This is a genomic window from Pseudomonas sp. EA_105y_Pfl2_R69 (genome assembly GCF_963970915.1).
Taxonomy (GTDB): Bacteria; Pseudomonadota; Gammaproteobacteria; order Pseudomonadales; family Pseudomonadaceae; genus Aquipseudomonas.
The window spans coordinates 113,770-342,708 of the sequence record NZ_CAXAOO010000004.1; the positions used below are offsets into that span (position 1 = coordinate 113,770).

213 protein-coding genes and 3 pseudogenes (2 of these 216 cut by a window edge) are annotated in these 228,939 nt (G+C 61.6%); 72 read left to right on the forward strand and 144 right to left on the reverse strand.

The genetic code is table 11. The features are described from left to right. The 42 genes and pseudogenes from AACY13_RS12630 to mtnA form a co-directional block, all read right to left on the reverse strand. Positions 1-607 carry the 5' portion of an SDR family oxidoreductase gene (locus tag AACY13_RS12630; protein WP_339461935.1) on the reverse strand. 206 nt of this gene lie to the left of the window's left edge, so only the first 607 of its 813 coding nucleotides appear in the window; it begins with the start codon at positions 605-607; its stop codon lies beyond the left edge, outside the window. A 306-nt stretch (positions 608-913) separates the two neighbouring features. Next, entirely contained in the window at positions 914-1,288 is a 375-nt protein-coding gene (locus AACY13_RS12635; RefSeq protein ID WP_339461936.1) for a DUF2784 domain-containing protein, read from the reverse strand. Positions 1,289-1,640: 352 nt separating this feature from the next. Further along, positions 1,641-1,964, reverse strand: a complete 324-nt coding sequence (locus tag AACY13_RS12640; RefSeq protein WP_339461937.1) for a ComEA family DNA-binding protein — start codon at positions 1,962-1,964, stop codon at positions 1,641-1,643. A 146-nt stretch (positions 1,965-2,110) separates the two neighbouring features. Next, positions 2,111-2,992 carry a dTDP-4-dehydrorhamnose reductase gene (gene rfbD, locus AACY13_RS12645; protein ID WP_339461938.1) on the reverse strand — a complete coding sequence of 294 codons (882 nt, stop codon included), beginning with the start codon at positions 2,990-2,992 and terminating at the stop codon, positions 2,111-2,113. Between the two features lie 337 nt (positions 2,993-3,329). Further along, positions 3,330-3,863: a dTDP-4-dehydrorhamnose 3,5-epimerase gene (rfbC, locus tag AACY13_RS12650; RefSeq protein WP_339461939.1), complete on the reverse strand. Its 534-nt coding sequence runs from the start codon at positions 3,861-3,863 to the stop codon at positions 3,330-3,332. Then, a pseudogene (locus AACY13_RS12655) lies at positions 3,860-4,177 on the reverse strand (sugar phosphate nucleotidyltransferase); the annotation flags it as partial. The gene rfbC and the pseudogene AACY13_RS12655, both read right to left, overlap by 4 nt. 106 nt (positions 4,178-4,283) lie before the next feature. Next, positions 4,284-5,606, reverse strand: coding sequence for an O-antigen ligase family protein (locus tag AACY13_RS12660; RefSeq protein ID WP_339461940.1), 1,323 nt, complete (start codon positions 5,604-5,606; stop codon positions 4,284-4,286). A 336-nt stretch (positions 5,607-5,942) separates the two neighbouring features. Continuing rightward, complete coding sequence (locus AACY13_RS12665; protein WP_339462341.1) at positions 5,943-7,883, reverse strand: polysaccharide biosynthesis protein; 1,941 nt, start codon at positions 7,881-7,883, stop codon at positions 5,943-5,945. Between the two features lie 637 nt (positions 7,884-8,520). Further along, complete coding sequence (locus AACY13_RS12670; protein WP_339461941.1) at positions 8,521-9,123, reverse strand: acetyltransferase; 603 nt, start codon at positions 9,121-9,123, stop codon at positions 8,521-8,523. After that, the gene (locus AACY13_RS12675) at positions 9,120-10,154 is read right to left on the reverse strand and encodes an MraY family glycosyltransferase (RefSeq protein ID WP_339461942.1); all 1,035 of its coding nucleotides are present in this window, start codon (positions 10,152-10,154) and stop codon (positions 9,120-9,122) included. Before AACY13_RS12675 ends, AACY13_RS12670 begins: the two co-directional genes overlap by 4 nt. Further along, positions 10,151-11,113, reverse strand: a complete 963-nt coding sequence (locus AACY13_RS12680) for a UDP-glucose 4-epimerase family protein (protein WP_339461943.1) — start codon at positions 11,111-11,113, stop codon at positions 10,151-10,153. Before AACY13_RS12680 ends, AACY13_RS12675 begins: the two co-directional genes overlap by 4 nt. Positions 11,114-11,159: 46 nt before the next feature. Beyond that, positions 11,160-12,101 carry an NAD-dependent epimerase/dehydratase family protein gene (locus tag AACY13_RS12685; protein WP_339461944.1) on the reverse strand — a complete coding sequence of 314 codons (942 nt, stop codon included), beginning with the start codon at positions 12,099-12,101 and terminating at the stop codon, positions 11,160-11,162. Positions 12,102-12,127: 26 nt separating this feature from the next. Continuing rightward, positions 12,128-13,228: a DegT/DnrJ/EryC1/StrS family aminotransferase gene (locus tag AACY13_RS12690; protein WP_339461945.1), complete on the reverse strand. Its 1,101-nt coding sequence runs from the start codon at positions 13,226-13,228 to the stop codon at positions 12,128-12,130. Continuing rightward, positions 13,221-13,688, reverse strand: coding sequence for an acyltransferase (locus AACY13_RS12695; RefSeq protein WP_339461946.1), 468 nt, complete (start codon positions 13,686-13,688; stop codon positions 13,221-13,223). Before AACY13_RS12695 ends, AACY13_RS12690 begins: the two co-directional genes overlap by 8 nt. After that, a complete protein-coding gene (locus tag AACY13_RS12700; RefSeq protein WP_339461947.1) occupies positions 13,681-14,085 on the reverse strand; it encodes a sugar 3,4-ketoisomerase in 405 nt (134 codons plus the stop codon). Before AACY13_RS12700 ends, AACY13_RS12695 begins: the two co-directional genes overlap by 8 nt. 2 nt (positions 14,086-14,087) lie before the next feature. Beyond that, complete coding sequence (gene rfbA, locus AACY13_RS12705) at positions 14,088-14,957, reverse strand: glucose-1-phosphate thymidylyltransferase RfbA (RefSeq protein WP_339461948.1); 870 nt, start codon at positions 14,955-14,957, stop codon at positions 14,088-14,090. Between the two features lie 14 nt (positions 14,958-14,971). Further along, the gene (gene rfbB / locus AACY13_RS12710) at positions 14,972-16,036 is read right to left on the reverse strand and encodes a dTDP-glucose 4,6-dehydratase (protein ID WP_339461949.1); all 1,065 of its coding nucleotides are present in this window, start codon (positions 16,034-16,036) and stop codon (positions 14,972-14,974) included. Between the two features lie 3 nt (positions 16,037-16,039). Next, the gene (locus AACY13_RS12715) at positions 16,040-16,855 is read right to left on the reverse strand and encodes a glycosyltransferase family 2 protein (RefSeq protein ID WP_339461950.1); all 816 of its coding nucleotides are present in this window, start codon (positions 16,853-16,855) and stop codon (positions 16,040-16,042) included. 65 nt (positions 16,856-16,920) lie between these two features. Continuing rightward, positions 16,921-18,033 (reverse strand): glycosyltransferase family 4 protein, encoded by a 1,113-nt coding sequence (locus AACY13_RS12720; RefSeq protein ID WP_339461951.1) that lies wholly within the window; start codon positions 18,031-18,033, stop codon positions 16,921-16,923. Positions 18,034-18,151: 118 nt separating this feature from the next. Next, a complete protein-coding gene (locus AACY13_RS12725; protein ID WP_339461952.1) occupies positions 18,152-19,594 on the reverse strand; it encodes an O-antigen polymerase in 1,443 nt (480 codons plus the stop codon). A 278-nt stretch (positions 19,595-19,872) separates the two neighbouring features. Further along, a complete protein-coding gene (locus AACY13_RS12730; RefSeq protein ID WP_339461953.1) occupies positions 19,873-21,261 on the reverse strand; it encodes a lipopolysaccharide biosynthesis protein in 1,389 nt (462 codons plus the stop codon). Further along, complete coding sequence (locus AACY13_RS12735) at positions 21,258-22,400, reverse strand: TDP-N-acetylfucosamine:lipid II N-acetylfucosaminyltransferase (RefSeq protein WP_339461954.1); 1,143 nt, start codon at positions 22,398-22,400, stop codon at positions 21,258-21,260. The genes AACY13_RS12730 and AACY13_RS12735 overlap by 4 nt, the downstream gene beginning before the upstream one ends. Then, positions 22,397-22,969, reverse strand: coding sequence for an acyltransferase (locus tag AACY13_RS12740; RefSeq protein ID WP_339461955.1), 573 nt, complete (start codon positions 22,967-22,969; stop codon positions 22,397-22,399). The genes AACY13_RS12735 and AACY13_RS12740 overlap by 4 nt, the downstream gene beginning before the upstream one ends. 1 nt (position 22,970) lies before the next feature. Then, entirely contained in the window at positions 22,971-24,080 is a 1,110-nt protein-coding gene (locus AACY13_RS12745) for a DegT/DnrJ/EryC1/StrS family aminotransferase (RefSeq protein ID WP_339461956.1), read from the reverse strand. Next, positions 24,077-24,949, reverse strand: coding sequence for a glucose-1-phosphate thymidylyltransferase RfbA (gene rfbA, locus AACY13_RS12750; RefSeq protein WP_339461957.1), 873 nt, complete (start codon positions 24,947-24,949; stop codon positions 24,077-24,079). Before rfbA (AACY13_RS12750) ends, AACY13_RS12745 begins: the two co-directional genes overlap by 4 nt. A gap of 12 nt (positions 24,950-24,961) precedes the next feature. Further along, complete coding sequence (rfbB, locus tag AACY13_RS12755) at positions 24,962-26,017, reverse strand: dTDP-glucose 4,6-dehydratase (RefSeq protein ID WP_339462342.1); 1,056 nt, start codon at positions 26,015-26,017, stop codon at positions 24,962-24,964. 1 nt (position 26,018) lies between these two features. Further along, positions 26,019-27,134, reverse strand: a complete 1,116-nt coding sequence (locus AACY13_RS12760) for a DegT/DnrJ/EryC1/StrS family aminotransferase (RefSeq protein ID WP_339461958.1) — start codon at positions 27,132-27,134, stop codon at positions 26,019-26,021. Further along, positions 27,135-27,719 (reverse strand): UDP-2-acetamido-3-amino-2,3-dideoxy-D-glucuronate N-acetyltransferase, encoded by a 585-nt coding sequence (wbpD, locus tag AACY13_RS12765; RefSeq protein WP_339461959.1) that lies wholly within the window; start codon positions 27,717-27,719, stop codon positions 27,135-27,137. A 56-nt stretch (positions 27,720-27,775) separates the two neighbouring features. Then, positions 27,776-28,723: a UDP-N-acetyl-2-amino-2-deoxy-D-glucuronate oxidase gene (gene wbpB, locus AACY13_RS12770; RefSeq protein WP_339461960.1), complete on the reverse strand. Its 948-nt coding sequence runs from the start codon at positions 28,721-28,723 to the stop codon at positions 27,776-27,778. Positions 28,724-28,800: 77 nt separating this feature from the next. After that, positions 28,801-30,114 (reverse strand): UDP-N-acetyl-D-glucosamine 6-dehydrogenase, encoded by a 1,314-nt coding sequence (gene wbpA, locus AACY13_RS12775; RefSeq protein ID WP_339461961.1) that lies wholly within the window; start codon positions 30,112-30,114, stop codon positions 28,801-28,803. A gap of 351 nt (positions 30,115-30,465) precedes the next feature. Continuing rightward, entirely contained in the window at positions 30,466-31,524 is a 1,059-nt protein-coding gene (locus tag AACY13_RS12780) for an LPS O-antigen chain length determinant protein WzzB (RefSeq protein ID WP_339461962.1), read from the reverse strand. Positions 31,525-31,996: 472 nt separating this feature from the next. Continuing rightward, entirely contained in the window at positions 31,997-32,515 is a 519-nt protein-coding gene (gene rfaH / locus AACY13_RS12785) for a transcription/translation regulatory transformer protein RfaH (RefSeq protein ID WP_339461963.1), read from the reverse strand. Between the two features lie 146 nt (positions 32,516-32,661). Continuing rightward, positions 32,662-34,164, reverse strand: a complete 1,503-nt coding sequence (locus AACY13_RS12790; protein ID WP_339461964.1) for an MBL fold metallo-hydrolase — start codon at positions 34,162-34,164, stop codon at positions 32,662-32,664. Positions 34,165-34,549: 385 nt separating this feature from the next. Continuing rightward, the gene (gene ihfB, locus AACY13_RS12795; protein WP_090387490.1) at positions 34,550-34,834 is read right to left on the reverse strand and encodes an integration host factor subunit beta; all 285 of its coding nucleotides are present in this window, start codon (positions 34,832-34,834) and stop codon (positions 34,550-34,552) included. A gap of 810 nt (positions 34,835-35,644) precedes the next feature. Next, positions 35,645-37,330: a 30S ribosomal protein S1 gene (rpsA, locus tag AACY13_RS12800; RefSeq protein ID WP_339461965.1), complete on the reverse strand. Its 1,686-nt coding sequence runs from the start codon at positions 37,328-37,330 to the stop codon at positions 35,645-35,647. Positions 37,331-37,481: 151 nt separating this feature from the next. After that, complete coding sequence (cmk, locus tag AACY13_RS12805) at positions 37,482-38,168, reverse strand: (d)CMP kinase (RefSeq protein ID WP_339461966.1); 687 nt, start codon at positions 38,166-38,168, stop codon at positions 37,482-37,484. Next, on the reverse strand, positions 38,165-40,372 hold the full coding sequence (locus AACY13_RS12810) for a bifunctional prephenate dehydrogenase/3-phosphoshikimate 1-carboxyvinyltransferase (protein ID WP_339462343.1): 2,208 nt from the start codon (positions 40,370-40,372) through the stop codon (positions 38,165-38,167). Before AACY13_RS12810 ends, cmk begins: the two co-directional genes overlap by 4 nt. A 32-nt stretch (positions 40,373-40,404) precedes the next feature. After that, complete coding sequence (gene hisC / locus AACY13_RS12815; protein ID WP_339461967.1) at positions 40,405-41,511, reverse strand: histidinol-phosphate transaminase; 1,107 nt, start codon at positions 41,509-41,511, stop codon at positions 40,405-40,407. Positions 41,512-41,598: 87 nt separating this feature from the next. After that, positions 41,599-42,705 (reverse strand): prephenate dehydratase, encoded by a 1,107-nt coding sequence (pheA, locus tag AACY13_RS12820; protein ID WP_339461968.1) that lies wholly within the window; start codon positions 42,703-42,705, stop codon positions 41,599-41,601. Beyond that, positions 42,705-43,790, reverse strand: a complete 1,086-nt coding sequence (serC, locus tag AACY13_RS12825) for a 3-phosphoserine/phosphohydroxythreonine transaminase (RefSeq protein WP_339461969.1) — start codon at positions 43,788-43,790, stop codon at positions 42,705-42,707. Before serC ends, pheA begins: the two co-directional genes overlap by 1 nt. A 263-nt stretch (positions 43,791-44,053) precedes the next feature. Continuing rightward, positions 44,054-46,822 (reverse strand): DNA gyrase subunit A, encoded by a 2,769-nt coding sequence (gyrA, locus tag AACY13_RS12830; protein ID WP_339461970.1) that lies wholly within the window; start codon positions 46,820-46,822, stop codon positions 44,054-44,056. A gap of 244 nt (positions 46,823-47,066) precedes the next feature. Continuing rightward, positions 47,067-48,143, reverse strand: coding sequence for an S-methyl-5-thioribose-1-phosphate isomerase (gene mtnA, locus AACY13_RS12835; RefSeq protein ID WP_339461971.1), 1,077 nt, complete (start codon positions 48,141-48,143; stop codon positions 47,067-47,069). 159 nt (positions 48,144-48,302) lie between these two features. On the opposite strand from mtnA, the gene AACY13_RS12840 reads away from it, so the two are divergent. Together AACY13_RS12840 and ubiG are read left to right on the forward strand one after the other, a co-directional pair. Beyond that, positions 48,303-49,622, forward strand: a complete 1,320-nt coding sequence (locus AACY13_RS12840; protein ID WP_339461972.1) for a TRZ/ATZ family hydrolase — start codon at positions 48,303-48,305, stop codon at positions 49,620-49,622. 138 nt (positions 49,623-49,760) lie between these two features. Further along, entirely contained in the window at positions 49,761-50,459 is a 699-nt protein-coding gene (gene ubiG / locus AACY13_RS12845; protein ID WP_339461973.1) for a bifunctional 2-polyprenyl-6-hydroxyphenol methylase/3-demethylubiquinol 3-O-methyltransferase UbiG, read from the forward strand. A 52-nt stretch (positions 50,460-50,511) separates the two neighbouring features. On the opposite strand, the gene AACY13_RS12850 is transcribed toward ubiG, so the two are convergent. Then, positions 50,512-50,637, reverse strand: coding sequence for a hypothetical protein (locus AACY13_RS12850; RefSeq protein ID WP_339461974.1), 126 nt, complete (start codon positions 50,635-50,637; stop codon positions 50,512-50,514). An 88-nt stretch (positions 50,638-50,725) separates the two neighbouring features. On the opposite strand from AACY13_RS12850, the gene mupP reads away from it, so the two are divergent. From mupP to AACY13_RS12865, 3 genes are all read left to right on the forward strand, one after another. After that, the gene (gene mupP, locus AACY13_RS12855) at positions 50,726-51,397 is read left to right on the forward strand and encodes an N-acetylmuramic acid 6-phosphate phosphatase MupP (protein WP_339462344.1); all 672 of its coding nucleotides are present in this window, start codon (positions 50,726-50,728) and stop codon (positions 51,395-51,397) included. A 102-nt stretch (positions 51,398-51,499) separates the two neighbouring features. Then, positions 51,500-52,240, forward strand: coding sequence for a YciK family oxidoreductase (locus AACY13_RS12860; RefSeq protein ID WP_339461975.1), 741 nt, complete (start codon positions 51,500-51,502; stop codon positions 52,238-52,240). 406 nt (positions 52,241-52,646) lie between these two features. Beyond that, on the forward strand, positions 52,647-53,573 hold the full coding sequence (locus tag AACY13_RS12865) for a GGDEF domain-containing protein (RefSeq protein ID WP_339461976.1): 927 nt from the start codon (positions 52,647-52,649) through the stop codon (positions 53,571-53,573). 60 nt (positions 53,574-53,633) lie between these two features. On the opposite strand, the gene rluB is transcribed toward AACY13_RS12865, so the two are convergent. The 4 genes from rluB to AACY13_RS12885 all read right to left on the reverse strand — a co-directional run bounded on the left by rluB (position 53,634) and on the right by AACY13_RS12885 (position 57,924). After that, complete coding sequence (rluB, locus tag AACY13_RS12870) at positions 53,634-54,860, reverse strand: 23S rRNA pseudouridine(2605) synthase RluB (RefSeq protein ID WP_339461977.1); 1,227 nt, start codon at positions 54,858-54,860, stop codon at positions 53,634-53,636. Between the two features lie 190 nt (positions 54,861-55,050). Next, the gene (gene scpB, locus AACY13_RS12875) at positions 55,051-55,860 is read right to left on the reverse strand and encodes an SMC-Scp complex subunit ScpB (RefSeq protein WP_339461978.1); all 810 of its coding nucleotides are present in this window, start codon (positions 55,858-55,860) and stop codon (positions 55,051-55,053) included. A 2-nt stretch (positions 55,861-55,862) separates the two neighbouring features. Beyond that, complete coding sequence (locus AACY13_RS12880) at positions 55,863-56,561, reverse strand: segregation and condensation protein A (protein WP_339462345.1); 699 nt, start codon at positions 56,559-56,561, stop codon at positions 55,863-55,865. A gap of 148 nt (positions 56,562-56,709) precedes the next feature. Continuing rightward, the gene (locus AACY13_RS12885) at positions 56,710-57,924 is read right to left on the reverse strand and encodes a tryptophan--tRNA ligase (RefSeq protein ID WP_339461979.1); all 1,215 of its coding nucleotides are present in this window, start codon (positions 57,922-57,924) and stop codon (positions 56,710-56,712) included. A gap of 212 nt (positions 57,925-58,136) precedes the next feature. On the opposite strand from AACY13_RS12885, the gene AACY13_RS12890 reads away from it, so the two are divergent. Next, complete coding sequence (locus AACY13_RS12890; protein WP_339461980.1) at positions 58,137-58,493, forward strand: PA2779 family protein; 357 nt, start codon at positions 58,137-58,139, stop codon at positions 58,491-58,493. Between the two features lie 60 nt (positions 58,494-58,553). Here the strand turns inward: AACY13_RS12890 and AACY13_RS12895 are convergent, their stop codons facing one another. Continuing rightward, positions 58,554-59,180, reverse strand: a complete 627-nt coding sequence (locus AACY13_RS12895) for an L-threonylcarbamoyladenylate synthase (protein WP_339461981.1) — start codon at positions 59,178-59,180, stop codon at positions 58,554-58,556. A 13-nt stretch (positions 59,181-59,193) separates the two neighbouring features. Then, positions 59,194-60,057 carry a PHP domain-containing protein gene (locus tag AACY13_RS12900; RefSeq protein ID WP_339461982.1) on the reverse strand — a complete coding sequence of 288 codons (864 nt, stop codon included), beginning with the start codon at positions 60,055-60,057 and terminating at the stop codon, positions 59,194-59,196. A gap of 151 nt (positions 60,058-60,208) precedes the next feature. On the opposite strand from AACY13_RS12900, the gene AACY13_RS12905 reads away from it, so the two are divergent. From AACY13_RS12905 to AACY13_RS12925, 5 genes are all read left to right on the forward strand, one after another. Then, entirely contained in the window at positions 60,209-60,508 is a 300-nt protein-coding gene (locus AACY13_RS12905; protein ID WP_339461983.1) for a YciI family protein, read from the forward strand. A gap of 53 nt (positions 60,509-60,561) precedes the next feature. Then, complete coding sequence (locus AACY13_RS12910) at positions 60,562-60,966, forward strand: translation initiation factor 2 (RefSeq protein ID WP_339461984.1); 405 nt, start codon at positions 60,562-60,564, stop codon at positions 60,964-60,966. 4 nt (positions 60,967-60,970) lie between these two features. Continuing rightward, complete coding sequence (locus AACY13_RS12915; protein ID WP_339461985.1) at positions 60,971-61,648, forward strand: response regulator transcription factor; 678 nt, start codon at positions 60,971-60,973, stop codon at positions 61,646-61,648. 405 nt (positions 61,649-62,053) lie between these two features. Then, complete coding sequence (locus AACY13_RS12920; protein WP_339461986.1) at positions 62,054-62,473, forward strand: LTXXQ domain protein; 420 nt, start codon at positions 62,054-62,056, stop codon at positions 62,471-62,473. Positions 62,474-62,562: 89 nt separating this feature from the next. Continuing rightward, on the forward strand, positions 62,563-63,900 hold the full coding sequence (locus tag AACY13_RS12925) for a sensor histidine kinase (RefSeq protein WP_339461987.1): 1,338 nt from the start codon (positions 62,563-62,565) through the stop codon (positions 63,898-63,900). 77 nt (positions 63,901-63,977) lie between these two features. Here AACY13_RS12925 and AACY13_RS12930 read toward each other — a convergent pair whose 3' ends face one another. After that, complete coding sequence (locus AACY13_RS12930) at positions 63,978-64,529, reverse strand: NAD(P)H nitroreductase (protein WP_339461988.1); 552 nt, start codon at positions 64,527-64,529, stop codon at positions 63,978-63,980. Positions 64,530-64,813: 284 nt separating this feature from the next. Here AACY13_RS12930 and AACY13_RS12935 point away from each other — a divergent pair, with 284 nt between their 5' ends. Further along, the gene (locus tag AACY13_RS12935; RefSeq protein ID WP_339461989.1) at positions 64,814-66,265 is read left to right on the forward strand and encodes a TrkH family potassium uptake protein; all 1,452 of its coding nucleotides are present in this window, start codon (positions 64,814-64,816) and stop codon (positions 66,263-66,265) included. Positions 66,266-66,295: 30 nt separating this feature from the next. On the opposite strand, the gene AACY13_RS12940 is transcribed toward AACY13_RS12935, so the two are convergent. After that, entirely contained in the window at positions 66,296-67,297 is a 1,002-nt protein-coding gene (locus tag AACY13_RS12940) for an AraC family transcriptional regulator (RefSeq protein ID WP_339461990.1), read from the reverse strand. A 188-nt stretch (positions 67,298-67,485) separates the two neighbouring features. Here AACY13_RS12940 and AACY13_RS12945 point away from each other — a divergent pair, with 188 nt between their 5' ends. Both AACY13_RS12945 and AACY13_RS12950 read left to right on the forward strand, forming a co-directional pair. Continuing rightward, entirely contained in the window at positions 67,486-67,803 is a 318-nt protein-coding gene (locus AACY13_RS12945; RefSeq protein WP_339461991.1) for an Mpo1-like protein, read from the forward strand. Positions 67,804-67,981: 178 nt separating this feature from the next. Further along, on the forward strand, positions 67,982-69,370 hold the full coding sequence (locus AACY13_RS12950; protein WP_339461992.1) for an adenylate/guanylate cyclase domain-containing protein: 1,389 nt from the start codon (positions 67,982-67,984) through the stop codon (positions 69,368-69,370). Between the two features lie 112 nt (positions 69,371-69,482). Here AACY13_RS12950 and AACY13_RS12955 read toward each other — a convergent pair whose 3' ends face one another. After that, positions 69,483-70,535 carry a glycosyltransferase family 4 protein gene (locus AACY13_RS12955; protein ID WP_339461993.1) on the reverse strand — a complete coding sequence of 351 codons (1,053 nt, stop codon included), beginning with the start codon at positions 70,533-70,535 and terminating at the stop codon, positions 69,483-69,485. Next, the gene (locus tag AACY13_RS12960) at positions 70,532-71,356 is read right to left on the reverse strand and encodes a UDP-2,3-diacylglucosamine diphosphatase (protein WP_339461994.1); all 825 of its coding nucleotides are present in this window, start codon (positions 71,354-71,356) and stop codon (positions 70,532-70,534) included. The genes AACY13_RS12955 and AACY13_RS12960 overlap by 4 nt, the downstream gene beginning before the upstream one ends. Before the next feature lie 278 nt (positions 71,357-71,634). Here AACY13_RS12960 and AACY13_RS12965 point away from each other — a divergent pair, with 278 nt between their 5' ends. From AACY13_RS12965 to AACY13_RS12975, 3 genes and pseudogenes are all read left to right on the forward strand, one after another. Further along, entirely contained in the window at positions 71,635-72,387 is a 753-nt protein-coding gene (locus AACY13_RS12965; protein WP_339461995.1) for an AraC family transcriptional regulator, read from the forward strand. Between the two features lie 82 nt (positions 72,388-72,469). Further along, positions 72,470-72,787, forward strand: a pseudogene (locus tag AACY13_RS12970) (tRNA-binding protein); the annotation flags it as partial. A gap of 158 nt (positions 72,788-72,945) precedes the next feature. Next, the gene (locus tag AACY13_RS12975) at positions 72,946-73,797 is read left to right on the forward strand and encodes a DMT family transporter (protein WP_339461996.1); all 852 of its coding nucleotides are present in this window, start codon (positions 72,946-72,948) and stop codon (positions 73,795-73,797) included. Between the two features lie 125 nt (positions 73,798-73,922). Here the strand turns inward: AACY13_RS12975 and AACY13_RS12980 are convergent, their stop codons facing one another. From AACY13_RS12980 to recQ, 7 genes are all read right to left on the reverse strand, one after another. Next, complete coding sequence (locus tag AACY13_RS12980) at positions 73,923-74,213, reverse strand: SelT/SelW/SelH family protein (RefSeq protein WP_339461997.1); 291 nt, start codon at positions 74,211-74,213, stop codon at positions 73,923-73,925. 113 nt (positions 74,214-74,326) lie between these two features. Beyond that, positions 74,327-76,444, reverse strand: a complete 2,118-nt coding sequence (locus tag AACY13_RS12985) for a FimV/HubP family polar landmark protein (protein WP_339461998.1) — start codon at positions 76,442-76,444, stop codon at positions 74,327-74,329. A 264-nt stretch (positions 76,445-76,708) separates the two neighbouring features. Then, on the reverse strand, positions 76,709-78,112 hold the full coding sequence (locus AACY13_RS12990) for a DHA2 family efflux MFS transporter permease subunit (RefSeq protein ID WP_339461999.1): 1,404 nt from the start codon (positions 78,110-78,112) through the stop codon (positions 76,709-76,711). Then, entirely contained in the window at positions 78,112-78,546 is a 435-nt protein-coding gene (locus AACY13_RS12995; RefSeq protein WP_339462000.1) for a MarR family transcriptional regulator, read from the reverse strand. The genes AACY13_RS12990 and AACY13_RS12995 overlap by 1 nt, the downstream gene beginning before the upstream one ends. A gap of 95 nt (positions 78,547-78,641) precedes the next feature. After that, positions 78,642-79,658, reverse strand: coding sequence for a DUF2804 domain-containing protein (locus AACY13_RS13000; RefSeq protein ID WP_339462001.1), 1,017 nt, complete (start codon positions 79,656-79,658; stop codon positions 78,642-78,644). A 233-nt stretch (positions 79,659-79,891) separates the two neighbouring features. Further along, positions 79,892-81,055 carry a GGDEF domain-containing protein gene (locus tag AACY13_RS13005; RefSeq protein ID WP_339462002.1) on the reverse strand — a complete coding sequence of 388 codons (1,164 nt, stop codon included), beginning with the start codon at positions 81,053-81,055 and terminating at the stop codon, positions 79,892-79,894. Positions 81,056-81,174: 119 nt separating this feature from the next. Beyond that, positions 81,175-83,301: a DNA helicase RecQ gene (recQ, locus tag AACY13_RS13010; protein ID WP_339462003.1), complete on the reverse strand. Its 2,127-nt coding sequence runs from the start codon at positions 83,299-83,301 to the stop codon at positions 81,175-81,177. Positions 83,302-83,472: 171 nt separating this feature from the next. Here recQ and AACY13_RS13015 point away from each other — a divergent pair, with 171 nt between their 5' ends. The 4 genes from AACY13_RS13015 (at position 83,473) to lapD (ending at position 87,232) form a co-directional block, all read left to right on the forward strand. Then, a complete protein-coding gene (locus tag AACY13_RS13015) occupies positions 83,473-84,060 on the forward strand; it encodes a YecA family protein (RefSeq protein ID WP_339462004.1) in 588 nt (195 codons plus the stop codon). A gap of 15 nt (positions 84,061-84,075) precedes the next feature. Next, on the forward strand, positions 84,076-84,492 hold the full coding sequence (locus tag AACY13_RS13020) for a YbaN family protein (RefSeq protein ID WP_339462005.1): 417 nt from the start codon (positions 84,076-84,078) through the stop codon (positions 84,490-84,492). Positions 84,493-84,583: 91 nt separating this feature from the next. Beyond that, positions 84,584-85,276, forward strand: a complete 693-nt coding sequence (gene lapG / locus AACY13_RS13025) for a cysteine protease LapG (protein WP_339462006.1) — start codon at positions 84,584-84,586, stop codon at positions 85,274-85,276. Positions 85,277-85,285: 9 nt separating this feature from the next. After that, a complete protein-coding gene (lapD, locus tag AACY13_RS13030; RefSeq protein ID WP_339462007.1) occupies positions 85,286-87,232 on the forward strand; it encodes a cyclic di-GMP receptor LapD in 1,947 nt (648 codons plus the stop codon). Between the two features lie 334 nt (positions 87,233-87,566). Here the strand turns inward: lapD and fleR are convergent, their stop codons facing one another. The 21 genes from fleR to AACY13_RS13135 form a co-directional block, all read right to left on the reverse strand. After that, positions 87,567-88,976: a sigma-54-dependent response regulator transcription factor FleR gene (fleR, locus tag AACY13_RS13035; protein WP_339462008.1), complete on the reverse strand. Its 1,410-nt coding sequence runs from the start codon at positions 88,974-88,976 to the stop codon at positions 87,567-87,569. A gap of 6 nt (positions 88,977-88,982) precedes the next feature. Continuing rightward, positions 88,983-90,194: a sensor histidine kinase gene (locus AACY13_RS13040; RefSeq protein ID WP_339462009.1), complete on the reverse strand. Its 1,212-nt coding sequence runs from the start codon at positions 90,192-90,194 to the stop codon at positions 88,983-88,985. A 186-nt stretch (positions 90,195-90,380) separates the two neighbouring features. Next, positions 90,381-91,853 (reverse strand): sigma-54 dependent transcriptional regulator, encoded by a 1,473-nt coding sequence (locus AACY13_RS13045; RefSeq protein WP_339462010.1) that lies wholly within the window; start codon positions 91,851-91,853, stop codon positions 90,381-90,383. A 278-nt stretch (positions 91,854-92,131) separates the two neighbouring features. Beyond that, positions 92,132-92,428 carry a flagellar protein FliT gene (fliT, locus tag AACY13_RS13050; RefSeq protein WP_339462011.1) on the reverse strand — a complete coding sequence of 99 codons (297 nt, stop codon included), beginning with the start codon at positions 92,426-92,428 and terminating at the stop codon, positions 92,132-92,134. 29 nt (positions 92,429-92,457) lie between these two features. Beyond that, positions 92,458-92,838, reverse strand: coding sequence for a flagellar export chaperone FliS (gene fliS / locus AACY13_RS13055; protein ID WP_339462012.1), 381 nt, complete (start codon positions 92,836-92,838; stop codon positions 92,458-92,460). Positions 92,839-92,910: 72 nt separating this feature from the next. Next, positions 92,911-93,303 carry a flagellar export chaperone FliS gene (fliS, locus tag AACY13_RS13060; RefSeq protein ID WP_339462013.1) on the reverse strand — a complete coding sequence of 131 codons (393 nt, stop codon included), beginning with the start codon at positions 93,301-93,303 and terminating at the stop codon, positions 92,911-92,913. Positions 93,304-93,306: 3 nt separating this feature from the next. Further along, positions 93,307-94,722, reverse strand: coding sequence for a flagellar filament capping protein FliD (gene fliD, locus AACY13_RS13065; RefSeq protein WP_339462014.1), 1,416 nt, complete (start codon positions 94,720-94,722; stop codon positions 93,307-93,309). A gap of 67 nt (positions 94,723-94,789) precedes the next feature. Further along, positions 94,790-95,176 carry a flagellar protein FlaG gene (locus AACY13_RS13070; RefSeq protein ID WP_339462015.1) on the reverse strand — a complete coding sequence of 129 codons (387 nt, stop codon included), beginning with the start codon at positions 95,174-95,176 and terminating at the stop codon, positions 94,790-94,792. 81 nt (positions 95,177-95,257) lie between these two features. Further along, positions 95,258-96,433: a flagellin gene (locus AACY13_RS13075; RefSeq protein ID WP_339462016.1), complete on the reverse strand. Its 1,176-nt coding sequence runs from the start codon at positions 96,431-96,433 to the stop codon at positions 95,258-95,260. A gap of 616 nt (positions 96,434-97,049) precedes the next feature. Further along, positions 97,050-98,288 (reverse strand): flagellar hook-associated protein FlgL, encoded by a 1,239-nt coding sequence (gene flgL, locus AACY13_RS13080; protein ID WP_339462017.1) that lies wholly within the window; start codon positions 98,286-98,288, stop codon positions 97,050-97,052. Between the two features lie 112 nt (positions 98,289-98,400). Continuing rightward, on the reverse strand, positions 98,401-100,422 hold the full coding sequence (flgK, locus tag AACY13_RS13085; protein WP_339462018.1) for a flagellar hook-associated protein FlgK: 2,022 nt from the start codon (positions 100,420-100,422) through the stop codon (positions 98,401-98,403). Between the two features lie 6 nt (positions 100,423-100,428). Further along, positions 100,429-101,601: a flagellar assembly peptidoglycan hydrolase FlgJ gene (gene flgJ / locus AACY13_RS13090; RefSeq protein WP_339462019.1), complete on the reverse strand. Its 1,173-nt coding sequence runs from the start codon at positions 101,599-101,601 to the stop codon at positions 100,429-100,431. Between the two features lie 15 nt (positions 101,602-101,616). Further along, a complete protein-coding gene (locus tag AACY13_RS13095; RefSeq protein ID WP_339462020.1) occupies positions 101,617-102,720 on the reverse strand; it encodes a flagellar basal body P-ring protein FlgI in 1,104 nt (367 codons plus the stop codon). Positions 102,721-102,731: 11 nt separating this feature from the next. Then, on the reverse strand, positions 102,732-103,451 hold the full coding sequence (gene flgH / locus AACY13_RS13100; protein ID WP_339462021.1) for a flagellar basal body L-ring protein FlgH: 720 nt from the start codon (positions 103,449-103,451) through the stop codon (positions 102,732-102,734). 83 nt (positions 103,452-103,534) lie between these two features. Then, positions 103,535-104,320 carry a flagellar basal-body rod protein FlgG gene (gene flgG / locus AACY13_RS13105; protein ID WP_325504350.1) on the reverse strand — a complete coding sequence of 262 codons (786 nt, stop codon included), beginning with the start codon at positions 104,318-104,320 and terminating at the stop codon, positions 103,535-103,537. Between the two features lie 46 nt (positions 104,321-104,366). Beyond that, a complete protein-coding gene (gene flgF / locus AACY13_RS13110) occupies positions 104,367-105,107 on the reverse strand; it encodes a flagellar basal-body rod protein FlgF (protein WP_339462022.1) in 741 nt (246 codons plus the stop codon). 208 nt (positions 105,108-105,315) lie between these two features. Then, positions 105,316-106,719: a flagellar hook protein FlgE gene (locus AACY13_RS13115; protein WP_339462023.1), complete on the reverse strand. Its 1,404-nt coding sequence runs from the start codon at positions 106,717-106,719 to the stop codon at positions 105,316-105,318. Positions 106,720-106,762: 43 nt separating this feature from the next. Beyond that, the gene (gene flgD / locus AACY13_RS13120; RefSeq protein ID WP_339462024.1) at positions 106,763-107,431 is read right to left on the reverse strand and encodes a flagellar hook assembly protein FlgD; all 669 of its coding nucleotides are present in this window, start codon (positions 107,429-107,431) and stop codon (positions 106,763-106,765) included. A gap of 26 nt (positions 107,432-107,457) precedes the next feature. Beyond that, positions 107,458-107,901 carry a flagellar basal body rod protein FlgC gene (flgC, locus tag AACY13_RS13125; RefSeq protein WP_339462025.1) on the reverse strand — a complete coding sequence of 148 codons (444 nt, stop codon included), beginning with the start codon at positions 107,899-107,901 and terminating at the stop codon, positions 107,458-107,460. Positions 107,902-107,916: 15 nt separating this feature from the next. After that, complete coding sequence (gene flgB / locus AACY13_RS13130) at positions 107,917-108,324, reverse strand: flagellar basal body rod protein FlgB (RefSeq protein ID WP_339462026.1); 408 nt, start codon at positions 108,322-108,324, stop codon at positions 107,917-107,919. A gap of 351 nt (positions 108,325-108,675) precedes the next feature. After that, positions 108,676-109,278 carry a peroxiredoxin gene (locus AACY13_RS13135; protein ID WP_339462027.1) on the reverse strand — a complete coding sequence of 201 codons (603 nt, stop codon included), beginning with the start codon at positions 109,276-109,278 and terminating at the stop codon, positions 108,676-108,678. A 267-nt stretch (positions 109,279-109,545) separates the two neighbouring features. Between AACY13_RS13135 and AACY13_RS13140 the strand changes: the two genes are divergently transcribed. Both AACY13_RS13140 and bfr read left to right on the forward strand, forming a co-directional pair. Further along, a complete protein-coding gene (locus tag AACY13_RS13140; RefSeq protein WP_339462028.1) occupies positions 109,546-109,764 on the forward strand; it encodes a bacterioferritin-associated ferredoxin in 219 nt (72 codons plus the stop codon). Positions 109,765-110,334: 570 nt separating this feature from the next. Further along, the gene (gene bfr / locus AACY13_RS13145; protein WP_339462029.1) at positions 110,335-110,805 is read left to right on the forward strand and encodes a bacterioferritin; all 471 of its coding nucleotides are present in this window, start codon (positions 110,335-110,337) and stop codon (positions 110,803-110,805) included. A 69-nt stretch (positions 110,806-110,874) separates the two neighbouring features. Here the strand turns inward: bfr and grxD are convergent, their stop codons facing one another. The 3 genes from grxD to AACY13_RS13160 form a co-directional block, all read right to left on the reverse strand. Then, positions 110,875-111,201 (reverse strand): Grx4 family monothiol glutaredoxin, encoded by a 327-nt coding sequence (grxD, locus tag AACY13_RS13150; RefSeq protein ID WP_325504369.1) that lies wholly within the window; start codon positions 111,199-111,201, stop codon positions 110,875-110,877. Between the two features lie 418 nt (positions 111,202-111,619). Beyond that, positions 111,620-113,728 carry a molybdopterin oxidoreductase family protein gene (locus AACY13_RS13155; RefSeq protein WP_339462030.1) on the reverse strand — a complete coding sequence of 703 codons (2,109 nt, stop codon included), beginning with the start codon at positions 113,726-113,728 and terminating at the stop codon, positions 111,620-111,622. Positions 113,729-113,915: 187 nt separating this feature from the next. Continuing rightward, positions 113,916-114,347 carry a hypothetical protein gene (locus tag AACY13_RS13160; RefSeq protein ID WP_339462031.1) on the reverse strand — a complete coding sequence of 144 codons (432 nt, stop codon included), beginning with the start codon at positions 114,345-114,347 and terminating at the stop codon, positions 113,916-113,918. A gap of 332 nt (positions 114,348-114,679) precedes the next feature. Between AACY13_RS13160 and argF the strand changes: the two genes are divergently transcribed. Together argF and AACY13_RS13170 are read left to right on the forward strand one after the other, a co-directional pair. Further along, positions 114,680-115,600, forward strand: coding sequence for an ornithine carbamoyltransferase (argF, locus tag AACY13_RS13165; protein ID WP_339462032.1), 921 nt, complete (start codon positions 114,680-114,682; stop codon positions 115,598-115,600). Further along, positions 115,597-116,706 (forward strand): ABC transporter ATP-binding protein, encoded by a 1,110-nt coding sequence (locus tag AACY13_RS13170; protein WP_339462033.1) that lies wholly within the window; start codon positions 115,597-115,599, stop codon positions 116,704-116,706. Before argF ends, AACY13_RS13170 begins: the two co-directional genes overlap by 4 nt. A gap of 137 nt (positions 116,707-116,843) precedes the next feature. Here the strand turns inward: AACY13_RS13170 and AACY13_RS13175 are convergent, their stop codons facing one another. Beyond that, a complete protein-coding gene (locus AACY13_RS13175) occupies positions 116,844-117,653 on the reverse strand; it encodes a PhzF family phenazine biosynthesis protein (RefSeq protein ID WP_339462034.1) in 810 nt (269 codons plus the stop codon). Between the two features lie 343 nt (positions 117,654-117,996). Between AACY13_RS13175 and AACY13_RS13180 the strand changes: the two genes are divergently transcribed. Together AACY13_RS13180 and AACY13_RS13185 are read left to right on the forward strand one after the other, a co-directional pair. Next, entirely contained in the window at positions 117,997-119,226 is a 1,230-nt protein-coding gene (locus tag AACY13_RS13180; protein WP_445262576.1) for an alginate export family protein, read from the forward strand. Positions 119,227-119,392: 166 nt separating this feature from the next. After that, positions 119,393-120,172, forward strand: a complete 780-nt coding sequence (locus AACY13_RS13185; protein ID WP_339462035.1) for a type IV pili methyl-accepting chemotaxis transducer N-terminal domain-containing protein — start codon at positions 119,393-119,395, stop codon at positions 120,170-120,172. Positions 120,173-120,443: 271 nt separating this feature from the next. Here the strand turns inward: AACY13_RS13185 and glpK are convergent, their stop codons facing one another. Continuing rightward, positions 120,444-121,931, reverse strand: coding sequence for a glycerol kinase GlpK (gene glpK, locus AACY13_RS13190; RefSeq protein WP_339462036.1), 1,488 nt, complete (start codon positions 121,929-121,931; stop codon positions 120,444-120,446). A 38-nt stretch (positions 121,932-121,969) separates the two neighbouring features. Beyond that, positions 121,970-122,440 carry a Cys-tRNA(Pro) deacylase gene (gene ybaK, locus AACY13_RS13195; RefSeq protein WP_339462037.1) on the reverse strand — a complete coding sequence of 157 codons (471 nt, stop codon included), beginning with the start codon at positions 122,438-122,440 and terminating at the stop codon, positions 121,970-121,972. A 97-nt stretch (positions 122,441-122,537) separates the two neighbouring features. Here ybaK and AACY13_RS13200 point away from each other — a divergent pair, with 97 nt between their 5' ends. Together AACY13_RS13200 and glpD are read left to right on the forward strand one after the other, a co-directional pair. Next, on the forward strand, positions 122,538-123,296 hold the full coding sequence (locus tag AACY13_RS13200; RefSeq protein WP_339462038.1) for a DeoR/GlpR family DNA-binding transcription regulator: 759 nt from the start codon (positions 122,538-122,540) through the stop codon (positions 123,294-123,296). Positions 123,297-123,434: 138 nt separating this feature from the next. Beyond that, positions 123,435-124,976: a glycerol-3-phosphate dehydrogenase gene (gene glpD, locus AACY13_RS13205; protein WP_339462039.1), complete on the forward strand. Its 1,542-nt coding sequence runs from the start codon at positions 123,435-123,437 to the stop codon at positions 124,974-124,976. Positions 124,977-125,392: 416 nt separating this feature from the next. Here the strand turns inward: glpD and ccoM are convergent, their stop codons facing one another. The 4 genes from ccoM to AACY13_RS13225 all read right to left on the reverse strand — a co-directional run bounded on the left by ccoM (position 125,393) and on the right by AACY13_RS13225 (position 126,825). Further along, the gene (gene ccoM, locus AACY13_RS13210; RefSeq protein WP_298140885.1) at positions 125,393-125,509 is read right to left on the reverse strand and encodes a cytochrome c oxidase subunit CcoM; all 117 of its coding nucleotides are present in this window, start codon (positions 125,507-125,509) and stop codon (positions 125,393-125,395) included. Between the two features lie 156 nt (positions 125,510-125,665). After that, on the reverse strand, positions 125,666-125,824 hold the full coding sequence (locus AACY13_RS13215; RefSeq protein ID WP_339462040.1) for a hypothetical protein: 159 nt from the start codon (positions 125,822-125,824) through the stop codon (positions 125,666-125,668). Then, positions 125,821-126,417 carry an alpha-ketoglutarate-dependent dioxygenase AlkB family protein gene (locus AACY13_RS13220; protein ID WP_339462041.1) on the reverse strand — a complete coding sequence of 199 codons (597 nt, stop codon included), beginning with the start codon at positions 126,415-126,417 and terminating at the stop codon, positions 125,821-125,823. Before AACY13_RS13220 ends, AACY13_RS13215 begins: the two co-directional genes overlap by 4 nt. 111 nt (positions 126,418-126,528) lie before the next feature. Then, positions 126,529-126,825, reverse strand: a complete 297-nt coding sequence (locus tag AACY13_RS13225) for an aspartate-semialdehyde dehydrogenase (protein ID WP_339462042.1) — start codon at positions 126,823-126,825, stop codon at positions 126,529-126,531. 168 nt (positions 126,826-126,993) lie between these two features. On the opposite strand from AACY13_RS13225, the gene rapA reads away from it, so the two are divergent. Then, complete coding sequence (gene rapA / locus AACY13_RS13230) at positions 126,994-129,843, forward strand: RNA polymerase-associated protein RapA (RefSeq protein WP_339462043.1); 2,850 nt, start codon at positions 126,994-126,996, stop codon at positions 129,841-129,843. Positions 129,844-129,953: 110 nt separating this feature from the next. Here the strand turns inward: rapA and AACY13_RS13235 are convergent, their stop codons facing one another. Continuing rightward, on the reverse strand, positions 129,954-131,282 hold the full coding sequence (locus AACY13_RS13235) for a spinster family MFS transporter (protein ID WP_339462044.1): 1,329 nt from the start codon (positions 131,280-131,282) through the stop codon (positions 129,954-129,956). A 420-nt stretch (positions 131,283-131,702) separates the two neighbouring features. Between AACY13_RS13235 and AACY13_RS13240 the strand changes: the two genes are divergently transcribed. Further along, a complete protein-coding gene (locus AACY13_RS13240) occupies positions 131,703-133,373 on the forward strand; it encodes an ABC transporter substrate-binding protein (protein WP_339462045.1) in 1,671 nt (556 codons plus the stop codon). 50 nt (positions 133,374-133,423) lie between these two features. Here AACY13_RS13240 and AACY13_RS13245 read toward each other — a convergent pair whose 3' ends face one another. Together AACY13_RS13245 and AACY13_RS13250 are read right to left on the reverse strand one after the other, a co-directional pair. Next, positions 133,424-134,224, reverse strand: coding sequence for a hydroxypyruvate isomerase family protein (locus AACY13_RS13245; RefSeq protein WP_339462046.1), 801 nt, complete (start codon positions 134,222-134,224; stop codon positions 133,424-133,426). Between the two features lie 136 nt (positions 134,225-134,360). Next, complete coding sequence (locus tag AACY13_RS13250; protein WP_339462047.1) at positions 134,361-135,251, reverse strand: NAD(P)-dependent oxidoreductase; 891 nt, start codon at positions 135,249-135,251, stop codon at positions 134,361-134,363. Between the two features lie 153 nt (positions 135,252-135,404). On the opposite strand from AACY13_RS13250, the gene AACY13_RS13255 reads away from it, so the two are divergent. Genes AACY13_RS13255 through phnE form a run of 4 tightly spaced genes read left to right on the forward strand, consistent with a single transcriptional unit; the run spans position 135,405 to position 138,677 of the window. Then, a complete protein-coding gene (locus tag AACY13_RS13255; protein ID WP_339462048.1) occupies positions 135,405-136,268 on the forward strand; it encodes a putative selenate ABC transporter substrate-binding protein in 864 nt (287 codons plus the stop codon). Further along, positions 136,265-137,068, forward strand: coding sequence for a phosphonate ABC transporter ATP-binding protein (locus AACY13_RS13260; protein WP_339462049.1), 804 nt, complete (start codon positions 136,265-136,267; stop codon positions 137,066-137,068). Before AACY13_RS13255 ends, AACY13_RS13260 begins: the two co-directional genes overlap by 4 nt. Further along, positions 137,062-137,889 carry a PhnE/PtxC family ABC transporter permease gene (locus AACY13_RS13265; protein ID WP_339462050.1) on the forward strand — a complete coding sequence of 276 codons (828 nt, stop codon included), beginning with the start codon at positions 137,062-137,064 and terminating at the stop codon, positions 137,887-137,889. The genes AACY13_RS13260 and AACY13_RS13265 overlap by 7 nt, the downstream gene beginning before the upstream one ends. Positions 137,890-137,918: 29 nt before the next feature. Then, the gene (gene phnE / locus AACY13_RS13270; RefSeq protein ID WP_445262579.1) at positions 137,919-138,677 is read left to right on the forward strand and encodes a phosphonate ABC transporter, permease protein PhnE; all 759 of its coding nucleotides are present in this window, start codon (positions 137,919-137,921) and stop codon (positions 138,675-138,677) included. Positions 138,678-138,707: 30 nt separating this feature from the next. Here the strand turns inward: phnE and AACY13_RS13275 are convergent, their stop codons facing one another. Together AACY13_RS13275 and AACY13_RS13280 are read right to left on the reverse strand one after the other, a co-directional pair. Continuing rightward, positions 138,708-139,076 carry a DUF5064 family protein gene (locus AACY13_RS13275; RefSeq protein ID WP_339462052.1) on the reverse strand — a complete coding sequence of 123 codons (369 nt, stop codon included), beginning with the start codon at positions 139,074-139,076 and terminating at the stop codon, positions 138,708-138,710. A 147-nt stretch (positions 139,077-139,223) separates the two neighbouring features. Next, on the reverse strand, positions 139,224-139,538 hold the full coding sequence (locus tag AACY13_RS13280; protein ID WP_339462053.1) for a DUF2288 domain-containing protein: 315 nt from the start codon (positions 139,536-139,538) through the stop codon (positions 139,224-139,226). A 310-nt stretch (positions 139,539-139,848) separates the two neighbouring features. Here AACY13_RS13280 and AACY13_RS13285 point away from each other — a divergent pair, with 310 nt between their 5' ends. The 13 genes from AACY13_RS13285 (at position 139,849) to AACY13_RS13345 (ending at position 151,857) form a co-directional block, all read left to right on the forward strand. Continuing rightward, entirely contained in the window at positions 139,849-140,976 is a 1,128-nt protein-coding gene (locus tag AACY13_RS13285; RefSeq protein WP_339462054.1) for a branched-chain amino acid ABC transporter substrate-binding protein, read from the forward strand. Positions 140,977-141,099: 123 nt separating this feature from the next. Next, entirely contained in the window at positions 141,100-142,023 is a 924-nt protein-coding gene (livH, locus tag AACY13_RS13290) for a high-affinity branched-chain amino acid ABC transporter permease LivH (protein WP_339462055.1), read from the forward strand. An 8-nt stretch (positions 142,024-142,031) separates the two neighbouring features. Next, positions 142,032-143,288 (forward strand): high-affinity branched-chain amino acid ABC transporter permease LivM, encoded by a 1,257-nt coding sequence (locus tag AACY13_RS13295; protein ID WP_339462347.1) that lies wholly within the window; start codon positions 142,032-142,034, stop codon positions 143,286-143,288. After that, complete coding sequence (gene livG / locus AACY13_RS13300; RefSeq protein WP_339462056.1) at positions 143,285-144,052, forward strand: high-affinity branched-chain amino acid ABC transporter ATP-binding protein LivG; 768 nt, start codon at positions 143,285-143,287, stop codon at positions 144,050-144,052. Before AACY13_RS13295 ends, livG begins: the two co-directional genes overlap by 4 nt. Beyond that, on the forward strand, positions 144,052-144,753 hold the full coding sequence (locus AACY13_RS13305) for an ABC transporter ATP-binding protein (RefSeq protein ID WP_339462057.1): 702 nt from the start codon (positions 144,052-144,054) through the stop codon (positions 144,751-144,753). The genes livG and AACY13_RS13305 overlap by 1 nt, the downstream gene beginning before the upstream one ends. Positions 144,754-145,111: 358 nt before the next feature. Then, on the forward strand, positions 145,112-145,822 hold the full coding sequence (locus tag AACY13_RS13310) for an rRNA pseudouridine synthase (RefSeq protein ID WP_339462058.1): 711 nt from the start codon (positions 145,112-145,114) through the stop codon (positions 145,820-145,822). Positions 145,823-145,873: 51 nt separating this feature from the next. Beyond that, positions 145,874-146,335 carry a YehS family protein gene (locus AACY13_RS13315; protein WP_339462059.1) on the forward strand — a complete coding sequence of 154 codons (462 nt, stop codon included), beginning with the start codon at positions 145,874-145,876 and terminating at the stop codon, positions 146,333-146,335. Between the two features lie 118 nt (positions 146,336-146,453). After that, positions 146,454-147,224, forward strand: coding sequence for an SDR family oxidoreductase (locus AACY13_RS13320; protein WP_339462060.1), 771 nt, complete (start codon positions 146,454-146,456; stop codon positions 147,222-147,224). A gap of 288 nt (positions 147,225-147,512) precedes the next feature. Further along, positions 147,513-148,148 carry a DUF1326 domain-containing protein gene (locus AACY13_RS13325; RefSeq protein WP_339462061.1) on the forward strand — a complete coding sequence of 212 codons (636 nt, stop codon included), beginning with the start codon at positions 147,513-147,515 and terminating at the stop codon, positions 148,146-148,148. 2 nt (positions 148,149-148,150) lie between these two features. Next, positions 148,151-148,948 (forward strand): DUF2182 domain-containing protein, encoded by a 798-nt coding sequence (locus AACY13_RS13330; RefSeq protein ID WP_339462062.1) that lies wholly within the window; start codon positions 148,151-148,153, stop codon positions 148,946-148,948. Positions 148,949-149,030: 82 nt separating this feature from the next. Continuing rightward, positions 149,031-149,726, forward strand: a complete 696-nt coding sequence (gene tsaA, locus AACY13_RS13335; protein WP_339462063.1) for a tRNA (N6-threonylcarbamoyladenosine(37)-N6)-methyltransferase TrmO — start codon at positions 149,031-149,033, stop codon at positions 149,724-149,726. A 141-nt stretch (positions 149,727-149,867) separates the two neighbouring features. Beyond that, positions 149,868-150,287, forward strand: coding sequence for a VOC family protein (locus AACY13_RS13340; protein ID WP_339462064.1), 420 nt, complete (start codon positions 149,868-149,870; stop codon positions 150,285-150,287). Between the two features lie 190 nt (positions 150,288-150,477). Next, entirely contained in the window at positions 150,478-151,857 is a 1,380-nt protein-coding gene (locus AACY13_RS13345) for a diguanylate cyclase domain-containing protein (RefSeq protein WP_339462065.1), read from the forward strand. A 99-nt stretch (positions 151,858-151,956) separates the two neighbouring features. On the opposite strand, the gene fpr is transcribed toward AACY13_RS13345, so the two are convergent. Next, positions 151,957-152,736 (reverse strand): ferredoxin-NADP reductase, encoded by a 780-nt coding sequence (gene fpr, locus AACY13_RS13350; protein ID WP_339462066.1) that lies wholly within the window; start codon positions 152,734-152,736, stop codon positions 151,957-151,959. Positions 152,737-152,845: 109 nt separating this feature from the next. On the opposite strand from fpr, the gene AACY13_RS13355 reads away from it, so the two are divergent. Next, positions 152,846-153,772, forward strand: coding sequence for a LysR family transcriptional regulator (locus AACY13_RS13355; RefSeq protein ID WP_339462067.1), 927 nt, complete (start codon positions 152,846-152,848; stop codon positions 153,770-153,772). A 54-nt stretch (positions 153,773-153,826) separates the two neighbouring features. Here the strand turns inward: AACY13_RS13355 and AACY13_RS13360 are convergent. Both AACY13_RS13360 and erdR read right to left on the reverse strand, forming a co-directional pair. After that, positions 153,827-154,190 (reverse strand): annotated as a pseudogene (locus AACY13_RS13360) (diacylglycerol kinase). 59 nt (positions 154,191-154,249) lie between these two features. Then, a complete protein-coding gene (gene erdR / locus AACY13_RS13365; RefSeq protein WP_339462068.1) occupies positions 154,250-154,900 on the reverse strand; it encodes a response regulator transcription factor ErdR in 651 nt (216 codons plus the stop codon). A gap of 362 nt (positions 154,901-155,262) precedes the next feature. Here erdR and AACY13_RS13370 point away from each other — a divergent pair, with 362 nt between their 5' ends. Beyond that, on the forward strand, positions 155,263-156,228 hold the full coding sequence (locus AACY13_RS13370; protein WP_339462069.1) for a DMT family transporter: 966 nt from the start codon (positions 155,263-155,265) through the stop codon (positions 156,226-156,228). Here the strand turns inward: AACY13_RS13370 and AACY13_RS13375 are convergent. Continuing rightward, positions 156,164-156,874 carry a tRNA-uridine aminocarboxypropyltransferase gene (locus AACY13_RS13375; RefSeq protein WP_339462070.1) on the reverse strand — a complete coding sequence of 237 codons (711 nt, stop codon included), beginning with the start codon at positions 156,872-156,874 and terminating at the stop codon, positions 156,164-156,166. The genes AACY13_RS13370 and AACY13_RS13375 overlap by 65 nt on opposite strands. Positions 156,875-157,056: 182 nt before the next feature. Here AACY13_RS13375 and AACY13_RS13380 point away from each other — a divergent pair, with 182 nt between their 5' ends. Further along, complete coding sequence (locus tag AACY13_RS13380) at positions 157,057-157,458, forward strand: quorum-sensing-regulated virulence factor family protein (protein ID WP_339462071.1); 402 nt, start codon at positions 157,057-157,059, stop codon at positions 157,456-157,458. A 240-nt stretch (positions 157,459-157,698) separates the two neighbouring features. Here AACY13_RS13380 and AACY13_RS13385 read toward each other — a convergent pair whose 3' ends face one another. Beyond that, the gene (locus AACY13_RS13385; RefSeq protein WP_339462072.1) at positions 157,699-160,101 is read right to left on the reverse strand and encodes a xylulose 5-phosphate 3-epimerase; all 2,403 of its coding nucleotides are present in this window, start codon (positions 160,099-160,101) and stop codon (positions 157,699-157,701) included. A gap of 134 nt (positions 160,102-160,235) precedes the next feature. Between AACY13_RS13385 and AACY13_RS13390 the strand changes: the two genes are divergently transcribed. After that, a complete protein-coding gene (locus AACY13_RS13390; protein WP_339462073.1) occupies positions 160,236-161,639 on the forward strand; it encodes an MBL fold metallo-hydrolase in 1,404 nt (467 codons plus the stop codon). Positions 161,640-161,804: 165 nt separating this feature from the next. Beyond that, positions 161,805-162,884: an LOG family protein gene (locus tag AACY13_RS13395; protein ID WP_339462074.1), complete on the forward strand. Its 1,080-nt coding sequence runs from the start codon at positions 161,805-161,807 to the stop codon at positions 162,882-162,884. A gap of 164 nt (positions 162,885-163,048) precedes the next feature. On the opposite strand, the gene recX is transcribed toward AACY13_RS13395, so the two are convergent. From recX to AACY13_RS13410, 3 genes are all read right to left on the reverse strand, one after another. Further along, positions 163,049-163,513, reverse strand: a complete 465-nt coding sequence (gene recX, locus AACY13_RS13400; RefSeq protein WP_339462075.1) for a recombination regulator RecX — start codon at positions 163,511-163,513, stop codon at positions 163,049-163,051. An 11-nt stretch (positions 163,514-163,524) separates the two neighbouring features. After that, entirely contained in the window at positions 163,525-164,562 is a 1,038-nt protein-coding gene (gene recA / locus AACY13_RS13405) for a recombinase RecA (RefSeq protein ID WP_339462076.1), read from the reverse strand. Positions 164,563-164,652: 90 nt separating this feature from the next. Then, positions 164,653-165,165 carry a CinA family protein gene (locus AACY13_RS13410; RefSeq protein WP_339462077.1) on the reverse strand — a complete coding sequence of 171 codons (513 nt, stop codon included), beginning with the start codon at positions 165,163-165,165 and terminating at the stop codon, positions 164,653-164,655. Between the two features lie 78 nt (positions 165,166-165,243). Here AACY13_RS13410 and mutS point away from each other — a divergent pair, with 78 nt between their 5' ends. Further along, entirely contained in the window at positions 165,244-167,817 is a 2,574-nt protein-coding gene (mutS, locus tag AACY13_RS13415) for a DNA mismatch repair protein MutS (protein WP_339462078.1), read from the forward strand. Between the two features lie 138 nt (positions 167,818-167,955). After that, positions 167,956-168,279: a ferredoxin FdxA gene (gene fdxA / locus AACY13_RS13420; protein WP_274086771.1), complete on the forward strand. Its 324-nt coding sequence runs from the start codon at positions 167,956-167,958 to the stop codon at positions 168,277-168,279. 440 nt (positions 168,280-168,719) lie between these two features. Here the strand turns inward: fdxA and rpoS are convergent, their stop codons facing one another. From rpoS to AACY13_RS13465, 9 genes are all read right to left on the reverse strand, one after another. Further along, positions 168,720-169,730 carry an RNA polymerase sigma factor RpoS gene (gene rpoS, locus AACY13_RS13425; protein ID WP_339462079.1) on the reverse strand — a complete coding sequence of 337 codons (1,011 nt, stop codon included), beginning with the start codon at positions 169,728-169,730 and terminating at the stop codon, positions 168,720-168,722. A 101-nt stretch (positions 169,731-169,831) separates the two neighbouring features. Further along, positions 169,832-170,686, reverse strand: a complete 855-nt coding sequence (locus AACY13_RS13430; RefSeq protein WP_445262577.1) for a peptidoglycan DD-metalloendopeptidase family protein — start codon at positions 170,684-170,686, stop codon at positions 169,832-169,834. Positions 170,687-170,742: 56 nt separating this feature from the next. After that, the gene (locus AACY13_RS13435; protein WP_339462080.1) at positions 170,743-171,681 is read right to left on the reverse strand and encodes a DUF368 domain-containing protein; all 939 of its coding nucleotides are present in this window, start codon (positions 171,679-171,681) and stop codon (positions 170,743-170,745) included. Positions 171,682-171,704: 23 nt separating this feature from the next. Next, on the reverse strand, positions 171,705-172,340 hold the full coding sequence (locus AACY13_RS13440; RefSeq protein ID WP_339462349.1) for a protein-L-isoaspartate(D-aspartate) O-methyltransferase: 636 nt from the start codon (positions 172,338-172,340) through the stop codon (positions 171,705-171,707). A gap of 38 nt (positions 172,341-172,378) precedes the next feature. Continuing rightward, on the reverse strand, positions 172,379-173,128 hold the full coding sequence (gene surE / locus AACY13_RS13445) for a 5'/3'-nucleotidase SurE (RefSeq protein ID WP_339462081.1): 750 nt from the start codon (positions 173,126-173,128) through the stop codon (positions 172,379-172,381). Next, complete coding sequence (truD, locus tag AACY13_RS13450) at positions 173,116-174,174, reverse strand: tRNA pseudouridine(13) synthase TruD (RefSeq protein WP_339462082.1); 1,059 nt, start codon at positions 174,172-174,174, stop codon at positions 173,116-173,118. The genes surE and truD overlap by 13 nt, the downstream gene beginning before the upstream one ends. Next, positions 174,171-174,644, reverse strand: coding sequence for a 2-C-methyl-D-erythritol 2,4-cyclodiphosphate synthase (gene ispF / locus AACY13_RS13455; protein WP_339462083.1), 474 nt, complete (start codon positions 174,642-174,644; stop codon positions 174,171-174,173). The genes truD and ispF overlap by 4 nt, the downstream gene beginning before the upstream one ends. A gap of 99 nt (positions 174,645-174,743) precedes the next feature. Then, positions 174,744-175,592 (reverse strand): S-formylglutathione hydrolase, encoded by an 849-nt coding sequence (gene fghA / locus AACY13_RS13460; RefSeq protein WP_339462084.1) that lies wholly within the window; start codon positions 175,590-175,592, stop codon positions 174,744-174,746. 39 nt (positions 175,593-175,631) lie between these two features. After that, entirely contained in the window at positions 175,632-176,744 is a 1,113-nt protein-coding gene (locus AACY13_RS13465; RefSeq protein WP_339462085.1) for an S-(hydroxymethyl)glutathione dehydrogenase/class III alcohol dehydrogenase, read from the reverse strand. A gap of 219 nt (positions 176,745-176,963) precedes the next feature. Here AACY13_RS13465 and AACY13_RS13470 point away from each other — a divergent pair, with 219 nt between their 5' ends. Together AACY13_RS13470 and AACY13_RS13475 are read left to right on the forward strand one after the other, a co-directional pair. Next, a complete protein-coding gene (locus tag AACY13_RS13470) occupies positions 176,964-177,893 on the forward strand; it encodes a LysR substrate-binding domain-containing protein (RefSeq protein WP_339462086.1) in 930 nt (309 codons plus the stop codon). Positions 177,894-177,953: 60 nt separating this feature from the next. Continuing rightward, a complete protein-coding gene (locus AACY13_RS13475; RefSeq protein WP_339462087.1) occupies positions 177,954-178,268 on the forward strand; it encodes an HPF/RaiA family ribosome-associated protein in 315 nt (104 codons plus the stop codon). Between the two features lie 175 nt (positions 178,269-178,443). Here the strand turns inward: AACY13_RS13475 and ispD are convergent, their stop codons facing one another. The 23 genes from ispD to rpsB form a co-directional block, all read right to left on the reverse strand. Next, the gene (gene ispD / locus AACY13_RS13480) at positions 178,444-179,148 is read right to left on the reverse strand and encodes a 2-C-methyl-D-erythritol 4-phosphate cytidylyltransferase (protein ID WP_339462088.1); all 705 of its coding nucleotides are present in this window, start codon (positions 179,146-179,148) and stop codon (positions 178,444-178,446) included. Next, on the reverse strand, positions 179,145-179,423 hold the full coding sequence (ftsB, locus tag AACY13_RS13485) for a cell division protein FtsB (protein WP_339462089.1): 279 nt from the start codon (positions 179,421-179,423) through the stop codon (positions 179,145-179,147). The genes ispD and ftsB overlap by 4 nt, the downstream gene beginning before the upstream one ends. A gap of 65 nt (positions 179,424-179,488) precedes the next feature. Continuing rightward, entirely contained in the window at positions 179,489-180,778 is a 1,290-nt protein-coding gene (eno, locus tag AACY13_RS13490) for a phosphopyruvate hydratase (protein WP_339462090.1), read from the reverse strand. A gap of 145 nt (positions 180,779-180,923) precedes the next feature. Next, positions 180,924-181,769: a 3-deoxy-8-phosphooctulonate synthase gene (gene kdsA, locus AACY13_RS13495; protein WP_339462091.1), complete on the reverse strand. Its 846-nt coding sequence runs from the start codon at positions 181,767-181,769 to the stop codon at positions 180,924-180,926. A 4-nt stretch (positions 181,770-181,773) separates the two neighbouring features. Then, positions 181,774-183,405, reverse strand: a complete 1,632-nt coding sequence (locus tag AACY13_RS13500; RefSeq protein ID WP_339462092.1) for a CTP synthase — start codon at positions 183,403-183,405, stop codon at positions 181,774-181,776. Between the two features lie 164 nt (positions 183,406-183,569). Further along, positions 183,570-184,889 (reverse strand): tRNA lysidine(34) synthetase TilS, encoded by a 1,320-nt coding sequence (tilS, locus tag AACY13_RS13505; protein ID WP_339462093.1) that lies wholly within the window; start codon positions 184,887-184,889, stop codon positions 183,570-183,572. 60 nt (positions 184,890-184,949) lie between these two features. Next, positions 184,950-185,900 (reverse strand): acetyl-CoA carboxylase carboxyl transferase subunit alpha, encoded by a 951-nt coding sequence (accA, locus tag AACY13_RS13510; RefSeq protein WP_339462094.1) that lies wholly within the window; start codon positions 185,898-185,900, stop codon positions 184,950-184,952. A gap of 161 nt (positions 185,901-186,061) precedes the next feature. Next, the gene (dnaE, locus tag AACY13_RS13515) at positions 186,062-189,580 is read right to left on the reverse strand and encodes a DNA polymerase III subunit alpha (protein ID WP_339462095.1); all 3,519 of its coding nucleotides are present in this window, start codon (positions 189,578-189,580) and stop codon (positions 186,062-186,064) included. Between the two features lie 98 nt (positions 189,581-189,678). Then, positions 189,679-190,275: a ribonuclease HII gene (gene rnhB, locus AACY13_RS13520; protein WP_339462096.1), complete on the reverse strand. Its 597-nt coding sequence runs from the start codon at positions 190,273-190,275 to the stop codon at positions 189,679-189,681. Further along, a complete protein-coding gene (gene lpxB / locus AACY13_RS13525) occupies positions 190,275-191,408 on the reverse strand; it encodes a lipid-A-disaccharide synthase (protein WP_339462097.1) in 1,134 nt (377 codons plus the stop codon). Before lpxB ends, rnhB begins: the two co-directional genes overlap by 1 nt. 3 nt (positions 191,409-191,411) lie before the next feature. After that, the gene (lpxA, locus tag AACY13_RS13530) at positions 191,412-192,188 is read right to left on the reverse strand and encodes an acyl-ACP--UDP-N-acetylglucosamine O-acyltransferase (RefSeq protein ID WP_339462098.1); all 777 of its coding nucleotides are present in this window, start codon (positions 192,186-192,188) and stop codon (positions 191,412-191,414) included. Beyond that, a complete protein-coding gene (fabZ, locus tag AACY13_RS13535; protein WP_339462099.1) occupies positions 192,185-192,625 on the reverse strand; it encodes a 3-hydroxyacyl-ACP dehydratase FabZ in 441 nt (146 codons plus the stop codon). Before fabZ ends, lpxA begins: the two co-directional genes overlap by 4 nt. A 48-nt stretch (positions 192,626-192,673) precedes the next feature. Beyond that, positions 192,674-193,735, reverse strand: coding sequence for a UDP-3-O-(3-hydroxymyristoyl)glucosamine N-acyltransferase (gene lpxD / locus AACY13_RS13540; protein WP_339462350.1), 1,062 nt, complete (start codon positions 193,733-193,735; stop codon positions 192,674-192,676). Beyond that, positions 193,735-194,238, reverse strand: a complete 504-nt coding sequence (locus AACY13_RS13545) for an OmpH family outer membrane protein (protein ID WP_339462100.1) — start codon at positions 194,236-194,238, stop codon at positions 193,735-193,737. The genes lpxD and AACY13_RS13545 overlap by 1 nt, the downstream gene beginning before the upstream one ends. 42 nt (positions 194,239-194,280) lie before the next feature. Continuing rightward, the gene (bamA, locus tag AACY13_RS13550) at positions 194,281-196,641 is read right to left on the reverse strand and encodes an outer membrane protein assembly factor BamA (protein WP_339462101.1); all 2,361 of its coding nucleotides are present in this window, start codon (positions 196,639-196,641) and stop codon (positions 194,281-194,283) included. A 73-nt stretch (positions 196,642-196,714) separates the two neighbouring features. After that, on the reverse strand, positions 196,715-198,067 hold the full coding sequence (gene rseP, locus AACY13_RS13555) for a sigma E protease regulator RseP (RefSeq protein WP_339462102.1): 1,353 nt from the start codon (positions 198,065-198,067) through the stop codon (positions 196,715-196,717). After that, on the reverse strand, positions 198,067-199,266 hold the full coding sequence (gene ispC, locus AACY13_RS13560) for a 1-deoxy-D-xylulose-5-phosphate reductoisomerase (RefSeq protein ID WP_339462103.1): 1,200 nt from the start codon (positions 199,264-199,266) through the stop codon (positions 198,067-198,069). Before ispC ends, rseP begins: the two co-directional genes overlap by 1 nt. Continuing rightward, complete coding sequence (locus tag AACY13_RS13565; protein ID WP_339462104.1) at positions 199,263-200,078, reverse strand: phosphatidate cytidylyltransferase; 816 nt, start codon at positions 200,076-200,078, stop codon at positions 199,263-199,265. The genes ispC and AACY13_RS13565 overlap by 4 nt, the downstream gene beginning before the upstream one ends. After that, complete coding sequence (uppS, locus tag AACY13_RS13570; RefSeq protein WP_339462105.1) at positions 200,078-200,833, reverse strand: polyprenyl diphosphate synthase; 756 nt, start codon at positions 200,831-200,833, stop codon at positions 200,078-200,080. Before uppS ends, AACY13_RS13565 begins: the two co-directional genes overlap by 1 nt. Before the next feature lie 16 nt (positions 200,834-200,849). Then, positions 200,850-201,407: a ribosome recycling factor gene (gene frr, locus AACY13_RS13575; protein ID WP_339462106.1), complete on the reverse strand. Its 558-nt coding sequence runs from the start codon at positions 201,405-201,407 to the stop codon at positions 200,850-200,852. After that, the gene (pyrH, locus tag AACY13_RS13580) at positions 201,404-202,147 is read right to left on the reverse strand and encodes a UMP kinase (protein ID WP_339462107.1); all 744 of its coding nucleotides are present in this window, start codon (positions 202,145-202,147) and stop codon (positions 201,404-201,406) included. Before pyrH ends, frr begins: the two co-directional genes overlap by 4 nt. Before the next feature lie 185 nt (positions 202,148-202,332). After that, positions 202,333-203,202, reverse strand: coding sequence for a translation elongation factor Ts (gene tsf, locus AACY13_RS13585; RefSeq protein WP_339462108.1), 870 nt, complete (start codon positions 203,200-203,202; stop codon positions 202,333-202,335). Between the two features lie 183 nt (positions 203,203-203,385). Continuing rightward, complete coding sequence (rpsB, locus tag AACY13_RS13590) at positions 203,386-204,129, reverse strand: 30S ribosomal protein S2 (RefSeq protein WP_339462109.1); 744 nt, start codon at positions 204,127-204,129, stop codon at positions 203,386-203,388. Positions 204,130-204,403: 274 nt separating this feature from the next. Here rpsB and map point away from each other — a divergent pair, with 274 nt between their 5' ends. The 7 genes from map to AACY13_RS13625 all read left to right on the forward strand — a co-directional run bounded on the left by map (position 204,404) and on the right by AACY13_RS13625 (position 212,568). Continuing rightward, positions 204,404-205,186 carry a type I methionyl aminopeptidase gene (gene map / locus AACY13_RS13595; RefSeq protein WP_339462110.1) on the forward strand — a complete coding sequence of 261 codons (783 nt, stop codon included), beginning with the start codon at positions 204,404-204,406 and terminating at the stop codon, positions 205,184-205,186. A gap of 182 nt (positions 205,187-205,368) precedes the next feature. Beyond that, positions 205,369-208,071, forward strand: coding sequence for a [protein-PII] uridylyltransferase (locus AACY13_RS13600; protein ID WP_339462111.1), 2,703 nt, complete (start codon positions 205,369-205,371; stop codon positions 208,069-208,071). Between the two features lie 71 nt (positions 208,072-208,142). Continuing rightward, a complete protein-coding gene (gene dapC, locus AACY13_RS13605) occupies positions 208,143-209,336 on the forward strand; it encodes a succinyldiaminopimelate transaminase (RefSeq protein WP_339462112.1) in 1,194 nt (397 codons plus the stop codon). 2 nt (positions 209,337-209,338) lie between these two features. Next, the gene (locus AACY13_RS13610) at positions 209,339-209,686 is read left to right on the forward strand and encodes an ArsC family reductase (RefSeq protein WP_339462113.1); all 348 of its coding nucleotides are present in this window, start codon (positions 209,339-209,341) and stop codon (positions 209,684-209,686) included. A 39-nt stretch (positions 209,687-209,725) separates the two neighbouring features. Next, a complete protein-coding gene (gene dapD, locus AACY13_RS13615) occupies positions 209,726-210,760 on the forward strand; it encodes a 2,3,4,5-tetrahydropyridine-2,6-dicarboxylate N-succinyltransferase (RefSeq protein ID WP_339462114.1) in 1,035 nt (344 codons plus the stop codon). A 174-nt stretch (positions 210,761-210,934) separates the two neighbouring features. Further along, positions 210,935-212,140, forward strand: a complete 1,206-nt coding sequence (locus tag AACY13_RS13620; protein WP_339462115.1) for an aminotransferase class V-fold PLP-dependent enzyme — start codon at positions 210,935-210,937, stop codon at positions 212,138-212,140. After that, positions 212,137-212,568 (forward strand): SufE family protein, encoded by a 432-nt coding sequence (locus tag AACY13_RS13625; protein WP_339462116.1) that lies wholly within the window; start codon positions 212,137-212,139, stop codon positions 212,566-212,568. Before AACY13_RS13620 ends, AACY13_RS13625 begins: the two co-directional genes overlap by 4 nt. Here AACY13_RS13625 and AACY13_RS13630 read toward each other — a convergent pair. Together AACY13_RS13630 and tcdA are read right to left on the reverse strand one after the other, a co-directional pair. Then, a complete protein-coding gene (locus tag AACY13_RS13630) occupies positions 212,547-213,353 on the reverse strand; it encodes a substrate-binding periplasmic protein (protein ID WP_339462117.1) in 807 nt (268 codons plus the stop codon). The two genes, AACY13_RS13625 and AACY13_RS13630, sit on opposite strands and share 22 nt — an antisense overlap. Positions 213,354-213,448: 95 nt before the next feature. Continuing rightward, positions 213,449-214,258 carry a tRNA cyclic N6-threonylcarbamoyladenosine(37) synthase TcdA gene (gene tcdA, locus AACY13_RS13635; RefSeq protein WP_339462118.1) on the reverse strand — a complete coding sequence of 270 codons (810 nt, stop codon included), beginning with the start codon at positions 214,256-214,258 and terminating at the stop codon, positions 213,449-213,451. Between the two features lie 200 nt (positions 214,259-214,458). On the opposite strand from tcdA, the gene dapE reads away from it, so the two are divergent. Genes dapE through AACY13_RS13650 form a run of 3 tightly spaced genes read left to right on the forward strand, consistent with a single transcriptional unit; the run spans position 214,459 to position 216,790 of the window. After that, entirely contained in the window at positions 214,459-215,613 is a 1,155-nt protein-coding gene (gene dapE, locus AACY13_RS13640; RefSeq protein WP_339462119.1) for a succinyl-diaminopimelate desuccinylase, read from the forward strand. Continuing rightward, complete coding sequence (locus AACY13_RS13645) at positions 215,610-216,416, forward strand: putative RNA methyltransferase (RefSeq protein WP_339462120.1); 807 nt, start codon at positions 215,610-215,612, stop codon at positions 216,414-216,416. The genes dapE and AACY13_RS13645 overlap by 4 nt, the downstream gene beginning before the upstream one ends. 2 nt (positions 216,417-216,418) lie before the next feature. Then, positions 216,419-216,790 (forward strand): hypothetical protein, encoded by a 372-nt coding sequence (locus AACY13_RS13650; RefSeq protein ID WP_339462351.1) that lies wholly within the window; start codon positions 216,419-216,421, stop codon positions 216,788-216,790. A gap of 732 nt (positions 216,791-217,522) precedes the next feature. On the opposite strand, the gene fadD1 is transcribed toward AACY13_RS13650, so the two are convergent. Both fadD1 and fadD2 read right to left on the reverse strand, forming a co-directional pair. Then, on the reverse strand, positions 217,523-219,211 hold the full coding sequence (gene fadD1, locus AACY13_RS13655; RefSeq protein ID WP_339462121.1) for a long-chain-fatty-acid--CoA ligase FadD1: 1,689 nt from the start codon (positions 219,209-219,211) through the stop codon (positions 217,523-217,525). Between the two features lie 210 nt (positions 219,212-219,421). Continuing rightward, a complete protein-coding gene (fadD2, locus tag AACY13_RS13660; RefSeq protein ID WP_339462122.1) occupies positions 219,422-221,110 on the reverse strand; it encodes a long-chain-fatty-acid--CoA ligase FadD2 in 1,689 nt (562 codons plus the stop codon). A 188-nt stretch (positions 221,111-221,298) separates the two neighbouring features. Here fadD2 and AACY13_RS13665 point away from each other — a divergent pair, with 188 nt between their 5' ends. The 4 genes from AACY13_RS13665 (at position 221,299) to AACY13_RS13680 (ending at position 224,512) form a co-directional block, all read left to right on the forward strand. Then, on the forward strand, positions 221,299-222,024 hold the full coding sequence (locus AACY13_RS13665; RefSeq protein WP_339462123.1) for a substrate-binding periplasmic protein: 726 nt from the start codon (positions 221,299-221,301) through the stop codon (positions 222,022-222,024). A gap of 212 nt (positions 222,025-222,236) precedes the next feature. Next, a complete protein-coding gene (locus tag AACY13_RS13670; protein WP_339462124.1) occupies positions 222,237-223,199 on the forward strand; it encodes an alpha/beta hydrolase in 963 nt (320 codons plus the stop codon). Next, entirely contained in the window at positions 223,196-223,666 is a 471-nt protein-coding gene (locus tag AACY13_RS13675; RefSeq protein WP_339462125.1) for a MaoC family dehydratase, read from the forward strand. The genes AACY13_RS13670 and AACY13_RS13675 overlap by 4 nt, the downstream gene beginning before the upstream one ends. Before the next feature lie 339 nt (positions 223,667-224,005). Next, on the forward strand, positions 224,006-224,512 hold the full coding sequence (locus tag AACY13_RS13680) for a DUF1993 domain-containing protein (RefSeq protein ID WP_339462126.1): 507 nt from the start codon (positions 224,006-224,008) through the stop codon (positions 224,510-224,512). 98 nt (positions 224,513-224,610) lie between these two features. On the opposite strand, the gene AACY13_RS13685 is transcribed toward AACY13_RS13680, so the two are convergent. Further along, entirely contained in the window at positions 224,611-225,405 is a 795-nt protein-coding gene (locus tag AACY13_RS13685) for an acyl-CoA thioesterase (RefSeq protein ID WP_339462127.1), read from the reverse strand. Between the two features lie 39 nt (positions 225,406-225,444). Then, on the reverse strand, positions 225,445-226,275 hold the full coding sequence (locus AACY13_RS13690; RefSeq protein ID WP_339462128.1) for an alpha/beta hydrolase family protein: 831 nt from the start codon (positions 226,273-226,275) through the stop codon (positions 225,445-225,447). A gap of 137 nt (positions 226,276-226,412) precedes the next feature. On the opposite strand from AACY13_RS13690, the gene AACY13_RS13695 reads away from it, so the two are divergent. Then, positions 226,413-227,411, forward strand: coding sequence for a GlxA family transcriptional regulator (locus AACY13_RS13695; RefSeq protein ID WP_339462129.1), 999 nt, complete (start codon positions 226,413-226,415; stop codon positions 227,409-227,411). A 13-nt stretch (positions 227,412-227,424) separates the two neighbouring features. Here the strand turns inward: AACY13_RS13695 and AACY13_RS13700 are convergent, their stop codons facing one another. Together AACY13_RS13700 and metE are read right to left on the reverse strand one after the other, a co-directional pair. Next, positions 227,425-228,414, reverse strand: a complete 990-nt coding sequence (locus AACY13_RS13700; RefSeq protein ID WP_339462130.1) for an alpha/beta fold hydrolase — start codon at positions 228,412-228,414, stop codon at positions 227,425-227,427. Between the two features lie 208 nt (positions 228,415-228,622). Then, a protein-coding gene (gene metE / locus AACY13_RS13705; RefSeq protein WP_339462131.1) for a 5-methyltetrahydropteroyltriglutamate--homocysteine S-methyltransferase crosses the window boundary here: on the reverse strand, positions 228,623-228,939 show its 3' portion. The gene runs 1,975 nt beyond the window's last position; the window shows 317 of its 2,292 coding nt (coding positions 1,976-2,292); its start codon lies beyond the right edge, outside the window; its stop codon occupies positions 228,623-228,625.

Below are 228,939 nucleotides of genomic sequence, written 5' to 3' on the forward strand. Positions count from 1 at the left end.
CCACCTGCGCCTTCATCGCCGGAGTCGGGCCGCGGAAGGAGTCGAGCAGATTGGTCTGGAAGAACGACGGGCACACCACATGCACGCCCACCTCCAGCAGCTTCAGCTCAATCAGCAGGCTTTCCGACAACGCCACCACGCCGGCCTTGGCCACGTTGTAGTTGCTCATGGCCGGGCCCTGCATCAGCGCCGCCATGGAGGCGACGTTGACGATCTTGCCCTTGCTCTTCTCCAGCAACGGCAGAAAGGCCTTGCAGCCCTTGACCACGCCCATCAGGTTGATCGCGATCTGCCAATCCCAGTCTTCCAGCGACAGCTCGCTGAAGAAGCCGCCCGACGCCACGCCGGCATTGTTGACGATCACATCGATACCGCCGAAGCGCTCTTCGCAGGCCTGGGCCAGCGCCGTCAGCTGACTGTAATCGCGTACATCGCAACGCTGGGTAAAGCCATCGCCGCCAGCGGCACGGACCAACTGCAGGGTCTCGACCAGGCCCGACTCATTGACATCGGAAAGCGCCAGCTGCCAGCCCTCACGCGCCCACCGCAGAGCGATTTCGCGACCCAAACCCGAACCCGCGCCGGTAATCATCATGCGATTTTGCATATAAAGGCTGCCTTGTTGTGCTGTGGTAGATGGGCCCAGTGTAGCGAAGGAATTATCCCGCCCCATGCTCCATCAACTTTATGAATGACGGCATAGCACCAGCCGCGGAGCGGCAAGCCATACCACGCGCCCGCCCCCAGGAGGCGGGTAAAACTGAAGGCCAGGTGCAAATGTCGCAAAGAGGTAGGAGCACGCCATGGGGGCGAATCGCCGGCATGGCGGAGTGCCGCCCAGCGGAGTGCCGCCCAGCCGCTCCTACAACCCGATGGCTAACGGCACATGGGACTCATGCTCTGTGACACGACACTAGTCGCGCCGCCTGCTTTTGCGTCGCAGCAACAGCCGGGCATAAATCAGCACATTGAACAGCAGCACCAAAGCCCCCAGCCACAGTTGCACCTGCGGCGTAAGCCCCGCCGGGTAGATGATCGGCATCAGGTAATGCTCGACGAAACCGCCGGCATAGCCCGCCTGCCCGGCCGCCTGGCGCAGACTGTTCTCCAGGGGCGTCAGCGGGCACTGCAGGTGCAACACCTCCACCGTCACGCCCCACAGCGCCGCCGGCACATGCAGCCAGACCAGGCGATACCAGCGCCACACCAGCAGACCGCCGAACAGCACAAAGACAATAAACAGCAGATGAACTAGCAGCACGGCATCCGCAGCCAGCAACACAAGCATCGCAACGCCCTTCCCGATTCGACCAACCGCCCACAGGGTACCGCCACCACCGCGCAATCACAGCACCCGCGACTTGCGCATAAAGGGGGCCAGGTGTGAGCCGTAGTCCGAACAAGCGCAGCGCAGGCCGGGAACGGGATGTGAGCAGAGGCAGGTAGTGTTCCCCGAGTTGTGCCAGGGCACCGAGAACGGCGTAGGGTGGATGACGCCTTTCTCATCCACCATGGCGCTTTGGCGGATAAATAAAGTGCCATTGGACTCATAAGTGCAGCCCACAAAAAATGCCGTTCACTTGGCTTAAGTGAACGGCATTAGGGGAAGTAACCGGTCTTTCGATAAACGCTCAGCAGCGTCAGTTAATACTCAGCTTGTCGCGATTCTTTTCCAGAATCGCAGCCCCGATGCCTTTGACTTCAAGCAACTCGTCCACCGAGGCAAAGTTACCGTGCGCCTCGCGGTAAGCCACGATGGCCTCCGCCTTGACCTGGCCAATGCCCAGCAACTCGCGTTGCAGGGTGGCGGCGTCAGCGGTATTGAGGTTGACCATGGCAGCAGTGGCGACCTGAACGGCTTCGCCCGGGCTGGCTGGTTTCGAGGACACCTCGGCCGCCGAAACCACCAGCGACATCGAGGCAAGCAGGGCAAACAGCAGGGAAGAGAGTTTCAGTTTCAACATGGCTAGAGTCCTTTCGTGCGTTGGTATTTCGAGACGCGGGGCTCCTGCTCCGCGTTTTCTCAAAACTAGCCGCTGTTGGAAAACTGTCAAATAACCACTGCAAAAAAATTGATTCAGCCTCTATAAATAACGAACGGCTGCAGCAACTACTGCCCCGCCAGCTCCAGCAAAACCGCACGCAGTTCCGTGCGCCAATCGGCAGGCGTTATCTGCTGGGCCTGCTGCAGGCGACTGCAGTCCATCACCGACCATGCCGGGCGCTTCGCCGGCGTGGGGTATTGCGCCGTGCTGATGCCATGCACCACAGGCACCCGCGGCAGCATGCCCAGCTCGTGCGCCTGGGCAAAGATCTCTTGCGCGAACGCCTGCCAACTGCAAGCCGGCAGGCCGCTGTAGTGATAGAGCCCCCACTGCAAGGTACCCCTATCGCGGTACTGCTGGGACAGGGCCCAGAGGGCGCAGGCGATACTCGCCGCCGAGGTCGGACAGCCCTGCTGATCGGCCACCACAGACAGCTCATCACGCTCACGCCCCAGGCGAAGCATGGTCTTGACGAAGTTGTTGCCATGCGCACCGAACACCCAGCTGGTGCGCAGGATCATATAGCGACTGCAGCCCTCCATCAGCGCCAACTCACCGGCCAGCTTGCTCGCGCCGTACACTCCGGTGGGGGCGGTTGCATCCTGTTCGCCATAGGGGGCGGTGGCATCCCCGGAAAAAACATAATCGGTAGATATATGCAACAACGGAATTTCTGACCGTTGCGCCGCTTGCGCCAGATTGGCAACCCCGTCGCGGTTCACTGCGTAGGCCCGTTGCAGCTCGCTCTCGGCAGTGTCCACAGCGGTGTAGGCCGCAGCATTGATGATCAGCTGCGGCTGCACCCGGTCGACCACCGCCGCTACTTGCGCCGCATCGGCAATATCCAGCTCTGCCGAGTCCAGACCTATCGCCTCGAACCCAGCAGGCACCAGACGCATCAGCTCATGACCGACCTGGCCATAAGCGCCGGTAATCAATACGCGCATACAAAGGTCTCAATACTGTGAAAATATCGAGCGCAATACCGCAGCCAAGGTTTGGCAACCCGTAGGGTGTCACTCGCCGCAGGCAGTGCACCATGATTTATCGTCGCGGCATAAGCAGGCGGCTTGTCGCTACGCTCCTGAATGGTCGCCGTCCCGAGCCGCCCTAGATCCTGTCACCGCCATCTACCGACGTGCACATTCAACCCCCTCGCCCCTTGGGGAGAGGGCTGGGGTGAGGGGGAAGATGCCAGGTTCGACAGCATATTCCCACCAACAGCAAACATCCCCTCAGGGTTCTAGCTGCTTAGCCTGTCGCACTTGCCCTTCAGCGCCTTTACTAACGAATCAGATCACGCAACCCAGAGTGGCGCATGTCCTTGGCGGACAACTGCGGCTCGCTGATTGGCCAGGGGATATTCACATCCGGGTCATTCCAGATCAGCCCGCCCTCATCTTCCGGGAAGTACAGCTCGGAGCATTTGTAGTGGTAGTCCGCCACCTCGCTCAGCACACAGAAGCCATGGGCATAGCCAGGCGGCACCCAGAGTTGACGGTGGTTCTCGTCGTTCAGCTCCACCCCCACGAACTGACCGCAGCTCGGCGATTTCGGGTCGATATCCACGGCCACGTCATACACGGCACCGCGGCTAACGCTGACCAGCTTGCCCTGGGGGCGACTGCGCTGGAAATGCAAACCACGCAAGACTCCGCGCTGCGAGCGCGAATGGTTGTCCTGGACAAAAGGCAAATCGATTCCCGCCTGACGATAGCGCTCGACCTGAAAAGACTCGAGGAAAAAACCGCGATGATCGCCGAACACCTCAGGCTCGATAATCAACACACCGGGCAACCGAGTCTCGATAACTTTCATTGTGTCACCTTCTGCGCCAATAAGGAGAGCAGATACTGCCCATAACCGTTCTTGCCCAGGGCGCTGGCCTGCCGCTGCAACTGCTCGGCCGAAAGCCAGCCCTGCTGATAGGCGATTTCTTCCAGACAAGCCACCTTCAGGCCCTGACGCGCTTCGATGGTGTGGACAAAGTAGCCGGCATCCATCAGCGAGTCATGGGTGCCGGTATCCAGCCAGGCGAAACCACGGCCAAGCAAGCTGACATGCAAATCGCCGCGCTGCAGGTAGGCGTTGTTCACATCGGTGATTTCCAGCTCGCCGCGATGGGACGGTTTTTTTACTTACGCTGATTGGCGTACTCGGCGTCGACAACGCTCATCTGCTTCAGCGAACAACTCAGCGAGTAAAATCTAGGTGTTTTGCCAAAATCAGGAAGCGGTTTCAAACAACCGACGCTGCACTATCCAACCTACGGTGATGTCCCACACCCAGTAAGATACCCACAGGGAACCAGAACAGCACCCAGTATGGGCTTGGACGATGGAAGATCGCATAGACATCCGAAACCATGGCCACCATCGCCAACACTAACAACGCCAAGCCGAGGCGCGCCAAAGGCTCAGCCCTACACTGCCAGCCCTTCCATAACAGGCTTAGTAACAGCAAGATAAAAAGACCAAAACCAGCGATGCCGTACTCGTACCAAAGTTGCAAATAGAGGCTGTGGGCATGCAGAAAACCATGACTGGAATTTGGGAAATTAAATATTAAATCCGCCCCTGCCCCTGTACCCATTAACCAAAACTCTGGAAGGCGCTCAACCCAGTTACCCCAGATAAGATCACGGCCGCTTACACCGATCTTTCGCTCATGCTGAATTTCAGGCCAGAACAAACCGACAGCGGCAATCACCACTAAGCAACTCAGCCCTATCAAGGCTCGTGACTTGATATTTGGGAACAGCAGCAACGCGACTAAACACCCCGCAGCAGTAGCAAACCAGGCACCACGGGAAGCCGTGAACAACACATAGGTCAGCAGCCCCGACATACCCATGACCAATAACGCAGCCTGCCAAGCGCGCACCTTTAATCCGACCAAGAGATAAGTCAGAAGAACCGCGAACACACCATAATAGAGGCCGGCGATAATAGGGTTTTTCAGATCTGCCATCCCCCGCCACCCCAACTCATGTAGCCGAGCATGGCGTAGCGCCTTATATCCCACCGGCTTATCCAAAACACCGAATTGGTAATAGAGCGTCAGCCAGGCAAATACAACGGCTACAGCCACCACAACCACCAGCAACCAAGTAAAGGCTCTTTCATGCCTGACCAGACTGACCACAGCGAAGACGTAGAGCAGAATCAGCAGTACTATCTTCAGCCAGTAAACAGCCCCACTATTGGAGCCGGGGTTAAATAAACCACTCAATAGCACCCAAGCCAGCAGGCACAAAAAGAACACGCCTGGAGCCTGACGCCAGGTATGCCAAGAAAAGCGCTGCCAGAGCAGCAGAACCAATGCAGGGACGAATAGCAACAAATAGGTCTGCGTTGCATAGCGACTGCCATCGCTGTTGAACAGCAATCCTGTCAACTGCACAAACAACCCCAACGCTAAAACCACCAGCCAAGCCTTGGGTAACGCCGCATCAGGGGCCATCAATCGCTGAGTAAAACGCACAAATATTCCTTCTAATTCCCTGACACCAAACAATCCGGCATACACGCTGTATACGCTCATGCCGGTGGCCTGACTCATGATAATTTTTCTCGGCCAAGCCGCTGTTCACCGGGGGCCACCAAGTTTATAGATCCGCCAACGAACACCGAAGATCGCAGGCAAGCCGGCCCTCATCAAACAAGAAATAACTCGTTGCTTTATATAGAAATTAAATCTGCACAAAGACCTGTAGGAGCGGGCCATGCCCGCGAAACGCATCGCGCCCATGGGACTGGGCGTCGCCGCACAGGTACCCACAACCCCAGTTTGCTGCGCGCCAGAGCGACGTCTGGACGGAGGGGGATCTCCTACAGAATGCTATCGGAACTATTTCGTCGGCATCGGTGATTCTAAGGCCCGCGGTGCAACCGCGACCTACGGTTCAATCCGTCGCTGCTGATGGATCCAATCGACGATCTCCCCCTCCGGTGCGTAGCCGCTCACCGATTCGCGCAGCAGTTGACGCACACGATCGTAGTCATCTTGTTCCACCGCGCTGAGCAAATCGGCCAAAACCTTCTTGAAAGCCTCCCAAGACAAACACTCTTCATTAGCCCGCATAATCATCGGGTGATCGGTCGGGCTGACGTTATCGCCGATCAGCAGCTCCTCATACAATTTCTCACCGGGACGCAAGCCACTGAACTCAACCGCGATATCGCCATGTGGGTTCTTGCTCGATCGCACACTAAGACCACTGAGGTGGATCATCTTCTCCGCCAACTCGACAATCTTTACCGGCTGGCCCATATCCAGCACGAACACATCACCGCCCTGCCCCATAGCCCCCGCCTGAATCACCAACTGCGCGGCTTCGGGGATGGTCATAAAATAACGAGTGATATTCGGATGAGTAACGGTGACCGGCCCGCCCTTGCGGATCTGCTCATGGAAAAGCGGAATAACCGAGCCAGACGACCCCAGCACATTGCCGAAACGCACCATAGTGAAACGGGTTTTGTTGACCCGATGCACGGACTCGCCATCACGGAACAACACAGGTGCCGACTCACGGCTCAATGCCTGCAGAACCATTTCAGCCAGGCGCTTGGTACTGCCCATCACATTGGTCGGACGCACAGCCTTGTCAGTGGAAATCAGCACAAAATGTTCAACTCCAGCCTTTACTGCCGCCTGGGCAGTAAAGGTTGAGCCCAACAGATTATTCAGAACCCCCTCGGCAATATTGTGTTCAACCATCGGCACATGCTTGTAAGCCGCTGCGTGATAAACCGTGTTTACCTTCCAGGTCCGCATAACATCGAACAGGCGACCGGCGTTGCGAATCGACCCCAAGATCGGCACTAGCCGCACAGGCAGTGACTCACGCCGAATGCACCGCTCAAGTTCGCTATGAATACTGTAAAGATTGAATTCGCTGTGCTCGAACAACAACAAGGTGGTCGGTCCACTCGCGAATATCTGCCGACACAACTCCGAACCTATGGAGCCACCGGCTCCCGTCACCATCACCACCTGACCGCGGATACAGCGCTCAAACAGGGCCTGTTGCGGCGGCACCGCATCGCGACCGAGCAGGTCGGCAATATCCACTTCCTGTACATCGTCGACCTTGACCCGACCACTGGCCAAGTCCATAAAACCCGGCACGCTACGCACGTGCAAGGGGTACTGTTCAAGGTTCTCCAGCACCTCTCGCCGCCTTGAACGCGAGGCTGACGGAATGGCCAGCAGTATCTCCTCGGCCCCCGTCTCATTGATCATTTGCTGAATATGCTTGGGGGTATAAACCCGTAGCCCGGCGATCACTCGATTGGCAATACCAGAGTCATCGTCGATAAAGGCAACAGGTCGCATCCCCCGACCAAGCCGTAGAGCTGCGGCCAACTGGTTACCGGCCGCGCCAGCGCCGTATATCGCAACTTTCGGCAACCCCTCATCACGCCCCTGAAGACGATAGGGTTTATCCGACGAATACCAATCACCCATAAAATACTGGCGCATCATCAGGCGTAAGCCGCCGATCATTACCAGGCTTAGCCACCAGTAGTTAAACACCATAGAGCGAGGAATCAGTTTGGGCGCACCCTGATGCCAGTAAACCGCCAAAGCTAAAATCAAGGCCGATAGCGAAACGGCCTTGACAATCGCGATCAAGGCATCATTGCCAAAGTAACGCATCACCGCGCGATACATACCAAAACGGACAAATAAAGGAATCGCGATCAGCGGGGCAGTAACAAACAACCAGGCATGCCCAGCAAAGGGCTCGATGCTTCGTGCATCCCCCAGGCGTACGACAAATGCCAGCCACAGCGCCGCCCAAACCAGTACCACATCCATTGCAACCTGCATCAATCGCTTGTGGCGGCGAGGCAACTTGACCAGACGGCTACGCAAATTTTCAGCAAGTCTTAACACAACAACACCTCAATCCTTGGAGCATAAAAAACGGCGAGGCAGCGCGCGCCCGCAAGGTAAACAAAAGACAGGCCTACACCAGTAACGCACCCGTGCAAGGGCAGTGAGTCAGACGCAGTGTACGTGTTGTATATGGGCCTGACGCGCATCGCTTGCCCTTCGGGCCGCACTAAAACGCGTCAGCCACGCGTAGGGTGCGCCATGCGCACCATGCCCCATGGCCCATGGCCCATGGCCCAGGCAATTGCGCACGACGCACACTAACCATTGCTACGCCTGTAGACAGACCGTTAAGCAAGACGCCTTATGCAACACCTAACGCTGTGCAGAGCCATTTTTAATGGCCATGTCCCAATAGCCCGTTGCGTTCTGCCATCACCGCTGAGTATTGAGATAGCCAGGACCCGTAGGGTGCGCCGTGCGCACCAGTGATTCGCTGCCCGAGTTGGTGCGCATGGCGCACCCTACCCATTGGCGCGTCTGCTAGAAGGGCTCAGGCCTGAACTTCCCATGCAACACATAATTGGGACAAAGCCATTTTTAACGCCGTATCGACAAAACGGGCAGCTTATCACCCGGCAGCTAAACCCTGCGCATCAGTCTGCAATATCGTTCCCGGCGCACATACCACTCCGTCGCCGACTACAACCTGATACCCCGCGCTACAGCCTGCCTGTAGCCAGGCCCGAGAACCAATTTTCACCCCACCGGCCAACTGAACACCAACCCCGAGATGGGCAAAGTCACCAAGGCTGGCATCGTGATCGACGGTCGCATGAGCATTAACGATAGCGCCCTCGCCAATCGTCGCGTCGACACCCACCATCGCCAGCGCCATAACCGCCGTACCCGCGCCTATAACAGCGGCAGCACTCACGCAGGCGCAGGGATGCACCACCGTTACCAGAGGCAGCCCAGCTGCATGAACGGCCTTGACCCACTGTTCGCGCACGGCATTATTGCCAACCGCAGCAATCGCACCCGCCACCTGGACCTCCAGCGCCGCCAACTCTGCGACATCGGACACAACCGGCCAGCCAAAGGTTTCGCGCAACACCGGCCAACGGTCATCGGCAAAAGCGATCCGCTGCCATTCGCCACTCAGCAACGCCGCTTCTGCAACCGCCTTGCCGTGCCCGCCCGCGCCGATGATCAGTAATGTCTTCTCGCTCACGCCCGCGCCTCCAGCTCGCCGGCATTGTATTTCACAGCCAGCCCCAGCAACGGCACATAAGCGATCAGCAACCCCAACAAACCGTCTACCCCGCCCAGCCCTACCCAAAGCGCAATAGGCAACAACCACAGAATATTGATACCGCCTACCACCAGCGTCACCGGCAAATGCCGACCAAACCGGCGCGAAGCGTACTGGTAGGCATGGCTGCGATGAGCCTCATACACCTTGTCGCCCCGCAACAAGCGGCGCAGCAAGGTAAAGGTGGCATCGACGATAAACACCCCAAGCAGAATCAACCAACTCCACAGCAACTGCGGCGCTACCCAGGCCGCTTGCAGAGACAGCACGCCTAGAGTGATGCCGAGAAAACCACTGCCGGCATCACCCATAAAGATTCGGGCCGGAGGGAAGTTCCAGAACAGAAACCCCGCAACGGCCGCCGCCAATAGCAAAGGCGCAACGATTTCCGTAGGTTGGGTTGAGCCTGCGATACCCAACAAGCTGTACAACAAGGCACCACCCAAACACACACAAATAGCCTCGACACTGGCAATGCCATCGATGCCATCCATGAAGTTATACAAATTCAGCAGCCATACCAAATACACAGCCGCCAGCCCATGACCAATCCAACCCAGCTCCAAAACAAAACCGAATACCTCAACTGGCGGCAAACCACCTAGCCAGAACAATGCCCAGATAGCGGCGGCAAAGTGACCTAACAAGCGCCAGCGTGCCGCGATATGACCGTGATCATCGAGAAACCCCAATACGGCGATCCCCGCACCAGCCCCCAACAACGCCCAGGCCAAAGGCCAGGCGACCAGGCCCAGACCTGCCATCGCCGGCAGAGCCAGCAAAAAGCTCACGACAATCGCCACCCCACCACCACGCGGCGTCGGCACCGAGTGCGAACTACGCGCATTAGGGATATCCATCAGGCTGCGGGCCAGGGCGTAACGGCGCAACGCACCAGTCAAAAAAAGCGAAACACCGGCCACTACCGGCAATAACCACCAGATACTCATTTGCTTTGCTGTTCCAGAAAATGCTTGGCCGTCTTGCGCAGCGCTTCGTCGACGCTGACCGGCGGTGTCCAGTTGAGTAGTTCACGTGTCTTGCTGATATCGACCTGCAGCGAGCCACACAGGCGTTGTGAGAGTGCTTGTTTGCCGAGCACCGCTGCACCCGCTTCGAGCATCCAGCTAGGTACCGGCAACAAGCGCGCGGGCCTGCCTAAGGCAACGCCCATTCTGCGTAACAACTCAGTGGTAGAAAGATCTTCGCCATCGCTGACCAAAAAGGTCTGATTGGCGGCGGCGGGATGATCGATACAGGTCACAATCAAATCAATCAGGTTATCCAGGGCAACCAGGCTGCGCCGGTTATGGATAGCCCCAAACGGCAAAGGCACGCCCTTGTAAAGCCAGCGCATCATGCTTAGAAAATTAGCCTTGACACCCACTCCATAGATAAGCACAGAACGGATAATAACGACTTCAAGCCCTGTTTCGCGACTTATCTCAAGTAATCCTTGTTCTGCTTTCCATTTTGAAATCGCATAGGGATCCGTGGGCACGGGCTCAATGTCGGCGATAAACGACTGATTAAGAAGCGTCTGCTCCCCATGTACCTTGATGGTACTCAAAAAGACAAACCGCTTTACTCCAGCCTCCGCGGCCTGCTTAGCCAAGGCCAACGTTGCGGCTGCATTTACCCTGTCCAAGCATGGCAGTACTTCCTGGAAACGACGGCCTTGCGCATGAGCAATAGCGGCGGTATGCACCACCACCTCAACACCAGCCAATAGACTGCTCCAATCCGTCGACTCTGTGATGCTTCCCACCGCTACATCTTGCGATGTGGGAACTGCATCCGCAGGAAAGCGCCGATATGCACAACAAAGCGTGTAATCCGCATTGGAAAGCAGTGACTGACGCAAGGCCTGCCCAACAAATCCGCCAGCTCCGGTTAATAGTAGTCGCACTTTTTATTCTCAGAGTGGGCGCAAACATGGCTTTTCATACCAAGTATCAACGCTGGGAAATATATAACCGGCCTACTTTCTCCAACGCCTCTAGCGTGTTTTCCTCAGGCTGCCAACCAAGGAGTCTTCGCGCTTTCGATGACTCAACCTGCAAGGAACGATAAAGTTGCGTATAAATGGACTCTTTCCCAAGCAACCTCGCACCCAGTTTTAGCAGTGCATCGGGCGCAGGCAGCATCAACGGTCTTTTGTCCATTCCCAAAGCAAGAGCTCGCACCATTTCTGCAGTGGAGATATCCTTACCATCGGACACGAGAAAAAGTTGCTCTGCTGCAGCTGGGTGCTCGATACAGAGGGAGATGAAACCCACCAAGTTCTCAAGCGATATAATACTGCGGCGATTATCTACACCGCGCAGAGGCAAAGGTAACCCCGTAGCAACAAGTTTAAGTAAGCGAGCGAAATTTCCAGGCGCATCAATCCCGTAGACGAGTGGTGGTCGAATAATCACCAACTCTGTCCCAGAACCTGCTAAGAGACTCTTCAGTCCCTGCTCTGCTTCTAGTTTTGAAAGTGCATAATCGGCATGCGGCTCGGGCTCGGAGTACTCATCAAACGGTTTAGCAAAGGTCTCCGCACCGTTCACACCGATAGAGCTAACAAAAACGAAGCGCTTGACCCCAGCTTCCTGTGCAATACGCGCCAAGCTAAGAGTTGCATCGCGATTGACCGCACGGAAAGCCGTCAACGACTCCCCACCCTCCCGCATAACATGTGCTCGCCCAGCCAAGTGAACCAAACAATCCACACCGACTAGGCAACTGAGCAGAAGTGCCCGATCCTCCAGTGCCCCCGAATGATAGACAACCCCCACTTCATCAGGGAGATCCGCACGAACCAAGCCATGGACGCAGGCCCCCCTATTTGCCAAGTGCTGACACAGCGCGGTGCCGATGAAGCCATTGGCTCCAGTTACGAAAACCCTCATCACATCTCAAATCCAGTCTGAAAAGTCTATTTGAACGAATTGAGGGCCTTAACTACCACTCGCACTTCATCCAGCGTCAGCGATGGCCCCATAGGTAAGCTCAGAACCTCCTCATGAATTGCCTCTGTAAGCGGAAGACTCAGTTCAGAATAATCGCGATAAGACTCCTGCTTATGCGGGGGAATCGGATAATGAACCAAGGTCTGCACCCCCGCTTTCTGCAAGTACTCCTGCAGTGCTTGACGTCGCTGACTGCGTACTACGAAAAGATGCCAGACGTGCTGCTCCTCATTCTCCCAGGCAGGAAGCTGAATCAATGGATTGTCCACTTCTGTCAGATAGGTCTGGGCAATCTGGCGACGATGGGCCGTCTGCCGATCCAAATAGCGGAGCTTGACACTTAGCATGGCCGCCTGAATCTCATCCAGGCGGCTGTTCACTCCTTTATAGAGGTTCTTGTACTTCTCATGAGACCCGTAGTTACGCAGTGCACGCAGGGTTTCCGCCAGCTTGTCATCATTGGTCGTAATGGCACCAGCATCCCCTAGAGCACCCAGATTCTTACCAGGATAGAAACTGAAGCCCGAGGCATGTCCCCAACTGCCCGCTCGGCGTCCATCGAGACTTGCACCATGAGCCTGGGCGGAATCTTCCAAAACAAGCAAATGGTGCCGTTCGGCGATAGCCATCAACTCGGGCATATCTGCCAGGCGGCCATAGAGATGAACAGGTAGAAGTGCGCGCGTGCGGCTAGTAATGGCCGCTTCGACATTGGCTGGGCTGAGGTTGAGGCTGTGCGCGTCTGGCTCGACGAATACCGGAACCAGGCGGTTCTCAGTAATGGCCAGAACACTGGCTATGTAGGTATTGGCAGGGACTATCACCTCGTCCCCTTCGCTCAACAGACCGAGTTCTTTCCAGGCGCGCAAGGTGAGAATCAAGGCATCCAAGCCATTGGCCACGCCAATGCAGTGCCTGACCCCACAGTACTCAGCAAACTCCTCCTCAAAACGGCTCAAGGCGTTGCCGGTGATATACCAACCTGAGTCGATAACGCTTGCACAGGCAGCGAGCAATTCATGGCGATATTGGTGGTTGATAGCCTGCAAATCTAAAAACTTAATCATGCTTCAACTTCCTGATGACCCGCGCGGGGTTACCAACGACAACGGAATGAGCGTCTACATCCCTAGTGACTACAGCTCCAGCGCCAACCATTGCAAACTCACCGATTGTGATGCCCGGCAATAAAGTTGCGTTGGCACCGATACTCGCACCGCGCCTGACAGTAATCCCCGAAAAAGCCTCGAGATAAACTTTCGATCTAGGCATGGGATCATTGGTGAACGTAGCGTTAGGGCCGATGAACACATCATCCTCAATGCGTGTGCCGTCCCACAAGAACACCCCTGACTTGACCGTCACCCTATCGCCAATGATCACATCGCCCTCGATCAAGGCATGCGCACAGATATTGCAATTAGAACCTATCTGCGCACCGCGCAGGATCACGACAAATTGCCAGACCCGCGTTCCGCTACCGATGTTAGCCTCTGCCACATCAGCTAGAGGATGAACACTAGCCATGCTTCGCGACCTCCAGAAACTGTTCGTAATCTCGTATATAGTCAGCTTCGTCGTAGTACTCACTGGCCAGTACCATCAGTACGCAGTCTTGGCTGAAGTCATGCATTTCCCGCCAGACCATGTTACCGATAAGCAGTCCCTTGGCAGGCGAGTCGAGCCAGGCGTCTTCACGGCCAAAGCCATCATCGAGAATGAAGCGGCAGCGGCCAGCGACACAGACCGCGACTTGCTGCAACCGGCGATGGGCATGGAAACCACGAGGGGCTCCCGGTTTCATACCTGTCATGTAATAGACGCGCTTGATATCGAAGGGAATGTTCTTATTGCCCTCAAGGGCAACCAGTTGCCCGCGTCCATCACCGATGGCATCAAATGATGCCCATTTGATCAGCGCCATGGTCAATGCTCCGTAACGAGGGAAAGCAAGTATTGACCATAGCCATTCTTGCTCAGGCTCTGCCCTGCTTGCAGTAGATCATCCGCACTGATCCAACCATTGTTGAGGGCGATTTCCTCCAGGCAGGCGACTTTTAGCCCCTGCCTGTGCTCGATGGTCTGCACAAACATGCTGGCCTCCAGCAAGCTTTCGTGTGTACCTGTATCCAGCCAAGCGAAACCGCGCCCAAGCACTTCAACATGCAGGGTGCCACGCTCAAGGTAAGCCTGATTGATACTGGTGATTTCCAGTTCACCGCGCTCCGAAGGTTTCACCTGCTTGGCAATTTCCACCACATCGTTGTCGTAGAAATACAGTCCCGTGACCGCGTAGTTGGATTTCGGCTGCTTTGGTTTTTCCTCGATGGATACTGCTCGCATCTGCTCGTCGAAAGCGACCACACCAAACCGCTCGGGGTCTTTGACCTGATAACCGAAAACCGTTGCGCCCTGGCTGCGGCCCGCCGCTTCGCGCAGCTTAGGGGTAAAGCCCTGCCCATAAAAAATATTATCCCCGAGGACCAGGCAGACGGAATCAGAGCCAATAAATGACTCACCAATAATGAACGCCTGAGCAAGACCATCCGGACTCGGCTGTACCGCATAACTCAGCGAGATGCCAAATCTGCTGCCGTCTCCCAGCATACGCCCAAAACTGGCCAGATCTTCGGCGGTGGTGATGATCAAGACCTCACGAATCCCTGCCAGCATCAGGGCCGACAGTGGGTAATAAATCATCGGCTTGTCATACACGGGCAGCAGTTGCTTGGATACACCCATGGTGATTGGGTAAAGCCGAGTACCGGAGCCCCCGGCAAGAATGATGCCTTTCATATAAATTCTCTCGATTAACCAGTGACGCCGAGGCGTTCACGCTGATAGGAACCATCTTGGACACGCTGCCACCAGTCGCGGTTGCTTAGGAACCACTGGACAGTCTTGCGAATACCACTCTCGAAACTTTCCTGTGGAGCCCAGCCCAGTTCACGCTGAACCTTGCCCGCATCAATGGCATAGCGCCTGTCGTGGCCAGGCCGATCCTGAACATAGGTGATCAGGTCCTCATAACGTACAACGCCCATGGGCTTTATCGGTGCCAGCTCCTCCAGCAAAGCGCAGAGCGTACGCACCACTTCCAGATTCCGCTTCTCATTGTGCCCGCCGATGTTATAGGTCTCGCCCACTACGCCTCGGGTCACAACTTCGTACAGAGCTCGAGCGTGATCCTCCACATACAACCAGTCACGCACCTGATCGCCCTTGCCATACACAGGCAAAGGCTTCCCCTCCAACGCATTGAGTATCATCAGCGGGATGAGTTTTTCCGGAAAATGATAGGGACCGTAATTATTCGAGCAATTGCTGATCAGTGTCGGCAGGCCATAAGTACGCTGCCAGGCACGCACCAGGTGGTCGGAACTGGCCTTGCTTGCGGAATAAGGCGAACTGGGCGCATAAGACGTCGACTCGGTGAAAAGGTCCGCAGGGGACTCCAGGTCCCCATACACTTCGTCGGTGGAGATGTGATGGAAACGGAATGCCGCCTGCTTCTCTTCCGTCAGCGTCCGCCAATACTCCCGAGAAGCCTCCAGCAAGGTATAGGTGCCAACGATATTAGTCTCGATGAAGGCGGCTGGACCATCGATAGAGCGGTCGACATGCGACTCGGCAGCCAAGTGCATAACTGCGTCGGGCCGATAGGTCTTGAAGATCCGGTCAAGCTGGGCTCGATCACAAATATCGACCGGTTCAAAACTATACCGGTCGCTTGCTGAAACCTGCGTAAGCGATTCTAGGTTACCGGCATAGGTGAGCTTGTCCAGATTGACCACACGATGCTGAGTCGTACGGATGATATGCCGAATTACTGCGGAACCAATGAAACCAGCACCGCCGGTAACAAGAATGATCATGACTTATTTCGCTTTGAGTCGGGAGATAAATGGGCGCAACACCACGTCGAGGGCAAAATGCAGGCAGATCGAGCAATACCTCAGGGAGGGATTGAGAATGCTCTTATTCTTACGCAGGACCTTCATTTTCTCCGCGAAGAGGATACCCCGCTCACGCATCTTGGCGATGGAGCTTTCATCGTGCAGGCGATAGAGAAGCAACTCTTTATTCAGATAACAGAACGACGTGACGGCCGAAGCCCTCAGCAGAAAGTCCCAATCCTCCAGGCGCAAGCCAGTTTCGTCGAAACCGCCAATCGAATCATAGAGTTTGCGTGTAAAGAAAATCGTACCCGCCGGGATAAAATTATACAGCGTGAGCAAGTTCCTTATATTTCCTGAAAACAGGAACCGTGACGCTCTGCCGCCATTAGAATGTTCCCCAAAGGTCTGCGCACCACTATAACAAAGGGAACAACGCGGACTACCCCGCAACAGCTTTAACTGCTTACTCAATTTTTCCGGGTGCCACATATCATCCGAGGCAATGATGGCAATATAATCTCCTGTAGCAAACTCCCCAATAGCCCGATTCAGCGTTCTGCAAAGGCCTTCATTGTTTTTAAAAACCAACTTGAACTTATAATCATGGGCCCGATGAAGCTCTTTCAGGAGCGCCACACTACCATCAGTCGATCCATCGTCTACAACAATCAACTCAAGCACATAACCGTCTTGAATCTGCCCCAGAACACTACTAATTGCATCACCCACATAATCAATGTGATTGTAACTAGGGATAATCACGCTGATAACATTACCTTGCACTTCAATAGTCATAACCTTAAACCTAATCAGCAAGAACGAGGCTGACCAAGACCCCGAGAGAAATATGCAAGCGAGAGCTAACCTAGAAGATGCTGCCTGTAAAAGGCCAGCAACTTCTCACCCTCCACAGCCCAGTTGATTCTTTCTTCGATTGCCCGTTTCCCAGCCTGCCCCATTGCCTCAGCCTCACTCGGATTATCCAACAGCCACTTCATTGCCTTGGCAATTTCACCTGGATTGGCCGGGTCAACAAAAACAGCGCATTCAACCCCTTCAAGAATATCCCGCCACAGAGGAAAATCCGAAGCAACGACAGGCAAGCCAGCAGCCATATACTCAAATAATTTTATCGGATAAGAGTCCAAGTGAGTCTGTGTCGGTAACAAAGTTACCATTCCAGCCCTAGAGGCACCCAGTACTTGAGATACATCTTTACGCGACACCCACCCAAGAAAATATACGCGCGCCCACCCTTTCAACGACCTTGCTTTACACTCAAGTTCTTGCGTATTGAAAGACCCAGCAAGGGTCAACCTGCAATCTGACGGCATAATCGCCATTGCGTTGACAAGTTCAAGCGGGCCACGGGCCTCTGAGATAGTTCCGACATAGCAGAAGCTTTTCGGTCGCGCAGGGTAAGCGAGCTCACAATTTAACGCAAACTCTTCTTGAATGGGAAAGTTGCAAACCACCAACGTCTTCTTGCTTGGAAACCTACTTGCAATAACAGGAGTAGCGGTTACTATGCCAGAAAAAAACTGCCCACCCACCCACTCAACAAACTCAGCAGCAGAAGAAATTAACCTCCGCAGAAAATAAGGTATGTATTCCTTAATCAAAATATCTCGAGGCAAGTCTTCATGCACATCATAAACAACTTTTACCCCAAACGCCCTCAGCGTCAAGCCCAACGGGATAAGCTCAGAGTCATGGAAATGCACAACATCTGCCTTATAGCCTCGCAAAGCTTTAAACATCTTATAGCTTCCAGAAAGAAAGCGCCTTAATCGCCCCTCACTCCTACCTATGTCGAATATCTTGACACCCTGACTTTCTGAGTCCCCTTGGCCGTCAGCTACAAACAAAGCAACAGTGCCAAAGTTAGCAGCAGCAAGCGTCGCACACTGCTTGGAGAAAATCCGACTATCACTTCGTGAATGGACGGTAGTGATATGAGCAATTTTATTCATTATATACTTACCTTAAAATCAGCAAACTCCAGCGTTTCGATAGATTATTAAGCCTCATTAAAATGGCCACATACACTGCCGCCAACTAATAGGCTCATAATCACTCTCTCACAAATACTCACTGAATGGCATTCGCACGAATAACTGATCGCCCACCCAGCCAGGCCTGCAGACGATCAAGAAACTTTATAAGCAAAAAAATTAAGAACGGGTGTATCGCCATCCACAACAGCCCGAAATTATTAAACTCACCTTTTGGGTATAGCATAAAAAAACCAACTGCAAATTTCGCATAAAATATAAGAAATATATTCCCCCCCCTCCTCACCGCCAAATTATAAATACAAGCACCCAAGCAACCAAACAAGAACATTCCAACCACTGGACCCAAAAAACCAAAATTCAAGTACATCTCACCGACCCCGGTAACAGGTAGGTTACCGCCAGCAATATGCTCATACCATTGGTTCTTTGCAAGTACCGCGGGCATTCCAACAGCACTATCAAAGGCAGACGGCATAAAATCAACAAGTGGATACAGCAATGTAAGGCCCCACATATACCCAATATCACGAGACCATGAATCAACCACTTTCATGAGTACGGCAAAATTTGGAAAATTTCCCATACCAACCGATAATTCAAGAAATTTATCAACAGTAAATGATTCCAGCAAAAATGAAATCAAACCACCAGAGCCTGCCAAACCCTGATTATAACTCAAACTACTAGCGAATCTTAAAAGATAAAAAATCACCCCTAGCAAAATAACACCACAACCAAAAAACAGGATTTTTCTATTAAGCCTCACCCCCCCCATATTGTAATAATACAAAACAACAAAAGACATAATAAAAGTTAGTGTCTGAAATATTCTCCCCTGCGACGCGAACACGGCCACCGCAGCAAACACCAAGACATATGTTATCAACGAAACTTTTTTTCTATCAAGATCAATAAGAAACAAAATATAAACCGCAATATAAATCAAGTGGTAACCTAGCGTAGTACCTCCATCTTTAAAGTCATAAAACCGCATGGAAATATTCTTATAATAGTCAATTAGACTGCCTGAGTATAAAGTGACCACGTTATAAACAAAATTAGCCATCCCCGCAAAGAACAGCACATACGCAACACACTTTAAAAGTCGTCGATACTTACTCGCCGTAACCCAGCCGATGGCAACTATCCTATTAGTCGCAAACAACCTATATCCGATTAACGCAAAAAGGTACCCGACCGAAACGTAAACCACACACCAAAAAAATACATCCTCTATATCATTATAAAAAACAGCACCCGATATAAACATATTATTTTCAAAGCCACTAAAGCGCAGAGTCATGGCAGAAACTATAAATGTAAGGTAGTACACGGAAAACAAATAAAACGGCTCAAAAAAGTTAATTCTTTTTTGCAAAAGCAAATAACCAGAAACCAAAAGGAAAACACCCCACAAGAGCACAAACTCCCCAAAACTCCCAGGGTAAAAAATACAAATACTGGAAAACAACAACCCAACACACAAAAATAATATAAACCTTAACCTGTACTGCATATATAATTCCGTCGTTAACGTAACCCTTGAGTCCGCTTGGCAGTCTGACAAGCACTAAACAGAAGCCTTTTTTTTACTAAACAATGCAATTATGCGCTCATCACATCTTTACGCCTCATCGTAACTTAACTGCATTTTCCAATATAACGCAGTTATGAGACTACATACTTGACGCAAGATAACCAGATAGCCAAGTGCCACTCTGCCACTCTGCCACTCTGCCACTCTGCCACTACCAGTCGAACCGATTGCTTGAAATACCGCACACTGGTTACTAGTTATAATATTCTTGCAAAATTTATTTTATAATTAGTAACGATAATTACAACCAGAAAGACAAACCAAGCACAAGCAAATTCAAAATAGCGATCAACGCCCTTCAGTGTAAAGAGTACTGAAAGAATCAAGCAAGCCAGTGTCATTGAGTAGAGCTTCAAGCGAGGTATTGGTCGCCATACACGACATGAAAACTCCGTGCGACAGATAAAAAATACCCAAAAAGCGATGGCTGTCGATACCGCCGCACCAGCAGCCCCATAGAGCGGTACGAGCAGGTAGTTACCGACTAAATTCACCAGAACTGCAATTATCGAGGCAGCCATCGCATAGCTGCTCTTCCGGGTAATGCCGAGACCCACTACCGTTGTTTCCGAAAGGGTATAGAACAAGGGGTAAGCCATACAGGTCACTAGAATATATTGTACTTTTGCGTACGAGGCAGGCAATAAATAGGTGACGGCCCAAGAGAAGAGTCCAGCCAACGAGAACAGAATGACGACTGCAACCAGGACATACTCCGTAACTTGGTCGATCTTTTCCGTATTGATACCTTCTGCTGCCCATTTATAGACAGTCGGTGCCCAGATGATTGAGAAGATGCTCTGGAAAACGATAGCTGCCGCTGCGAAGCTGGATGCCACTGAATAAACACCCAACTCTTCGAAGCTAGAGAAGGTGCGCAAAAATATCTTATCCATTGCCGTCAGTCCCCAGAAAGCGATGCCGCCCATGATCAGTGGGGCTCCAAAACGCAGCATGGCTTTAAGCTTTTCTGTATCGACTCTTTGTTTTAATGCTACCAACCATTCCTGACGGGTATTCCAGACATATATCAGAGTAACCGCCGTGATTGACAACGCATGGGCGATTACCAAGTGAAAAAGATCAAAGCCGAACGAGAAAAGAACATAAACGCCGATGACGGAGAGAAACAGAACCTTTGGTAAGACTTGGCTCATGGAAAAAGCCAATCCCCTTTCCTGCATACGTAGAATCAGGGACAAGAAACGCGAAACGAATGCAGCCAGAAAGCACAATGCAACCAAAATGCTGATCAGCACGCTATCCACGGAAAATAGCGCTTGGGAAATAAAACCAGGCACCACGAAGCAAAGTGCCAACCCCACCACAAGCGATAATAGCCCCGGCAACAGGGCGGTCTTAAGTAGTGCTGGCTTATGCTCTGATTCGTGATACTCACGAACATAGACCTGATCCAACCCCAGACTAAACAGCAGGATGCAGAAACTCGAAACAACCTGAAACATGGCTATTCGACCGATATCCTCAGCCGAATAGAACCAAGTGATGATCGGTAATGTGATAAAGCCTAACGCTGCTCCCCCGACGGGGCCAATAGCGAAGGCAACGAGCTTCCTTGCATTCATTTATTAGCCTGACGTTGCTGTTTTACTTGTATATTCTCAATCAATTTCTTTGTATTGTTGTTTACTTTTTCCGCCCCCCAAAACTCTTGTATCACCTTCCGATTTTGAGAGATTTCACTCTCACTTAAAGGCGTTAGCATTAGCGAATTACTTATATCATTTAAAGAATTTACAATGGCACCCCGCTCAATAAAAAACTGATAGGCTGGGTTTTCTTCGTCGAGTATTATTCTAGCCCCGCTGTACATTACCGCACATATATTACCAAGAGCCTGCTGCCGCTTATGCGCCATCACTATCAAGCTGCAGGAATTTACTATCTTACTGTATTCGTCCAACGACATAAAATCTATTAAAGGGCAAAACAACTCATCAAGACAGTTTTTTCCTTTAGCGATTATAGTATCTCTATATTTTTCATCCCCATAACTCAGGGGGACAATTATTTTTTGTTCTTCGCTAGCTAATTTCTTTATTTTTTCAAATGCTTCAATATGATTATTCGTAATTGATGCAGAATTTCCCAACAGGATATTTTCACCCGTAACGGAGCATCCACCAAGACTGAAGGTCTCCTCAACACTCCCATAATTAAGCTGAATATACTCCCCACAAAACTGCGGATAATTCTCCTTAAGTATTAAAAAATCGTTTGGAATGGGTGCTGAAAAATAATCAATTTTACGGACAGAAATCGATTTCAGCTTTGAGAAAACTTTCTTTAGCGCTTTTTTCAGTACTGACTCTTCTTTTTTGTAGCCTTCGCTTAGCTCTTTGTAGAGTTTTTTGCTCTCTTCTCCAAGCAGCGCACAAACATCATCCGTGTAATAATCGAACCCCCAACCACTCCACACCGTCAATGCTTTTCCAGGTGCTAAAAGAAGCGCAAATACAGCTTGATTAGTTAAACTGTGAGCAATTATTACGTCATATCTTCTTGCAAGGAGTGCAATTTTAAATAAGCCCACTACGCTGGACTCGATTACCTTGACTTGACCATTAGGTATTTCGTAGCCAAGCGATTTATTTGTTCTTTTTGAGACAACGGCGTAATCATTACAACCGGGGGCCGCCAGCTCAAATGTTTTAGAAATAAACTGTATAAATTGAGAATCCGGGCCAATATGCAAGATTTTCAATTGCTAAGCCCCTGGCTTATGAACTTTTGTTCGAGTGCAAGTAAATCCCTTTTCCTTTCTTTGATTTTCCGGGCCGGTGTACCCGAATAAACTCCGAAAGCTTGGCAGCTCTTGCTAACCAAGCTTAACGCCCCCACGGCCACACCCTCCTCGAGAGTTACTCCTGGAAGCACAACACTTCCCGCCCCAATGATGACATGGCGACCAATATTCACATTGGCATGAGCCACATTTGTGAATTCTTCCGGTACAGTAGGATTGGTCAGTGCAGAGCCACTGTAATCATCGCTGCTACTGTATATTGAAACCCTTGATGAAACCCCACTAAAATCATGCAAGGTAATTTTTCCACGCCCGATCAGCAGGCTGCTAACTGCTATATGGACATAATTCCCGACCTCTATCCCTCCGCTGCCTGCAGATAGAACACAAAAATCATCAATCCTTACATTGTCGCCAATGACTATATTCTGGCAGTTGTAGAAGGAGGCTTTTTCGGAGAGTTTTGAATTCTTTCCAACGTGTGCAAAACCCATCTGATTGATCTGCTCAATACTCAGGAAACCCATTTCAGACCTCTTTCAGAATGGAGGTGATGCGGTGCAGACTTTCATCGCTAAGATCCGGATAAATAGGCAGGCAAATGATTTTTTCGGCGGCAGAGTGGGAAACGGGTAAGTTGCTGCGCTGTGCCGACACCATTCCTCGATACATCGGAAACTCACTGATCAGCGGATAAAAGTAACGGCGGGCAAAGACATCCTTGTCCTTTAACCTCTGATACAACTCATCGCGACTTAGTGGATAATCTGCTTCAACCAGAACCGGGAAGTAGGAGTAGTTTGCTTTTAACTGCCCGGCTTCCTCGATTAGACGAATGCCTTTTATCCCCCTAAGTTCCTCACGATAGATACTATCGATCTCACGGCGACGGGCTAAGGCCCGGTCGATATGCTTGAGTTGCAACAGCCCGAAAGCGGCGTTCACTTCACTCATCTTGCCATTAATACCAGGGGCAACAACGGTGACTTCATCGACAAAACCGAAATTTTTCAAGTGGTCGATGCGCTGCTTGGTCTTGGCATCCGGGCAAATGATTGCACCACCTTCGAAGGTATTAAACACCTTAGTGGCATGGAAACTCAGCACACTAAGGTCGCCGTAACGCAGGATGCTGCCGCCAGAATCTTTCACACCAAAGGCATGAGCAGCGTCGTAGATAATCCGAAGGTTGTAGTTGTCAGCAATTTTCTGAATGGCTTCGACAGCACAGGGATTACCATAGCAGTGGACTGGCATAATCGCGGTAGTCTGCGGGGTTATGGCTGCCTCAATTTTGGCGGGGTCCAGGTTCAAGGTGTGCGAATCTATATCGACGAATACCGGTTTGATCCCGTTCCACAACAACGAATGGGACGTAGCGACAAAAGAGTAGGGAGTGGTGATAACTTCTCCTGTCACACGTAGTGCTTGAAGCGCCGTGAGCAACGCTATAGTGCCGTTGTTGAACAAGGCAATATGCTCTACGCCGAGGTATGCGCACAGCTCCTTCTCCAACTGCTGATGCATCGGCCCACCATTGGTCAGAATTTTATTGGCCCAAATCTGCTCTAAATAAGGGACGAACTCTTCCAGTGGAGGCAGGTAGGGTTGGGTAACAAAAACTGGCTTGTCGCTCATACGGACTCCTTGATTAAGGACAGCAGATACTGGCCGTAACTGTTCTTACTTAAGGCTTTTCCGATTCGTTGCAGATCGTCGGCACTTAGCCAATTGTTGTAAAAAGCGATCTCTTCCAAACAAGCTACTTTATAGCCCTGCCGTTTCTCGATCGTTTCAACGAAGTGAGCGGCCTCCAGCAGACTTTCATGGGTGCCGGTATCGAGCCAGGCAAAACCACGCCCGAGGAGTTGAACGTTAAGGTCACCGCGCTCCAAGTAGGCTTGATTGATGCTGGTAATTTCCAACTCGCCGCGATCAGAGGGTTTTACCTGCTTGGCGATCTCAACTACGTCGTTGTCATAGAAATACAGGCCAGTCACTGCATAGTTGGACTTGGGTTTAAGCGGTTTTTCCTCGATGGAAATGGCACACTTATTGGCATCGAACTCAACCACCCCAAAACGTTCCGGATCCTTGACGTGGTAACCGAACACGGTGGCACCTTTGTCACGACTGGCTGCATCCCGCAGTAAAGGACCAAAGCCCTGGCCATAGAAGATATTGTCGCCCAGCACCAGGCAAACCGAATCACTACCAATGAACTCTTCACCAATAATAAAGGCTTGGGCCAGGCCGTCCGGGCTGGGTTGTTCGGCATAACTCAGTCTGATGCCAAACTCACTGCCATCGCCCAGCAGCCGCTGATAACCGCCGATATCTTCCGGAGTACTGATCAGCAGAATGTCGCGGATGCCGGCCAACATTAATACAGACAAGGGATAGTAGATCATTGGCTTGTCGTAAATGGGCAGCAACTGCTTGGATACACCTTTGGTGATCGGATATAGCCGAGTGCCGGAACCGCCAGCGAGGATAATGCCTTTCATATGCTGCAGTCCTTATACCGAGGTGCCTAGGCGTTCACGTTGGTAACTGCCATCTTGCACACGGCGACACCATTCAAGGTTAGTCAAATACCATTCGACAGTTTTACGCAGGCCGGACTCAAAGGTTTCTGCTGGTGCCCAACCCAGTTTCTTTTGAATTTTGCTGGCGTCGATGGCGTAGCGCAGGTCGTGTCCGGGGCGGTCCTGGACGTGGGTGATAAGGTCGTTATAGGAGCGCCCTTGCCATGGACGGAGTTCATCGAGCAGCTCGCAAAGGGCGTGGACTACTTCGATATTCTGCTTCTCGTTGTGACCGCCGATATTGTAGGTCTCCCCGACTTGACCTTCCCTTACCACCTTGTACAGGGCACGGGCATGGTCCTCGACATAGAGCCAATCGCGTACCTGATCGCCCTTGCCGTAGATTGGCAAGGATTTGCCTTCTAGCGCATTAAGGATGATCAGCGGAATGAGTTTTTCCGGAAAATGATACGGCCCGTAGTTGTTCGAGCAGTTGGTGACCAGTGTTGGCAATCCGTAAGTACGGCTCCAGGCGCGCACCAAGTGGTCCGAGCTGGCCTTACTCGCCGAGTAGGGTGAGCTGGGAGCATAGGGGGTGGTTTCGGTGAACAGTTCTTCGGGGTCTTCCAGATCGCCATACACCTCGTCGGTGGAGATGTGGTGAAAACGGAAGGCAGCCTTGCGCGTTTCATCGAGGCCTTGCCAGTACTGGCGGGCAACCTCCAACAGGGTATAGGTGCCGACTATATTGGTTTCGATAAAGTCGGCAGGGCCATCGATGGAGCGGTCCACATGAGATTCTGCAGCCAGGTGCATCAGGGCGTCCGGCTGATGTTCGCGGAAGACTCGTTCGACTTCGGCACGGTCGCAGATATCGACCTGTTCGAAGGCATAACGCCCACTGTCGCTGACTTCGGCCAGGGATTCGAGGTTGCCAGCGTAGGTCAGCTTGTCGAGGTTGACCACTGCGTCGTGAGTATTGCGAATGATGTGGCGGATGACCGCCGACCCGATGAAGCCGGCACCGCCGGTAACGATTATTTTCATTTTATTCAACCAAGCTCCGCACGATTTTCTGGGTCACTTCAGCACTCATATACGGATGCATTGGCAGACTCACAACCTGCTCCGCGACTTCATCACCCATAGGCAAGTTGGCCGAGCTATCAGCAACAGCTGGCTGTTTGTTTAACGGGATAGGGTAATGCACTGCAGTGGGGATGCCTGCTTTCTCCAGTTTGCCCTGAACCGTCTCTCGATCTTCGACACGAACGGTGTACTGCGCATAAACGCTGGTGTTATGGGGTTCAATATGGGGGATGGCAATGATGCCCCCTCCCCCATCCGCGGCGAAGATGCCGCTGTCATTGCTCAGTAGTAGCTCGTTGTAGCGGGCCGCGACCTGCTCGCGCAAAGTGATTTCGTCTTCGAAGATATCTAGTTTGGGTAACAAAATGGCAGCCTGTAGGGTATCCAGACGACTATTTACGCCAACCCGAATATGATGATAGCGGCGATCTTGGCCATGCCTGGCTATCTGACGTAGCACTTTCGCCAGTTCGTCGTCATTAGTGAAGATTGCACCGCCGTCGCCATAGCAACCCAAAGGTTTGCTAGGGAAGAAGCTAGTGCAGGCAATAGTGGTCAGGTTACAAGAACGCTTGCCCTTGTAAGTTGCACCAAAGCTCTGAGCGGCATCCTCGATTACCGGGATATCGTATTTGGTGGCAATAGCGTTGATAGCATCGAAGTCGGCGCACTGACCATACAGCGACACGGGGATTATCGCCTTGGTGCGTGGGGTAATGGCCGCTTCCAGCAATTGCGGGTCGAGGTTGTAGGTACGCGGATCAATATCCACATACACCGGCTTGGCACCGAGCAGGGCCACGGTTTCAGCGGTGGCGATGTAGGTGAATCCAGGCGTGATGACTTCATCACCAGGACCAATCCCTAGAGCCATTTGCGCAATTTGCAACGCATCGGTGCCGTTGGCGCAGGTGATGCAGTACTTGGCACCGACGAAGGCAGCAAGCTTTTCTTCCAGCTCGGCCACTTCCGGGCCGAGGATGTACTGGCCATGGGCGAGGACACGCTGGATACCAGCGTCGATTTTGTCCTTGATACGGACTTGCTGGGTTTTCAGGTCGATGAACTCGATCATTTATTGCGCATCCACTTTGCTCAGAGTTGTGCCATTCAATACATAGCGGGCACCGGTGTACTCACAGGCAAGTTCGCCCTCGCCGGCCACTGGCAAGGCCAGTTGCTCGCCGAACTCGCTCATCCAACCAATCTGGTGTGCAGGTACACCCACCATCAAGGCATAGGCTGGTACGTCCTTATTGACTACCGCACCAGCCCCGACGAAAGCGTATCGACCAATAGTCACGCCGCAGACGATGGTGCAGTTGGCACCGAGGGTGGCACCTTTCTTTACCAGGGTGTCGCGGTACTGATCCTTCCGCTCGACCAGTGAGCGCGGGTTGTAGACGTTGGTGAAAACCATGCTCGGGCCGCAGAACACGCCCTCTTCAAGAGTCACGTTGTCGTAGACGGAGACGTTGTTCTGCACTTTGCAGTTGTCACCGATCACGACCTTGTTACCGACGAAGACATTTTGACCGAGAGATACGCCCTTGCCGATGCGCGCGCCGCCACATACGTGGACAAAGTGCCAAACGCGCGAGCCTTCGCCAATTTGTGCGCCATCATCGACGATGGCGCTGGGGTGCTGGTAGTGAGTCATTATGGAGTCCTGTTGCTCAATAGCTCTGATCGCCAGCAAGCTGGCTCCTACAGTCGTCAGAAGAGCTGTTTTGCAAAGGGGTGACCCTCATCGTTCTGTGCACTGACGATGGCAGCGGAACGAATAGTATTCACCGTTTCCACGCAGTGACGGGCATCTTCGATGCCATAACCACGACCCGCGAGAATTTCCTGGTAACTGGTGGTATGCAGATCGGTGAAGCCTTCGGAGAACTCCATTTCCTCACCGTTGACGGTGATGGAACGATAGGTCGGCTTCTTGCCCTTGATGGACTCTGGCAGGTCGTTGGCATCGATGGAAAGGAACCAGCGCACGCGAGCCTTCTCGTATTCCAGGTAGCCAGCGGCTTTATAGTCTGAAACGAAGTGCACGACGTTGCGCTGCAGTTTGCCGAAGATGAAGTGCAGCATGTCGTAGAAGTGCACACCGATGTTGGTGGCCACGCCGAAGGATTTGCGCGGGTCGCCTTTCCAGCTCTCTATATACCACTTGCCACGCGAGGTGATGTAGGTCAGTTCGACATCGTATTTGTGTTCGCTGTTTTCGCGGGCGACCTTGTCCTTTAGCTCAAGGATGGCCTGGTGATGGCGCAGTTGCAGGATGTTGTAGAGGCGCTTGCCGGTTTCCCGCTCGACCAAGGCCAGCTCATCGAGATTTTCCGGGGTGGGTACCAGCGGTTTTTCGCAGATAACGTCGCAACCCAGGCGCAGACCTGCGACGATATGCGCATGGTGCAGGTAGTTGGGCGAGCAAACGGCGACATAGTCGAGCGCGCTGGCCGGGTCGCGCTTCAGGCGATAAGCGTGTTCCTGGAAGCGTTCGAACTCGGTGAAGAACTCGCTTTGCGGCGAGATGCTGTCGATGATGCCGACCGAGTCGTTGATGTCGTAGGCGGAGACCAGCACGTTGCCGGTGTCCTTGATGGCGCGCATATGACGGGGAGCAATATAACCGGCAGCGCCAATCAGGGCGAAGTTTTTCATGGATGTTCCTTGTATTGCATCAGTACCCAACAAATTACTAATCGAACCTGCCGGGTAATGTTATTGGGGGCCCGTGATCAGGCTTTGATGATGTGCGGAGCCGGAGCGCGGTATTTGCCACGGCTATCAACGATCAATTTGGCATGTTGCTTGATAAGTTCGTAATCGAACTTATCGTGATCGGTGGCCAAGACCACTGCATCAAAGCTGGCAAGATTATCGGCAGTCAGGGCCTCGCTGCTCAGCTCGAAGTGGTGCTCGCGCATCTTAGGGAAGACCAGAACGTGGGGATCGCTGTAGGCAACGATGCCGCCCTTGGCCTCGATCAGCTCCATGATTTCCACGGAGGGCGATTCGCGCATGTCATCAACGTTCTTCTTATAGGCGATGCCAAGAACAAGCACTTTGCTGCCCTTCACGGCCTTGCCGCTATCATTGAGGCCATCCATTAGCTTGCTCAGAACGTATTCGGGCATGGCTTGGTTGACTTCACCGGATAGCTCGATGAAACGGGTGTGCAGGCCATATTCACGGGCTTTCCACGTCAGATAGAAAGGGTCGATGGGAATACAGTGGCCACCCAGGCCAGGCCCAGGGTAGTAGGCAGTAAAGCCAAATGGCTTGGTCGCGGCGGCGTCGACCACTTCAAAAATATCGATGCCCATACGGTCAGCAACGATCTTCATCTCGTTGACCAGACCGATGTTGACGGCACGGTGGATGTTTTCCAGCAGCTTGGTCATTTCCGCAGCTTTGGTTGAGCTGACCGAGACAACCTGGTCGATTGCCTGCTCGTACAGAGCAATACCGACCTCCAGACAAGCTGGGGTGTGACCGCCGATGACTTTCGGGATGGTACGGGTTTCGAAGTCCGGGTTGCCCGGATCTTCACGCTCGGGCGAATAAACCAGGAAGATAGACTCTCCGACCACCAGCCCCCCTTCCTGCACACGCGGCAGCAACTCTTCTTCGGTGGTGCCCGGGTAGGTAGTGCTTTCCAGCGAAACGACCTGACCGGCACGCAGGTACGGCTTGAGTGCGTCGGTGGTGTCGATCACGAAGCTCATGTCCGGCTCGCGGTATTTATTCAGCGGCGTCGGTACGCAGAGAATCAGTGCATCGCACTCGCTGACACGGCGGAAATCGGTAGTGGCCTCGAAGCCGCTCTGGCGGGCAGCCACGATTTTGTCACCGGGGATATGCTCGATATAACTCTGACCGGCGTTGAGCTTAGTCACTTTGCTTTCATCAATGTCTATACCCAGCACACGAAAGCCAATGGCGTTGTAGCGCAACATCAAGGGCAAGCCGACATAGCCGAGCCCTACGATACCAATGATGGATTCTTTGGTTTTGAACTTGTTAACGCTAGCGAGTTTCTGCTGAGGCATCAAAGGACTCCGGTGTATCGAACTTGGATAGAAAGGTTATTCTGTTTCTTGAATTTGGGTACGTCTTTGACATTTTCCAGGTACAGCAATGGATCAAACACATTACTGCCCTAAGATTTATCGTTAGCGCCATGAGAACGATAAATCATGAAACTCTACTGGCGCTGCCGGGGTGTCACCTTGATCTCGATCCGCGCCCAGGTATATTTCCCACTGTCTTAAACGGAGCACCACGCCGACACTCGCAAGGACTCACGCCCGGAGGTTCGGCACTCCGCCATGCTTTGCCAACAAGGGCTAGTATTCTTCTTAGTTCTACAAGAACTCAGCGCAGTATGGATTCAATTTATTTCAACCAATTTGAACATTGCGCTTTCTCAACATACCACGAACCAACGCCACAAACACACCCAGCATGCCACCCAGAATAATACCGAGTACCAGAATAATTGCCTTCTTAGGCTTAACCGGGGTTTCCGGAACTTCGGCTGCACTGTCCAATGTAAACACCGAAACATTATCCGGGTTTACATCGATTTTCTTGAGAAAGTCGAGTTGATTCTCGATGCCTCGCAACTCGGCAATAAAGGGATCGTCATTTTCCCTTTTTTCCAGCACTGCCAGCTCCGCGCGCATGGCTTTGGCACCGCGCATATACATCAGGTTGCCGTCGATGAACTGGGCCAGATCGCCATCCGAGGATGTTTTGCCTGCCACCACCTGCGGCGCATCGAAGCCTACGGCCTCGGCCACCACCAGAGCCTCGCGTAGACGGGCGATGCGGTCCTCGCGACGTTTCTGCGCAGTGATCCGCGCGGCATCGATGTGCCTTTCAAGCACCTGCGCCTTGGCCGCAATTTCGGTGAGCACGTTATCCTGCATATCCTCTTCGGTTTTTTTCGCGGCCATGGCTACATAAGTATTAACCCATTCGGCAGCTTGCTCCGGCGACTCATGCGTAACCATAACCTCATAGAAGTCTGGATTATTTTTTATATCAGGTGCCTTGACTGTCAGCGTCTTATTGAATTCTTTCCACAGTTTATCCTGTGCTCTATCGGCCTTATCGGCAGGTAAAGCCGGCAGATAGGTCTCGCGGAAAAAAGAACGCTTCAATGAATCCGATAGCAGGTTGGTCTTGAATACCCCATACACGTCTGCAACCTTGAACTCTTCAAGCTTTGCCTCGCGACGCCCTAGGTTATAGCTGGCGATATCACTCAAACGCGGCGGCAGGACGCCGGCTTTGGTTTCATACACAGGCGTGCTGAGAAAGGCAAAAGCTGCGGCCGCCAGTGTTGCCGCCACAGTAAAGGCAATAATCAGCAGCTTTTGCTGCCAAAGGCTCTGGAATAACTCAACCAAGTCGATTTCATCGGCGGCTGCGGGCATAGGGGTATTCGAGTTCACTGCAACTCCATTTCTAATTCAAGTTTCAAGCTATTGAGTAAAGCCAAGCTAGTTGGGTTTCTGCCGCTAATGACCGGCCGAGGTTTTCGTGTGCTGGGTACCTTGGCTTGACACCCCGCGCGCCGCAATTCGCCACGAGGACACGTCGCCTGCCTTTGGCTAGACCACGGATTTGTTTAGTCGCGTACAGGACAGCGGTCGACGGCTAGCAGGTGGTTGAAAAACTACCTGCGTTGCCATCGCGGCGTTAAAAACAGGCTCAAAATGCTTATTTACAGCCAGTAAACTCCGCTTTTTCGCCTGTTTTTCCCTTGCGCTGGCTGCCTCGCCAACGTTTTTCAACGGCCTGCTAGAGGCTTCACTTTATTCAGACACGCTACCGCCCCAGGATTTACCGTCGGTTTCCTGAGAACGCTTACCACTTTCATTGTTCCGGCTTGCCGGATATTCTTGCCCGGGCTAACGCCGAGGACTATCGAGCTTTTGCAACACTGGCCAGCGGCACGCTCACGCGCTGCTGGCGGCTAAGAATATTCAGGAGCAAGATTGCTCGCTCATCGCCATCCATGGCCATAAAGATGGCATCCAGTTCGGCAAAATCGCCGGCAGTGATCCGCACGCTATCACCCAGCTGCAGGGCAGGTTGGACCGTATTTTCGCAGCGGCGTTGCAATTGTTCGATAAACCGCTCATCCACCTTCAGCGGCATACCGCCAAAACCAACCACGCGATTGACCCCGCGGGTCGAACGCAAAGGTGCCCAGTTGGCATCTTCGGCCAGGGCAATAAACAGGTAACCCGGAAACAGCGACTCGACGATGGTCTGCCGGCTGCCGCGCACAATGCGCTCGCAGCTGTGCTGCGGGCGATAACAGCGGTAGCCCTGACGCGCCAGATTATCTTCTGCGCGCTCATCCTGACGAGGCTTGCACTGCACCAAATACCAGGCGGCTGCCTGATCTGGCTGGCGGGGGGATAGATCGGTTTCCATAGGCTGGTTTATCGATATACGCAGCACGGTATCCACCGCCGCGTTGTCATTCTCCTGCAGACAACCGACCCTATGCCGGTTGCGTTAATTGATATACGAGCAAGGCTGCCTCGCGCCGCACGCTGTAGTGACTAGTAGCAGGCGGGCTATTGCGCTTCGGCTGTGTTGCTCCCAGTGGGGATACTCACCCGCACTTCACGTCCCGCCTGCTCATAATACGCCTTGAAGCGCTCGGCGAGCGCGACCTTGGCGGCGGCATCGCCATGCACGATACGAATATCGGACGGCCAGTGACGCATGCGCGTAACAAACCCGAGCAATCCCTTTTGATCCGCATGGGCGGAATAGCCGCCTATGGTAGTGATTTTGGCGTCAACCGTGTAGCGCTCCCCGTCTAACTCTACATAGCCGCCACTGGGACCATGGACCTGGATGGCACGCCCGGGCGTGCCCCGCGCCTGGTAGCCGACAAACAGCACATCGTGTCGTGGGTCGTGCAGCATGGCTTTTAGATAGTTGACGATGCGCCCACTCGAGCACATGCCGTTGCCGGCGATCACGATGGCCGGCTGAGCGGTTTGTGCCAGGCGGTTGACCATCGCCAGGTGAGCCCCGTGACTGTCGACAGTCAGTAGATTGCCGAAACCCAGTGGGTTGCGCCCTTGTTTGACGCGCTGCAATGCTTCGCTATCCCAGAAGGGTTCCAACTCGCGATAGACCTGGGTGAAACGGCTGGCCAGGGGCGAGTCGAGGATGATCGGGAGGCTGGACCAGTCGAGTTGAAGCCGTGTGTGCGCCTCCCACCTCACCCCAGCCCTCTCCCCTAAGGGGCGAGGGGGCTGATTCGCGGTGTTTTTCCGATGGATGATATCTTCCAGCTCGTAGAGCAGTTCCTGGGTGCGGCCGATGCTGAAGGCGGGGATCAATACCGTGCCATTGTTGGCCAGGGCTTGCTCGATGACCTTTTCCAGGCGCTGGCGACGCGTACGGCGGGCTTCATGCTGGCGATCACCATAGGTGCTCTCGATCACCAGAGTATCGGCGCGATGCGGTGCCTTGGGTGCCGGTAGCAATGGTGCATGGGGTGCCCCCAGATCGCCGGAGAAGACGATGCGCTTTTGTTCGCCCGTTTCGGGATAGTGCAGGTCGATTTCCACATAGGCCGAGCCGAGGATATGGCCCGCACGCTGCAGACGGATCTTGGCCTTGAGTTGCGCGGTATCGACCAGGCTGAACCAGGTTTTGTAGGGCAAGGCGATGATGCGCTGCTTGATCAGCTTGAGATAGCGCTCGACCTGTTTTTGATCGCGGCTAAAACCAAGCTTGAAGGCATCCTCAAGAACGATGGGAAGCAGCTTGGCGCTGGGCTCACTGCAGAGGATCGGCCCCTTGAAACCCGCCGCCAGCAGATAGGGAATACGCCCGACGTGGTCGATATGCACATGCGTTGCAATCAGGGCCTTGATGCCGGCAAGTGAGAACTCGATAGCCAGGCTATTTGCGCCTGCCTTGCCCTCGGCAGAGGTCTCCACCCCCTGAAACAGCCCACAATCCACCAGCAGCGCGTGCTCGGCGTCCATCTGCAGCTGGTGGCAAGACCCCGTTACGCCAGCGACCGCACCATGATGCAATATCTGAGGAAAGCTCATCAGTTAGTCCTTTAACTTCGGCACGGGGAGGCTCATCAACCTGTCGAGGCGGGCTAGCCCTAGGACAATTTCCAGATATTGGTCGCTGGATTTTTAAGGGCGGCATTGTGCCATGACACAAGCCTGATCGCCATCCTCGTAACCTGATGTGTCGGCCACGGATTAGCGCAAAGCGACGTCCTGCCCCCTAACAACAGGACGCTTTTCGTTATAGGCTGAAATGTTATCGAGAATGGTCATATGTGAGGAAAGACCGCGCCTGCCACGAGACCTTATGAACGAAGGGCGAGCAAGCCTGCTGACAAGAAGGGGAAGGTAAACCGAACTCGGCCAGGCACGCGACCTGCAAACAGTCTAGCCCGCAGAAAGCGCTACACAGGCGGGACTACTCGTCCTCATTCACCCGGTCACGCAGCTCTTTGCCCGGCTTGAAATGCGGCACGAATTTGCCATCAAGGCGAACCGAATCACCCGTTTTCGGGTTACGCCCCACACGCGGCGCACGGTAGTGCAGCGAGAAGCTGCCGAAGCCACGGATTTCGATGCGATCACCGGTCGACAATGCCTGGGACATCTGTTCCAGCATGGTCTTGATGGCCAGCTCGACATCCTTGGATGAAAGCTGACCCTGGTGGGTAACGATGCGCTCGATCAACTCCGACTTGGTCATGGTTTTCCCTTCTTTTTCAAGCGGCTAGATCACTAGATAGAACGGTTTTAGCATGCTGAGTCAGTTTTGAACAGCCTGAAAATTCGTAGGCAACCTGGGTGCCGGCCGAGTTCTCGAAGGAATGCATTGGCCTCGGGATTGCTTCGCCGCTAAAGCGCCTCTCACAGCCTGCATGCGCAGCAATCCGTACTGACCGCCACGGATCGTGGGAGGGGCTTTAGCCGCGACGCTCCGCCCCTTTCGGCCCCATGCGATCCTGGTGCGCACGGCGCACCCTACGGGGCTAGAGCCGCTCTGGAAAGCGCCTCCCACAGTCTGTAGGCGCAGCAATCCGTACTGACCGCCACGGATCGCGGGAGGGGCTTTAGCCGCGACGCTCCGCCCCATGCGGTCCCTATGCGACCCTGGTGCGCACGGCGCACCCTACGGGGCTAACGCCGCCTGGAAAGCGCCTCCCACGCCTGCATGCGCAGCAATCCGTACTGCCCGCCACGGATCGTGGGATGGGCTTTAGCCACGGCGCTCCACACCAAGGCGGCCCAGTGCAATCCTGGTGCGCACGGCGCACCCTACAGGGCTAGCGCCGCTCTGGAACGCGCCTTCCACAGGCTGTATGCCCAGCGCTCGGCCGCGCGACGCGGGAGGGGGCTTTAGCCGCGACAGGCTGTCAGCCGTACCGCTTCATCGCCGCTAAAGCGCCTCCTACCGGATTGCGCATAAGCCTCCTGCACCACTGCCTGGAAAGGCCTCACTTTTCTGCAGGCACAAAAAAGGGCGACCGAAGTCGCCCTTTTTCTGGATTACCTGAACTTAGTTCTGGTTTTCCATTTGCGCACGGATCAGATCACCGATGGTGGTCGGACCTGCAGTTTCAACTTCCTGCTTGCGCATTTCTTTGATGGCTTCTTTTTCGTCTTCAACGTCTTTCGACTTGACCGACAAGCTGATTACGCGGCTCTTACGGTCAACGCTGATGATCTTGGCTTCGACTTCTTCGCCCTCTTTCAGTACGTTGCGCGCGTCTTCAACACGGTCACGGCTGATTTCGGAGGCTTTCAGAGTGGCTTCGATGCCGTCGGCCAGGGTGATGATTGCGCCCTTGGCGTCAACTTCTTTAACGATGCCGCGCACGATGGTGCCTTTATCGTTAACAGCAACGTAGTCGGAGAACGGATCTTCTTCCAGCTGCTTGATGCCGAGGGAAATGCGCTCACGCTCCGGATCAACGGAGAGAATAACGGTTTCCAGCTCGTCGCCCTTCTTGAAGCGGCGTACAGCTTCTTCGCCTACTTCGTTCCAGGAGATGTCGGACAGGTGAACGAGGCCGTCGATGCCGCCATCCAGACCAATGAAGATACCGAAATCGGTGATCGACTTGATGGTGCCGGAGATCTTGTCGCCCTTGTTGAACTGACCGGAGAAGTCTTCCCACGGGTTAGTTTTGCACTGCTTGATACCCAGGGAGATACGACGACGCTCTTCGTCGATATCCAGAACCATAACTTCCACTTCGTCGCCGACGTTAACGACTTTCGAAGGATGGATGTTCTTGTTGGTCCAATCCATTTCGGATACGTGCACCAGGCCTTCCACGCCTTCTTCCAGCTCTGCGAAGCAGCCGTAGTCGGTCAGGTTGGTTACGCGCGCAGTAACACGGGTGTCCTGCGGGTAACGCGCCTTGATGGCAACCCATGGATCTTCGCCCAGCTGCTTGAGGCCGAGGGAAACACGGTTGCGCTCGCGATCGTACTTGAGGATCTTGACGTCGATCTCATCGCCAACGTTGACGATTTCCGACGGATGCTTGATACGCTTCCAAGCCATGTCGGTGATGTGCAGCAGGCCGTCGACGCCACCCAGATCCACGAACGCGCCGTAGTCGGTGAGGTTCTTGACGATACCTTTGACTTGCTGACCTTCCTGCAGGGATTCCAGCAGAGCTTCGCGCTCGGCGCTGTTCTCGGCTTCCAGCACGCTGCGGCGGGAAACGACAACGTTGTTGCGCTTCTGGTCCAGCTTGATGACTTTGAATTCGAGCTCTTTGCCTTCCAGGTGAGTGGTATCACGCACCGGACGGACATCGACCAAGGAACCTGGGAGGAACGCACGGATGCCGTTAACGTCGACAGTGAAGCCGCCCTTAACCTTACCGTTGATAACGCCCGTAACCACTTCCTCAGCGGCGAAAGCTGCTTCCAGAACGATCCAGCACTCGGCACGTTTGGCTTTTTCGCGGGACAGCTTGGTTTCACCAAAGCCATCTTCAACCGCGTCCAGGGCAACGTGAACTTCGTCACCGACCTTGATGGTCAGCTCGCCAGCGTCGTTGTGGAACTGTTCCAGCGGGATGAGGCCTTCGGACTTCAAACCAGCGTGAACGGTTACCCAACCAGCTTGGTAATCGATGTCGACGATGATAGCGGTGATGATCGAGCCAGCCTGAAGGTTCAGGGTTTTTAGGCTTTCTTCAAACAGTTCAGCAAAGCTTTCGCTCATTTTAATTCCTGTTGATTCAGGGCGGGGAATCCGCCCAAACCACATTCCAGACAATGTGGGTACGTTTATATAAAAAGAGGCCTACGGGTCTAGGACTGGGTTCCCGTATGCCTCCTTGCGAGCTGGCCGACTTAAGCAGCCGGGGCTCTTGTTATCCGGCGAGGTCGCGATTGGCGACTTCACTCAGAATACGTTCCATGACCTGCTCGATGGAAAGCTCGGTGGAATCCAGCTGGATCGCATCGGCTGCCGGTATAAGCGGAGCCACTGCGCGCTGGGTATCGCGCTCATCGCGCGCCCGAATCTCATCAAGAAGACTCGCGAGATTAACATCATCGCCCTTGTTCTTCAACTGCAAGTAACGGCGGCGCGCACGCTCCTCGGCACTGGCGGTGAGAAATACCTTGAGCGGCGCGTCGGGAAACACCACGGTACCCATGTCGCGACCATCGGCGACCAGGCCGGGCATCTCCTGAAACGCCTGCTGACGCATCAGCAGCGCCTCGCGCACCGCCGGCAGGGAGGCCACCAGGGAAGCCCCGGCACCGATCTGCTCGTTGCGAATGGCGTCCGTGACTTCCTCGCCCTCGAGAATGATGCGCTGGCCATGACCCGCGCCACCGGCAACGAACTGCACGTCCAGATGGGCGGCGAGTAGCTTCATCGCCTCTTCATTGGTCAGGTCGACTCCATGGTTGCGCGCGGCAAAGGCTAGCAGGCGGTAGAGCGCACCGGAATCCAGCAGGTTCCAGCCCAATTGCTTGGCCAGCAGGCCGGCGATGGTGCCCTTGCCCGAACCACTGGGGCCGTCGATGGTGATAACCGGAGCGACGATCATGCCTTACCCTCCTCCGCAACCCGCAGACCGACCTGGGCCGACAGCGCCAGGAAGTTGGGGAAGGATGTGGCGACGTTGGCGCAGTCATGGATGCGGATCGGCGCGCTGGCGCGCAGCGAGGCGACGCTGAAGGCCATGGCGATACGGTGATCGCCGTGGGCCCAGACTTCGCCGCCGCCGATGCTGCCACCCTCAATGATAATGCCATCCGGGGTCGGCTCGGCCTTGACGCCCAAAGCGATCAGACCATCGGCCATGACCTGGATACGATCGGACTCCTTGACCCGCAGCTCTTCGGCACCGCGCAGCACGGTGCGGCCGGAGGCGCAGGAGGCGGCGACGAACAGCACCGGGAACTCGTCGATGGCCAGCGGCACCAGATCTTCGGGGATGTCGATGCCTTTCAGCTTGGCGCTGCGCACGCGAATATCCGCCACCGGTTCGCCACCCACGACGCGCTGGTTCTCCAGGGTGATATCGCCACCCATCAGCTTGAGAATACTGATCACACCGGTGCGGGTCGGGTTGATGCCGACATGCTCCAGCAGCAGCTCGGAATCCTCGGCAATGCTGCCGGCGACCAGGAAGAAGGCCGCCGAGGAAATATCCGCCGGCACTTCGATATGGGTCGCGCTCAGCTTGTGGCCCGACTCGACGCTGGCGGTGCTGCCCTCGACCGTTACCGGGTAGCCGAAGCCGCGCAGCATGCGCTCGGTATGGTCGCGGGTCGGTGCCGGCTCGGTGACCGAGGTGGTCCCGGCGGCATACAGACCTGCCAGCAACAGACAGGATTTGACCTGGGCACTGGCCATGGGCATTTCGTAATCCATACCGGTCAGGCGCTGGCCACCGCGAATGGTCAGCGGCGGCCGGCCTTCGGGGCCGGTCTCGATCACCGCGCCCATCGCCCGCAGCGGCTTGGCCACGCGATTCATCGGACGCTTGGACAGCGACGCATCGCCGGTCAGAGTGGTGTCGAAGGGTTGCGCGGCCAGCAGACCGGAGAGCAGACGCATCGAGGTGCCGGAGTTCCCCATATACAGCGGGCCGACCGGTGCCTTGAGGCCATGCAGACCAACGCCATGCACGGTCACGCGGCCGTGATGCGGGCCTTCGATGACCACGCCCATATCGCGAAACGCCTGAATGGTCGCCAGCGCATCCTCACCCTCGAGGAAGCCCTCGACCTGGGTGGTACCCTCGGCCAGGGAGCCGAGCATGATCGATCGATGGGACATGGATTTGTCACCCGGTACGCGAATACGCCCGGAGAGTTTGCCGCCAGGGTTGGCCAGGAAAATCAGATCATTCGAGTGCATAGCGTCCACATAAGCCCTGCGGGCCAGAATTTTGCCGAAATGCTCACGGGCAACCCGGGCGCGGGTAAACACGCCCAGCAGTTGATGCCCGTCCCCTGCGTCGACCGCATCACGCAAGGCGTCGAGGTCGTCGCGAAATACATCCAGAGTACGCAGCACGGCCTCGCGGTTAGCGAGGAAGATGTCGTGCCACATCACCGGGTCGCTGCCGGCGATCCGCGTAAAGTCGCGGAAACCGCCGGCGGCGTAACGAAAAATCTCCAGGTTCTCACTGCGTTTGGCCAGCGAGTCGACCAGGGTAAAGGCCAGCAAGTGCGGCAGATGACTGGTGGCCGCCAGCACCTGATCGTGGTGCTCGACCTGCATATGCTCGACATCCGCACCCAGCTCGCGCCACAGGCTGTCGACCAGGGCCAGGGCCGCCTCGTCGCTCTGCTCGCACGGCGTGAGAATCACCTTGTGGCGGCGGAACAGCTGCCCATTGGCCGCCTCGACGCCACTCTGCTCGGAGCCGGCAATCGGGTGCCCGGGCACGAAACGCACCGCCTTGTCGGCAAAGGCCAGGCCTGCGGCGCGCACCACATTACCCTTGGCACTGCCGACATCGGTGAGCACCGCCTGGCCCAGGTCGAGCCCGGCCAACTCGCCCAGCAACTTCTCCATGGCCAGAATAGGCACCGCCAGCTGGATCACATCGGCACCCTGGCAGGCGCTGGCCAGATCAGTTTCGCAGCGATCAACCACTCCCAACTCCACCGCCAGGCGGCACGACTCGGGATCCAGATCCATGCCCACCACCTCACGGCACAGACCGCGCTCGCGCAGCCCCTTGGCGAAGGAGCCACCGATCAGCCCCAGCCCGATCACCAGCAGACGGCCGATCATGGGCACGGCCGCGACAGACAACTTCGCTCCACTCACGCGCCCAGCACCTTGGCCAAGGCCTCGAGAAAGCGTGCGTTCTCGGCCGGCAGACCGATGGAAACACGGAGGAAATTCGGCATGCCGTAACCGGCTACCGGCCGCACGATAACGCCTTCGCGCAGCAGCGCCTGGTTGATCGCCGCAGTATCTCGGGCAAAGTCCACGGCGATAAAGTTGCCTTTCGACGGTATCCAGCTCAGGCCCAGCTCGCACAAGCCGGCTTCGAGCTGCGCCATGCCCGCATCGTTGAGCTGACGGCTTTTAGCCAGGTAGCCGGCATCATCCAGGGCCGCGCAGGCGGCGGCCAGGGCCAGGCTGTTGACGTTGAACGGCTGGCGCACGCGGTTCAGCACATCGGCGATCTGTGCCGAGCTGAGCGCATAGCCTACCCGCAGCGACGCCAGGCCATAGGCCTTGGAGAAGGTGCGTGAGACCAGCAGATTCTCATAGCGGGCCAGGTACTGGAGGCCGTCCGGCAACTCATCACCTTCGGCGTACTCGATATAGGCCTCATCCAGCACCACCAGCACGTTCTGCGGCACGCGAGCAAGAAAGCGCTCCAGCGCGTCGGGGCCAAACCAGGTACCGGTGGGGTTGTTCGGGTTGGCGATAAACACCACGCGGGTATTGGCGTCGATGGCCGCCAGCATGGATTCCAGGTCGTGGCCGTAGTCCTTGGCCGGCACCACCTTGCCCTGGGCACCTACGGCCTGGGTCGAGATGGGGTAAACGGCAAAGGCGTACTGACTGAATACCGCGTTCAGGCCGGGGGCCAGGTAGGCACGGGCGACCAGATCGAGAATGTCGTTGGAACCATTGCCCAGGGTGACCTGGCTGATCTGCACGCCACAGCGCGCGGCCAGGCGGCTTTTCAGCTCGAAGCCATTGCCATCGGGGTAACGGGTCAGCTCGGCAAGCTCGCCGCGAATCGCCTCCAGCGCCTTGGCGCTGGGACCCAGCGGGTTTTCGTTACTGGCCAGTTTGACGATGCTCGCCGGGTCCAGATCCAGCTCGCGGGCCAGCTCATCCACCGGTTTGCCCGGCACATAGGGCGACAGCTTTTGTACGCCTGGCTGGGCCAGGGCGAGGAAATCGGTCATACAACGCCTCAAGCTTCAAGCGGCAAGCTGCAAGAAAAAGCCGGGCGAGTCCGCTTGAGGCTTGAGGCTTGGAGCTTGCGGCTGGTTTTAAAGTACCGCTTTCGGATAGGAGCCCAGCACCTTGAGCGCCACGGCTTCCTGATTGATCTTTTCCAGCACGTCCTTGATCAGCGGATCACGGTGGTGGCCGACGAAGTCGATAAAGAACACGTAGGTCCACTTGCCGCTGCGCGAGGGGCGGGTTTCGATGCGGGTCAGGTCGATGCCATTGTTATGGAACGGCACCAGCAGCTCATGCAGCGCGCCCGGCTTGTTGCGCATGGAGACGATAACCGAGGTCTTGTCGTCGCCAGTCGGCGGCACTTCCTGGCTGCCGATAATCAAGAAGCGCGTGGAGTTGTCCGGACGGTCTTCGATCTTCTCCGCCAGCTTGGTCAGGCCATACAGGCTGGCCGCCATATCGCCGGCAATCGCCGCCGAATTCCACTCGCCCTTCACCCGCTTGGCCGCATCGGCGTTGCTCGACACTGCCACGCGCTCGACGTTGGGGTAATGCGCGTCCAGCCACTTGCGGCACTGGGCCAGGGACTGGGCATGGGAGTAGATGCGGGTGATCTTGTCGGTCTTGGTGGTTTCACCGACCAGCAGGTGGTGGTGGATGCGCAGCTCGACTTCACCACAGATGACCATGTCGTGCTCGAGGAAGCTGTCGAGGGTGTGATTGATCGCACCCTCGGTGGAGTTCTCCACCGGCACCACGCCGAAGTTCACCGCGCCGGCGGCCACTTCGCGGAATACCTCGTCGATCGCCGCCATCGGCACACTGATCACCGCGTGACCAAAGTGCTTCATCGCCGCCGCCTGGCTGAAGGTGCCCTCGGGGCCCAGGTAGGCGACCTTGAGCGGGTTTTCCAGGGCCAGGCAGGAGGACATGATTTCGCGGAACAACCGGGCCATTTCCTCGTTGCCCAGCGGCCCCTGATTACGCTCCATGATGCGCTTGAGCACCTGGGCTTCGCGCTCGGGGCGGTAGAACACCGGTTTCTCCCCGATCGGCAGGGCCTTCATCTTGACCCGCGCGACTTCTTCGGCGCAGCTGGCACGGTCGCTGATCAGCTCGAGAATTTTTTCATCGAGGCAGTCGATACGTAGGCGCAGGGCCTGCAGTTCCTGTTCGGAGAGTTGATCGGTCATCAACCGTGCTCCTTTTCGAATTCCGCCATATAGGCCACCAGCGCCTCGACGGCATCCAGACCCACGGCGTTATAGATGGAAGCACGCATGCCGCCCACCGAGCGATGGCCCTTGAGGTTGAGCAGACCGCGAGCGTCGGCACCGGCGAGGAAGGCCTTGTCCAGCTTCTCGTCGGCCAGGCGGAACGGCACGTTCATCCAGGAACGGGCGTTGAGCGCAATCGGGTTGCTGTAGAAGTCGCTGGTATCGATGGCCTTGTACAGCAGGTCCTTCTTGGCGCGGTTGATACGCTCCATGGCCTCGACGCCGCCCTGCTCTTTCAGCCACTCGAACACCAGGCCGGACAGGTACCAGGAGAAGGTCGCCGGAGTGTTGTACATCGAGCCGTTATCGGCCGCGACTTTGTAGTTGAGCATGGTCGGGCAGACACTGCGGGCACGGCCCAGCAGGTCTTCGCGGACGATGGTCACCACCAGGCCGCTGGGGCCGATATTCTTCTGCGCACCGGCGTAGATCAGGCCGAACTTCGACACGTCGAGCGGGCGCGAGAGGATGTCGGAAGACATGTCCGCCACCAGCGGCACGTCGCCGACCTCGGGAATCCAGTCGAACTGCAGGCCACCGATGGTTTCGTTGCTGGCGTAGTGCAGGTAGGCGGCGTCTTTCGACAGCTGCCACTCGTTCTGCCCGGGAATCGCGAAGTAGTCATAGGCCTTGGCGCTGGCGGCAACATTGATGTTGCCGTAACGGCTGGCTTCTTCGATGCTCTTCTTCGACCAGATACCGGTGTCGATATAGTCGGCGACGCCGTCTTCGGGCAACAGGTTGAGCGCAATCTCGGCGAACTGCTGGCTGGCACCGCCCTGCAGGAACAACACCTTGTAGTCATTGGGGATGACCAGCAGATCGCGCAGATCCTGCTCGGCCTTCTCGGCAATGGCGGTGTACTCGTCGCTGCGATGGCTCATTTCCATCACCGACAGGCCCTTGCCGTGCCAGTCGAGGAGCTCCGCCTGGGCGCGCCGCAGAACAGCTTCAGGAAGCGCGGCCGGGCCGGCGCAGAAGTTATAGGCTCGCTTGCTCACATCCACTCTCGCTCAAAATAGTGGGCGGGCTGGTGCGTGCCAGCAGCCGCCGAATCCTACCAGGCTGTTGAAAAACTACCTGCGTTGGCATTACTGCGTTAAAAACAGGCTCGGAATGCTCATTTACAGCAGTAAACTCCGCTTCCTCGCCGTTTTGACCAGCCAGAGGCTGTTACTAACGTAGCGCCTTGTCCTGCCTGCCTCGCCTACATTTTTCAACGGCCTGCTACGCTGTCAGGGGCGAGCGCACCCGCCCCGACAGATCACTCCTCGCCGACCGGGCTTTCGTCGGCAACGCCATCGGAGGCCTCGAGGCTTTCGCTGACAACCACCTCGACGCCCTCTTCGCCTTCCAGCAGCTCCTCGTCGTCCTCGACGGAAGGCTCCTGTACCCGCTCGAGACCGACCAGGGATTCGTCCTTGGCCAGCTTGATCAGGGTCACGCCCTGGGTGTTACGCCCCAGGCTGGACACTTCACTGACGCGAGTGCGCACCAGAGTGCCCTGGTCGGAAATCAGCATGATCTCCTCACCGTCGAGCACCTGCACGGCACCCACCAGCTTGCCGTTACGCTCGTTGCTGACCATGGCGATCACGCCCTGGCCGCCACGACCGCGACGCGGGAACTCGGCCATCGCGGTGCGCTTGCCGTAGCCGCGCTCGGAGGCGGTGAGAATCTGCGCGTCGACCTCCGGGATCAGCATGGAGATGATCTCCTGCCCTTCCGGCAGGCGCATGCCACGTACACCGCGAGCCGTACGGCCCATGGTGCGCACCTTGCTTTCCTTGAAGCGAATCACCTTGCCGCCATCGGAGAACATCATCACTTCGCGAGCACCGTCAGTCACGGCAGCGGAGATCAGGGTGTCGTCTTCGTCCAGCCTGAGGGCAATCAGGCCCGAGCTGCGCGGACGACTGAACTGCACCAAGGGAGTCTTCTTCACGGTGCCCTTGGCCGTGGCCATAAAGATGTAGGCACCGGTCGGCTCGTCCGGAGTTTCGTCGTCGGCGTCATCGCCTTCGGCCAGATCCTCGATTTCTTCGGCCTCGATCACCACGCCTTCGATATCGTCCTGCTCGTCACCTTCCGGAGCCTGCTGACGCAGCGCCTCGAGATCGATCTGGAGCATGGCGGTGATGCGCTCGCCTTCGCCCAGCGGCAACAGGTTGACCAGCGGACGACCGCGAGCGGCGCGCGAGGCTTCCGGAATCTCGTAGGTCTTCAGCCAGTACACCTTGCCCTTGCTGGAGAACAGCAACAGCGTGGAGTGGCTGTTGGCGACCAGCAGGTGAGCGATGTAATCCTCGTCCTTGATGCCGGTGGCCGACTTGCCCTTACCGCCGCGACGCTGCGCCTGGTAGGAATGCAGCGGCTGGCTCTTGGCATAACCGCCGTGGGAGATGGTAACCACCCGCTCCTCTTCGGTGATCAGATCGGCCAGGGTCAGATCCAGACGGTTGTCGAGAATCTCGGTGCGGCGCTTGTCGCCAAACTCGGCCTTGACCGCTTCCAGCTCCTCGCGAATCACTTCCATCAGGCGCGTGGCGCTGGTGAGGATGCGGATCAGCTCGCCGATCTGGGTGAGGATTTCCTGGTATTCGGCCAGCAGTTTTTCATGCTCAAGACCGGTCAGACGGTGCAGGCGCAGCTCGAGGATGGCCTGAGCCTGTTCCGGCGAGAGGAAGTACTTGCCGTCGCGTAGACCGTACTGCGGATCGAGGTCGTCCGGGCGGCAGGCGTCGGCACCGGCGCGCTCGACCATGGTTTCCACCGCACTGGATTCCCAGGGCGTGGCAATCAGCGCCAGCTTGGCCTCGGCCGGGGTCGGCGAAGCCTTGATCAGAGCGATTACCGGGTCGATGTTGGACAGGGCAACCGCCTGGCCTTCGAGGATATGCCCACGCTCACGGGCCTTGCGCAGCTCGAACACGGTGCGCCGGGTGACCACTTCACGGCGGTGCAGAATAAAGGCTTCGAGCATGTCCTTGAGGTTAAGGACCTTCGGCTGACCATCGATCAGCGCCACCACGTTGATGCCGAACACGCTCTGCATCTGGGTCTGGGCGTAGAGGTTGTTGAGCACCACTTCCGGCACTTCGCCGCGGCGCAGCTCGATCACGATGCGCATGCCATCCTTGTCGGACTCATCGCGCAGCTCGGTGATGCCTTCGAGCTTCTTCTCCTTGACCAGCTCGGCGATCTTCTCGATCAGACGCGCCTTGTTCAGCTGATACGGCAGCTCGCTGACGATGATCTGCTGACGGCCACCGACCTTGTCGATGTCTTCGATAATTGCCCGGGCACGCATATAGATGCGCCCACGGCCGGTGCGGTAGGCCTCGATGATGCCGGCGCGACCGTTGATGATCGCCGCGGTCGGGAAGTCCGGACCGGGGATGTACTGCATCAGCTCATCGACGGTCAGCTCGCCGTTGTCGATCAGCGCCAGACAACCATTGATCACTTCCGTGAGGTTGTGCGGCGGAATATTGGTGGCCATGCCCACGGCGATACCGCTGGAGCCGTTGACCAGCAGGTTGGGGATCTTGGTCGGCATGACCGCCGGGATCATCTCGGTGCCGTCGTAGTTCGGCACCCAGTCGACGGTTTCTTTATGCAGGTCAGCCAGCAGCTCATGGGCCAGCTTGGTCATGCGCACTTCGGTGTAACGCATGGCCGCAGCGTTGTCGCCGTCCACCGAACCGAAGTTGCCCTGACCATCGACCAGCAGGTAACGCAGGGAGAATGGCTGCGCCATACGCACGATGGTGTCGTAGACCGCGGTATCACCGTGGGGGTGATATTTACCGATGACGTCACCGACCACACGGGCGGACTTCTTATATGCCTTGTTCCAGTCGTTGCCCAACTCGCTCATGGCAAACAGCACCCGACGGTGCACGGGCTTCAAGCCATCGCGTGCATCCGGCAGCGCTCGCCCGACGATCACGCTCATCGCGTAATCGAGGTAGGACTGCTTGAGTTCGTCTTCAATATTGACCGGGAGGATTTCTTTGGCCAGTTCGCCCATGAGTAGCCTTGTTCCTTTTTCTGGTGAAACTCCGCGCCATTCGTCCTGAATGGAACAGAGCCTGTCGCTGCGCCTTCAGGCCTCCAGCGACTCACGACAAATCAATGAGTTATGCCATGTAGCTGCGCAGTTGAGATGCCCGCAATGGCCACCCCTGAAAACCGCCGGAGCTTACCACAATCGCCGCGGCGCACCTATCCCCAGCGGCAGCCGGGCGACTAGTTGCACAAGGCTACAAAAAAGCTCAATGCAAACGCTTGCGGCACATCAGCTGCGCCATTTTCGCCGCATCCGGACGATCGATTACACCCTTCTCGGTCACCAGGAAGTCGATCAGATCCGCCGGGGTCACGTCGAACACCGGATTCAGTGCAGCAATCTCGCCGGCCACCCGCTTGCCCCCCAGCTCCAGCAGTTCGCTGCCGGCCCGCTCCTCGATGGGAATGTCGTCGCCATGCTCCATGCTCATATCGATGGTCGAACTGGGAGCCACCACCATAAAGCGCACGCCGTGGTGCATGGCATTGACCGCCAGCTGGTAGGTGCCGATCTTGTTGGCCACATCGCCATTGGCGGCGATACGGTCGGCCCCGACTATGACCCAGGTGATGCCGCGGGTTTTCATCAGGTGCGCAGCGGCCGAGTCGGCGTTCACCGTGACCGGAATACCGTCGGCGGCCAGTTCCCAGGCAGTCAAACGCGAACCCTGCAGCCAGGGCCGGGTCTCGTCGGCGTAGACGCGCTCAACCAGACCGTCCAGATAGGCTGCGCGGATCACCCCCAGGGCGGTGCCGAAGCCGCCGGTAGCCAGGGCTCCGGCGTTGCAGTGGGTGAGCAGGTTCTGCAGATTACCCTGATGCTTGCGGATCAGCTCGACGCCGAGCTGAGCCATGGTCAGGTTGGCGTCGCGATCACTCTGATGAATGCCCACCGCCTCGGCTTCCAGCACCGCCAAGACAACATCATCCTCTTTCACCCGCTCCAGACGCTCGCGCATACGGTTGAGCGCCCAGACCAGGTTGACCGCGGTCGGCCGCGCGGCGGCCAGCAGGGCAAAGTCCTCCTCCAGCGCCGCGCGCCAGTCGCCACCAGCAGCCAGCCGCGCACGCACGGCCAGCACCAACGCATAGGCCGCACTGATGCCGATGGCCGGTGCCCCGCGCACCACCATGTCGCGGATGGCCTCGGCCACAGCGGCTGCAGTGCTGTAACTGAGCCAGGTTTCCTCGAAAGGCAAGGCGCGCTGGTCGAGCAGATGCAGCGCACCAGCGCGCCACTCGATAGCCCTGACCTGCTCTGCCGCTAGCAATTGCTCGCGCATGACGCACCCCTCCCGGAAAAAGCCGAGCATTATACGCACAAGGCCCGCCAAACAGCGCCAGCCCGCTCGGGCAATCGGGCCAGCCAGGCGCTTTCAGCTTCAAGCCTAGGGCGTTCCTCTATAAACTCGCCATTTCACTGACCGCCGGAAGCGCTCCTTATGCCCCACGCCCCCCTCGACCTGCTGCTGCTCCCCACCTGGCTGGTGCCGGTAGAACCCGCAGGCGTGGTCTTGCATGAGCACGGCCTGGGCATCCGTGACGGCCGCATCGCGCTGATCGCACCGCGCGCCGAAGCGCTCCAGCACAGCGCCCTGCAGGTTCTCGAACTGCCGGGCCGGCTGCTGACCCCGGGCCTGATCAATGCCCACGGGCATGCCGCCATGACCCTGTTTCGCGGCCTGGCCGACGACCTGCCCCTGAACACCTGGCTGGAGCAGCATATCTGGCCGGCCGAGGCCAAGTGGGTCAACGAGCAGTTCGTCCAGGACGGCACCGAACTGGCCATCGCCGAGCAGCTCAAGGGCGGCATCAGCTGCTTTTCGGACATGTACTTCTTTCCAGAAACGGCCTGCGAACTGGTGCACAAGAGCGGTATCCGCGCGCAGATCAGCATCCCCGTGCTGGACTTCCCCATCCCCGGCGCGCGCGACGCCAGCGAAGCACTGCGCAAGGGTCTGGGCCTGTTCGACGACCTCAAGCACCACCCGCGCCTGAGCGTGGCCTTCGGCCCCCATGCGCCCTATACGGTCAGCGACGACAAACTGGAAAATATCCGCATGCTCGCCGAGGAGCTGGACGCCGGCATCCATATGCATGTGCACGAGACCGCCTTCGAAGTGCAGCAGAGCCTTAGTCAGCACGGCGAACGCCCCCTGGCCCGCCTGCAGCGCCTGGGCCTGCTCGGCCCGCGCTTCCAGGCCGTGCACATGACCCAGATCGACGACGACGACCTGGCGCTGCTGGTGGCCAGCAACAGCAGCGTGATCCACTGCCCGGAGTCCAACCTCAAGCTGGCCAGCGGCTTCTGTCCGGTGGAACGGCTCTGGCAGGCCGGGGTCAATGTGGCCATCGGCACCGACGGCGCGGCGAGCAACAACGATCTCGACCTGCTCGGCGAAACCCGTACCGCCGCCCTCCTGGCCAAGGCCGTGGCCGGCTCGGCCAGCGCCCTCAACGCCCACAGCGCGCTGCGCATGGCCACCCTCAACGGGGCCCGCGCCCTCGGCCTGGACCAGCAGATCGGCTCGCTGGAGCTGGGCAAGGCCGCCGACCTCACGGTGTTCGACCTCAACGGCCTAGCCCAGCAACCGGTCTACGACCCGGTATCGCAACTGCTCTACGCTGGCGGCCGGGCCTGCACCGAGCATGTCTGGGTGGGCGGCAAGCAGCTACTCGACGGCGGTCAACTGACCCGCCTGGACGAACAGCGAATCATCGCCAACGCCCGCGCCTGGGGGGCAAAAATCGCGGGGAAATAGCTGCAGGCCAAAGAATACGGGCACTGCGACAAACTGACATACATTGGGCGCACAACAGGTGTCCAATCCACCCGGCGAAACTGGCAACATGAGCACCTTGCGCTCCCACTCTCGCCGCAGCCTGATTCAGGGATTTATATGAGCAACGTCGATCACGCCGAAATCGCCAAATTCGAAGCCCTCGCCCATCGCTGGTGGGACCGCGAAAGCGAATTCAAGCCACTGCACGATATCAACCCGCTGCGGGTCAACTGGATCGACGAACGCGTCGGCCTGGCCGGCAAGAAGGTGTTGGACGTTGGCTGCGGCGGCGGCATTCTCAGCGAATCCATGGCCCAGCGCGGTGCCACAGTAACCGGCATCGACATGGGCGAAGCGCCGCTGGCCGTGGCCCAGTTGCATCAGCTGGAATCCGGCGTGAGTGTCGAATACCGGCAGATCACCGCCGAGGCCCTGGCCGAGGAGATGCCCGGCCAGTTCGATGTGGTCACCTGCCTGGAGATGCTCGAACACGTACCCGACCCGGCGTCGGTCATCCGCGCCTGCTACACCATGGTCAAACCCGGCGGCCAGGTGTTCTTCTCCACCATCAACCGCAACCCCAAGGCCTATATGTTTGCCGTGATCGGGGCCGAATACCTGCTGCGCCTGCTGCCTCGCGGCACCCACGATTTCAAGAAATTTATCCGCCCCTCGGAACTGGGAGCCTGGAGCCGCGTAGCCGGCCTCGAGGTCAAGGACATTATCGGCCTGACCTACAACCCTCTGAGCAAGCGCTACAAGCTGGAAGCGGACGTCGACGTCAACTATATGATCCAGACTCTCAAGGAGGCGTAGGGCGTGCCATCCGTTATTTCCCTGCAGCGTTGCTGCCAGAAAACCGGCCAGGCTAGGCGCTGGCCGCAGGCAATGGTTGTTCCATTGCCAAGGACAGCAACAACGCATGGCCGATCTTCTGACGCAACCCGTAGGGCCGGGTCTGTTTTGGCGCGATGCTGCGTTTCTCGCCGCTCATTTGGAATAACCAAACTTCACGGCTCGTGCCTGGCCTCGCGCCAAAACAGACTCCGGCGCTGCAAGGGAAATAACCAATGACACGCCCAATGCGCTTGCGCGCGGTTCTATTCGATATGGACGGCACCCTGCTCGACAGCGCGCCGGACTTTATCGCCATCTGCCAGGCCATGCGCGCCGATCGTGGGCTGCCCGCGATCGCCGACAAGTTGATCCGTGACCAGGTTTCCGGTGGTGCCCGCGCCATGGTGGCCGCCAACTTCGCCATGGACCCCGACGCCGAGTCCTTCGAAGCCCTGCGCCTGGAGTTTCTCGAACGCTATCAGGCGCACTGTGCGGTACTGACCCGTCCGTTCGACGGCATGAGTGAGCTGCTCGACGAGATCGAGCAGGCCAAACTGATCTGGGGCGTGGCGACCAACAAGCCGCTGCGTTACGCCGAGCCGATCATGCAGCAGCTCGGTCTGGCGCAACGCTCGGCGGTGCTGGTCTGCCCGGACCACGTCAGCCGCAGCAAGCCCGATCCGGAGATGCTCCTGCTGGCCTGTGCCCAGATCGGCATACAGCCGGGCGAGGCCCTGTTTGTCGGCGACGACGAGCGTGATATCGAGGCAGGCCGCGCCGCTGGCTGCAAGACCGCCGCGGTAACCTACGGCTATATCCACCCACAAGACAACCCACGCAACTGGGGTGCCGACGTGGTGGTGGATCACCCACTGGAACTGCGCGCCGTACTCGAGCGGGCACTGTGCGGCTGCTGACACCGCAGCCGCACGCCAGTATCCAGCCAGTTGCCGTCCGACGCTTTGGCTTTTAACTTGATGCTTGCCGCTTGAGGCTTGCCGCCCTCCGAAGGAGTTCCCATGTTCGACTATTCCGTTCGCCCCGACCTGCTCAAGGACCGCGTGATTCTGGTCACCGGTGCCGGCCGCGGGATCGGTGCGGCCGCCGCCAAGACCTTTGCCGCCTTTGGTGCCACGGTGCTGCTGCTGGGCAAGACCGAAGAAAACCTCGGCCGGGTTTACGACGCCATCGAAGCGGCCGGCCACCCGCAGCCGGTGGTGATCCCGTTCAATCTGGAAACCGCCCTGCCGCACCAATACGATGAACTGGCGGCCACGATAGAGAACGAGTTCGGCAAGCTCGACGGCCTGCTGCACAACGCCTCGATCATCGGCCCGCGCACGCCACTGGAGCAGCTTTCCGGCGACAACTTCATGCGCGTCATGCAGGTCAACGTCAACGCCATGTTTATGCTCACCAGCACCCTGTTGCCGCTGCTGAAACTCTCCAGCGACGCCTCGGTGGTATTTACCTCCAGCAGCGTCGGCCGCAAGGGCCGCGCTTACTGGGGTGCCTACGCGGTATCGAAATTCGCCACCGAGGGCCTGATGCAGGTACTCGCCGACGAAGTCGACGGCATTGCCAATGTGCGCGCCAACAGCGTCAACCCGGGTGCCACCCGCACCGACATGCGCGCCCAGGCCTACCCGGGCGAAAACCCGACCAACAACCCGCTGCCGGAAGCCATCATGCCGATCTACCTGTACCTGATGGGCCCGGACAGCACCGGGGTCAATGGCCAGGCGTTCGACGCCCAGTAGCTCGCGGCCTGCTGCGCATCGATCGGCACGCGCGCGTAGGTTGGCGTTGAGCGCAGCGAAGCCCGACAGCGGCAGATCTCGTTAGGCTTCGTCGCGCTGCTCCTCAGCGGAACGCCGCCCAACCCAGCCTACAACCGACGGGCCCGGACAGCACGAGGGGTCAATGGCCTGACGCTCGACAACTTGCAACCCCTCGCTCCTACCGCCGGTTTTCCGGCGGCCGCCATAACGGTAGCGGCAAATAGCCATTACCAGCGGCAAGCAACCGGCAGTTTCTTGCCGCGCCAATTCAGCCACACAGAACTAAATGCATGAAATAAAAGCATTTTTTCTATAACAGTGCGCTTGGCATGAAATTCGCTCTACCTCTTCCAGTCGTCGCGAATCGCGCAAGAGGTAAGGCTTAATGGCCCCGCACAACCAATCCAACACCATAGACTTCGATGCCGCCAAGTTGCAGCGTCTGGGCTATGCCAGCAGGGCGCAAAAGACTCTCAAACCGGTCAGCCTGGCGCAACTGCGCCAACAGCTAAGCCTGCAACTGCAGACCTCCCTGGAAACCGAGCGCATTCTCGAACTGTTCTTCGACGCCGTGCAGCGCCTGGTACCGCTCAGCGCCCTGAGCTACCAGCTGGCCTCCTGCGACCTGCGCCTGGATCTGGGCGAGCGCGCCAACCACTCGGCCGGCTACCGCCTCAACCACGACGGCGAATACCTCGGCGAGCTGACCTTCCGCCGCAACCAGCGCTTCAGCGAAGACGAACTGGGCCAACTCGAATCCCTGCTGGCCAGCCTGTTGTTCCCACTGCGCAACGCCCTGCTCTACCGCGCCGCCCTGCAGACCGCACTGCGCGACCCGCTGACCGAAACCGGCAACCGCGTGGCCATGACCCAGACCCTGCAGCGTGAGGTCGACATGGCCCGGCGCAACCTGCAGCCACTGTCGGTGCTGATGGTCGATATCGACCACTTCAAGCAGATCAACGACCAGCACGGTCACAGCATTGGCGATGAGGCACTCAAGGCCGTGGCCAACGCCCTGAAAGACAGCCTGCGCAATGTCGACATGGTGTTCCGCTATGGCGGCGAGGAATTTCTGGTGCTGCTTTCCAATACCAGCCGCGAAGCCGCCTCCATGGTCGGCGAGCGCCTGCGCATGGCGGTCATGGGCATCCAGTACCTGGTGGAGCATCGCGCCATCGCCCTGTCCGTCAGCCTCGGCTGCGCCTGCCTGCTGCCGGGCGAATCCATGGAAAGCCTGCTGCGCCGGGCCGACAGCGCCCTTTACGTGTCCAAACGCGAAGGCCGTAACCGCCTGTCCATGGCTGGCTGACTATCACGGATATGCAAAAGGCGACCCGAGGGTCGCCTTTTGTTTTACAGCACCCGGGCGTTACTCGGGCTTGCGGCTACCACGACCAAAGCCAGGGCGCTGACCCTCGCTGGTCGGCTGGCTGCGACGCTTGACCGGTGCACCGGCCGGCTTGCGCGACGGACGCTCGGTCAGGGCCACGGCGGGACGCGGCTGCGCGCCGGGCTTGGCCGGACGCTTCTTGTTGACGTCACGCGGTCGCTCGGCCACCGGCGTGCCCTTGCCCGCCTGACCACGGCCTTGCGGCTCACGCCCCGACTCGGGACGTGGCGCGCGTGGCGTACGCTGCGGGTGCTCGCCCCGCTCCGCGCCTTCGCCACGGGGTGCCCGTGCGCGCCCCTGGTCGCCCTCGCTCGCGCCACCATGGGCCGGACGCAGGGTCCGCTCCGGACGCGCGGCGCGGCCCACCGGCTTGGCCGATTTGCGCTGCAGGCGATCGAGCTTGTCGCGGGTCTTTTCCTTCATATCCGGCAGGGCCACCGGCTTGAGGCCGACTTCCTCGCTGAGAATATCCACTTCGCGCTGGCTCATTTCGCGCCAGCGGCCCATGGTCAGGTCCGAGGTGATAAATACCGGGCCGAAGCGCACGCGCTTCAGACGGCTGACCACCAGGCCCTGGGATTCCCATAGACGACGCACTTCACGGTTGCGGCCTTCCATCACCACGCAGTGGTACCAGTGGTTGAAGCCTTCGCCGCCGGGGGCTTCCTTGATGTCGGTGAACTTGGCCGGGCCGTCTTCGAGCATCACCCCGGCCTTCAGGCGTTCGATCATCTCCTCGTCGACTTCGCCGCGCACGCGCACGGCGTACTCGCGGTCCATCTGATAGGAAGGGTGCATCAGGCGGTTGGCCAGTTCACCGTCGGTGGTGAACATCAGCAGACCGGTGGTATTGATGTCGAGGCGGCCGATATTGATCCAGCGACCTTCTTTCGGCCGCGGCAGACGGTCGAACACGGTCGGACGGCCTTCCGGGTCGTCACGGGTGCAGATCTCGCCTTCGGGCTTGTTATAGATGATCACGCGGCGCACGCTCTCGGCGGCTTCTTCGCGGCGAATCACCTTGCCATCGACGGCAATCGCGTCGTGCAGGTCGACCCGCATGCCGAGGCTGGCGATTGCGCCATTGACCTTGACCCTGCCGGCGCTGATCCAGGCTTCGATTTCACGGCGTGAAGCCAGGCCCATGCGCGCCATGACTTTCTGCAGTTTCTCGCCTGCTGGGCTGTATTCTTCGGATTCACTCATCTGGGCACCTCCCGGTGTTTTCTCTGGTGATGGACGACAGCAAGTCGTCGAAGGGGCGCGGAGCATACGCGAAACGCGGCACTTGCGCACTGACTCAGCGTAGCAGCCGCCAGCCGAGTCGATAGCCGGCAATACGGCGAAGCCTCCGAAAGCGCGCTGCCCGGATGCAATCCGGGTCGCTACCGCCCCTTCACTCAGGCAGCTGCTCTTTATCCAGGGCCGAATGAGGCTCCCCTGCATCGGCAAGCTCATCGTCCTGCTCGGGCAGATCGTCGAAGTCGGTCTTCAGCCCCTGCTCCATCGAGTCCAGCTCGGCCAGCAGGCTGCTGAAACTGGTTTCCTCGCTCGCCTCCAGCGCCTCCAGCGCCTCCAGCGCCGGCTCGTCGGCCAGGGCCAGATCGGCGCGGGCCTGCAGGCTTTGCGGGGCTTCCTGCTCGTCGTCGAAGGCCAGCAGCGGCTCCGGCTCCAGCTCGCGCAGGGCGGCCAGGGGCGGGAGCTCGTCGAGGCTTTTCAGGTTGAAGTGATCGAGAAACAGCCGGGTGGTGGCGAACATCGCCGGCTTGCCCGGCACATCGCGGTAGCCGACCACACGAATCCATTCGCGCTCCAGCAGGGTCTTGACGATATGGCTGTTGACCGCCACACCGCGCACATCCTCGATCTCGCCGCGGGTGATGGGCTGACGGTAGGCGATCAGCGCCAGGGTCTCGAGCATGGCCCGCGAGTAGCGCTGCGGACGTTCTTCCCACAACCGCCCGACCCAGGGCGCGAAACGCTCACGCACTTGCAGACGGTAACCGGACGCCACTTCGATAAGCTCGAAGGCGCGCCCTTCGCAGGACTTGCCCAGGTGCGTCAGCGCCTTCTTGAAGACCGCCGGTTCCGGACGTTCGCCCTCTTCGAACAACTCGTACAGGCGCTCCAGCGACTGCGGTTTGCCGGAGGCCAGCAGGAAGGCTTCCAGCAGGCTGGCCAGTTCACGGGGTTCGTTGAGATTCATGCTTATTCAGCCCGCGCACGCACATGGATTGGCCCATAGGCCTCGTTTTGTACCAGCTCGACCAGGGATTCCTTGATCAGCTCGAGTACCGCCATAAAGGTTACCACCACCCCGAGCTTGCCTTCCTCTGCACTGAACAGCGCGACAAAGGGCACAAAACCGCCGCCCTTGAGGCGCTCCAGCACCTCGCTCATACGTTCGCGGGTCGACAGCGCCTCGCGGGTCACCTGGTGGCTTTCGAACATGTCGGCGCGGCGCAGCACCTCGGCCATGGACAGCAGCAGCTCTTCCAGGCTGACATCCGGCAGCAGTTTGCGCGCCCGCGCTTCGGGGGCCTCCAGTCGCGGCACGGTGAGGTCGCGGCCAACCCGGGTGAGGCCATCGATGCCTTCGGCGGCGGCCTTGTAGCGCTCGTACTCCTGCAGACGGCGGATCAGCTCGGCACGCGGATCGTCTTCTTCGACCTCGGCCTCGCTGGAGCGCGGCAGCAGCATGCGCGACTTGATCTCGGCGAGCATGGCCGCCATCACCAGGTACTCGGCGGCCAGTTCCAGGCGCACCGACTGCATCAGCTCGACATAACCCATGTACTGGCGGGTGATTTCCGCCACCGGGATATCCAGCACGTCGATGTTCTGTTTGCGAATCAGGTAGAGCAACAGATCCAGCGGCCCCTCGAAGGCTTCCAGGAAGACTTCCAGGGCATCCGGCGGGATATACAGGTCCAGCGGCATCTCGGTCACCGCCTGGCCATAGACCAGGGCGAACGGCAGTTCCTGCTGAGCACCGGCCTGGGTATCGACGGTTTCCTGCGACGGCGGATTGGACATGGGGCTCTCGTTGGCGGACTTAGCGGTAATTCAAACCCAGGGCCATGCGCACTTCGCCCAGGGTTTCGCGGGCCTCGGAACGTGCCCGGTCGGCCCCTTCGGCGAGAATCTGGCGCACCAGGTCGGGGTTGTCCTGATAATCCAGCGCCCGCGCCTGCAAGGGTTTCAACTCGTTCTGCACGGCCTCGATCAGCGGGGCCTTGCACTCCAGGCAGCCGATGCCCGCGCTTTTGCAACCCTGCTGGACCCAGGTGCAGGTTGCCTCACTGGAATACAGCTGGTGCATCGGCCACACCGGGCAGAGCGCCGGATCGCCAGGGTCGCCGCGGTGCACCCGCGCGGGGTCCGTGGGCATACGGCGGATCTTGTCCTCGACCTCGCCTGCACTATCGCGCAGGAAAATCGCATTGTTGTTGGACTTGGACATCTTGCTGCCATCCAGGCCCAGCAGCTTCGGCGATTCGCTCAGCAATGGCTGGGGCTCGGGCAGGATCACCTTGCCGCCGCCCTCCAGGTAGCCGAACAGCCGCTCCTTGTCGCCCAGGGTCATGCTTTGCTGATCCTTGAGCAGGGCGCGGGCGATCTCCAGGGAGTCGACATCGCCCTGTTCCTGATAAGCCTTGCGCAGGTTGTTGTAGAGCGTGGCGGTTTTCTTTCCCAGCTTGACGATGGCCGCCTCGGCCTTGTCTTCGAAACCCGGCTCGCGCCCGTAGAGGTGATTGAAGCGGCGCGCCACATCGCGGGCGAACTCGATATGCGCCAGCTGATCGCTGCCCACCGGCACCACGCCGGCGCGATAGAGCAGGATGTCAGCGGCCTGCAGCAGGGGATAACCGAGAAAACCGAAGGTGCTCAGGTCCTTGCCGTGCAACTGTTCCTGCTGCTCCTTGTAGGACGGCACCCGCTCCAGCCAGCTGAGCGGGCAGATCATCGACAGCAGCAGGTGCAGTTCGGCGTGCTCGGGTACCTGGGACTGGATAAACAGGGTCGCCGAACTGGGGCTGATACCGGCCGCCAGCCAATCCACCGCCATGTCCATCACCCGCTGGGAAAGCGAGCCAACCTCATCGTAGTCGGTGGTCAGGGCATGCAGGTCGACGATGCAGAAGAAGCACTCGTAGCTGTGCTGCATCTTGACCCAGTTTTTCAGCACGCCGTGGTAGTGGCCAAGGTGCAGGCGGCCACTGGGGCGCATGCCGGACAGCACGCGGCGCTCGGAATCGACAAGACTCAAACCAGGTTACCTAAACGAATCGACAGGGGACAAAGTATAGCGAGGCTCGCCGCCGCTGCGGGAAAAACGACGAGGGAACCGCCCAGGGGGCATCGGGTCTTATTTTATGATGCCACGGGCATAGTCCTCTGCAGTCATGGCCAACGGCAGAGTCGCGCGCAGGCCGCCACTGGCTGAGCGCGTATCCCGCCCCCACTTCGGGAGAGCGCAGCATGAAAACGTCCCTTCTCAGCGTCGCCATCGCCGTACTGGCCGCCTGTGTGCTGGCCCTGTCGTCGCCAGCCGTGCAGGCCGGCATGATCGCAACTCAGGAAGTCATCGCCGAACAGGCCACCCAGGCCGACCGCGACAAAGTCAGCGAATTCCTCGCCCGCGCCAGCGTGCAGGAGCATTTGCAGCAAATGGATGTATCGCCAGCCCTGGCCCGTAACCGGGTCGATGCGCTGACACCGACGGAAGTCGCCACCCTCGCCCAGCGTATCGACAGCCTGCCGGCTGCCGGAGCATTGAGCGGCAATGATGTGATCATCATCCTGCTGGTGGCCGTTCTGGTGGTGCTGGTGCTATAGCCTCGAGCGCTGCAACGGCAGCCGAGACGGATAGAGGAGCAACGCCTTTCGGCGAGACACTCAGGCCTCGACGAAGGGCGTCGGGTCGCCGCAGCCGACGCGGACGATTTCCGGCTCATCGTCGAGCAGGCTGACCACGGTGGAAGCCGCCAGCCCGCCGAAACCGCCATCGATGATCAGGTCGACCTGATGCTCGAGAATCTGACGCATCTCGTAGGGGTCGCTCATCGGCAGGTCTTCGCCCGGCAGGATCAGGCTGACGCTCATCAGCGGCTCGCCAAACTCCTCCAGCAAGGCCATGGCGATCGGATGGCTGGGCACGCGCAGCCCTATGGTGCGGCGCTTGGCGTGCAACAGCATGCGCGGCACTTCGCGGGTGGCGCTGAGGATAAAGGTATAGGGCCCGGGCGTATGGGTCTTGAGCAGACGGAAGGCCGCCGTATCGACCTTGGCAAAGCTGCTGAGCTGCGACAGGTCGCGGCACACCAGGGTGAAGTTGTGCTTGTCGTCCAGTTGGCGCAGGCGGCGAATGCGCTCTACCGCGTTCTTGTCGCCGATATGGCAGCCGACCGCATAGGATGAATCGGTCGGATAGATCACCACACCGCCGGCCCTGATGATCGCCACCGCCTGTTTTATCAGGCGCGACTGAGGATTTTCCGGATGGATCTGGAAGAACTGACTCACGCTAAAACCCTGTTCAGATTGCAGTAGGCTGCTGGACATGCTGAAACCGTGCCCAAAGGGGCGGTAGATCCTCGGGAACCGGGCGATATACGCCCAACTCTGACCACTGACCCGGTGCGTGAAAATCACTGCCCGCGGTGACGAACATGCCGAATTCGCGCGACAGAATCGCCAGGCTGCCGACCTGCTCGGCCGGCTGCATACCGTTGACCACTTCCAGCGAGTGCCCACCGGCACCGACGAATTCGGCGATCAACTTGCGCCTTTTACTCCGAGTAAAGTCGTACTGCCAGGGATGCGCCAGGCTGACCCAGGCACCGGCACGGCGCAGGGTATCCACGGCCTGCGCCAATTCGGGCCAGTGCTGTTTGACATCGCCCAGCTTGCCCGAGCCCAGCCATTTGCGAAACGCTTCGGCGCGGTCCTTGACATAACCGCTGCGCACCAGAAAATCGGCGAAATGCGGCCGCGCCGGAGCATTGCCGCTGTCGCCAAGCTCCTGCTGCATGGCCCGCGCGCCATCCAACGCCCCCGGCATGCCCTTGGCTTCCAGGCGCTTGCCGATCTCCGCGGCGCGCAACCAGCGGCCCTCGTGCAATTCGGCAATCGCCTGCTGCAGCGCCGGCGCATCACGATTGAAGGCATAGCCCAGCACATGAATGGTCGCCCCGCCCCAGGTGCAGGACAGCTCGATGCCATTGACCAGCTGCATACCCAAGGCCTGCGCGGCCGCGTGCGCCTCATCCAGCCCATCCAGGGTGTCGTGATCGGTCAGAGCCAGCAAACGCACACCGCGCTCGAACGCCCGCGCCACCACCAAAGCCGGCGCAAGTGCGCCATCCGAAGCGGTGCTGTGGCAATGCAGATCGACATCCATAGAGGCGCTTTCCCGGTAATTTATGTTTGTTATTATGCCGGCAGATATGGATTCTTGCTGGCCTGCGCCAATATTTCCTCGACTTTGCCTGGCCGGGCTGCTTTTCTCCCCGCACACCAGCCCAGCGCCACGCCCCTAATTAAGGACCGAGATGCTCTACGCCATCATTGCCACCGATGTGGAAAACTCCCTGGAAAACCGCCTCAGCGCCCGCCCCGCCCATCTGGCCCGGCTGGAGCAGCTGAAAAGCGAAGGCCGCCTGGTGCTGGCCGGCCCGCACCCGGCCGTGGACAGCAGCGACCCGGGCTCGGCCGGCTTTACCGGCAGCCTGATCGTGGCCGAATTCGATTCCCTGAGCGCCGCACAGAGCTGGGCCGACGCCGACCCCTATCGCGCGGCCGGAGTCTATGCCGCGGTCCAGGTCAAGCCGTTCAAGCTGGTCCTGCCCTGACGCCGGCCGCCGTGCCGAATGCCCGATAACAATAAGTACAAACAGGAGTTCCGATGCGTCCAGACCCGCTGATTCTGCTACTGACCCTGTCGCTGAGCGCCGCCGCGCAGGCCGAGCAAAGCCCGCCGCAGCCACCGGCGGCGCAAGTGTCCGCGGCCCAGGCGCAGATCGACAGCCTGGAACAGCGTCTGGCCATCAGCGAGGAACAACGCGAAGCCATAGCAGCCGAGCTGCAGGCCAACGACGGCGAACGCGAGAGCGTGCAGTTGCAACGCCTGCGCCAGGAGAACCAGCGCCTCAAGCTGCAGCTCAAGAAGGTTCAGGCCCAGGCCCCGCAGCAGTTGGTCAGCGAGCAGCAGATATGGTTTGCCATCGGTGCCGGGGCCGGCCTGCTCGGGGTTATCATCGGAGCATTGCTGCGCGGCAAGCGACGTTCGCGCCGAGAGTGGTTGAACTGAGCCTATGAGTGCCTTGCTGTTAATCGACGACGACATCGAACTGTGCGAGCTGCTGGCCAGCTGGCTGACCCAGGAAGGCTTCCAGGTCAGCGCCTGCCACGACGGCAGCAGTGCGCGCCTGGCCCTGGCCACTCAGGCTCCGGATGCGGTGGTGCTGGATGTCATGCTGCCCGACGGCAGCGGCCTGGAGCTGCTCAAGCAGTTGCGCAGCGACCATCCCGAACTGCCGGTACTGATGCTCTCCGCCCGCGGCGAACCGCTTGACCGTATTCTCGGCCTGGAGTTGGGTGCCGATGACTACCTGGCCAAACCCTGCGACCCTCGCGAGCTGACCGCGCGCCTGCGTGCCGTGCTGCGCCGCGCGCTGCCTCCCGCCGCCTCCAGCCAGCTGGAGCTGGGCGACCTGCATTACAGCCAGGCCCGCGGCATCGTCGCCCTGGGCGAGCAGGAAGTGCTCCTGACCCTCTCGGAGAGCCGTATCCTCGAAGCTCTGCTGCGCCAACCAGGGGAGCCGGTGGACAAACAGGAGCTGGCGCAACTGGCCCTGGGCCGCAAGCTGACCCTGTATGACCGCAGCCTGGACATGCACGTCAGCAACCTGCGCAAGAAACTCGGCCCCCATGCCGATGGTCGCCCGCGCATCCTCGCCTTGCGCAGCCGCGGCTATTACTACAGCGTTTAAAACCTGCTGCGCGTCGGCCCTGCTGCGTTAAAAACAGGCTCGGAATGCCGCTTGCGGCTAACGCGCTTTAGCGCGACCCGGAGGGCGAGTGAAACGAGTAATGCTCATGTGCAGCAGTAAACTCGCGTGCGAGCCCAGTCCGCTTGATTCGCTGCACTCACCCTATGGGCCAGCCGATGGCTGTTACTCCGCTGCGCTGCGTATCTCGCCTGTTTTGACCAGCCGGAGGCTGTTACTAACGCAGCGCCTTGCATGACTCTAGCTCGCGAGGTTTTACAGAGATTATGTAAATCAGTTCCGCCGCGCTCTTTACCCAAGCTTTACCTTGCCCTGACCGCCCCTGACCTTGACCGCCCTAGACTGGGCTCATCCGGTATCAACCGGTTTCAGACAAGGAGATCCATCATGCGCAAGACCCTTACCGCTGTATTGCTCGCCCTGACCCTGCCGACCCTGGCCATGGCCATGCCCGAAGGCGGCCCGTATCACGGCGGCGGCCATCATGGCGAACACGGCTCGCGGATGTTCAAAGAGCTCGATCTGAGCAGGGAGCAATCCCGCGAAATCCGCAAACTGATGGGCGAGCAGATGAAGAATCGCCATGCCATCACCCAGCGCTACCTGGACAAACTCCCGGCCGCCGAACGGCAAGCCATGCAGGATGAGCTCAAGGCCGCCAAGGACAAGCAGCACAGCGCCATCCGCGACCTGCTCAAGCCCGAGCAACAGAAAGCCTTCGATGAGCACCAGAAGAAGATGGAAGAGCGCCGCGCCGAGCGTCAGGCATTCAAAGCCTGGCAGGCCGAGCAGGCGAAGAAGAACTAACCCGGCCTAGCGGTCATACGTCCATCACGCCGTAAGGTCTGATGGGCGTAACCGTTTCCACCACAGCCATTAACTACTAAGGAGCTACCGTGCGGTCACTGTTCTGGCGCATCTTTGCCAGCTTCTGGCTGGCTATTGCCCTGGTTGCCGGGCTGTCCATGCTGCTTGGGCGCATGCTCAACCAGGACGCCTGGCTGCTCAGCCAGCACCCCGCCGTGGCGGGGCTGGCCGAAGGCTGGACGCAGCGCTATGAACAACAGGGCCCTCAGGCCGCCCAGGCGTATCTGGAGCAGCGCAAAGAAAGGTTTCGCATCAATGTGCAGGTGCTCGGCGAGAACGGTCAGCCCCTGGTGCGCGGCACCTTTCCGCCCCGCGCGGCGGCCTTCGAAGCCCGCGCACAAAACCCCAAGCGCCTGCCCTGGCGGCGTCTGAATGACGATTACAACAGCCCGCTGAGCGGTGCAACCTACCTGTTTATCTACCGCATCCCCAATCCAGAAGTGGCCGCCTGGCAGCGCGAAAGCCTGCTGATGCCGCTGAGCGCGCTGGGCATCGCCCTAGTGGTGCTGACCCTGTTCAGCCTCTGGCTGACCCTGTCCATCACCCGCCCCCTCGACCGCCTGCGCGGCGCGGTGCACGACCTCGGCCAGACCGCCTACCAGCAGAACAGCCTGGCGCACCTGGCCCAGCGCCGCGATGAGCTGGGCGTGCTGGCCAGCGACTTCAACCGCATGGGCGCGCGCCTGCAGGGCTTGATCGGCAGCCAGCGCCAGTTGCTGCGCGACGTCTCCCACGAGCTACGCTCGCCCCTGGCGCGCCTACGCATCGCCCTGGCCCTGGCCGAGCGCGCCGACGCGGCAGAGCGGGAAACCTTCTGGCCGCGCCTGACCCGCGAATGCGATCGCCTGGAGGCGCTGATCGGCGAAATCCTCGCCCTCGCGCGCCTCGATGCCGACCCGGGCGCGGCGCAGCCCATCGAGCTCGACGGCTTGCTGCACAAACTGCAGGAAGATGCCCTGCTGGACGCCCCCGAACAGCGGATTGCCCTGCAGTTGACCCCGGGCCTCAGCCTCAACGGCTGGCCCGATATGCTCGAACGTGCCCTGGAAAACCTGCTGCGCAATGCCCTGCGCTTCAATCCGGCGGGGCAACCGATTGAACTGAGTGCAAGCCAGCACGGCGGGCACTTGCGGATCAGCGTGCGCGACCACGGCCCCGGCGTTCCCCAGGAGCACCTGGCCCGCCTGGGCGAACCGTTTTTCCGCGCCCCCGGACAAACCAGCCCCGGCCACGGCCTGGGCCTGGCGATTGCCCGCCGCGCCGCCGAGCGCCACGGCGGTCGCCTGGAACTGAGCAATCTGGCCCAGGGCGGTTTCTGCGCCAGCCTGCTGCTGCCGCTCGGGCAGGCGCGCCAGGCGGTGAACTGACCCCCTCATCCGGCGCTACGCGCCACCTTCTCCCGGTGGGAGAAGGGCATCAGAAGTCGCCGCTACGCGACTCCGTATTAATGGGGCCAGGCGGCGACGAAGTCGGCCAGCTGCAGCGGCTGCGGCGTGCGCAACTCGCGCTCCGGCGTGCCCAGGTAAAGAAAGGCGACAATCTGCTCGCCCGCGACCAGCCCAAGGCCAGCCGCCACCTGGGCGTTATAGGCCAGTTCACCGGTGCGCCAGACCGCACCGATACCCTGGGCATGGGCGGCCAGCAGAATGCCGTGGGCGGCACAGCCGGCGGCTATCACCTGCTCCTGTGCCGGCACCTTGGGATGCTCCTGCACCCGCGCGATCACCACCACCAGCAGCGGCGCCCGCAACGGCATGGCCCGGGCCTTGTTCAGGGCTTCGGGGCTGGCATCGGCAGGCAGCGCCTGGGCCAACAGTTCGCCCAGTTGCTCCCGCGCCGCGCCCTCGATGGTGAGAAAGCGCCAGGGACGTAACTGGCCATGATCCGGTGCCCGCAGCGCAGCACGAAAAAGCAGCTCACGTTGGCCCGCATCCGGTGCCGGCTCACACAAACGCGGCGCGGAAACACGGTTTAGCAACGCATCAAGGGCATCCATCGGCCACCTCGCTAGATTGAATAAGGGCGAATTCTAGAGCCTGCTAACGCAGGGGTGGGAAAAATATGCGCCCCACCAGCCCGGCCACCTGCAGATAGGCAAGCGCCTGGGCAAGCCAGGTCGAGGCCCACCCCACAAGGGTTTTGCCCTTGCAGCGGCCCCAATCTTTTCATCTAGTCTGAGGATGTCGACGACCGTTCAGGTGCCGCGCGTGCGCCGGTTTACAGCGCCGGCGACGCGAGTAGAATGGCGCCCTTTGCCGCCCTCAACCCGAGTTCCCTTACATGGCTTGGCCGACTGTAAGAATCATCGCTTTTATCAACGGTATTTTTCTGATCACCCTGGCCATTGGCATGATTGTGCCGATGCTGACCCTGCTGGTTTTCGATAGAGCCCATGAGCTCAATGCCTTTCTCTGGTCCAGCCTGATCACCTTTGTCGCCGGCCTGGTCATGGTGTCCCAGGGCCGCCCGCAGAATACCCAGCTGCGGCCACGGGACATGTACATGCTGACCACCGCCAGCTGGCTGATCGTGTGCATCTTCGCCGCCCTGCCGATGGCGCTGATTCACCATATCAGCTACACCGATGCCTTCTTCGAAACCATGTCCGGGGTCACCACCACCGGTTCCACGGTGATCACGGGCCTGGACACGGCCTCGCCGGGCCTGCTGATCTGGCGCTCGATGCTGCAGTGGCTGGGCGGTATCGGCTTTATCGCCATGGCCGTGGCGGTACTGCCCCTGCTGCGCGTCGGGGGCATGCGCCTGTTCCAGACCGAGTCCTCGGACTGGGGCGAGAAGGTCATGCCGCGCTCGCATATGGCGGCCAAGTACATCGTCTCCATCTACCTGGTGTTCACCCTGATCGGCGTCATCGCCTACTGGTTCTCCGGCATGGGCTGGTTCGATGCGATCAACCATTCGATGACCTCGGTTTCCACCGCGGGCTACTCCACCTCCGACAACTCCATGGGTAACTTCGGCCCGGCCAGCCATTGGGTCGCCATCCCCCTGATGCTGCTCGGCAGCCTGCCCTTTACCTTGTATGTGGCCAGCCTGCGGGGCAATCGCAAGGCCTTGCTCAAGGACGAACAGGTCCGCGGCTTTGTCTCGATGCTGGTGATCGTGTGCCTGGTGTTCAGCGTCTGGCTCTGGCTCAACTCCGAACATGCCTTTATCGATGCCCTGCGCCTGGCCAGCTTCAACGTGGTGTCGATTGCCACCACCACCGGCTATGCCCTGGGCGACTACAGCACCTGGGGCGGTTTCGCCTTTATGACCTTCTTCTACCTGACCTTCGTCGGCGGCTGCTCCGGCTCCACCACCGGCGGCCTGAAGATGTTCCGCTTCCAGGTCGCGCTGTCCCTGCTGCGCGCCAACCTCAAGCAGATGGTGCACCCGCGCGCGGTGATCAAACAGCAGTACAACGGCCACAACCTCGACGAAGAAATCGTTCGCTCGATCCTGACCTTCTCCTTCTTTATCACCATGACCATCGCCGCCATCGCCCTGTTTCTGGCGATGCTCGGGCTGGACCCGATTACCGCCCTCACCGGTGCCGCCACCGCGGTGTGCAACGTCGGCCCGGGCCTCGGCCCGATCATCGGCCCGGCCGGCAACTTCGCCAGCTTGCCGGATGCCGCCAAGTGGGTACTGGCCGCCGGCATGCTGCTCGGCCGCCTGGAAATCATTACCGTACTGGTGCTGCTAACCGCCAACTTCTGGCGTCATTAAGCCGCCCGGCTTGCAATTGCAGCGCCCTGCTTACAAGCCCGCGCGGTACTCGCCGGGCGTCAGCCCGAACCAGCGGCGGAAGGCCCGGAAGAAATTGCTCGGGTCGGCGAACCCCAGCAGGTAGGCCACCTCCAGCAGGCTCAGGGCGGGCTGGGCCAGGTACTGCTGGGCCAGTTCGCGGCGGGTGTCGTCGAGCAGCTGCTGAAAACTGCTGCCCTCCTCCTGCAAGCGCCGCTGCAGGGTGCGCTGCGACAGATGCAGGGCCTGCGCCACCACCTCACGCCGGGGCTCGCCCTGGGGCAGCAGACGGCACAGCACCTGGCGGGTCAGGTGAGTGACACGGCTTTCCGAGAAGCGCGCCAGGTAATCGCCGGCAAACCTGTCGTGCAACTGGGCCAGGGATTCGTTGGCCGTGGGCAGCGGCATGTCCATGTCGGCGCGCTCGAACAGCAAGCCGTAATGGTCGGCATTGAACTGCAACGGCCCCTGGAAAACCTGCTCGAAGGGTTGCAGATCCGCCGGCGGGTCGCCCTGGAACAACACCCGTTGCGGACGAATCGGTTTGCCGGTCATCCACCGACAGAATGCCAGGGCGTAGGCCAGCGACGCCTCGCAGCTCTGCCGCGCAGCGGGCAGGCGGTCACCATGGATCGCCAAGGTCAACTCATAACCGTTGCGCTGCGGCCGAAAGCTCAGGTCCGCTCCCTCGCCGATAATCCGCTGATAACGCACCAGGCGGGCAAAGCCCTCCTTCAGGGTGCGGCTGGACATCAGCGCATAGCCGACCACATGAAACGACGCCGGGCGCACCACCTTGGCCATGTTCAGGCCGATTGCCGGGTCCCCCGACAGCTCCACCGCACGCTGCCACAGGCGAGTCATGCCGTCCTGGGGGAAACGCGCATCGGGGTCTTCCAGCGCGGCGTAATCGAGCCCCAGCTCGGGGAAGATCGCACGGCAGTCGACGCCGCCCATTTCCAGCGCCTGGACAATGCCCAAGGCCCAATTCGAAGAGGTGGTACGTTCACGCATGGGGTTTTCTTATTGTCGTGTCCATTAGGGTCTGTGGCGCTGACCTGCCCAAAGACCTCGGATGCCGCCCAAGGATACTAAACTGGCACTTAATGTCAGTGGCCCGGCGAGTCAGTCGTCCTAGACTGCAAGTAACCGGCGCAGGCTGCAACAGCCCCTACGTACAGCGCCATAACAGGAGGCATGCCATGACCACTGAAAGCCCGCCACGCTACACCAGCTTCGCCGAGTTCTACCCCTATTACCTGCAGGAACACAGCAATGCCACCTGCCGCCGCCTGCACTACGTCGGCAGCCTGCTGGTGCTGTGCATCCTCGCCTACACCCTGCTCAGCCAGCAGTGGCTCTGGTTGCTGGCCGTTCCCCTGGTCGGCTACGGCTTCGCCTGGGTCGGCCACTTCGGCTTCGAGAAGAACCGCCCGGCGACCTTCCAATACCCGCTGTACAGCCTGATGGGCGACTGGGTGATGCTCAAGGACGCCTTTACCGGGCGGATCAAATTCTAGGAACCCGGAGCCCCCCACTACCGATTGCGGCCAATACTGCACCATTCGGCCGCCATGCTTGGCTCATGCCTGCCCGCTTGGTTATGATCCCGACCTTTGTCGCTTACCCAACGAAGGTTTGCCGACCAGTAGACGTCCAGTAGAGACGCCGCATCTCAGCAGGGATCCCCGCCATAGCATGAATGCCCAGACCCCGACCCGGCTTCCCGCCTTACCGGCACCGCCGCTGCGCGAATATTACGCACGCGTGCTGGCCTATATCGCCATTGCCGCCAGCATTGCCGCTGGTACCTATGTCCGGCATTTCGGCTATGACATCCTCTGGATGGTGCCCTACGCCCTGCTCTACCCCCATCTGGCCCACCAGTTGAGCCAGCGTCTCAAACGCGACCACCCGCAGAGAACCACCCTCGGCCTGCTGTTTATCGATGCCCTGCACGCGGGGGCCGCCATGGTCCTGCTCGGTTTCTCCGTGGTGCCAAGCCTGATGGCCCTGCTGATTCTGAGTTTCAGCTCCCTGGTGATCGGCGGCCTGCGTTATATGGCGCTGGCGATCCTTATCGCCCTGAGCAGCAGCGTGCTCAACGCCGTGCTGATTCGCCCCCAGGTCGAGGTCGACACCCCGGCCATGGTGGCCCTGGTCAGCATCCTGTTCACCATTCTGTATATCTGCATCACCGCCTACTTCGTGCACCAGCAGGGCTTGCGCCTGGCCCAGGTGCGTAGCGACATCAAGCGCGAACAGGAAAAGGCCGCACGCCTGGCGCGCAACCTGGCCAAGTACCTGTCGCCGCAGGTGTGGGAATCGATCTTCACCGGCAAGAAGAGCGTGCGCCTGGAGACCCAGCGCAAGAAACTCACGGTGTTCTTCTCCGATATCAAGGGCTTTACCGAGCTGTCCGAAGAACTGGAAGCCGAGGCCCTGACCGACCTGCTCAACACCTACCTCAACGAGATGTCGAAGATCTGCCTGAAATACGGCGGCACCATCGACAAGTTCGTCGGCGACTGCGTCATGGTGTTCTTCGGCGACCCGGCCAGCAAAGGGGCCAAGAAGGATGCGGTGGCGGCGGTGTCCATGGCCATCGCCATGCGCAAGCACATGAAGGTGCTGCGCCAGCAGTGGCGCGCCCAGGGCATCACCAAACCCCTGGAAATCCGCATGGGCCTGAATACCGGCTACTGCACCGTGGGCAATTTCGGGGCCGACACGCGCATGGACTACACCATCATCGGCCGCGACGTGAACCTCGCCAGCCGCCTGGAAAGCGCCGCCGAGTCCGGCGAGATCCTGATCTCCCATGAGACCTATTCGCTGATCAAGGACGTGATCATGTGCCGCGACAAGGGCCAGATCAGCGTCAAGGGCTTTACCCGCCCGGTGCAGATCTACCAGGTGGTGGACTTCCGCCGCGACCTGGGGGCCACCTCCAGCTATGTCGAGCACGAACTGCCGGGCTTCTCCATGTACCTGGACACCAATGGAATCCAGAACTTCGACAAGCAGAAGGTCATCCAGGCCCTCAGTCAGGCGGCCGATAAGCTGCGTGACAAGGTGATCATGTAAGAACCTGCTCACGATCTGCTGCGCGTCGGCCCTGCTGCGTTAGAAACCGACTCGGATGCTCATGTACAACTCGTACACTCCGCGTCCTCGCCGGTTTCTGCCTTGCCGGACTCTAGCTCGCGAGATCGTGAACAGGCTCTAAGCCCACCTGGGCCGGCATACACAGCTCACCATCGAGCAACCGCTGCTGCGCCAGAAACTCCAGCGCCGAGGCCCGCCAGGATTGCCGCGCCGCCAGCTCGGCGCAGCGCCCGCGATCCAGGGCCAGGGCCGCCAGGCAGGCCGCGCCCAAGTCCTCGCCCAGCACCCCGCTGACGCCAGCCTGCAGCACATCCAGCGGCCCCGCCACCGGAAACGCCGCCACCGGCGTGCCGCAGGCCAGGGCTTCGAGCATGACCAGACCGTAGGTATCGGTGCGCGAGGGAAACACCAGTACGCTGGCCTGCTGGAACGCCTGCGCCAGTGCCGCGCCATGTCGGTAGCCGAGAAACTTCACCTGCGGGTAGGCCGCTTGCAGGGCGGTCCGCTGCGGTCCATCGCCCACCACCTGTTTTTCCCCTGGCAGATCCAGACGCAGAAAGGCCTCGACGTTCTTTTCCGCGGCAATCCGCCCGACATACAGGAACACCAGGCTGGACACCGCCGGCGGTTGTGCTGGCGGGCGAAACAGCTGGGTATCCACGCCCTTGCGCCACAGCGCCAGACGCTTGAAACCCCAACCGGCGAACGCTTCCTGCATGCGCTCGGTGGTCACCAGCACCGCCTGGCTGGGGCGATGGAAGGCGCGCAGAAAGGCATAGCCCCAGCGCAGCGGCACCCAGGGCCAGCGGCTGTTGACGTACTCGGGAAAGCGCGTATGGATGGCGCTGGAAAAAGCCAGGCCACGCTTGACCAGCCAGCGCCGGGCGGCCCAGCCCAGGGGCCCCTCGGTGGCCAGGTGCACGCAGTCGGGACGGAACTCGCGAATCGCCGCGCCCACCCGCCAGAGGTCCCACGCCAGGGGGATTTCCGGGTAACTCGGGCACGGCAGGGTGCGAAAGTCCGCGGGCGACAGCAGCTTGACCTGGTGGCCCAGGCCGCGCAGTTCGCCGACCAGCGCCTGCAGGCTGGTGACCACGCCGTTGACCTGGGGTGACCAGGCATCCGAGACGATCAGCAGCCTCATAGCGCCGGCTCGCCGGCAGCCACCGGCGCATCCTGCTGCCCGGCCTGACGCGCCTGGTCGTCGGCCAGGCGGTAGAGTTCGATGCCGCCGTCCAGATGCTCGATCAGCGCCGTGCAGGACTCCACCCAGTCACCGCAGTTCATATACTCGACCGCGCCCATCGGGCGAATCTCGGCATGGTGGATATGCCCGCAGACCACGCCATTGAAACCGCGCTTGAGGCACTCGTGGGCGATGGCCTCCTCGAAGTCGCTGATAAAGTTCACCGCGCTCTTGACCTTGTGCTTGAGGTACGCCGACAGCGACCAGTAGCCGTAGCCATAGCGGCTGCGCCAGTGGTTGAGCCAGCGATTGAGGGTCAGGGTCAGTTCATAGGCCGAGTCGCCGAGAAAGGCCAGCCAGCGGTGATAACGGGTGATCACATCGAACTGGTCGCCATGGATCACCAGCAGGCGGCGGCCGTCTGCGGTGACATGCTCGGCTTCGTCGACCAGCTGGATATTGCCCAGCACCAGGCTGGAATAGCGGCGCAGGAACTCGTCGTGATTGCCGGTGACGTAGATCACCTCGGTGCCGCGCTTGCTCATGGTCAGCAGGCGGCGGATCACGTTGCTGTGCGCCTGGGGCCAGTAGAAACCGCTGCGTAGCCGCCAGCCGTCGATGATGTCGCCGACCAGATAGAGCTTGTCGCAGTGGTAGCGCTTGAGAAAGGCCGCCAGGTGTTCGGCCTGGCAATCGCGGGTGCCAAGGTGCACATCGGAAATCCACAGGGTGCGGACACGTTGCTTGCGGCTGGGTTTGGCGAGCTGAGCGCTGCTCATGGACGGCCTCCGGCAGGGTTTGCTTGAGCTTGCGCGGCATGGGTGAAGCGCCCATGACGGGGCCGTGGCAGTTCGATGACAGCCCACATCGCTGATCTGCGGTTATCAGGCCGTTGAAAAACGTAGGCGAGGCAGACGAGACAAGGCAAAAAAAGGCGAAAAAGCGGAGTGTACGAGTTGTACATGAGCATTTTGAACCTGTTTTTAACGCCGTATCGGCAACGCAGGTAGTGTTTCAACGGCCTGTTAGACTTGCCGGCATACACAAGGAGCCCACCATGCCCTCGCCGCTGTCGCTGCGTCACTACAGCCACGAACTGCTCAGCCATAGCCACGCCCATGCCCAGCTGGTGTTCGGCCTGAGCGGACGGCTGGATTTCGAGATTGCCGGCTGCGCCAGTCAGGTAACCCGGCAGACCCTGGCCGTGATCCCCAGCGACGCCCAGCATGCCTGCGGCAGCAGACATGGCAGCCAGTGCCTGGTGCTCGATGTGCCCTCCGAGCACTGGCTGCAACAGCAACTGGGCAGCCACCTCGACGCCGCTCGCCGCTTGCTGGAAAAACCCGTGGCCGTCGACCTCAATCCCGCCCAGGGGCAACTGGTCAGCTGGCTGGCGGCCAGCCCGATCGATGACCCGGTGATCGCCCGGCAGGGTGCCGCCCTGCTGCTGGCCAGCCTGGCCAATAACCACGGCACCACCCATATGGCCCAGCGCCTGCCGCTGGCGGCGCTCGATGCGCATATCGACCGACATGCGGCGCACCCTCTGCAGGTCAGCGACCTGGCGCGCCTGGCCGGGCTATCGACGGCACGCTTTCATGTGCGCTTTCTCGCGGAAACCGGGCAAACGCCCATGGACTATGTGCGCAGCCGCCGCCTGCACCTGGGCCGTCGGTTGCTACAGAGCAGCGCACTGCCGATTGGCGAAATCGCCACGCGGGTGGGTTATAGCTCGCAGAGCGCCTTTACCGCGGCCCTGTCGCGGCAGTTCGGCTGCACCGCCCGGGCTCTGCGCCAGCGGCGCGAGTAATGCGACAAAAGCCGCAAGCCCTGCGACAGACACGCGCCCCGCGCCGCCCTAGACTGCAACCAGCAATCGGCGGAGACGTAGGATGCAACAGATCGGATGGGACGATTTTCAACGGGTGGAACTGCGCGTCGGCACCGTGTTGTCCGCCGTGGTCAGCGAGAAAGCCCTGAAACCGGCCTATGTGCTGCAGGTCGATCTCGGTGAACTGGGCGTCAGGCAATCCAGCGCGCAACTCACCGCCCACTACAGCTGCGACGAACTACTCGGCCGCCAGGTGCTCTGCGTGTGCAACTTCGCCGCCAAACGCATCGCCGGGGTCCGCTCCGAGGTGCTGGTGACCGGCGTGTACGACGCCGACAACAAGGTGGTGCTGGCCGGCTTCGACAAGCCGCTGCCCGACAGGCTGCTGAAAAGCGTAGGCGAGGCAGTCGAGACAAGGAAAAAACAGGCGAGGAAGCGGAGTTTACGAGCTGTAAATGAGCATTCCGAGCCTGTTTTTAACGCAGGATCGGCAACGCAGGTAGCTTTTCAGCAACCTGTCAAAGGCGCACGCCTGGCATGAACCAGCGCACTGCCCTCTGGGCGATCCACCTGGGTGCCCTGCTGTTCGGCCTGTCCGGGATCTTCGGCAAGCTGGCCAACACCACCCCGCAGATGATCTCCGCCGGACGGGCCATCTTCGCCGTCGCCGCCCTGCTGCTGTTCGCCCGCCTGTTCGGCCAGGCCAGGTTGGTACGTCTGAGCCTGCGCCAGTTGAACCAGCTGGCCCTCGGCGGGCTGCTGCTGGGCGGTCACTGGTGGAGCTTTTTCGAGTCCGTGCATATCTCTGGCGTGGCCATTGCCACCCTCGGCTTTGCCAGCTTCCCGGCCTTTACCGTGCTGCTCGAGGGTTTGCTGTTCCGCGAACGCACCCGGCCCGCCGAATACGCCATGGTACTGCTGGTGTGCCTGGGCCTGGTGCTGGTGACCCCGGACTTCAACCTGGCCAGCCAGGCCACCGGCGGCCTGCTCTGGGCGGTATTCTCGGGCCTGCTATTCGCCCTGCTCTCGCTGCTCAACCGCGCCAGCACCCGTGGCATCGACCCGGTGCAGGCGGCGCTATACCAGAACCTGACGGTGCTGCTGATGTTCCTGCCACTGGCCTGGCCAACCCTGCCCAGCGTGCAGGCACAGGACTGGATATGGATGGCGCTGCTCGGGATCTTCTGCACCGGCCTGGCCCACAGCCTGTTCGTGGCCAGCCTGCGGGTACTCAAGGCGCGCACCACGGCGGTGATTTTCGCCCTGGAGCCGATCTACGGGATTACCTTTGCCTGGCTGCTGTTCAGCGAAGTGCCGACCCTGCGCATGCTCGCCGGGGGCCTGCTGATCATCAGTGCGATCTTTCTCTCGGCGCGCATGGCCAGGTAAAAAATTGCCTGTTGCATGCAATGGGTAGGGGTGCCGAGCGCACCGGTCTAGGCAGAGTAGGCGCTTGGTGCGCACGGCGCACCCTACAACGGCAGATCGTCGCGCGGCAGACCATGTGCAGGTTCTCAGCCGGCGGGCCGGTCGCTATGGCCCAGGTCCCGGGCCGGATCTATCCGATCACGCAGCCGTTGCTTGAGCACCTTGGCTTCGGGGAAACCACCATCGGCCTTGCGCTCCCAGATCTGCACGCCATCGCAGGTGATGCGGAATGCCCCGCCGGTGGCAGGCTCCAGGCTGACCCGGGCGAGGTCATCGGCAAAGGTCGAGAGCAGTTCCTGAGCCAGCCAGGCGGCGCGCAACAACCACTGGCACTGGGTGCAATAGGTGATCACGACTTCGGCTTTGTGGCTGGACATACGCTGACTCCGGCAATGACGAAGCACGCATGATAGCGCCTGCGACGCCCAACCCAGCAAGCAAAACGCCCGTTTGCCTGGGGCAAGCGGGCGCTCTGTAGAGCCAGAACAGACTAGGCGATCTTGGCCAGCAGCTGGCGAGCCCTCTGCTTCTGCTTTTCGTCACCGCTGTTGATCACTTCATTGAGGATGCTGCAGGCACTGTCCAGGCTGCCCTGCTCGATATAAGCCAGCGCCATGTTCAGTTTGGCCAGGTTGTCGCGGTTGGTTGCCAGATGGTCGAGATCACCCACCACCGCGCTGCTGGTCACCTTGGGCTGTTCGACAAAGGCCTCGTCCAGTTCGTCCTCGAGCCAGCTGTCATGGGGTGTTTCTTCCACCAGCATGGACTCGGCAAAAGGACTGCGCGCATCGCGGCTGCCGGACAGCTCGAAGATATCCGAGGTATTCGGCTTGCCCGCGGCGGACTTGCTGGCCGCTGCGTCGGTAACCGTGGACTGTGCGGTCGGCGAGAACGGGCTGACCAGATCCCAGTCGGCATCCAGCGACAGGTCGTCCAGATTGAGCTTGCCGTCGTCGAGCCCCTCATTCAGCGTGGGCTCCTGGGTCTCGTCCAGCTGCAACACCACATCGTCGAGCAAATCGACCGGGGCCACCTTGAGCAGATCGGGATGACGCGCCTTGAGCTCATCGATACGTACCGGCGAAAAACCGACCGCGCGCAAACTGGCCTCCTGCAGGGCAAAGGCCTCGGCATCGCCGAGCTGGGCAAGCACCTCGAGCAGACGAAAAGCGATATCGCTGCGCTGCGGCTGCGCCTGAACCGCCTTGCGCAAGGTAGCCGCGGCTTCCGTGAAACGACCATAGGCGATATACACATTGGCACTCTGCAGGGCGTCGTTGCCCGCCGCCGGCCAGACCGGGCCGGCATTGGGTATATCACGCGCACTGAGCGCCACCGCCGGCTTGGCCTGGGCCGGCGCAACCGTTGCCGCTGCCGCCACGGCGGGCTTGGCCACTGCCGGTACGCGGGCCTGCGGCGCGGGCGCATGGGGCTGTTGCGGGCGCGTTCGGCTGCGCCAGAACAACCCGGCCACGGCGGCCAGCAACAGCGCCAGCAGCGCCACGCCGGCAGCCAGCCAGTTGCGGGAACCGTCGACGCCGGCTGGCTGCGCCGCCACAGCTGGAACGGCGACAGCCGCATCAGCCGCCTGCCGCGCGGCCAGTTCGGCCTGCAACCCGGCGATCTGCTGATCCCGGGCACTCATCTGCTCCTGCAGTTGCTGCACCTGCAGGCTCAGTTGCGCCAGGCTCTGCTGTAACTGCGAAGTTTCCGCCACCTGACTGGCCAACTCCTGCTCGACCCGGCTCTGCTCCAGCTCGAGCAACGGGGCAGCCGCCTCGGCCGGCACGTCACTCGACTCGCTGGCCAGGGCGGCAGTGGCGGCGGCAGGTGCAGCGGACTCCGCCGCTTCGACCGGCGCAGCGACAGAAGCGGCAGGCGTGACTGCCGCATCCGGTAGCAACAGCTCGACCCCCGCCAGCAGGCGGTTGCTGTCGCCATTGCTGAAGGCGCTGGGGTTAAGCGCCAGGATATCGTCCATCAAGGCCTGCTGACCCAGCGTACTACCCGCCGCGCGCAGGCGGGCGGCGATCTTCCACAGGCTGTCGCCGCTGACCACGGCATAACGCTGCCCCTGCTCGGCGCGCGGCAGTACGCGCGGCGCTCTGACCGGCGCGGGGCTGACCTGACTCGATGCTGGCGAAGCCAGCCGGGAGGACGGGGTAACGGCCGGCAACGTCGCTGACGCCGCCAGGGTGCGGTAGGAAGACGAACCCGGCGGGTCGAGGAGAATGGTGTACTCGCGGTACAACTGGCCACTTGGCCGCGCCACTTCGACGATAAAGTTCAGATAGGGCTCGCGTACCGGCTGCGCCGACACCACCCGAATCACACTACGACCACCGCGCAAGAGCGGAGTAAAACGCAGGTCGTTGAGAAAATACAGGCGGTCGACGCCCGAGCGACTGAACACTTCGGCCGGGGCCAGACGCACCTTCAGCTCGCTGTCGGTCAGATCGCCGATATTGAGCAATTCGATTTCGGCATCCAGCGGCTGACTCAGGGCCGAATGCAGGGTGATTTCGCCCAGCCCCAGCGCCGGGGCCATGCCTGAATAGAGGACCGAACCAGATGCCAGACCGATCAGTAGCTGACGAACCCTTGCCATAAGAAAATCTCCCGCTGAATCTGCCCGATCAGTCTCTCCCCCCATACACCTGAGCGTACCCAGCCCGCACAGAAGAGAACCTAAGGAACAGCATAGTCGTGCATCGGGAAAATACGCTCCATGTCGAACCCGACTGACACATGGCTTTAATTAGACCCGGTGCTCGGCAATCGCACCCAGGCCGCTTGGCACATAGCCATTACAGGCTGCAGCATAGGCCAGCAGTCAATAAACCGACAAGGACATTATATTGACGAGATTACGTCATTTTTTTGTCGAGACCACGCCACGAGCAGCCAGCACCGTCAGCAGGAATACCCCGGCCACCAGCCAGAAACTTTGCTTGAAGGCCAGCGCTTCGGCCAGGGGGTGGCCACCTTCGGCGCTGTGCCGCCACTCGAGGAAGAAGGTCAGCAGGTTGACCCCGAAAGCCCCGCCCAGTTGCCGTACGAAGGTAATGGCCCCCGCCCCCTGGGCCAGCTCCTCGGGGCTGAGGATATCCAGCGAGCCGGTGCTCAGGGCCGGCAGCAGCAGGCCCAGGCCGACCCGTCCCAGGCAGGTCCAGAAGCACAGGATGAGAAAGGCCGCGCCCTCCCCGACCCAGGCCAGACCTGCGGCGGACAAGGCAAAGATCAGCAGCCCGCTGATCAGCAACAGAGCGGTCGAGAGCCGATCGCTCAGCCAGCCGCCGGCAAAGGAAGCCAGCCCCATAAAGGCTCCGGCCGGCAACAGCAGCAGGCCGGCGCGACCGGCGCTGTAACCCTCGACGGTTTGCAGGTACAGCGGTATCAGATAGGTGGAGCCATACAGGCCTAGGCCCAGGGTCAAGGCCACCCAGCTGGCATTGCGAAACCCCGGATGCCGCCACAGGCTCAGGGGCAGCAAGGGTTTGGCGCTGCTGCGGCTGCGCAACACAAACAGTGCGAGCGCCAGCAGCGTCAGGCCGAACGGCCCCCAGACCCGCGGCTGCGACCAGGCAAACCGCTGCGCCTCGGCCAGGGTGCCGAGGGCGGCGAAGATCGCCACGGCGAGCCAGGCAAAGGCCAGCATATCCAGGGCCGGGGTACTGCGCTCGCGCTGGTTGGGCAGCAGCCACTGACCGGCGCACAAGGCCAGCACACACATCGGCAGCGGCATCCAGAACACCGCGCTCCAGCCGAAGTGGTCGACCAGATAGCCGCCGATACCCGGCCCCAGGGTGGGGGCCAGCATCACCCCCAGGCCGTACAGGCCCAGCGCCGTACCGCGGCCACCGTCGGCGAACACGCGAAAGATCAGCACCATCGCCAGGGGTTGCACGACACCGGCGCAGAGCCCCTGAACGATGCGCAAGGCGATCAACTGCCAGGCGGCCTGCGCCACCAGGGCCAGCAGGGAAGCGAAGATAAACAGCAGCAAACCTGACTGCGCCGTACGCCGCGCGCCGAAACGCGCCTGGGCCCAGGCCGCCAGCAGCAGGCCGACGGTCATGGCCGCGAGAAAACCGGTGGAAAGCCACTGCGCCAGCGGTCGACCAATGGCGAAATCCGCCATGATCGCCGGCAACGCCACATTGATGCTGGTGGAGGCCAGCACCATGGCCATGCTGCCAATCATCAACAGGGCCAGCAGCCACTGCGGGTAATGCCTGCCGAAACGCTGCTGCAGCGCCTGCAAGTCGTCCTGCATCAGCGCCGTTCCAGGTTACTCAACACCTGGGCGTGGACCTGCTGGCAACGGCGCAGGTCGTCTTCATCGATCCCGGCGAAGACTTCCTTGCGCAACTGGGCGGAGATCGCTTCGATCTTTTCTATCAGCGGCAGGGCCTGCGGACTCAGGGCGATCTTCTTCGCCCGACGGTCCTCCGGCACCGCCTGGCGGCTGACCAGACCCTGGGCCTCCAGGCTGTCGAGCAGACGCGCCAGGGTCGGCCCCTCGACGCCAACGCTTTGCGCCAGTTCGCGCTGAGTGGGCAACTCGGCAAAACGCCCCAGGTGCAGCAGTACCAGCCAGCGCGCCTGGGACAGGCCCAGACCGACCAGGCGACGGTCCAGTTCGGCGCGCCAGGCGCGGGACAGTTGAGCGACTTGCATGGCAAAACGGTGTTGATCGGTGTGCGACATGGATAACGGCTCTAATATCTATCAAAAAACTAATTATTAGCCAGCTAACCATAACCGCCATACGGAGGCAAGCCCCACACTGCCGCCCGTCTGTTTCACCATTTCACATACTGGTCTTCGACAAAGCCCCAGAGGTTGTCGATGCGCACCGCGGGCCGGCCAGTCGGACGCAGCACGCCCGTGAACTGACCGAATATCTGCTTGAAGTTACTGGCCAGCACGCCGAGATTGGTCTGCTCCCGATGCAGGCCGCGGCCCTCGAAACGCAGCTCCACCTGACCGTCATACGAGTTGATCAGCCAGGGCTGCAACGGCTGGTCGCGGTCGAAGGCGAAGTGCACGCCGTCGACCTTGATCAGCTCGCCATCGAGCCAGTAGCAGTTCTCGCTAAAGCTGGTTTCATTGACCCCGCAGGACAGGTTCAGCCCAACCCGCTGCTCACCCGCCTGACCGGACAGGCAGGCCCAGTTCCAGTGGGTTTCCGGGCGCATATAGCCGGCCGACCAGTCGTGGTGGGCAAAGGCACCGATCTGCGCCAGGTCGAAATCCCCCAGGGCGCTGCGCACCTGTCCCGTACAGCGCACCCCCGCCACTTTCTGCGCATAGACCCAGCCATTGACACCCGTCTGGGTATTGATGCACATGGGCTGGAACGCCGGGTGCGTTTCGGAAAAACAGGCGTCGATGCGCGTGCCATCGTCCAGCTCCACCCACAAGCGCTTTTGCCGGCCGGCAGCCTGGTTCTCCAGGCGCAGCAGGTTGCGGCCACTGCGCAACTGGCACACGCCTTCGTTCGGAGTCTGGGAAAAACTGCTGCCAAAGCCCAGCGGCAACTTGAAGCGCCGCTCGATCATGCGCCCACTGGCGGGGTGAAACAGGTAGACGAAGCCGATCCCGGCCAGGCTCAGATTGGCCAGGGCGCAGCCGCCGATCAACTCGTCGCTGATCAAGCCGAAATACTGGAATTGGTGGAAGCGCCGCCACTTCGCCAACACACCCAGGCGTCTGCCCATGGGCGAACGGAAGTCGAAATCGCGGTAATTAACCAGCCCCGGGGCGGCGGCAAAGATGCCGTAATGAGGCTGACCATTGGCCTGAATCAGTCGGTCCATGGAGGGACATTCACTCTAGGGAAACCCTGCGCATGCTAGCACCGGCCCTGGCGCTCGGGCATTCACCCGGCGCGCCAAGCACAGCGGCAAAATCGGCCACTTGCCCCTCAGAACCTGTTTGGGATCTCGCCAGCTAGAGCCCAGAGTCCTGCAAGGCGCTACGCAGTAACAGCCGCTGGCTGGTCAAAACAGGCGAGAAACAGACCGACGCGCAGCAGATCGTAAACAGGTTCTCAGGCCACCACCTGATTGCGGCCAAAAGCCTTGGCCTCATACAGGGCACGGTCGGCATGCTCGTAGAGTTGCGCCAGCGCGCCACTTTCCTCGGGGCGGATACAGGCCACGCCGATCGACATGGTCAGCATCGCAGCGGTGTCCGAGCCGGCATGCTCGATGGCCTGGGTTTGCAGGGTCTGGCGCAGGGCTTCGGCATGCTGCCGCGCCTGAGCCACATCGATGTCGTAAAGCAGCACGGCAAACTCTTCGCCGCCCAGGCGCACCGCCATGTCCAGAGGCCGGCGCGCCGCATCCAGGAGCAGGCTGCCGACCCGCTGCAAGACGCTGTCGCCGGCCTGATGACCATAGCGATCGTTGTAGGCCTTGAAGTGATCGATATCGCACAGCAGCAGTGCCAGGCTGCGCCGCTCGCGCTGAGCCTGACGCCACAGGCGCTCGAACTGCCGGTTGAAACTGCGCCGATTGTGCAGCCCGGTAAGGCTGTCCTGATCGGCCAGCACCCGCATCAGGCGACTGATCAGAAAATGCTCGCGCGACTTGAACTCCAGCAGATAACAGCCGACCGCCCCCATCAGGTTGCCGAACAGCAGGAACAGGCTGTTATTGATCAGGCGGGGCACGGGCATATCCGCCATCAGCAGTTCGGCGGCGATATAGGTCAGCAGGATCAGCAGGGAGCAGACCAGGGCTTCGCTCAGGCGCAGGCCGACCAGAAAGTAGGAGGCCATGCACACCAGCAGCAGGCCTTCGTAGGGGTAGCCCGGGTCGACCCGATGCGCCAGGCCGACCACCAGCGAGGCCCCCACACCCAGGGCCAGAATGGCCACCAGGCTCAGGGGCTGCAGCAGGTGGATATGCCGGCGCTGGAGCAACAGCCCGGACAGGATGATCAGGAGCAGCAGTACGACCAGGCGGATGCCCAACATCCACCAGACCTCGGGGGCCTGGATCAGGACAAAGTCGAAGGCGGCGAAGGCCAGCCAGATCAGCATGCCCACTGACAGCGCAATGCGCTTGAGGTCGTAGGTATCGTCACGCAGGGCTTCGCGGTACTCGTTCTCGAGCGGCCGGGAGAAACGCAGCCAGCGAAAACCCAAGGCCAGCTGATCGGCATAGGAGCTGGGACGGACATCGTCCAACCAGGCATGTGAGAGCGACAACCTAGACCTCTACTGGCGAAGGACTGAAATCACCTTAGCTGCTCGCCACCCCAGCCACAAGCGGCTCCCCCCGCGGGACCGCGCAGCGGGCGCGGCTCGCGGGGGCCAGGGCGCAGCCCTCAAGCCTCGAACTCGGCCTGCAGGGCGGCGCGCACGCAGTGCAGCACGCCCAGCTCGACGCGCCCGACAAACCGCTCGCTGACCACTGTGACCGCAGGCAGCTCGCCCTCGCCATCGAGAAAGGCATCCTGAATCTCGCCCAGCAACTCGCCGGGCAGATCCAGGGCCTGCTCCAGAGACAGTTGCTGACGGCCGATCGCCTCCGCCAGCAGGCCATAGACATTCTTCTCGCTGCAGCCGAGTTGAGCGGCGATCTGCACCGGAGTCATCCCGGCGCGAGCCAGGCTAACCAGCTCATGACGCAAGTCGACCACCGCCCGTGGCGCTTCGGCCTCGCCACCGAGCACCGCTAGGAAGGCCTCGCCATAGCGCTCCAACTTGCGCGCGCCAACGCCGCTGACCCGCGCCATCTCGGCCAGGGTGCCGGGCTTGCTGCGCAGCATCTCCAACAGGGTGGCGTCGGGGAAGATCACATAGGGCGGTACCCCGTGCTCCTCAGCCAGCTTGCGCCGCAGGGTGCGCAGGGCTTCCCACTGTTCACGCTCCTCACCGCGCACCAGCTGGCTGGCCGCGCTGCTGGAAGCCTTGGCGCTCTGCTGTGGCTTGAGGTCGCGGCGCAGCTGCAGGCTCACCTCGCCCTTGAGCAAGGGCCGGCAACTGTCGGCAAGGCGCAGACCGCCAAAGCCTTCGAGGTCGACATCGGCCAGGCCGCGTGCCACCAACTGGCGGAACAACGAGCGCCACTCACCTTCGGCCAGGGCCTTGCCAATGCCGAACACCGCCAGATGCTGATGACCAGAGGCGCGGATCTTCTCGTTGTCGCGGCCCAACAGGATGTCCACCAGATGACCGACACCGTAACGCTGGCCGCTGCGGTAGATCGCCGACAGGGCCTGGCGCGCCGGCTCGGTAGCGTCCCAGGTCTGCACCCCGTCGCTGCAATTGTCGCAATGGCCGCAGGGTTGCGGCATCTCTTCATCGAAATAGGCCAGCAGGGACTGGCGACGGCAGCGGGTTTCCTCGCAGAGGGCGAGCATGGCATCGAGCTTGTGCTGCTCAACCCGCTTATGCCGCTCATCGCCCTCGGAGTTATTGAGCATCTGCTTGAGGAAGATCACATCCTGCAGGCCGTAGGCCATCCAGGCGTCCGCCGGCAGGCCGTCACGGCCGGCGCGACCGGTTTCCTGGTAATAGGCCTCCAGGGATTTGGGCAGGTCGAGGTGGGCGACGAAGCGCACGTTGGGTTTGTCGATGCCCATGCCGAAGGCGATGGTGGCCACCATGATCAGGCCTTCCTCGTTGAGAAAGCGCTTCTGGTGGTAGGCGCGCAGCTCGTTGGCCAAGCCGGCGTGGTACGGCAACGCGGGAAAGCCCTGCTCGGAAAGGAAGCTCGCCACCTCCTCGACCTTCTTGCGCGACAGGCAATAAACAATGCCGGCATCGCCCTTGCGCGCAGCGAGGAAACCCAGCAACTGCTTGCGCGGCTGCTCCTTGGGCACGATGCGGTAGAAGATATTCGGTCGGTCGAAACTCGAGAGAAAGCGCTCGGCATCCTGCAGATGCAGGCGCTGGACGATCTCCTCACGGGTGCGCATGTCCGCGGTGGCGGTCAGGGCAATGCGAGGTACATTGGGGAACAGCTCGGCGAGCTGACCCAGCTGCAGGTATTCCGGGCGGAAATCATGGCCCCACTGCGACACGCAGTGGGCTTCGTCGATGGCGAACAGGGCGATCTGCAGATTCTGCAGAAAATTCAGCATGCGCGGCTGCACCAGGCGCTCGGGGGCCAGGTAGAGCATCTTGATCTCGCCGCGCTGGATCCGCTCGGCAATCAGCCGCTGCTCGTCCGCACCCAGGGTGGAGTTCAGCGCCACCGCCGCCACACCCAGCTCATCCAGGGTCGCGACCTGATCGTCCATCAGCGCGATCAGCGGCGAGACCACCACCGCCAGGCCTTCGCGCAGCAGGGCCGGAACCTGGAAACACAGGGACTTGCCGCCCCCGGTCGGCATCAGCACCAAGGCATCGCCACCGCCGGCCACGCGCTCGATAATCGCCCCCTGACGGCCACGGAAGCTGTCGTAGCCGAAAACGTCTTTAAGGATGCGTTGTGCGTGATCGAGCATGGTGGGTCTCCAAAGCGAGCGACGCATTATACGCAAGTGCTCGCCCGGCAGGATTTGCATCTGTAACAGCGTCAAGCCAGGCCGCCTCCCTGGTTTTAGCGCGAGCTCTGGCTGCTCAAATCGCGCTAGACTAGAATTCATCCTCGTAAACTCCTTCAAGGTAGCCCCCCGATGTCCTTCGCCGAGCAACTCTCCCGCCTGCAAGCCTTCCTCGATGCCGATGAGCTGCATGATGAGGCACTGGATTACATCGCCGCCCACGGCTACCTGACCGCGCTGTCGATCTGCCCGGACCCGGTACCGGAGCGCGAATGGATCGACGCGCTGTTCTCCGAGCCACCGCATTACCGCAGCGACGCCGAGCGCGAAGAAGTCGAAGCGACGCTGCTCCAACTGCAGAGCCATATCGCCCGCCAACTGGCCAGCGATGACGACCCGGAGGTGCCCTGCGAACTCGACCTGGGTATCGAGCCGGACGATTCCGACCTGCGCGGCTGGTGCATCGGCTTTATGGAAGGGGTGTTCCTGCGCGAAGCCGCCTGGTTCGACGACGCCGAAGACGAAGTCAGCGAGCTGCTGCTGCCGATCATGGTCGCCTCCGGCCTGTTCGACGAGCAGCCGGAGTTCGCCGAAATCGCCCGCGATCGCGACCTGGTCGACAGCATGGTCGAGCAAATCCCGGAGCTGCTGACCGCCCTGTTTCTGCTGTGCCACGCCCCGGAAGAGAAGCCGGCACTGCTCAAGCCGCGCCATCATTAAGATCGCGCCATAAGCATGGCGCGGGATACCCGGATACTGCGCAACCCCGCTGCACGCTACGCCCTGCAGGCCATTGGCTGGCTCAGCGTAGCGCTCGGGGTTATCGGCATTTTCCTCCCGGTACTGCCGACCACGCCCTTCCTGCTGCTGGCCGCCGCCTGCTTTATGCGCAGCTCGCGGCGTTTCTACCTGTGGCTGGTCAACCACCGCCAGCTCGGCCCCTGGATAGTCGATTACCTCGAAGGCCAGGGCATCCCGCTCAAAGGCAAGGTCTACGCTATCGGCCTGATGTGGCTGAGCATCGGCATCTCCAGCTACCTGGTGCCGCTGTTCTGGGCACGCCTGTTTATGCTGACCAGCGCCGTACTGGTGAGCATCTATATCCTCAAGCAGAAGACCCTGAGCAGGCCAGCCCCCTCAGCCAGACGCTAACCCCCTCTCCCGGACACCCGCGCTGGCAGCCGTCCGGCAGAATCTACAACTAACGCCTAGACTTCCCCCATCTTTGACCGAGGCGCGGTACATGCAGCCACGTCAGCCCACCCATGGATGGCAGAAACACCTGCACCGGACGCTGCTGCTCGGGCTGGCGCTGCTTATCGGGCTGAGCAGTGCCCTGGCCAACTGGGATTTCGGCCTGATTCTGGGCAATGCCGAAAGCCGCTACGGCAACCTGGGCGCAGCCAGGCAGCGAATCCAGGCCTGGGAGGCGCTGATCAAGAGCGGCACCGAGCTGGCCGAGCAGGACAAGCTCAGCGAGGTCAATCGCTTCTTCAATCGACAGATTCGCTTTGTCGACGATAGCCGTCTGTGGAAGGTCAACGACTACTGGGCAACCCCCATCGAGATGCTGGTCAAGGGCGCGGGCGACTGCGAGGACTACTCCATCGCCAAGTACTTCACCCTGCGCCGCCTCGGCATCCCCAGCGACAAGCTGCGCATCACCTACGTCAAGGCGCTCAACTACAACCAGGCGCACATGGTGCTGACCTACTACGCCAGCCCCAGCGCCGAACCCCTGGTGCTCGACAACCTGATCAACCAGATCAAACCGGCCTCGCAGCGCAAAGACCTGCTGCCGGTCTATGCCTTCAATGCCGAGGGGCTGTATTTGCCTGGTTCCAGCAGCAGAAAGAGCGACACCAAGAAGCTCTCGCGCTGGCAGGACATCCTGAAAAAAATGCGCACGGAGGGCTTCGCCATAGGCGAAGGCTAGGAGGAACACATGTCTCTACTCAAGCAGCTATTTCTCGCCATCTGCCTGTTTCTGGTGGTGGCCTTTACCGGCAGCTTTATCGCCGGAGTGGAGAGCTCTCGGGAACAGCTGATCAGCCAACTGCGCTCCCATGCCCAGGACGCCGCCACCGCCCTGGGCCTGTCGATGACGCCCCATGTCGACGACCCGGCGATGATCGAGCTGATGGTCAGTTCGATCTTCGACAGCGGCTACTTCGCCAGCATCCGCGTGGTACGCATTCCCGATGAGCAGGTGGTGGTCGAGCGCAGCAGCGATAACACCGTGGACACCGTACCCGCCTGGTTCAGCGCGCTGGTCAACCTGCAGCCCCAGGGCGGCGACGCCCTGATCATGCGCGGCTGGGAGCAGGCCGCCCGGGTCGAAGTCCTGAGTCATCCGCAATTCGCCCTGGCCAAACTCTGGGACAGTGCCATCGGCAGCCTGCTCTGGCTGCTGCTGTGCGGCCTGGTCAGCGCCATTCTCGGTGGCTGGCTGCTGCGCACCCAATTGCGCCCGCTGGACAACATGGTGCAACAGGCCCAGGCGATTACCCGCCGCGAATTTATGACCCTGCCCAAGGTGCCGCGCACCCCGGAGCTCAAACGGGTGGTCACCGCCATGAACCAGATGGTGGAAAAGCTCAAGACCCTGTTCGCCGAGGAAGCCGCGCGCAGCGAAAAACTGCGTGAGGAAGCCTACCAGGACAGCATCACCGGCCTGGCCAACCGCCGCCTGTTCGACATCCGCCTGGCCAACCAGCTGGTGGTTTCCGAACAGCACGCCGAAGGCTATCTGCTGCTGCTGCGGGTCAACGACCTGGGCGGCCTCAACCAGCGCCTGGGCGGCCAGCATACCGATGCTCTGATCGCAGCCATCGGCGAACTGCTCAAACGCCTGTTGGGCCAGGCCGCCCGCGCCGACTGGCTAGCCTCGCGCAGCCGCGGCGGTGAATTCAGCCTGCTCGCCCCCGGCATTGGCAGCGAGGAGGCCGACCTGCTCGCCGACGAACTGTACAGCGGCCTGGAAAGCCTGCGCCAGACTGGCGCAAGCGACTGTACCCCGGTGGCCCATATGGGTATCGCCGCCTTTCGCCCTGGCGAGCAGGCCAGCCAGGTGATAGGCCGTGCCGACCAAGCCCTGGCCCAGGCGCAGAACGACCCGAGTCGCAACTGGATACGCCTGGACGACTACAACGCCCAGCCCAACCAGGGCCTGCATGAATGGCGTACCTGGATCGACGAGGCCCTGCGCCAGGGCAAGCTGCAACTGTATTTCCAGGCGGTAACCCGGTGCGCCGACCGCAGCCAGGTGCTGCACCACAAGGTCCTCGCCCGCCTGCTCGACCCACAGGGCGAGGCCATCGCTGCCGGGCGCTTCCTGCCCTGGATCGAACGCCTGGGCTGGACCGCACGTTTCGACCTGGCCATGCTCGAACACAGCCTGACGCACCTGGCCCAGCACCCGCAGCCACTGGCGCTGAGCCTGTCGGCGGCGACGCTGCGCGAACCGAACAGCCTCAAGCGTCTGCTGGAAATACTCAGACAACACCCGCAGCAGGCCCCCCTGCTAACCCTGGAAGTGGACGAGCGCCACCTGCCGCCGGCGACCGAGCTGGAAAGCCTCAGCCAGGCCATTCGCGAGGCCGGCTTCAGCCTGGGCCTGCAGCACTTCGGCGGGCGCTTCAGCCTGATCGGCAACCTGACCCACCTGGGCCTGGCGTACCTGAAGATCGATGGCACCTATATCCGCGCCATCGATCAGGAAAGCGACAAGCGCATGTTTATCGAGGCGGTATTCCGCGCCACCAATAGCATCGATCTGCCCTTGATCGCCGAGATGGTGGAAACCGAGGGCGAGCTGGCGGTGCTCAAGGAGCTGGGCTTGTACGGAGCCATGGGTCGCCTGCTGGGCGCACCGATGCCGTGGAAAGACTAAACGTAGGAGCAGCCCATGGCCGCAATCAAGCGCGCCTCGTAACCCGGATAAAATCCGAAGAAATCTATGGCGATGGACCAATTGCGTGTTGGACGGGGTGCCTGGAGGAGAACGGGACTGCTTGCAGAGACAGCAAGAGGTAGGGTGCGCCGTGCGCACCAAGGCCGGCTGCGGATTCTTGGTGCGCACGGCCTAGGCGGCCCCGCCCCTACAAAACCAGGTCCCTTCACACTTATGCGCCGTGCGCCTGAACGCAACACAGTGCTGGCCCATAGCCAAATCTATCGCCTGCCAATCGACTCCCGAATTGCATCCGGGCTAGGTGCTGGGCAGCTCAACTGGCAAACAGATAACCTTCCACATCCATGCCCGCATCACGCATCTGCGCCAGCTTATACCTCAGGGTGCGCGGGCTGATACCCAGGCGCTCGGCGGCTTCCTTGCGCCGGCCACGCTCGGCCCGCAGAGTGTCGATAATCATCTGGAACTCATGCCGACGCAGGTCGTCGCCCAGGGCACCGGCTTCGGCAGACGGCATCTCCACAGCGGCGGTGGCCGCGCTGGGCACCACCGCCAGCATCGGCTGCGGCGGCACCGACGACAGTGCCGCGCCGATGGGTGCCAGCAGGCACAGGTCCTGGGGCTGGATCAAACCGCCCTGCTGCAGGATCAGCGCGCGCTGAATGGCATTGTCCAGCTCGCGCACGTTGCCCGGCCAGGCATGGCTGACCAGGCTCTGCTGCGCCTGGGCCGACAGACGGATGGGCGGGTGATTCATCTTCTTCACGTACTTGGCCAGCAGCCGTTCGGCCAGCGGCACGATGTCCGCCGGACGTTCGCGCAGAGGCCGCCAGGCCAGGGGGAATACCGACAGGCGATAGTAGAGGTCCTCACGGAAGCGCCCCGCCGCCACCTCGCCGGCCAGGTCGCGGTTGCTGGTGGCCAGCACGCGAATATCCAGGGTGATCGGCTTGCGCGCGCCGACCCGCTCCACCTCGCGCTCCTGTAGCACCCGCAGCAGTTTGGCCTGCAAGCCCAGGGGCATTTCGGAAATCTCATCGAGCAGGATGGTGCCGCCCTCGGCCATTTCGAACTTGCCCGGCGCACTGGCGATGGCACCGGTAAAGGCACCCTTCTCATGACCGAAAAGCGTGGCCTCGAGCATATTGTCCGGGATGGCCGCACAGTTGATCGCGATAAAGGCTTTGCCGGCCCGCGGCGACTGCTGGTGCAGGTAGCGCGCCAGCACTTCCTTGCCGGTACCGGACTCGCCGCTGATCAATACCGTGGAGTCGCTCTGCGCCACCCGCTTGGCCAGCTCGAGCAATTGCACGCTGGCCGGCTCAACTGCCACCGGGCCATCCTGCTCCGCCGCGCTCAGGCGACCCAGCGCATGCCGATCAACCAGCGTCAGCAGGGCTTTGGGCTCGAACGGCTTGACCAGATAATCCGCCGCGCCCTGGCGCATCGCATCCACCGCCCGCTCTACCGCGCCATAGGCGGTCATCAGCAGCACCGGTAATTGCGGTTGGCGCTGGCGGATCTGCGCCAGTAGCTGATGGCCATCCATGCCCGGCATATTCACGTCGCTGACCACCAGGCCGAAGGGCTCTTCGGCAATCGCCAGCAGGGCCGCTTCGGCACAATCCACCGCGCGGAAGGCATGCCCGCCCAGCGACAGGGTATCGGCCAGTGCCTCGCGCAAGGCGCGATCATCTTCGACCAGCAGAACTTTGGCAGCCATGGCTGTTTACTCCTGAATCAAGGGGTGCGTCGCGCCAAGCAGCGGCAACGTCAGAATGGCGCAGGTTCCGCGTCCCGGACGCGAGCGCAGCTGCACATCGCCCTGGTGCGCGCGCGCCACGGCCTTGACCACCGCCAGGCCGAGCCCGGTCCCCGTGGTCTTGGTGGTAAAGAAGGGTTCGCCGAGGCGCGCCAGGGTCTCGCGGTCGATACCCGGCCCATCGTCGCTGATGCACAGGCGCAGGGCCTGCCCACGGCTGTACAGGTGCACCTTGAGCCGCGCCTCGCGCCCGGCGGCCTGGATGGCATTTTCAATCAGGTTGAGCAGGCTGCCGACCAGGGTGTCGCGGTTGCACAGCAGCTCGCCTTCACGGCTATCGCACTGCCAGCGCACCTGCATGCCCTGCACATGGGGGTCGGCGGCGGCGCGCAGCGCCTCGAACAACGCCCCGGGGGCAATGCGATCCGGCAGGGGCAACTCGCCCCGGGCGAAGATCAGCATGTCGCGCACCTGATGTTCGAGCTCGTGCAGACGCTCCTTCAAGCGCCCGGCAAAACGCTGCTGCTGTTCGACCGGCAACACCTGCTCGGTCAAATGGCTGGCATAGAGCAGGGCTGCCGACAGCGGGGTACGGATCTGGTGAGCCAGGGAGGCAACCATGCGCCCCAGGGCGGACAGGCGCTCATGGCGGGATAACTGGTCCTGCAGGCGGCGGGTTTCCGTCAGGTCGGTAAGCAGCACCAGCTGCCCGGGCTCGACGCGCAACGAGCGGGTGGCAATGGACAAGCGCCGCCCGTCCTTGAGGGAGATTTCATGGCCGTCGTCTTCGCGCGGGGCAAAGTTGCGCGCGATCACCTGACGCCAGAGCATGCCCACCAGGGGTTGCCCGAGCAGGTTGCGCGCCACCGGATTGGCTTCGCGCACCACCCCTTGGTCATCGATGACGATAACCCCGCCCGGCAGCAGGTCCAGCAGGCTCTGCAAACGGTTAGCCAGGCGCTCCTTCTCGGCCAGTTCCTGCATACGCTGGGCGCTGACCAAGGCCAACTGCCCCTTCAGCTCGGTCACCCGGGCCTCGAGCATGCTGTAGGAAGAACTGAGCTGGGTCGACATCTGGTTGAACAGGGCGAAAGCCTGTTCAAGCCCCGCACGGCTGGCCTGCTCGACGGGTGCGGGAGCCGCTTCGGGGAGTTCGGAGGTTTTAGGGTGGGAGCTCATCATTCTCTCTCGCGCAGCGAGCCGTCATCAGACAGTCAGTTGCAAGAGAGTTAGCAATACCCGTGCCTAAAAAATAATCCTTATATTTCAACAGGTTGAAAAACAAAGCCGAAGGTGGCGTCAAACCTTCGGCTTTATTGGGGGAGCGCGCGCCAAGTCACTGACTATTTCGCCGGCATGCCGGCCTCAATCGTCCTGGCCATCCTCGTCGCGGCGGCTCATGCCGTACTTGCGCATTTTTTCCACCAGGGTCGTGCGGCGGATGCGCAGGCGCTCGGCGGCACGCGCCACCACACCACTGGCATCGTCCAGCGCCTGCTGGATCAGCCCCTGCTCCAGGGTGCCCAGGTAGTCCTTCAGGTCCAGCCCTTCGGGCGGCAGCATGGCCGTCGAGTCGACACCCGGTAAGCCGGCCATCAGGGTGGCGCGCTCGTCCAGCTCGTCGCGCAGGCTGGCCACCATGCCCTCGTCCTCGTCATCGACATGACGGAACTTCTTCGGCAACTCGCCCACCCCGATCACGCCATAGGGATGCATGATCGCCATGCGCTCGACCAGGTTCGCCAGCTCGCGCACGTTACCCGCCCAATCATGCTGACACAGCGACATGATGGCGGCGGAGTTGAAACGGATCGAACCGCGCTTCTCGAACTCCATCCGCGAGATCAGCTCGTTCATCAGCAGCGGGATATCCTCGATGCGCTCGCGCAGCGGAGCCATCTCGATCGGGAAGACATTCAGGCGGTAGTACAGGTCTTCGCGGAAAGTGCCGTCCTCGATCATCTTCTCGAGATTCTTGTGGGTGGCGGCAATGATGCGCACGTCGGCGCTCTGGGTCTTGTTGCTGCCCACCCGCTCAAAAGTGCGCTCCTGCAGCACACGCAACAGCTTGACCTGCATGGGCAGCGGCATGTCGCCAATTTCGTCGAGGAACAGGGTGCCGCCATTGGCCAGCTCGAAACGCCCGGCGCGGCTGGTGATGGCCCCGGTAAAAGCGCCCTTCTCATGGCCGAACAGCTCGCTCTCCAGCAACTCGGCCGGAATCGCGCCACAGTTGACCGGCACAAAGGGCGCTTCGCGACGCTTGGAGTGATAGTGCAGGTTACGCGCGACCACCTCCTTGCCGGTACCAGACTCCCCAAGAATCAGCACGCTGGCCTCGGTATCGGCGACCTGCTGCATCATCTGCCGCACCTGCTGGATGGCCCGACTGGTACCGACCAGACTGCGGAACAGGTTGGTCTCGCGCTGGCGACCGCGCTCACGGGCCTGGTCATACATTTCCCGGTAGACCTGGGCGCGGTGCAGGGAGTCGAGCAGCTTGTTATAGCTCAGGGGCATGTCCAGGGTCGCTAGCACACAGCGACGCTGCTCCTCCGGCCATTCGGCTGCCACCTGCTCATTGAGCAACAGGGTCGGCAGAAATTCATCCCAGGCCGCCACCTGCTTGAGCATCTCCAGCACGCCGCCCTTAGCCTGCACCTCACCTAATAGCACGCTCAAGACGCTGCGGTTGGACTCAAGCCCGGCCACCGTTTCACGCCAGCTAGCGCTGTCACAGGCCAGGTAGTCTTCACCGAGAAAGCTCAGGATCACCGTCAGGTCCCGACGGCGCTCGCTGTTATCGTCAATCAGGAGAATCTTGGTTTCACGCCACATAATATTTATCAGATCCTGGAGTGAAAAAATGCGCCTGCTACGCTCAAGCCACCCAACCAAGCGCCAGTAATTGGCCACTAGTTAAGTCAATTTTCCGTTATCAGTCAATTTAATGGCGTGATTATTTTGCTCGACCTGGAGAATAACCAAGCTGCGGCTCGAACGAAGAAAGGATTTTAATCGATGCAGGCGGCCAGAACTGACCACCTCTACTGAGAGCAGGCATCAAAGGTGCCAGGTAAAACGAATGTCTGGCTGACGAAAAACCAGCGCAATGCTTAGCCGAACAGCTGGTAGACCTTGGACCCCTGGTGGGACTGGTTCAATTGCACCAGCTCACGGGCCAGCCGCTGCTGCTCGGCCTGACACACGCTGACCAGCTCACGATAAAGATCCAGCAGCTCCTGCATGCGCGCACGCAACGCCCCTTCATCGTTTAACGCCTCGACCATGGCCTCATCCACGGCCTGCCGGCACTGCAGATCCAACTCGCCGATGGCGGCCCAGTCCTGTGTAGCCAGTGCAGTGCGCAAGGCGCTGCCGGTTTCTTCTAGACGCTGCACGGATGAACTCATGAAACTCCCCTCGCGGCTTGCGGCACGCATCAGTGGCTGATGGCATCCCAGCCGGATTTCACAATACGCAGCAGATCGGCCACTTCATCGATCAGCGCTACATCATTGGTCCGATTGGCCTTAACCAGACAAGACACCATGTATTCATAGAGCCGATCCAGATTGAGCGCAATTTCGCCACCCTGATCAAAATTCAGACCGTCACGCAGGCCGCCGATGATACCGATGGCCTTGCCAATCAGCTCACCTTTGACAGCCACTTGACCGTACTGAATTGCACCCTTGGCCTGAGCCAGGCGGGACAAGCCGCCTTCCATCAACATCTGAATCAGACGATGAGGATCTGCATCAGTCAATTGAGTCTGAGTGTTAACAGTTTGATACTGCCGGAGGGCTACCATTGCATTCATTGTCGCTCTCGCTATTCTGCTTTTTCGATATTCAATATATCGGCACCGCAGGGCAAAGCTTTAGCAATGAAATCAGCCGACCGGAGGCGTTTCGACTTCGGGGCCGATGGCATCCCAGGCTGTTTTGATCTGCCCCAGCAGCGCCTGAACTTCGTCCAGGGAACGCGGCGTATCATCCAGGGCGACGCCAGCCAGGCGGCGAGTCATGTAGTCGTACAGCGCATCCAGATTCTCGGCAATTTCACCTCCGAGCTCTTTGTCCAAGCTCGCCTGTAGCACACCAATGATACTTAGCGTCGAGCCAACCGCTTCACCACGCAAGCCTGGCTTGCCGTCCGCCTGCGCCTGCTTCGCTAACAACAGGCGCTCAATAGCGCCATCAAGCAGCATCTGCACCGCCCGATAGCTGCTGACTTCCTGACTGATACGGACCTGCTTGTAGGTGTCGATGGATTTCTGACTCATCGATTATTTATCCTTTTTCACAAAGCCCGGCAGGTTGGCAAGCGACTGAGTCAACCGATCACCGGTCTGGTTCAACTGCGCAACCAACGCATCCATGGCATTGAATTGGGCAAACAAGCGCGCCTGTACTTTCTCAATGCGCAAGGCGAGGTTTTCTTTCTGCTTGTCGATGTCACTGATAGTCGACTGCAAGCCGCTCATGCGCTGTTCGAGCACGCCACCGGCCTTGATAAAGCCATCGATGCGCTTGTCGACTCGACTCATCAGGCCAGCTTCGCCAGTGAAGAAGCTGCTGACTGCATCGAAATTGTCTTCGAGCGCACCCTTAAGCTTGTCATCGTCGACCTTCAGGGTGCCGTCTTTTTGAGTAGTAATACCCAGATCAGCCAACACCCGAAGTCCGCCCTGGCTCGCAGGGTTAACTAACTCGTTGCGTACGGCGCTCAGCAGGTTGCGCACAGTGGTATCGCCAACCAGACCGCCAACCACCGGCTTCTTGCCATCGCCCACCGGCACCACACTGGTCAACTCGTTGCTGGTCTTGATCAGCTTGTTATAGGCGTCGACAAATTTCTTGATGCCGTCGGTAACGCCGCCAGTATCCTGACCCACCGTTACCGTCAGTGGCGCGCCTACTGCCGTTTTGGCAATCAGTTCAAGGGTCACCTCAGGGATAGCACCCGTCACGCTATTGGTCGGGCTAGTCAGCGTCAGCCCGTCAATGCTGAACTCCGCATCGGCCGCCTGGGTGATGTAACCCGCACTGGCGGTATCTGCAGCATTCAAGGCAGCCGTACCGTCGGCCGCCAGCGCAGCCAGATTACCAGTGCCCGTCACGATTACGTCGTTTCCCGCACCGGTCGTACTGGAGCTGAATACCAGGCGCGACTCTCCGGTTGTCGAACCCGGGTTGCTCACGATGTTGACGCTGATGCCCTTGTCTTTGAGCGCCGCATTGAGCTGGTCGCGGGTACTCGACAGATCGGAGCCGGCGACGATCTTGACCTCGGTGCCGGCATCGCCAGCACCGATTTTGACGGTAAAGGTTTCCTCGCCCGCGCCACTGCCGAAGGTATTGTCCACCGCAGCGGACGCCACCTTGCTCGAGGCGGCCAGGCGATTCACCGCCACCTCATAGACACCCGCCAAAGCACTCTTGCTGGCAGAAGCAGTGACCGAGGCAGTATTGGATGAGCTGGCCGTACGTTTTTCAAACAGCGTCGGATCGTTCAACTCTTTTAGCGCTGTCTGGAAGGCGCTAAGCGCACTCTTGAGCTGGCCCAAGGCGGAGAATTTGGTCGTCGTGGCCTTTTCAAGGCGCGCAAGCTGCGCCTCCTTCGGTGCCTTTTCTGCATTGACCAACGCACCGACGATACTGTCGATATTGACGCCAGAACCAATACCCGTTAACCCAGCCATGCTAACCACCTCGTCATTGGAATGACGCTTAACACTAGAAATTAAAAACACTCAAAATTCATGCCACTCAGGCTTCAGCCTTGAACAGCAAACTACGGATTTCTTCCAGGTTCTCGGCCAAACGCAACGCATCTTCAGTAGGGATCTGACGAACGACATCGCCCGATACTGAATCCGTGACTTTAACCACCACGCGCCCGGTGGAGTCATCGAGCGCGAAGTTCAGATCGCGCCGGATCGATTGAACGAAGCCCTGAATCGAGGACACGGCCTTTTCCACCGAGTCCCTGGCCGACGCCTCGGGCCCTTCGGATTGCTCGGCTGCCGCTGCGCGAGCCGATGACTCAGGCGCAGGCACCGACTCGGGCCGCGCAGCAGAACCGCTAACCGCGCCGGTTGGCGACCGCGCCCCCGCCGTTACCAACGACAACGGATTGCTGATACCTATGTCCATCGTCACACCCTCTCAATGGCAAGACGGGGGGAAGCGCTAAGCACTTCCCCCCGTAGTCTAACGCTGACTGACTGTTTCAGCTTACTGCAGGAGGCTAAGCACCGCCTGCGGCAACTGGTTGGCCTGAGCCAGGATCGCGGTACCAGCCTGTTGCAGAACCTGATTCTTGCTCAGATTCGCGGTTTCGGCGGCGAAGTCGGTGTCCTGGATACGACCACGGGCGGCCGAGACGTTTTCACCGATGTTTTGCAAGTTGCTAATCGTGTTCTCAAAGCGATTCTGCACCGCACCCAGGTCGGCACGCTGGTTATCGATCTGCTTGAGGGCATCATCGATGACCAGAACGGCTGCCTGCGCACCTGCCGCGCTGGTGATGTCGATGTCTTTAACGGAGTTGGTAGCAACAGGTACTAATGGAGTCGGAGTGACTACGCCAAATGTCGCACCAGTAGTGTCAGTGTCGGCTAAGGTGATAGTAACAAGGTCACTGGTGGGGACCGCAAGGTTGGGATTTGCCTTGTTAATCACCTGATACACGCCGGCGGCATCCTTATGCACACCCACTTCCACGTTGGCGTCGTTGATAGCCGCGGCCAGTTTGTCGGTGACCTGTGCAGCCGTATCGGTGGTAAGCAGTTCGGCCGTCACAACCACGTCAGCCTTGCTTCCGAAATCAAGCGTCAAGCTCACTGTGCCGTCTGCTGTCGGAGCAGTAGCAGAACCGAAGGCGGTTTGAAAGAAGGTGCCTTCAAGCGAATCGGCACTCATTTCAGCGATGTTGACGCTGATGCTTTCGTTCGCAGCCGAACCCACCTGAAAGTTCTTGGTGCCGAAATTACCATCGAGCAATTTCTGACCACCGAAGGTGGTGGTGTTGCTGATACGGTCCAGTTCTTTTTTCAACTGGCTGACTTCAGAGTTCAAGGCCGTACGCTCGGAGATGCTATTTGAGCCGTTGGACGACTGCAGGGACAGGTCACGCATACGCTGCAGGATATTGGTGGACTGCTGCAGGGCACCTTCAGCGGTCTGCGCCAAGGAGATACCGTCGTTGGCGTTACGCACAGCTACACCCAGACCATTAATCTGGCTGGTCAGACGGTTGGCAATCTGCAGGCCGGCAGCATCGTCCTTGGCGCTGTTGATGCGCGAGCCAGTGGACAGACGCTGCAGCGAGGTTTGCAGCGCATTGGAGGAAGCGTTCAGGTTGCGCTGGGTGTTCAGGGACGGAATGTTGGTATTGACAGTAAGGGCCATGATGTTTGCCTCCAAAGGGCTGGTACTTAAAGGTAGCTGGGTGGTGCGAGCTGTAGGGCGGTTGCCTAGCTCAGGCACCCCAGTTACTTCGCATTCGTAATCTTTATCGGCGCTTACCCGAGATGCTTTAGGGGCTTTTTGCCTTATTTGGCGAAAGTTTTTTCTTGATAAGCAACAAAGAGTTAGCTCGGAAAGGGGATGTCGCTGGGCATTCTGCCGGGTTTTCGACGGACTTTTGGGTGGATTAGCCGCGCGCTGACCACCCTCCCTCTCGTTTCGCTCGGCGCGTTTGAGTGAAGCAACAACCCGCAACCCGCCGCCTTTTTGCATCCTCCTGCCAACCATCGGTGCACTGCCTGCGGCGAGTGACACCCTACGGCTTGCGGCGGCTCCAGCAGCACAGCCGAAAGGCCATGCCCCATTAGCTGTTACCTGAGAGACCTGGCTGTTGTGGGAGAGGGCTTATTCGCGAAAACCTTAGAACGCGGAGCATCTTTCGCGGCTAAAGCCTCTCCCGCGCTGCGCAGGGTTGCATCGACAGGTAACGGGTACAGAACCCACCATCAAAGCTGCGCGCTGGTTGGCCCTTCTAGATAAGAGCACGAACGCCAAATCATCAGCGCAACTGATTAAACAGACTGAGGCTGGCGATTTTTACGTAGCTCTGCTGCGAGGCTTCCAGAACGATGGACTGGAACGACAGGCGCGACAACGCTTCGGCGTAGTCCAGCTCGCGCAATTCAGCCTGCACGGATTTGTTGACCAGGGTGACGTCTTCGTTGTCGGTCTGGGTCGAGTCGATAATATTCAGGCGTGCACCGATTTCGCCGCGCACGCCGTCGACGGTGGTCATGCCATGGTCGAGGTTGGTCAGGGCCACCGCCACCGCATCGCGCACCTGCAAGCCAGTTGCTGGGCCTTCCAGGCTAGCGCGCAGCTGAGCGATGGTTTCGAGGATGCCCTGCTTCTGCCGAGTCGGATCGGAGGTGACCTGGATGCTTTCGCCGCCTACCGGCACGCCGTCGAACTGCACGCTCACGCCGCGAAACACCAACTGATCGCTTTGGGCATCGTCTTCATCCATCCGCCCACTGGCGAGCACGGCGGCGGCAGGAATGCCGTAGACGTCGTAGCGCTTCGGATCGAGCGGGTCGAAGCGAATTTCGATACCCGTGTCGGGGAACGCCGGATTACCGGAGAAGGCCACCTCGTCCTGCACCAGCGGTGCGGATACGGAGAGGGTGGAGCCCGGCGTCAGCAAGGGATCGAACGCGGCGTCGAGTCGGCCGGCATTGGTGATGTTCTGGAAGATTTTCTTGCCGCTGTCGCTAATGGCCAGGTCCAGCGAACTGGCCACCTGCAGCTTGCGCTGGCCCTCGTCGCCCTGATAGCTGTAGCTACCATCGCCGTCACGGACAAAGGGCTGGGTCTTGCCCTGAAAACCGGCGAACAGGTATTCGCCGCGGGCGTTGCGAGTATTCATCAGGCCGAACAGCTCGTTTTCACGCTCGCCCAACTCGGCGGCGATAGACTTGCGATCATCGGCACTCAGGCCTCCGTTGCCAGCCTGCACAGTCAGTTCACGCACGCGCTGAAGAACGGTGTTGACCGAATTGAGGGTGACCTCTTCCTGGGTCAGGCTGTTATTGGCGGCCGTCAGGTTGTCCTTGTATTGGGTCAGCACATTCTGCTGCTGCTCCAGCTGCAACAGGCGCACGGCGGCGACCGGATCGTCGGCCGGGGTGAGCATACGATTGCCAGTGCTGATCTGTTCCTGGGTACGGGTGACATTGGCGTAGTTGCGCTGAATGCCCGTAACACCGTTGTTGAACGCCTGGATGGTGGAGATGCGCATGCTTGAGCCTCTTGTTGCAATCCGAGGTCTGGCCGCCGCGAGCAGCCCTCACCCTAACCCTCTCCCGGAGGGAGAGGGGATTGTTCTGCGCGCGCCGGCGAGCGGCGCGGTTTTATCTGAATGTATTGATCAGGGTATCGAACAAAGAGCGCGCAACTTGAATGACCTGCGCCGAAGCATTGTAGTACTGCTCGAATTTGATCAGGTTGGCCGCCTCTTCGTCGAGGTTGACCGCCGACAGTGAATCGCGATTGTCGGTCGCCTGCTTGAGAATCGCCCCGGTCGCCTCGCTGTCCTGCCGGGCCTGCGCCGTCAGGGTGCCGACCCGCTCGACCAGATCGCCATAGCCATCGGTAAAGCTGACGCCCGTTGCGATACTGCTCACGCTGAGATCCACACCGACGGTCTGCTTGCTTTGCAGGTCGACCAGCTTCAGGGCGTTACGGTTGTCCGATACGCCGTTCTGGTTGAAGCCCACGCTGAAGCTGTCGCCACTTTCCGGCCGGCCGCTGATGCTGAAACTGACCACATTGCCGCCGCCCAAATCAAGCTCGTAGTTATTCGTCTGACCGGGCTGGAAGGCACCGGCGGGTACCCGGGTCAGACCGGTAACCGGCGTACCCGGAGGGTTCTCGAAGGCCCCGGCACCGTTATAGATCAGCCCCACGGGTAGCGCGGCGGCAATCGCGGCCGCGTCGATGGGATTACTCCCGGCCGCGATCAGGTCGGGCTGGGAGATGCTGCCGTTACCACTATTTTGCAGGCCCGCCTCGGCCCGCACGGGGGCGGCGAACGCCAGTTGGTCGGGCTGGTCCAGCACGGTCGAAATGCTCGTGGCACCGCGCCGGGTGGGCTGCAGAAGAAACTTGTCGGCCGCGGCCGGCGCGGCATCGAGGGCCAGCGCAAAGCCCTGGTCGCGACCCGCGGCATCGGTGAAGGTCAGGCTGGCGGGATAGCTGCCAGGCGGGTTCGGGCTCACCGTCAGGGTCGCGCCGTCACTCAGGCGGCGGGCCTGGTACTGGGTGCCATCGTATTCCAGGCGGTAGTCGCTGGTGGTCAGCACGCTGGTATCGGTGATGTTCAGGGCCGGCTGAACGCTGCCGGTATTGGTCGAAAAGGCCCGTACCCGCAGCGTGGCGAGGGCGGCGTCGTTGAAATCACCGAACAATGCCGAACCGACCTGGCCCTTCAGATCCAGGCCCTGACCGAGCTGGGTATTGACCTGGTCGCTGACCGCCAGTGCCAGCCGCCCCAGGGAGTTGAGGGTCGGGTCCAGGGTCTCGCTGCGGTAGCGGATCAAGCCACCCAGCTCGCCGCCGGTAAGCAGGGAGGTAATGCCCTGACGCGAACCGCCGCTGACGAAGTTCACCTCGAAACGGGTCGGATCGCCCTGCCCCGGCACCACTTCCAAGCGGCTGGCGCTGCTGCCCACCACCAGCGGCTGGCCGGAACCGACAAACAGGTTCAGCGAGTTGTCGTCCTGCGCCACCACGGTGACGCCGACATAGGTGGACAGCTGCCTAACCGCCTCTTCGCGCGCATCGAGCAGATCGTTGGGTTGCTGGCCATTGGCTGCGGCCTTGGCGATGGCATCGTTGTAGCTGGCAATCGAGGTCGCCAGGCGGTTGATCTGATCGGTGACCGCCGACATCTGCTTGTTGATAAATTCGTTCTGTTCGCTGATGCGGTCGTACACCGTATTGAAACGCTTGGCCAGACCCTCGGCCTCCGACAGCACCAGCTGCCGCGCGGGAATATTGGCGGGGTCTTCGGCAGCGGTTTGCAGGGCCGAGAAGAATTTCTGCAGCGAAGGCGTGATGCCCGTGGTCGAGCCGGCCAATAGCGAATCCAGCTGCTCGATCTGGCTCTTGTAGGCCTCGACATCGGAGCTGAGCGCCGTACTGCTGCGCACCTGGGTACTGAGAAACTCGCTGTAGGTTCGGCGGATATCCACCAGGGTGGTGCCCGAGCCGATAAAACCGGCCCCGCTGAACTGCGGCGTGCGCGTGGCCTGCACGGTGTCCTGGCGCGAGAACCCCGGGGTGTTGACGTTGGTTATGTTGTGGCCGGTTACCGCCAGCGAGGTCTTGTTCGCCGATAGCCCGGACAGGCCAATACTGAGTAGGTCAGCCATGGTTCATCATCCGTTGGTGGACGGCGTACTGACGGCCGCAACTGTTTGATAGGTCTGCATCTGCCGGGCGATCTGGGCGATCTTGCGCGCGTATTGCGGGTCGGTGGCGTAACCGGCCTTCTGCAGTTCGCGGGCGAACTGTTCGGGCTTGTCGGTGCTGGCCAGGGCCTTCTCGTAACGGCCATTGCCCTGGAGGAAGCTCACGTAGTCTTCGAAACTGTGGGCGTAGGAGTCATAGGCGCGGAAGGATGCCGCTTCCTTGACCGCCTTGCCGCCACGGTATTCGGTGGTCAGCACCCGGGCCGAGTCGCCCTCCCAGCTGTTGTGGCTCTTGATACCGAACAGGTTATGACTGCTCTCGCCGTCGCGGGTGCGAATGATCGACTTGCCCCAGCCGGTTTCCAGCGCGGCCTGGGCCACCAGGTAGCGGGGGTCGACGCCAATCTTCTGCGCCGCCTGCTCGGCCATCGGCAGCATGGCGGTAATAAATTCGTCCTTGGAAGTAAACGCCGCCTTGCCGGGAGCCAGGGGCGGCTGGGCCAGACGACGGCCGGTAATGGCGTCGCTGCCGTTCAGGCTCAGGGCGCTGCCAGCGGGGGCGGCGAAGGCCTTGGCGGGGATCCAGTCGTTCTGCGCCAGGGCCTGGCCCTCCGGCGCGCCGGCGGCCGGGACGATACCGGCCAGCAGGCGGTCGGTCAGCTTGCCCGGCAAGGCCAGGCGACGCTGGTTGATCAGCGGCGCATCGTCACGGCCGCTGTCCACCCTGGCCAGGGGTTTGCTCGGCGCGCTGGGCACCGGCTCGTCGACCTGGGCGAAGGGATTGGGCCGGCTGCCAGCAGCCTTGATCTGCGACATTTGCCGCACCAGCACGTCGGCCAGACCGATACCGTTCTGATGATTGGACATGGTCACCGACAACTGCTGGTCGTGCATGTCCTGGTAGGTTTTGCTCTCGTTGCTGTTCATGAAGTTGCCTTCACCGAACGCTTCGTTGGCCGAGCGCATGGCCTTGAGCATCTCGTTGAGAAACAGCGACTCGAACTCCTGAGCCACCTTCTTGATGTTCTTTTCGCTGTCGCCACCGACCTTGAACTGGTTGAGGCGATTGAGATCGTTATAGGCACCACTGTCGAGGGTGGTGGTGCCGCCGAGCAAACCGGCTGAAAGACGAGAGTCCATCGCGTGTCCCCCTCCTTAAATGACGATCAGGTCGGCCTGCAGAGCGCCGGCTTGCTTCAGCGCCTCCAGGATGGCCATAAGATCGGAGGGGGAAGCCCCCACCTGATTCACCGCGCGGACGATTTCATCCAGCGTGGTGCCGGGACCGAATTTGAACATCGGTTTGGCTTCTTCGTCGACATTCACCCGCGAGCGTGGCACTACCGCGGTCACCCCATCGGAGAAGGGTTCGGGCTGGCTGACGATCGGGTCTTCGGTAATGGTTACGGTCAGGCTGCCGTGGGTCACCGCCGCCGGCTGCACGCGCACGTTCTGGCCGATGACGATGGTGCCGGTACGCGAATTGATGATGACCCTGGCCACGGCCTGGCCCACCTGCACGTCGAGGTTTTCCAGGATCGACAGGTAGTCGACGCGCTGGTTGGGATCGAGTGGCGCGCTGACGCGCACCGAGCCGCCATCCAGGGCCTGGGCCACGCCGGGGCCGAGCAGTTCATTGATATGGTCGACGATGTTTTTCGCCGTGGTGAAATCCGGACGGTTGAGGTTGAGGGTCAGGGTGTTGCCCTGGTCGAAACCGCTCGGTACCGGCCGCTCGACCGTGGCACCGCCAGGAATACGCCCGGCCGACGGCACGTTTACGGTAATCCGCGAGCCGTCGCCGCCTTCGGCGTCGAAACCGCCCACCACCAGGTTGCCCTGGGCGATGGCGTAGACGTTGCCGTCGATCCCCTTCAGCGGCGTCATCAGCAGGCTGCCACCGCGCAGGCTCTTGGCGTTGCCGATGGAGGACACGGTGATATCGATGGTCTGCCCCGGCCGGGCGAACGCTGGCAGGTCGGCATGGATGGACACCGCGGCGACGTTCTTCAGCTGCACGTTGCCGCCCTGGGGCACCTTGATACCGAACTGCGCCATCATGTTGTTGAAGGTCTGCACGGTAAACGGCGTCTGGGTGGTCTGGTCGCCGCTGCCGTTGAGGCCGACCACCAGGCCGTAGCCGATCAACTGGTTGGTGCGCACGCCCTGGATGCTGGCCAGGTCCTTGAGGCGTTCGGCCTGGGCCAGGGAAGCCAGCAACAGGGCGGCAGCGGCAAGCAGGTATTTGCTAAGCGTCATGGTGGCCATCCTCAGAACGGCCACATTGGGCTAAGAAAGAAACGGCTCATCCAGCCCGGCTGGGACGCGTCGGCAAAGGCCCCGGTGCCCGAGTAGGTGATGCGCGCATCGGCGATGCGGGTCGATGACACGGTATTGTCGGTGGCGATATCGTCGGCCCGCACCAGGCCGGCAATACGCACCAGCTCATCGCCGGTGTTGAGGGTCATCCACTTCTCGCCGCGCACCAGCAGGATACCGTTGGGCATCACTTCGGCCACCGATACGGTGATCGAGCCGGTCAGGCTGTTGCTCTGCCCGGCCTGCCCGGAACCGTCGGCGGAACGGGTGGCATCGAAGCTCGCATCCAGGCCCAGGGTGTCATTGGTCATGCCCAGCGCGCTAAGGCCGGCCAGGGGATTCTTCGGGGACACGGCCATGCCGAACAGGTTGGGCACACCGAGGTCGGCCGAACTGTCTTTGCTGATCTGGCTGTTGCTGTTCTTGCTGGCCTGGGTCCGCTCATTCAGGGTGATGGTGATGATGTCGCCCACCCGGTAAGCCTTGCGATCGCCAAACAGGTTGTTCTCGAAACCGGCCTGATAGATCGAGCCATTGTTCTGCGAGGCGGGCAGCGGCGTGCGCGGCAACACGGGAGCGTAATAGGGGTCGTTCGGCTTGGGCGCGGGGGCCATGCAGCCGCTCAGGGCCAGGGGGCCAAGCAGTGCGAGAAGGATCATCAGCCGGTTCATATCTACTACCTCAGGTGTCGCACGTTGCAGGGTGGGGGCCATGCCTACTGGGCCTGGCGGGTTAAGCCGCTACGCCCGGAGCCTTAAAGATTCTGCGAAATAAAGCCGAGCATCTGATCGGCGGTGGAAATCACCTTGGAGTTCATCTCGTAGGCGCGCTGGGTGGTGATCATATTGACCAGTTCCTCGACCACGCTGACGTTGGAGTTTTCCAGGGTGTTCTGCAGGGTGGTGCCCAGGCCGTTCAGGCCTGGCGTACCGACCTGGGGCGCGCCGCTGGAGGCGGTTTCCAGGAACAGGTTGTTGCCGATGGCCTCCAGGCCCGCCGGGTTGATGAAGTCGGCGGTCTGCAGGTTGCCGACGATCTGCGGCTGTGGGTTGCCGGAGGTGGTCACCGAGACGGTGCCGTCTTCGCCCACGGTAAAGGTGCGCACTTCGTTGGGCAGGACGATCGCCGGCTCCAGGGCATAGCCATTGGAGGTGACCACCTGACCGTCGGAATTGAGATGGAAGCTGCCGTCACGGGTATAGGACACGGTGCCGTCGGGCATCAATACCTGGAAGAAGCCACGACCGTTGATCGCCATATCCAGCGGCTGCTCGGTGGTCTGCAGGCTGCCGGCGGTGAAGATCTTCTGCGTACCCACCACCCGCACACCAGTACCCAGTTGCAGGCCGGAGGGCAATTGACTGTCCTGGCTGGACTGGCCGCCGGGCTGACGGCGGATCTGGTACAGCAGGTCCTCGAACTCGGCGCGATCGCGCTTGAAGCCGGTGGTCGAGACGTTGGCCAGGTTGTTGGAAATGGTGGTCAGGTTCATGTCCTGGGCGGACAGACCCGTCTTGCTGACCCACAGTGCCGGAAGCATAGCGATTCTCCTCGGGCGTCGTTTTACCGACGCCGCGTGCTGATAATTAGGTCATCTGCAAGACGCGCGCCATGGCTGTCGAATTATCTTCGGCAGTGCGCATCATCTTTACTTGCAGTTCGAATTGGCGCGACAGGGAGAGCATCGCGGTCATCTCTTCCACGGCGTTGACGTTGCTGGATTCGAGAAAGCCCGAGGTCACCTGAACGGTCGCATCGGCTTGCACCTGGCCCTGGCCCTTGAAACGGATCAGGCCGTCAGCGCCCTTCTCCATCTGCTTGAGATCCGGATTGACCAGCTTCAGGCGGTCGACCTCGGCCAGCACGTTGGGGGCCTCGCCGAGGGCGCGAATGCTGATGGTGCCGTCCTGACCGATCTCGATCTTTTGCTCGGGCGGCACGGCGACAGGCCCGGCATTGCCCATCACCGGCAAGCCGTTGCCGGTGCGCAGCACGCCCAGGGCATCGATATTCAGGCTAGCGGTACGCACATAGGCTTCGCTGCCGTCGGCCGCCTGCACGGCCAGCCAACCCTGACCGCCAATCGCCACGTCGAGGTCGCGGCCGGTCTCCTGCAGCGAACCCGGAGTGAAATCGGTGCCTGGGCGCTCGCTCATGGCGTAGACCCGCGACGGATAACTGTCACCAAAAATCGGCATGGCCCGCGCCTGCTCGAAATCGCGGCGAAAGCCGGTGGTCGAGATATTCGCCAGGTTGTTGGCGTGGGCACGCTGGGCCAGGCTGTTCTGGTGGGCCCCAGTCATGGAAACGTACAGCATCTTGTCCATGGTCATTCTCCGAGTTGGGCTTGCCGCCCGCTGCTCTGTACAAGCTATAAAGCAATAGCTATGCCAGCCCCGAATAACAACTATAAGACCATGAAAAATATGGATTTTTAAAAATAAAAGGGCCCCGAATGGAGCCCTTCCGACAATCGCCCGGCGATTCCTTGCCGCCCGCGGCAGGCTCATTGCCTGACGCGGGCAAACCCTGTCATCAACGCAGGTTGATGATGGTCTGGGTGATGGCACTCTCGGTTTCAATGGTCTTGGCGTTGGCCTGGTAGTTGCGTTGCGCCACGATCAGGTTGACCAGCTGATCGGACAGCTCGACGTTGGAGTCCTCCAGCGCGCCGGACTGCAATGCACCCAGCGTACCGCTGCGCGGCGTGCCGACCACAGGCTCACCGGACTGGAACGACTGCACCCAAGCGGTCTTACCCACAGGCGTCAGCCCCTGCACATTGGCGAAACTGGCCAGAATCACCTGGCCCTGCACCTTGGACTGGCCGTTGGTGTAGCGGGCGAAAATCACCCCGGTATCGTCAATCTCCAGGCCGGCCAACTGGCCGGTGGTGTAACCATCCTGGCTGACGCTGTTGACCGCGAACGAACTGGAGAACTGGGTCGAACTGCGCAGATCGACCAGTATGCCGGTGGCATTGGCGTCGGCCCCATTGCCCGACCACACCGGCGGCGTACCACCGTCGGAGGCCGCCGGCACCCAGTCATTCAGGGTGAAACGCCCATTGGCATCGACGGTGAAACTCGGGCTCGATACCAGACTGCCGGTGTCCAGCTGGCCGCTGGGGGTAAAGCCGACCTCCATCGCATACGGCGCGGTCGAGGTCGGATCGGCCGGGTTGCGCCCGTCAATCAGCACATTCATCTGCCACTGGTTAGCCCCGGTCTTGACGAAGTACTGGGTCAGCACATGAGCATTGCCCTGGCTGTCGTAGACATTGGTGGAGGTGGACGAGTTGTAGGTGGTCGGGTCGCCCGGATCGAAGGCGGCATTGGCCGCTGCCTCGGCCGCGGCGATTTCCGCGACAGTCGGGTTCAGGGGATCCGCGGCACCGGCAATCGAGGTGTCATAAGCCCCCTGCCAGGTTGCCGGCACGGTATTGGTCGAGTTCAGATTGAAGGTCTGGTTGAGCGTGGTGGTCGCACGCGGGGCCTGGCTCGCGGTTTCGATGCGCAGGTCGCTGATCACGCCATTCTGCAGGTTGCCGTTGCCGTCGACCGGGTAGCCCTGCAGCTTGTAACCGAAGTTGTTCACCATAAAGCCATCACGGTCGGTACCGAAGTAACCGGCACGGGTATAGCTGACCTCGCCGTTATTGCTGGTCTGGAAGAAGCCGTTGCCGTTGATCGCCAGGTCCAGGGCATTCTGCGTGTAGTTGATATTGCCCTGATTGAACAGCTGCGACACGTTGCTCAGCAGCACCCCGCTACCCTGGGCGTTCTTGCCGGAGCCGAGCACCGAAGCCGCATAGACATCGGCGAACTCCGCCCGGGACTGCTTGAAGCCGGCCGTGCCGGCGTTGGCGATATTGTTGCCGGTGACGTTGAGATCACTGCTCGCAGCGCGCAGGCCACTCAAACCGATATTGAACGACATGGAAGTCTCCTTTGCCGGAACAGCCGGCACTCAAAGCTGTTGGTTACTGACCGATGACCTGCACCTGGGACAGCGGCACACTGCCCAGCCCCGCCAGGTTGAGCATCAACTCGCTGCCGCCCAGGACCACACTGTCGACGTTGGCCGGGAGCATGGTGTACAGCCCCTTGGTCTCGCCCTCGTAAGTCGCCTGCGCTTCAAATTTGTAGGTACCCGGCGGCAACAGATTGCCGCTGGCATCCTTGCCGTCCCAGATAAAGCTGACGTTGCCGGCGGCCTGCTCGCCCATATTGATGCGGCTCACCGCCGCCCCAGTCTTGTCGTAGACGTTGACGTAGACGTTGCTGCTGCTGGTTGGCAGCACCAGGCTGGCCTTGAAGCTCTCGCTGGTGTCGACCAGCGCCGTCTCCGTCGGCACTATCACCTTGCGCCCGACCAGCGAAGAGGCCTGCAGGGCCTGGGAAGACTGGTAGCCGCTGAGCAGAGAGCCCATGCTGGTGTTCAGCTTCTCGATCCCCTCGACCTGACTGAACTGCGCCAGCTGGGCAATAAATTCGCCGTTGCCTTGCGGCTCCAGCGGATTCTGGTTGTTCAACTGCGCCACCAGCAGGTTGAGGAACTCATTCTTGCCCAGCTCCTTGTTGGCCGTGCCCTGATTCTTGATCTGGTACTGATCCAGTGCCGTACCACTGACATCGCCTACAGTGCTCATACTCATGGCTCCTTGTGCCCGACGGCTTACTGACCCAGGGTCAATACGCGCTGCATCATCTGCTTGGCGGTATTCATCATTTCAACGTTGGTCTGGAAGGCCCGGCTGGCGGAAATCATGTCCGCCATCTCTTCCACCACATTGACGTTGGGGTAATAGACATAGCCGCCGGCATCGGCAGCCGGATGATTGGGCTCGTAGCGCGGCACCAGGCTGCTCTGATCCTCGACGATGCCCAGCACCTGGACGCCGCGACCGGCCTGGTCCTGCTCGGCGAACAGCGAGCCGCGATCACCGTCCTGCGCCTGCTGGAACACGGTGGCGAACACCGGATGACGGGCGCGATAGGTCTGATCGATGCTCGACGACACCGACTCGGCATTGGCGATGTTGCTGGAAATGGTATTCAGCCGAGTGCTCTGGGCACTCATGCCGGTTCCGGCGATATTGAACACACTGGCTAGGGACATGGCATCGGACTCCTGTTAGTCGCCGCGCAGGGCGGTGACCAGCCCTTTGAATTTGCTGTTGAGCAAGGTGAAACTGGCCTGGAACTGCACCGAGTTTTCCGCATAGCTGGATTGCTCGACCTGCAGGTCGACGGTGTTCTGGTCGATCGACGGATGGAACGGCGTGCGGTAGGCCAGATCGGCTTCCCCCACCTGGATGCCATCGGCAGCGATATGCCGGCTATCGGTACGATTCAGATTGACCGGGCCACGCTGGGTCTTGGCGCTCTGCTCGGCCAACACCGTGGCGAACTCCAGGTCGCGCGCTTTATAGTGCGGCGTGTCGGCGTTGGCGATGTTGTTAGCCAGCACCTCCGCACGCTGAGCGCGAAAGCCGAGTGCCTGCTGATGGATACCGAGTGCCCGATCGAAACTGATGCTCATGGTCAGAAACCTTTGCCGGTTGCCGTTGCTGTTTTCCGTAGCAGACCATAAGCAATCGCTGTGCCATTTTATTTTTTACATATATTTCAATGAGTTATGTAATTTATAAGCGAATTGAAAGGCAAAAGCGGCAAGCGTTTTCCGCCTCCAGGCGGCAATGCGGCAATGCGGCAAACAGCCTGTCTGTTGCCAGGGCACGGCAAGATTGCCCGGGCACACCTACTCGATGGAAGCTTCCCGGCTATCTATCTCGACTATCTATATAGATGCGCAAGCGCTTGGCAGCGCCCACGCAGAAACCAGGCATAAAAAAACCGGCACACGGCCGGTTTTCTATGCAGCGCTGCGACCTTACAGACCGGCAGCATTCTCCGACAGGTACTGCGCAACGCCTTCTGGCGAAGCGGTCATGCCCTTGTCGCCCTTCTTCCAGTTGGCCGGGCAGACTTCGCCATGCTCTTCGGTGAACTGCAGGGCATCGACCAGACGCAGCAACTCATCCATATTGCGACCCAGCGGCAGGTCGTTGACGATTTGCGAACGCACAACGCCTTTGGTGTCGATCAGGAAGGCACCGCGGAAGGCCACACCGTCGGCGGTCTCGACGTCATAGGCCTTGCAGATGGCATGGTTGATATCGGCAGCCAGGGTGTACTTGACCGGACCGATGCCGCCCTTGTCCACCGGGGTATTACGCCAGGCATTGTGGGTGAAATGCGAGTCGATGGAGACGCCGATCACCTCGACATTACGCGCCTGGAACTCGGGAATACGGTTATCCAGCGCAATCAGTTCGGACGGGCAAACAAAGGTGAAGTCCAGCGGGTAGAAAAACACCAGACCGTATTTGCCCTTGATCGCCGCGGACAGGCTGAAGCTGTCGACGATTTCGCCATTGCCCAACACCGCTGCGACGTCAAAATCCGGGGCTTGCTTACCTACGAGTACGCTCATTCGAAATCTCCTTGATTGATCAGTCCAGAGCAAGCTCGCAGCGCGCACATACCTTATGCAGCGCCTGGGCTTGCACCAAAAGGGCCGACCATCATACACCGCACATTTGCCCATCGCCCATCGCCCTGCCCCTCACCGAGGGCTCAGCACGGCAGCCCGACCAGGCCGGACAACGTGCGAACGGGGCTGCCAAATAGTTCTTTGACAAGCATTCTCATTAGCATTAGTATCCTTCCCAACTCCACAGCCCTGCGGCGAGCCTAAATCATGTACGTCTGTCTCTGCGAAGGTGTTACTGACGGTCAAATTCGCGACGCCATCTACGATGGCTGCTGCAGCTATCGCGATGTCCGCGCCAGCCTCGGCGTTGCCAGCCAATGCGGCAAGTGCGCCTGCCTGGCCAAACAAGTGGTACGCGACACCCTCAGTGAAGTGCAGAGCAGCCAGGCCGCCCTCGCCTACCCCGCCAGTTTTGTAGCCGCCTGATTTTCGCCGCGGTCGAGAACCGGACCTTGTGTCCGGTTTTTTATGGCCTGCCATCCATGGCGGCCACCCTTCGGGCCGTCGCTGCGCGACGTTAAAAATGGCTCCCGGCCATTTTTTATGGCCTGCCATCTATCGCGGCCACCCTTCGGGCCGTCGCTGCGCGACGTTAAAAATGTCTCCCGACCATTTTTTATGGCCTGCCATCCATGGCGGCCACCCTTCGGGCCGTCGCTGTATGGCGTTAAAAATGGCTCCCGACCATTTTTTATGACCTGTCATCTATCACGGCCATCCTTCGGGGGCGCTGTTGCGCGACGTTAAAAATGGCTCCCGGCCATTTTTTATGGCCTGCCATCTATCGCGGCCACCCTTCGGGCCGTCGCTGCATGGCGTTAAAAACGTCTTCCAGACATTTTTATGCCTGAAATTCAAGATGTTAGCGGCAAGACGCAGAACTTAAGTATTCGCACTTACATTAAATTTAACTTTAATTTCAAATACTTAGGTTTGACAGCCGAAAACCATCGGCCCAGAATTTGGTGCTAACTCCCCTGCAAGGCAGACGCAGATATGAAAGGCGACAAGAAAGTCATCCAGCATCTGAACAAGATCCTCGGTAACGAGCTGGTCGCGATCAATCAGTACTTCCTGCATGCGCGCATGTACGAGGACTGGGGCCTGAAAAAGCTCGGCGAGCATGAGTATCACGAGTCCATCGACGAGATGAAGCATGCGGACAAGCTGATCAAGCGCATCCTCTTCCTCGAAGGTCTACCGAACGTGCAAGACCTTGGCAAGCTGCTGATCGGTGAAAGCACCCAGGAAATGCTCGAGTGCGACCTGAAGATCGAACACAAGGCGCATATCGACCTGAAGGCGGCGATTGCCTACTGCGAGAGCATCGGTGACTACGCCAGCCGCGAACTGCTCGAAGAGATCCTCTGCTCGGAAGAAGACCACATCGACTGGCTGGAGACCCAACTGAGCCTGATCGAGAAAGTCGGCCTGCAGAATTACCTGCAGTCGCAGATGGACGAATAAGCGCAAAACATCGCGCCATAAACAACAAACCCCGCACTTGGCGGGGTTTGTTGTTTATGCACCGCCTGTTTAGGCGTCAGCTTTCTGCACAGCGTCCTTGATCAGGGTCTGCAGCTCACCCTTGTCGAACATCTCCGCAAGAATGTCGCTGCCGCCGACCAGCTCGCCACCGACCCACAGCTGCGGGAAGGTTGGCCAGTTGGCGTACTTGGGCAGATTGGCGCGGATTTCCGGGTTCTGCAGGATGTCGACATAGGCGAATTTTTCGCCGCAGGCCATGACGACCTGGGCCGCCTTGGAGGAAAAGCCGCACTGCGGAGCGTTCGGCGAGCCTTTCATGTACAGCAGAACGGTGTTGTTGGCGATCTGCTCTTTGATGGTTTCGATGATATCCATTGGGCACCTCAGGACTTAACTTCCCGACTCACGGGTCGGCACTGTGGCGGCATTGTAACCAAAAGCCGAGCGCAATGCTCGGCCTTACCTGTCCCTTTCCACGGATTAGGAATTGTCCTTTAGGACCCGTTTACGAGCTCGCGAGCTAGAGCCATGCAAGGCGCTACGTAGTAACAGCCTCCGGCTGATCAAAACGGCGAGAAACGTAGCGTAGCGCAGTAACAGCCGTAGGCTGGCCCGCAGGGTGAGCGCAGCGAATCAAGCGGACTGGGCTCGCACGCGAATCTACGTGTTGTAAATGAGCATGACTCGTTTCACTCGCCCTTCGGGTCGCGCTGAAGCGCGTTAGCCACAAGTGGCTTGCCGAGCCTGTTTTAAACGCAGCAGGGCCGACGCGCAGCAGCTCATAAACAGGTCCTCAGGCCGCCGCCACCTGCACCGGCACCCCATTAAGCGCCGCATTACCGGACAGCGCATCGAGCTGCCGCTCGTCGGTCAGGTCATTGGCGCTGGCTCCCGGTTGAGCGCTGGCAATGGCCATCTGCACCCCCGGACGGGCATGGCCCCAGCCGTGAGGCAGGCTGACCACGCCGGCCATCATGTCGTCGCTGGCCGCCACTTCCACCTCGATTGCACCGACCCGCGAACGCACCCGCACCAACTGGCCATCTACCAGACCGCGCTGCTCCAGGTCCCGCGGATTCATCAACAGCTGATGGCGCGGCTTGCCCTTCACCAGGCGGTGGTAGTTGTGCATCCAGGAGTTATTGCTGCGCACATGGCGACGGCCGATCAGCAGCAATTCGTCGGCCCCGGGCTGCGGCTGTTCGGCAAAGCGCGACAGGTCGCTCAGGAGCAAAGCGGGAGCGGCCTGAACCTGCTGATCCGGGGTGCGCAAACGCCCAGCCAGATTGGGCTTGAGCGCGCCCAAGTCGATGCCGTGGGGGTGCTCCAGCAAGGTAGCAAGGGACAGTTTGTGCTCGGACTTGTCGCCATAGCGGCCCATGCGCAGACCCAGATCGACCATCTGCGCCGGTTCCATGGTCGGCTTCAGCTCCACGCCGAGCTTGCCGGCGAAGGCCTTGGCCAGGCCGACGAAGATCTCCCAGTCGTGCAGCGCACCGGCCGGCTTTTCCAGCACCGGCAGGTTGAAGCGGGCGACATTGCGCACGGCGAAACTATTGAACGTCATGTCGTAGTGGTCGTGCTCCAGCGGCCCCGTGGGCGGCAGGATCAGGTCGGCATAACGGGTAGTTTCGTTGATATAGGGGTCGATGCTGAGCATAAACTCCAGGCCGTCCAGGGCCTGCTCCAGCTGACGGCCATTGGGGGTCGACAACACCGGATTACCGGCCACCGTGACCAGGGCGCGGATCTGCCCCTCGCCCTCGGTGAGCATTTCTTCGGCCAGAGCCGCCACCGGCAGTTCGCCGCCGTATTCCGGCAGGTCGGAGACGCGGCTGCGCCAGCGGTCGAAGTGGGTGCCGGAACTGCCGGTGGTCAGATCGATTGCCGCCTCGGTGCACAGCGCCCCGCCCTCACGGTCGAGGTTGCCGGTGACCAGGTTGATCAGCTGGATCAGCCAATGGCAGAGGGTGCCGAAGGCCTGGGTCGACACCCCCATGCGGCCATAGCACACCGCCTTGTCGGCGGCGGCGAAGTCGCGGGCCAGTTGGCGGATCTGCTCGGCCGGCACGCCGCAACGGCCGCTCATGGCCTCGGCAGTAAAGCCGGCGATGGCTTGGCGCGCCTGATCCAGGCCGGCAACCGGCAGGTGGCTGACGCGCCCCAGGTTTTCCTCGAGCAGGGTATTGAGCAAGCCGAACAGCAGCGCGGCATCCTGACCCGGACGGACGAACACATGCTGATCGGCAATGGCCGCGGTTTCACTGCGGCGCGGATCGACCACCACCACCTTGCCGCCACGGGCCTTGATCGCCTTCAGGCGCTTCTCCACGTCCGGCACGGTCATGATGCTGCCGTTGGAGGCCAGCGGGTTGCCGCCGAGAATCAGCATGAAGTCGGTGTGGTCGATATCGCAGATCGGTAGCAGCATGCCGTGGCCGTACATCTGCAGGCTGACCAGGTGATGGGGCAGTTGGTCCACCGAGGTGGCGGAAAAGCGGCTGCGGGTCTTCAGCAGACCGAGAAAATAATTGCTATGGGTCAGCAGACCGTAGTTATGCACGCTGGGGTTGCCGTGATAGGTGGCTACGGCATTGGCCCCGTGGCGGGTCTGGATATCGGCGAGTCGCTCGGCGACCAGTTCGAAGGCCTCCTGCCAGTCGATAGCCTGCCACTCGTTACCGACGCGGCGCATGGGCTGACGCAAACGGTCGGGGTCGTTCTGGATATCCTGCAGGGCCACAGCTTTGGGGCAGATATGGCCGCGACTGAAGCTGTCCTGGGCATCGCCCTTGATCGAACGGATCTGGGTCGAGCCATCATCTTGCTGTTCGGTTTCGATGGTCAGGCCACAGATGGCCTCGCACAGGTGGCACGCACGGTGGTGGAGGGTCTTGCTCATGGCCTAGCCTCATCTTCTTGTTGTGACAGGAGCGACGGCTCGTCGTATCAAGACTATGGCGGCTGGAGGGAAAGTCGACTAGTAGGGTTCGCCTTATGAATCGACAGGCATCATGCCTGCCGATTCAACGCAGCGCGCAATCCGCAACACCGAGGCGATCTGCATATCACAGCTCGCCTGCAGCGACTTAGCGAATAGCGGTGACAGTGCCTTTGTTACCGGTCACTTTTACGCTCACGGTTTTGTATACGAAGTAGTCCTGCACATTCACTTCGTAACGCGGGGCGACAATCACGTCGGCACCCGAGGCCTTGACTGCTTTGTAAGCAGCTGCGGATTTGGCGGAAGCCACTGGGTCAATACCCAGAGCAAAACCACCCTCGCCACCACCATAGGTCACGCCATCGGCGAACTGGGTATCACCGCCCAGCTTGAACACATTGAACAGAATGTTCACCGACGACTCACCGGAGATGGTTTCGCCCACTTTCACGTCGGCCTTCAGATTAGTGCCCACGGTACCGTTGAGCGGTACAGCAGGTTGACTGATGTTCTGGCTGGCACAGCCAGTCAGCAGAGCGAAGGCAGAAATAGCGGCGATAGATGCAAGATGTTTCATTTGAAACTCCGTTTCACAACATTCCATGGATACCCCGTTGCGGGGCAATGCATTGCCTCGAAAAGGCGCGGGCATCCTAAGTGCCAGCCCTGATGGGTTCAACAACAGATGTCATTTTTATGACATCTCTCACAAAGAAATAGGAAAAGGCTTACAGCGCGCCCGGCTCCCGTGAACGCGCGGGCAGTTTGCGCCTGCTCGTCATTTCCTTATAAGATCGCGCCTTCCCCGTTTCGTCGCATGGTGCGGCCTCCAAGCCGCAGGTTCTGCCGTTTTTCTTAATTCACCCTGGCCCTTGAACCTGCGCCCCTGCTGTCAAAAGGTAGTTAACGATGAGCGCAAGACACTTTCTCTCGCTGATGGATTGCACACCGGATGAACTGGTGAGCCTGATCCGCCGCGGCATGGAGCTCAAGGACTTGCGCAATCGCGGCGTGCTGTTCGAACCGCTGAAGAACCGCGTACTGGGGATGATCTTCGAAAAAGCCTCGACCCGTACCCGCCTGTCGTTCGAAGCCGGGATGATCCAGCTCGGCGGTCAGGCCATTTTCCTTTCGCCGCGCGACACCCAGCTGGGCCGTGGCGAACCGATCGGCGATGCGGCCATCGTCATGTCGCGCATGCTCGACGCGGTGATGATCCGCACCTTCGCCCACAGCAACCTGACTGAATTTGCCGCCCACTCGCGGGTGCCGGTGATCAACGGCCTGTCCGACGACCTGCACCCCTGCCAGTTGCTGGCCGACATGCAGACCTACCTGGAACTGCGCGGCAGCATCAAGGGCAAGACCGTGGTCTGGATCGGCGACGGTAACAACATGTGCAACTCCTATATAGAAGCGGCCATGCAGTTCGACTTCCAGCTGCGCGTGGCCTGCCCCGAAGGCTACGAGCCCAACGCCGCCCTGTTGGCCCAGGCGGGCGAGCGCGTACAGATTCTGCGCGACCCGCGCGCCGCGGTGGCCGGTGCCCACCTGGTAAGCACCGATGTATGGGCCTCCATGGGCCAGGAAGACGAAGCCGCCGAGCGCCTCAAGCTGTTCCAGCCCTACCAGGTCAACCGTGCCCTGCTCGATACCGCCGCAGAAGACGTACTGTTCCTGCACTGCCTGCCGGCCCATCGCGGCGAAGAAATCAGCGAGGACCTGCTCGACGATCCGCGCTCGGCGGCCTGGGACCAGGCGGAAAACCGTCTGCATGCGCAGAAGGCCCTGCTCGAATTCCTCGTCGAACCGGCGTACCACCACGCATGAGCCAGCCCTTGCTGCTGAACCTGCGCGACCTGAGCTGCGGCTTTCACGAACACAAGGTGGTGCACGACCTCAATCTGCACCTCAATGCCGGCGATATCGGCTGCCTGCTCGGCCCTTCCGGCTGCGGCAAGACCACTACCCTGCGCGCCATCGCAGGCTTCGAGCCGGTGCTGGAAGGCGAGATCCAGTTGGCCGACCGGGTCATTTCCAGAACCGGTTTCACCCTGGCCCCGGAAAAGCGCCGGATCGGCATGGTATTCCAGGACTACGCCCTGTTCCCGCACCTGAGCGTGGCGGAAAACGTCGCCTTCGGCATCCGCAAACAGCCCGACTGCGAGCGCGTCACCGCCGAGCTGCTGGAACTGGTCAAGCTCGGCCATCTGGGCAAACGCTACCCCCATGAGCTGTCCGGCGGCCAGCAGCAGCGTGTGGCCCTGGCCCGCGCCCTGGCCCCGGAACCGCAATTGCTGCTGCTCGACGAACCCTTCTCCAACCTCGACGGCGAACTGCGCCGCCGCCTGAGCCATGAGGTCCGCGATATTCTCAAGGCCCGCGGCACCAGCGCCATCCTAGTCACCCATGACCAGGAAGAAGCCTTTGCCGTGAGCGACCATGTCGGGGTCTTTCATGAGGGCAAACTGCAGCAGTGGGACACGCCCTATAACCTCTACCACGAGCCGCTGACGCCCTTTGTCGCCAGCTTTATCGGCCAGGGCTACTTTATCCGTGGCCAGCTGCTCAGCCCGGATGCGGTGCAGACCGAACTGGGCCTGATCCGCGGCAACCGCGCCTATACCTGGCCCAGCGGCAGCGCCGTGGATGTGCTGCTGCGCCCGGACGATATCGTCTACGACCCGGACAGCACGCAGAAAGCCCTGATCGTCGGCAAGACCTTTCTCGGCGCGGCGACCCTGTACCGCCTGCAGCTGTCCACTGGAAGCCAGCTGGAGTCGATCTTCCCCAGCCACGCCGACCACATGCCCGGCGAGGAAGTCGGCATCCGCGTGGCCGCCGACCATCTGGTGGTGTTCCCCGCCCCGGGCAGCATCGCCGCCCAGGTCACTCTGGGCGACTCAGGCGTGCGCCGCTATAGCAGCGATAGCTGAGTCCGAGCGCAGAATAAGTGTCGCGGCCCAAGGACGCACCGCCTGCAGGTAGGACGGCTTCGGCGCGCAGCAACAACCCGTCAACTTGTGTGCCGCGCCGCAGAACCAATGGTGCACTGCCTGCGGCGAGTGACGCCCTACGAAGCCTCGCTCAAGCACAACCGGCCGCTGGCCACCAATACCGCCTGGCCGGCGATCTTGACCCGCTCCCCCTCCAGCCGGCAGTGCAGCTCGCCGCCCCGGGCCGAACACTGGTAAGCGCTGAGCGCGTTCTTGCCCAGACGTTCGGCCCAATAGGGGGTAAGGATGCAATGGGTCGAACCGGTGACCGGGTCTTCATCGATGCCTATGCCGGGGGCGAAGTAGCGCGAGACAAAATCGTGGCGCTCGCCCGCCGCGCTGATCAGCAGCCCCAGCCCGGGCAGCCTGGCCACGGCGGCAAGATCCGGCTGACAGGCCCGCACCGCCGCCTCTGTAGGCAGAATCGCCATTAACTCCTGTACCCCCTGGCTACCGGGCAGGGCCAGCAGCGCAAGCACCGGTGTACCCAGAGCCTGCTCGACCTGCTCGCACCCCTCCCAGGACACGGCCTTGCGCACGGGGAAATCCAGCACCAGCCGATCGCCCTCGCGACTGACCCGCAGCGCGCCGGACAAACAGCTGAACTCGATGCACGCACCCGGCTCGCCGTAGAGCTCGAACAGCACATAAGCGCAGGCCAGGGTCGCATGCCCGCATAGCGGCACCTCGGCGGTCGGGGTAAACCAGCGGATATGCCAGGCCGCTCCTTCCTTCACCGCGAAGGCGGTCTCCGCCAGATTGTGCTCGGCAGCAATCTGCTGCATCAACGCCTCGTCAAGCCAGCTGTCCAGGCGATAGACCATTGCCGGGTTACCGGCGAAGGGGCGGCTGGCAAAGGCGTCGACCTGATGGAACTCAAGCTGCATGGGTGAAACTCCCTATTCGTTGTCGTCACGAGCATGCCGCAGGCATACACCGCTCGTCCCTTACAGGCAGGCACAATTACGCCGGTACAGCTGCACCGTCTCAATGCGCAGCGCGCATGACGGGTGCACGAACTCATCGCAGAAGGCCCTTTCTAACTAGCTAATTCTAATTAAATCAGTCACTTGTAAATTATGGCACGCCACCTGCTAAGACCATCCCCGGTCAGCACAACGGCGTGTCTGCCACACATCCGACAACGACGTCATAGCCCCCCTCCCTGATGGAGACGTGGGTGCTGTGGCGTTTTTTTTGCGTTTTTTAGCTCACTTTAGGAAGACCGCTATGCGCATGATGAAACTGACCCTGCTGTCCCTGGCCGTTGCCAGCAGCACCCTCAGCCACGCCGCCCTCGCCGATGAGGCATTCAGCAACCTGTTCACCCAGGGCAAACCGATCCTCGATGCCCGCTACCGCTATGAGCACGTCGACCAGGACAACGCCCTTAAGCACGCCAACGCCCAGACCCTGCGCACCCGCGTCGGCTTCCAGAGCGGCAAGTGGTACGGCCTCTCGGCGCTGATCGAGGCGGACAATGTCAGCCGCATCGGCGACGCCAGTTACAACAGCACCCGTAACGGCCAGGGCGACTACTCGGTAGTTGCCGACCCGGACGGCAGCGAGGTCAACCAGGCCCTGCTGCGCTATGAGCACCAGTACGGCAGCGCGGTGCTCGGTCGCCAGCGCATCAACCTGGACAATCAGCGCTTCGTCGGCGGCGTGGCCTGGCGGCAGAACGAGCAGACCTACGACGGCGTGCTCGGCCAGCTCAAGCCCCTGGACGGGCTGACCCTGAGCTACGCCTATATCGACAACATCAACAGCATCTTCGGCCCCGGCGACAATCGCTTCGATACCGCCGCCAACCCAGCCAATATCGAAGGCCATAGCCATCTGCTCAATATGCAATATGTGTTGATGCCGGAGCTGACCGCCACCGCCTACCAGTACCGCCTCGGCCTGGACAACCTGGCCGCCGGCAATCAGTCGAGCAAGACCACCGGCCTGCGCCTCAATGGTGCCGTCGCCGGCGTCAGCTACGCCCTGGAATATGCCCAGCAGAGCGAATACGCCGACAACTCGCTGGATCTGGACAGCGACTATTACCTGGCCGAACTGGGTTACAACTTCAAGGGCGTGACGTTCAAGGGCGGCTACGAGGTGCTGGGCGGCGACGAAGGCCCGGGCAATCGGGCCTTCCAGACCCCGCTGGCGACCAAGCACGCCTTCCAGGGCTGGGCCGATATCTTCCTGCTGACACCCGCCGCCGGGGTCAAGGATGCCTATGTCGGCCTGACCGCCCCGCTGCTGGGCGGCAACCTGCAGGCCTGGTACCACGACTTCCGCGCCGAGCGCGGCAGCAGCCAGTACGGCGAAGAAATCGATGTCGCCTACGCCCACCCGATCCCGGGCGTGAAGGGCCTGGTCGGCCTGGTCAAGTACGCCAGCTACGATGCCGACGACTTCTCCGTCGACACCGACAAGCTCTGGGTACAGCTGCAATACAGCTACTGATAGCCCCCGGCCCCGCAACGGGGCCATCTATTGATGAACGTGCGGCGCTTAGAAGCTGCTTACGAGCTTGCGAGCTAGAGCCAGACGAGGCAGCTTTTAACGCCGGGTGGCCGATGCGCAGCAGATCCTAAACAGGTTCTCACACCGCACGTCTGTGGAGAGTTTTATGCGCCGCCTTATCGCCCCCCTGATCCTGCTCTGCAGCCTGCTCAGCCCAACGGCCTGGGCCACTATCAACGCGGCCGAGGCGATGAACCTGTCGGGCATGCAGCGCATGCTCAGCCAGCGCATCGCCAAGAGCTACCTGATGCTGGGTGCCGAGATCCGCCCCGACCTGGCCGAGCAGCAGCTCGACCAGAGCATCGCCAAATTCGAGAGCAACTACCTGGCCCTGAGCGAATACGCCCCCACCACGGAAATCCGCAAGGCCCTGCAAGTGGCCGGCACGACCTGGCAGCGCTACCGCGAACTGGCGCTGTCGCGCCCCGATAAACAGCAGGCGCTGCTGGTCCTGGAGCTCAGCGATCAGTTGCTGGCGCAGAGCGAGCAGGTGGTGCAACTGCTCGAACGCCACAGCGGCGGCCGCAGCGCGGTGCTGGTCAACCGCAGCGGCCGCCAGCGCATGCTCAGCCAGCGTATCGCCAAGCTGTATCTGGCCATAAGCTGGCGCTTGCCGGTCGAGGGCCTGCAGCAGAGCTTCGAGCAGACCGTGGGTGAGTTCGAAGTGGCGCTGCAGGAGCTGCAGCAGGCCAGCCAGAACACCGCGCAGATCAGCAAGGGCCTGAGCCAGGCCGAGGCGCAATGGCGTTTTACCCGCGCCGGCTTCAACCTGGCCAGCGATTCGCGCTACGTGCCGACGGTGATTACCACCACCACCGAAACCCTGCTGTGGCAGATGAACGAGCTGACCAATCAGTATGAAGGGGTGATGCTGGCAGGCTCTTGAGAACCTATTTAGGATCTGCTGCGCGTCGGCGATACTGCGTTAAAAACAGCCTCGGCAAGCCACTTGTGGCTAACGCGCTTCAGCGCGACCCGAAGGGCGAGTGAAACGAGTAATGCTCATTTACAACCCGTAAACTCCGCTTCCTCGGCTGTTTTTGCCTTGTCTCGCTCTAGCTCGCGAGCCCCGAAAAAGGTTCTGCGCCCCCTTTCTCTGACTGGCTTTCGAGTAGAAAAGTCGCCAGCAAGCTGGCTCCTATAACAGCGCGTTTGCCTCAACCTTCGCTGCGCACCCGTTTGACCGCATCCAGCCAGCCGTCATACAGCTTGCTGCGATGGCTGGCGCTCATGCGCGGATCGAAGCGTTGCTGGCGATGCCAATGGCTGGCGATGCTCTCCAGGTCCTGATACAGACCGGCTTGCAGGCCAGCCAGATAGGCCACGCCGAGGGCGGTGGTTTCGGTGACCTCGGGGCGCTCGACCGGTACACCGAGGATATCGGCGAGAAACTGCATCACCCAGTTGTTCTCCACCATGCCGCCATCCACCCGCAACGCGCTGGGCTCGGCCGCGCCGTCCTGGCGCATGGCCTCGAGCAGGTCGCGGGTCTGGTAGCACACCGACTGCAGGCCGGCGGTGACGATCTCCTTGATCCCGGTGTCGCGGGTCAGGCCGAAGATCGCGCCGCGCGCCTTGGGATCCCAGTAAGGCGCGCCCAGGCCGGTAAAGGCCGGCACCAGGTACACCCCGCAGGCATCGCCGGTCGCCTCGGCCAGGGCCTCGCTGTCGCGGGCATGGCTGATCAGCTTGATGCCGTCGCGCAGCCACTGCACCGCCGCGCCGGCGACGAAGATGCTGCCCTCCACCGCATAAGTGACCTGGCCATTCAGGCGATAACCCACCGTGGTCAGCAAACGATTTTTCGAAGCCACCGGGGTGGAGCCGGTGTTCTGGATCATAAAACAGCCAGTACCGTAGGTGCTCTTGACCATGCCGGCCTCGAAACAGGCCTGACCGATCAGCGCCGCCTGCTGGTCGCCGGCCATGCCCAGCACCGGAATGGCCGCACCGAGCAGCTCGGCCTCGGTGGTGCCGAACTCGGCGGCGCAGTCGAGCACCTCGGGCAGCAGGCTGGCGGGAATCTCGAACAGCTCGAGCAGCTCGGCATCCCATTGCTGGGTGTGGATATTGAACAGCGAGGTGCGCGAGGCATTGGTCGCATCGGTCTTGTGCGACTTGCCACCAGTTAGCCGCCACAGCAGAAAGCTGTCCACGGTGCCGAAGCGCAACTCGCCGCGCTCGGCGCGCTCACGGGCACCCGGCACCGCGTCGAGAATCCAGCGCAGCTTGGTCGCAGAAAAGTAGGGATCGATCAGCAGGCCGGTCTTGCTCGCCACCATCGGCTCATGGCCGGCGGCCTTTAGCCCGCTGCAGTAATCGGCGGTGCGCCGGTCCTGCCAGACGATGGCCGGGTGGATCGGCGCACCGCTCACGGCGTCCCACACCAGGGTGGTTTCGCGCTGGTTGGTAATGCCGATGGCGGTAATATCCGCTGCCTGCAGGCCGCCCTGCTCGAGGGCCTCGCGACAGACCTGCAGGGTGCTCTGCCAGAGCTCCTCGCCATCGTGTTCGACCCAGCCATCCTGGGGAAAGAACTGCCTGAACTCCTGCTGCGCACTGGCAACCCGCTTGCCGGCGCTGCTGAAAACGATGGCACGGCTGCTGGTGGTGCCCTGGTCGATGGCAAGCAGGTAGTGGGACATGCTGAGTTCCTTGTTGTTATAGGTTTAAAACTTGGGGATTAAACGCGGCCAATCGGCGCAAACAACGCCTGGGTCAACTGCGCCAGTACCTCCGCCGCCAACTCGACCTCCAGCCCGCGCCGCCCAGCGCTGACGTAGATGCCGGGAAACTGCTGCGCCGACTCATCGATAAAGGTGCGCAGGCGCTTCTTCTGCCCCAGCGGGCTGATACCGCCGAGCAGATAACCGGTGGCGCGCTGCGCCGCAGCCGGATCGGCCATATCGGCCTTTTTCACGCCGGCCACCTGGGCCAGGGCTTTCAGGTCGAGGGTGCCGGCCACCGGCACCACCGCCACCAGCAGCTCGCCCTTTTCGCTGGCCGCCAGCAGCGTCTTGAACACCTGCGCGGGCTCAAGTTTGAGCTTTTCCGCCGCTTCCAGGCCATAGGAGGCCGCCTTGGGATCGTGCGGATAACTGTGCACCCGATGCACAGCCTTGGCTTTTTTCAGCAGGTCGATGGCAGGAGTCATGTTCGAATGTGAAAATAATCTAACAAAGTTCGCGTACCTTAGCCGAAAACGGACGCGACGACAGCCTATAATGTTGGCCACTCTCAAGGACCCTCCCATGACGCTGCCACCCCGCCAACAGGACATTCTCGAACTCGCCCGCGAACGCGGCTATGTCAGCATCGACGAACTGGCCCAGGCATTCGGCGTCACCCCGCAGACCATCAGACGCGATATCAATCAGCTGGCCGAGCTGAGCCTGTTGCGCCGTACCCACGGTGGCGCGGCGAGCGAGGCGTCGAGCACCCAGAACACCGCATACAGCATGCGCGCCGGGCAGATGCGCGAAGAGAAACAGCGCATCGCCGCCGCCATCGCCGCGCATATCCCCGACCACGCCTCGCTGTTTATCGCCATCGGCACCACCACCGAGGCCATCGCCCGCGAACTACTCGGGCACAAGGGCCTGAAGATCATCACCAACAACCTGCATGTGGCCGCCCAGCTCAGCGCCAAGGCCGACTTCGAAGTACTGGTGGCCGGCGGCACGGTGCGCAGCGATGGCGGCGTAGTGGGTCAGGCGGCGGTGGATTTCATCCGCCAGTTCAAGGTCGACTTCGCCCTGGTCGGCATCAGCGGCATCGACGAAGACGGCAGCCTGCTCGACTTCGACTACCAGGAAGTTCGGGTCTCCCAGGCCATTATCGATAACGCGCGCCAGGTGTTCCTGGCCGCCGACTCCAGCAAATTTGGCCGCAATGCGGTGGTCCGCCTGGGCTCCATCACCCTGGTCGACCGCGTATTCACCGATGCCGCCCCCTCCAGCACCATCGGCCGCCTACTCAGCGAGCACAAGGTGCAACTCGACCTAGTCTGAGCCGGCCCCTCGTTTACAAAAAAATCGACCACTGAGCGCGAAAGCGCAGGATCGGGGTGGCGAAGTCGCGTCTATTCGACTAGCATATTTTCGAAAGTGAACATAAAAACGTTCAATTCCGACCTTTGCGGTGCTGCCATGACTACTCGCCACGCCCCCACCAACCCGCTCGCGGAAATCTATGACCTCGCCGTGATCGGCGGCGGCATCAACGGCGTGGGGATAGCCGCCGATGCGGCCGGGCGCGGCCTGTCGGTGTTCCTTTGCGAAAAGGATGACCTGGCCCAGCACACCTCCTCAGCCAGCAGCAAACTGATCCATGGCGGCCTTCGCTACCTGGAACACTATGAGTTCCGCCTGGTGCGCGAAGCCCTGGCCGAGCGTGAAGTGCTGCTGGCCAAGGCCCCGCACATCGTCAAGCCGATGCGCTTTATCCTGCCGCACCGCCCGCACCTGCGCCCGGCCTGGATGATTCGCGCCGGCCTGTTTCTCTACGACCACCTCGGCAAACGCGAGAAGCTGGCCGGCTCGCGCGGACTGCGCTTCGGTGCCGGCAGCCCACTCAAGGCGGAAATCAGCCGCGGCTTCGAATACTCCGACTGCTGGGTCGACGACGCGCGCCTGGTGGTGCTTAACGCCATGGCCGCCCGCGAACAGGGTGCCCATGTGCACAGCCGCACCCGCTGCGTCAGCGCCCGGCGCAGCAAAGGCCTGTGGCATATCCACCTGGAGCGCGCCGACGGCAGCCTGTTCTCGATACGCGCCCGGGCCCTGGTCAACGCCGCCGGCCCCTGGGTGGCGCGCTTTATACGTGACGACCTGAAGCAGGACTCGCCCTATGGCATCCGCCTGATCCAGGGCAGCCATATCGTCGTACCTCGCCTGTTCGATGGCGAGCAGGCCTATATCCTGCAGAACGAAGACCGTCGCATCGTCTTCGCCATCCCCTATCAGGAGCGCTTTACCCTGATCGGCACCACCGACCGCGAATACCAGGGCGACCCGGCCAGGGTGGCGATTACCGACCCCGAGATCGATTACCTGCTGCAGGTAGTCAATGCCCACTTCAAGAAGCCGCTGAGCCGCAGCGATATCGTCCACACCTATGCCGGCGTACGCCCGCTGTGCGACGACGAGTCGGACGACCCCTCGGCGGTGACCCGCGACTACACCCTGGCACTGTCCGGCCACCCCGGCGAGGCACCGCTGCTGTCGGTGTTCGGCGGCAAGCTGACCACCTACCGCAAACTGGCCGAATCCGCGCTGGCGCAACTGGCCGCGTACTTCCCGAAAATGGGCCCGAACTGGACTGCCAGCAGCCCGCTGCCCGGCGCGGAACAACTGGAAAGCCAGAGTGCCCTGGTCGAAGCCCTATGTGCGCGCTTCGGCTGGCTACCCACTGCGCTGGCCCGCCGCTGGGCCGGCAGCTATGGCAGCCGCAGCTGGATCATGCTCAAGGGGGTTGTCAATCTGGAGGACCTGGGCGAGCACCTGGGCAGCGGCCTCTATGCCCGCGAAGTGGATTACCTGTGCCAGCAGGAGTGGGCCATGCAGGCCGAAGACATTCTCTGGCGGCGCAGCAAGCTCGGCCTGTTTATGACCCCGGCGCAGCAGACCCGGCTCGCGCACTATCTGGCCATCCACTCGCCACGCAGCCCGGAAGACGCCCACGCGGCCTAAGGCCCAAGACCGCCAGCAGCCAAACCACGGCGCTGCGTGGCGCGATAAAAACGCAAGAATAAAAAACGATCGGGAATCATTTTTAACGTCGCGCAGCGACGGTCCGCAGGGTGGCCCCCATGACAGGCAGGCCATAAAAAATTGTCTGGAGCAATTTTTAACGTCGCGCAGCGACGCGCCCGCAGGGTGGCCCCTATGACAGGCAGGCCATAAAAAATTGTCTGGAACAATTTTTAACGTCGCATAGCGACGGCCCGCAGGGTGGCCCCTATGACAGGCAGGCCATAAAAAATTGTCTGGAACAATTTTTAACGTCGCGCAGCGACGGCCCGCAGGGTGGCCGCCATGGATGGCGGCCATAAAAAAAGGGCGACCTAGGTCGCCCAAATTGCCTTGCGTGCTCTGATTCCGGGGATTCAGCCCTGCTTGCGCTTGTGCGAATCCTTCCAGATGAAATAGCCGACACCGGCGAAGAAGGCGACCATCAAACCGACCGTGCCGATTCCAGCCAGAACTACGACATCGATAAACATGGGGTGCCTCCTGCGTGAAGCCTGTGTGGGAATGGCTTCAAGTTAACAGGCGGTGGCAGACGGCTATTGATCCAGATCAAGACGGCACAGGGGGCGGACGGAGAGACGCGGGTTAACTGATCCAGATCAATGGATCAGCCCCCGATTCAGCGGCAATCAGGGCTTTTTCGGTTTGCCCTTGGGCTTTTTCTTGCCTTTGGGCAATGGCAGGGCCTGCTCGAAGGCCTCGCGCATCTCGTCGAGTTTCTTGTCGTGCAGGTCATGGATGCGCTTGCCGCGCTCGGCGGTGAAATCAATCAGCTTGTCGTTGCTCATGGCGTTAGGATCATGCGAAAGGTCAGATTCAGGCGTGGCGTACAGGGACTGCGCGTTTTCGCCACTTGGTGTTGCCAATAATGCTGGGTCGGCCCGCGCATGACCAGCAGGGAACCATGATTGAGCAGCAGCGAGTGTTCGATACGGCTCTGTCCCTTGCGCCTGAAATCGAAACGCCGACTGCCGCCCAGGTTGAGCGAGGCGATCAGCGGATTGCGCCCCAGCTCGGCTTCATCATCGCTGTGCCAGCCCATGGAGTCCTGGCCGTCGCGGTAATAATTGAGTAATACGCCATTGAGCGGCTGTCCCAGCGCAGCCACCAGCCGTGCGCGAATCTGCGCCAACAAGGGCGTCCAGGCCAGGGGTGAATGGCTCAGGCCGGAATAACCGTAGCGGGCCTCGGCATCCCCATACCAGACGACCAGGCGCGGCACCGCATGCTCGCGCCCATACAGCCGCACCCGGGGCTGTTGCCAGGGGGTTTCGGCGACGAGTTGCGTCAGCCAGCGATCGGCCGTATCCAGCTCCAGCCAGTCGGCCTGGAAATCCAGTTCGGCGTCGGGCAGTTGCAAGGGGGCGTCGTCAAATAGCATCACGGAGCACATTAACCAAGGGCGCAGGCCGGCAGTGTGTACCAGCCGAAAGCTGTTTTCGACCTGCTGCGCCAATGTTTATCCCCGGCTCGCGAGAGCGCCAGCCGGTCCTCAGACTTCCACATCTACCCATAGGCCCTGGCGCGGCAAATCGTCGATCACCGCCTCGTCGGCCGCGTCGACTTCGCCTTCGGCCAGCTCCGCTGGGCTGTAGCCACGGCGCTGACGGCGACGTTGCTCTTCGCGTAACAGAACCTCCGCTTCCTGCGGATGGCGTTTATCCAGGCTCACACCGCTCTCCTTAGCGCTTTCGGCCGCAGGCGTAACCGGCGGAATTTCCGGCCTGGGCTTGATCACATCCTGCTGGACCGTGACCGGGGCCATGCTATGGGGGATAGGCGGTAGCACTTTATCTGTCCTCCTTTGGTCAGGCTGTCGGCCACACAGACGCCGACTTGAGAGCAGCCTCGCTACACTTTTGACAGAACCAATCACACAAAGTGCCGACTGCACGCTAATGCGCCTTGGGCCAGGAGCCGGCGCTGCGTTAACATAGTCGGCTTTTTCACACGGGAGATGGGCATGGCGCAGTATGAACCGGGGCAACGCTGGATCAGTGACAGCGAAGCTGAGCTGGGGTTGGGAACCGTTCTGATGCAGGACGGCCGCATGCTTACCGTGCTCTACCCGGCCACCGGCGAAACGCGCCAGTACGCCACCCGCAATGCGCCACTGACCCGCGTGCGCTTCTCCCCGGGCGACGAGATCACCCATTTCGAAGGCTGGAAGCTGACCGTTCAGGAGGTCGACGATGTCGACGGCCTGCTGGTCTATCACGGTCTCAACGCCCAGCACCAGAACGTCACCCTGCCGGAAACCCAGCTGTCCAACTTTATCCAGTTCCGCCTGGCCAGCGACCGTCTGTTCGCCGGGCAGATCGACCCACTGCCCTGGTTCGCCCTGCGCTACCGCACCCTGGAGTTCACCAGCAAGCAGTTGCAGTCCTCGCTGTGGGGCTTGGGCGGCGTGCGCGCCCAGCCGATCGCGCACCAGCTGCACATTGCCCGCGAAGTCGCCGACCGTATCGCTCCGCGGGTATTGCTGGCCGACGAAGTGGGCCTGGGCAAGACCATCGAGGCCGGCCTGGTGATCCACCGCCAGCTGCTGTCCGGGCGCGCCAACCGGGTACTGATCCTGGTACCGGAAAACCTCCAGCACCAGTGGCTGGTGGAAATGCGCCGGCGCTTCAACCTGGATGTGGCACTGTTCGACGCCGAGCGCTTTATCGAAAGCGATGCCGGCAATCCCTTCGAAGACTGCCAGCTGGCGCTGGTCGCCCTGGAATGGCTGTGCGAAGACGAAAAGGCCCAGGACGCGCTGTTTGCCGCAGGCTGGGACCTGCTGGTGGTCGACGAGGCCCATCACCTGGTCTGGCACCCGGAGCACGCCAGCGAGGAATATCGCCTGGTCGAACAGCTGGCCGAAGTAATTCCAGGCGTGCTGCTGCTAACCGCCACCCCGGAACAACTAGGCCAGGACAGCCACTTCGCGCGCCTGCGCCTGCTCGACCCCAACCGCTTCCACGACCTCGAAGCCTTCCGCGCCGAGAGCACCCACTACCAGCCGGTCGCCGAAGCGGTGCAGGAACTGCTCGACCAGGGTCGCCTGTCGCCCGCCGCGCACCAGACCATCCACGATTTCCTCGGCGACGAGGGCGAAACCCTGCTGAGCGCAGTCAATGCTGGCGACAGCGAGGCCTCGGCGCGCCTGGTGCGCGAACTGCTCGACCGCCACGGCACCGGCCGCCTGCTGTTTCGCAACACCCGCGCCGCGGTGCAGGGCTTCCCGGATCGCGAGCTGCACCCCTACCCCCTGGCCAGCCCCGATGAATACCTGGAGCTGCCGCTGGGCGAGCATGCCGACCTCTACCCGGAAGTCAGCTACCAGGCCCAGGCCGAGTTCGGCGACGAACAGCGCTGGTGGCAGTTCGACCCCCGGGTCGAGTGGCTGATCGACACCCTGAAGATGCTCAGAAAGTTCAAGGTGCTGGTGATCTGCGCCCACGCCGAAACCGCCATGGACCTGGAACACGCCCTGCGCATGCGCAAGGGTATTCCGGCCACGGTATTCCACGAAGGCATGAGTATTCTGGAGCGTGACCGCGCCGCCGCCTATTTCGCCGACGAAGAATTCGGCGCGCAGGTGCTGATCTGTTCGGAAATCGGCTCCGAAGGCCGCAACTTCCAGTTCTCCCATCACCTGGTGCTGTTCGACCTGCCGGCCCACCCGGACCTGCTCGAACAGCGCATCGGCCGCCTCGACCGGATCGGCCAGAAGCACCGCATCCAGCTACACGTGCCCTACCTGGAGAACAGCCCGCAGGAGCGCCTGTTCCAGTGGTACAACCAGGCGCTGAACGCCTTCCTCGCCACCTGCCCAACCGGTAATGCCCTGCAGCACCAGTTCGGTAGCCGCCTGCTGCCCATGCTGGAAAGCGGCGACGATGGCGAATGGCAAGCACTGGTTGATGAAGCCACAGCCGAGCGCCTGCGCCTGGAAGGCGAACTGCATGCCGGCCGTGACCGCCTGCTGGAGCTCAATTCCGGCGGTGCCGGTGAGGGCGAGGCACTGGTCGAAGCGATTCTCGAACAGGACGACCAATTTGCCCTGCCGATCTATATGGAGCAGTTGTTCGACGCCTTCGGCATCGACAGCGAAGACCACTCCGACAACGCCCTGATCCTGCGCCCCAGCGAGAAGATGCTGGATGCCAGTTTCCCGCTTGGCGACGACGAAGGCGTGACCGTCACCTACGACCGCGATATGGCCCTGGCCCGCGAGGACATGCAGTTCCTCACCTGGGAACACCCCATGGTGCAGGGCGGCATGGACCTGGTGCGTTCGGGCTCGATGGGTAACACCGGCGTCGCGCTGATCAAAAACAAGGCGCTGAAACCCGGCACCGTGCTGCTGGAAATGCTCTACGTCAGTGAGGTGGTGGCACCGCGCGCCCTGCAACTGGGCCGCTACCTGCCGCCTATCGCGCTGCGCTGTCTGCTCGATGCCAACGGCAACGACCTGGCGCACAAGGTGGCCTTCGAAACCCTCAACGACCAGTTGGAAAGCGTGCCGCGAGCCAGCGCCAACAAGTTCGTCCAGGCCCAGCGCGACAGCCTCAACCCGCTGATCAACGCGGGCGAAGACAAGGTCGCGGCGCGCCATCTGGAGCGGGTAGCCGAGGCCAAGCGCCGCCTGGCCGCCGAGACCGACGAAGAGCTGGCACGCCTGGTTGCCCTGCAAGCGGTCAACCCCAGCGTACGCGACAGCGAACTCAGCGCCCTGCGCCAGCAGCGCGAGCAGGGCCTGGCCATGCTCGACAAGGCCGCCTTGCGCCTGGAAGCCATCCGCGTACTGGTCGCCGGCTAAGCCGGCAAGGCCCTGCGCACTGAGCGCAAGGTCAGCAACAACAATGCCGCTCACTGGTTTCAGTGAGCGGCATTTTTTTCGCCCGCGTATTGCCCCGCGCGGCACCCCGCCTAGGCTGGCACGGCGTCGACCATACCTTGCTGCATCCTGGCGGCATCGCGCACGAAGCAACGCGAAGCCTGCAGCAGCGCCAGCATGGTCAGCAAAAGCGCCACGGGTATCAGGTACATGGCCCCATGCAGGCCCACCGCCTTGAAGCTTTCGTTCATTTCCGTGGCCCCGGCCGCCAGCATCGCCGCCTGGGCATAGTGGTCCGACAGCAGGCCGACCGCCACCGGCCCCAGGCCGCCGCCGAGCAGGTACAGACCGGCGAAGAACAGGGCCATGGCGGTGGCGCGCAGACGCGGCTCGATCACATCCTGAATGGCCGTGTAGACGCAGGTGTAGAAGTTGTAGGCAAACAACCAGCCGATACTGAACAGGGCGACGAACAGGGCGACTTCAATGCGCCCGGCGTGCAAAGCATAGCCGGTGGCCAGCGCCGCGATCAGCATGCTCAGGGCGGCAAACAGTAGACGCCCGGCCTGCCAGCGCTGATGGATCTTGTCCGCCAGCCAGCCACCCAGGGTCAGCCCCAGCAACCCGGTCAGGCCGACGATGACACCAGTGGCCATCGCCGCCTGCTCCAGCGGCAACAGGAAGTAGCGCTGCAGCATCGGCACCATAAACGAGTTGCAGGCGTAGGTGGCGAAGTTGAACGCCAACCCGGCCAGCACCAGCCACCAGAAGGTGCGGATCGCCAGGACCTTGCGCAGCGGCTTTGCCACTGGCGTCGCCAGCGACTGCACCTGCTCCGCCGCACCGCGCCTGGGCTCTTTGATAAAGAACATGAACAGCGCCAGGATCACCCCCGGCACGGCGGCGATAAAGAACGGCGCGCGCCAGCTGTCGAAGGCCGTGACCATGGCACCGATGGTGAAGAAGGCCAGCAGCAGCCCCAGCGGCAGCCCGAGCATAAAGATGCCCATGGCCCGTGCCCGCTTGTGGGCGGGGAACAGGTCGCCGATCAGCGAGTTGGCCGCCGGCGCATAACTGGCCTCGCCAATGCCGACCCCCATGCGAATCAGCAGAAAACTCCAGAAATTCCAGGCCAGGCCATTTACCGCCGTCAGCCCGCTCCATACCGCCAGGCCCCAGCCCATGATCTTGCGCCGCGCGCCGGTGTCGGCCATGCGTCCCAGCGGCACGCCGGCGATGGCATAAACGATGGTGAAGGCGGTGCCGATCAGGCCCAACTGAAAGTCGCTGAGCCCCCACTCCATGCGGATCGGCTCGATGATGATGGCCGGAATGGTGCGATCGAAGAAGTTGAACAGGTTGGCGAGAAATAGCAGAAACAAAATACGCCAGGCATTCGCCGCTTGCTGGGACTGCTGCATGGGTCACTCTCTATTGTTGTTATTGGAGCCAGACCCCGGCAGCCGCCTGCCGGGATGTGCAGCGTGCAATCTAGGACCTGGGGCCTAGGCTGTCTGTGACTATTTGTTGTGTTTATGTCAGCCAATGGTAGAAGCCGCGGACCGGCCGCCGGAAAACTGCCGCCGAGCAGAGGGGCGAGCGGGATGCGGGAAGCCCCCGCCCTAACCGCGTGGCGGCGTATTTTTCCTGTTACGCACTCATCCACTGGGCAAAGCATGGCCAATAGCCTTTACTGCTTCTATTAGCAATCTGCCGGCATCCGGCTGACGGCCGCTCAATGGCCGCCACGGCCTTGAGCAAGTGCAGGGCGGCCCGCGCACCGGGCGACGGCCCGGAGCACTTGCCTAGGGTTTTTGCAGGCGCTCACCCAGCAGGTGTACATGCAAGCAACCCCTCGCCATGCAGGATGCAGCCGCGGCCAGCGTTCGCTTTGCCTGTTCGTCGGCCTGTTGCTCGCCCAGTGGCTGTGCCTGCTCCCGGCCGTGGCGCAAGAGACCCTGCGCCTGCAGTTGCGCTGGCTGCATCAGTTCCAGTTCGCCGGCTACTACATGGCTCTGGAGAAAGGTTTTTACCAACAGGCCGGACTGACGGTGGAAATACGCCAGGGCGGTCCGGACAGCCCGCAGGGCCTGGACAGCCTGCTCGCGGGCGACGTCGACTTCGCCATCAGCAATAGCGGCCTGATCATTGCGCATATGGCCGACCAACCCGTGGTGGCGCTGGCCGCCATCATGCAAAGCTCGCCCAGCGTCTGGATAGTGCGGGCCGACTCGGGCATCTATACCCCTCAGGACCTGGCCGGCAAACGGGTGATGGTGATGCCGCTGCCGGAAAGCGCCGAACTGCGCATCATGCTGATACGCGAAGGCATCGGCCTCGATCAGATCCAGGAGCAGCCCACCAGCTTCAACCCGCAAGACTTGGTCGACGGCAAGACCGACGCCTATAACGGCTATGTCTCCAATGAACCCTTCTGGCTCAGGCAGCAGCAGGTGGCCTATCGCCTGATCAAACCGCGCGAATACGGGGTCAACTTCTACAACGACGTGCTCAGCACCCGCCGCGAGCTGCTGCAACAGCGTCCGGAGCAGGTGGAGGCCTTTCTCCAGGCCAGCCTGCGCGGCTGGCAATACGCCATGGACCATATCGAAGAGAGCGTGCAGTTGATCCATCGGCGCTACACCCCCGACAAGAGCCTGGAGCACCTGCGCTTCGAGGCCGAGGAACTGAAGAAACTGGTGATGCCCGAGCTGGTGCAGCTGGGCCATATGAACCCGGGGCGCTGGCAGGCCATCGCCGAGCACTATGTGGCCCTGGGCATGGCCCATGGCCCCATCGATCTGAACGGTTTTATCTACAACCGCAAGGTCGAAACCGATCACCGCCTGCTCTATCAGGTGCTGGCGGCGGCCGTGCTGATCGTCCTGGTGGTGGCCGCCATCGCCCTGCGCTTTGCCCATCTGAGCAATCGCCTGCGCCTGGAAGTCGGCCGTCGCCGCCAGGCCGAGGAAAAGCTGCTGTGCAGCAACCAGCAGCTCGAGACCCTGGCCAATACCGACCGCCTGACCGGGCAATGGACCCGGCGCAAGTTCGAAGAGGTGGCCCTGCAGGAAATCGCCCGCGCCGAACGTTACGCCCTGGACCTCAGCCTGATCTTTTTCGATATCGACCATTTCAAACTGATCAACGATCAGCACGGTCACGAGGTGGGCGACCTGGTACTCAGCGGCGTGGCGCACAGGATCAAGGCCCATCTGCGCCAGTCCGACTGCCTGTGCCGCTGGGGTGGCGAGGAGTTCATCATCTTTATGCCGCACACCGACCTTGCCCACGCCCGCGCGATAGCGGAGAAGCTGCGCCTGTTGCTGACGGCCGAACCGCTCCTGGAACAGATCAGCGTCAGCGCCAGCTTCGGGGTGGCGCAATGGCATCGGGGCCAGCCCCTGAGCGGGCTGGTGGGCTGTGCGGACCAGATGCTCTACCGCGCCAAACAGCTGGGTCGCAACCGGGTCGAGTGCCTGGAAAGCGTCGACGTCAGCCCCTCGCCATAACCCGCCACCGCCCCTGCAAAGGCGGCACGACCGGTGAAGGAACCTAGCCCCTACTCCGCCGTCGACACAGCCTGGCTACGCCACTCGGCCAACCAGCCCAGACTGGCCGAACCTGCGCCCTCGCCCGGCCGGTATTCGGCACCCAGCCAGCCGCGATAACCCACCTGACGCAAGGCCGCCAGCGCCGCGGCAAAGTCCAGCGCACCGCTGCCCGGCGCGCCCCGCCCGGGGCAGTCGGCAAATTGCACATGACCGATCCGCCCGGCCAGCAGTTCGATACCCACCCGCAGGTCCAGGCCCTGGCGCGCCATATGGTAGAGGTCGTACTGCGCCGCCAGGTTGGGGTGGTCCACCGCCTTGAGCAGCGCGTCCAGCTGCTCGGGGGTATTGATCAGGAACCCCGGCATATCCAGCGGGTTGATCGCCTCGACCAGCACGCCGATGCCCAATAACTCAAAGGCCTCGGCCGCCTGACGCAGATTGGCCTGCAGGCAGGCCAGAGCCTGTTCCCGTTCGACGCCAGCGGCCAGACGCCCCGGCAGCACATTGACCCAGGCCGGGCGCACCATGGCCGCATAGCTCAGGGCCTCCCGCAGCGCCGCAGCGAACTCGACCTGGCGCGCCGGCACTGCGGCTAGCCCGGCACCGCCGCTCATCAGGTCGCCGGCCGGCAGATTGATCAGCACCAGCGGCATGCCGGCCGCATCCAGGGCCTCTTTCAGGGCAATCGCCGGCAGTTCGTAGGGAAACTGGATTTCCACCCCGTCGAAACCGGCGGCAGCGGCCGCCACCACGCGCTTACGCAAGGGCCGTTCGGTAAACAGCATGGACAGGTTGGCAGCGATCTTCATAACGACCTTCCAATCAGGAGCAACACCCTTTTGCGTGGGTTAGCGGCGCAGAGCAGATTTTCAATCGGACGCGGAATTTGCGCGCCACGTAACCCGCCAGGCGATTTTCGGTTTATCCACCGGGTCATCCCCATCGTCACACCCCAGGCTGCCGATACAGCTGCACCAGGGTCGCCGGGTCATGTTCGAGATGGCCCTGACTGCCGTGCAGGCGCATCAGTTGCGCGGCCAGGCCGCTGAGCGGGGTGGCCGCGCCAACCTGGCGGGACAGTTTGACCGCGGTGTCCAGGTCCTTGAGCAGGGTGCGCACGTGCCACTTGACCGGCTCGAACTGGCTGGCGGCCATTTGCGGGGCGAGAATCTGCAGCGGCTTGGAGTCGGCAAAGCCACCGGCCAGGGCATCGGCGAGCAGGCTGGCATCGACCCCGGACTGCTCCGCCAGGGCCACCACCTCGGCGAGCACCAGGGCATTGCAGGCGACGATCATCTGGTTGCACACCTTGGTCACCTGCCCGGCCCCGACATCACCCATGCGCGTCAGGCGCTGGCCCAGATGCGCCAGGATCGGCCGCGCCCGCTCGATATCCTCTTCGCGTCCGCCGGCCATGATCGCCAGGCTGCCGCTGGCCGCTCCCGGCGTGCCGCCGGATACCGGCGCATCCATCCAGTGCATGCCGGTACGCGCCAGCAGTTCGGCGGCCATGTCCCGGGTGGCGGCCGGTTCCAGGCTGGAAAAGTCCACCAGCAACTGCCCGGGCCGCGCGCCCTCGACTATGCCGCCGGGGCCGAACACCACCTCGCGCACCACCTCGGTATTGGCCAGGCAGAGCATGACGATACTGGCATCGCTGCACAGCTCGGCGGGGCTCGCCACGCAAACGGCACCCTGGGCCGTCAGCACGGCGCATTTGTCCGGCGAGCGATTCCACAGGCTCAGGGGATAACCGGCGGCCAGCAGGCGGCGGCTCATGGGCAGGCCCATCAGGCCAATACCGGCGAATCCCAGGGCGGGGAGCGAAATGGACATGGGCGGACTCCAGCACAAAGAGGGTGGCTATTTTAACCCGCTGCGGGGCGACTGCGGCTGCCAGACCTCACAGGCCAGCGCGCCAATCCACACAAGCGGCACAATCCCTTTATACTCCGCCGGCTTTCCCCGCTATTGAACCGGAGAACCCCCATGTTGAAACGTACCCTGGCCGTCGCCGCTGGCGTTGCCCTGAGCCTTACCGCCACCCTCTCGCAAGCCGCCGACACCCTGCGCGTCTCGGCCATTCCCGATGAAGCCCCCACCGAACTGCTGCGCAAATTCAAGCCCCTGGGGGCCTATCTGGAACAGCAGCTGGAGATGAAGGTCGAGTTCGTCCCGGTGTCCGACTACGCCGCCGTGGTCGAAGCGATCGCCGCCGACCGTATCGACCTGGCCTGGCTGGGCGGTTTCACCTTCGTCCAGGCCCGCCTGAAAACCGCCGGCACCGCGCACCCTGCGATCCCCCTGGTGCAACGCGCCGAAGACGAGAAATTCACCAGCAAGATCATCAGCGCCGACCCGGCGGTGAACTCGCTGCAGGACCTCAAGGGCAAGACCTTCGCCTTCGGTTCGGTGTCCTCCACCTCGGGCAGCCTGATGCCGCGCTTCTTTATGCTGCAGGACGGCATCAACCCGGAAACCTTCTTCAGCCGCATCGCCTACTCCGGAGCCCATGACGCCACCGCTGCCTGGGTCCAGGCCGGCAAGGCGGACGGCGGCGTACTCAACGCCAGCGTGTGGGACAAGTTGGTCGCCGCCGGCAAGGTCGATACCGACAAGGTCAAGGTCATCGCCACCACCCCCCCCTACTTCGACTACAACTGGACCGTGCGCGGCACCCTCGACCCGGTCGTACGCGACAAGATCCAGGCCGCCTTCCTCGCCCTCGACCCGGCCAACCCGGAACACAAGGCGATCCTCGACCTGCAGGCTGCCAGTCGCTTTATCCCGACCAAGGCCGAGAACTACCAGGGTATCGAGCAAGCAGCTGAAGCGGCCGGCCTGTTGAAGTGAGTGTCAGCCTCAGCGGCGTGGGTCTGACCCACGCCAACGGCCAGGTTGCGCTCAGCGGTATCGATCTACAGGTGGGCAGCGGCGAACGGGTGGCCATTATCGGCCCCTCGGGCGCGGGCAAGACCAGCCTGCTGCGCCTGCTGGCCAGCAACCTGCAACCCAACAGCGGCCAGCTCAGCCTGCTCGACCAGGATCCCTGGCAGCTCCGCGCGCGCCAGCGGCAGAAGCTGCGTGCGCGCATCGGCCTGATCCACCAGGCACCGCCCCTGCCGCCCCGCCAGCGGGTGGTCACCGCGGTGCTGGCCGGCAAGCTCGGCCAATGGTCCCTGGGCAAGAGCCTGCTCAGCCTGCTGCACCCGGCGGATATACCCGGTGCCCAGGCCACGCTGGCGCGCCTGGACCTGGCGGACAAACTCTTCGAGCGCTGCGATCAGCTGTCCGGCGGCCAACTGCAGCGGGTCGGCATTGCCCGGGTGCTCTATCAGGCCCCGGAGCTGATTCTCGCCGACGAACCGGTGTCGGCCATGGACCCGATACTGGCCGGGCATACCCTGAGCGTACTCAATGAGGAAGCCAGCCGGCGCGGCATGACCCTGCTGGCCAGCCTGCACGCTGTGGAGCTGGCCCTGGCGCATTTCCCGCGGATTATCGGCGTACGCGCAGGCCGCATCGTCTTCGATCTGCCGCCGGCCAGCATCAGCGCGGCCCAGCTCGAGGCCCTCTACGCCAACGAACAGCTGCAGCCGCTGCCCGCCTCGCCCGCCCCGGTACAGACCAGCCTGCAGATCCCGCGATGCTGAAACCCGCACTGCATGATCCGGCCGCCCTGCCGCGCCTGGCCCTGACCCTGCTGGCGCTGTTGCTGCTGTGGCCGGGCCTGACGCTTAGCGAGCTGAACCTGGCGGTGCTGTTCGATGAACGGAACGCGGCCAATATGGGGCGTTTTCTCGCCGATTTCTGGCCGCTGGCGCATGATCGCGAGTTCCTCCAGCTGCTCGGTCAAGCCACCCTGGAAACCCTGGCCATCGCCACCGCCGGCATGGCCTTGGCGCTGTTGATCGCGATTCCCGGCGCGCTGCTGGCCAGCCGCGCGCTGTCGCTGTCCGCACTGCACCGTGGCGGTCGCCCGGCCTGGTGGGCACAGGCCTTGCGCTGGCCGGTGCGCGGCCTGCTGATCGTCCTGCGCAGCGTGCCGGAGATCGTCTGGGCGCTGCTGTTCGTACGCGCCGTGGGCCTGGGCCCGACCGCCGGGGTGCTGGCCATCGCCATCACCTACAGCGGCATGCTCGGCAAGGTCTATGCGGAAATTTTCGAGTCGGTCGATCCGCGCCCCAGTCGCGCCCTGCTGGTCGCCGGCAGCCCGCGCCTGGCGGCCTTCGCCTATGGCGTACTGCCGGGGGCCGCCGCCGAGATGCTCTCCTACACGGTGTACCGCTGGGAATGCGCGATCCGCGCCTCGGTGGTGATGGGCTTTGTCGGGGCCGGCGGCCTGGGCCAACAGATCGACCTGTCGATGCGCATGTTCGCCGGCGGCGAAGTGGCCAGCATGCTGCTGACCTTCCTCGCCCTGGTACTGCTGGCCGACCAGATCAGCCGCCTGCTGCGCACCCGCCTGCTATGAAAACGAGCCCGCCCTTGCGCACCTCGACCCTGCTCAACTACGGCCTGCTGCTGGTGCTGCTGGCGGCGGTAGTCGCCTCCTTCCGCTACCTGGGCATCGACCTCGGCGCGCTGCTTCAGGGCGACAGTCTGAGCCAGATGGGCCGCTACGCCGGCAGTTTTCTCAGCCCGGACTTCTCGCCCGCCCACGTGCGGAACATCGGCCATGGCGCGCTGGAAACCCTGGCCATGTCGGCACTCGGCACCCTGCTGGCGGCCCTGCTCGGCCTGTTGCTGGCCCTGCCGGCGGCCGGCCGTTGCGGCTGGCTGGCCCTGAGCCTGGCGCGCTTCGTGCTGAACGCCCTACGGGCGATTCCCGAGCTGGTATGGGCGGCCCTGGTGGTCCTGGCCGCAGGCCTGGGGCCGAATGCCGGCACCCTGGCCCTGGCCCTGCACACCACCGGAGTGCTCGGCCGGCTGTTCGCCGAGGCCCTGGAGAACAGCCCGAGCGAACCGGCCGAGGCGATCCGCCTGGGCGGTGGCGGCCCTATCGCGGCCTTCTGCTACGGCACCCTGCCGTGCATCTGGCCGCAGCTGATCGCCTACTCGCTGTACCGCTGGGAAAACAATATCCGCATGGCCAGCGTGCTCGGCTTCGTCGGTGCCGGCGGCCTGGGGCAGATGCTCTACGTCAGCCTCAGCCTGTTCCAGCAAGCCCAGGCGGCCACGGTGATCCTGGCCATGCTGCTGCTGGTGCTGGCGGTCGATGCCTTCAGCGGCTGGGTGCGCCAGCGCTGGGTCAGCGCGTAGGCTGGATTCGAGCCCCGCAGGTCATCCCTCCTACAGCCGGTCCTTTTCCACATGATCGAGATCGACCGGGTCACCGCTGTGGGTCCCCAGAAGGCTGCGGATATGCTCGAACATCTGGTCGTACTCCTCATGGCCCCGCACGACCATGCTGTGGCTGGCGGGCAACCCATGCTTCTGCGCCAGGCGGGTGACCACGCTGGCGAAGTTGAAGGCGGTATCGCGGTGCAGCTCGAACTCCTCCTCGAAGGCCTTGCCCGCCACTTCACCGACCATGCGCATATGCAACATCGCCCCCTCCACCGGGTCCTGGCGCACCTCGTAGTAGAGGTCGATGCTGAATATGGGCTGCTCGGCACTGGCAAAGCGGTTGCCGCGGTGCAGGTGTCCTGGTTCGAACATAGTCGTTCTCCCTCTTGGTTGCCGGGGCCTGTTGCCGCTTTATGATGCAACGGCAACAGCCTCAGGAGCCTCAGCATAACCGCTCTGTCGGCATCTGCATGCCCGACTGCTGGCCGCTGCCGCGGCGGCACTGGGGCGCGCGCCAGATCAGTGCAGCGCCGGGGTCGCCGCGCGCTCCTGGGCCAGCACCCAAGGGGCCACCACCACGGCCCAGAGTTGCGGGTCGCGCTGCAACAGGTCGGCGGCGCAGTCGTCGTCGACACGGCGCAACTGCCCCGCCTCCAGCCAGGCCGCGACCCGGCCTTGGTCGTTCTGCGCCACGGCTTCGGCCACCGCGATCAGATCCTGGCCGCCCTCGACCAGCAGCAGGGCACCGCGGGCAAAGAATGGTTGCAGTTCCTGCCAGCCAATAGGTGCAGTTTCTCCAAGCAACTTGGCATATAGGGTGCTAGGTTCAGTCATGGATAACTCAGACATGGATTGTCCTGTGTGGATGGCCGGTTGCAGATCGGTTGCCATGATAGCGTCAGTCGCTCGGCAGGCAAGTTGGCGACGCCGGCAACGGCGAGCAGGACACGCCGTTTTTCTATACGTTTATTGCAATAACGCGACACCCTCGGGTTTTGCCCCCAGCAAGCGGCTTTTCAAGGCGCAAAGCTGCGCTCTACACTGCAGCGGTACAGTTGCCGGGGGTATGACCGGGGAAAAATCCCGGTTCTGCAGCTTTGGCCGCCAGAACTACAACAACGAAAATCAATAAGAGTGGAGCACTATGAACAAGGCTACTAAGCAGATTTCCAAACTGTTTGCCGCCATGGCCATGGCCGGCGTTGCCAGCTACTCGGTAGCGGCAGACACCATCAAGATCGGCCTGGCGGGTCCGGTTACCGGTGCAGTCGCGCAATACGGCGAAATGCAGTTCATCGGTGCCAAGATGGCCATCGAGCAGATCAACAAGGCCGGCGGGGTGAACGGCGCGATGCTCGAAGGCGTGGTCTACGACGATGCTTGCGATCCCAAGCAAGCCGTGGCCGTGGCCAACAAGATCGTCAACGACGACATCAAGTTCGTGGTTGGCCACCTCTGCTCCAGCTCCACTCAGCCGGCGTCCGACATCTACGAAGACGAAGGCATTCTGATGATCACCGCGGCGTCCACCAGCCCGGACATCACCGCCCGTGGCTATGAGCTGCTGTTCCGCACCATCGGTCTGGACAGCCTGCAGGGCCCGACCGCCGGCAACTACATCGCCGACCACGTCAAGCCCAAGGCCGTTGCGGTCATCCACGACAAGCAGCAGTACGGCGAAGGCATCGCCACCGCGGTCAAGCAGACCCTGGAAGGCAAAGGCGTCAAAGTCGCCCTATTCGAAGGCATCAACGCCGGCGACAAGGACTTCTCGGCGATGATCGCCAAGCTCAAGCAGGCCGGTGTGGACTTCGTCTACTACGGCGGCTACCACCCGGAACTGGGCCTGCTGCTGCGTCAGTCGGCGGAAAAAGGCCTGAGCGCCAAGTTCATGGGTCCGGAAGGCGTGGGCAACAAGGAAATCTCGGCCATCGCCGGCCCGGCTTCCGAAGGTATGCTGGTGACCCTGCCGAAATCCTTCGACCAGGATCCGCGCAACCAGGCCCTGGTTGAGGCATTCAAAGCCAAGAACGAAGACTCCAGCGGTCCGTTCGTGTTCCCGGCCTACGCCGCCGTGCAAGTGATTGCCGAAGGCATCGAAAAAGCCGGCGACACCGATACCGCCAAGGTAGCCGCAGCCCTGCGCGCCAACAGCTTCGACACCCCGACCGGAGTGCTCAGCTTCGACGAGAAGGGTGACCTGAAAGACTTCAGCTTCGTGGTCTACGAATGGCACCAGGACGGCAGCAAGACCGAAGCACCGCTGAACTGATAACGCGGCTTCCCGCCTGAACCCAAAGCCCACTGCACCGCAGTGGGTTTTGTTTATTAGAAGAATTCCGGTCTCACCCTGCGCCACAAGCGCTGACGTGCGTGACGACCCAGGAGTTAGGCAATGCCTGATCTGTATCACTACCTGCAACAGCTGATCAACGGTCTGACCGTTGGCAGCACCTATGCCCTGATCGCCATCGGCTACACCATGGTCTACGGCATCATCGGCATGATCAACTTCGCCCATGGCGAGGTTTACATGATTGGCTCCTATGTAGTTTTCATCGTCATCGCCGGCCTGGCCATGTTCGGCCTGGACAGCTTGCCGCTGATGATGATCGCCGGCTTCGCCGCCAGCATCATCGTCTGCGCGGCCTACGGTTACAGCATCGAACGGGTCGCCTACCGCCCCCTGCGCGGCGGCAACCGGTTGATCCCACTGATCTCGGCGATCGGCATGTCGATCTTCCTGCAGAATCTGGTACTGCTGTCCCAGGACTCCAAGGACAAGGCCATCCCCAATCCCCTGCCGGGCAACTTCGTGTTCGGTGAAAGCGCCATGAACGGCGTGGTCATTTCCTATATGCAGGTGCTGATCTTCGTCGTCACCTTCCTGGCCATGGTCGGCCTGACCCTGTTTATCTCCCGCTCGCGCCTGGGCCGCGCCTGCCGGGCCAGCGCCGAAGACCTGAAGATGGCCAACCTGCTGGGCATCAACACCAACAACATCATCAGCCTGACCTTCGTCATCGGTGCCGCCCTGGCGGCGGTGGCCGCGGTGCTGCTGGGCATGCAGTACGGCGTGATCAACCCGCACCTGGGCTTCCTCGCCGGGATCAAGGCCTTCACCGCGGCGGTGCTCGGCGGTATCGGCAGCATCCCCGGTGCCGTGCTCGGCGGCCTGGTGCTCGGCGTGGCCGAAGCCTTCGGTGCCGATATCTTCGGCGACCAGTACAAGGACGTGGTGGCCTTCAGCCTGCTGGTGCTGGTGCTGCTGTTCCGCCCGACCGGCATCCTCGGTCGCCCGGAGGTTGAAAAGGTATGAGTTCGTCAATGATGAAAAACCTCAAAACCGCGTTCTTCAGCGCCCTGCTGGTGCTAGCCGTGGCCTACCCGGTAATGGGCCTGAAGCTCTCCACCATCGGCATCAAGCTGCAGGTCGAGGGTGCCAGCCCGGCCGTGCTCTGGACCATCGGCGGTTGCGCCATCGCCATGTTCTTCTGGCAATTGTTCCGTGACCAGGTGCGCGCCGTCTGGCGCCATGCACCCAAGCTGCCGAGCGTACCGAGCCAGGCCAGCGATTTCCTCACCCAGCCCTCGACCCAGCGCTGGGTAATCCTCGGCCTGGTCATCGTCGCCCTGGCCTGGCCGTTCTTCGGCAGCCGCGGGGCGGTGGATATCGCCACCCTGATCCTGATCTACGTGATGCTCGGCCTCGGCCTGAACATCGTGGTCGGTCTGGCCGGCTTGCTCGACCTCGGCTATGTGGCCTTCTACGCCGTCGGTGCCTACAGCTACGCGCTACTGTCGTTCTACTTCGGCCTGAGCTTCTGGATCTGCCTACCGATCGCCGGCCTGATGGCGGCGTTCTTCGGCTTTATCCTGGGCTTCCCGGTGCTGCGCCTGCGCGGCGACTACCTGGCCATCGTCACCCTGGGTTTCGGCGAGATCATCCGCATCCTGCTGAACAACATGACCTGGCTGACCGGCGGCCCCAACGGCATCGGTTCGATCCCCAAGCCGACCCTGTTCGGCCTGTCGTTCGACCGCAAGGCCGCCGAGGGCATGCAGACCTTCCACGAGTATTTCGGCGTGGCCTACGCCTCGATCAACAAGGTGATCTTCCTCTACCTGATCGCCCTGGTGCTGGTGCTGCTGACCCTGTTCGTGATCAACCGCCTGCTGCGCATGCCGATCGGCCGCGCCTGGGAAGCCCTGCGCGAGGATGAAATCGTCTGCCGCGCGCTGGGCATGAACCCCACCGTGATCAAGCTCTCGGCCTTCACCCTAGGGGCCACCTTCGCCGGTTTCGCCGGCAGCTTCTTCGCCGCGCGCCAGGGCCTGGTCAGCCCGCAGTCGTTCACCTTTATCGAGTCGGCGATCATCCTCGCCATCGTCGTGCTGGGCGGCATGGGTTCGCAGCTGGGGATCATCCTGGCGGCCATCGTGATGATCCTGCTGCCGGAGCTGGCGCGGGAATTCAACGAGTACCGCATGCTGATGTTCGGTGCCCTGATGGTACTGATGATGATCTGGCGTCCGCAGGGCCTGCTGCCCATGCAACGCCCGCACCTGGAGCTGAAACAATGAGCCGCCCGATTCTAGAAGTAAGCGGCCTGTCCATGCGCTTCGGCGGCTTGCTGGCCGTCAACGGGGTAAGCCTGCAGGTCAACGAGCGGCAGGTGGTGTCGATGATCGGCCCCAACGGTGCCGGCAAGACCACGGTGTTCAACTGCTTGACCGGTTTCTACCAACCCACCAGCGGCAATATTCGCCTCAACGGCGAGCAGATCGAGGGCCTGCCGGGCCACAAGATCGCCCGCAAGGGCGTGGTGCGGACCTTCCAGAACGTGCGTCTGTTCAAGGAAATGACCGTGGTGGAAAACCTGCTGGTGGCCCAGCACCGCCACCTCAACACCAATTTCCTCGCCGGCCTGTTGAAGACTCCGGCGTTTCGCAGGAGCGAACGCGAGGCCATGGACTTTGCCGCGCACTGGCTGGAGCAGGTCAACCTGACCGACTTCGCCAACCGCACGGCCGGCACCCTGGCCTACGGCCAGCAGCGCCGCCTGGAAATCGCCCGCTGCATGATGACCCGGCCGAGCATCCTGATGCTCGACGAGCCGGCCGCCGGTCTCAACCCGCGGGAAACCGATGACCTCAAGGCCCTTATTCGTGTACTGCGCGACCAACATGGCGTCACCGTCTTGTTGATCGAACACGACATGAAACTGGTCATGAGCATTTCCGACCATATTTACGTGATCAACCAGGGCACCCCCCTGGCCGACGGAACGCCGGAGCAGATCCGCGCCAATCCGGACGTGATCAAAGCCTATCTGGGGGAAGCTTGATGCTGTACTTCGACAAGGTTTCCACCTTCTACGGCAAGATCCAGGCGCTGCATGACGTCAGCGTCGAGGTGCGTCAGGGTGAGATCGTCACCCTGATCGGGGCCAACGGTGCCGGCAAGTCGACCCTGCTGATGACCCTGTGCGGCAACCCGCACGCGGCCAGCGGCAGCATCCGTTACCAGGGCGAGGAACTGGTCGGCCAGGACACCCCGGACATCATGCGCAAGAGCATCGCCGTGGTCCCGGAAGGCCGCCGGGTGTTCTCGCGCCTGACCGTCGAGGAGAACCTGGTGATGGGCGGATTCTTCACCGCCAAGGCCGAGTTCCAGGAACAGCTGGACAAGGTCCTGCAGCTGTTCCCGCGCCTGCAGGAGCGCCTGAGCCAGCGTGCCGGCACCATGTCCGGCGGCGAACAGCAGATGCTCGCCATCGGCCGTGCGCTGATGAGCAAGCCCAAGCTGCTGCTGCTCGACGAACCCTCCCTGGGCCTGGCCCCGATCATCATCCAGCAGATCTTCGACATCATCGAACAGCTGCGCAAGGACGGCGTGACCATCTTCCTGGTCGAACAGAACGCCAACCAGGCGCTCAAGCTGGCCGACCGCGGCTATGTGCTGGAGAACGGCCGGATCGTTATGCAGGGCAGCGGCCATGACCTGCTGAACGACCCAAAGGTGCGCGACGCCTACCTCGGCGGCTGATCACACCCTTGGTCTTGGAAACCGCTCTTCGGAGCGGTTTTTTATGGCCTGCCATCCCTGGCGGCCACCCTGCGGGCCGTCGCTGCGCGACGTTAAAAATGATTCCTGATCATTTTTTATGGCCTGCCATCCCTGGCGGCCACCCTCGGGGCCGTCGCTGCGCGACGTTAAAAATGATTCCTGATCATTTTTTATGGCCTGCCATCCATGGTGGCCCCCTTTGGGCCGTCGTTGCGCGACGTTAAAGATGGCTCACGGCCATTTATTTATCTTCGCCGCCCGCCGTTCGCCCATTGCTGCGTGCATCGCGCCCCCGGCCAGTTACAATGGTCGCCCTTTTTTGCCGATGCGTGCTTCCATGACCGAGCCGATACGCCTGTCCAAACGCCTGATCGAAGAGATCGGCTGCTCGCGCCGCGAGGCCGAACTCTATATCGAGGGCGGCTGGGTGCTGGTCGACGGCGTGGTGGTCGAAGAGCCGCAGTTCAAGGTCGGCGCGCAGCGCGTCGAACTGCTGCCCAATGCCATGCTGGCCCCGGTCGAGCCGGTGACCCTGCTGCTCAATGTACCCAACGGTCACTCGCCCGATCGCGCCGTAGAAAGCATCAGCCCGGCCAGCCACTGGCCCGACGACGGCTCTGGCATCCGCCCGCTGAAAAGCCATTTCTCCCGCCTCACCTCCTGTATCCCCTTGCAGGCCGGGGCCGATGGCCTGCATGTACTGACCCAGGACTGGCGCATCGAGCGCAAGCTCAAGGAAGACCTGAGCAAGCTGGAGCAGGAGTATGTGGTCGAGGTCGTTGGCACCTTGAGCGCCAGCCAGCTCAAGCGTCTGGCTCACGGCCTGACCTTCAACGGCGTAGCATTGCCACCTTGCAAGGTCAGCTGGCAGAACGAAACCCGCCTGCGCTTCGCCCTGAAGAACCCGCTGCCCGGACAGATCGTCTTTATGTGCAACAGCGTCGATCTCAAGGTGCTGGGCATGAAACGCATCCGCATCGGCGGCGTGCCCATGGCCAAGGTCCAGCCGGGCCAATGGCGCTACCTGGCCGCGAAAGAACGCTTCTAACTATTTTTCAGCTGCCGCCGCCTGTGCAGCAGCCCTCTTCAGGACACCCCCATGCTTAATAACGATGTACTGCGCAGCCTGCGCTATATGCTCGACGTCAGCGATGCGCAGCTGAGCGAAATCATCCAGCTCAGCGGCAAGCAGGTCGCCCTCGACGAGCTCGCGGCCATACTCAAGAAAGAAGACGAAGACGGCTTTGTCGCCTGCGATGACGAGCTGATGGCCCACGCCCTGGACGGCCTGGTGTATTTCAAGCGCGGCAAGGACGACAGCCGTCCGCCCCAGCCGTTCGAGCTGCCGGTGACCAACAATATGGTGCTGAAGAAACTGCGCGTGGCCTTCGAACTGAAGGAAGACGACATGCACGCGATCATGCACAGCGTCGACTGTCCGGTGTCGAAACCGGAGATGAGCGCGCTGTTTCGCAAGTTCGGCCACAGCAACTACCGCACCTGTGGCGACCAGTTTCTGCGCAATTTCCTCAAGGGTCTGACCCTGCGCGTACGCGGTTGAGTCAGCGGCAAGCTGCCATGCCTGACCGCATGGCCTTGTATTTCCGGGGGCAATGATGACTGCCATGGTGCAGTCAGACGATTAGGGTAGTGGCACTCATCCGTTAAAAGGATTCGCCATGCACCCTTATTTCTCCCTGCAGGGCCGCACCGCCCTGGTCACCGGCGGCACCCGCGGTATCGGCAAGATGATCGCCAAAGCCTTTGTCGAAGCCGGCGCAACGGTCTACGTCTGCGCCCGTGATGGCGAAGCCTGCGCCCAGACCGCCGCCGAACTCTCGGCCTTCGGCACCTGCCACGGCATGGCCGCCAACCTGGCCAGCGAGGAAGGCGTGCAGGCCCTGGCCGCGCAATTGAGCGGCACACTCGACAAGCTGGATATCCTGGTCAATAACGCCGGCACCACCTGGGGCGCGCCCCTGGAAAGCTATCCGGCCAAGGGCTGGGAGAAGGTCATGCAGCTCAACGTGACCTCGGTGTTCAGCTGCATCCAGCAGTTGCTGCCGTTGCTGCGCAAGGCCGGTTCGGCGAGCAATCCGGCGCGGGTGATCAATATCGGCTCGGTGGCCGGCATCACCTCCCACGGTGAAGACGCCTACGCCTATGGCCCGAGCAAGGCGGCGCTGCACCAGCTGTCGCGCATGCTCGCCCGCGAACTGGTCGGCCAGCACATCAACGTCAACGTCATCGCCCCGGGGCGCTTCCCGAGCAAGATGACCCAGTTCATCGCCCAGGACGATGCGGCCATGGCCGAAGACTGCGCGCTGATCCCGATGCAGCGCTGGGGCCGCGAAGAGGAAATGGCCGCTCTGGCGATCAGCCTGGCCAGCACCGCCGGTGCCTATATGACCGGCACCATCATCCCCATCGACGGCGGCTTCCACCTCTAGTGGCCTGTACGGCGAGTTGGTTAACTCAAGTTCGGATGACTGAGGTTCTGAGGCAAGGCGCTGCGACGAGTCATAGCTGGCTATGGCGAGGAGCAGCAACGCAGTATCAGGGCCTCAGGAGCCGAAATTGACTAATTGAACTCGCCACACAGGCCACTAACCCCCCCCACGGGCGAGCCAGACCTTTGGTCAGCCGCCCGCGTCCAGCCAGCGGGCTCTGCTAGCGTTAACTTATCGAGGGGAGAGGCAACAACTTTAATTTCGCTACCCGGGGGCAGGAGATTGGTCATGGCTATCGCCGACTGGCGCTTGCAGGGCGTCGAATTCATTACCTGCAACTGCGACTGGGGTTGCCCCTGTCAATTCAGCGCACCGCCGACCCACGGCGACTGCCACGCGGTGGCATCGATGCGCATCGAGCGCGGGCATTTCGAGAAGGTCGTGCTCGATGGCCTGTGCTGGGCCGCCACCTTTTCCTGGCCAGAGGCCATTCACAAAGGCAATGGCAGCTGCCAGGTGTTTATCGATGAGCGTGCCGACGAGGCGCAGCGCCAGGCCCTGTTGACCATCCTCTCCGGCCAGGAGAGCGAGCCCGGGGTCAACGTGTTCCAGGTATTCAGCACCACCATGAGCGAGATGTTCGAGCCACTGTTCGTGCCCATCACGCTCTCGCTCGACGTCGATCAGCGCCTCGCCCACCTGGATATTCCAGGCGTACTGCAGGCCAGCGGCGAACCGATCCGCAGCCCCATCGACGGTACTCCCCAGCGCGCCCGCATCGCCCTGCCCAATGGCTTCGAGTTCCTCGAGGCGGAAGTGGCCAGCGGCAGTTTCCAGACCCAGGCCGCCCTCAAGATGCAGTCCAAGGATAGCCACAGCCACCTGGCCCATGTGCACTTCACCGGCCATGGCATAGAGCCCTGACGGTGAGTGATTTGCAGGCCGCGACGGCGAGCAGACGACCGAGTGGCGAGCAGCTGCTGTTCCTCCTCTGCCTGTGCGCACTGATCGGCCTGGCCTGGCTGGCGCTGCTACGCATGGCCAGCGGCATGAGTGCACCTGGGGGCATGGCCGATGCGGCGATGGCCGGCATGCCCATGCCCTGGAGCCTGGGCGATGCCCTGCTGATGTTCGCCATGTGGGCGGTGATGATGATCGGCATGATGCTGCCCAGCGCCTTGCCCATGCTGCTGCTCTATCAGCAAATTCTGCGCAAGCGCATGCCGACTACCCGCCGCCACCTGGCCCTGCTGCTATTCTGCGCTGCCTATGTCCTGGTGTGGACCGGCTTCTCCCTGGCCGCCACGGCTCTGCAATGGGCCCTGGAACAACTCGCCCTGCTCAGCCCTGAGATGCGCAGCAGCAGTAACCTGCTGGCGGCCGGGCTGCTGCTGGCGGCGGGTATCTACCAGTGGCTGCCGCACAAGGCGGTCTGCCTTGAACATTGTCGCGGGCCGCTGCACTTTCTCCTCGGCTACTGGCAACCCGGCCCACTCGGCGGCTGGCGCATGGGCCTGGCCCATGGTGCGTACTGCCTGGGCTGCTGCTGGGCGCTGATGGGTCTGCTGTTCGTGGTCGGGGTGATGAACCTGCTGTGGGTGGCCCTGCTCGCCGCCTATGTACTGCTGGAGAAGATCCTGCCCCTTGGCACCTGGATCGCTCGCCTGGGCGGATTGTTACTGATCGTCTGGAGCCTATTGCTGCTGTTGGGCCCGCTGCCCTGATTCTCCTGATTTGCGCCGTGAGCCTTAAGGCCGACAGGCATTGCAGGTAAGATGGCCCCCCGCTTCCGCCGGCCGCGCCGCCATGCCCTACTCCGTTTCGCCCATCGGCTTCGTCCGCTCCTGCTTCAAGGAGAAGTTCGCCATTCCCCGTCAGCCGCAGCTCGCCCCGGCCGCCCGGGGCATACTGGAGCTGGTTGCCCCCTTCGATAGCGGCGATGCCGTGCAAGGCCTGGAGCAGGTCAGCCATATCTGGCTGCTGTTTCTGTTTCACCAGGCCCTGGAAGACAAACCGCGCTTGAAGGTGCGCCCGCCACGCCTGGGTGGCAACCAGTCGGTCGGGGTGTTCAGCACCCGCGCCACCCACCGACCCAACGGCATCGGCCAGTCGGTGGTCAAGCTGGACAGGGTCGAACCCGGCAAGCTGTGGCTATCCGGCATCGACCTGCTCGATGGTACCCCGGTGCTGGATATCAAACCCTATGTGCCCTATGCCGACAGCGTGGCCGGGGCCTACAACCGTATCGCCGACAGTGCACCTAAGCTGATCGACGTGACCTGGCAGGCCAGCGCGCTGACCCAGGCGCAAAGCCATGGCCAGCGTCTGGGCGAGCCTCTGGTCGAGCTGATCGAACAGTGCCTGGCCCAGGACCCGCGCCCGGCCTACCAGCAACCCGACCCGGAGCGCCGCTATGGCGCGCGCCTGTGGGATGTGGATGTGCACTGGCACTACCCGCAACCCGGCACTATCTGCGTGCTGGACCTGGTCGCGGCCGACTAGCAGTCTGGATCGCGGCCAGGGCCACGCCTAGGGGGGCGGCCGCCGGCGATTGAAGTTGGCGTTTGCGCAACAAGCAGTACACACAAGGCTATTTTTGTCTTACATTCGACGTGAATTGTATACAAAAAAAGAGAGATTTTTATGCTCAAACGCCCCCCTCGCCTTAACGGCTTACGCCATCTGGCCCTGCTGGTCCCCAATCTGGAAGCCTGCGAGCGTTTCTATGTGGATATCCTCGGCATGCAGGTGCTGCACCGCGCCAACCCAGATCTGGTCTACCTGACCTGCGGCAACGACAACCTCTCCCTGGGCCGCGCCTACGCCGCCAGCAGCGGCGAGCAGGCCGTGGACCACTATGGCTTTATCGTCGACAGCATCGAGCAGTTGCACGCCTGGCATGCCTACCTCAAGGAACAGGGCGTGACCCTGCTCGACCACCCCTTCGCCCATGGCGACGGCGCGCACAGCTTTCACCTGCTCGACCCGGCCGGCAACAAGGTGCAGCCGATCTACCACCCGGCTATCTCCGGGCAACGCTTCAGTTCGCCCACCCCGGACTGAGCCGCCCCCGGCCAATCGAGGGCGCGGCCGCGCCGCGCCCTCCAATCACAGCGCCAACCGCCTGCCCGCGCAAAAGATTACAAGCGATAACAGCCGGTCGACACATGTCCTATGGTTAACTAGGCCACAGCAGGATCTACCGCTTACCCCAAGGTCCATTCATACAGTCTCAGTGAAGTATGCGCAGACGATGAAACGCACGCCTTATGTGCCCTCTGGCAACCTTGTCGACCTCCTCCTCGACGCCATCTGCGTGGTCGACAAGAGCGGCCACTTCGTATTTGTCAGCGCCGCCTGCGAGCGCATCTTCGGCTACAGCGCCGCAGAGATGATCGGCATGCCGATGATCGACATGGTTCACCCGGCGGATCGCGAAAGCACCCTGCAGGCCGCCGGCGAGATCATGGCGGGCGACAGCAAGCCGCGCTTCGAGAACCGCTATATGCGCAAGGACGGCCAGGTCGTGCACATCCTCTGGTCGGCGCGCTGGTCGGAGGACGATCAGCTGCGCATAGCCGTCGCCCACGACATCAGCGAGCGCAAGCGCGGCGAATCCCTGCAGGCGGCGTTGTATGCGATCTCCGAGGCAGCGCATGCCAGCCGGGATCTGCCCGGGCTGTTCCAGCAGGTACACCGGATCATTGGCCAATTGCTCCCAGCCAGCAATTTCTCGGTGGCGCTCTACGATGCGCAGCATGACCAACTGAGCTTCCCCTACCACGTCGACGAGCAACAGCCGGCACCGCCAGCGCAGCGACTCGACGCCCGTACCCTGAGTGCCGAGGTGGTACGCAGCGGCCAGACGCTGCTGCGTAATCTGGAGAACCTCGACCAGCTGCCCGCCCATATCCGCGCCCTCGACTGCGACGCGCTGGACTGGCTCGGCGTGCCGCTCAACTCGCAGAAGGGGGGCATGGGTGCGCTTATCCTGCAAAGCTACTCCCACGCCGCGCGCTACAGCGAAAGCGACACGGAACTGCTGCAATTCGTCTCGACCCAGGTGGCATCGGCCATCGAGCGCCTGCAGATGCTCGACCGCCTGCAATTTATGGCGCAATACGACCAGCTGACCCGCCTGCCCAACCGCGAACTGCTGCGCGACCGCCTGCAGATTGCCATGGCCAGGGCGCGGCGCGAGCGGCGGCAGCTGGCCCTGCTGTTTCTCGACCTGGACAAGTTCAAGCTGATCAACGACACCCTCGGCCACACCATGGGCGACCAGCTGCTGCAACAGGTCGCCCGGCGCATCCAGCAGTGCATACGCGAAGTGGATACCGTCGCCCGCTTTGCCGGGGATGAATTCGTGGTGTTGCTGGAGGATTTCCATGCCGCCGACCACGCCATCCAGGTTGCCGAGAAGATCCGCCTGGCACTCAATCTGCCCTACGACCTGGAGGGTCAGCCGCGGCGCGTACTGCCGAGCATCGGCATTGCCCTCTATCCGCGACATGCCGACGATCCCCAGCAACTGCTGATCCAGGCCGACAATGCCATGTATCTGGCGAAGAACAACGGCGGCAATCGTTATCAGCTAGGGCTGGAAAAGCACCTGCGCGGCGATACGCCGTAGCCCGCGGGGCTGGCCCTGAGGGTCCTAGAAAAAATGCCGCTCACCCTTTCGAGTGAGCGGCATTCGGTTGTGCCCGAGCCCTGCCTGGCAGGCTAAATCCTACTTCTCGACGAAGGCGCGCTCGATCAGGTAGTCGCCGGGTTCGCCCATGCGCGGCGAGATCTTCAGGCCGAAGCTGTCGAGCACCGCGGCGGTTTCGTCGAGCATGCTCGGGCTGCCGCAGATCATCGCGCGGTCGTCCTGGGGGTTGATCGGTGGCAGGCCGATATCACGGAACAGCTTGCCGCTGCGCATCAGGTCGGTCAGCCGGCCCTGGTTCTCGAACTCTTCGCGGGTCACCGTGGGGTAATAGATCAGCTTGTCCCTCAAGGCGTCGCCGAAGTATTCGTTCTGCGGCAGGTGCTCGGTGATGAACTCGCGGTAGGCCACTTCGTTGACGTAACGCACGCCGTGCACCAGCACCACCTTCTCGTAGCGCTCGTAGGTTTCCGGGTCCTGGATCACGCTCATAAAGGGGGCCAGGCCGGTGCCGGTGCTGAGCAGATAAAGGTGCTTGCCCGGCAGCAGGTCGTCGAGCACCAGGGTGCCGGTGGGCTTGCGGCTGACCATCAGTTCGTCGCCCGGCTTGAGGTGCTGCAACTGCGAGGTCAGCGGGCCATCGGCCACCTTGATGCTGAAGAACTCCAGGTGCTCCTCGTAGTTTGGGCTGGCAATCGAATAGGCGCGCATCAGCGGACGGCCATTGTCCTGCTGCAGGCCGATCATCACGAACTGACCGTTCTCGAAACGCAACCCGGTATTACGGGTGGTCTTGAAGCTGAACAGGGTGTCGTTCCAGTGATGGACGCTGAGTACACGCTCGACGTTCAGGTTGCTCATGCAGACTCCTCAGGAAACGCTGGACTAGGCTCGGTTGCAGCGGATTCTAGGCGGGCGCACAATATCTGTTAAGTTGATTATCAAGATATAGGTTATCGGTTATATAGATATGCGATTTACCCTCAGACAACTTCAGGTCTTCGTCACCGTGGCCCAGCAGGAAAGCGTGTCCCGCGCGGCCGACACCCTGGCGCTATCGCAGTCGGCCACCAGCACCTCGCTCAGCGAACTGGAGCGCCAGTCCGACTGCCAATTGTTCGACCGCGCCGGCAAGCGCCTGAGCCTCAACGCCCTGGGCTTGCAGCTGCTGCCCCAGGCGGTGGCCCTGCTCGACCAGGCCAAGGAAATCGAACGACTGCTGGGCGGCAAGAGCGGCTTCGGCTCGCTCAACGTGGGGGCCACCCTGACCGTGGGCAACTACCTGGCCACCCTGCTGATCGGCAGCTTTATGCAGCGCCACCCCGAGTGCCGGGTCAAGCTGCAGGTGCATAACACCGCCCATGTGGTGCAGCAGATCGCCCATTACCAGCTGGATATGGGCCTGATCGAAGGCGACTGCCAGCACCCGGATATCGAGGTGCAACCCTGGGTCGAGGACGAGCTGGTGGTGTTTTGCGCCCCCCAGCATTCCCTGGCCCAGCGGGGGCAAGCCAGCCTGGATGAGCTGTGCCGCGAGGCCTGGATTCTCCGCGAGCAGGGTTCGGGCACCCGCCTGACCTTCGACCAGGCCATGCGCCATCACCCCGGCAGTCTGAATATACGTCTGGAGCTGGAACACACCGAGGCGATCAAGCGGGCGGTGGAATCGGGCCTGGGCATCGGCTGCATTTCGCGCCTGGCCCTGCGCGACGCCTTCCGCCGCGGCAGCCTGGTGGCGCTGGAAACCCCGCAGCTGGACCTGCGCCGGCAGTTCTGGTTTATCTGGCACAAACAGAAGTACCAGACCGCCGCCATGCGCGAATTTATCGAACTGTGCCGGGCCCTGACCGCCGGCGTCGAACGCAGCGATCAGATCGTCTTGCCGACCATCGCCTGAGCACCTGCCTCGGCCCCGCTGCGCGTCGGCCAAACGGCGTTGAAAACGGCGGGTTCAGCCCAGCAGGATGATGGCCCACACCGCGGCGATCAGACCGAGGGCGGTGAACTGGGCGGCGCTGCCCATATCCTTGGCGTTTTTCGACAGCGGGTGCAGTTCCAGGGAAATGCGGTCGATGGCCGCCTCCACCGCCGAGTTGAGCAGCTCGACGATCAGGGCCAGCAGGCAGACCGCCACCAGCAAGGCGCGCTCCACCCGGCTGACCTGCAGGTAGAAGGCCAGGGGAATCAGCAGCAGATTGATCAGCAGCAGCTGGCGGAAGGCCGCCTCGCCGCTAAACGCGGCGCGCAAGCCGGTCAGTGAATAACCGCAGGCGTAAAGATACGTTTAAGGCCGTCTGGCCCTTGAATGGCGACATCAGACTTTATCCCCAACCGATAAGGCCGGCAGGCTACGCCAGGCACGACACAACAGACCCTAGCCGGCCGGAATCGACTCCAGTTGCTGCAAGAGCAGCGCCGCCTGAGTGCGGGTGCGCACCCCCAGCTTGCGGAAAATCGCCGTGACATGGGCCTTGACCGTGGCCTCGGAGACACTCAGTTCGTAGGCGATCTGCTTGTTCAGCAAACCGTCGCAGACCATGGTCAACACCCGGAACTGCTGCGGCGTGAGGCTGGCCAGGCCGGCGCTAGCGGCCTTGGCCTCGGCCGACAGGGCGATGGCTTCCTGGCTTTGCTGGGGCCACCAGACCTCGCCATCGAGAACCAGACGCACCGCTTGCTGAATGGTTTCCAGGGCACTGGATTTGGGGATAAAGCCACTGGCCCCGAACTCCCGGGAACGCGCCACTATGGTCTGATCTTCCTGAGCCGAAACCATCACCACGGGGATATGCGGGTACTGCCCGCGCAACAGCACCAGGCCGGAAAAGCCATAGGCCCCGGGCATGTTGAGGTCGAGCAGGACCAGATCCCAATCGGTCTTCTGTTCCAGACAGGCTTCCAGTTCGGCGATGCTGGCGGCTTCCACCAGCCGCACGTCGGGCCCCAGCCCCAGGGTCAAGGCCTGCTGCAGGGCACTGCGAAACAGCGGGTGATCATCGGCAATCAGGATTTCAAAAGCGGCCATGGCAGATCCTGTTCTTGTTATGTGAATACCCGTCGCGGGTACTGCTCAATGCACTCTAGGAGCCTGTCGGACTTAACACTGTTCTACTGCGGAAAAGCCGGAGTCGGCCATTTTTTCTGCTCTTTCTCGTTAAATAGCTCGCTATTCGCCTCGAAAGACCAACAAAACTGACGCGATCCGGACTTTCCCTCGCTACGAACGGTCAAGCCCGACAGGCTCCTAGACAATGCATCTTGGCATGCGGCGCGGCAGGCAAGCTGACCCGGCCGGCATAAAAACGACCCAGCATGCCGAGCCATGACGGGGTGGTCAAGCTCGGCGCTTTGCGGCACAGTCGACAACTTTGCCGAAGAGCCCTTGAGATGCCAAGCCACAGCCTGCGTGCCGACCTTCTGATGTTACTTACCGCCATGATCTGGGGCTCGGTGTTTGTCGCACAGCGCCTGGGCATGGACTCCATCGGCCCTTTCCTCTATAGCGGCCTGCGATTTGGCCTCGCCGCCCTGATTTTGCTGCCGGTTCTGCATCTGCTGCAAGGCCGGGCGCAGAGTGCGCCCCTGCCCGCGGTCAATCCCCAGATGCTGCGGGGCGGCATCCTCATGGGCCTGGCCCTGGCGCTGGGGATCAATCTGCAGCAGGTCGGCCTGCTGTTCACCAGCGTGACCAACTCCGGCTTTATCACCGGTCTTTACGTGATCATCGTGCCGCTGCTGGGCCTGTTTATCGGCCATAAAACCGGTCTGGGCATCTGGCTCGGGGCCTGCCTGGCGGTGGTCGGCATGTTCCTGCTCAGCGTCGGCGAAGGATTCCAGGTGGCCTCCGGCGACTGGCTGCAACTGGCCGGGGCCTTTGTCTGGGCCGTGCATGTACTGCTGGTGGGTTTCTTCGCCAGCCGCCACGACCCGCTGCGCCTGGCCGTGATCCAGTTCGTCACCTGCGCGCTGATCAGCCTGGCCCTGGCGCTGCTGTTCGAAGAGATTCAACTGCAGGCCATCATCGCCGCCGGCCCGGCGATTCTCTATGGCGGCATTCTCGGGGTGGCCATCGGCTTTACCCTGCAGGTGGTGGCGCAGAAGGACGCGATCGCCTCCCACGCCGCCATCATCCTCTCCCTGGAGGCGGTATTTGCCGCCATGGCCGGAGCCTGGTTCCTCGGCGAAGCCCTGGAGCTACGCGGCTATCTGGGGTGCGCACTGATGCTCGTCGGCATGCTGCTGGCCCAGCTCTGGCCGAAAAAGCCTGCCGAGCTAGCCAGTCAACTGCCTACAGAAACAGCCGCAAGTGCTGATGCAGGGCGTCGCTCAGGTCAACCGCGCGTGGAGCTTTAGCCGCCAGGTAATGCTGACTGAACACATCCAGGTAGGCGTTCAGCCCATCCGCGGCGCGCTGGTCGCCGGCCAGCTCCAGGCACAACGCGGCCACTTCGGCGGTGCACAGGTGATCGCCGCGGGTCGAGCGGCGCAGGCGATAGCGCGACAGCTGCTCGGGTTGCAGGCTGAGCACCGGCAGGCTGTCGAGGTAGGGGCTCTTGCGGAACATCTTGCGCGCCTCGGTCCAGGTGGCGTCGAGCAGCACGAACAACGGCCGTTTGCCTGGGGTGGGCCGCACCTCGCTGACCACCCGCTCGGGGGCGACATACTCGCCCGGAAACACCAGATAAGGCTGCCATTGCGGATCGTTCAGCAGCGCCGGCAACGCCGCATCGACGGCGACCCGCGACCAACCGAAGGCGCTGGTGTCCGCCACCACATCGGCGATCAGCCAGCCGGTATTGCTCGGTTTAAGCGCCTCGACATCGTGCATCAGCAGACACATGGCCGATTGCGCGGCGACCCGCGGCTTCCAGGCGCACAGACAATGGCTCTCGACCAGCCGGCAGGCCGGACAACGCAGTGAGCGGCTGCCGCGGGCGAGGAAGGGTTTCACGCTGCGGGCAATACGCGCGTCACGCAAACGGGCGACGGCATGGCTCATTGGCCAGCCACCGCACTGTACGGGGAAAGGGACATGTTCAATCCTGAGTCGGCAAGTGCGCAGTCTAACAAGGCCGCGGCCAACAGCGTACGCCCGAGAGCAGCGCAAGGAGTAAGATAGTCCGCACTGAACCTTGGCAGGCACCGACCTGTCGAAGGAGCGAATCGACTTAGGAGTACCCCATGCTGCGTTTGACCGGTCTGACCCTGGCCCTGAGCCTACCCCTTTTCGCCCAAGCCGCCTCGCTGAAGGATTTCGAACTGAGCCAGATGCTCGAAAAAGTGGCGCGCGAGAGCAGCGTGGGCACCCCACGGGCGATCAACGAGGACATTCTCGACCAGGGCTATAGCGTCGACGGCAATGAGCTGATCAACCACCTCAGCGTACGCGCCGAGCATGCCGGGCAGATGCGCGGCAACCCGGACGCCGTACGCGCGCAACTGGCCAACAGCGTCTGCCGCAACCAGGGTTATCGACAGCTGCTGGCACGCGGTGCGGCCCTGCGTTACGAGTTCAGCGAATACAAAAGCAACCGGCCGGTCACGGTCGAGCGCTTTACCAAGACCGACTGCGGCCTGCAGTAGGTTTCAGGCGCGCCGCTTGCGGCTGATCATCGTCGCGCAAATCCGCCAGCAGCGCCGCCATCTAACGTGAACGGCGCGCCCCACCGGCCAGACGCCGCAATCACTCCCCTTCCAGACTCAGCCGATTACCCTGCCCCCCTGCTGCTGCAGGGGGTACAGCTTCGGCTCGGCACCAGGGTCAACTTGACCAGGCCCGCCCTCCCTTTCCAGGCTGCACAGCGGTTGCGCACAGCCGAAGCGCTAGCGCAGGCAGCGTGGGTCGCCCTTGCCCTGCACCGCAGCCGCCTCATCGGCATCGAGAAAATCGCCTAGGGGCCTGCGCAGCAACCCGGCAACCGCTTGCAGCACATGGGCCCAGGTGGCGCTATTGGCGAACAGCATGCCGGCCTCATCCAGGGTGCCGCCACGATTACGGTAGCCAAGCACCGCATTACGCGGCCCGTCGCCGAGAATCGGCCACAAATGCCCGCGTGCCACCTCTGGGCGCATATGGGTCAGCAGTACCCGGTATGGGCAACTGGCCGGGAACAGGCGCTCGCTCAACTCACTAGGAGCGAGTGCGGTGTGCTCCCAGCGGTCACGCGGGGCACGGAAGCGCCCCGGTTCCTGCAGGTAAATCAGACGCCAGGCACAGCCCGCGGCGCTCAGACGAACGGCGGCACGCTGCATCTCGGCCAACTGGTAACTGCCGGTGGCGATCAGCAGCAAGGGCTGCTCGCCCTGCTGTTCGGCCAGCACAATGGCCCCGTCCTGCGCCAGCTGCTCGGCCTGTTCGCGGCTGAACACGGCCGGCCGTTCGCGCTTGGCGATCACCATGCAGGTCAGCTGGCCGCGGGCCTGGTAGATGCCCGGCAGCAACGCCAGTACCGTGTTGTGATCGGCAGGAAACACCACCCGAACCATATCGCTCATCTCACCGAGCAAGGCCTCGCAGAAGGTGGTGTCCTGATGCGATTGCTGATTCTTGCCGTTCTCCCAGGTGTGCGAAGTGGCCACCAGCGGCCAGCCCAGCCAGCCGGCAGGTCGCCCGGCCTCTTTCTGCTGCCGGGCGAAAATGATCCGCTGACGCATCGCGCCGAGCATCTTCACGCAGAAGGCCTCGTAGCTGGCCACCAGGTTCAAACCGCCCTGGTTGGCCAAACACGCGGAAACCACAGCCTCCTCGTTCAAGGCGGTAATGATTGCGCCATCCAGCGCCTCCAGCTCGCTCTCCGGCGTAGTAACCCGGTGTTTGAGCGCCTTGAGCACGCCGCCTAGGCGATTGCTGCCCAGCTCGTCGGGGTTGCCGACCCGGGGCCGCAACTGCGGATTGGCCTGCACCAGATCCACAAAAAAGCGATCCAGGGCCGACATCGGCGAACAGGCCGTATCGCGATACTGCAAGGCGGGCAGTTGCGCCTGCGACGGCTGACGCTGTGCCAGCGGATTATCCCGCTCCAGCGGGCGGGAACCTCTAGCCGCGAATAACGCACAGGCGTCAGCCAGTTCATCGGCGGCCACCCAGAGCTGCGCCGCATGCTGATTGAACAACTCGCGGGCAGCGCCATCGGTATGCGGGTTGGCCGGTAATGGCAGGTTATGCGCGGCATTGCTGCCCGCGCCGTAGAAACCGAAGCCCTTGAGCGTTTCGGCGATGCCGTAGGGCATCGGCAGGGGGTAGTGCAGCACGCCAGCGCGCAACTCCTGCACCCGATGACTCAGGCGCTGCTCCATCTCCCACAGCGCGCAGACAAAGGCAGCCGGGTCGCGGCCATCGAAACTCAGCGGATCGAAGCCGCAATGGCGCAGGTGCTCGCGGAAGTTATCCAATCCGGCGGGGGTGGCCAGCTCGGTGCGCTGCTCGATACGCCGACCATTGGCGATCATCAGCGGCATGGCCACGCCGCAGTCTTCGGCACGCCACCAGCGCGGCATCCAGTCACTGCCGCGCTGCTCCTCGGCCGCGCCATCGGACAGAAAGGCCACCAGCTTCTCGCCCGGCAGCGGCAGATGGGCGTACTGCAATTCGGCAAAGCCCAGGTAACCGCCCTCGGCGATACCGCCGGCGGTGTGCGGGTTGACGTGGCTACCCAGCGGTACGTCGACCTGACCTTCGGCGTTTTGCCCATAGCTGTAGAAATCCGCCACCAGCTGACTCATGCCGGCTTCGCTGCAGGGGTAGCGCTCGGCCTGCTCCGGGTGCTGATTGGCAACCAGCAGGTTGAGCGCCTCAATGGCCGCCACGCAGTGGCCCTGGCCCATCAGCCAGCCACGGGTCTCGCCCGTCAGGCTGTTCAGCGCCAGGTAGCCGGCATAGGCCGGGACCATATTCAGCGCACCGCCGGTGTGGCCCTCAGGTACCGCCTTGAAGTCCGCTGCCGCCAGGGCCGTGCCATCGAGGCGCACGCGCTGGGCGTAGGTCATATGCACCACCAGCCACAGCCCCGCCGCCGTCAGCCGATCAAGCGCGCGCAAGTGCCGGTAGACACTGGCCAGATCAGGTTGCACGCCGGCCTGCACCAATTGCTGGGCCAATCGATAGACCGCGGCGCAAGTCTGCGGACTATGCTGCAAGGGACCATAGCCGCGCTGCCAATCCGCGTAGGCGGGCTCGCTGCGCGCATGCTCGGCAAGCTCGTTGGCACTCGGAAATAGCTGGGTCATATCTGTGCTCCGATGATTTGCTACAAGTCTAGAGCGCGGGATCGGGACGGACGCTGACCTGTATCAAAACACCCACCCAGCTCATACGACAGCCTTGACGTCGAATAACTCAACTCCAGAAAAGGATTGATCTTATGGCCCTGCTCAACTTCCTCGGTGCCATTCAGCAGGTGACCGGTTCTTCTTATCTGATCGAAAGCCGCGACGGGGCCAGGGTGCTGCTGGACTGCGGCATGCGCCAAGGCCGCCGCGAAGAGGAAGAAGGCAATCGCGCCGCCTTTGCCTTCGACCCCCTCAGCCTGGACGCCGTGGTGATTTCCCACGCCCATATCGACCACACGGGGCTGCTGCCAAAACTGGTGGCCGCCGGCTACCGCGGGCCGATCTTCGCCACCGACGCCAGTTGTGAGCTGATGGAGCTGATGCTGCTGGATGCCGCGTTTATCCAGGAAAAGGACGCCGAGTGGGAGAACAAATGGCGGGCACGCATGGGCAAACCGCCGATCAGCCCGCTCTACACCACCGCCGATGCCGAGCAGACCCTGCGCCAGCGCCAGGCAGTGGCCTATGGCGCAACGCGGGAGGTGGCCAAGGGCGTGCAGGTGACCTTCCACGATGCCGGGCATATCCTCGGCTCGGCGATTGTCGAACTCGAGGTGCAGGACCACCACCTGACCCGCCGCCTGGTGTTCTCCGGCGACCTGGGCAATACCTGCTCGCCGCTGATGCATGACCCGGCCATCCTCGAGCGGGCCGACGTGGTGCTGCTCGAGTCCACCTATGGTGACCGCGATCACCGCTGCAGCAGCGACACCCTCGATGAGCTGGCGGAGATTCTGCAACAGGCCCATCGCGATGGCGGCAACGTCCTGATTCCCTCGTTTGCCGTGGGCCGCACCCAGGACCTGATCTACTACCTGGGGCGCTTCTATCAGGAAGGCCGCCTACCGCAACAGGCGGTCTTTCTCGACAGCCCCATGGCCATCAGGGCCAATGCCATCTACTCGCGCTTCCAGGACCAGTTCGCCCCCGAGGATCGCGCGGTGCTGGCGGCCAAAGGGGTCAAGCGCATCGAAGACTGGCTGCCCATACTGCGCTGCACGCCGACCCCGGAAGAGTCGATGGCGATCAACCGGATCAAGAGCGGCGCGATCATCATTGCCGGCAGCGGCATGTGCACCGGTGGGCGCATCGTCCATCACTTCAAACACAACCTCTGGCGCGACGATTGCCACCTGATCTTTCCCGGTTTCCAGGCCAAAGGCACCCTGGGACGCAACATCGTCGACGGTGCCGAGAACGTCAAAGTGCTGCACCAGCGCATTGCGGTAAAAGCCAAGATCCATACCCTCGGCGGCTTCTCTGCCCATGCCGGGCAGTCGCAGCTGATCGACTGGGTCAGCCACTTCGAACACCACCCGGAGCTGTATCTGGTGCATGGCGAACTGGAAAAAATGCAGGCCTTGCAACAGGCCCTGCGTGAACGCCTGAACTGGGTCGCCAATATTCCAGAGCCGGGCGAGCAGATTGCCTTGTGACAGCTGACTGAGCGGCGAGTCGGTCGTGGCCACAGGCTGGCGGGCAATATGCAAGCGCAGGTTACGATTGCCGCTCAAAGCAGCCGCAGCGAGCCATACTTGCAGGCAAGGCCGGGTCATGCAGGGAGTGCCGCGCCCGGCCTGTAACGACAAAGGAGACGTTGTATGCCTTATGAATCGGAAGACTACCTGTCCCGGCATTTTCAAATAAGCGGCATCGACCTGAACAGTAAAGTGGCAGAGCTGGCCCTGCTCGCGACACCACCCGACAGCCCCAACCTGACCCTGTATCAGGAAATGATCACCACCATAATCCGCATGGCCCAGGCCGACCGCAACCGCTGGGACGCCAAGATCATGCTGCAGACCCTGCGCGAGCTGGAACATGCCTTCAGCTCGCTGGAGCAGTTCAAACGCCGGCGCAAGGTCACGGTCTTCGGCTCGGCGCGCACCCCTCACGAGCATCCGCTCTACGCCCTCGCGCGGGAGCTGGGAGCAACCCTGGCCAAGCATGATCTGATGGTGGTTACCGGTGCCGGTGGCGGCATCATGGCCGCGGCCCATGAAGGTGCGGGCCTGGAAAACAGCCTGGGATTCAATATCACCCTGCCCTTCGAACAGGGTGCCAACGCCACCGTAGAAGGCACCGGCAACCTGCTGTCGTTCCACTTCTTCTTCTTGCGCAAGCTGTTCTTCGTCAAGGAAGCCGATGGCCTGGTGCTCTGCCCCGGCGGCTTCGGCACCCTGGATGAGGCACTGGAAGTGCTGACCCTGATCCAGACCGGCAAGAGCCCCCTGGTCCCCGTCGTGCTGCTCGATCAGCCGGGCGGCACCTTCTGGAAGAGCGCCCTGGAATTTATCGTCGAGCAACTGCAGGGCAACGGCTATATCCTGGCCAGCGACATGCGCCTGGTGCGCCTGGCCCACAGCGCCGAAGAGGCCGCAGAAGAAATCGCCCAGTTCTACAGCAATTACCATTCCAGCCGCTGGCTCAAGGAACGCTTCGTTATCCGCCTCAACCATGCCCTGAGCGAAGCGACCATGCTGCAGCTGAACAGCGAGTTCCGCGACCTGTGCAAAAATGGCGACTTCCAGCAACAGGCCTACTGCGACTCGGAGCGCGACGAACCCGAGCTCTGCCATCTGACGCGCCTGGCATTCGACTTCAATGGTCGCGACCATGGCCGCTTGCGTGAGCTGCTCGACCTGATCAATCAGCCGCAGCACTGGCTAGCAGAGCCCTGAAAAGGTGCCATACCCGCGGAGGTTTGTATGGGTGTGTTGCCGAGCGACTCTGCCCAAGCCCAGCATGGCGCTGCAATCAGCTTGTAGGGTGCGCCGTGCGCACCAGGAGCCCAGAGCCTAGGAGGGTTGTGCGCAGCCACGCACTTAAGCCGGAACCGTCGAAACTAGTCGTCCAGCGCCCCGCGCAGCAAGCGCCCGATCAAATCCAGCGGATAACCGCGGTAGCTGAGAAAGCGTCCCTGACGGGCCCGCTCACGGGCATCGGCGGGCAACTCACCGGCGAACTTGCGACGCCAGGTGTCTTCCAGTTGCTCACGCCAGTCAATACCGCTATCGCGCAGGGCCTGCTCGATATCGCTGCGCGCCAGGCCGCGCTGAGTCAGCTCTTCACGGATACGCAACGGCCCGTAACCGGCGCGCGCACGGTAACCGACAAAGGCTTCCAGATAGCGCGCCTCAGACAGCAGGCCTTCTTCAGCCAGACGGTCGAGGGCGGCTTCGATCAGCTCATCTGCCGCCCCACGGCTGCGCAACTTGCGGGTCAACTCGACCCGGCCGTGCTCGCGCCGCGCCAACAGATCCATGGCCGCCCGCCGCACCGCGACGGGGTTATCCAGAACGCTGGACATGGGACCGTGGATCAGGCGTCGGCCAGGTCATCGGCCGTGGAGTTGGCCTTGACCGTCGGGCTGACCACCAGCAGTTTCTCGCGAATCAGGCCTTCGACGGTGCGTGCCACTTCCGGGTTGTCTTCCAGGTACTTGGCCGAATTGGCCTTGCCCTGACCGATCTTGTTGCCCTGGTAGCTGTACCAGGCACCGGATTTCTCCAGCAGACCGAGCTGTACGCCGAGGTCGATGATCTCGCCGTTGCGGTAGATGCCCTTGCCGTAAAGAATCTGGAACTCGGCCTGGCGGAATGGCGGTGCCACCTTGTTCTTCACCACTTTGACCCGGGTTTCGCTGCCCACCACTTCGTCGCCTTCCTTCACCGCGCCGGTACGGCGGATGTCCAGGCGGACCGAGGCGTAGAACTTCAGCGCGTTACCACCGGTAGTGGTTTCCGGGCTGCCGAACATCACACCGATCTTCATGCGGATCTGGTTGATAAAGATCACCAGGCAGTTGGCGTTCTTGATGTTGCCGGTGATCTTGCGCAGCGCCTGGCTCATCAGGCGGGCCTGCAGGCCGACGTGCATATCGCCCATCTCGCCTTCGATCTCCGCCTTCGGCACCAGGGCCGCCACGGAGTCGATCACGATCACGTCGATGGCGTTGGAGCGCACCAGCATGTCGGTGATCTCCAGGGCCTGCTCGCCGGTATCCGGCTGCGACACCAGCAGGTCGTCGACGTTGACGCCGAGCTTGCCGGCGTATTCGGGATCGAGCGCATGCTCGGCATCGACGAAGGCGCAGGTGGCACCGAGCTTCTGTGCTTCGGCGATCACCGACAGGGTCAGGGTGGTTTTACCGGAAGACTCGGGGCCGTAGATCTCGACGATACGGCCTTTCGGCAGACCGCCAATGCCCAGGGCGATGTCCAGGCCGAGAGAGCCGGTGGAGATGGCCGGAATCGCCTGGCGATCGTGATCGCCCATGCGCATGACCGCACCTTTGCCGAATTGCTTTTCAATCTGGCCCAGGGCTGCCGCCAAGGCGCGCTTCTTATTCTCGTCCATTTAAGTCCTCACGTAATCAAGAAGGGCCAGCTAGCGGCCACCAACAACTGTATAAGTAGACAGTATTATTCCACAGGGCAAGTCGCCCGCCTACCCCGCGTTTGGATTTTCTTGCGCAAGCAGGCGCAACAGCCCAGCCAGTGCGGCCTCGACCGCTTGTCGGCGAACCTCGCTGCGATCCCCGGCGAACTGGCGGCGCACACTGAGCAGACGCTCGCCGTCGCCCCAGGCCAGCCATACGGTGCCCACCGGCTTGTCGGGCGAGCCGCCATCCGGCCCGGCCACACCGCTGACCGCCACCGCATAACGCGCCCCGCTATGAGCCTGGGCTCCACGCACCATGGCCTCGACCACCTCCTGACTCACCGCCCCGACCGTGGCGAACAGCGACTCGGGCACATTCAGCTGTTTGCTCTTCTGCGTATTGGAGTAAGTGACGTAACCGGCCTCGAACCACGCCGAGCTACCGGGAATCCGGGTAATCGCCTCGGCAATGCCGCCACCGGTGCAGGACTCGGCGGTCGTCACCTGAGCCTTGGCGGCAATCAGTTGCGCGCCCAGGTCGGCCGCCAGTTGGGTCAGGGCATATTCATTGGCAGTCATCTGCACTCCGGGGTTAAAGCCAGCCAGGCCGATACCGTACACTAGGCGCTTTTGCGATTCAGCCGGACAGTTAAAACGATGAGCCAAAGCGACCTCAGTTCTCACACGCCCATGATGCAGCAATATTGGAGGCTGAAGAATCAGCACCCGGATCAGCTGATGTTCTACCGCATGGGCGACTTCTACGAGATCTTCTACGAGGACGCGAAAAAGGCCGCCAAGCTGCTGGATATCACCCTGACGGCCCGCGGCCAGTCGGCCGGCCAGGCGATTCCCATGTGCGGGATTCCCTACCACTCGCTGGAGGGCTACCTGGCCAAACTGGTCAAGCTCGGCGAGTCGGTGGTGATCTGCGAGCAGATCGGCGATCCGGCCACCAGCAAAGGCCCGGTAGAACGCCAGGTGGTGCGCATCATCACCCCCGGCACCGTCAGCGACGAAGCCCTGCTCGACGAACGCCGCGACAACCTGCTGGCGGCGGTACTCGGCGACGAACGTTTGTTCGGCCTGGCCGTGCTGGATATCACCAGCGGCCGCTTCAGCGTGCTGGAAATCAACGGCTGGGAGAATCTGCTGGCCGAGCTGGAACGCCTCAATCCGGTTGAACTGCTGATTCCCGATGACTGGCCGCAGGACCTGCCCGCCGAGAAGCGCCGCGGTGCACGCCGTCGTGCGCCCTGGGACTTCGAACGCGATACGGCGCACAAGAGCCTGTGCCAGCAATTCGGCACTCAGGATCTCAAGGGCTTCGGCTGCGAGAACCTGAGCCTGGCCATCGGCGCGGCCGGCTGCCTGCTGGCTTATGCCAAGGAAACCCAGCGCACCGCCCTGCCGCATCTGCGCAGCCTGCGCCACGAGCGCCTGGACGATACGGTGATCCTCGACGGGGCCAGCCGACGCAATCTGGAGCTGGATATCAACCTGGCCGGCGGTCGCGACAACACCCTGCAATCGGTGGTCGACCGTTGCCAGACCGCGATGGGCAGCCGTCTGCTCAGCCGCTGGCTGAATCGGCCGCTGCGTGACCGGACCATTCTGGAAGCACGCCAGGAGTCGATTGCCTGCCTGCTGGAGCGCTACCGCTTCGAAACCCTGCAGCCGCAGCTCAAGGAAATCGGCGACCTGGAGCGTATCCTCGCGCGGATCGGTCTGCGCAATGCACGGCCGCGGGATCTGGCACGCCTGCGCGACGCCCTGGCCGCCTTGCCCACGCTGCAGATGGCCATGGCCAATCTGGAAGCGCCGCACCTGGCCGACCTGGCGGGCATCGTCAGTACTTACCCGGAACTGGCCGACCTGCTGGCCCGCGCCATTATCGATAACCCGCCGGCGGTGATCCGCGATGGCGGCGTGCTCAAGACCGGCTACGACGCCGAGCTGGATGAGCTGCAATCGCTCAGCGAGAACGCCGGCCAGTACCTGATGGACCTGGAAACCCGCGAGAAGGCCCGTACCGGCCTGGCCAACCTCAAGGTCGGCTACAACCGTGTGCACGGCTACTTTATCGAGCTGCCGAGCAAGCAGGCCGAGTCGGCTCCGGCCGACTATATCCGCCGACAGACCCTGAAAGGCGCGGAACGCTTTATCACGCCAGAGCTCAAGGAATTCGAAGACAAGGCGCTGTCGGCCAAGAGCCGCGCCCTGGCCCGGGAGAAGATGCTCTATGACGAGCTGCTGGAGCGTCTGATCAGTCATCTGGGGCCATTGCAGGACAGCGCCTCGGCCCTGGCCGAACTGGACGTGCTGAGCAACCTGGCTGAGCGTGCGCTGAATCTGGACCTCAATCGCCCGTGCTTTGTCGACGAGCCCTGCATGCGCATCGACCAGGGCCGTCACCCGGTGGTCGAGCAGGTGCTGACCACGCCGTTTGTGGCCAATGACCTGAGCCTGGACGATGACACCCGCATGCTGATCATCACCGGGCCGAACATGGGCGGTAAATCCACCTATATGCGCCAGACCGCCTTGATCGTGCTGCTGGCCCATATCGGCAGTTTCGTACCGGCGAAAAGCTGCGAGCTGTCCCTGGTCGACCGCATCTTTACCCGTATCGGCTCGAGCGACGACCTGGCCGGTGGCCGCTCGACCTTTATGGTGGAAATGAGCGAAACCGCCAATATCCTGCACAACGCCACAGAACGCAGCCTGGTGCTGATGGACGAAGTCGGCCGCGGCACCAGCACCTTCGACGGCCTGTCGCTGGCCTGGGCCGCCGCCGAACAGCTAGCCAAGCTGCGCGCCTACAGCCTGTTCGCCACTCACTACTTTGAATTGACCGTGCTGCCGGAAAGCCAGCCGCTGGTGGCCAACGTGCACCTCAACGCCACCGAGCACAATGAACGCATCGTGTTCCTCCACCACGTGCTGCCTGGCCCCGCCAGCCAGAGCTATGGCCTGGCCGTGGCACAACTGGCGGGCGTGCCGAATGAGGTGATTCTGCGTGCCCGTGAGCACCTGGCGCGCCTGGAAACCACCAGCCTGCCCCACGAACTACCGCCGACGCAGCCCGGCCAGACGGCCGCACCGATGCAAAGCGATATGTTCGCCAGCCTGCCACACCCCCTGCAGGAGGAATTACGCAAGATCAACCCGGATGATCTGACTCCGCGCAAAGCGCTGGAACTGTTATATACATGGAAGACACGCTTCTAACGCTTACCCGCGCGAACTGTTAGAATCGCGCGCATTTTTACCATTGCCCGACTTAAAGCCTGAGCCGTGGCCACTAACCCCAGCCTGCTAAAGCCCGCATAGAACGGTGCAGGCTGGCGCCCGAGGAGAGAATCAGAAATGACCTTCGTTGTTACCGACAACTGCGTGAAATGCAAATACACCGACTGCGTGGAAGTCTGCCCGGTGGACTGCTTCTACGAAGGCCCGAACTTCCTGGTGATCCACCCGGACGAGTGCATCGACTGCGCACTCTGCGAGCCCGAGTGCCCGGCACAGGCCATCTTCTCCGAAGACGAAGTGCCGGAAGATCAACAGGAATATATCGAGCTCAATGCCGACCTGGCGGAAATCTGGCCGAATATCACCGAGAAGAAAGAGTCCCTGCCCGACGCCGAAGAGTGGGATGGCGTGAAGGACAAGCTGCAATATCTGGAGCGCTAGTACTCGTCTGCCTGACACAGACTAAAAAACCCGCCTTGTGCGGGTTTTTACTTTTCTGCAGACAAAAAAAGGGGCGGCTCGCGCCGCCCACTCTTTTGTCCCTATTCCATCTATTTCCCAACTCATCATCCTGATGAATCGCATCTTGCGAGGTTCCTGACCATCGTCCTGACAGCCTGTGCTTGTCCCTAAGCACAGTTGCAATACTAGCCGCTTCCGCCGTCATCACAAGCCAGGGGAAACGTCAGACGGACACAGCAGACCAGGTAGACGTTAAAATTAAATACATATAAATCAATATCTTACATATAGATAACAGCACAGAAAGCCTTTATCTGGCCCATCCTTCCACCAATGGCTTACACCCCGTGTAAGCAATGACTTACATAAGCGCGCATAAAAAACCCGGCCTAGGCCGGGTTCGGTGTTGGGTCCAACCTTTACTGGAACAGCGAGTCACTCGACAAGCCATTCTTTTCCAGAATTTCGCGCAGACGCTTGAGCGCTTCGACCTGGATCTGCCGCACCCGCTCGCGGGTCAGGCCAATTTCCTGGCCGACCTCTTCCAGGGTGCAACTTTCGTGACCGCGCAGACCAAAGCGACGGATCACCACTTCCCGCTGCTTGTCGGTCAGTTCGGACAGCCACTGGTCGATGCTTTGCGACAGGTCATCATCCTGCAGCAACTCGCAGGGATCGGTCGGACGGTCATCGGTCAGGGTATCGAGCAGGGTCTTGTCCGAGTCCTGGCCCAGGGACACATCCACCGAAGACACCCGCTCATTCAGGCCGAGCATGCGCTTGACCTCACCCACGGGTTTTTCCAGCAGGTTGGCGATTTCTTCTGCCGACGGCTCATGGTCGAGCTTCTGGGTCAGCTCGCGCGCGGCACGCAGGTAGACGTTAAGTTCCTTGACCACATGAATGGGCAAACGGATGGTGCGGGTCTGATTCATGATCGCCCGCTCAATGGTCTGACGGATCCACCAGGTGGCATAGGTGGAGAAACGGAAACCGCGCTCGGGATCAAACTTTTCCACCGCCCGAATCAGCCCGAGGTTGCCCTCTTCGATCAGGTCCAGCAGGGACAGGCCGCGATTGACATAGCGCCGGGCAATTTTAACCACCAGACGCAGGTTGCTTTCGATCATGCGTTTGCGCCCAGCCGGGTCGCCCTTCTGCGCCAGGCGCGCGAAGAACACTTCCTCTTCAGGAGTCAGCAGGGGGGAAAAACCGATTTCGTTGAGGTACAGCTGAGTGGCGTCTAGCGCCCGGGTGTAATCGATGTACTTATGTTGCTTGCTGCTGGCCGTGGATGCTTTCGCTTTGCCGCGAGCAAGTGGCGCTTGCGCCTCATCATTAGAATCATCGTCAAGGACAATAGCAGGCTCCATCAGGAGCACTTCATCATCGACGTCAAACTCCGGCGCTTCTTTTTTAGTGAGAGCCATTTTTGTTATCCCTTGCTGAGTTCGACAGCAAGCTCGACGCTACCGGATCCCTGGCCGCACCCGAGCCTGTCCCTCCCACGCGATGGACAGGCTGGCGAAGATCAACGACGTGGCAGGTATTGCAATGGATCTACAGGCTTACCCTGACGGCGAATCTCGAAATGAAGCTTCACCCGGTCGGTTCCTGTGGAACCCATCTCGGCAATTGTCTGCCCGGCCTTGACCTTTTGCCCCTCCTGCACCAACAGCCTGCGGTTGTGTCCGTAGGCGCTCACGTAGGTATCGCTATGCTTGATGATCACTAACTCGCCGTAGCCCCGTAAACCACTCCCGGCGTAGACCACTGAACCATCAGACGCAGCAAAAACAGGCTGGCCCAATTCTCCGGCGATATCAATTCCTTTATTCAAACTACCGTTTGAGGAAAAACGCCCGATAACCGCACCGCTCGTCGGCCAGGCCCAGCCGCCTGCGGAGCGCTGTACCGGCTGTATCGGCGTGGTCGCCTGCACGACCTTGGCCGGCTTCTGGACCGTGGCCGGCGCACGCGCTGGCGCGGTCTGGGTAGAGATAATTGGCGGGCGCACCGGCACCGGAGTCGCAACCGGTGCGGCGGCAACCACCGGCGCACGGCGGGCCGGTTGACCATCGAAACGAATCACTTGCCCGACCCGAATCAGGTAAGGCGCGACAATACCATTGCGGGCGGCCAGGGCTTTCCAGTCCCAACCGAAACGAAAGGCGATGGAGTACAGGGTATCGCCGCGCTGCACCCGATACTGCCCCTGGGTCACGGGCTGGCGCTGTGCGACGGCGCGGTTGTTCCGATCGACCACCTGCACCCCACCCGGGGGCGGGCTGGCGCAGGCGCTGAGCAACGCGCCAAATACCAGACCAGCCAGCAGGTACCGGGTGCTGCTGTAGCTAATCCGCAACTGAATGGCTGTGAAACTCACCCGCTTCTCCCTTATCGGCTACTGGCGTCTTGTGACTGGCGCGTATTGTGCCGCAATTATTTGCCGCAACCACTGCTTTGCTGATCACGTCCAGCCACCCATTCCAGACCCAGTACCAAGAATACGCCGCCAACGGCCAGCAGAATGGCCAGCAGCAGCTGCGGGTCCTGGCCGCTGATCTCGGCAAAGCGCTCCGGCAACAGATTGCTCTGCAGCAACGGCAGCTGCTCGCCATGCCGGTCGGTACGCCAGGTCAGGGTTTCCTTCCAGGGCCAGATCTTGTTCAACGAGCCGAGCATCAGGCCGGTGAGAAAGGCTAGACTCAGGTCGCGCCAGCGCACCAGCAACCAGCGCAGCAGGTTGGCGAAGCTGACCAGGCCGACCAGGCAACCAGCGGCGAACACCGCCAGCAGGGTCAGATCTAAGCCCTTCACCGCCCCCAGCACCACCGAGTAGAGGCCCAGCAGCACCAGAATAAAGCTACCGGATATCCCCGGCAGGATCATCGCGCAGATGGCGATGGCCCCGGCGATAAACAGGCTGAACGGATCGCTGCCCAGCTGTACCGGCGAGGCCACGGTAATCCAGTAGGCAAAGCCACCACCGAGGGCGAAGCTCAGTGCCCGGCTCCAGTTCCAGCGCTGGATCTCCCGCGCCACCAGGTGCGCAGACACCAGAATCAGACCGAAGAAGAACGACCACACCGGTATGGGATGTTCGGCCAGCAAGTAGGTGATCAGCCGCGCCAGGCTCAGCACGCTGGTCATGATGCCCAGCAGTAATACCAGCAAAAAGGTGGCATTGGCCGCCCGCCAGGCGTCGGCAATACGCCCACGCAGCAGCAGCATGGCGGCGACCGGGATGCTGGCGATGGAACGCAGCAGTTCATCATAGATACCGGTAATAAAGGCGACGGTGCCGCCGGATACGCCGGGCACCACATCGGCCGCGCCCATGGCGATGCCTTTGGCGTAGAGCAGGAAATACTTCTTCATGGGTTCATCCGTAAACAATCGAATCAGGCCAGGGGCCCGTTGAGCAAGGGCACAAAACGCACCGCATCCAGTACATGACGCGAGAAGCCCTGCTCTTCACGCACGATCAGCAACAGCTCCTGCACATCGCCCGCCCCCACCGGAATCACCAGACGTCCGCCCGGAGCCAGCTGATCCAGCAGGGCCTGGGGCACATTGGCCGCCGCCGCCGTGACGATAATCCCGTTGTACGGGCCCAGGGCATTCCAACCCTCCCAGCCATCGCCCCAGCGAAACACCACATTGCGCAAGTTCAACTGCGCCAGTCGTTCCTTGGCTTTGTCCTGCAGGCCCTGAATACGCTCGACACTGAATACCCGCTCGACCAACTGGGCCAGAATCGCGGTCTGGTAACCCGAGCCGGTGCCAATCTCCAGCACCTTGTCCAGTGGCCCTGCCGCCAGCAGCAACTCGCTCATGCGCGCAACGATATAAGGCTGCGAGATGGTCTGGTTGTTGCCAATCGGCAGCGCGGTGTCTTCATAGGCGCGATGGGCCAGGGCCTCATCGACAAACAAGTGGCGCGGCGTGCGGCGAATGGCTTCCAGCACATGGGCGTTGGACAGGCCCTCTTCGTACAGGCGCTGGATCAAACGCTCGCGGGTGCGCTGCGAAGTCATGCCGATACCACGGTGCAAATCGTCCTGCTCACGTCTGATCACAGTAGACCCTCCAGCCAAGGTTGCAGGCTGTTGAGGCCATCCTGAAAAGTGCGATCGAGCTGCAGGGGCGTGACCGACACATAGCCCTGCATCACCGCATGGAAGTCCGTGCCCGGGCCGCCGTCTTCGGCATCCCCGGCCACCGAGATCCAGTAACCTTCCTTGCCCCGTGGGTTGACCACCTTGACCGGCGCGGCCGCGCGGGCGCGATGGCCCAGGCGGGTCAGCTGGATACCACGGATATGCTCCAGCGGCAGGTTGGGGATATTGACGTTGAGCACGGTGCGCGGCGGCAGGTCGAGCTGCTCGTGGGCCTCGACCAGCTTGCGGGCGAAATAGGCGGCAGTGGGCAAGTTGTCCGGCTGGCGCGACAACAGCGAGAAGGCAAAGGCCGGACGCGTCAGGAAACGTCCCTCCAGGGCCGCGGCCACGGTGCCGGAATAGAGCACGTCATCGCCCAGATTGGCCCCCAGATTGATACCCGCCACCACCAGATCGGCCACCTCGGGCAGCAATCCGTTCAGGCCCAGGTGCACGCAATCGGTGGGCGTGCCGTTGAGGCTGATAAAACCATTGGGCAAGGTGCAGGGGTGCAGCGGACGATCGAGAGTCAGCGAACTGCTGGCACCGCTCTTGTCCTGGTCCGGGGCAATCACCGCACACTCGGCATAGTCGGCGAGCGCAGCATAGAGTGCAGCAAGGCCGGGGGCGGCCACGCCGTCATCATTAGAAATCAGAATACGCATGGGTTGTCCGTCTGCCCTGCCGGCAACAGATCGACGAGCTCACGCACCAATACGGTGGCGAAGCATCCAGCCGGCAGGACGAATTCCAGTTGCAGAATGTCAGGCTCGGGATAATGCCACGACAGGCCGCCAATGGGGAGGCGCAGGATGCGCCGTTCGTGCGTCATGCCCGCATCTGCCAACCAGTCGACCAAGGCATGCTCAGCCTCGGTGACCTGTTGCTCAAGACCTTGGGCCACCCCGGCGGCCGTGGACACCCCCGCCCCCCACAGCGGTCCGGTGGGATGCAGGTCGAGAATCGCCAGGCGCGGATCGCTGCATTCGGCCTCGCCGGCGGGGAAAAAGCTGCGGCTGTCGGTAAAGGCCAGCAGGTCGCCCGGCAGCGCCTGATTCCAGTTGCCAGCTGCTACCCGCGCGGCCAGCACCTGGTTGAACAGGTAACTGCGCGCTGCCGAAAGCACCCGCGAACGCACATTGCGCTTGTCCGGCAGGCTCTTGTTCGCGGCGAAATGCCGGGCATGGGCAACATTGCCGCCCTCATGACCGAAGCGCTGCAAGCCGTAATAGTTGGGGATGCCCTGGGCGGCGATCTGCGTCAGGCGCTGATCCAGCGCCTCGCGATCCGCCATCAGCTGAGTCAGGCGCAGGGTAAAACCGTTGGCCGCATGGGCACCGCGCTGCAACTTACGGCTATGGCGCAGCTGCTTGAGGATACGCAGGCTGGCATCTTCCGCGGCGCTCAGGTCGGGATCGGCCTTGCCCGGCAGGTGCAGGCTGAACCACTGCCGGGTCAGCGCCTGGCGATCCTTGAGCCCGGCATAGCTGATCATCCGCAGCGGCACGCCGGCGGCGCGGGCGATGCGCTTGGCGGCCTCTTCGGTGTTCAGCTCGCGCTTTTCCACCCATAACCAGAGGTGCTCGCCCTCACCAGCAAGGGGAATATCCAGCACTTCGTCGACCTGGAAATCTTCCGCCACGGCCTTGAGCAGCGCAGTGCCACAGGGCGTGCCATGGGCACGCGGGCCTAACAGCTCAAGCTCGTTCATTGCGCCACCAGCAGTGCCACGGCATGCACCGCGATGCCTTCTTCGCGGCCGGTAAAGCCGAGTTTCTCGGTGGTGGTGGCCTTGACGTTGACCTGATCCAGGCTCACCTGCAGGTCTTCGGCAATCAGCGCGCGCATGCTGTCGATATGCGCGGCCATCTTCGGGGCCTGGGCGACTATGCTGGCGTCGACATTACCCACCCGCCAGCCCTTGGCCTGCAGCAACCCCAGCACATGGCGCAGCAGCACGCGGCTGTCCGCGCCCTTGAAGGTCGGGTCGGTATCGGGGAAATGTTTGCCGATATCGCCCAGGGCCGCCGCGCCGAGCAAGGCGTCGGCGAGTGCGTGCAGCAGCACGTCGCCGTCGGAATGGGCGATCAAGCCGAAGCGATGGGGAATCCGCACGCCGCCGAGGGTGATGAACTCGCCCTCGCCGAAACGGTGCACGTCGTAGCCGTGGCCAATACGCATAAAGAACAACGCCCTGAAAAAGTCAGGGCGTGATTCTAACCGTTTTGGCCGGCTGCCCGGATGAAATCCGGGAGACGAATTTCCCGGATTTCATCCGGGCTACGCCTGGTGCAATGCCGCCGCATGATGACGCAGGTGGTCATCGATAAAGCTGGCGATAAAGTAGTAGCTATGATCGTAGCCCGGCTGCAGGCGCAGGGTCAGCGGATGCCCCGCCGCCTGGGCGGCGCTCTTCAGCGCCTCGGGTTTGAGCTGAGTCTCGAGAAAGTCGTCGCGATCGCCCTGGTCGACCAGGATCGGCAACTTCTCCGTCGCCTCCGCCAGCAAGGCGCAGGCATCCCACTCGCGCCAGCGCGAACGCTCCTCGCCCAGGTAGCGGGAAAAGGCCTTCTCGCCCCAGGGGCAATTCATCGGGTTGCCGATCGGCGCGAAGGCCGACAGCGACTGATAGCGCCCCGGGTTGCGCAGGGCGCAGACCAGCGCACCATGGCCGCCCATGGAGTGACCGCTGATGCCGCGCTTGGCGGAGACCGGGAAATTCGCCTCGATCAGCGCCGGCAGCTCCTCAACCACATAGTCGTACATGCGGTAGTTGCGCGCCCAGGGCTGCTGGGTGGCATTGAGGTAAAAGCCGGCCCCCAGCCCGAAATCCCAGGCCTGCTCCGGGTCATCCGGCACATCCGCGCCGCGCGGGCTGGTGTCCGGCGCGACGATGATCAGCCCCAGCTCGGCGGCCAGCTTGTGCGCGCCGGCCTTCTGCATAAAGTTCTCGTCGGTGCAGGTCAGGCCGCTCAGCCAGTACAGCACTGGCAGTTTCGCACCCTGCTCAGCCTGCGGCGGCAGGTACACGGCAAACACCATATCGCAGCCCAGCACCGCCGAACGATGACGGTAGCGTTTGTGCCATCCGCCGGCACTCTTCTGGCAGGAAATATTTTCCAAGGTCATGAGGCCTCCATTGGGCGGCCATGCAGCCGCCCAGCGTAATCAGAAGTGGATGACGGTACGGATGCTCTTGCCTTCATGCATCAGCTCGAACGCCTGGTTGATGTCGTCCAGTGGCATGTTGTGGGTGATAAAGGTGTCCAAGGGGATTTCGCCCGTCTGCGCCTTCGCCACATAGCTTGGCAGCTCGGTGCGGCCCTTGACGCCGCCGAAGGCGCTGCCGCGCCAGACCCGCCCGGTGACCAGCTGGAACGGCCGGGTGCTGATTTCCTGGCCGGCACCGGCCACGCCGATGATGGTCGACTCGCCCCAACCCTTGTGGCAGCACTCCAGCGCCGCGCGCATCAGCTGCACATTGCCGACGCACTCGAAGCTGTAATCCACGCCGCCATCGGTCATCTCGACTATGACCTCCTGGATCGGCTTGGCGAACTCCTTGGGATTGATAAAGTCGGTGGCCCCCAGCTCGCGGGCGATATCGAACTTGGACGGGTTGATATCGACTGCGATGATGCGCCCGGCCTTGGCCATCTTCGCGCCGATGATCGCCGCCAGCCCGATGCCGCCCAGACCGAAGATGGCCACGCTGGCACCCTCTTCCACCTTGGCGGTGTTGAGTACGGCACCGATACCGGTGGTCACGCCGCAGCCGAGCAGGCAGACCTTTTCCAGCGGCGCTTCCTTAGGGATCTTGGCCAGGGAGACTTCCGGCAGCACGGTGTATTCGGAGAAGGTCGAGCAGCCCATATAGTGGTAGATCGGCTCACCTTGGTAGCTGAAGCGCGTGGTGCCGTCCGGCATCAGGCCCTTGCCCTGGGTGGCGCGCACCGAGCTGCACAGATTGGTCTTGTTGGATTTGCAGAATTTGCACTCGCCGCATTCGGCGGTATACAGCGGGATCACATGGTCGCCGACAGCCAGGGAGGTCACGCCCTCGCCGATGGCTTCGACTATGCCGCCGCCTTCGTGGCCGAGAATGCAGGGGAACACGCCTTCGCTGTCCTCGCCGGAGAGGGTGTAGGCATCCGTGTGGCACACGCCGGTGGCGACTATGCGCACCAGCACTTCGCCGGCCTTGGGCGGCGCGACATCCACCTCGACGATCTGCAGCGGTTGATTGGGTGCAAAGGCTACGGCAGCACGGGACTTGATCATGATCGCTCTCCAGCGGATTCAACGGTGGCGCAGAGTGTAGATCAGTGCCTAGCGATAGATAATCAAGCAAAAGGCAAAACATTATTGCTACACAGGGATAATCAATCGCCGACTGATTTAGAATCCCTCGATCGCCAGGCAGCAGCCATTCCCTATGGCTTGCTGCACTTCCCACATCCATGTGGGTCGCAAACTGGCCCCTGACTAAGGAACAGAACGATGAATCGCTGGGAAGGCCTGGATGAATTCGTTGCCGTGGCCGAGTGCGGCCAGTTCAGCGCCGCGGCCGAGCGCCTGGGTCTGTCGTCCTCCCACGTCAGCCGGCAGATCGCCCGCCTGGAGGAACGCCTGCAGACCCGCCTGTTCTACCGCAGCACCCGGCGGGTGGTGCTGACCGAGGCAGGGCAGACCTTTCTGCAACATTGCCAGCGCCTGCAGGATGCCCGCGAGGAAGCGCTGCGTGCGGTCGGCGACCTGAGCAGCGAGCCCAAGGGCTTGCTGCGCATGACCTGCGCCGTGGCCTATGGCGAACGCTTTATCGTGCCCCTGGTGACCGAATTCATGACCCGGCACCCGCAGTTGCGGGTGGATATCGAGTTGAGCAACCGCACCCTCGATATGCTGCACGAAGGGCTCGACCTGGCCATTCGCCTGGGCCGCCTGCAGGACTCGCGCCTGGTGGCCACCCGTCTGGCACCGCGACAGATGTACCTGTGCGCGGCCCCCGCCTACCTGCAGCGCTACGGCCGCCCGCATTCGCTGTCGGAACTGGGCCGGCACAACTGCCTGGTCGGCAGCACGGAGGTCTGGAGCTTTCAGATCAACGGCCAGGAGTCGAGCCAGCGGGTACAGGGCAACTGGCGCTGCAACAGTGGCCAGGCGGTGCTGGACGCCGCCCTGCGCGGCCTTGGGTTGTGTCAGTTACCGGACTACTATGTGCTGGAGCACTTGCGCAGCGGTGCCCTGGTGTCCCTGCTGGACAATCAGCAACCACCCGATACCGCGGTGTGGGCGCTGTACCCGCAACAACGCCACCTGTCGCCCAAGGTGCGGCAACTGGTCGATTACCTCAAACAGGGCCTGGCGCAACGCAACGAGTACTGCCAGCAACAGAATGTCACAGCCACGCGAGGAACATCGTCAGCCTGAACACGTCCCAGGACTGGGAGCTCACCCTTCTCATTCGCCGTCCGCACAAGGGGAAACGTCATGCAAGTACTGGTCAACAGCGACAACCATATCGAAGCCTCACTCGACTTTATGACCACCATCGGCAAGCGCGTGGAGGACAGGATCAAGCGCTTCGAGGAACACCTGACCCGCGTGGAGGTTCACCTGAGCGATGAGAACGCCCACAAGGGCGGCACACTGGACAAACGCTGCCTGATCGAAGCCCGGCAGAAAGGCCGCGATCCGATTTCGGTTTCGCACAACGCCGACCACCTGGAGAAGGCCATCGAGGGTGCCATCCACAAACTCAGCACGGTACTGGAACGCGACATCAGCAAGACCAGAACCCACTGACAATTAGAGGTTTAGCCGCTCGCCGTGGGCGGCTTGCAGGCCGTTGAAAATGTAGGCGAGGCAGGCAAGACAAGGCAAAAACGGCCGAGGAAGCGGAGTTTACTGGTTGTAAATGAGCATTCCGAGGCCGTTTTTAACGCAGTATTGCCAACGTAGGTAGTGTTTCAACGGCCTGCTAGACGCGCCACAAGCGACGCAAGCCTAGCAGGTCTTCGGGGCGCGTCACCTTGAGGTTGTCCCCCCGCCCCTCGATCAGGCGCGGCGCATGCCCCGCCCACTCCATGGCCGAGGCCTCATCGGTAATCGCCACGCCCGCCAGCAAGGCATCCGCCAGGGCCCGCTGCAATTCGCCCAGGCGAAACATCTGCGGCGTATAAGCCTGCCAGATCGTCACCCGGTCGACGGTTTCCCGCACCCGTCCATCCGGCCCCGCACGCTTGAGGGTGTCGCGCGCCGGCACCGCGAGCAGACCGCCCACCGCATCACCGGCCAGCTCCGCGAGCAGCAGGTCCAGGTCCGAACGAGCCAGATTGGGCCGCGCGGCATCGTGCACCAGTACCCAGTCGTCGTCCCGCGCGCCCAGCTCGCTCAGCCGCAGCAGGCCGTTAAGCACCGAGTCGGCGCGCTCACGGCCACCTTCGGCGCGTTGCAGGCGTGGTTCAGCGGCGCAGGCCAGATGCGGCCAGTAGGGATCGTCGAGCGCCAGGCTGACCACCACCCCGAGCAACTGCGGATGGTCGAGAAAGCACGCCAGGCTGTGTTCAATAATGGTCTTGCCGGCCACTTCCAGGTATTGCTTGGGCCGGTCGGCCGCCATCCGACTGCCGACGCCGGCTGCCGGGATAAGGGCCCAGAAAGGAGGTAATTCGGCGGTATTCATTCGGCCAGCTGATAGAGGGTTTCGCCCTCTTTGAGCATCCCCAGCTCATGGCGGGCGCGCTCCTCGACGGTTTCCATGCCGCTTTTCAGCTCCAGCACTTCCGCTTCGAGAATACGATTGCGCTCCTGCAGCTGCTCGTTTTCGCCCCGCTGCTCGGCAATCTGCTGCTTCAACTGGGTAGCCTGGGCCAGGCTGCCATCGCCCACCCACAGACGGTACTGCAGGCCAGCCAGCAGCAGAATCAGAACAAGCAACAACCAATAGGGACTACGCATGACAGGAAAAGCATCCGGACGAAAAAGGGGCGACTCGCGCCGCCCCTCTTTTACCACGACTGAGCTCAACCACGGAACTCGGCGCGGCCACGATAAGCCGCCTTGCCGGCCAGCTGCTCTTCGATGCGCAGCAGCTGGTTGTACTTCGACACGCGGTCGGAACGGCACAGCGAACCGGTCTTGATCTGGCCGGCGGCAGTACCTACGGCCAGATCGGCGATGGTGCTGTCTTCGGTTTCGCCGCTGCGGTGCGAGATTACGGCGGTGTAACCGGCGGCCTTGGCCATCTGGATGGCTTCCAGGGTCTCGGTCAAAGTGCCGATCTGATTGAACTTGATCAGGATCGAGTTGCCGATCGACTCGTCGATGCCGCGCTTGAGGATTTTGGTATTGGTTACAAACAGGTCGTCGCCAACCAGCTGCACCTTGTTGCCGATCTTGTCGGTCAGAATCTTCCAGCCCGCCCAATCGGACTCGTCCAGGCCGTCTTCGATGGAGATGATCGGGAAACGCTCAGTCAGGCCCTTGAGGTACTCGGCAAAACCTTCAGCGTCGAATACTTTGCCTTCGCCAGCCAGATCGTACTTACCGTCTTCGTAGAACTCACTGGCGGCGCAATCCAGGGCCAGGGTGACGTCCTCGCCCAGCTTGTAGCCGGCGTTGGCCACAGCTTCAGCGATAGCCGCCAGAGCGTCTTCGTTGGAAGCCAGGTTTGGTGCAAAACCACCTTCATCACCGACCGAGGTGCTCAGACCACGGGCTTTCAGCACGGCTTTGAGGTGATGGAAAATCTCGGTACCCATGCGCAGTGCGTCGGCGAAAGTCTTCGCGCCCACCGGCTGGACCATGAATTCCTGGATATCGACGTTGTTATCGGCGTGCTCGCCGCCGTTGATGATGTTCATCATCGGCACCGGCATCGAGTAAACGCCCGGAGTGCCGTTCAGATCGGCGATATGCGCATACAGCGGCACGCCCTTGGCCTGAGCGGCAGCCTTGGCCGCGGCCAGGGATACGGCAAGGATGGCGTTGGCACCCAGGGTGGCTTTGTTTTCGGTACCGTCGAGGGCGATCATCGCCAGGTCGAGGGCTTTCTGGTCGGTGGCATCCTTACCCAGCAGCAGGTCGCGGATCGGACCATTGATATTGGCCACGGCCTTGAGCACGCCCTTGCCCATGTAACGGCTCTTGTCGCCATCACGCAATTCCAGCGCTTCACGCGAACCGGTGGAGGCACCCGACGGCGCGCAGGCGCTGCCAATGATGCCGCTGTCGAGAATTACATCGGCTTCCACGGTCGGGTTACCACGGGAATCGAGAACCTCACGGCCTTTGATGTCAACGATCTTTGCCATTGCGTGTAGCACTCCAAAAAATTGACGAAAAGGGTAGTACCGAGCTGCACACTCATTGCGCGCCGGAGGAGACTCCGGCGCGCAACATGTACCGACTATTTAGTCAGATTGTATACAAAAGGCACTTTACCGCAGAATTGCCGTTTCAGGCAGTCTCAATCGGCGCAAAACTCTTGATCAGGTCATCCAGCTGCTTGAGCTGAGTGAGGAACGGCTCCAGCTTGTCCAGACGCAGGGCACAAGGGCCATCGCACTTGGCGTTGTCCGGGTCCGGGTGGGCTTCGAGGAACAAGCCGGCCAGGCCCTGGCTCATGCCCGCCTTGGCCAGATCGGTAACCTGGGCGCGACGACCACCGGCCGAATCGGCGCGACCGCCCGGCATCTGCAGGGCGTGAGTCACGTCGAAGAACACCGGGTAGTGGGTCTGCTTCATGATGCCGAAGCCGAGCATGTCCACCACCAGGTTGTTGTAGCCAAAGGAGCTGCCACGCTCGCAGAGGATCAGCTGATCGTTGCCGGCTTCGACACACTTGGCCAGGATATGTTTCATCTCCTGGGGTGCGAGAAACTGGGCCTTCTTGATATTGATCACCGCGCCGGTCTTGGCCATGGCCACCACCAGGTCGGTCTGCCGCGAGAGGAAGGCCGGCAACTGGATGATGTCGCAGACATCGGCCACCGGCTGCGCCTGATGCGGCTCATGCACGTCGGTGATCACCGGCACGCCGAAAGTCTTCTTGATCTCTTCGAAGACCTTCATGCCCTCTTCCAGACCCGGGCCGCGGAAGGAGGTCACCGAGGAACGGTTGGCCTTGTCGAAGCTGGCCTTGAACACATAGGGAATGCCGAGCTTGTCGGTGACCCGCACGTATTCTTCACAGGCACGCATGGCCAGGTCGCGGGACTCGATTACATTGATCCCACCGAACAGCACGAAGGGCTTGTCGTTGGCGATCTCGATATTGCCGACCTTGATGATCTTCTGGGTCATGTCCTTATGCCTTCTTCGCGTGCTGCGCCAGGGCGGCGCTGACGAAACCGCTGAACAACGGGTGACCGTCGCGCGGTGTCGAGGTGAACTCGGGGTGGAACTGGCAGGCCACGAACCACGGATGATCCGGTGCTTCCACCACTTCGACCAGCGCGCCGTCGCCGGAGCGGCCGGTGACCTTGAGGCCTGCCTCGAGCAGCTGCGGCAACAGGTTGTTGTTCACTTCGTAACGATGACGATGACGCTCGACAATCACATCCTTGCCGTAGCACTGATGCACCTGCGAACCGCTCTGCAGCTGGCAGTCCTGGGCCCCCAGGCGCATGGTGCCGCCCAGATCGGAGGCGTCGGTACGCTGCTCAGTCACGCCGGTAGCGTCCTGCCATTCGGTGATCAGACCGACCACAGGATGCTGGCTGCTGGTATCGAACTCGGTGGAGTTGGCGTCGCTCCAGCCCAGCACGTTGCGGGCAAACTCGATAACTGCCACCTGCATGCCGAGGCAGATACCCAGGTAGGGAATCTTGTTCTCACGGGCGTACTGCACGGTCTTGATCTTGCCTTCCACGCCACGCAGACCGAAGCCGCCCGGCACCAGAATGGCGTCAACGCCTTCAAGCAACGCGGTGCCTTTGTTTTCGATGTCTTCGGAGTCGATATAACGCAGATTGACCTTGGTGCGGTTCTGGATGCCGGCGTGGCTCATCGCTTCGATCAGCGACTTGTAGGCATCCAGCAGCTCCATGTACTTGCCGACCATGGCGATGGTGACTTCATGCTCCGGATTCAGCTTGGCGTCGACCACCCGCTCCCACTCGGACAGATCGGCACCGCCGCACTCCAGGCCGAAACGCTCGACGACGAAATCATCCAGCCCCTGGGCATGCAGCACACCCGGGATCTTGTAGATGGTGTCGACGTCTTCCAGGGAAATCACCGCACGCTCCTCGACGTTGGTGAACAGCGCGATCTTGCGCCGCGACGACACATCGATCGGGTGGTCGGAACGGCAGATCAGCACGTCCGGCTGCAGACCGATGGAACGCAGCTCCTTCACCGAATGCTGGGTCGGCTTGGTCTTGGTTTCGCCGGCGGTGGCGATATAGGGCACCAGGGTCAGGTGCATCAGCATGGCGCGCTTGGCACCCACTTCCACCCGCAGCTGGCGGATGGCTTCGAGGAACGGCTGCGACTCGATATCGCCCACCGTACCGCCGATCTCGACCATGGCCACGTCGGCGTCGCCGGCACCCTTGATGATGCGGCGCTTGATCTCGTCGGTGATGTGCGGAATGACCTGAATGGTCGCGCCCAGATAATCACCACGGCGCTCGCGGCGCAGCACGTCTTCGTAGACGCGGCCGGTGGTGAAGTTGTTGTTCTGGGTCATGGTGGTGCGGATAAACCGCTCGTAGTGGCCCAGGTCGAGGTCAGTCTCGGCACCGTCGTGAGTGACGAACACCTCACCGTGCTGGAACGGGCTCATGGTGCCCGGATCGACGTTGATATAGGGATCCAGCTTGAGCATGGTGACCTTCAGGCCCCGCGCCTCCAGGATAGCCGCCAATGAAGCCGAGGCGATGCCTTTCCCCAATGAAGAAACAACACCACCCGTGACGAATATGTAGCGCGTCATGAAAAACCCTAGAAGTCTGCGTTTAAGCGGTCAGTGCCGCCGGGGAAAGCGAAGGAATACCGAAGCGACCAATTGCAATACAGCGCAATCAGCTAGCCCTGCCGATTCCCAGGGGAGTCGACAAAAGCGCTAGTAAGACGGGAGCGTAGTCTACCGGAAAGGCCTTAGCAGCTCAAACCTTGATCACTCGTCGGCGGCTGCCAATGCAATTGCCAGCTACCGTCGACTGAGCCCTGGACACCCGACAGGTTGGCGACCGCCACCACCTGGTTATCCAAACGCAGCAGTGGCAGGCGATCACGGACAAAAGCTGGTACGCGCAGCTCATTGAACAGACGCTTGAGATCGCGATGTCCGCGCCCCGGCAAGAAAACCCGCTCGCCGCCCTGGCGATACCCCAGCTGCCAGCTGCCCGTCGGCAGCATGCCGTCAATGCGCACCTGCCCATTCCCTGGCAAGACCACCTGCTGATTACCTTGCACCACCGCATTCACCGGCACCGGCGAGCGCAGCCAGTCACCGGCCAACCACCACAGCCGCTCATCACTGCGGCGCAGCTCCCCCGCCGCCAGCCGCCAGACCGGCGCAGCATCCACGGCCGCATCGCGCAACGCCCGCCAACCGGCCCAATGCTCGCTATCGGGCATCGCCGTCAACGGCCGCAGCCAGTAACGCAGGGCATTGCGCTGGCGCGGCTCACTCAACCCGCGCAACGCAGGCAGCGCCAGGCTCGGCAAACCCAGCCAGGCAAACTCGCCCGGCACCTCGGCGGCCGCCACGTCCTGCTGCGCCAGCTCATCGAGCAATTGCCCCGCCTCGCTCAGGTGCGCGGCGCTACGGGCCATATTCGCCGAGGCCTGCGGCCAGCGACTGAGCAGTGCAGGCAGCACCTGACGGCGCAGGTAATTGCGCGAGAAGCGCTCATCGGTATTTGACGGGTCATCCACCCAGGCCAACCCATGCTCGCCGGCATAGGCCAACAGCTCAGCGCGCGAGCAGTCCAACAGCGGCCGAACCAGCTGCCCCGCACCCAGCGCACGACTCGCCGGCATGGCCGCCAAACCCTGCACTCCGGCACCGCGCAGCAGACGGAATAACAGGGTTTCCGCCTGATCGTCGCGATGCTGCGCGGCCAGCAGCACCTCATCGCGGCCCAGACGCGCAGCAAAAGCCGCATAGCGGGCAGCGCGCGCCGCACACTCAAGACTGGCCCCTAGGACCACCTGAACATGCTCAACCTGCAGTGGTACGGACAAAGCCGAGCACAGCTCACGGCAATGCGCCGGCCAGGCATCGGCCGCAGCCTGTAGGCCGTGATGGATATGAATAGCGGTAAGTGGCGGCAACGCCTCGCGCTGCGCAAGGCTGGCCAGCAGATGCAGCAGCACCGTGGAATCCAGCCCGCCGGACAGGGCAACACACCAGCCCGGGGCACCGAGCCAGGGCTGCAGGGCATCACGCAGACGAATATGCAAAGGAGTCATCGGCCAAGCTTAAAACAACAACGGGCCCGAAGGCCCGTTGTATGCGCAGCTGCCCGGCAATCAGGCAATCCCGTAGCTCATCAGGCGCTCGTAACGACGCGCCAGCAACTCGGTAGAGTCGAAGGTCTTCAGGGTATCCAGCTGAGCCCGCAGCGCCTGGCGCACCGATTCCGCGGCAGCGGCCGGGTCATTGTGGGCACCACCGAGCGGCTCGTCGATCACCTGATCGACAATGCCCAAGCCCTTCAGGCGCTCGGCGGTAATGCCCATGGCCTCGGCCGCATCGGGTGCCTTGTCTGCGGTCTTCCACAGGATCGAGGCACAGCCTTCCGGCGAGATCACCGAATAAGTGGAGTACTGCAGCATGTTCAGCTGATCGCAGACGCCGATGGCCAGCGCACCGCCGGAACCGCCTTCGCCGATCACGGTGGCGATGATCGGGGTTTTCAGCCGCGCCATCACCCGCAGGTTCCAGGCAATCGCCTCGCTCTGCCCACGCTCTTCGGCGTCGATACCCGGATAGGCACCGGGGGTGTCGATAAAGGTCAGGATCGGCATCTGGAAGCGTTCGGCCATTTCCATCAGGCGGCAGGCCTTGCGATAGCCCTCGGGGCGTGGCATGCCGAAGTTGCGGCGCACCTTCTCGCGCACCTCGCGGCCCTTCTGATGGCCGATCACCATCACCGGCTCGCCATCCAGACGTGCCACACCGCCGACAATCGCCGCATCATCGGAGAAATGCCGATCGCCGTGCAGTTCGTCGAACTCGGTGAAGATGTGCTGCAGGTAATCCAGGGTATAGGGACGGCGCGGATGACGCGCCAGCTTGGCGATCTGCCAGCTGGTCAGATTGCCGAAAATGCTTTCGGTCAGGGAGTTGCTCTTGTCCTGCAGACGCGCAATCTCGTCGCTGATATTGATCGAGTTGTCGCTACCGACCAGGCGAAGCTCTTCGATCTTGGCTTGCAGGTCGGCGATCGGCTGTTCGAAATCGAGAAAATTCGGGTTCATAGTCATCCGTCTTGCGTCGACGGCCAAGTGGCCGGGGAGCTGTATCCGTTTCGCGCCCTACCTTATAGCAGCAGGCGCATTCAGGTCGACACCAGGCTGCACATAAATCGGCAGCACCTCAGCGGTATCGTCACTGACAAGCGGGGCCGGGGCCCCGCAAATCAGCGGTAGTGCAGAAAGACGTTGTCGCGGCCGAACTGGTCACGCAATGTCTGAATCAGGCTGTCCGCCGGCTCGATCCGCCAGCTCTCGCCAAACTGCAGCTGGGCCTTGGCATCCGCACCACTGTAGTCGACGGTGATCGGACAGGCGCCGCGATGACGCCCGCAGAGCTCGGCCAGCCAGCGCAGTCGGTCGCCCTTCAGCGCGTCGCTGGCGACCCGCAAGCGCAGGCTGTCGGCCAGCCCGGTACGCGCATCTTCCAGGCTCATCACCCGCTTGGCGCGCAGACGCAGGCCGCCGGAAAAATCGTCGTTGCTCACCTCGCCTTCCACCACCACCAGGGCATCGGTCTGCAACAGGGCCTGGGCGCTGTTGAAGGCTTCGGCAAACAGCGAGGCCTCGATCCGTCCGGAACGGTCATCGAGGGTGATAAAGCCCATCTTGTCGCCCTTCTTGTTCTTCATCACCCGCAGGTTGATCACCAGGCCGGCGACCGTCTGGTCACCACGGGCCGGTTTGAGGTCGACGATGCGCTGACGGGCGAAACGGCGCACTTCGCCCTCGTATTCGTCGATCGGGTGGCCGGTGAGGTACAGGCCCAGGGTGTCCTTCTCGCCCTTGAGGCGCTCCTTGAGCGACAGCTCGCGGGCACGCAGGTGATTGGCGTAGACATCGGCCTCGGCATCTGCAAAGACCCCGCCAAACAGGTCCATATGGCCGCTGTCGTGGCTGCGCGCGGTCTGCTCGGCCGCCTGCACCGCCTCTTCCATGGCCGCCAGCAACACCGCACGGTTGCGGTCGATATTGGCCTTGTAGGCTTTCAGTTCTTCATGGAAATGCGGGCCCAGGCGGTCCAGCGCACCGCTGCGAATCAGCGCTTCGAGGGTGCGTTTATTGATCCGCTTGAGGTCGACCCGCGAGCAGAAGTCGAACAGATCCTTGAACGGTCCTTCCTCGCGCGCCTCGACGATGGCCTCCACCGGGCCTTCGCCGACGCCCTTGATCGCGCCCAGGCCGTAGACGATCCAGCCGCCGTCGTTGACCGTGAATTTGAACTCGGAGATGTTCACATCCGGCGCATCGAGGCGCAGCTTCATGCTGCGGCACTCCTCGATCAGGGTGACCACCTTGTCGGTGTTGTGCATATCCGCCGACAGCACTGCGGCCATAAAGGCTGCCGAGTGGTGCGCCTTGAGCCAGGCCGTCTGATACGAGAGCAAGCCATACGCAGCAGAGTGGGACTTGTTGAAGCCGTAACCGGCGAACTTTTCTACCAGATCGAAGATGTTGCCCGCCAAGTTCGCATCGATACCATTGCTGGTGCAGCCTTCGATAAAGCCGCCACGTTGCTTGGCCATCTCCTCAGGCTTCTTCTTACCCATGGCGCGGCGCAGCATGTCCGCACCACCCAAGGTGTAACCCGCCATCACCTGGGCAATCTGCATCACCTGTTCCTGGTACAGGATGATGCCGTAAGTGGGCTTGAGTACCGGCTCCAGGCCCGCGTACTGATAGTCCTGGTGCGGGTAGGAAATCGGCTCGCGGCCGTGCTTACGGTTGATAAAGTCGTCGACCATGCCCGACTGCAGCGGACCGGGGCGGAACAGCGCCACCAGGGCGATCATGTCTTCCAGGCAGTCCGGCTTGAGCTTCTTGATCAGCTCCTTCATGCCACGCGATTCAAGCTGGAATACCGCGGTGGTCTCGGCCTTCTGCAGCATGCTGAAGGTCGGCTTGTCATCCAGCGGAATAAAGTCGATGTTCAGGTCGGGCAAGCCTTGCTTGGCCTGCTCGCGGTTGATGGTCTCCATCGCCCACTTGATGATGGTCAGGGTGCGCAGGCCGAGGAAGTCGAACTTGACCAGACCCGCGGACTCGACGTCGTCCTTGTCGAACTGGGTCACCAGGCCACCACCCTCGTCGTCACAGGCGATCGGCGAGAAGTCGGTGAGTTTGGTCGGCGCGATGACCACGCCGCCGGCGTGCTTGCCGGTGCCGCGGCAGATACCTTCGAGTTTGCGCGACATTTCCCAGATTTCCCGGGCGTCCTCATCGACCTTGAGGAAATCGCGCAGCGACTCCTCCATCTCGTAGGCCTTCTCCAGGGTCATGCCGACTTCGAAGGGGATCATCTTCGACAGGCGATCGGCCAGGCCGTAGGACTTGCCCTGAGCCCGCGCCACGTCGCGCACCACCGCCTTGGCCGCCATGGTGCCGAAAGTGATGATCTGGCTGACCGCATTGCGCCCGTATTTCTCGGCCACGTAGTCGATGACCCGGTCGCGACCATCCATGCAGAAGTCGACGTCGAAGTCGGGCATCGATACCCGTTCCGGGTTGAGAAAGCGTTCGAACAGCAGGTCATAGGCCAGCGGGTCGAGGTCGGTGATCTTCTGCACGTAGGCCACCAGCGAACCGGCACCCGACCCACGGCCGGGGCCGACCGGCACGCCGTTGTTCTTCGCCCACTTGATAAAGTCCATTACGATCAGGAAGTAACCGGGGAAGCCCATCTGGATGATGATATCCAGCTCGAAATTCAACCGGTCGATATACACCTGCTTCTTCGCGTCGTAATCCGGGGTGTCCTTGGGCAGCAGCACCTCCAGGCGCTCATCCAGGCCGTCGAAGGACACCTTACGGAAATACTCGTCCATGGTCATGCCAGCCGGCACCGGGAAATCAGGCAGGAAGTACTTGCCCAGCTGCACTTCGATGTTGCAGCGCTTGGCGATCTCGAGGGTGTTTTCCAGCGCCTCCGGCAGGTCGCTGAACAGCTCGGCCATTTCCTCCGGGGTCTTCAGGTACTGCTGGTCGGAATAGGTGCGCGGCCGGCGCGGGTCATCCAGGCTGCGGCCCTCGCCGATGCATACACGGGTTTCGTGGGCGGCGAAGTCGTCCTGCTTGATAAAGCGCACATCGTTGGTAGCCACCAGTGGCGCACCGACCTTATCGGCCAAAGCGACGGCGGCGTGCAGGTGTTCTTCATCATTGACCCGATTGGTGCGCTGCACTTCCAGATAGAAGCGCTCGGGGAACACCGCCATCCATTCGCGCAGCAGGGCTTCGGCAAGCGCCGGCTCGTCGTTAAGCAGGGCATGGCCGACCTCGCCCTCCTTGGCCCCGGACAGGGCGATCAGCCCCTCGGCGGCAGCCTTGACCCAGTCGCGCTGGATAATCACCAGGTCGTTGCTCTGCCCTTCGCTCCAGCCGCGGGACACCAGTTCGGTGAGATTGCGATAGCCCTTGGGGTTCATCGCCAGCAGGGTTAGGCGCGAAAGCGGGCCGTCTTCCTCGGCGCTGGCCAGCCAGATATCGGCTCCGCAGATCGGCTTGATGCCGCCGCCCATGGCCGCCTTGTAGAACTTCACCAGCGAGCACATGTTGCTCATGTCGGTGACCGCCACCGCCGGCATGCCGGCCGCCGCCACCACCTTGACCAGCGGCTTGACCCGCACCAGGCCGTCGACCAGGGAAAACTCGGTATGCAGGCGTAGGTGGACGAACGAAGCAGTCATGACAGTCCTATATCAAACACAAAAACGACAGGGAGGGGATTGTACAGCCAAGGCAGCGGCAGGCTACAGGCTGCAAGCCGAAAGCGATGGCAGGCGTATCAGTCCGCCAGCAAGGCGCGTACCGGGCCAAAGGAGCGCCGATGAATCGGCGTCGGCCCCAGGCGGCGCAGGGCCTCCAGGTGCACCGAGGTGGGATAGCCCTTATGCCCGGCAATGCCGTAGCCGGGGTACTGCGCATCGAGCTGCTGCATTTCCCGATCGCGGCTGACCTTGGCCAGGATCGATGCGGCGGCAATCGCCGGCACCTGGCTGTCGCCCTTGACCACCGCAGCACTGGGCACCTGCAGGACAGGGCAGCGATTGCCGTCGATCAGCGCCAGCCTGGGCGTGATGCTCAGGCCTTCCACCGCCCGCTGCATGGCCAGCATGGTGGCGTGGAGAATATTCAGGCGGTCGATTTCTTCCACTTCGGCACGGGCGATGCACCAGGCCAGGGCCTTCTCGCGGATTTCGTCGAAGAGTTTTTCGCGGCGCGCCTCGCTGAGCTTCTTCGAGTCGTTCAGGCCGAGGATCGGTCGCGACGGATCGAGGATCACCGCCGCCGTCACCACCGCACCACAGAGCGGGCCACGGCCGACTTCGTCGACACCGGCCACCAGTTCCTGCACCAGGGTGAAATCCAATCCCAATTGCATCAGTTGCGCCCCAGCAACTGCAGCACGGCCTCGGCGGCCTGCACCGAGGCATCGCGACGCAGGGCCCGGTGAATCACATCGAAGCCTTCGGTCTGCACCTCGCCGCCATTGAGCAAGGGGGCCAGCAACTGCGCCAGGGCTTCAGGGGTGGCCGCATCCTGAATCATCTCGGGCACCAGCAAACGCTCGGCCAGCAGATTGGGCAGCGAGATATAGGCGCTGCTGACCAGGCGCTTGAGAATCCGGTAGGTCATGGGCGCAACCTTGTAGGCCACCACCATCGGCCGCTTGTACAGCAGCGCTTCCAGGGTCGCGGTGCCCGAAGCGATCAGGACCGCGTCACAGGCTGCCAGGGCCTCATGGGAACGACCATCGAGCAGGGTCAGTGGCAGATCGCGACCGACCAGCATCTGCTCCAGCTGCACACGCCGCTGAGGGCTGGCGCAGGGCAGGACGAAACGAATGCCTGGACGCAGGGTGCGCAAACGTACCGCCGCATCGAGAAACAGACTCCCCAGGCGCGCCACTTCGCCACCCCGGCTGCCCGGCATCAAGGCCACCACGGCGCTGTCCTGGGGCAGGTCGAGCGCCTCGCGGGCGGCGACGCGGTCGGCCATGAGCGGAATCGTATCGGCCAGGGGGTGGCCAACGAAGCGCACCGGCACCTGATGGGCATCGTAGAACTGCGCCTCGAACGGAAACAGGCAGAGCATCAGGTCGCAGGCTTCGCGGATCTTCAGCACGCGCTTCTGCCGCCAGGCCCAGACCGAAGGGCTGACATAGTGCACGGTCTTGATCCCGGCCCGGCGCAGCTTGAGCTCCAGGCCCAGATTGAAATCCGGTGCATCGATGCCGATAAACACATCGGGCCTGGCCGCGATCAGGGTCTTGACCAGCTTGCGCCGACGCGCCAGCAATTCGGGCAACCGCCCCAGCACCTCGACCAGGCCCATCACCGACAGGCGCTCCATGGGGAAATAGGGATTCAGGCCCTGGGCCTGCATCAGCGGCCCACCGACGCCGATAAACTCCACCTGGGGATAGCGGGCCTTGAGCGCCTGCATCAACCCGGCACCGAGAATATCGCCGGAAGCCTCGCCAGCCACCAGCGCGACACGTATTAGAGCCGCCATGAGTTAGCGGGTAATGCCGCGTTGGGAAGCCAGGATCGAGTCGCGGAACACCGCGACTTCAGGAAACTGTTGGGCAGACTCGGCCAGTTCGGCCAATGCCGCTTCGATGGTCAGGCCCTGGCGATACACTGTCTTGTAGGCGCGACGCAGGGCGGCGATCGCCTCGACACTGAAGCCACGACGGCGCATGCCTTCGAAATTCATGCTGCGCGCCTCGGCCGGGTTGCCGGAAACCGTGACATAGGCCGGCACATCCTTGCCAATCGCGGTGCCCATACCGGCGAAGCTGTGCGCGCCGATATGGCAGAACTGATGCACCAGGGTGTAGCCGGACAGGATCGCCCAGTCGCCAATATGCACATGGCCGGCCAACGCGACATTGTTGACCAGGATGCAGTGGTTGCCGATCACGCTGTCATGGCCGACATGGGCATAGGCCATGATCAGATTGTGATCGCCCACGGTGGTCTCGTCGCGATCCTGGATGGTGCCCCGGTGCATGGTCACACCTTCGCGGATGATGTTGTGATCGCCAATCACCAGACGCGTCGGCTCGCCCTTGTACTTGCGGTCAGGGGTATCCTCGCCGAGCGAGGAAAACTGATAGACGCGGTTGTGCTTACCAATTCTGGTCGGCCCTTTGATGATCACATTAGGCCCAAGCACGCTACCCTCACCAATTTCCACATCAGGCCCGATAATCGACCAAGGGCCGACGACGACGTCGTCGGCCAGCTTGGCACTGGGATCGATAATGGCGCGAGGGTCAATCAAACTCATAGTTTGCGTTCCGCACAGATGATTTCAGCCGAACAGACTTCTTTGCCGTCGACACTGGCCTTGCACTCGAACTTCCAGATGCTGCGCTTGCTGCTCAGGTAACGGGCTTCGAGAATCAGCTGATCGCCCGGTACCACCGGCTGGCGGAAGCGTAGCTTGTCCGAGCCGACAAAGTAATACAGGGTGCCATCGGAAGGCTTCACATCCATCATCTTGAAGCCCAGGATACCGGCGGCCTGGGCCATGGCCTCGATGATCAGCACGCCCGGCATGATCGGATGCTCAGGAAAATGCCCGTTGAAAAACGGCTCATTGATGCTGACATTCTTATAGGCACGAATGCACTTGCCCTCTACATCCAGCTCCGCCACCCGATCCACCAGCAGGAAGGGGTAACGATGCGGCAGGTATTCGCGAATTTCGTTGATGTCCATCATTTCCAGAGAAGCCTGTAAGAGAAGAAGAAGAAACCGGCAAACGCCGGCTCAGGCATCAGATGAAGAGTCTGCGCCCGAGGTCACGGCGGCCAGCTGCTTTTCCATTTGCTGCAGGCGACGCGCCATGTCATCCAGCTGCCTGATGCGCGCAGCGCTCTTGCGCCATTCGGCGGCCGGCTGCATGGCCGTACCGGAAGAATAGGAGCCCGGCTCGGTGATCGAACGGGTCACCATGGTCATGCCGGTGACAAACACGTTGTCGCACACCTCGATATGCCCAACCATGCCCACACCACCAGCAATCATGCAGTTCTTGCCGATCTTGGTGCTGCCGGAAATACCCGCGCAACCGGCCATGGCAGTGTTGTCGCCGATCTGCACGTTGTGCGCGATCATGATCTGGTTATCCAGCTTGACTCCGTTGCCGATCAGGGTGTCGGCCAAAGCGCCGCGGTCGATGGTGGTGTTGGCCCCGATTTCGACATCGTCGCCAATGCTCACGCCACCGATCTGGGCAATCTTCTGCCAGACGCCTTTCTCGTTGGCGAAGCCGAAGCCTTCGCCACCGATGACCGCACCCGACTGGATGACCACCCGCTTGCCGATCTGCACGTCGTGATACAGGGTGACCCGCGGAGCCAGCCAACCGCCCTCACCGATCGACGAGCGCGCGCCGACCACACAATGGGGGCCAACCGTCACGCCCGCTGCGATCTGCGCGCCACTCTCGACCACCGCATAGGCACCAATACTGGCGCTGCCATCGACCCGTGCGTCAGCTGCAACCACGGCTGTCGGATGCACCCCCGGCAAGGCCCGGGGCTTGCGATCGAACAGGTGGGAAAGCTGGGCATAGGCCAGATAGGGATTGGCCACGACCAGGGCATTGCCGGCATAGCCTGCGGCATCGGCGGCGGTCAGCAGCACCCCACCGGCCCGACAGTCGTTGAGAAACTTACGGTACTGCGGATTGGCCAGAAAGCTCAGCTGATCGGGACCGGCTTCCTGCAAGGTGGCCAGGCCCGCGATCAGGGTATCGGCCGCGCCACTGACGCTGGCACCCAGCCGCTCGGCCAACTGGCCGAGGGTATACACGGTAGCACTCATGATCAGCGCAGCTGATTCATGCGCTCGATGACTTGGCGGGTGATGTCGAACTGAGGTTTGACATCGATCACCGCGCCGCGCTCGAGCACTAGGTCGAAGCTACCTTTTTTGATCACTTCTTCCACCGCCTTGTCCAGGTTCGGCTTGAGCTTCTTGAGCATCTCGCGGTCGGCAACGGCCTTGGCTTCGTTCAGCTCCTTGGACTGGAACTGGAAGTCACGGGCTTTCTGCTTGAATTCGAGTTCCAGACGCTCGCGCTCGGCGGTCTGCATCTTGTCGCCGTCCTTGACCAGGCGATCCTGAATGCGCTTGGCATCGCTTTCCAGGGTCTTGAGCTTGTTCAACTGCGGGCCGAACTTCTTCTCGGCATCCACGGCATAACGCTTGGCCGCGTCGGATTCGAGCAGCGCCATCTGATAATTCAGTACCGCCACTTTCATCTGGGCAAAGGCCGGAGTTGCCAGCAGGGCAACGCTTAACAGAACCAGTTGAGTCAACTTACGCACGATGCAACTCCTGCAAAAACTGTGGGTGTTCGATGATCAGACCTAGAAGGTCTGACCGAGAGAAAACTGGAAAACCTGGGTATCGGCATCGTCCGGCTTGACGATCGGCATGGCCAAGCTGAAGCTCAGGGGGCCCAGGGCGGTAATCCAGGTCAGGCCAACGCCCACGGAACTGGCCAGCTCGCCTGGATCGATATCGTTGCAGCTGGTCTGGGTGCTGCCGCAGCTGGTGTCGAACACATTACCCACGTCCCAGAACAGGGCGGTACGCAGGGAGCGCTGGTCCTTGACGAAGGGCATGGGGAACAGCAACTCGACGCCACCCTGCACCAGTACGTTACCACCGAACGGCAACGGATCATCATCGGGGTCATTCTCGGTGCCCTCATTGCCCGTCACAGCCTCACCACGGCTCGGCGTACTGCGCGGGCCCAGGCTGTTGTCCTTGAAGCCACGCACCGAGCCGAAACCGCCGGCATAGTAGTTCTCGTAGAACGGCAGCTCACTGGTGGAGCCATAGCTTTCGCCGTAGCCCAGCTGAGTGTGCAGGCGCAGGGTATAGGTATCAGTCAACGGCTTGAAGATCTGCCCGCGGTAATCGACCTTGAAGAACGACAGGTCGCTGCCCGGCACAGTGGTTTCAAACACCAGGCTCTGCGAGTGGCCACGATTGGCCAGCACGCCGCGGTTGAGGGTCGACTCGGACCAGCCGATCGACGCCTTGAGGTTCAGGTAGCTGTCGCCCTCTTCTTCCATAAAGTCGAAGATCTCGTCGACGGTGTACACCCCGGTGCTGATGCTGTCGCTCTGAATGGTCAGGCCATAGGTCAGGCGCGAGGTATCGCTGATCGGGTAACCGATGCTGACGCCGGCACCGTAGCTGTCCACCGCATAACTGGACACATCGGTGTTCAGCTCGTCGTAGTCGGTCTCACGGAAGAAGGCGTTGTAACCCAGGCTGACACCGTCCGGCGTCCAGTAGGGATTGACGAAGCCAAAGTTGTAGCTGCTCTGGTATTCGCTGCGGTTCAAGCCAAGGCTGACCCGGTTACCGGTACCCAGGAAGTTGCTCTGGCTGATCGAGCCGCCGAGGATCAAGCCGGCGTTCTGGGCGAAACCGACGCTGGCGGTGATGGAACCGGAGGCCTGCTCCTCGACGCTGTAGTTGACGTCGATCTGGTCATCGGTACCCGGCACCTGCGGGGTTTCGACGTTGACTTCCTTGAAGTAGCCGAGGCGCTCCAGGCGCACCTTGGACTGATCGATCAGGTAGGTCGAAGCCCAGCCGCCTTCCATCTGGCGCATTTCACGACGCAGCACCGAGTCTTCCGACTTGGTGTTGCCGCGGAAGTTGATGCGGTTGACGTAGGCGCGCTTGCCCGGGTCGACCACAAAGGTAATGGACACGGTGCCGTCGTCGTTGGCCACCGGCACGCCGTTGACGTTGGCGAAGGTATAGCCTTCGTTACCCAGACGGCGGGTGATCAGCTCGGAAGTGGTGGTCATGACCTTGCGCGAGAACACCTGGCCTTCCTTGACCAGCAGCAAGGCACGCACGTCGTCTTCGAGATTCTTCAGATCGCCGCTAAGGGTGACGTCACGCACGCTGTATTTTTCGCCTTCGTCGACGTTGACGGTGACGTAGACATGTTTCTTGTCCGGGGTGATGGACACCTGGGTCGAGCTGATATCCATATTGATATAGCCGCGATCGAGGTAATAGGAGCGCAGGCGCTCCAGGTCGCCGGAAAGCTTTTCCCGGGCGTACTTGTCGTCGTTACGGAAGAAGGACAGCCAGTTGGTGGTCTTCAGCTCGAACAGGTCGATCAGGTCCTCGTCGGAGAAGACCGTGTTACCCACCACGTTGATGTGCTGGATGGCCGCGACCGAGCCTTCGTTGATATTGATTTTCAGCGCCACGCGGTTACGCGGCTGCGGAATCACTTCGGCTTCGATCTCGGCGGAGTAGCGGCCCTGGGCCACATACTGACGCTGCAGCTCGTTACGCACGCCTTCCAGGGTGGCCCGCTGGAAGATCTCGCCCTCGGCCAAACCCGACTGATTCAGACCCTTGAGCAGGTCTTCGCTGCTGATCGCCTTGTTGCCATCGATTTCGATACTGGAAATCGAAGGGCGCTCGACCACGCTGATAACCAGCACATCGCCGTCGCGACCCAATTGGATATCCTGAAAGAAACCGGTCTTGAACAGTTCCCGGGTGGCGTCCACCAGGGAACGATCGTCCGCTTCTGCGCCGACATTCAGCGGCAAGGCCCCGAATACGCTGCCCGCGGAAACCCGCTGCAGGCCGGTGACGCGAATATCGGAAATGGTGAAGGACTCGGCGTGAACTTCGGTGATCATCAGTGCGGCAAGCACCGCAGGTAGCAGCAGACGTTTCATGAAGTCCTTTCTTATTCCAACTGACAATAAAAAATCTGCCGCTAAGTGCGACAGATTTGTAATTCAGTAGCGGTTACAGCCGGCTCAGATCGTTTACCAGGGCCAGCAACATCACCCCGATGATCAAACTGATACCAATCTGCATCCCCCAACCCTGTATCCGTTCGGACAGCGGACGACCACGCACCCACTCGACCAGATAAAAAAGCAGATGCCCCCCATCCAGAACCGGGATGGGCAACAGATTGAGAACCCCCAGACTTATGCTCAGGTAGGCCAGGAAGGTAAGAAAGTCCCCAACCCCCGACTCAGCAGAAGCGCCCGCCACTTTAGCAATGGTTATCGGCCCGCTCAAGTTTTTTACCGAGAGCTCGCCAAACAGCATTTTCTTCAATGAATCAAGGGTCAGAACGCTCATGCTCCAGGTGCGTTTGGCCCCTTCGAACACCGCATCTACAGGGCCATAGCTTACCTGACGGAGCATCTCGGGAGGCCACTCGATGCCCTGCACCCCAGCTCCCAGATAACCGGTACGGGCCTCACCCTCACCCCGCGCCGCCAGCGCCAGGGTCTTCTCCAGACGCTGCCCCTCGCGCTCGACCAGCACGGCCACGGTTTTGCCCGGCAGGCCGCGCACCCGATCGACCAACTGCTGCCAATCCTGCAGAGCCTGACCGTTCAGCTCCAGCAGGCGGTCGCCTACCTGCAGGCCGGCGGCCGCAGCGGGGCCTTCAGGGTCGAGCTGTGCCAGCACCGGCTCAAGCGCCGGACGCCATGGACGGATACCCAGGGCGGCAATCGGATCGGGCTCATCGACGCCGCGCAACCAGTTATCCAGGGCGATCTGCCGCGGACTGTCGGCAGTCGAGCCCGGCTCGCGCACCGCCAGACTCAGGCTGCCGCTCTCGCCAAGACGACGTACCAACTGGAGATTGACCGCCGACCAGCCCAGGGTCGGCTGCCCGTTGACTGCGACTATTTCCTGGCCGGCCTGCAAACCGGCCACCTCGGCCAGGCTGCCAACCTCGACTGCACCGATCACCGGGCGCACCTGCTGGCTGCCGAGCATCGCTACCAGCCAGAAGAACACCAAGGCCAGAAGGAAATTGGCCGCCGGCCCCGCCGCGACGATGGCGATACGCTGGCGCACCGGTTTGCGATTGAACGACTGCTCCAGCTGCTCGGGCAGCACATCGCCCTCGCGCTCGTCGAGCATTTTCACGTAGCCGCCCAGCGGGATGGCGGCGATCACGAACTCGGTGCCCCGGCGATCATGCCAGCGCAGTAAAGGCGTGCCGAAACCCACGGAAAAGCGCAGGACCTTGACCCCGCAGCGACGGGCGACCCAGAAATGGCCGAACTCATGGAACGTCACCAGCACCCCCAGCGCAACCAGGGTACCGACAATCATATAAAGCGCACTCATCAAACTTCTCCGCGGCCACTGCCGCCCACGCATTGTTGCGCCAGGCTGCGCGCCCGCTTATCTGCGGCCAACACCGTATCCAGGTTTTCGACCGCCCGGACGGCTTCGGCGTTCAGTACGCTTTCGATGATACGCGCGATTTCCGGGAAGCGGATGCGCCGCTCGAGAAAGGCCGCCACCGCCACTTCGTTGGCCGCATTGAGCATGGCTGGCGCGGTCCCGCCCGCCTCTGCCGCCTGTCGCGCCAGGCGCAGACAGGGAAAACGCTGCTCGTCGGGGGCCTGGAAATCCAGGCGCGCGACGGCAAACAGATCCAGCGGCGCGACCCCCGAGTCGATGCGCTCCGGCCAGGCCAGGGCATGACTGATGGGGGTGCGCATATCCGGGTTGCCCAGCTGCGCCAGCACCGAGCCGTCGACATAATCGACCAGCGAATGGATCACGCTCTGCGGGTGCACCACCACCTCGATCTGCGCGGGCCTGGCATCGAACAGCCAGCAGGCCTCGATCAGCTCCAGGCCCTTGTTCATCATGCTCGCCGAGTCCACCGAGATCTTGCGCCCCATCGACCAGTTGGGATGGGCGCAGGCCTGCTCGGGCGTCACGTCCTGCAACTGCTCCAGCGGCATCTCGCGGAAAGGACCGCCGGACGCGGTCAGCAGCACCCGTCTGACGCCGACCTGCTGCAGGCCGCGGGCATAGTCGCCGGGCAGGCACTGGAAGATCGCATTGTGCTCACTGTCGATGGGCAGCAACACGGCACCGCTGCGCTTGACCGCCTGCATAAACAGCGCGCCGGACATCACCAGGGCTTCTTTATTGGCCAGCAGGACCTTCTTGCCCGCCTCCACCGCCGCCAGCGTCGGCGGCAGACCGGCCGCACCGACAATCGCCGCCATCACCGTATCCACTTCGGGGTGGGCGGCAACCCGGCACAGCCCCTCGGGGCCGTGCAGCACTTCAGTGGCCAGACCCGCGGCCCGCAGGTCACTCTGCAGCCGCCGCGCGGCATCGGCCTCGGGCACCACGGCAAAGCGCGGACGGTAGAGCAGGCACAGGGCCTCAAGCTCGGCCAGACGGCTAAAGCCGGAAAGGGCGAAGACCTGGTAACGCGCCGGGTGACGAGCGATCACATCCAGGGTACTCAGACCGATAGAACCGGTTGCCCCGAGCACGGTGACCTGCTGCAGAAGACTCACAGGCTGCCCCAGCCAGCCAGCCAGAGCAGCGCGGCAAACAGCGGAATTGCCGCGGTCAGGCTGTCGATGCGGTCGAGCACGCCGCCATGGCCAGGCAACAGGTTGCTGCTGTCCTTCACCCCGACCTGACGCTTGAACATGCTTTCGGTCAGGTCACCGACCACCGAGACCAGCACCACCACGGCGGTGCCGACCAGGGCCAGGAGCAGGTCGAAGCCCGACCAGCCGCGATAGAGGCCCACCAGCAGGCAAATCAGCAGAGTGGCCAGCAAGCCGCCAAACACCCCCTCCCAGCTCTTGCCGGGACTGACCCGCGGGGCCAGCTTGCGCTTGCCGAAACGTCTGCCGGAGAAATAGGCACCGATATCCGCGCCCCACACCAGCACCATCACCGCCAGAATCAGCCAATTCGCCTCAGGCCACTGTTTGAACAGCACCAGGCCCTGCCAGGCCGGCAACAGAATCAGCAAGCCGATAGACAAGCGAATCGCCGGGCCTTCCCAATACCGACTACTGCCCGGATAACCGAGCACCAGCAAGGTAGCCAGCCCCCACCAGGCGACCCCCACCAGCAATACCCAGGGAGCCAAGACCGGCAACAGATACAGCCCGAGCAGCAGCAGCGCCACGCCGGCGGCATAGGCTACTCGAGCCGATTGCGCGGCAAAGCCGGCCAGGCGCGCCCATTCCCACCCCCCCAGGCTGACCACCGCCCCGATAAACAGGGCGAACCAGCCACCATCGAGCAGGAAAAAGCCACCCAAGGCGAAAGGCAACAGTACCAGCGCCGTGATAATTCGTTGCTTGAGCATTAACTACGCGCCTCGGCAGCCAGCTGCTCGCTGGTCTTACCAAAGCGACGCTGACGGCTAGCAAAATTGGCCAGGGCTTTACGCATGGCTTCGTGTTTGAAATCCGGCCAGAACAGGTCGGAGAAATACAGCTCGGTGTAAGCCAGCTGCCAGAGCAGGAAGTTGCTGATGCGATGCTCACCACCAGTGCGGATGCACAGGTCCGGCAACGGCAAATCGCCGGTTACCAGGCAGCTCTGCAACAGCTCAGGGGTGATATCTTCGGGCCGCAGGTGGCCGCCCTGCACTTCCCGCGCCAGCCGCTGGGCGGCCTGGGCGATGTCCCATTGACCGCCATAATTGGCCGCCACCTGCAGGACGAAGCGCTTGTCGCCAGCGGTCTGCGCCTCGGCCTCACGCATGGCCGCCTGCAACTCGGGATGAAAGCGCGAGCGGTCGCCGATAATGCGCAGGCTAATGTCATTGTCATTGAGGCGCCTGGCCTCGCGGCGCAGCGCAGCGAGAAACAGCTCCATCAACGCACTGACTTCCTCGGCCGGGCGCTGCCAGTTCTCGCTGGAAAAGGCGAACAGGGTCAACACCTCGACCCCGGCCTCGGCACACACCTCGATCACCGCACGCACCGCATCGACACCGGCCTTATGCCCGGCGACACCGGGCAGCAGACGCTTCTTGGCCCAGCGATTATTGCCGTCCATGATGATCGCCACATGCCGCGGCACAGCGACCCGGTTACCGTCTTTGGTCTTGTCCATGACGATACCCTGGCCGTTAAACGGCCATCAGATCCGCTTCTTTCTGCTTCACAGCCACTTCGATCTCGGCCACGAACTTGTCGGTCAGCTTCTGGATATCGTCGGCGGCGCGACGCTCTTCGTCTTCGCTGATTTCCTTCTCCTTGACCAGGTCTTTCAACTGGCTCAGGGCATCGCGACGGATATTGCGCACGGCGACACGACCATCTTCGGCGGCATCGCGGGCCTGCTTGGTGAAGCCCTTGCGGGTTTCCTCGGTCAGGGCCGGCATGGAGATCAGCAGCAACTCACCCAGGTTGGTCGGGTTGAAGCCCAGCCCGGAGCTCTGGATCGCCTTGTCGACGGCGGCCAGCATATTGCGCTCGAAGGCCACAACCTGCAGGGTGCGCGAATCCTTGACGGTGACGTTGGCGACCTGATTCAGCGGGGTGTCCGAGCCGTAATAAGGCACCATCACACCACCGAGAATGCTCGGGTGAGCCTGGCCGGTACGGATACGGCTGAATGCGTTAATCAGCGATTCCAGGCTTTTTTGCATGCGCGCTTGGGCGTCTTGCTTGATCGCGTTGATCATTCTTTGTCTTCCTCAATCAGAGTGCCTTCGGCACCACCCACTACAACATTCAGCAGGGCACCGGGCTTGTTCATATTGAAAACCCGCAGTGGCATATTATGGTCGCGGCACAGGCAGATTGCCGTCAGGTCCATGACACCCAACTTGCGGTCGAGCACTTCATCGTAGGTCAGACGGTCGAACTTCTCGGCATGCGGATCCTTGAACGGATCGGCAGTGTACACACCGTCCACCTTGGTTGCTTTGAGCACCACATCGGCGTCGATCTCGATGGCGCGCAGACAGGCAGCCGAATCGGTGGTGAAGAACGGATTGCCAGTGCCAGCGGCGAAAATCACCACCTCACCGGTTTTCAGATGACGCAGCGCCTTGCGCCGGTCGTAGTGGTCGGTCACCCCGACCATGGAAATCGCCGACATGACGATGGCCGGAATATTCGAACGCTCCAGTGCATCGCGCATGGCCAGGGCGTTCATCACCGTGGCCAGCATGCCCATGTGGTCGCCGGTCACCCGATCCATGCCGGCCGCGGAGAGCGCCGCACCGCGGAACAGGTTGCCACCACCGATCACCAGACCGACCTGAACGCCGATACCGACCAGCTGACCGACCTCCAGCGCCATGCGATCGAGCACCTTGGGGTCGATACCGAAGTCCTCCGACCCCATCAGGGCTTCGCCGCTAAGTTTGAGCAGAATGCGCTTATAGCGCGGTTGACGACCACTCACCTGCTGAGCCATTACCAGTCTCTCCTGCGGCGTTAGAATTCTCTGCGACCCCAAGGGCCGCTATTATCGAGCGCTTCGAAGCGCCCTGAGCGGTTGGCAGCAGAGCCCAATCCACCCGTTACAGCCACCCCCCTGATTTGACAAAGAGGCCGCGCGCGTTAGCGGGCAGCCTCTTCGGGGCGACAGCGGTAGCTGTCTTACTGCTTGCTGGCAGCCAGCTGGGCAGCAACTTCTTCAGCGAAGTTGTCGACCGGCTTCTCGATGCCTTCGCCTACCTGGAAGCGGGTGAAGGAAACGATTTCGGCACCGGCTTTCTTGGCCAGCGCACCGACCTTGATTTCCGGATCCTTGACGAAGGCCTGCTCAACCAGACTGGCTTCAGCGAGGAACTTCTGGATACGACCACCCACCATCTTCTCGACGATTTCGGCCGGCTTGCCCTTGATCTTGTCTTCGTTGAGACTCATGAACACGGCTTTTTCGCGCTCGATGGCGTCAGCGGAAACTTCCGAAGCCAGCAGGAACTCAGGGTTGCTCGCCGCTACGTGCATGGCGATGTCCTTGGCCAGATCGGCGTCGCCGCCTTTCAGGACAACCACAACACCGATCTTGTTGCCGTGCAGGTAGGCATTGACCACATCGCCTTCAACGCGCGCCAGACGACGAATATTGACGTTCTCGCCAACCTTGGCTACCAGAGCTTCACGGGCAGCTTCCTGAGCGGCGATCAGCGGGGCTGCGTCGGTCAGTTGGTCGGCGAAGGCTTTTTCGATGCTGCTGGTCACGAAGTTCTTGAAGTCGTCCTGCAGAGCCAGGAAGTCGGTCTGCGAGTTGACTTCGAGGATAACGGCCGACTTGCCGTCTTCAGCAACCTTGACCGCGATAGCACCTTCGGCAGCCACGTTGCCGGCTTTCTTGGCAGCTTTGATCGCGCCGGAAGCCCGCATGTCGTCGATGGCTTTTTCGATGTCGCCGCCGGCCTTGGTCAAGGCCTTCTTGCAATCCATCATGCCTTCGCCAGTACGCTCACGCAGTTCTTTAACCAACGCTGCAGTAATTTCTGCCATTTCAAAATCCTCTGGATAGGTTGTTAACCATTCCACCCGCCAAAAACGGGCGCTCAATTCGTAACGCATTGCCGACAATGACCAGAAACAATTGCAACTGCACGTCGGCGATGGTTTTCAAGGTGGCAAAAAGGGGGCCAAGCCCCCTTTTTGCGAACTAAGCAAACGCTATAAGCGTTTTACTTAGCCTTCAGCAGCTTCTGCGGCCGGGGCTTGCTCGACGAATTCGTCGGTGCCGCCGTTAGCGTTGGTGCGACCACGGATTACCGAGTCAGCCATGGCACCCATGTACAGCTGGATGGCGCGGATGGCGTCATCGTTACCTGGAATGATGTAGTCAACGCCTTCCGGGCTGCTGTTGGTATCGACGATGCCGATAACTGGGATGCCCAGCTTGTTGGCTTCGGTGATAGCAATGCGCTCGTGGTCAACGTCGATCACGAACAGAGCGTCTGGCAGACCGCCCATGTCCTTGATACCACCCAGGCTGCGATCCAGTTTTTCCAGATCACGAGTGCGCATCAGGGCTTCTTTCTTGGTCAGCTTGGTGAAAGTGCCGTCCTGGGACTGAACTTCCAGATCACGCAGACGCTTGATCGAGGCGCGGATGGTCTTGTAGTTGGTCAGCATGCCGCCCAACCAGCGATGATCGACGTACGGCGAACCGCAACGTGCTGCTTCTTCAGCAACGATCTTGCCAGCGGAACGCTTGGTGCCGACGAACAGAATCTTGTTTTTGCCCGAGGCCAGCTTTTCAACGAAGGACAGCGCGTCGTTGAACATCGGCAGGGTTTTTTCAAGGTTGATGATGTGGATCTTGTTGCGCGCGCCGAAAATGTACTTGCCCATTTTCGGGTTCCAGTAACGGGTCTGGTGGCCGAAGTGCACACCGGCCTTCAGCATATCGCGCATATTGACTTGGGACATGATAGTTCCTTGATAAGTCGGGTTAGGCCTCCACGTATCCCGATTTCCAACCGTGCGAACTCGCCGCAAGGCACCCAGGAAACCGTGTCGATACGTGTGTGGGTTTAAGCTTTCGGGCACACAGCCCGTAAAGCGGCGCGTTTTATACCATAAAGGGCCGCAGCAAGCTACAGGCTTCATACACCGAGTCGCCAAGCACTCTGCTTGCGGCTTATGGCTTGCGCCTTGAAGCTGCTAAGATAACGCCCTTTCTGTTCGCGTTCGAGAGCCGCATATGACCGTCACCATCAAAACGCCCGCCGAAATCGAGAAAATGCGCGTAGCCGGTCGCCTGGCTGCCGAAGTTCTGGAAATGATCGGCGAGCACGTCAAACCCGGCGTCACCACCGAAGAACTCGATCGCATCTGCCACGACTATATCGTCAACGTGCAGCAGGCCATTCCCGCACCGCTCAACTATAAAGGCTTCCCCAAGTCGATCTGCACCTCGGTCAACCACGTGGTCTGCCACGGCATCCCCAACGAGAAGCCGCTGAAGGAAGGCGACGTGCTCAATATCGACGTGACCGTGATCAAGGACGGCTATCACGGCGACACCAGCAAGATGTTTATGGTCGGCAAGGTGCCGGAGTGGGCTGAGCGCCTGGCCAAGATCACCCAGGAGTGCATGTACAAGGGCATCGAACTGGTCAAGCCTGGTACCCGCCTGGGCGATATCGGCGAGGTGATCCAGAAGCACGCCGAGAAAAACGGTTTCTCCGTGGTGCGCGAATACTGCGGCCATGGCATTGGCGCGGTATTCCATGAAGAGCCTCAGGTGCTGCATTACGGCCGCGCCGGCACCGGTATGGAACTGCAGGAAGGCATGTGCTTCACCATCGAGCCGATGATCAATCAGGGCCGCGCGGAAACCCGCACCCTGGGTGACGGCTGGACCGCCATCACCAAGGACCGCAAGCTCTCCGCCCAGTGGGAGCACACCATCCTGGTGACCGCCGACGGTTACGAGATCTTTACCCTGCGCAGCGATGACAGCATCCCGCGCACCTCGGCCTGAGAACCTACTCAGAGTCTGCTGCGCGTCGGCCCTGCTGCGTTAAAAACAGACTCGGGTGCGAGCCCAGTCGGAATGCTCATGTACAAAAGTACACTCCGCTTCCTCGCCTGTTTTTGCCTTGCATGGCTCTAGCTCGCGCGACTTTGAACAGGTTCTGGACCAGATATAAGGAAGGCTGTTGCATGCCGCAGGTAGATCCCGAACTGTTCGACCGTGGCCAGTTCCAGGCGGAGCTGGCGCTCAAGTCCAGCCCCATCGCCGCGTTCAAGAAGGCCATTCGCCGCGCCCACGACGCCCTCGATGCGCGCTTCAAGGCCGGCCGCGACGTGCGCCGCCTGGTCGAGGATCGCGCCTGGTTCGTCGACCAGATCCTGCGCGAAGCCTGGGATCGCCTGTCCTGGAGCGCGGATGCCGATATTGCCCTGCTGGCAGTGGGCGGCTACGGCCGCGGCGAACTGCACCCCTATTCGGATATCGACCTGCTGATCCTGCTGGACAGCAATGATCACGAAACCTTCCGCGAGCCGATCGAACGTTTCCTCACCCTGCTCTGGGACATCGGCCTGGAAGTGGGGCAAAGCGTGCGCTCGGTGGATGAATGCGCCGAGGAGGCCCGCGCCGACCTGACGGTGGTCACCAACCTGATGGAAAGCCGCACCATCGCCGGCCCCGAGCACCTGCGCCAACGCATGCAGGCGGTCACCAGCACCGAACAGATGTGGCCGAGCAAGCACTTCTACCTGGCCAAGCACGAAGAACAGCGCGCCCGCCACGGCAAATACAACGACACCGAATACAACCTGGAGCCCAACGTCAAAGGCTCGCCGGGCGGCCTGCGCGACATCCAGACCATCCTCTGGATCGCCCGCCGCCACTCCGGCACCCTCAACCTGCACGCCATGGTCAGCCAGAGCTTCCTGCTGGAAAGCGAATACGCCCTGCTCGCCGCCAGCCAGGAGTTCCTCTGGAAGGTACGCTACGCCCTGCACATGCTCGCCGGCCGCGCCGAAGACCGCCTGCTGTTCGACCATCAGAGCCGGGTCGCGGCCCTGCTCGGCTTCGAGGATAACGACCCCAAGCGCGGCATCGAACGCTTTATGCAGAAGTACTACCGCGTGGTCATGGCTATCGCCGAGCTGAGCGACCTGATCAACCAGCACTTCGAGGAGCAGATCCTGCGCGCCGGCGAAGTCGGCCCGGCCAGCCAGCTCAACAGTCGCTTCCAGCTGCGTGACGGCTATATCGAAGTCACCCACCCGAACGTATTCAAGCGCACCCCGTTCGCCATCATGGAAGTCTTCGTGCTGATGGCCCAGCACCCCGAGATCAAGGGCGTGTGCGCCGACAGCATTCGTCTGCTGCGCGAGCACCGACACCTGATCGACGACGATTTCCGCCGCGATATCCGCAACACCAGCCTGTTTATCGAGCTGTTCAAGAGCCCCCAGGGCATCCACCGCAACCTGCGGCGGATGAACCGCTACGGCATCCTCGGCCGCTACCTGCCGGAATTCGGCCATATCGTCGGGCAGATGCAGCATGACCTGTTCCACATCTATACGGTCGACGCCCACACCCTCAACCTGATCAAGCACCTGCGCAAGTTCAAGTGGCCCGAGCTGGCGGAGAAATTCCCCCTGGCCAGCGAGCTGATGGAGACCCTGCCCAAACCCGAGCTGATCTACCTGGCCGGGCTCTACCACGATATCGGCAAGGGCCGCGGTGGCGATCACTCGGAACTCGGCGCGGTGGATGCCGAAGTCTTCTGCGCCCGCCATCAGCTGCCCAACTGGGACTCCAAACTGATCGTCTGGCTGGTTCAGCACCACCTGGTGATGTCCACCACGGCGCAGCGCAAGGACCTCTCCGACCCCCAGGTGATCTTCGATTTCGCCCGCCTGGTTGGCGACCAGACCCGCCTGGACTACCTCTACGTGCTGACCGTGGCCGATATCAACGCCACCAACCCCAGCCTGTGGAACTCCTGGCGCGCCAGTCTGATGCGCCAGCTGTATACCGAGACCAAGCGTGCCCTGCGCCGCGGCCTGGAGAACCCGCTGGACCGTGAAGAGCAGATCCGCCTGACCCAGAGCAGCGCCCTGGACATCCTGGTGCGCGGCGGCCTCGACCCGGACGAAGCCGAGCAACTCTGGTCGCAACTGGGCGACGACTACTTCCTGCGCCACAGCGCAGAGGATGTGGCCTGGCACAGCGACGCCATCCTCCAGCACCCGGAGGACGGCGAGCCACTGGTGCTGATCAAGGAAACCACCCAGCGCGAGTTCGAGGGCGGCACGCAGATCTTTATCTACGCCCCGGACCAGCACGATTTCTTCGCCGTGACGGTGGCGGCCATGGCCCAACTCAACCTGAACATCCACGACGCGCGGATTCTCACCTCCACCAGCCAGTTCACCCTCGACACCTATATCGTGCTCGAAGCGGACGGCAGCTCGATCGGCAACAACCCGGCGCGGATCAAGCAGATCCGCCAGGGCCTGATCGACGCCCTGAAGAACCCCGACGACTACCCGACCATCATCCAGCGCCGGGTCGCCCGTCAGCTCAAGCACTTTGCCTTTGCCCCCCAGGTGACCATCCACAACGACGCCCAGCGCCCGGTGACCATCCTCGAGCTGACCGCCCCGGACCGCCCCGGCTTGCTGGCGCGGATCGGGCGGATCTTCCTCGACTTCGACCTGTCGCTGCAGAACGCCAAGATCGCCACCCTGGGCGAACGGGTCGAAGACGTGTTCTTCGTCACCGATGCCGACAACCAGCCGCTGTCCGACCCGGAGCTCTGCACCCGCCTGCAGGAAGCCATAGTGCTGCAGCTGTCGGATGACCCCGGCAAGAAAACCGAAAGCCAGCCCATTACCTTCTGATCACCGCAGCTTGACGCGACAAGCGGCGGGCCGGCCATCACCGGCAGCCGCGCGCAGTACAGGAACCCAACATGAATAACGCCCTGCAGCAGTTACAGCCCTACCCCTTCGAGAAGCTTCGCGCCCTGCTCGGCAGCGTCCAGGCGGCGGACAAGTCGCCCATCGCCCTGTCGATCGGCGAACCCAAGCACCGTTCGCCGGCCTTCGTCGCCGAAGCCCTGGCCGCCAACCTCGATCAGCTGGCGGTGTACCCAACCACCCTGGGTATTGCGGCGCTGCGCGAAGCCATCGCCAACTGGTGCGGCCGCCGCTTCGGCCTGCCGGCCGGGGCGCTCGACCCGGCGCGCCATGTGCTGCCGGTCAACGGCACCCGCGAGGCGCTGTTCGCCTTTACCCAGGCGGTGGTGCAACGTGACGTCGACGGCCTGGTGGTCAGTCCCAACCCCTTCTATCAGATCTACGAAGGCGCAGCGCTGCTCGCCGGCGCACAGCCGCATTACTTGCCTTGCCTGGAACAACATGGCTTCAACCCGGATTTCGACGCGGTCGGCGACGACGTCTGGCAGCGCTGTCAGATCCTCTTTCTCTGCTCGCCGGGCAACCCCACCGGCGCGCTGATCCCGCTGCCGACGCTGAAGAAGCTGATCGCCCTGGCCGACAAGTTCGACTTCGTGATCGCCGCCGACGAGTGCTACAGCGAGCTGTATTTCGATGAGGCCAACCCGCCCGCCGGCCTGCTGAGCGCCTGCGCCGAACTGGGCCGCAATGATTTCAAACGCTGCGTGGTGTTCCACAGCCTGTCCAAGCGCTCCAACCTGCCGGGCCTGCGCTCGGGCTTTGTCGCCGGCGACGCCGACATTCTGAAATCTTTCCTGCTGTACCGTACCTACCACGGCTGCGCCATGCCGGTACAAACCCAACTGGCCAGCCTCAAAGCCTGGAACGATGAGGCCCACGTCAAAGCCAACCGCGACCTGTACCGCGAGAAGTTCGACGCGGTGCTGGCGATTCTCGACGGCGTGCTCGATGTACAGCGCCCCGATGGCGGCTTCTATCTGTGGGCCAGAACGCCGATAGACGATGAAACATTTACCCGCGAGCTGTTTGCCCGCGAGCATGTCACCGTGGTGCCCGGCTCCTACCTGTCGCGCAGCGTGAATGGCGAGAACCCCGGTGCCGGCCGCGTGCGCATGGCCCTGGTCGCGCCGCTGGCCGAATGCGTGGCCGCAGCCGAACGTATCCGCAACTTTGTGAAGGGCCTCTGAGCATGAGCAAAACCCTGTTTGGAATAAAAGCCTGCGACACCATGAAAAAAGCCCGCACCTGGCTCGACGAGCACGGGGTAAGCTACGCCTTTCATGATTACAAGACCGCTGGTATCGACCGTGAGAACCTGGAGAAGTGGTGCAACGAACATGGCTGGGAGATCATTCTCAACCGTGCCGGCACCACCTTCCGCAAACTGGACGAGGCGCAAAAAGCCGACCTCGACCAGAACAAGGCGATCGAGCTGATGCTCGCCCAGCCATCGATGATCAAGCGCCCGGTGCTGGATCTCGGCAACAAGACCCTGGTTGGCTTCAAGGCCGACCGTTATGCCGCCGAACTGGTTTGAACCAGCCGGCCCACACGAATTTGCGGTAAGGAAAACAGCATGAACACAACCCTCTTCAGCCTGGCCTTTGGCGTTGGCACCCAGAACCGCCAGAGCAACTGGTTGGAAGTCTTCTACGCCCAGCCACTGCTCAACCCCTCCAGTGAGCTGGTCGCCAAAGTAATCGAAAAAATCGACTACCAGGGTGGCAACCACGCCATCATGATCAGCAATAACCAGGCCGGCGAGCTGGCAGAAGCGCTGAAACAGGTTGATCCCGCGCAGTCTGCTTTGCTCACGCGCCTGGCCGAAAGCCAGAAGCCTCTGGTGGTCACCCTGCTCGCCGAAGACAGCGCGTTGACCAGCACCCCTGAGGCCTACCTCAAGCTGCACCTGCTGTCGCATCGCCTGGTCAAGCCGCATGGCTTGAACCTCACCGGGATCTTCCCGCTGCTGCCTAACGTGGCCTGGACCAGCCAGGGCGCGGTCGACCTCGCCGAGCTGGCCGAACGTCAGCTGGAAGCGCGCCTGAAAGGCGAGTTGCTGGAAGTGTTCTCGGTGGACAAGTTCCCGAAAATGACCGACTACGTGGTGCCAGGCGGCGTGCGTATCGCCGACAGCGCGCGTATCCGCCTGGGTGCTTATGTGGGTGAAGGCACCACGGTGATGCACGAAGGTTTCGTCAATTTCAACGCTGGCACCGCCGGCCCGGGCATGATCGAAGGCCGCGTTTCCGCTGGGGTGTTCGTCGGCAAGGGCTCGGACCTGGGCGGCGGCTGCTCGACCATGGGCACCCTGTCCGGCGGCGGCAATATCGTGATTTCCGTTGGTGAAGGCTGCCTGATCGGGGCCAACGCCGGTATCGGCATCCCCCTGGGCGACCGCAACACCGTGGAATCCGGCCTGTATATCACCGCTGGGACCAAGGTGGCGCTGCTGGATGCCGACAACCAGCTGGTCAAGGTGCTCAAGGCCCGCGAACTGGCCGGCCAGCCCGACCTGCTGTTCCGCCGCAATTCGCAAACCGGCGCGGTGGAGTGCAAGACCCACAAGTCGGCGATCGAGCTGAACGAAGCCCTGCACGCCCATAACTGATCCCAGAGAAGCCTGACCGTAGGGTGCGCCGTGCGCACCGAGCGTTTCACGTTCTCTGGTGTGCATATCGCAGCCTACGTGCTCTTGTAGGATGGGTTGAGCATCGCGATACCCATCACGCTCATTATGGGTATCGCTGCGCTCAACCCATCCTACGGTCTCGATTGCCTGCCCATGCCTAACCATTCCCCCTGGCGCGCCGATTTCCCCGGCATTCTGGCCCTCGAGGCCGAAGGCCAGACCTATCTGGACAGCGCCGCCACCGCGCAAAAACCCCAGGCCATGCTCGATGCCCTGCTCGGCTATTACGCCGGCGGCGCAGCCAATGTGCACCGTGCCCAACACCTGCCCGGCGAACGCGCCACCCGCGCCTTCGAAGCTACCCGGGAGAAGGCCGCGCAATGGCTGAATGCGCCCGACGCAGAGCAGATCGTCTTTACCCGCAGCGCCACCGAAGCCTTCAACCTGCTGGCTTACGGCCTGGAGCAACGCTTTCAGCCCGGTGACGAAATCGTTATCAGCGCCTTGGAACACCACGCCAATCTACTGCCCTGGCAGCAACTGGCGCTGCGCCGCCAGCTCAAGCTGGTGGTGTTGCCGCTGGACAGCCATGGCCTGATCGATCTCACCCACGCCGCGCAGCTGATCGGCCCGCGCACCCGCCTGCTGGCAGTCAGCCAGCTGTCCAATGTGCTCGGTTGCTGGCAGCCGCTGCAACAGTTGCTCGCACTGGCGCAGGCCCGGGGCGCGCTGACCCTGGTCGACGGCACTCAGGGTGTGGTGCATGGCCGCCATGATGTCCAGGCGCTGGGCTGCGACTTTTATATCGGCTCCAGCCACAAACTCTACGGCCCGGACGGCGTCGGCCTGCTCTACGGCCGTCCACAGGCCCTGGAGCAGCTGGCGCACTGGCAGTTTGGCGGCGAGATGCTGCTGCACACCGACTACGCCAGCGCCAGCTTTCGCCCCGCGCCCTTGGGCTTCGAGGCCGGCACGCCGCCGATAGCCTCGGTGATCGCCCTGGGGGCCAGCCTGGATTATCTGAGCAGCCTCGACGCCAGCGCCGTCAGCACCCACGAAGCGGCCCTGCATACCGAGCTGCTGGCCGGGCTGCAGCAGCGTCAGGGTGTGCGCCTGCTCGGCACGCCCAATGTCGCCCTGGTCAGCTTTGTGGTCGACGGCGTGCACCACGCCGACCTCGCTCACCTGCTGACCGAGCAGGGTATCGCCGTACGCGCCGGCCATCACTGCGCCATGCCGCTGCTCCACGGTCTGGGGCTAAGCGGAGCGATTCGCGTGTCCCTGGGGTTCTATAACGATTCGGCCGATCTGCAGCGCTTCTTCGCCGCCCTGGATCAGGCCCTGGAATTGCTGCAATGATCCTGCCGGCCAATGCCCAGCAGGCCCTCGAGGCCTTCGGCCAATGCCCCGGCTGGGAACAGCGCGCACGTCTGCTGATGCAATGGGGCGACCAGCTCGCCCCGCTCAATGATGCAGAGCGCTGTGCAGCCAATCGGGTACAGGGTTGTGAAAGCCAGGTCTGGCTGCTGGCCGAGCGCGACGGCGCACACTGGCAGTTCCGCGCCAGCAGTGATGCACGCCTGCTCCGCGGCCTGCTGGCGCTGCTGCTGGCACGGACCAATGGCCTGACCCAGACCGAACTGGCACAGCTGGATCTGCCCGCCTGGTTTACCCAGCTCGGCCTGGCGCGCCACCTGTCGCCCTCACGCAGCAATGGCCTGCAGGCCGTGCTGGCGCGTATGCAGCAACTGCTGGCTGCGGCCGATCAGGGTTCAAGCGCCCACTGATCGGCATTGCCGGAATACAGGGCCTGCTGCAGACGCGCAATCTCGCCACTCTCGACCAGGCGGCGCAAACCCGCATTGAACACCTCACGCAACCGAGCGGCCCGGGCATCGCTTTTGCGAAACAGCAGGTGCAGCGGTTCGCTATTCAATAACCGTGGGTGATGGGTAATGGCCGCTCGCGTCTCGGGGCTGAACCGCCGTCGCAACATGGCGTAACCCACAGCTCGATCCTGCGGATGAAAATCCACACGCCCCAGCTCCAGCAGGCGAAAACCGGTGTCTTCCTTGCTACTTTGCTGCACCTGCAGCTGCCCACTCTGCACCGCCGTATCGAACTGCGAGCCATAGGAATAACCCAGGGTGGTGGCGATCTGGAAAGACTTGAGATCGTCGATACGCGCCCAGTTCAGCTGCTGACCAGTGCGCTGGAACAGCACAATCTGGCCCTGCACCACGGGGTCACTGCACTCACTGATACGCCGCCGCTGGGCGGAGCAGGAATACGGCATCACCGCATCCAGATTGCCCTGCTCGAGCATCAACAGGTTGCGATCCCAGGGGTAGTAGACGAACTCGACCCCATACCCCGCCGCCTTGAAGATATCGCGCACCAAGCGTGACAACGCGCCGCCATCCTCGCGCTGCTGGTCGACATAGGGTGCCCAGTCACCGGTGCCCACCCGCACCACCGGATGGGCATGGGCACTCAGGCAGGCACAAAGCGCTGCAAGCAGCAGCACGTAACGCGGGGCATGGCCGAACAGATGACGCAGCAGGGGCAACACAACACACCTCAATTAAGCGGAAAACAGCATATCCCTGCCGAACAGCGACCCGGGCGGGTCATTCCTGCAGATTAGCCAAGGCTCGCCACGATGCATCAGGCAAGCGACTGCCGCTCCGCTGGCCGCCGCGTACCGGCGACCAATTTATCGACGATGCGCGCGGCAGCCACCATGCCAAAGGTCGCGGTCACCATCATCACCGCGCCGAAACCGCCGGCGCAGTCGAGCTTGACCCCCTCGCCGACAAAGCCCTTGTACTGGCACACCGTGCCATCGGGCTTGGGGTAGCGCAGCTGCTCGCTGGAATACACACAGGGCACGCTGTAATTGCGCCCCGGGGTACGCGAAAAGCCATAGTCGCGGCGCAGGGTGGAACGCACCTTGGAGGCCAGCGGGTCGTTCCAGGTCTTGTTCAGATCGCCGACCTGAATCTGCGTCGGGTCGATCTGCCCGCCCGCGCCGCCAGTGGTGATCACCTGGATCTTGCGCCGTTTGCACCAGGAAATCAGCGCGGCCTTGGCGTTGACGCTGTCGATGCAGTCGATCACCGCATCCAGTTGCTCGGTGATGTACTCGGCCATGGTTTCACGGGTGACGAAATCCGCCACCGCATGCACCACGCAGGCTGGGTTGATGCCGCGGATGCGCGCCGCCATCACCTCGACCTTGGGCTGGCCGACCGTGCTGTCGAGCGCATGCAGCTGGCGATTGCTGTTGCTGACGCAGACATCGTCCAGATCGAACAGGGAAATCTCGCCCACCCCGGAACGCGCCAGGGCTTCGGCCGCCCAGGAGCCGACGCCGCCAATACCGACCACCGCCACATGCGCAGCCGCCAGCCGCTCGGCACCTTCGCGGCCATACAGGCGGGCGATCCCCGCAAAGCGTTGTTCGTCGACAGGCATCTTCTCTCCTCGCTACCCCGCACCCGGGGCGGCGCATTATAGGAAGCCGCAGGCCACGACCCAAGCACTGTCTTGCCTGGCCCATGGCCAGCAGACCAATGGCGCGGCCGCGATCCGGCGAAACAGCCTGGCGACGGCCCATTGCGAGCAATTTGCTTTAAGATGACGGCCTTTCCGCCTGATGCCGCCTTGGAGCCGCAATGACCGCCATCGCCCCGACCCTCTCCCCGACCCTGGAGCTTGCCTGCGAGCTGATTCGTCGCCCCTCCGTCACGCCCCTCGACGAAGGCTGTCAGGAGCTGATGACGCGCCGTCTGGCTGCCTGCGGCTTCGCGATCGAACCGATGCGGATCGAGGAAGTGGACAATTTCTGGGCCAGCCACGGCAGCGACGAGGGCCCGGTGCTGTGCTTCGCCGGGCACACCGACGTGGTTCCCACCGGCCCGCTGCAGGCCTGGCAGCACCAACCGTTCGACGCCCTGATCGATGAGGCGGGCATGCTCTGCGGCCGTGGCGCGGCCGACATGAAGGGCAGCCTGGCGTCGATGATCATCGCCGTTGAGCGCTTCGTCGCCGAATATCCGAACCACAAGGGCCGTATCGCCTTCCTGATCACCAGCGACGAAGAAGGCCCGGCCCATCATGGCACCAAGGCCGTGATCGAACGCCTCGGCGCGCGGCGCGAGCGCCTGGACTGGTGCATAGTCGGCGAACCCTCGAGCACCTCGCTGGTCGGCGACGTGGTGAAGAATGGCCGCCGCGGCTCCCTCGGCTGCACCCTCAGCGTGCGCGGCGTGCAGGGCCATGTGGCCTACCCGCACCTGGCCAAGAACCCCATTCATCTGGCCGCCCCGGCCCTGGCCGAACTGGCTGCCGAACACTGGGACGATGGCAATGCCTTCTTCCCGCCGACCAGCTTCCAGATTTCCAACCTCAACGCCGGCACCGGGGCGACCAACGTGATCCCCGGCGAGCTGAAGACGGTGTTCAACTTCCGCTTCTCCACCGAATCCACGGTCGAAGGCCTGCAGAAGCGCGTCGAAGCCATTCTCGACAAGCACGGCCTGGACTATCACCTGGAATGGGCGCTGTCCGGCCTGCCCTTCCTCACCGAACCCGGGGCCCTGCTCGACGCCGTGGCCGCCAGCATCAAGACGGTCACCGGCCGCGACACCCAGCCTTCGACCAGCGGCGGCACGTCCGACGGGCGCTTTATCGCCACCCTCGGCACCCAGGTGGTGGAACTCGGCCCGGTCAACGCCACCATTCACCAGATCAACGAGCGGGTACTGGCCAGTGACCTGGATGTGCTGACCGAAATCTATTACCAGACCCTGGTCAAACTCCTCGCATGAGTCTCACCTGCCCCATCTGCCAGGGTGCGCTGAGCGCCGTCGACAACAGCGTGGTCTGCCCGGCCGGCCATCGCTTCGACCGCGCGCGCCAGGGTTACCTGAACCTGCTGCCGGTGCAGCACAAGAACAGCCGCGACCCCGGCGACAACGCCGCCATGGTCGAGGCGCGCCGGCGCTTTCTCGACGGCGGCCATTACGCACCGCTGGCAGAGCGCCTGGCGCAACTGGCGGCCGGCTACAACCCCGCGCGCTGGCTGGATATCGGCTGCGGCGAAGGCTATTACACCGCTCAGCTCGCCGCCGCCCTGCCCCAGGCCGACGGCTATGCCCTGGATATTTCCCGCGAAGCGGTCAAGCGGGCCTGCAGGCGTGCGCCGCAGCTGAGCTGGCTGGTGGCGAGCATGGCCCGGGTACCGCTGGCCGACGCCAGCTGCCAGCTGCTCGCCAGCGTGTTCAGCCCCCTCGACTGGCAGGAAGCCAGACGCCTGCTCGCCCCCGGCGGCGGCCTGCTGCGCATGGGGCCGACCCGCGAACACCTGATGCAGCTGCGGCAGAAACTCTATGACGAGGTGCGCGACTATGACGATCAGAAACACCTGGAGCTGATCCCCGACGGCATGCGCCTGGCCCATAGCGAAACCCTGAGTTTCAACCTGCAACTGGACAGCAGCCAGGCCCGCGCCGACCTGCTGGCCATGACCCCGCACGGCTGGCGCGCCAGCGCCGAGAAGCGCGCGGCGGTGATCGCCGAACCCTGCGCAGTGACCGTTGCCATCCGCTACGACTGGATCGAGAGAATATGACCATGCGCCAACCGGATATCGAGATCTACCTGAAAGACGCCGATCACACTGCCATCGGCGAATGGCTGAGCCAGGCCCTGGGCAGCTGCACGCCCTGGCAACAGAAGGGCCAGACCTACAAATGCCTGGCCGGCACCGTACCCGTGACCTGGCTGCCGAAAGCCGTGGGCAAGTGGCACAGCCTGTACCTGGAAAGCGCCGCCACGCCCTGGGCCGACGACCTGGCCTGCGCCCAGGCCGCCTTCGCCGCCCTCAATGTGGAAGTACGCTGTGCACCCGGCGGCTGGCAGGAAGAAGAAAGCGACGAACAGGCCGACCGCTGGATGCGTATCAGCGCCGATGGGGTGGAGGAAATCACCTGGCGTACGGGTTAAAACCCGCGAACTCGGCTTATCGAGCTTTTCAGGACGGCGAGAGCACAACCCCCGTTTATCATGCCTATTGCTGCATGTACATGAGGAGTGGTTTTCGCCCCTCACGGGCGAGTTACTTTCTCTTTGCTTGTGCAAAGAGAAAGTAACTAAAGAGAAAGCACACCCGACATACGGGTCTGGCTACGCCAGACGTCCCTCCTTCCGGCGTCGCTCCGGGGGCCGGCGTACAAGGGCCGTCCATGACCCTTTACGCCTCTCGCCGCATCCTTGCGGCTCGTCCCCCTACACAACACCTCCACTCGGCCTTCTGACGGGACCCAGGTCGCGCGCCTGCAAACCTTTTTACAAGGCTTCAGACTTCCAGCATTGAGCTTTTGCTCCTTCACAACGAACGTCCAGACAACGCCAAGCCCCCTTCAGGAGGCCGAAAGGAATCGTTGTGCAAGGGGTTGCCGCGATGGGCCAGGGATGGCCCTTCGCGGCGGGCCCCTGGAACGACGATGGAGCGAGGGAACCTCGGCGCAGCCGGGGCCGGATGATGGGGTGGCCTTCTTTTTGGTTACTTTTTCTTGGCCAAGCAAGAAAAAGTGACTCGCCCGTGAGGGGCGAAACCATGACTCAAGTTCAACACATAAATAATACGAACACAGAACCTAGAAACCATGCCAAAAGAGAGCAGTCCCCTAAAACAACAAAACCCCGCCGAGGCGGGGTTTTGTTTGAACCGGGCGCTTACTTCTTGCCCAGTTTCTTCAGCTCTTCGTCACGCAGTTCGCGGCGCAGGATCTTGCCAACATTGGTAGTCGGCAGCACGTCGCGGAACTCGACGGCCCTAGGCACCTTGTAACCGGTGACGTTGGCGCGCATATGTTCCATGACCTGCTCTTTGGTCAGGGTTTCACCCGGCTTGACCACCACGAAGATCTTGATCGCCTCACCCGACTTCTCGTCCGGCACCCCGATGGCCGCACACTGCAGCACGCCCGGCAGGGTCGCCAGCACGTCTTCCAGTTCGTTGGGGTAGACGTTGAAGCCGGACACCAGAATCATGTCCTTCTTGCGGTCGACGATGCGCATGTAACCGTCTTCCTGGATCACCGCGATATCGCCGGTCTTCAACCAGCCTTCGGCGTCGAGGATTTCGTCGGTGGCTTCCTGGCGCTGCCAGTAGCCCTTCATCACCTGCGGGCCCTTGACGCACAGCTCGCCAATCGAACCCAGGGGCTGCTCGACGCCTTCATCGTCGATCACCTTGCACAGGGTCGACGGCACCGGAATGCCGATGGTGCCGATCTGGATATTGCTGAACGGGTTGACCGAGGCCACCGGGCTGGTTTCGGTCATGCCGAAGCCTTCGCAGATCGAGCAGCCGGTCACCTGTTTCCAGCGCTCGGCGGTCGCCAGTTGCAGCGCCATACCGCCGGAGAAGGTGGCCTTCAGGGTGGAGAAGTCCAGCTTGCGGAAGTCCTCGTTGTTGCACAGGGCAACGAACAGGGTATTAAGGCCGACAAAACCGGTGAACCGGTACTTGGCCAGGTCCTTGGTCATGGCCGGCAGATCACGCGGATTGGTGATCAGCACGTTGTGCCCGCCAATCAGCATCATCGCCATGCAATGGAAGGTGAAGGCGTAGATGTGGTACAGCGGCAGCGGCGCGATCAGCACTTCGCTGCCTTCGCTCATTTCCGCGCCCATCAGCGCCTTGACCTGGAGCATGTTGGCGATCAGGTTGCGGTGGGTCAGCATCGCGCCCTTGGCCACCCCGGTGGTGCCGCCGGTGTATTGCAGCACGGCGATTTCAGCGCTGTTCGGCGCGACGTCCTTGACGGTCTGGCCACGGCCCTTGGCCAGGGCGGCGGTGAGCTTGATGGACTGCGGCAGGTTGTAGGCCGGCACCATCTTCTTCACGTGCTTGACCACGCTGTTGACCAGCAGACGCTTGAGCGGCGGCAACATATCGCCGACCTCGGTGATGATCACCGTCTTGATTCCGGTTTTCGGCAGCACCTGCTCGGCCAGGTGGGCCATATTGGCCAGGCTGACCAGGGCCTTGGCACCGGAGTCGTTGAATTGGTGTTCCATTTCCCGGGCGGTGTACAGCGGATTGGTGTTGACCACTACCAGGCCGGCACGCAGGGCACCGAAGACCACCACCGGGTATTGCAGGACGTTGGGCAGCTGCACGGCAATGCGGTCGCCGGGCTGCAGGTCGGTGTGCTGCTGCAGGTAGGCGGCAAAGGTGCCGGACAACTCGTACAGCTCGCCATAGGTAAGGGTCTTACCCATATTGCTGAAGGCTGGCTTGTCGGCGAAGCGCTGGCAGGACTCTTTCAGTACCGCCTGAATATTCGGGTACTGGTCAGGATTGATTTCGGAAGCGATCCCGGCAGGATACTTATCCTTCCAAAAATTCTCGGTCATGGAAGCCCACTCCTCAGCAACAGCTTGATCTTCACCGCATAAGGCGGCTGTTTATTGTATGTTCGCCCGCTTTGGCCCACTCCATGGAGCAAAAAGCCGCCCGAGGGTAGCAGCTTTACCAGGGAGCGACCAGCGACAGGCTACGCAGTCACAAAAAAACCGGATCACTTGATCCGGTCATTTATCTCGGCCTGCCGCCAAGCCCGAGGGCTAGGCGATATCGCGCAGTTCGCGGCGGAGAATCTTGCCCACCGGCGTCATCGGCAGCGCATCGCGAAAGACGATGTGCTTGGGTACCTTGTAGCCGGTGAAGTTCTCCTTGCAGTAGGCCTTCAGCTCCTCCGCAGTCACCCCACCCTCACGGGCCACCACGAACAGCTTGACCGCCTCGCCGGACCTCTCGTCCGGCACGCCGATGGCGGCGCAGCTGGCCACCTGCGGATGGCCCATGACCACATCCTCGATCTCGTTGGGGTACACGTTGAAGCCGGAGACGATGATCATGTCCTTCTTGCGGTCGACGATGCGCACAAAGCCGTCCGCATCGATCACCGCCACATCGCCGGTCTTGAACCAGCCCTCGGCGTCCAGCACCTCGGCGGTGGCCTCTTCGCGGTTCCAGTAGCCCTTCATCACCTGGGGGCCCTTGATGCACAACTCGCCACGTTCGCCCAACGGCTGCTCGACGCCGTCGTCGTCGATCACCTTGAAGCCGGTACCCGGCACCGGGATGCCCACGGTACCCAGGCGCGCCTGGTCGCCATAGGGATTGGTGCTGGCCACCGGCGAGGTTTCGGTCAGGCCATAGCCTTCGACCACGGTGCAGCTGGTCATGGCCTGCCAGCGCTCGGCCGTGGCCTTGACCAGGGCGGTGCCGCCGGAGTTGGTGACCTTGAGCCTGGAGAAATCCAGGTGTTTGAAGTCCGGGTTGTCCATCAGCGCGACAAACAGCGTATTGAGGCCCAGCAGCGCGGAAAACTGCCACTTGCCCAGCTCCTTGACGAAGCCGGGGATATCCCGCGGGTTGGTGATCAGCACGTTGTGGTTGCCGTTGACCATCATGCACATGCAGTTCGCGGTGAAGGCATAGATATGGTAGAGCGGCAGCGGCGCGATCATGATCTCCTGGCCCTGCTTCATCAGCGGGCTGCCATCCGGCCCCAGCTGCGACAGGCAGGCATCGACCTGCAACATATTGGCCACCAGATTGCCATGGGTCAGCATCGCCCCCTTGGCCACCCCGGTGGTGCCACCGGTGTACTGCAGCACGGCGACGTCGTCCTGGCCGACCTTGACCGGTTTGAGCCCATGCCCTTGCCCCTGCTTGAGCGCGTCCTTGAACGCTACCGCCTGCGGCAGATGGTACTCGGGCACCATCTTCTTGACCTTCTTCACCAGGGTGTTGACCAGCCAGCCCTTGAGGCTCGGCAGCAGGTCGCCCATCCTGGCTTCGATCAGGTAATCGATCTCGGTATCCGGCAGCACATCCTGCACCAGCTTGCCGAACATGTTCAAGTAGACCAGGGCGCGCACCCCGGCGTCCTTGAACTGATGACGCATCTCGCGGGCGGTGTACAGCGGATTGGTGTTGACCACGATCAGCCCGGCACGCATGGCCCCGAACACGGCAATCGGGTACTGCAGCACGTTGGGCATCTGCACCGCGATGCGCTCGCCGGGCTGCAGGTCGGTGTGCTTCTGCAGGTAGGCGGCAAAGGCCGCGGACAGACGATCCAGCTCGGCGTAGGTCAGGGTCACCCCCAGGTTGCTGAAGGCCGGTCGGTCGGCGAACTTCTTGCATGAACGCTCGAAGACCTCCAGCACCGACTTGTAGGCCCCCAGATCGATCTCGTTGGGTACCCCGGCCGGGCGTTTGTCGCTCCAGAAATCAGGCTGCATTTATTTTTATCCTCTTGCCCTGAAATGATCCTATCCGCGCAGCGGAGTTGCCTGGAAAGTAACAGCTAACCTCAGGCGGGCAAATAGTCAGAACGCGTCATTGACGAGCTGAATCTTGCCGCTCACCCTGAGCACTATCCGGGCCCATCGCCCATTACCCTCCAGCACAGGCACCCAGCCGACCCGCCATGCCGATTCTTCTGTTCGTTGCCCTGTGTCTGCTGCTGTGCGGCAACCCGAGCCATGCGCAATCGCTGCGCCTGGCCACCCTGGAATACCCGCCCTACAGCTCCGAGCACCTGCGCAACGGTGGCAGCATAGTCGAACTGACCCGCCGCGCCTTTGCCGTGCAGGGTTATACGGCGCAGATCGATTTTCTGCCCTGGGCCCGGGTGCGCGTCGCCCTGCGCCAGGGCCACTACCAGGGAGCCCTGGCGCTGTGGCCCAGGGAAATTCAGGAAGAGCGCCTGATCGCCTCCCGGCCACTGTTCTACAGCGCGCTGGGCCTGTTCGTGCGGCGCGACTACGCCCTGAACCTCGAACACCTGGGGCAACTGCGCGGCAAAACCCTGGGCATAGTCCGCGGCTACGGCTACCCCCAGCGCATTCTCGCTGCCGGGCTGGTTCTGGAAGAGGCGGTGGACGACATCAGCAACCTGCGCAAACTGCGGGCCGGACGCTTCGATCAGGTACTCCTGGAGCGCCGGGTCGGCGAACACCTGGTGGCCCGGGACCCGCAACTGCGGGGGCAGCTGGTGTGGCAAGGCACGGTGCTGGAGCGGATCCCGCTGCTGGTGGGCTTCACCCCCAGCCGCCCGGGCCAGCCCGACTGGATCAGGATCTACGAACAGGGCCTGCGCGAGCTGCACGCCAGCGGCGAGTACAGGCGCATACTGCGCCGGCACAATAACTGACGAGCGCCAGGCTTTGCGGCAGGCCGCGCGCGGTGCACAATGCGCGGCACTTGCAGGCTTCACAGGCCGTCGAAAGACCCGGGCGCGGCAGGCGAGACAAGGCAAAAGTGGCGCAATGCGCGGCATGCCCAGCGCATAGCGGCAGTCCGAGGCCATTTTTAACGCGGTAACGGCAACACAGGCAGCAACAACGGCCTGTTAAGGGATTCGCCATGCTCCACGAAACGTTCTGGCTGACCAGCACAGATGCAGCGCCGATTTATGTCAATCGCTGGTACGCCGCCCAGCCGCCCCGGGCGGTGCTGATGGTGGCCCACGGCATGGCCGAACATAGCGGCCGTTATGGGCGTTTTGCCGAGGCCCTGGTGGCAGCGGGGTTCGAGGTCTATGCCCATGACCAGCGCGGCCATGGCAAAACCGCCGAACACGGCCTGCTCGGCCAGTACGCCGAACAGGACGGCTGGAACCTGGTGGTGGGCGACCTGGCCCGGCTCAACCACCATATCCGCCAGCAGCATCCGCACACGCCGATCTTCCTGCTCGGCCATAGCATGGGCAGCTATATCGCCCAGGCCTACCTGATGCAGCACAGTTGCAGCCTGCAGGGCGCGATTCTCTCCGGCTCCAACTACCAGCCCGCGGCGCTGTACCGTATCGCCGAACTGCTGGCCCGCTTCGAGCGCTGGCGGCAGGGCCCCAGCGGGCGCAGCGGCCTGCTCGAATTCGCCACCTTCGGCTCATTCAACAAGCGCTTCAAGCCCAACCGCAGCGAATTCGACTGGCTCAGCCGCGACCCGGCCGAAGTCGACAAGTATGTGGCCGACCCGCTCTGCGGCTTCCGTTGCGTCAATCAGCTGTGGATCGACCTGTTCGGCGGCCTGCAACAGATCACCCCGCGGGACAACCTCGCGCAGATCGACATCAGCCTGCCCCTGCTGGTGATCGGCGGAGCCTGTGACCCGGTCAGCGACGGCAAGCGCCAGGCCGATCTGGCCAACGCCCTGCGCGCCGCCGGCAACTCCCGTGTGCAATTACAACTCTACCCGGATGCCCGTCATGAACTGCTCAACGAGAGCAACCGTGCCGAAGTCACCGCCTACATCATCGACTGGCTGCAGCAGGCCCTAGACCAGCCGCGCCAGTGTCACCAACCGAGCCAAGAGAGTCATTCATGAGCCAAAGCAGCAATACCCCCTACGACGCCCTCGAAGTCGGCCAGACCGCCAGCTACAGCAAGAAGGTCGAAGAACGCGATATCCAGCTGTTTGCCGAAGTGTCCGGCGACCATAACCCGGTCCACCTGGATGCCGACTACGCCGCCACCACCATGTTCAAGGAGCGTATCGCCCACGGTATGTTCAGCGGTGCCCTGATCAGCGCCGCAGTGGCCTGCGAGCTGCCTGGCCCGGGCACCATCTACCTCGGCCAGAGCATGCGTTTCACCCTGCCGGTGAAACTCGGCGATACCCTGACCGTGCGCCTGGAAATCCTGGAAAAACTGCCGAAATTCCGCGTGCGCGTGGCCACCCGGGTGTTCAACCAGAACGATGAACTGGTGGTCGACGGCGAAGCGGAAATCCTCGCCCCGCGCAAGGCACAGACCGTCGAACTGACCCAACTGCCGCCCATCACCATCGGCTAAGAACTTGCCTCGGATCTGCTGCGCGTCGGCCCTGCTGCGTTAAAAACAGGCTCGGTAAGCCACTTGTGGCTAACGCGCTTTAGCGCGGCCCGGAGGGCGAGTGAAACGAGTTATGCTCATGTACAAAAGTACACTCGCGTGCGAGCCCAGTCCGCTTCCTCGCCGTTTTAACCAGCCGGAGGCTGTTACTAACGTAGCGCCTTGCAGGACTCTAGCTCGCGAGATCCGAAACAAGTTCTAAGCTTGCTGTCTCAGGTCACCGCCGCCGACTGCGGCGGTGCACTCCCCTACTACGCAATCGCGCCCGGGCAATCCGTTTCGGCGCATCTGGAGATTCTTATGTCCCTGTCCATGTACCAAGCGTCCATCCCGGTGTTTACCCGCCAGCTCAACAACCTCTCGACCATCCTCGGCATCGCCGCGGCCCACGCCGAAGACAAGAAGATCGAGCAGAGCGTATTCCTCAACGCCCGCCTGGCACCCGATATGTTCCCCCTCAGCCGCCAGGTGCAGATCGCCTGCGACGGAGCCAAGGCCGGCACCGCCCTATTGGCCGAAGTTGAAGCACCGAGCATGGCCGACGACGAAACCAGCTTCGCCGAACTGCAGGCGCGCATCGCCAAGACCCTGACCTTCCTCAACAGCCTGAGCGCCGCACAGCTCGACGGCAGCGCAGCACGCACCGTCACCCTCAAGCGCCGCGACAAGGAAACCCACTTCCAGGGCCAGGCCTTCCTGCTCGACCACGTGCTGCCGAACTTCTACTTCCACCTCACCACCGCCTACGCCATCCTGCGCCATAACGGCGTGGCCATCGGCAAGCGCGACTTCCTCGGCACCCGCTGAGCACGGCCCACCTTAGAGTCTGCTCGCGATCTCTTCGCAAGAGCCATACAGGACGCTCCGTTAGTAAGCGCCTGTGGTAGCAGATCGTGAACAGGCTCTTAGGCAAACACACTGACCGTCTGCCGACTCAGCACACAGGCCCGCCCCTGCCTGTCCCACAGGGTCGCGTCGATATGGCTGTAACCGTTGGCCGAACTTTGAATCGCCGCCCGGTATTGCCACCAGTCGTTGCCGCTGCAGTCCTGCGGCACCTGCACAACGCTCAAGGTCCAGGTAAGTGAGCTACCGCTGGCGGGTTTCTTCAACAGGCTGAACACCGCCGGTGGCCAGGCGTCCATCAGGGCCAGCAGTGTGGCCGGGCAAACCCTTGCCGACGAGGCCTCGCGCAGACGGATCCAACCGCCCATTTCGTGCTGCTGCGCACCCATAAAGGGCATCTTGCCCAGGGTGTAGCGGTAGTCGAAATACTGGGTGAAATCCGGCGTCAGGCCGGAGATAAAGGGGAAGGCCTGCACCTCATCCGGCCCGAGATAGGTCGGCGCTGCGGCGTGCTCCACCTGCACCACGGATTCGCGATCACTGCCGAAGCTGGCCAACATCACCGCGCATACCTGTTCATGCTGGATAGCCGTAGCCTGCACCTGGATCGCCGCCTTGCCTTCGCGCAGCAGGCGCACTTGCATCTCCAGCGGCCCGGGTGCCACCGGAGCGACGAAGGACAGCGACAGCGAACGCAGTGGCCGCTGGATGCCGATTTCGACCTCTACCCTCTGCAGCATCACTGCCGCCACCAGCCCGCCGAAGGTCGCCCGCCCCTGCCCCCATTTTTCCGGAATATCCAGGCTCTGCCCGGCGCTATCGCGTACCGCCACCATCACATCGTTGAAATCCATAGGAACACCTCCACTCCATTGTTCAAGTGCAGCCCGGCCTCATACCAGCGGCTGCTGGCCAGCCAATTGCTCATCGAGAAAACCAATCACCTGCTGCGCATAAGCCTCGGGCTCGGCGGCGTAGGCGTGGGTATGCTGCGCCTGCGGCACCTGCCAGAAGTGCGTCGAGGTCCGCCTGCGCAGCGCCTGCCAGAGCAACTGGCCGTCACGTACCGGGGTAAAGACATCGGCCTCGCCATAGATCAGCAGCAGCGCCGGGCTGCCGCGCAGATGTTCGGCGGCATGCAGGGGGCGCAAGCGCCGCTCCCCTGCGGGATAGACCAGCCTGGACAGCAGGATGCCCAAACGGGGAATGGGGTAGCGCGACCAGAAATGCAGCAAAGTCGGGAAAGCGGCCTCCAGTACCGCCGCCTTGAAGGGATGCGCCGCATCGGTCATGGCGCACAGGCTCATGGCTGCGCCCATGGACGCACCCAGCACCGCCACCGGCAAATGCGGGTATTCAGCCTGCAGAGCTTGGCCAACCGCCAGCACATCCAGATGAAAGTCCATGGTGCTGGAGCTGCTTTCGCCAAACCCATTCAGGTCAAACAGCATCACGTGGTAGCCGGCCTGACGCAGCAATTCAGCGTGACCATGTTTCATCCAAAAACCTTTGGCCACTACGCCCATTGGATGACACATCAGCACCGCGCCCTTGACGTGTTCACCATGAGCCTTGGCCAACAGCGCACTGAGCGTCGCCCCGGAACCGCTTGAGACCCGCAATGGCTGCCACTGCTCCGGCGCAGCCTCTGCCGGCCAACGCCAGGGACGAACAAAACGCCCGAAGAAGGGTTTCTTGAACAGCCGGTATGCCGCGTGCTTCATGCAGGTAACTCCCTCGAATTATTTGCTATCGTGCCGGACACACAGGCTACCCAGCCGCCTGAGCGGCAACCATGGCGAGAAATGCCAAATAACATGCGAGTTTCGCGACGCAGGAAAGACCCGGAGCGCCCCCTGAAATGAATGTCACCCTGTTAATGGCGAATCAGTGTTCTTCCACCAGCGTGGCCGCTGCCCTGGAGTTCTTCGAGACCGCCAACGTGCTCCACCATTACTCGCTTGATAAGCACGCGCGGCAGCAAGCCAACGGCGCGCCGCTGTTTCGCCTACAAACAGCATCGATGGATGGCCAAGCAGTGGCTTGCACTGGCGGATTACGCCTGACACCAGACCTTGCCGCGGCGGATATCCACAGCACCGAACTGATCGTGGTGCCGGGCTTTATGTTCAATATTCTTGGCGTGCTGCCGCAGCTGAGCGGCATGATCGAGTGGTTGCGCCAGCAGCATCAGCAGGGCAGCTATATCGCCAGCCTGTGCACCGGGGCCTTTGTCACCGCCCAGGCCGGCTTGCTCGACGGTCGCAGTGCCACCACCCACTGGGCCTTTAGCGAACAGTTCGCCAGGCGCTTTCCCCAGGTCAGGCTGCACCCCGAACGCACAGTGACCGATGACGGCCAACTGCTGTGCTCAGGCGGCTCCACCAGCAGCAGCGACCTGTTGCTGCACCTGATCCGCAAGTTCGCCTCACCGCAACTGGCCGCCGAATGCGCCAAAAAGCTGCTGGTGGATGCGGTCGCCCGCAGCCAGACGCCCTACGCCAGCACCACCTTCAAGAAGAGCCATACAGACGCCGAGATTCTCAGGATTCAGATCTGGCTGGAGAACCACCTGAGCAGCCCGATCCTGCTGGAGCAGGTGGCCGAAGGCTTTGGTCTGAGCATGCGTAACCTGATACGCCGCTTCAAGGACGCCACCGAGCAAACGCCCATGCAATACCTGCAGGAACTGCGCATCGAAAAAGCCAAGCTCCTGCTGGAAAGCAGCCAGGCCGCCTTTGACCAGATCACCCTGCAAGTGGGCTACGAAGATGGCAACTCTTTCCGCCGCCTGTTCAAACAAAGAGTCGGCTTAGCCCCCAGTGCTTATCGCAAACGCTTTGCCAGCCTGCGCCAGTGAACCCAGCCAGCCGTTACAGCCGCGCCCACTGCCCGTCCTCGCGATGGGCCTGCAGGTGCGGCAGTACCGCCGCCAGCAGGGGTTCCTTGAAGGCCTCCTGAAAACGATGGGCCAGGCCCGGGATCAGCCTCAGCTCGCTGCCCTTGATATGCGCCGCCACATGCACGCCGTGCATCGCCGGCAACAGCGGGTCGGCGGTGCCGTGCACCACCAGGGTCGGTACGCGCAGGCCATTGAGCAGTTCGACCCGACTCGCCTCGGCCAGAATCGCCAGCAATTGCCGCTGCACCCCCTCCGGGTTGAATGCCCGGTCGTAGGCGATCCGTGCCTGCTCCAGCAACAGTTCGCGGTCGTCGCTCACCGTCGGGCTACCCAGGGCCGCCAGCAGGTCGGCCTGTTGCTCCAGGGCCAGCGCGCGATTGGTCGCCTCGCGCTTGGCCAGCAGCGTCAGCAGGGCCGCGCTGGGGGCAGGCAGGCCCTGGGCACCGGAGCTGGTCATGATCAGGGTCAGGCTCTGCACCCGCTGCGGGGCCAGGGCGGCCAGGTGCTGGGCAATCATCCCGCCCATGCTCGCGCCCAGCACATGGAAGCGTCGGATACCCAGGCCATCCATCAGGCCCAGGGCATCCCCGGCCATATCGCGCAGGCTGTAGGGGGCGGCAACCGACAGCCCGAGGCGATAACGCAGCGCCTCATAGGACAGGTTGACCGAGGGCGCGGCCTGGTTCCAGCTGCTCAGACCGACGTCGCGGTTATCGAAGCGGATCACCCGGAAGCCTTGCTGGCACAGGCGCACCACCACCTCGTCCGGCCAGTGGATCAGCTGGCCGCCCAGGCCCATGATCAGCAGCAGCGCCGGGTCGCGCTCGCGGCCGATGGCCTGGTAGGCCAGACGCACCTCGCCCAGCGCAACCTGCCCGCTTGGCTGCTGGAGAGCACAACGATTCGCCGCAAAGGAAGGCAGGCCGCACAGCAGTGCAACCAGGAACACAAGAACACGCATGCAAACACCAGAACGCAGAACCCCATTGAGACGCGAGTTTGCTGACATTCGCTCGAGCGCGCTGCCACACAAGCATGACAGTTTGATGAAGGGGGACGAGCGGTCTCCTTGTAGCCACACCAGAGGTGCCACTTAAAACGGCGGCCGCAGGCCCCTTCCACCGCTGGTCAGAGCCGTGGGAGGGGCTTTAGCCGCGACAGAACGCAGATCAGGCCAGTTCGCTACGCAGCTGGCGGGCGGCGGCGACCATATTGACCAGCGCCGCCTCGGTCTCGGGCCAGGCGCGGGTCTTCAGGCCGCAGTCGGGGTTGACCCACAGGCGTTCGACGGGAATCCGCCGCGCCGCCTTGCGCAGCAACCCCACCATCTCGGCACTGTCCGGCACCCGCGGCGAGTGGATGTCGTAGACCCCGGGGCCGATGTCGTTGGGGTAATCGAACGCCTCGAAGGCCTCAAGCAGTTCCATGTCCGAGCGCGAGGTCTCGATGGTGATCACATCGGCGTCCATGGCGGCGATGGAATCGA

Bases quoted from the DNA above. Each gene is read 5' to 3' on its own strand.
- flgH (WP_339462021.1), bottom strand. From the start codon at position 103,451: ATGAACCGGCTGATGATCCTTCTCGCACTGCTTGGCCCCCTGGCCCTG.
- AACY13_RS13680 (WP_339462126.1), top strand. From the start codon at position 224,006: ATGTCCCTGTCCATGTACCAAGCGTCCATCCCGGTGTTTACCCGCCAG.
- AACY13_RS13095 (WP_339462020.1), bottom strand. From the start codon at position 102,720: ATGACGCTTAGCAAATACCTGCTTGCCGCTGCCGCCCTGTTGCTGGCT.
- dapC (WP_339462112.1), top strand. From the start codon at position 208,143: ATGAATAACGCCCTGCAGCAGTTACAGCCCTACCCCTTCGAGAAGCTT.
- AACY13_RS13370 (WP_339462069.1), top strand. From the start codon at position 155,263: ATGCCAAGCCACAGCCTGCGTGCCGACCTTCTGATGTTACTTACCGCC.
- fleR (WP_339462008.1), bottom strand. From the start codon at position 88,976: ATGGCTGCCAAAGTTCTGCTGGTCGAAGATGATCGCGCCTTGCGCGAG.
- flgC (WP_339462025.1), bottom strand. From the start codon at position 107,901: ATGTCCCTAGCCAGTGTGTTCAATATCGCCGGAACCGGCATGAGTGCC.
- rpoS (WP_339462079.1), bottom strand. From the start codon at position 169,730: ATGGCTCTCACTAAAAAAGAAGCGCCGGAGTTTGACGTCGATGATGAA.
- AACY13_RS13410 (WP_339462077.1), bottom strand. From the start codon at position 165,165: ATGACTGCCAATGAATATGCCCTGACCCAACTGGCGGCCGACCTGGGC.
- AACY13_RS12965 (WP_339461995.1), top strand. From the start codon at position 71,635: ATGCCCTCGCCGCTGTCGCTGCGTCACTACAGCCACGAACTGCTCAGC.
- gyrA (WP_339461970.1), bottom strand. From the start codon at position 46,822: ATGGGCGAACTGGCCAAAGAAATCCTCCCGGTCAATATTGAAGACGAA.
- lpxA (WP_339462098.1), bottom strand. From the start codon at position 192,188: ATGAGTTTGATTGACCCTCGCGCCATTATCGATCCCAGTGCCAAGCTG.
- rpsB (WP_339462109.1), bottom strand. From the start codon at position 204,129: ATGTCCCAAGTCAATATGCGCGATATGCTGAAGGCCGGTGTGCACTTC.
- AACY13_RS12635 (WP_339461936.1), bottom strand. From the start codon at position 1,288: ATGCTTGTGTTGCTGGCTGCGGATGCCGTGCTGCTAGTTCATCTGCTG.
- AACY13_RS13265 (WP_339462050.1), top strand. From the start codon at position 137,062: ATGCTGAAACCCGCACTGCATGATCCGGCCGCCCTGCCGCGCCTGGCC.
- AACY13_RS13135 (WP_339462027.1), bottom strand. From the start codon at position 109,278: ATGAGCGTACTCGTAGGTAAGCAAGCCCCGGATTTTGACGTCGCAGCG.
- AACY13_RS13295 (WP_339462347.1), top strand. From the start codon at position 142,032: ATGATGAAAAACCTCAAAACCGCGTTCTTCAGCGCCCTGCTGGTGCTA.
- AACY13_RS13685 (WP_339462127.1), bottom strand. From the start codon at position 225,405: ATGGATTTCAACGATGTGATGGTGGCGGTACGCGATAGCGCCGGGCAG.
- ispD (WP_339462088.1), bottom strand. From the start codon at position 179,148: ATGAATACCGCCGAATTACCTCCTTTCTGGGCCCTTATCCCGGCAGCC.
- AACY13_RS13045 (WP_339462010.1), bottom strand. From the start codon at position 91,853: ATGTGGCGTGAAACCAAGATTCTCCTGATTGACGATAACAGCGAGCGC.
- AACY13_RS13690 (WP_339462128.1), bottom strand. From the start codon at position 226,275: ATGAAGCACGCGGCATACCGGCTGTTCAAGAAACCCTTCTTCGGGCGT.
- AACY13_RS13675 (WP_339462125.1), top strand. From the start codon at position 223,196: ATGAGCCAAAGCAGCAATACCCCCTACGACGCCCTCGAAGTCGGCCAG.
- lpxB (WP_339462097.1), bottom strand. From the start codon at position 191,408: ATGGCGGCTCTAATACGTGTCGCGCTGGTGGCTGGCGAGGCTTCCGGC.
- fghA (WP_339462084.1), bottom strand. From the start codon at position 175,592: ATGACCTTGGAAAATATTTCCTGCCAGAAGAGTGCCGGCGGATGGCAC.
- rfaH (WP_339461963.1), bottom strand. From the start codon at position 32,515: ATGGAAACCGATCTATCCCCCCGCCAGCCAGATCAGGCAGCCGCCTGG.
- AACY13_RS13200 (WP_339462038.1), top strand. From the start codon at position 122,538: ATGACGCTGCCACCCCGCCAACAGGACATTCTCGAACTCGCCCGCGAA.
- livG (WP_339462056.1), top strand. From the start codon at position 143,285: ATGAGCCGCCCGATTCTAGAAGTAAGCGGCCTGTCCATGCGCTTCGGC.
- AACY13_RS13310 (WP_339462058.1), top strand. From the start codon at position 145,112: ATGACCGAGCCGATACGCCTGTCCAAACGCCTGATCGAAGAGATCGGC.
- flgL (WP_339462017.1), bottom strand. From the start codon at position 98,288: ATGCGCATCTCCACCATCCAGGCGTTCAACAACGGTGTTACGGGCATT.
- AACY13_RS13340 (WP_339462064.1), top strand. From the start codon at position 149,868: ATGCTCAAACGCCCCCCTCGCCTTAACGGCTTACGCCATCTGGCCCTG.
- AACY13_RS12995 (WP_339462000.1), bottom strand. From the start codon at position 78,546: ATGTCGCACACCGATCAACACCGTTTTGCCATGCAAGTCGCTCAACTG.
- AACY13_RS13650 (WP_339462351.1), top strand. From the start codon at position 216,419: ATGCGCCAACCGGATATCGAGATCTACCTGAAAGACGCCGATCACACT.
- AACY13_RS13040 (WP_339462009.1), bottom strand. From the start codon at position 90,194: ATGAGCTCCCACCCTAAAACCTCCGAACTCCCCGAAGCGGCTCCCGCA.
- AACY13_RS13325 (WP_339462061.1), top strand. From the start codon at position 147,513: ATGGCTATCGCCGACTGGCGCTTGCAGGGCGTCGAATTCATTACCTGC.
- wbpD (WP_339461959.1), bottom strand. From the start codon at position 27,719: ATGACTCACTACCAGCACCCCAGCGCCATCGTCGATGATGGCGCACAA.
- fadD1 (WP_339462121.1), bottom strand. From the start codon at position 219,211: ATGACCGAGAATTTTTGGAAGGATAAGTATCCTGCCGGGATCGCTTCC.
- AACY13_RS12955 (WP_339461993.1), bottom strand. From the start codon at position 70,535: ATGAGGCTGCTGATCGTCTCGGATGCCTGGTCACCCCAGGTCAACGGC.
- AACY13_RS13070 (WP_339462015.1), bottom strand. From the start codon at position 95,176: ATGGACATAGGTATCAGCAATCCGTTGTCGTTGGTAACGGCGGGGGCG.
- AACY13_RS12840 (WP_339461972.1), top strand. From the start codon at position 48,303: ATGCCCCACGCCCCCCTCGACCTGCTGCTGCTCCCCACCTGGCTGGTG.
- AACY13_RS12720 (WP_339461951.1), bottom strand. From the start codon at position 18,033: ATGAATAAAATTGCTCATATCACTACCGTCCATTCACGAAGTGATAGT.
- AACY13_RS13610 (WP_339462113.1), top strand. From the start codon at position 209,339: ATGAGCAAAACCCTGTTTGGAATAAAAGCCTGCGACACCATGAAAAAA.
- AACY13_RS13565 (WP_339462104.1), bottom strand. From the start codon at position 200,078: ATGCTCAAGCAACGAATTATCACGGCGCTGGTACTGTTGCCTTTCGCC.
- dapE (WP_339462119.1), top strand. From the start codon at position 214,459: ATGACCGCCATCGCCCCGACCCTCTCCCCGACCCTGGAGCTTGCCTGC.
- glpK (WP_339462036.1), bottom strand. From the start codon at position 121,931: ATGTCCCACTACCTGCTTGCCATCGACCAGGGCACCACCAGCAGCCGT.
- AACY13_RS12690 (WP_339461945.1), bottom strand. From the start codon at position 13,228: ATGATTAAGTTTTTAGATTTGCAGGCTATCAACCACCAATATCGCCAT.
- livH (WP_339462055.1), top strand. From the start codon at position 141,100: ATGCCTGATCTGTATCACTACCTGCAACAGCTGATCAACGGTCTGACC.
- bfr (WP_339462029.1), top strand. From the start codon at position 110,335: ATGAAAGGCGACAAGAAAGTCATCCAGCATCTGAACAAGATCCTCGGT.
- AACY13_RS13475 (WP_339462087.1), top strand. From the start codon at position 177,954: ATGCAAGTACTGGTCAACAGCGACAACCATATCGAAGCCTCACTCGAC.
- AACY13_RS13435 (WP_339462080.1), bottom strand. From the start codon at position 171,681: ATGAAGAAGTATTTCCTGCTCTACGCCAAAGGCATCGCCATGGGCGCG.
- AACY13_RS12715 (WP_339461950.1), bottom strand. From the start codon at position 16,855: ATGACTATTGAAGTGCAAGGTAATGTTATCAGCGTGATTATCCCTAGT.
- wbpA (WP_339461961.1), bottom strand. From the start codon at position 30,114: ATGCCTCAGCAGAAACTCGCTAGCGTTAACAAGTTCAAAACCAAAGAA.
- AACY13_RS13000 (WP_339462001.1), bottom strand. From the start codon at position 79,658: ATGGACCGACTGATTCAGGCCAATGGTCAGCCTCATTACGGCATCTTT.
- glpD (WP_339462039.1), top strand. From the start codon at position 123,435: ATGACTACTCGCCACGCCCCCACCAACCCGCTCGCGGAAATCTATGAC.
- AACY13_RS13275 (WP_339462052.1), bottom strand. From the start codon at position 139,076: ATGTTCGAACCAGGACACCTGCACCGCGGCAACCGCTTTGCCAGTGCC.
- AACY13_RS12730 (WP_339461953.1), bottom strand. From the start codon at position 21,261: ATGAATGCAAGGAAGCTCGTTGCCTTCGCTATTGGCCCCGTCGGGGGA.
- AACY13_RS12975 (WP_339461996.1), top strand. From the start codon at position 72,946: ATGAACCAGCGCACTGCCCTCTGGGCGATCCACCTGGGTGCCCTGCTG.
- flgG (WP_325504350.1), bottom strand. From the start codon at position 104,320: ATGCTTCCGGCACTGTGGGTCAGCAAGACGGGTCTGTCCGCCCAGGAC.
- AACY13_RS12745 (WP_339461956.1), bottom strand. From the start codon at position 24,080: ATGAGCGACAAGCCAGTTTTTGTTACCCAACCCTACCTGCCTCCACTG.
- accA (WP_339462094.1), bottom strand. From the start codon at position 185,900: ATGAACCCGAATTTTCTCGATTTCGAACAGCCGATCGCCGACCTGCAA.
- uppS (WP_339462105.1), bottom strand. From the start codon at position 200,833: ATGGACAAGACCAAAGACGGTAACCGGGTCGCTGTGCCGCGGCATGTG.
- AACY13_RS13285 (WP_339462054.1), top strand. From the start codon at position 139,849: ATGAACAAGGCTACTAAGCAGATTTCCAAACTGTTTGCCGCCATGGCC.
- AACY13_RS13465 (WP_339462085.1), bottom strand. From the start codon at position 176,744: ATGATCAAGTCCCGTGCTGCCGTAGCCTTTGCACCCAATCAACCGCTG.
- AACY13_RS12960 (WP_339461994.1), bottom strand. From the start codon at position 71,356: ATGAGCAGCGCTCAGCTCGCCAAACCCAGCCGCAAGCAACGTGTCCGC.
- tilS (WP_339462093.1), bottom strand. From the start codon at position 184,889: ATGACTCCTTTGCATATTCGTCTGCGTGATGCCCTGCAGCCCTGGCTC.
- AACY13_RS13170 (WP_339462033.1), top strand. From the start codon at position 115,597: ATGAGCCAGCCCTTGCTGCTGAACCTGCGCGACCTGAGCTGCGGCTTT.
- AACY13_RS12935 (WP_339461989.1), top strand. From the start codon at position 64,814: ATGGCTTGGCCGACTGTAAGAATCATCGCTTTTATCAACGGTATTTTT.
- bamA (WP_339462101.1), bottom strand. From the start codon at position 196,641: ATGAAACGTCTGCTGCTACCTGCGGTGCTTGCCGCACTGATGATCACC.
- rfbD (WP_339461938.1), bottom strand. From the start codon at position 2,992: ATGCGCGTATTGATTACCGGCGCTTATGGCCAGGTCGGTCATGAGCTG.
- recQ (WP_339462003.1), bottom strand. From the start codon at position 83,301: ATGCTCGATCACGCACAACGCATCCTTAAAGACGTTTTCGGCTACGAC.
- ccoM (WP_298140885.1), bottom strand. From the start codon at position 125,509: ATGTTTATCGATGTCGTAGTTCTGGCTGGAATCGGCACGGTCGGTTTG.
- frr (WP_339462106.1), bottom strand. From the start codon at position 201,407: ATGATCAACGCGATCAAGCAAGACGCCCAAGCGCGCATGCAAAAAAGC.
- wbpB (WP_339461960.1), bottom strand. From the start codon at position 28,723: ATGAAAAACTTCGCCCTGATTGGCGCTGCCGGTTATATTGCTCCCCGT.
- AACY13_RS13695 (WP_339462129.1), top strand. From the start codon at position 226,413: ATGAATGTCACCCTGTTAATGGCGAATCAGTGTTCTTCCACCAGCGTG.
- AACY13_RS13220 (WP_339462041.1), bottom strand. From the start codon at position 126,417: ATGCTATTTGACGACGCCCCCTTGCAACTGCCCGACGCCGAACTGGAT.
- AACY13_RS13250 (WP_339462047.1), bottom strand. From the start codon at position 135,251: ATGTCCATTTCGCTCCCCGCCCTGGGATTCGCCGGTATTGGCCTGATG.
- AACY13_RS12725 (WP_339461952.1), bottom strand. From the start codon at position 19,594: ATGCAGTACAGGTTAAGGTTTATATTATTTTTGTGTGTTGGGTTGTTG.
- AACY13_RS13280 (WP_339462053.1), bottom strand. From the start codon at position 139,538: ATGACTGAACCTAGCACCCTATATGCCAAGTTGCTTGGAGAAACTGCA.
- pyrH (WP_339462107.1), bottom strand. From the start codon at position 202,147: ATGGCTCAGCAGGTGAGTGGTCGTCAACCGCGCTATAAGCGCATTCTG.
- fadD2 (WP_339462122.1), bottom strand. From the start codon at position 221,110: ATGCAGCCTGATTTCTGGAGCGACAAACGCCCGGCCGGGGTACCCAAC.
- AACY13_RS12940 (WP_339461990.1), bottom strand. From the start codon at position 67,297: ATGCGTGAACGTACCACCTCTTCGAATTGGGCCTTGGGCATTGTCCAG.
- AACY13_RS13700 (WP_339462130.1), bottom strand. From the start codon at position 228,414: ATGCGTGTTCTTGTGTTCCTGGTTGCACTGCTGTGCGGCCTGCCTTCC.
- AACY13_RS12740 (WP_339461955.1), bottom strand. From the start codon at position 22,969: ATGGGTTTCCTGAGTATTGAGCAGATCAATCAGATGGGTTTTGCACAC.
- rluB (WP_339461977.1), bottom strand. From the start codon at position 54,860: ATGAGTGAATCCGAAGAATACAGCCCAGCAGGCGAGAAACTGCAGAAA.
- cmk (WP_339461966.1), bottom strand. From the start codon at position 38,168: ATGATCGTCGCTCCGGTTATCACCATCGACGGCCCCAGTGGTTCGGGC.
- AACY13_RS12905 (WP_339461983.1), top strand. From the start codon at position 60,209: ATGCTCTACGCCATCATTGCCACCGATGTGGAAAACTCCCTGGAAAAC.
- rseP (WP_339462102.1), bottom strand. From the start codon at position 198,067: ATGAGTGCGCTTTATATGATTGTCGGTACCCTGGTTGCGCTGGGGGTG.
- AACY13_RS13075 (WP_339462016.1), bottom strand. From the start codon at position 96,433: ATGGCCCTTACTGTCAATACCAACATTCCGTCCCTGAACACCCAGCGC.
- flgB (WP_339462026.1), bottom strand. From the start codon at position 108,324: ATGAGCATCAGTTTCGATCGGGCACTCGGTATCCATCAGCAGGCACTC.
- AACY13_RS12920 (WP_339461986.1), top strand. From the start codon at position 62,054: ATGCGCAAGACCCTTACCGCTGTATTGCTCGCCCTGACCCTGCCGACC.
- fliS (WP_339462012.1), bottom strand. From the start codon at position 92,838: ATGAATGCAATGGTAGCCCTCCGGCAGTATCAAACTGTTAACACTCAG.
- AACY13_RS12850 (WP_339461974.1), bottom strand. From the start codon at position 50,637: ATGAGCGGCGAGAAACGCAGCATCGCGCCAAAACAGACCCGGCCCTAC.
- ftsB (WP_339462089.1), bottom strand. From the start codon at position 179,423: ATGCGTAGTCCCTATTGGTTGTTGCTTGTTCTGATTCTGCTGCTGGCT.
- argF (WP_339462032.1), top strand. From the start codon at position 114,680: ATGAGCGCAAGACACTTTCTCTCGCTGATGGATTGCACACCGGATGAA.
- hisC (WP_339461967.1), bottom strand. From the start codon at position 41,511: ATGACCGATTTCCTCGCCCTGGCCCAGCCAGGCGTACAAAAGCTGTCG.
- AACY13_RS13390 (WP_339462073.1), top strand. From the start codon at position 160,236: ATGGCCCTGCTCAACTTCCTCGGTGCCATTCAGCAGGTGACCGGTTCT.
- AACY13_RS13020 (WP_339462005.1), top strand. From the start codon at position 84,076: ATGGCGCGGGATACCCGGATACTGCGCAACCCCGCTGCACGCTACGCC.
- AACY13_RS13015 (WP_339462004.1), top strand. From the start codon at position 83,473: ATGTCCTTCGCCGAGCAACTCTCCCGCCTGCAAGCCTTCCTCGATGCC.
- eno (WP_339462090.1), bottom strand. From the start codon at position 180,778: ATGGCAAAGATCGTTGACATCAAAGGCCGTGAGGTTCTCGATTCCCGT.
- lapG (WP_339462006.1), top strand. From the start codon at position 84,584: ATGCAGCCACGTCAGCCCACCCATGGATGGCAGAAACACCTGCACCGG.
- lapD (WP_339462007.1), top strand. From the start codon at position 85,286: ATGTCTCTACTCAAGCAGCTATTTCTCGCCATCTGCCTGTTTCTGGTG.
- AACY13_RS13380 (WP_339462071.1), top strand. From the start codon at position 157,057: ATGCTGCGTTTGACCGGTCTGACCCTGGCCCTGAGCCTACCCCTTTTC.
- rfbA (WP_339461948.1), bottom strand. From the start codon at position 14,957: ATGAAAGGCATCATTCTTGCCGGGGGCTCCGGTACTCGGCTTTACCCA.
- AACY13_RS12915 (WP_339461985.1), top strand. From the start codon at position 60,971: ATGAGTGCCTTGCTGTTAATCGACGACGACATCGAACTGTGCGAGCTG.
- fdxA (WP_274086771.1), top strand. From the start codon at position 167,956: ATGACCTTCGTTGTTACCGACAACTGCGTGAAATGCAAATACACCGAC.
- fliT (WP_339462011.1), bottom strand. From the start codon at position 92,428: ATGAGTTCATCCGTGCAGCGTCTAGAAGAAACCGGCAGCGCCTTGCGC.
- AACY13_RS13670 (WP_339462124.1), top strand. From the start codon at position 222,237: ATGCTCCACGAAACGTTCTGGCTGACCAGCACAGATGCAGCGCCGATT.
- AACY13_RS12675 (WP_339461942.1), bottom strand. From the start codon at position 10,154: ATGAGTATCTGGTGGTTATTGCCGGTAGTGGCCGGTGTTTCGCTTTTT.
- AACY13_RS13385 (WP_339462072.1), bottom strand. From the start codon at position 160,101: ATGACCCAGCTATTTCCGAGTGCCAACGAGCTTGCCGAGCATGCGCGC.
- AACY13_RS13255 (WP_339462048.1), top strand. From the start codon at position 135,405: ATGTTGAAACGTACCCTGGCCGTCGCCGCTGGCGTTGCCCTGAGCCTT.
- fliS (WP_339462013.1), bottom strand. From the start codon at position 93,303: ATGAGTCAGAAATCCATCGACACCTACAAGCAGGTCCGTATCAGTCAG.
- dapD (WP_339462114.1), top strand. From the start codon at position 209,726: ATGAACACAACCCTCTTCAGCCTGGCCTTTGGCGTTGGCACCCAGAAC.
- AACY13_RS13375 (WP_339462070.1), bottom strand. From the start codon at position 156,874: ATGAGCCATGCCGTCGCCCGTTTGCGTGACGCGCGTATTGCCCGCAGC.
- mtnA (WP_339461971.1), bottom strand. From the start codon at position 48,143: ATGCGCGAGCAATTGCTAGCGGCAGAGCAGGTCAGGGCTATCGAGTGG.
- AACY13_RS12790 (WP_339461964.1), bottom strand. From the start codon at position 34,164: ATGAGCTTTCCTCAGATATTGCATCATGGTGCGGTCGCTGGCGTAACG.
- AACY13_RS12640 (WP_339461937.1), bottom strand. From the start codon at position 1,964: ATGTTGAAACTGAAACTCTCTTCCCTGCTGTTTGCCCTGCTTGCCTCG.
- recA (WP_339462076.1), bottom strand. From the start codon at position 164,562: ATGGACGAGAATAAGAAGCGCGCCTTGGCGGCAGCCCTGGGCCAGATT.
- AACY13_RS13115 (WP_339462023.1), bottom strand. From the start codon at position 106,719: ATGTCGTTCAATATCGGTTTGAGTGGCCTGCGCGCTGCGAGCAGTGAT.
- grxD (WP_325504369.1), bottom strand. From the start codon at position 111,201: ATGGATATCATCGAAACCATCAAAGAGCAGATCGCCAACAACACCGTT.
- AACY13_RS12760 (WP_339461958.1), bottom strand. From the start codon at position 27,134: ATGATCGAGTTCATCGACCTGAAAACCCAGCAAGTCCGTATCAAGGAC.
- AACY13_RS13320 (WP_339462060.1), top strand. From the start codon at position 146,454: ATGCACCCTTATTTCTCCCTGCAGGGCCGCACCGCCCTGGTCACCGGC.
- AACY13_RS12685 (WP_339461944.1), bottom strand. From the start codon at position 12,101: ATGAGGGTTTTCGTAACTGGAGCCAATGGCTTCATCGGCACCGCGCTG.
- AACY13_RS12910 (WP_339461984.1), top strand. From the start codon at position 60,562: ATGCGTCCAGACCCGCTGATTCTGCTACTGACCCTGTCGCTGAGCGCC.
- AACY13_RS12865 (WP_339461976.1), top strand. From the start codon at position 52,647: ATGGCCCCGCACAACCAATCCAACACCATAGACTTCGATGCCGCCAAG.
- rfbB (WP_339462342.1), bottom strand. From the start codon at position 26,017: ATGAAAATAATCGTTACCGGCGGTGCCGGCTTCATCGGGTCGGCGGTC.
- ubiG (WP_339461973.1), top strand. From the start codon at position 49,761: ATGAGCAACGTCGATCACGCCGAAATCGCCAAATTCGAAGCCCTCGCC.
- ihfB (WP_090387490.1), bottom strand. From the start codon at position 34,834: ATGACCAAGTCGGAGTTGATCGAGCGCATCGTTACCCACCAGGGTCAG.
- AACY13_RS12900 (WP_339461982.1), bottom strand. From the start codon at position 60,057: ATGGATGTCGATCTGCATTGCCACAGCACCGCTTCGGATGGCGCACTT.
- tsaA (WP_339462063.1), top strand. From the start codon at position 149,031: ATGCCCTACTCCGTTTCGCCCATCGGCTTCGTCCGCTCCTGCTTCAAG.
- AACY13_RS12985 (WP_339461998.1), bottom strand. From the start codon at position 76,444: ATGGCAAGGGTTCGTCAGCTACTGATCGGTCTGGCATCTGGTTCGGTC.
- AACY13_RS13645 (WP_339462120.1), top strand. From the start codon at position 215,610: ATGAGTCTCACCTGCCCCATCTGCCAGGGTGCGCTGAGCGCCGTCGAC.
- AACY13_RS13185 (WP_339462035.1), top strand. From the start codon at position 119,393: ATGCGCCGCCTTATCGCCCCCCTGATCCTGCTCTGCAGCCTGCTCAGC.
- AACY13_RS13155 (WP_339462030.1), bottom strand. From the start codon at position 113,728: ATGAGCAAGACCCTCCACCACCGTGCGTGCCACCTGTGCGAGGCCATC.
- AACY13_RS13140 (WP_339462028.1), top strand. From the start codon at position 109,546: ATGTACGTCTGTCTCTGCGAAGGTGTTACTGACGGTCAAATTCGCGAC.
- fliD (WP_339462014.1), bottom strand. From the start codon at position 94,722: ATGGCTGGGTTAACGGGTATTGGTTCTGGCGTCAATATCGACAGTATC.
- rpsA (WP_339461965.1), bottom strand. From the start codon at position 37,330: ATGAGCGAAAGCTTTGCTGAACTGTTTGAAGAAAGCCTAAAAACCCTG.
- AACY13_RS13245 (WP_339462046.1), bottom strand. From the start codon at position 134,224: ATGAAGATCGCTGCCAACCTGTCCATGCTGTTTACCGAACGGCCCTTG.
- AACY13_RS13440 (WP_339462349.1), bottom strand. From the start codon at position 172,340: ATGACTTCGCAGCGCACCCGCGAGCGTTTGATCCAGCGCCTGTACGAA.
- AACY13_RS12990 (WP_339461999.1), bottom strand. From the start codon at position 78,112: ATGCAGGACGACTTGCAGGCGCTGCAGCAGCGTTTCGGCAGGCATTAC.
- AACY13_RS12930 (WP_339461988.1), bottom strand. From the start codon at position 64,529: ATGGATGCCCTTGATGCGTTGCTAAACCGTGTTTCCGCGCCGCGTTTG.
- flgD (WP_339462024.1), bottom strand. From the start codon at position 107,431: ATGAGCACTGTAGGCGATGTCAGTGGTACGGCACTGGATCAGTACCAG.
- AACY13_RS12890 (WP_339461980.1), top strand. From the start codon at position 58,137: ATGAAAACGTCCCTTCTCAGCGTCGCCATCGCCGTACTGGCCGCCTGT.
- AACY13_RS13620 (WP_339462115.1), top strand. From the start codon at position 210,935: ATGCCTAACCATTCCCCCTGGCGCGCCGATTTCCCCGGCATTCTGGCC.
- truD (WP_339462082.1), bottom strand. From the start codon at position 174,174: ATGAACGAGCTTGAGCTGTTAGGCCCGCGTGCCCATGGCACGCCCTGT.
- AACY13_RS13625 (WP_339462116.1), top strand. From the start codon at position 212,137: ATGATCCTGCCGGCCAATGCCCAGCAGGCCCTCGAGGCCTTCGGCCAA.
- ybaK (WP_339462037.1), bottom strand. From the start codon at position 122,440: ATGACTCCTGCCATCGACCTGCTGAAAAAAGCCAAGGCTGTGCATCGG.
- flgJ (WP_339462019.1), bottom strand. From the start codon at position 101,601: ATGGACTCTCGTCTTTCAGCCGGTTTGCTCGGCGGCACCACCACCCTC.
- AACY13_RS13315 (WP_339462059.1), top strand. From the start codon at position 145,874: ATGCTTAATAACGATGTACTGCGCAGCCTGCGCTATATGCTCGACGTC.
- AACY13_RS12695 (WP_339461946.1), bottom strand. From the start codon at position 13,688: ATGGCTAGTGTTCATCCTCTAGCTGATGTGGCAGAGGCTAACATCGGT.
- AACY13_RS13600 (WP_339462111.1), top strand. From the start codon at position 205,369: ATGCCGCAGGTAGATCCCGAACTGTTCGACCGTGGCCAGTTCCAGGCG.
- AACY13_RS13305 (WP_339462057.1), top strand. From the start codon at position 144,052: ATGCTGTACTTCGACAAGGTTTCCACCTTCTACGGCAAGATCCAGGCG.
- AACY13_RS12945 (WP_339461991.1), top strand. From the start codon at position 67,486: ATGACCACTGAAAGCCCGCCACGCTACACCAGCTTCGCCGAGTTCTAC.
- AACY13_RS13235 (WP_339462044.1), bottom strand. From the start codon at position 131,282: ATGCAGCAGTCCCAGCAAGCGGCGAATGCCTGGCGTATTTTGTTTCTG.
- AACY13_RS13240 (WP_339462045.1), top strand. From the start codon at position 131,703: ATGCAAGCAACCCCTCGCCATGCAGGATGCAGCCGCGGCCAGCGTTCG.
- AACY13_RS12980 (WP_339461997.1), bottom strand. From the start codon at position 74,213: ATGTCCAGCCACAAAGCCGAAGTCGTGATCACCTATTGCACCCAGTGC.
- dnaE (WP_339462095.1), bottom strand. From the start codon at position 189,580: ATGACTGCTTCGTTCGTCCACCTACGCCTGCATACCGAGTTTTCCCTG.
- AACY13_RS13345 (WP_339462065.1), top strand. From the start codon at position 150,478: ATGAAACGCACGCCTTATGTGCCCTCTGGCAACCTTGTCGACCTCCTC.
- recX (WP_339462075.1), bottom strand. From the start codon at position 163,513: ATGTCCAGCGTTCTGGATAACCCCGTCGCGGTGCGGCGGGCGGCCATG.
- AACY13_RS13215 (WP_339462040.1), bottom strand. From the start codon at position 125,824: ATGAGCAACGACAAGCTGATTGATTTCACCGCCGAGCGCGGCAAGCGC.
- AACY13_RS13160 (WP_339462031.1), bottom strand. From the start codon at position 114,347: ATGAAACATCTTGCATCTATCGCCGCTATTTCTGCCTTCGCTCTGCTG.
- tsf (WP_339462108.1), bottom strand. From the start codon at position 203,202: ATGGCAGAAATTACTGCAGCGTTGGTTAAAGAACTGCGTGAGCGTACT.
- rfbC (WP_339461939.1), bottom strand. From the start codon at position 3,863: ATGAAAGTTATCGAGACTCGGTTGCCCGGTGTGTTGATTATCGAGCCT.
- rapA (WP_339462043.1), top strand. From the start codon at position 126,994: ATGGGCATGGCGCAGTATGAACCGGGGCAACGCTGGATCAGTGACAGC.
- fabZ (WP_339462099.1), bottom strand. From the start codon at position 192,625: ATGATGGACATCAACGAAATTCGCGAATACCTGCCGCATCGTTACCCC.
- kdsA (WP_339462091.1), bottom strand. From the start codon at position 181,769: ATGACCCAGAAGATCATCAAGGTCGGCAATATCGAGATCGCCAACGAC.
- scpB (WP_339461978.1), bottom strand. From the start codon at position 55,860: ATGAATCTCAACGAACCCCGTGAACTGGCCAGCCTGCTGGAAGCCTTC.
- AACY13_RS13500 (WP_339462092.1), bottom strand. From the start codon at position 183,405: ATGACGCGCTACATATTCGTCACGGGTGGTGTTGTTTCTTCATTGGGG.
- AACY13_RS12950 (WP_339461992.1), top strand. From the start codon at position 67,982: ATGAATGCCCAGACCCCGACCCGGCTTCCCGCCTTACCGGCACCGCCG.
- erdR (WP_339462068.1), bottom strand. From the start codon at position 154,900: ATGGCCGCTTTTGAAATCCTGATTGCCGATGATCACCCGCTGTTTCGC.
- AACY13_RS12860 (WP_339461975.1), top strand. From the start codon at position 51,500: ATGTTCGACTATTCCGTTCGCCCCGACCTGCTCAAGGACCGCGTGATT.
- mupP (WP_339462344.1), top strand. From the start codon at position 50,726: ATGCGCTTGCGCGCGGTTCTATTCGATATGGACGGCACCCTGCTCGAC.
- AACY13_RS13665 (WP_339462123.1), top strand. From the start codon at position 221,299: ATGCCGATTCTTCTGTTCGTTGCCCTGTGTCTGCTGCTGTGCGGCAAC.
- AACY13_RS13175 (WP_339462034.1), bottom strand. From the start codon at position 117,653: ATGCAGCTTGAGTTCCATCAGGTCGACGCCTTTGCCAGCCGCCCCTTC.
- surE (WP_339462081.1), bottom strand. From the start codon at position 173,128: ATGCGTATTCTGATTTCTAATGATGACGGCGTGGCCGCCCCCGGCCTT.
- AACY13_RS13395 (WP_339462074.1), top strand. From the start codon at position 161,805: ATGCCTTATGAATCGGAAGACTACCTGTCCCGGCATTTTCAAATAAGC.
- ispF (WP_339462083.1), bottom strand. From the start codon at position 174,644: ATGCGTATTGGCCACGGCTACGACGTGCACCGTTTCGGCGAGGGCGAG.
- flgK (WP_339462018.1), bottom strand. From the start codon at position 100,422: ATGGCTGACCTACTCAGTATTGGCCTGTCCGGGCTATCGGCGAACAAG.
- AACY13_RS13180 (WP_445262576.1), top strand. From the start codon at position 117,997: ATGCGCATGATGAAACTGACCCTGCTGTCCCTGGCCGTTGCCAGCAGC.
- AACY13_RS12810 (WP_339462343.1), bottom strand. From the start codon at position 40,372: ATGATCGGCCGTCTGCTGGTGATCGGGCTGGGGCTGATCGGTGGCTCC.
- AACY13_RS13355 (WP_339462067.1), top strand. From the start codon at position 152,846: ATGCGATTTACCCTCAGACAACTTCAGGTCTTCGTCACCGTGGCCCAG.
- rfbA (WP_339461957.1), bottom strand. From the start codon at position 24,949: ATGAAAGGCATTATCCTCGCTGGCGGTTCCGGCACTCGGCTATATCCG.
- flgF (WP_339462022.1), bottom strand. From the start codon at position 105,107: ATGGACAAGATGCTGTACGTTTCCATGACTGGGGCCCACCAGAACAGC.
- rfbB (WP_339461949.1), bottom strand. From the start codon at position 16,036: ATGATCATTCTTGTTACCGGCGGTGCTGGTTTCATTGGTTCCGCAGTA.
- map (WP_339462110.1), top strand. From the start codon at position 204,404: ATGACCGTCACCATCAAAACGCCCGCCGAAATCGAGAAAATGCGCGTA.
- tcdA (WP_339462118.1), bottom strand. From the start codon at position 214,258: ATGCCTGTCGACGAACAACGCTTTGCGGGGATCGCCCGCCTGTATGGC.
- fpr (WP_339462066.1), bottom strand. From the start codon at position 152,736: ATGAGCAACCTGAACGTCGAGCGTGTACTCAGCGTCCATCACTGGAAC.
- pheA (WP_339461968.1), bottom strand. From the start codon at position 42,705: ATGACCGATCAACTCTCCGAACAGGAACTGCAGGCCCTGCGCCTACGT.
- AACY13_RS13470 (WP_339462086.1), top strand. From the start codon at position 176,964: ATGAATCGCTGGGAAGGCCTGGATGAATTCGTTGCCGTGGCCGAGTGC.
- AACY13_RS12660 (WP_339461940.1), bottom strand. From the start codon at position 5,606: ATGAGTCAGGCCACCGGCATGAGCGTATACAGCGTGTATGCCGGATTG.
- rnhB (WP_339462096.1), bottom strand. From the start codon at position 190,275: ATGCAATTGGGATTGGATTTCACCCTGGTGCAGGAACTGGTGGCCGGT.
- mutS (WP_339462078.1), top strand. From the start codon at position 165,244: ATGAGCCAAAGCGACCTCAGTTCTCACACGCCCATGATGCAGCAATAT.
- AACY13_RS12665 (WP_339462341.1), bottom strand. From the start codon at position 7,883: ATGCAGGTTGCAATGGATGTGGTACTGGTTTGGGCGGCGCTGTGGCTG.
- AACY13_RS12700 (WP_339461947.1), bottom strand. From the start codon at position 14,085: ATGGCGCTGATCAAATGGGCATCATTTGATGCCATCGGTGATGGACGC.